The sequence below is a fragment of the Nitrosospira sp. Nsp1 genome, assembly GCF_900100985.1.
Taxonomy (GTDB): Bacteria; Pseudomonadota; Gammaproteobacteria; order Burkholderiales; family Nitrosomonadaceae; genus Nitrosospira.
Genome location: NZ_FMUF01000001.1, coordinates 1 through 230,686 on the forward strand (window position 1 = coordinate 1; position 230,686 = coordinate 230,686).

Annotated in this window: 192 protein-coding genes, 4 tRNA genes, 3 rRNA genes, 1 other RNA gene, 4 pseudogenes and 1 riboswitch (1 of these 205 cut by a window edge); of the genes and pseudogenes, 97 read left to right on the forward strand and 107 right to left on the reverse strand. The window is 53.1% G+C overall.

Features of this window, described 5'->3' with window-relative positions; genetic code table 11:
* Positions 1–449: 449 nt before the first annotated feature.
* The 3 genes and pseudogenes from BLP78_RS16155 to BLP78_RS00015 form a co-directional block, all read left to right on the forward strand.
* Positions 450–979 (forward strand): annotated as a pseudogene (locus BLP78_RS16155) (SDR family oxidoreductase); the annotation flags it as partial.
* Positions 980–1,341: 362 nt separating this feature from the next.
* Positions 1,342–4,803, forward strand: coding sequence for a transcription-repair coupling factor (mfd, locus tag BLP78_RS00010; RefSeq protein WP_090455125.1), 3,462 nt, complete (start codon positions 1,342–1,344; stop codon positions 4,801–4,803).
* A gap of 237 nt (positions 4,804–5,040) precedes the next feature.
* On the forward strand, positions 5,041–6,633 hold the full coding sequence (locus BLP78_RS00015) for a sensor domain-containing diguanylate cyclase (RefSeq protein WP_090455510.1): 1,593 nt from the start codon (positions 5,041–5,043) through the stop codon (positions 6,631–6,633).
* Between the two features lie 22 nt (positions 6,634–6,655).
* Here the strand turns inward: BLP78_RS00015 and BLP78_RS00020 are convergent, their stop codons facing one another.
* Positions 6,656–7,501, reverse strand: coding sequence for an SH3 domain-containing protein (locus BLP78_RS00020; RefSeq protein WP_256329908.1), 846 nt, complete (start codon positions 7,499–7,501; stop codon positions 6,656–6,658).
* Positions 7,502–8,324: 823 nt separating this feature from the next.
* Between BLP78_RS00020 and serB the strand changes: the two genes are divergently transcribed.
* Entirely contained in the window at positions 8,325–9,170 is an 846-nt protein-coding gene (gene serB, locus BLP78_RS00030; protein WP_090455515.1) for a phosphoserine phosphatase SerB, read from the forward strand.
* A gap of 20 nt (positions 9,171–9,190) precedes the next feature.
* Here serB and BLP78_RS00035 read toward each other — a convergent pair whose 3' ends face one another.
* Together BLP78_RS00035 and BLP78_RS00040 are read right to left on the reverse strand one after the other, a co-directional pair.
* On the reverse strand, positions 9,191–11,752 hold the full coding sequence (locus BLP78_RS00035) for a TonB-dependent receptor (RefSeq protein ID WP_256329909.1): 2,562 nt from the start codon (positions 11,750–11,752) through the stop codon (positions 9,191–9,193).
* A gap of 164 nt (positions 11,753–11,916) precedes the next feature.
* Complete coding sequence (locus tag BLP78_RS00040) at positions 11,917–13,029, reverse strand: sialidase family protein (RefSeq protein WP_256329910.1); 1,113 nt, start codon at positions 13,027–13,029, stop codon at positions 11,917–11,919.
* 77 nt (positions 13,030–13,106) lie between these two features.
* Here BLP78_RS00040 and BLP78_RS15435 point away from each other — a divergent pair, with 77 nt between their 5' ends.
* On the forward strand, positions 13,107–13,253 hold the full coding sequence (locus tag BLP78_RS15435) for a hypothetical protein (RefSeq protein ID WP_176752734.1): 147 nt from the start codon (positions 13,107–13,109) through the stop codon (positions 13,251–13,253).
* A 268-nt stretch (positions 13,254–13,521) separates the two neighbouring features.
* Here BLP78_RS15435 and BLP78_RS00045 read toward each other — a convergent pair whose 3' ends face one another.
* Entirely contained in the window at positions 13,522–14,775 is a 1,254-nt protein-coding gene (locus BLP78_RS00045) for a dicarboxylate/amino acid:cation symporter (protein WP_090455141.1), read from the reverse strand.
* A gap of 333 nt (positions 14,776–15,108) precedes the next feature.
* Between BLP78_RS00045 and BLP78_RS00050 the strand changes: the two genes are divergently transcribed.
* Positions 15,109–16,089 (forward strand): MraY family glycosyltransferase, encoded by a 981-nt coding sequence (locus BLP78_RS00050; protein WP_256329911.1) that lies wholly within the window; start codon positions 15,109–15,111, stop codon positions 16,087–16,089.
* 1 nt (position 16,090) lies between these two features.
* A complete protein-coding gene (locus tag BLP78_RS00055) occupies positions 16,091–18,049 on the forward strand; it encodes a polysaccharide biosynthesis protein (protein ID WP_090455145.1) in 1,959 nt (652 codons plus the stop codon).
* A 286-nt stretch (positions 18,050–18,335) separates the two neighbouring features.
* Here BLP78_RS00055 and BLP78_RS00060 read toward each other — a convergent pair whose 3' ends face one another.
* Both BLP78_RS00060 and BLP78_RS00070 read right to left on the reverse strand, forming a co-directional pair.
* Positions 18,336–20,165, reverse strand: coding sequence for an ABC transporter transmembrane domain-containing protein (locus BLP78_RS00060; RefSeq protein WP_090455147.1), 1,830 nt, complete (start codon positions 20,163–20,165; stop codon positions 18,336–18,338).
* 277 nt (positions 20,166–20,442) lie between these two features.
* A complete protein-coding gene (locus BLP78_RS00070) occupies positions 20,443–22,509 on the reverse strand; it encodes a TonB-dependent receptor (RefSeq protein WP_143002852.1) in 2,067 nt (688 codons plus the stop codon).
* Positions 22,510–22,619: 110 nt separating this feature from the next.
* A riboswitch (cobalamin riboswitch) is annotated at positions 22,620–22,968 on the reverse strand.
* A 188-nt stretch (positions 22,969–23,156) separates the two neighbouring features.
* On the opposite strand from BLP78_RS00070, the gene BLP78_RS00075 reads away from it, so the two are divergent.
* From BLP78_RS00075 to ssrS, 3 genes are all read left to right on the forward strand, one after another.
* Positions 23,157–23,357 (forward strand): hypothetical protein, encoded by a 201-nt coding sequence (locus BLP78_RS00075; protein WP_090455154.1) that lies wholly within the window; start codon positions 23,157–23,159, stop codon positions 23,355–23,357.
* Entirely contained in the window at positions 23,354–23,662 is a 309-nt protein-coding gene (locus BLP78_RS00080) for a cell division protein ZapA (protein ID WP_090455156.1), read from the forward strand. Before BLP78_RS00075 ends, BLP78_RS00080 begins: the two co-directional genes overlap by 4 nt.
* Before the next feature lie 89 nt (positions 23,663–23,751).
* Positions 23,752–23,932: non-coding RNA, 6S RNA (gene ssrS, locus BLP78_RS00085), on the forward strand.
* A gap of 91 nt (positions 23,933–24,023) precedes the next feature.
* Here the strand turns inward: ssrS and BLP78_RS00090 are convergent.
* Positions 24,024–27,065, reverse strand: a complete 3,042-nt coding sequence (locus tag BLP78_RS00090; protein ID WP_176752736.1) for a galactose oxidase-like domain-containing protein — start codon at positions 27,063–27,065, stop codon at positions 24,024–24,026.
* Positions 27,066–27,628: 563 nt separating this feature from the next.
* Between BLP78_RS00090 and BLP78_RS00100 the strand changes: the two genes are divergently transcribed.
* Positions 27,629–29,110 (forward strand): amidohydrolase family protein, encoded by a 1,482-nt coding sequence (locus tag BLP78_RS00100; RefSeq protein WP_090455162.1) that lies wholly within the window; start codon positions 27,629–27,631, stop codon positions 29,108–29,110.
* Between the two features lie 32 nt (positions 29,111–29,142).
* On the opposite strand, the gene BLP78_RS00105 is transcribed toward BLP78_RS00100, so the two are convergent.
* Positions 29,143–30,462, reverse strand: a complete 1,320-nt coding sequence (locus BLP78_RS00105; RefSeq protein ID WP_256329912.1) for a CapA family protein — start codon at positions 30,460–30,462, stop codon at positions 29,143–29,145.
* A gap of 690 nt (positions 30,463–31,152) precedes the next feature.
* Between BLP78_RS00105 and BLP78_RS00110 the strand changes: the two genes are divergently transcribed.
* From BLP78_RS00110 to BLP78_RS00130, 4 genes are all read left to right on the forward strand, one after another.
* Positions 31,153–32,103, forward strand: coding sequence for a Kdo hydroxylase family protein (locus BLP78_RS00110; protein WP_090455164.1), 951 nt, complete (start codon positions 31,153–31,155; stop codon positions 32,101–32,103).
* Between the two features lie 497 nt (positions 32,104–32,600).
* Positions 32,601–33,917, forward strand: coding sequence for a sugar-transfer associated ATP-grasp domain-containing protein (locus BLP78_RS00115; RefSeq protein ID WP_090455166.1), 1,317 nt, complete (start codon positions 32,601–32,603; stop codon positions 33,915–33,917).
* A 500-nt stretch (positions 33,918–34,417) separates the two neighbouring features.
* A complete protein-coding gene (locus BLP78_RS00125; RefSeq protein ID WP_090455170.1) occupies positions 34,418–34,873 on the forward strand; it encodes an EVE domain-containing protein in 456 nt (151 codons plus the stop codon).
* Between the two features lie 84 nt (positions 34,874–34,957).
* Entirely contained in the window at positions 34,958–35,755 is a 798-nt protein-coding gene (locus tag BLP78_RS00130; RefSeq protein WP_090455172.1) for a sulfite exporter TauE/SafE family protein, read from the forward strand.
* Between the two features lie 95 nt (positions 35,756–35,850).
* Here BLP78_RS00130 and BLP78_RS00135 read toward each other — a convergent pair whose 3' ends face one another.
* The 13 genes from BLP78_RS00135 to BLP78_RS00200 form a co-directional block, all read right to left on the reverse strand.
* Positions 35,851–36,747, reverse strand: a complete 897-nt coding sequence (locus BLP78_RS00135; protein ID WP_090455174.1) for a phosphoribosylaminoimidazolesuccinocarboxamide synthase — start codon at positions 36,745–36,747, stop codon at positions 35,851–35,853.
* A gap of 25 nt (positions 36,748–36,772) precedes the next feature.
* Entirely contained in the window at positions 36,773–37,960 is a 1,188-nt protein-coding gene (locus BLP78_RS00140) for a 5-(carboxyamino)imidazole ribonucleotide synthase (protein WP_090455176.1), read from the reverse strand.
* The gene (purE, locus tag BLP78_RS00145; protein ID WP_090455178.1) at positions 37,957–38,448 is read right to left on the reverse strand and encodes a 5-(carboxyamino)imidazole ribonucleotide mutase; all 492 of its coding nucleotides are present in this window, start codon (positions 38,446–38,448) and stop codon (positions 37,957–37,959) included. The genes BLP78_RS00140 and purE overlap by 4 nt, the downstream gene beginning before the upstream one ends.
* 104 nt (positions 38,449–38,552) lie before the next feature.
* The gene (locus BLP78_RS00150; RefSeq protein ID WP_090455521.1) at positions 38,553–38,996 is read right to left on the reverse strand and encodes a phosphate-starvation-inducible protein PsiE; all 444 of its coding nucleotides are present in this window, start codon (positions 38,994–38,996) and stop codon (positions 38,553–38,555) included.
* 117 nt (positions 38,997–39,113) lie between these two features.
* Positions 39,114–39,893, reverse strand: a complete 780-nt coding sequence (locus tag BLP78_RS00155) for an HAD family hydrolase (protein WP_090455180.1) — start codon at positions 39,891–39,893, stop codon at positions 39,114–39,116.
* Positions 39,894–39,953: 60 nt separating this feature from the next.
* Positions 39,954–40,958 (reverse strand): L-threonylcarbamoyladenylate synthase, encoded by a 1,005-nt coding sequence (locus BLP78_RS00160; protein WP_090455182.1) that lies wholly within the window; start codon positions 40,956–40,958, stop codon positions 39,954–39,956.
* Positions 40,955–41,707 (reverse strand): endonuclease/exonuclease/phosphatase family protein, encoded by a 753-nt coding sequence (locus BLP78_RS00165; RefSeq protein WP_090455184.1) that lies wholly within the window; start codon positions 41,705–41,707, stop codon positions 40,955–40,957. The genes BLP78_RS00160 and BLP78_RS00165 overlap by 4 nt, the downstream gene beginning before the upstream one ends.
* A 90-nt stretch (positions 41,708–41,797) precedes the next feature.
* The gene (gene nadA / locus BLP78_RS00170; RefSeq protein ID WP_090455186.1) at positions 41,798–42,898 is read right to left on the reverse strand and encodes a quinolinate synthase NadA; all 1,101 of its coding nucleotides are present in this window, start codon (positions 42,896–42,898) and stop codon (positions 41,798–41,800) included.
* A gap of 324 nt (positions 42,899–43,222) precedes the next feature.
* Positions 43,223–43,669 (reverse strand): dihydroneopterin triphosphate diphosphatase, encoded by a 447-nt coding sequence (gene nudB / locus BLP78_RS00175; RefSeq protein WP_090455523.1) that lies wholly within the window; start codon positions 43,667–43,669, stop codon positions 43,223–43,225.
* 121 nt (positions 43,670–43,790) lie between these two features.
* Positions 43,791–45,557 (reverse strand): aspartate--tRNA ligase, encoded by a 1,767-nt coding sequence (gene aspS / locus BLP78_RS00180; RefSeq protein WP_090455188.1) that lies wholly within the window; start codon positions 45,555–45,557, stop codon positions 43,791–43,793.
* Between the two features lie 29 nt (positions 45,558–45,586).
* Positions 45,587–46,255: a DUF502 domain-containing protein gene (locus BLP78_RS00185; RefSeq protein ID WP_090455190.1), complete on the reverse strand. Its 669-nt coding sequence runs from the start codon at positions 46,253–46,255 to the stop codon at positions 45,587–45,589.
* 17 nt (positions 46,256–46,272) lie between these two features.
* On the reverse strand, positions 46,273–46,569 hold the full coding sequence (locus BLP78_RS00190; RefSeq protein ID WP_090455192.1) for an FmdB family zinc ribbon protein: 297 nt from the start codon (positions 46,567–46,569) through the stop codon (positions 46,273–46,275).
* A gap of 828 nt (positions 46,570–47,397) precedes the next feature.
* Positions 47,398–49,122, reverse strand: coding sequence for a di-heme-cytochrome C peroxidase (locus BLP78_RS00200; protein ID WP_218118884.1), 1,725 nt, complete (start codon positions 49,120–49,122; stop codon positions 47,398–47,400).
* Positions 49,123–49,918: 796 nt separating this feature from the next.
* On the opposite strand from BLP78_RS00200, the gene BLP78_RS16160 reads away from it, so the two are divergent.
* The 3 genes and pseudogenes from BLP78_RS16160 (at position 49,919) to BLP78_RS16170 (ending at position 51,079) form a co-directional block, all read left to right on the forward strand.
* Entirely contained in the window at positions 49,919–50,131 is a 213-nt protein-coding gene (locus BLP78_RS16160) for a hypothetical protein (protein WP_371128839.1), read from the forward strand.
* A complete protein-coding gene (locus BLP78_RS16165; RefSeq protein ID WP_371128840.1) occupies positions 50,128–50,448 on the forward strand; it encodes a transposase in 321 nt (106 codons plus the stop codon). The genes BLP78_RS16160 and BLP78_RS16165 overlap by 4 nt, the downstream gene beginning before the upstream one ends.
* Positions 50,330–51,079 (forward strand): annotated as a pseudogene (locus BLP78_RS16170) (IS256 family transposase). Before BLP78_RS16165 ends, BLP78_RS16170 begins: the two are co-directional and overlap by 119 nt.
* 215 nt (positions 51,080–51,294) lie before the next feature.
* On the opposite strand, the gene BLP78_RS00215 reads toward BLP78_RS16170, so the two are convergent.
* The 13 genes from BLP78_RS00215 to BLP78_RS00275 form a co-directional block, all read right to left on the reverse strand.
* The gene (locus BLP78_RS00215; RefSeq protein ID WP_176752737.1) at positions 51,295–52,161 is read right to left on the reverse strand and encodes a DNA adenine methylase; all 867 of its coding nucleotides are present in this window, start codon (positions 52,159–52,161) and stop codon (positions 51,295–51,297) included.
* Positions 52,158–53,183 (reverse strand): hypothetical protein, encoded by a 1,026-nt coding sequence (locus tag BLP78_RS00220; protein WP_090455200.1) that lies wholly within the window; start codon positions 53,181–53,183, stop codon positions 52,158–52,160. The genes BLP78_RS00215 and BLP78_RS00220 overlap by 4 nt, the downstream gene beginning before the upstream one ends.
* Positions 53,184–53,195: 12 nt before the next feature.
* The gene (locus BLP78_RS00225; protein ID WP_090455202.1) at positions 53,196–54,317 is read right to left on the reverse strand and encodes a hypothetical protein; all 1,122 of its coding nucleotides are present in this window, start codon (positions 54,315–54,317) and stop codon (positions 53,196–53,198) included.
* A 417-nt stretch (positions 54,318–54,734) separates the two neighbouring features.
* Positions 54,735–54,899 (reverse strand): group II intron maturase-specific domain-containing protein, encoded by a 165-nt coding sequence (locus BLP78_RS16175; RefSeq protein WP_218118886.1) that lies wholly within the window; start codon positions 54,897–54,899, stop codon positions 54,735–54,737.
* A 6-nt stretch (positions 54,900–54,905) separates the two neighbouring features.
* Entirely contained in the window at positions 54,906–55,169 is a 264-nt protein-coding gene (locus BLP78_RS15730; RefSeq protein WP_218118887.1) for a hypothetical protein, read from the reverse strand.
* Positions 55,170–55,694: 525 nt separating this feature from the next.
* Positions 55,695–56,786 (reverse strand): redox-regulated ATPase YchF, encoded by a 1,092-nt coding sequence (ychF, locus tag BLP78_RS00240; RefSeq protein WP_090455204.1) that lies wholly within the window; start codon positions 56,784–56,786, stop codon positions 55,695–55,697.
* A gap of 102 nt (positions 56,787–56,888) precedes the next feature.
* Positions 56,889–57,467: an aminoacyl-tRNA hydrolase gene (gene pth, locus BLP78_RS00245; RefSeq protein WP_090455206.1), complete on the reverse strand. Its 579-nt coding sequence runs from the start codon at positions 57,465–57,467 to the stop codon at positions 56,889–56,891.
* 333 nt (positions 57,468–57,800) lie between these two features.
* Positions 57,801–58,496, reverse strand: coding sequence for a 50S ribosomal protein L25/general stress protein Ctc (locus tag BLP78_RS00250; RefSeq protein WP_090455208.1), 696 nt, complete (start codon positions 58,494–58,496; stop codon positions 57,801–57,803).
* A 128-nt stretch (positions 58,497–58,624) separates the two neighbouring features.
* Entirely contained in the window at positions 58,625–59,575 is a 951-nt protein-coding gene (locus BLP78_RS00255; protein WP_090455210.1) for a ribose-phosphate pyrophosphokinase, read from the reverse strand.
* 169 nt (positions 59,576–59,744) lie between these two features.
* A tRNA-Gln gene (locus BLP78_RS00260) sits at positions 59,745–59,819 on the reverse strand.
* A 4-nt stretch (positions 59,820–59,823) separates the two neighbouring features.
* Positions 59,824–60,669 (reverse strand): 4-(cytidine 5'-diphospho)-2-C-methyl-D-erythritol kinase, encoded by an 846-nt coding sequence (gene ispE / locus BLP78_RS00265; protein WP_090455212.1) that lies wholly within the window; start codon positions 60,667–60,669, stop codon positions 59,824–59,826.
* 14 nt (positions 60,670–60,683) lie between these two features.
* Positions 60,684–61,397, reverse strand: coding sequence for a lipoprotein insertase outer membrane protein LolB (gene lolB, locus BLP78_RS00270; protein ID WP_090455214.1), 714 nt, complete (start codon positions 61,395–61,397; stop codon positions 60,684–60,686).
* Positions 61,398–61,401: 4 nt separating this feature from the next.
* A complete protein-coding gene (locus BLP78_RS00275) occupies positions 61,402–63,120 on the reverse strand; it encodes a tetratricopeptide repeat protein (RefSeq protein ID WP_090455536.1) in 1,719 nt (572 codons plus the stop codon).
* Between the two features lie 374 nt (positions 63,121–63,494).
* Here BLP78_RS00275 and mutM point away from each other — a divergent pair, with 374 nt between their 5' ends.
* Together mutM and BLP78_RS00285 are read left to right on the forward strand one after the other, a co-directional pair.
* Entirely contained in the window at positions 63,495–64,328 is an 834-nt protein-coding gene (mutM, locus tag BLP78_RS00280) for a bifunctional DNA-formamidopyrimidine glycosylase/DNA-(apurinic or apyrimidinic site) lyase (protein WP_090455217.1), read from the forward strand.
* A 248-nt stretch (positions 64,329–64,576) separates the two neighbouring features.
* Entirely contained in the window at positions 64,577–64,798 is a 222-nt protein-coding gene (locus BLP78_RS00285; RefSeq protein WP_090455220.1) for a carbohydrate porin, read from the forward strand.
* Between the two features lie 27 nt (positions 64,799–64,825).
* Here the strand turns inward: BLP78_RS00285 and BLP78_RS00290 are convergent.
* Positions 64,826–65,488: pseudogene (locus BLP78_RS00290) on the reverse strand (MgtC/SapB family protein).
* Positions 65,489–65,560: 72 nt separating this feature from the next.
* Positions 65,561–65,725: a hypothetical protein gene (locus BLP78_RS15440; RefSeq protein ID WP_176752735.1), complete on the reverse strand. Its 165-nt coding sequence runs from the start codon at positions 65,723–65,725 to the stop codon at positions 65,561–65,563.
* Here BLP78_RS15440 and BLP78_RS15735 point away from each other — a divergent pair.
* The gene (locus BLP78_RS15735; protein ID WP_218118888.1) at positions 65,712–65,888 is read left to right on the forward strand and encodes a hypothetical protein; all 177 of its coding nucleotides are present in this window, start codon (positions 65,712–65,714) and stop codon (positions 65,886–65,888) included. The two genes, BLP78_RS15440 and BLP78_RS15735, sit on opposite strands and share 14 nt — an antisense overlap.
* Here the strand turns inward: BLP78_RS15735 and BLP78_RS15740 are convergent.
* On the reverse strand, positions 65,881–66,054 hold the full coding sequence (locus BLP78_RS15740; protein ID WP_218118889.1) for a hypothetical protein: 174 nt from the start codon (positions 66,052–66,054) through the stop codon (positions 65,881–65,883). The genes BLP78_RS15735 and BLP78_RS15740 overlap by 8 nt on opposite strands.
* Positions 66,055–66,893: 839 nt before the next feature.
* Here BLP78_RS15740 and BLP78_RS00300 point away from each other — a divergent pair.
* The 4 genes from BLP78_RS00300 to BLP78_RS00315 all read left to right on the forward strand — a co-directional run bounded on the left by BLP78_RS00300 (position 66,894) and on the right by BLP78_RS00315 (position 70,658).
* Positions 66,894–68,309, forward strand: coding sequence for a carbohydrate porin (locus BLP78_RS00300; protein ID WP_090455538.1), 1,416 nt, complete (start codon positions 66,894–66,896; stop codon positions 68,307–68,309).
* A gap of 213 nt (positions 68,310–68,522) precedes the next feature.
* A complete protein-coding gene (proC, locus tag BLP78_RS00305; protein ID WP_090455222.1) occupies positions 68,523–69,335 on the forward strand; it encodes a pyrroline-5-carboxylate reductase in 813 nt (270 codons plus the stop codon).
* A gap of 421 nt (positions 69,336–69,756) precedes the next feature.
* Positions 69,757–70,329 (forward strand): YggT family protein, encoded by a 573-nt coding sequence (locus BLP78_RS00310; protein WP_090455225.1) that lies wholly within the window; start codon positions 69,757–69,759, stop codon positions 70,327–70,329.
* The gene (locus tag BLP78_RS00315) at positions 70,329–70,658 is read left to right on the forward strand and encodes a DUF167 domain-containing protein (RefSeq protein ID WP_090455227.1); all 330 of its coding nucleotides are present in this window, start codon (positions 70,329–70,331) and stop codon (positions 70,656–70,658) included. Before BLP78_RS00310 ends, BLP78_RS00315 begins: the two co-directional genes overlap by 1 nt.
* 13 nt (positions 70,659–70,671) lie before the next feature.
* Here BLP78_RS00315 and BLP78_RS00320 read toward each other — a convergent pair whose 3' ends face one another.
* Complete coding sequence (locus tag BLP78_RS00320; protein WP_090455229.1) at positions 70,672–71,898, reverse strand: hypothetical protein; 1,227 nt, start codon at positions 71,896–71,898, stop codon at positions 70,672–70,674.
* A gap of 538 nt (positions 71,899–72,436) precedes the next feature.
* Here BLP78_RS00320 and BLP78_RS00325 point away from each other — a divergent pair.
* Genes BLP78_RS00325 through BLP78_RS00335 form a run of 4 tightly spaced genes read left to right on the forward strand, consistent with a single transcriptional unit; the run spans position 72,437 to position 74,122 of the window.
* Positions 72,437–72,919, forward strand: a complete 483-nt coding sequence (locus BLP78_RS00325) for a cupredoxin domain-containing protein (protein WP_090455231.1) — start codon at positions 72,437–72,439, stop codon at positions 72,917–72,919.
* Positions 72,916–73,398 carry a DUF411 domain-containing protein gene (locus tag BLP78_RS00330; RefSeq protein WP_090455233.1) on the forward strand — a complete coding sequence of 161 codons (483 nt, stop codon included), beginning with the start codon at positions 72,916–72,918 and terminating at the stop codon, positions 73,396–73,398. The genes BLP78_RS00325 and BLP78_RS00330 overlap by 4 nt, the downstream gene beginning before the upstream one ends.
* Positions 73,395–73,550, forward strand: a complete 156-nt coding sequence (locus BLP78_RS15445) for a hypothetical protein (protein ID WP_176752739.1) — start codon at positions 73,395–73,397, stop codon at positions 73,548–73,550. Before BLP78_RS00330 ends, BLP78_RS15445 begins: the two co-directional genes overlap by 4 nt.
* A gap of 2 nt (positions 73,551–73,552) precedes the next feature.
* A complete protein-coding gene (locus tag BLP78_RS00335) occupies positions 73,553–74,122 on the forward strand; it encodes a c-type cytochrome (protein ID WP_256329937.1) in 570 nt (189 codons plus the stop codon).
* A 430-nt stretch (positions 74,123–74,552) separates the two neighbouring features.
* Here the strand turns inward: BLP78_RS00335 and rplS are convergent, their stop codons facing one another.
* From rplS to polA, 6 genes are read right to left on the reverse strand one after another with little or no spacing between them, the layout of a single operon-like run.
* Positions 74,553–74,957 carry a 50S ribosomal protein L19 gene (gene rplS / locus BLP78_RS00340; RefSeq protein WP_090455238.1) on the reverse strand — a complete coding sequence of 135 codons (405 nt, stop codon included), beginning with the start codon at positions 74,955–74,957 and terminating at the stop codon, positions 74,553–74,555.
* 29 nt (positions 74,958–74,986) lie between these two features.
* Positions 74,987–75,757 carry a tRNA (guanosine(37)-N1)-methyltransferase TrmD gene (gene trmD, locus BLP78_RS00345; RefSeq protein WP_090455240.1) on the reverse strand — a complete coding sequence of 257 codons (771 nt, stop codon included), beginning with the start codon at positions 75,755–75,757 and terminating at the stop codon, positions 74,987–74,989.
* Between the two features lie 3 nt (positions 75,758–75,760).
* Positions 75,761–76,273: a ribosome maturation factor RimM gene (rimM, locus tag BLP78_RS00350; RefSeq protein ID WP_090455243.1), complete on the reverse strand. Its 513-nt coding sequence runs from the start codon at positions 76,271–76,273 to the stop codon at positions 75,761–75,763.
* A 22-nt stretch (positions 76,274–76,295) separates the two neighbouring features.
* A complete protein-coding gene (rpsP, locus tag BLP78_RS00355; RefSeq protein WP_090455247.1) occupies positions 76,296–76,559 on the reverse strand; it encodes a 30S ribosomal protein S16 in 264 nt (87 codons plus the stop codon).
* Positions 76,560–76,580: 21 nt separating this feature from the next.
* On the reverse strand, positions 76,581–76,916 hold the full coding sequence (locus BLP78_RS15450; protein ID WP_218118891.1) for a hypothetical protein: 336 nt from the start codon (positions 76,914–76,916) through the stop codon (positions 76,581–76,583).
* Positions 76,885–79,626 (reverse strand): DNA polymerase I, encoded by a 2,742-nt coding sequence (gene polA / locus BLP78_RS00365; RefSeq protein ID WP_090455253.1) that lies wholly within the window; start codon positions 79,624–79,626, stop codon positions 76,885–76,887. Before polA ends, BLP78_RS15450 begins: the two co-directional genes overlap by 32 nt.
* A gap of 22 nt (positions 79,627–79,648) precedes the next feature.
* Between polA and BLP78_RS00370 the strand changes: the two genes are divergently transcribed.
* From BLP78_RS00370 to BLP78_RS00385, 4 genes are all read left to right on the forward strand, one after another.
* Positions 79,649–80,377, forward strand: coding sequence for an LOG family protein (locus tag BLP78_RS00370; RefSeq protein ID WP_025040405.1), 729 nt, complete (start codon positions 79,649–79,651; stop codon positions 80,375–80,377).
* 56 nt (positions 80,378–80,433) lie between these two features.
* Positions 80,434–80,796, forward strand: coding sequence for a DUF2782 domain-containing protein (locus BLP78_RS00375; protein ID WP_025040406.1), 363 nt, complete (start codon positions 80,434–80,436; stop codon positions 80,794–80,796).
* A 266-nt stretch (positions 80,797–81,062) separates the two neighbouring features.
* The gene (locus BLP78_RS00380; RefSeq protein WP_090455255.1) at positions 81,063–82,013 is read left to right on the forward strand and encodes a homoserine kinase; all 951 of its coding nucleotides are present in this window, start codon (positions 81,063–81,065) and stop codon (positions 82,011–82,013) included.
* A gap of 66 nt (positions 82,014–82,079) precedes the next feature.
* The gene (locus BLP78_RS00385) at positions 82,080–82,835 is read left to right on the forward strand and encodes a BPSS1780 family membrane protein (RefSeq protein ID WP_090455257.1); all 756 of its coding nucleotides are present in this window, start codon (positions 82,080–82,082) and stop codon (positions 82,833–82,835) included.
* A 45-nt stretch (positions 82,836–82,880) separates the two neighbouring features.
* On the opposite strand, the gene BLP78_RS00390 is transcribed toward BLP78_RS00385, so the two are convergent.
* Both BLP78_RS00390 and BLP78_RS00395 read right to left on the reverse strand, forming a co-directional pair.
* Positions 82,881–85,130 carry a UvrD-helicase domain-containing protein gene (locus BLP78_RS00390; protein ID WP_090455259.1) on the reverse strand — a complete coding sequence of 750 codons (2,250 nt, stop codon included), beginning with the start codon at positions 85,128–85,130 and terminating at the stop codon, positions 82,881–82,883.
* Positions 85,131–85,670: 540 nt separating this feature from the next.
* A complete protein-coding gene (locus tag BLP78_RS00395; protein ID WP_090455262.1) occupies positions 85,671–86,543 on the reverse strand; it encodes a phosphoribulokinase in 873 nt (290 codons plus the stop codon).
* A gap of 280 nt (positions 86,544–86,823) precedes the next feature.
* On the opposite strand from BLP78_RS00395, the gene rplM reads away from it, so the two are divergent.
* The 6 genes from rplM to erpA all read left to right on the forward strand — a co-directional run bounded on the left by rplM (position 86,824) and on the right by erpA (position 90,912).
* On the forward strand, positions 86,824–87,258 hold the full coding sequence (gene rplM, locus BLP78_RS00400; protein WP_025040412.1) for a 50S ribosomal protein L13: 435 nt from the start codon (positions 86,824–86,826) through the stop codon (positions 87,256–87,258).
* A gap of 4 nt (positions 87,259–87,262) precedes the next feature.
* A complete protein-coding gene (rpsI, locus tag BLP78_RS00405; protein ID WP_090455264.1) occupies positions 87,263–87,655 on the forward strand; it encodes a 30S ribosomal protein S9 in 393 nt (130 codons plus the stop codon).
* 344 nt (positions 87,656–87,999) lie between these two features.
* On the forward strand, positions 88,000–89,028 hold the full coding sequence (argC, locus tag BLP78_RS00410) for an N-acetyl-gamma-glutamyl-phosphate reductase (RefSeq protein WP_090455266.1): 1,029 nt from the start codon (positions 88,000–88,002) through the stop codon (positions 89,026–89,028).
* Between the two features lie 300 nt (positions 89,029–89,328).
* Complete coding sequence (locus BLP78_RS00415; protein ID WP_256329913.1) at positions 89,329–90,063, forward strand: DUF6776 family protein; 735 nt, start codon at positions 89,329–89,331, stop codon at positions 90,061–90,063.
* Positions 90,064–90,073: 10 nt separating this feature from the next.
* Entirely contained in the window at positions 90,074–90,487 is a 414-nt protein-coding gene (locus BLP78_RS00420; RefSeq protein ID WP_025040416.1) for a bactofilin family protein, read from the forward strand.
* 56 nt (positions 90,488–90,543) lie between these two features.
* Positions 90,544–90,912 carry an iron-sulfur cluster insertion protein ErpA gene (gene erpA / locus BLP78_RS00425; protein WP_176752741.1) on the forward strand — a complete coding sequence of 123 codons (369 nt, stop codon included), beginning with the start codon at positions 90,544–90,546 and terminating at the stop codon, positions 90,910–90,912.
* A gap of 122 nt (positions 90,913–91,034) precedes the next feature.
* Here erpA and BLP78_RS00430 read toward each other — a convergent pair whose 3' ends face one another.
* Positions 91,035–92,135 carry an anhydro-N-acetylmuramic acid kinase gene (locus BLP78_RS00430; protein WP_090455268.1) on the reverse strand — a complete coding sequence of 367 codons (1,101 nt, stop codon included), beginning with the start codon at positions 92,133–92,135 and terminating at the stop codon, positions 91,035–91,037.
* Positions 92,136–92,185: 50 nt separating this feature from the next.
* The gene (locus BLP78_RS00435) at positions 92,186–93,460 is read right to left on the reverse strand and encodes a M23 family metallopeptidase (protein WP_256329914.1); all 1,275 of its coding nucleotides are present in this window, start codon (positions 93,458–93,460) and stop codon (positions 92,186–92,188) included.
* A 475-nt stretch (positions 93,461–93,935) separates the two neighbouring features.
* On the opposite strand from BLP78_RS00435, the gene BLP78_RS00440 reads away from it, so the two are divergent.
* From BLP78_RS00440 to BLP78_RS00475, 8 genes are all read left to right on the forward strand, one after another.
* Entirely contained in the window at positions 93,936–95,093 is a 1,158-nt protein-coding gene (locus BLP78_RS00440) for a sensor histidine kinase (protein ID WP_090455272.1), read from the forward strand.
* A gap of 144 nt (positions 95,094–95,237) precedes the next feature.
* Positions 95,238–96,722 (forward strand): apolipoprotein N-acyltransferase, encoded by a 1,485-nt coding sequence (gene lnt / locus BLP78_RS00445; protein ID WP_256329938.1) that lies wholly within the window; start codon positions 95,238–95,240, stop codon positions 96,720–96,722.
* A gap of 53 nt (positions 96,723–96,775) precedes the next feature.
* On the forward strand, positions 96,776–97,681 hold the full coding sequence (gene glyQ, locus BLP78_RS00450; protein WP_090455274.1) for a glycine--tRNA ligase subunit alpha: 906 nt from the start codon (positions 96,776–96,778) through the stop codon (positions 97,679–97,681).
* Complete coding sequence (gene glyS, locus BLP78_RS00455) at positions 97,678–99,813, forward strand: glycine--tRNA ligase subunit beta (protein ID WP_090455276.1); 2,136 nt, start codon at positions 97,678–97,680, stop codon at positions 99,811–99,813. Before glyQ ends, glyS begins: the two co-directional genes overlap by 4 nt.
* A 1-nt stretch (position 99,814) precedes the next feature.
* Entirely contained in the window at positions 99,815–100,348 is a 534-nt protein-coding gene (gene gmhB / locus BLP78_RS00460; RefSeq protein WP_090455278.1) for a D-glycero-beta-D-manno-heptose 1,7-bisphosphate 7-phosphatase, read from the forward strand.
* Positions 100,345–101,094: a lysophospholipid acyltransferase family protein gene (locus tag BLP78_RS00465; protein WP_090455280.1), complete on the forward strand. Its 750-nt coding sequence runs from the start codon at positions 100,345–100,347 to the stop codon at positions 101,092–101,094. The genes gmhB and BLP78_RS00465 overlap by 4 nt, the downstream gene beginning before the upstream one ends.
* Before the next feature lie 92 nt (positions 101,095–101,186).
* A complete protein-coding gene (locus BLP78_RS00470; protein ID WP_256329915.1) occupies positions 101,187–101,975 on the forward strand; it encodes a M48 family metallopeptidase in 789 nt (262 codons plus the stop codon).
* A 406-nt stretch (positions 101,976–102,381) separates the two neighbouring features.
* The gene (locus tag BLP78_RS00475) at positions 102,382–106,575 is read left to right on the forward strand and encodes an NACHT domain-containing protein (RefSeq protein ID WP_090455282.1); all 4,194 of its coding nucleotides are present in this window, start codon (positions 102,382–102,384) and stop codon (positions 106,573–106,575) included.
* 229 nt (positions 106,576–106,804) lie between these two features.
* Here BLP78_RS00475 and BLP78_RS00480 read toward each other — a convergent pair whose 3' ends face one another.
* Together BLP78_RS00480 and BLP78_RS00485 are read right to left on the reverse strand one after the other, a co-directional pair.
* Positions 106,805–107,479, reverse strand: a complete 675-nt coding sequence (locus BLP78_RS00480; protein WP_090455286.1) for an O-methyltransferase — start codon at positions 107,477–107,479, stop codon at positions 106,805–106,807.
* 229 nt (positions 107,480–107,708) lie between these two features.
* Positions 107,709–108,383: an epoxyqueuosine reductase QueH gene (locus BLP78_RS00485; RefSeq protein WP_090455288.1), complete on the reverse strand. Its 675-nt coding sequence runs from the start codon at positions 108,381–108,383 to the stop codon at positions 107,709–107,711.
* A 269-nt stretch (positions 108,384–108,652) separates the two neighbouring features.
* On the opposite strand from BLP78_RS00485, the gene BLP78_RS15060 reads away from it, so the two are divergent.
* Positions 108,653–108,820 (forward strand): LPS translocon maturation chaperone LptM, encoded by a 168-nt coding sequence (locus tag BLP78_RS15060; protein WP_143002853.1) that lies wholly within the window; start codon positions 108,653–108,655, stop codon positions 108,818–108,820.
* A complete protein-coding gene (gene lysA / locus BLP78_RS00490; protein WP_090455290.1) occupies positions 108,820–110,076 on the forward strand; it encodes a diaminopimelate decarboxylase in 1,257 nt (418 codons plus the stop codon). The genes BLP78_RS15060 and lysA overlap by 1 nt, the downstream gene beginning before the upstream one ends.
* Positions 110,077–110,123: 47 nt before the next feature.
* On the opposite strand, the gene mgtE is transcribed toward lysA, so the two are convergent.
* The 5 genes from mgtE to BLP78_RS00515 all read right to left on the reverse strand — a co-directional run bounded on the left by mgtE (position 110,124) and on the right by BLP78_RS00515 (position 116,217).
* Entirely contained in the window at positions 110,124–111,566 is a 1,443-nt protein-coding gene (mgtE, locus tag BLP78_RS00495) for a magnesium transporter (RefSeq protein ID WP_090455292.1), read from the reverse strand.
* Between the two features lie 126 nt (positions 111,567–111,692).
* The gene (mtgA, locus tag BLP78_RS00500) at positions 111,693–112,385 is read right to left on the reverse strand and encodes a monofunctional biosynthetic peptidoglycan transglycosylase (protein WP_090455295.1); all 693 of its coding nucleotides are present in this window, start codon (positions 112,383–112,385) and stop codon (positions 111,693–111,695) included.
* Positions 112,386–112,417: 32 nt separating this feature from the next.
* Positions 112,418–113,245, reverse strand: a complete 828-nt coding sequence (gene aroE, locus BLP78_RS00505; RefSeq protein ID WP_090455297.1) for a shikimate dehydrogenase — start codon at positions 113,243–113,245, stop codon at positions 112,418–112,420.
* A gap of 60 nt (positions 113,246–113,305) precedes the next feature.
* The gene (locus BLP78_RS00510) at positions 113,306–114,202 is read right to left on the reverse strand and encodes an energy transducer TonB (RefSeq protein ID WP_256329916.1); all 897 of its coding nucleotides are present in this window, start codon (positions 114,200–114,202) and stop codon (positions 113,306–113,308) included.
* 161 nt (positions 114,203–114,363) lie between these two features.
* Positions 114,364–116,217: a ribonuclease catalytic domain-containing protein gene (locus BLP78_RS00515; RefSeq protein ID WP_090455302.1), complete on the reverse strand. Its 1,854-nt coding sequence runs from the start codon at positions 116,215–116,217 to the stop codon at positions 114,364–114,366.
* A 749-nt stretch (positions 116,218–116,966) separates the two neighbouring features.
* On the opposite strand from BLP78_RS00515, the gene BLP78_RS00520 reads away from it, so the two are divergent.
* Complete coding sequence (locus BLP78_RS00520; RefSeq protein WP_305367053.1) at positions 116,967–119,150, forward strand: di-heme-cytochrome C peroxidase; 2,184 nt, start codon at positions 116,967–116,969, stop codon at positions 119,148–119,150.
* Between the two features lie 242 nt (positions 119,151–119,392).
* Complete coding sequence (locus BLP78_RS00525; RefSeq protein ID WP_090455304.1) at positions 119,393–120,676, forward strand: cytochrome P450; 1,284 nt, start codon at positions 119,393–119,395, stop codon at positions 120,674–120,676.
* Between the two features lie 91 nt (positions 120,677–120,767).
* Here BLP78_RS00525 and BLP78_RS00530 read toward each other — a convergent pair whose 3' ends face one another.
* Positions 120,768–121,436, reverse strand: a complete 669-nt coding sequence (locus BLP78_RS00530; protein WP_176752742.1) for an ankyrin repeat domain-containing protein — start codon at positions 121,434–121,436, stop codon at positions 120,768–120,770.
* A gap of 355 nt (positions 121,437–121,791) precedes the next feature.
* Between BLP78_RS00530 and BLP78_RS00535 the strand changes: the two genes are divergently transcribed.
* A complete protein-coding gene (locus tag BLP78_RS00535; protein WP_090455309.1) occupies positions 121,792–122,313 on the forward strand; it encodes a DUF3617 domain-containing protein in 522 nt (173 codons plus the stop codon).
* A 19-nt stretch (positions 122,314–122,332) separates the two neighbouring features.
* Here BLP78_RS00535 and mpl read toward each other — a convergent pair whose 3' ends face one another.
* On the reverse strand, positions 122,333–123,694 hold the full coding sequence (gene mpl, locus BLP78_RS00540; protein WP_090455550.1) for a UDP-N-acetylmuramate:L-alanyl-gamma-D-glutamyl-meso-diaminopimelate ligase: 1,362 nt from the start codon (positions 123,692–123,694) through the stop codon (positions 122,333–122,335).
* Positions 123,695–124,319: 625 nt separating this feature from the next.
* Between mpl and BLP78_RS00545 the strand changes: the two genes are divergently transcribed.
* The 4 genes from BLP78_RS00545 (at position 124,320) to rsmA (ending at position 130,197) form a co-directional block, all read left to right on the forward strand.
* On the forward strand, positions 124,320–126,971 hold the full coding sequence (locus BLP78_RS00545; protein WP_256329917.1) for an LPS-assembly protein LptD: 2,652 nt from the start codon (positions 124,320–124,322) through the stop codon (positions 126,969–126,971).
* A 63-nt stretch (positions 126,972–127,034) separates the two neighbouring features.
* Positions 127,035–128,372 (forward strand): peptidylprolyl isomerase, encoded by a 1,338-nt coding sequence (locus tag BLP78_RS00550; protein ID WP_090455313.1) that lies wholly within the window; start codon positions 127,035–127,037, stop codon positions 128,370–128,372.
* Entirely contained in the window at positions 128,365–129,372 is a 1,008-nt protein-coding gene (gene pdxA, locus BLP78_RS00555; RefSeq protein WP_090455552.1) for a 4-hydroxythreonine-4-phosphate dehydrogenase PdxA, read from the forward strand. The genes BLP78_RS00550 and pdxA overlap by 8 nt, the downstream gene beginning before the upstream one ends.
* A gap of 57 nt (positions 129,373–129,429) precedes the next feature.
* Positions 129,430–130,197: a 16S rRNA (adenine(1518)-N(6)/adenine(1519)-N(6))-dimethyltransferase RsmA gene (gene rsmA, locus BLP78_RS00560; RefSeq protein ID WP_090455315.1), complete on the forward strand. Its 768-nt coding sequence runs from the start codon at positions 129,430–129,432 to the stop codon at positions 130,195–130,197.
* Positions 130,198–130,220: 23 nt separating this feature from the next.
* Here rsmA and BLP78_RS00565 read toward each other — a convergent pair whose 3' ends face one another.
* From BLP78_RS00565 to ttcA, 11 genes and pseudogenes are all read right to left on the reverse strand, one after another.
* A complete protein-coding gene (locus tag BLP78_RS00565; RefSeq protein WP_090455318.1) occupies positions 130,221–132,158 on the reverse strand; it encodes an acyltransferase family protein in 1,938 nt (645 codons plus the stop codon).
* Between the two features lie 47 nt (positions 132,159–132,205).
* Positions 132,206–132,439: pseudogene (locus BLP78_RS15855) on the reverse strand (IS3 family transposase); the annotation flags it as partial.
* A 580-nt stretch (positions 132,440–133,019) separates the two neighbouring features.
* On the reverse strand, positions 133,020–133,505 hold the full coding sequence (locus tag BLP78_RS00575) for a hypothetical protein (RefSeq protein WP_090455322.1): 486 nt from the start codon (positions 133,503–133,505) through the stop codon (positions 133,020–133,022).
* Between the two features lie 5 nt (positions 133,506–133,510).
* Positions 133,511–134,035, reverse strand: a complete 525-nt coding sequence (locus tag BLP78_RS00580) for a hypothetical protein (protein WP_090455324.1) — start codon at positions 134,033–134,035, stop codon at positions 133,511–133,513.
* 101 nt (positions 134,036–134,136) lie between these two features.
* On the reverse strand, positions 134,137–135,942 hold the full coding sequence (gene lpdA, locus BLP78_RS00585; RefSeq protein ID WP_090455327.1) for a dihydrolipoyl dehydrogenase: 1,806 nt from the start codon (positions 135,940–135,942) through the stop codon (positions 134,137–134,139).
* Positions 135,943–135,999: 57 nt separating this feature from the next.
* Positions 136,000–137,265, reverse strand: coding sequence for a glutamate-5-semialdehyde dehydrogenase (locus BLP78_RS00590; protein WP_090455329.1), 1,266 nt, complete (start codon positions 137,263–137,265; stop codon positions 136,000–136,002).
* A 252-nt stretch (positions 137,266–137,517) separates the two neighbouring features.
* Positions 137,518–138,528 (reverse strand): DNA polymerase III subunit delta, encoded by a 1,011-nt coding sequence (holA, locus tag BLP78_RS00595; RefSeq protein WP_090455331.1) that lies wholly within the window; start codon positions 138,526–138,528, stop codon positions 137,518–137,520.
* Positions 138,529–138,572: 44 nt separating this feature from the next.
* On the reverse strand, positions 138,573–139,061 hold the full coding sequence (gene lptE, locus BLP78_RS00600; RefSeq protein WP_090455334.1) for an LPS-assembly lipoprotein LptE: 489 nt from the start codon (positions 139,059–139,061) through the stop codon (positions 138,573–138,575).
* Positions 139,062–139,151: 90 nt separating this feature from the next.
* Positions 139,152–141,749, reverse strand: a complete 2,598-nt coding sequence (leuS, locus tag BLP78_RS00605; RefSeq protein WP_090455336.1) for a leucine--tRNA ligase — start codon at positions 141,747–141,749, stop codon at positions 139,152–139,154.
* Positions 141,750–141,987: 238 nt separating this feature from the next.
* Complete coding sequence (locus BLP78_RS00610; RefSeq protein WP_090455339.1) at positions 141,988–143,358, reverse strand: Do family serine endopeptidase; 1,371 nt, start codon at positions 143,356–143,358, stop codon at positions 141,988–141,990.
* A gap of 224 nt (positions 143,359–143,582) precedes the next feature.
* Positions 143,583–144,473, reverse strand: a complete 891-nt coding sequence (gene ttcA / locus BLP78_RS00615) for a tRNA 2-thiocytidine(32) synthetase TtcA (RefSeq protein ID WP_218118893.1) — start codon at positions 144,471–144,473, stop codon at positions 143,583–143,585.
* 363 nt (positions 144,474–144,836) lie between these two features.
* Here ttcA and BLP78_RS15455 point away from each other — a divergent pair, with 363 nt between their 5' ends.
* The 8 genes from BLP78_RS15455 to BLP78_RS00655 all read left to right on the forward strand — a co-directional run bounded on the left by BLP78_RS15455 (position 144,837) and on the right by BLP78_RS00655 (position 152,018).
* Positions 144,837–145,034, forward strand: a complete 198-nt coding sequence (locus BLP78_RS15455) for a YezD family protein (RefSeq protein WP_090455341.1) — start codon at positions 144,837–144,839, stop codon at positions 145,032–145,034.
* Positions 145,035–145,256: 222 nt separating this feature from the next.
* Positions 145,257–146,861 carry an alginate export family protein gene (locus tag BLP78_RS00625; protein ID WP_090455556.1) on the forward strand — a complete coding sequence of 535 codons (1,605 nt, stop codon included), beginning with the start codon at positions 145,257–145,259 and terminating at the stop codon, positions 146,859–146,861.
* A gap of 52 nt (positions 146,862–146,913) precedes the next feature.
* Positions 146,914–147,915: a sulfate ABC transporter substrate-binding protein gene (locus BLP78_RS00630; protein WP_090455343.1), complete on the forward strand. Its 1,002-nt coding sequence runs from the start codon at positions 146,914–146,916 to the stop codon at positions 147,913–147,915.
* 42 nt (positions 147,916–147,957) lie between these two features.
* On the forward strand, positions 147,958–148,344 hold the full coding sequence (locus tag BLP78_RS00635; RefSeq protein WP_090455346.1) for a DUF2325 domain-containing protein: 387 nt from the start codon (positions 147,958–147,960) through the stop codon (positions 148,342–148,344).
* An 11-nt stretch (positions 148,345–148,355) separates the two neighbouring features.
* Positions 148,356–149,216 carry an EAL domain-containing protein gene (locus BLP78_RS00640; protein WP_256329920.1) on the forward strand — a complete coding sequence of 287 codons (861 nt, stop codon included), beginning with the start codon at positions 148,356–148,358 and terminating at the stop codon, positions 149,214–149,216.
* 13 nt (positions 149,217–149,229) lie between these two features.
* Complete coding sequence (cysT, locus tag BLP78_RS00645) at positions 149,230–150,063, forward strand: sulfate ABC transporter permease subunit CysT (protein WP_090455347.1); 834 nt, start codon at positions 149,230–149,232, stop codon at positions 150,061–150,063.
* A gap of 10 nt (positions 150,064–150,073) precedes the next feature.
* A complete protein-coding gene (gene cysW, locus BLP78_RS00650; RefSeq protein WP_090455349.1) occupies positions 150,074–150,958 on the forward strand; it encodes a sulfate ABC transporter permease subunit CysW in 885 nt (294 codons plus the stop codon).
* Entirely contained in the window at positions 150,939–152,018 is a 1,080-nt protein-coding gene (locus BLP78_RS00655; protein WP_090455351.1) for a sulfate/molybdate ABC transporter ATP-binding protein, read from the forward strand. The genes cysW and BLP78_RS00655 overlap by 20 nt, the downstream gene beginning before the upstream one ends.
* Positions 152,019–152,030: 12 nt before the next feature.
* Here BLP78_RS00655 and BLP78_RS00660 read toward each other — a convergent pair whose 3' ends face one another.
* Positions 152,031–152,453, reverse strand: coding sequence for a cupredoxin domain-containing protein (locus tag BLP78_RS00660; protein WP_090455353.1), 423 nt, complete (start codon positions 152,451–152,453; stop codon positions 152,031–152,033).
* A 227-nt stretch (positions 152,454–152,680) separates the two neighbouring features.
* Here BLP78_RS00660 and BLP78_RS00665 point away from each other — a divergent pair, with 227 nt between their 5' ends.
* Positions 152,681–152,935 (forward strand): TOBE-like domain-containing protein, encoded by a 255-nt coding sequence (locus BLP78_RS00665; RefSeq protein WP_256329922.1) that lies wholly within the window; start codon positions 152,681–152,683, stop codon positions 152,933–152,935.
* 218 nt (positions 152,936–153,153) lie between these two features.
* Here the strand turns inward: BLP78_RS00665 and BLP78_RS00670 are convergent, their stop codons facing one another.
* The 28 genes from BLP78_RS00670 to BLP78_RS00805 form a co-directional block, all read right to left on the reverse strand.
* A complete protein-coding gene (locus BLP78_RS00670) occupies positions 153,154–155,550 on the reverse strand; it encodes a S8 family peptidase (RefSeq protein ID WP_218118892.1) in 2,397 nt (798 codons plus the stop codon).
* 135 nt (positions 155,551–155,685) lie between these two features.
* Positions 155,686–156,696 (reverse strand): AAA family ATPase, encoded by a 1,011-nt coding sequence (locus BLP78_RS00675; protein ID WP_256329924.1) that lies wholly within the window; start codon positions 156,694–156,696, stop codon positions 155,686–155,688.
* Positions 156,697–157,009: 313 nt separating this feature from the next.
* A 5S ribosomal RNA gene (gene rrf / locus BLP78_RS00680) occupies positions 157,010–157,122 on the reverse strand.
* Between the two features lie 182 nt (positions 157,123–157,304).
* Positions 157,305–160,194, reverse strand: a 23S ribosomal RNA gene (locus BLP78_RS00685).
* A 395-nt stretch (positions 160,195–160,589) separates the two neighbouring features.
* Positions 160,590–160,665 (reverse strand) — tRNA-Ala (locus tag BLP78_RS00690).
* 6 nt (positions 160,666–160,671) lie between these two features.
* A tRNA-Ile gene (locus BLP78_RS00695) sits at positions 160,672–160,748 on the reverse strand.
* Between the two features lie 124 nt (positions 160,749–160,872).
* Positions 160,873–162,408: ribosomal RNA gene (locus BLP78_RS00700) — 16S ribosomal RNA — on the reverse strand.
* Together the 16S, 23S and 5S rRNA genes with 2 tRNA genes alongside form the textbook arrangement of a ribosomal RNA operon.
* Before the next feature lie 297 nt (positions 162,409–162,705).
* The gene (tyrS, locus tag BLP78_RS00705; protein ID WP_090455360.1) at positions 162,706–163,911 is read right to left on the reverse strand and encodes a tyrosine--tRNA ligase; all 1,206 of its coding nucleotides are present in this window, start codon (positions 163,909–163,911) and stop codon (positions 162,706–162,708) included.
* A gap of 18 nt (positions 163,912–163,929) precedes the next feature.
* Positions 163,930–164,547, reverse strand: coding sequence for a superoxide dismutase (locus BLP78_RS00710; protein WP_090455595.1), 618 nt, complete (start codon positions 164,545–164,547; stop codon positions 163,930–163,932).
* A gap of 777 nt (positions 164,548–165,324) precedes the next feature.
* Entirely contained in the window at positions 165,325–165,756 is a 432-nt protein-coding gene (locus BLP78_RS00715; RefSeq protein ID WP_090455362.1) for a group III truncated hemoglobin, read from the reverse strand.
* 231 nt (positions 165,757–165,987) lie between these two features.
* Positions 165,988–166,944 carry an RNA polymerase sigma factor RpoS gene (gene rpoS, locus BLP78_RS00720; protein ID WP_176752748.1) on the reverse strand — a complete coding sequence of 319 codons (957 nt, stop codon included), beginning with the start codon at positions 166,942–166,944 and terminating at the stop codon, positions 165,988–165,990.
* 7 nt (positions 166,945–166,951) lie between these two features.
* Positions 166,952–167,920 (reverse strand): peptidoglycan DD-metalloendopeptidase family protein, encoded by a 969-nt coding sequence (locus BLP78_RS00725; RefSeq protein WP_090455599.1) that lies wholly within the window; start codon positions 167,918–167,920, stop codon positions 166,952–166,954.
* A 107-nt stretch (positions 167,921–168,027) separates the two neighbouring features.
* A complete protein-coding gene (locus BLP78_RS00730) occupies positions 168,028–168,663 on the reverse strand; it encodes a protein-L-isoaspartate(D-aspartate) O-methyltransferase (protein WP_371128842.1) in 636 nt (211 codons plus the stop codon).
* A gap of 87 nt (positions 168,664–168,750) precedes the next feature.
* Positions 168,751–169,491 (reverse strand): 5'/3'-nucleotidase SurE, encoded by a 741-nt coding sequence (gene surE, locus BLP78_RS00735; RefSeq protein WP_090455367.1) that lies wholly within the window; start codon positions 169,489–169,491, stop codon positions 168,751–168,753.
* A 108-nt stretch (positions 169,492–169,599) separates the two neighbouring features.
* Positions 169,600–169,676, reverse strand: a tRNA-Pro gene (locus tag BLP78_RS00740).
* Between the two features lie 100 nt (positions 169,677–169,776).
* The gene (locus tag BLP78_RS00745; protein ID WP_090455369.1) at positions 169,777–170,157 is read right to left on the reverse strand and encodes a MerR family transcriptional regulator; all 381 of its coding nucleotides are present in this window, start codon (positions 170,155–170,157) and stop codon (positions 169,777–169,779) included.
* Positions 170,138–170,443 (reverse strand): integration host factor subunit alpha, encoded by a 306-nt coding sequence (locus tag BLP78_RS00750; protein ID WP_090455371.1) that lies wholly within the window; start codon positions 170,441–170,443, stop codon positions 170,138–170,140. The genes BLP78_RS00745 and BLP78_RS00750 overlap by 20 nt, the downstream gene beginning before the upstream one ends.
* Positions 170,444–170,764: 321 nt before the next feature.
* Positions 170,765–173,143 carry a phenylalanine--tRNA ligase subunit beta gene (pheT, locus tag BLP78_RS00755; RefSeq protein WP_090455373.1) on the reverse strand — a complete coding sequence of 793 codons (2,379 nt, stop codon included), beginning with the start codon at positions 173,141–173,143 and terminating at the stop codon, positions 170,765–170,767.
* Between the two features lie 270 nt (positions 173,144–173,413).
* Positions 173,414–174,439 carry a phenylalanine--tRNA ligase subunit alpha gene (pheS, locus tag BLP78_RS00760; protein ID WP_090455375.1) on the reverse strand — a complete coding sequence of 342 codons (1,026 nt, stop codon included), beginning with the start codon at positions 174,437–174,439 and terminating at the stop codon, positions 173,414–173,416.
* Between the two features lie 102 nt (positions 174,440–174,541).
* Positions 174,542–174,901, reverse strand: coding sequence for a 50S ribosomal protein L20 (gene rplT / locus BLP78_RS00765; RefSeq protein ID WP_025040481.1), 360 nt, complete (start codon positions 174,899–174,901; stop codon positions 174,542–174,544).
* 11 nt (positions 174,902–174,912) lie between these two features.
* On the reverse strand, positions 174,913–175,110 hold the full coding sequence (gene rpmI / locus BLP78_RS00770; protein ID WP_025040482.1) for a 50S ribosomal protein L35: 198 nt from the start codon (positions 175,108–175,110) through the stop codon (positions 174,913–174,915).
* A gap of 197 nt (positions 175,111–175,307) precedes the next feature.
* Positions 175,308–175,898 carry a translation initiation factor IF-3 gene (gene infC / locus BLP78_RS00775; RefSeq protein ID WP_090455378.1) on the reverse strand — a complete coding sequence of 197 codons (591 nt, stop codon included), beginning with the start codon at positions 175,896–175,898 and terminating at the stop codon, positions 175,308–175,310.
* Between the two features lie 20 nt (positions 175,899–175,918).
* Positions 175,919–177,835 carry a threonine--tRNA ligase gene (gene thrS, locus BLP78_RS00780; protein WP_090455381.1) on the reverse strand — a complete coding sequence of 639 codons (1,917 nt, stop codon included), beginning with the start codon at positions 177,833–177,835 and terminating at the stop codon, positions 175,919–175,921.
* Positions 177,836–178,394: 559 nt separating this feature from the next.
* Positions 178,395–179,399: a PstS family phosphate ABC transporter substrate-binding protein gene (locus BLP78_RS00785; RefSeq protein ID WP_090455383.1), complete on the reverse strand. Its 1,005-nt coding sequence runs from the start codon at positions 179,397–179,399 to the stop codon at positions 178,395–178,397.
* Positions 179,400–179,559: 160 nt separating this feature from the next.
* A complete protein-coding gene (glmM, locus tag BLP78_RS00790) occupies positions 179,560–180,921 on the reverse strand; it encodes a phosphoglucosamine mutase (RefSeq protein ID WP_090455385.1) in 1,362 nt (453 codons plus the stop codon).
* 54 nt (positions 180,922–180,975) lie between these two features.
* Positions 180,976–181,752 carry a dihydropteroate synthase gene (folP, locus tag BLP78_RS00795; protein WP_090455601.1) on the reverse strand — a complete coding sequence of 259 codons (777 nt, stop codon included), beginning with the start codon at positions 181,750–181,752 and terminating at the stop codon, positions 180,976–180,978.
* Positions 181,753–181,898: 146 nt separating this feature from the next.
* The gene (gene ftsH, locus BLP78_RS00800) at positions 181,899–183,794 is read right to left on the reverse strand and encodes an ATP-dependent zinc metalloprotease FtsH (RefSeq protein ID WP_090455387.1); all 1,896 of its coding nucleotides are present in this window, start codon (positions 183,792–183,794) and stop codon (positions 181,899–181,901) included.
* A 157-nt stretch (positions 183,795–183,951) separates the two neighbouring features.
* Positions 183,952–184,572, reverse strand: coding sequence for an RlmE family RNA methyltransferase (locus BLP78_RS00805; protein ID WP_090455390.1), 621 nt, complete (start codon positions 184,570–184,572; stop codon positions 183,952–183,954).
* Between the two features lie 30 nt (positions 184,573–184,602).
* Between BLP78_RS00805 and yhbY the strand changes: the two genes are divergently transcribed.
* Positions 184,603–184,965, forward strand: coding sequence for a ribosome assembly RNA-binding protein YhbY (gene yhbY / locus BLP78_RS00810; protein WP_090455392.1), 363 nt, complete (start codon positions 184,603–184,605; stop codon positions 184,963–184,965).
* 43 nt (positions 184,966–185,008) lie between these two features.
* On the opposite strand, the gene greA is transcribed toward yhbY, so the two are convergent.
* From greA to BLP78_RS00835, 5 genes are all read right to left on the reverse strand, one after another.
* Complete coding sequence (greA, locus tag BLP78_RS00815) at positions 185,009–185,485, reverse strand: transcription elongation factor GreA (RefSeq protein WP_090455394.1); 477 nt, start codon at positions 185,483–185,485, stop codon at positions 185,009–185,011.
* A 54-nt stretch (positions 185,486–185,539) separates the two neighbouring features.
* On the reverse strand, positions 185,540–188,827 hold the full coding sequence (gene carB / locus BLP78_RS00820; RefSeq protein ID WP_256329927.1) for a carbamoyl-phosphate synthase large subunit: 3,288 nt from the start codon (positions 188,825–188,827) through the stop codon (positions 185,540–185,542).
* Positions 188,828–189,038: 211 nt separating this feature from the next.
* Complete coding sequence (carA, locus tag BLP78_RS00825) at positions 189,039–190,178, reverse strand: glutamine-hydrolyzing carbamoyl-phosphate synthase small subunit (RefSeq protein WP_090455396.1); 1,140 nt, start codon at positions 190,176–190,178, stop codon at positions 189,039–189,041.
* A 155-nt stretch (positions 190,179–190,333) separates the two neighbouring features.
* Positions 190,334–191,149, reverse strand: coding sequence for a 4-hydroxy-tetrahydrodipicolinate reductase (gene dapB / locus BLP78_RS00830; protein ID WP_090455398.1), 816 nt, complete (start codon positions 191,147–191,149; stop codon positions 190,334–190,336).
* Between the two features lie 164 nt (positions 191,150–191,313).
* A complete protein-coding gene (locus BLP78_RS00835; protein ID WP_256329928.1) occupies positions 191,314–192,057 on the reverse strand; it encodes an outer membrane protein assembly factor BamE in 744 nt (247 codons plus the stop codon).
* 55 nt (positions 192,058–192,112) lie between these two features.
* Between BLP78_RS00835 and fur the strand changes: the two genes are divergently transcribed.
* The 11 genes from fur to BLP78_RS00890 all read left to right on the forward strand — a co-directional run bounded on the left by fur (position 192,113) and on the right by BLP78_RS00890 (position 205,100).
* Positions 192,113–192,568: a ferric iron uptake transcriptional regulator gene (gene fur, locus BLP78_RS00840; RefSeq protein ID WP_090455401.1), complete on the forward strand. Its 456-nt coding sequence runs from the start codon at positions 192,113–192,115 to the stop codon at positions 192,566–192,568.
* A 304-nt stretch (positions 192,569–192,872) separates the two neighbouring features.
* Positions 192,873–194,594 (forward strand): acetolactate synthase 3 catalytic subunit, encoded by a 1,722-nt coding sequence (locus BLP78_RS00845; protein ID WP_256329929.1) that lies wholly within the window; start codon positions 192,873–192,875, stop codon positions 194,592–194,594.
* Between the two features lie 3 nt (positions 194,595–194,597).
* Complete coding sequence (ilvN, locus tag BLP78_RS00850; protein WP_025040498.1) at positions 194,598–195,089, forward strand: acetolactate synthase small subunit; 492 nt, start codon at positions 194,598–194,600, stop codon at positions 195,087–195,089.
* 79 nt (positions 195,090–195,168) lie between these two features.
* A complete protein-coding gene (gene ilvC / locus BLP78_RS00855) occupies positions 195,169–196,185 on the forward strand; it encodes a ketol-acid reductoisomerase (protein WP_090455406.1) in 1,017 nt (338 codons plus the stop codon).
* A 280-nt stretch (positions 196,186–196,465) separates the two neighbouring features.
* Positions 196,466–197,239, forward strand: coding sequence for a CDP-diacylglycerol--serine O-phosphatidyltransferase (gene pssA / locus BLP78_RS00860; RefSeq protein WP_256329930.1), 774 nt, complete (start codon positions 196,466–196,468; stop codon positions 197,237–197,239).
* Entirely contained in the window at positions 197,236–198,876 is a 1,641-nt protein-coding gene (gene pgi, locus BLP78_RS00865; RefSeq protein WP_090455408.1) for a glucose-6-phosphate isomerase, read from the forward strand. Before pssA ends, pgi begins: the two co-directional genes overlap by 4 nt.
* Positions 198,877–199,108: 232 nt before the next feature.
* Positions 199,109–199,465: a hypothetical protein gene (locus tag BLP78_RS00870; RefSeq protein WP_256329931.1), complete on the forward strand. Its 357-nt coding sequence runs from the start codon at positions 199,109–199,111 to the stop codon at positions 199,463–199,465.
* Between the two features lie 118 nt (positions 199,466–199,583).
* The gene (gene pgm / locus BLP78_RS00875; protein WP_090455410.1) at positions 199,584–201,269 is read left to right on the forward strand and encodes a phosphoglucomutase (alpha-D-glucose-1,6-bisphosphate-dependent); all 1,686 of its coding nucleotides are present in this window, start codon (positions 199,584–199,586) and stop codon (positions 201,267–201,269) included.
* Between the two features lie 370 nt (positions 201,270–201,639).
* Positions 201,640–202,659, forward strand: coding sequence for a phosphogluconate dehydrogenase (NAD(+)-dependent, decarboxylating) (gnd, locus tag BLP78_RS00880; RefSeq protein WP_090455412.1), 1,020 nt, complete (start codon positions 201,640–201,642; stop codon positions 202,657–202,659).
* Positions 202,634–204,079 carry a glucose-6-phosphate dehydrogenase gene (zwf, locus tag BLP78_RS00885; protein ID WP_371128841.1) on the forward strand — a complete coding sequence of 482 codons (1,446 nt, stop codon included), beginning with the start codon at positions 202,634–202,636 and terminating at the stop codon, positions 204,077–204,079. Before gnd ends, zwf begins: the two co-directional genes overlap by 26 nt.
* A 181-nt stretch (positions 204,080–204,260) precedes the next feature.
* Positions 204,261–205,100 carry a carbonic anhydrase family protein gene (locus tag BLP78_RS00890; RefSeq protein ID WP_090455417.1) on the forward strand — a complete coding sequence of 280 codons (840 nt, stop codon included), beginning with the start codon at positions 204,261–204,263 and terminating at the stop codon, positions 205,098–205,100.
* A gap of 35 nt (positions 205,101–205,135) precedes the next feature.
* On the opposite strand, the gene BLP78_RS15460 is transcribed toward BLP78_RS00890, so the two are convergent.
* Entirely contained in the window at positions 205,136–205,306 is a 171-nt protein-coding gene (locus tag BLP78_RS15460; RefSeq protein ID WP_176752743.1) for a hypothetical protein, read from the reverse strand.
* 183 nt (positions 205,307–205,489) lie between these two features.
* Between BLP78_RS15460 and BLP78_RS00895 the strand changes: the two genes are divergently transcribed.
* Both BLP78_RS00895 and BLP78_RS00900 read left to right on the forward strand, forming a co-directional pair.
* Positions 205,490–205,945 carry a hypothetical protein gene (locus BLP78_RS00895; RefSeq protein ID WP_090455420.1) on the forward strand — a complete coding sequence of 152 codons (456 nt, stop codon included), beginning with the start codon at positions 205,490–205,492 and terminating at the stop codon, positions 205,943–205,945.
* A gap of 94 nt (positions 205,946–206,039) precedes the next feature.
* On the forward strand, positions 206,040–206,378 hold the full coding sequence (locus BLP78_RS00900) for a hypothetical protein (RefSeq protein WP_090455422.1): 339 nt from the start codon (positions 206,040–206,042) through the stop codon (positions 206,376–206,378).
* Between the two features lie 116 nt (positions 206,379–206,494).
* Here BLP78_RS00900 and BLP78_RS00905 read toward each other — a convergent pair whose 3' ends face one another.
* Positions 206,495–206,794 carry a hypothetical protein gene (locus BLP78_RS00905; protein WP_143002854.1) on the reverse strand — a complete coding sequence of 100 codons (300 nt, stop codon included), beginning with the start codon at positions 206,792–206,794 and terminating at the stop codon, positions 206,495–206,497.
* Between the two features lie 507 nt (positions 206,795–207,301).
* On the opposite strand from BLP78_RS00905, the gene BLP78_RS00910 reads away from it, so the two are divergent.
* From BLP78_RS00910 to BLP78_RS00950, 9 genes are all read left to right on the forward strand, one after another.
* A complete protein-coding gene (locus tag BLP78_RS00910; protein WP_090455427.1) occupies positions 207,302–208,897 on the forward strand; it encodes a porin in 1,596 nt (531 codons plus the stop codon).
* Between the two features lie 510 nt (positions 208,898–209,407).
* A complete protein-coding gene (locus BLP78_RS00915) occupies positions 209,408–209,632 on the forward strand; it encodes a hypothetical protein (RefSeq protein ID WP_143002855.1) in 225 nt (74 codons plus the stop codon).
* Between the two features lie 160 nt (positions 209,633–209,792).
* Positions 209,793–210,860: a cytochrome c oxidase subunit II gene (gene coxB / locus BLP78_RS00920; RefSeq protein WP_090455431.1), complete on the forward strand. Its 1,068-nt coding sequence runs from the start codon at positions 209,793–209,795 to the stop codon at positions 210,858–210,860.
* 21 nt (positions 210,861–210,881) lie between these two features.
* Entirely contained in the window at positions 210,882–212,909 is a 2,028-nt protein-coding gene (gene ctaD / locus BLP78_RS00925) for a cytochrome c oxidase subunit I (RefSeq protein ID WP_090455433.1), read from the forward strand.
* Positions 212,902–213,501 (forward strand): cytochrome c oxidase subunit 3, encoded by a 600-nt coding sequence (locus tag BLP78_RS00930; RefSeq protein ID WP_090455435.1) that lies wholly within the window; start codon positions 212,902–212,904, stop codon positions 213,499–213,501. Before ctaD ends, BLP78_RS00930 begins: the two co-directional genes overlap by 8 nt.
* A 67-nt stretch (positions 213,502–213,568) precedes the next feature.
* Positions 213,569–213,967: a hypothetical protein gene (locus tag BLP78_RS00935; RefSeq protein ID WP_256329932.1), complete on the forward strand. Its 399-nt coding sequence runs from the start codon at positions 213,569–213,571 to the stop codon at positions 213,965–213,967.
* Between the two features lie 104 nt (positions 213,968–214,071).
* Positions 214,072–215,325, forward strand: coding sequence for a c-type cytochrome (locus BLP78_RS00940; protein WP_256329934.1), 1,254 nt, complete (start codon positions 214,072–214,074; stop codon positions 215,323–215,325).
* A 1,006-nt stretch (positions 215,326–216,331) separates the two neighbouring features.
* A complete protein-coding gene (locus BLP78_RS00945) occupies positions 216,332–216,730 on the forward strand; it encodes a hypothetical protein (protein ID WP_256329935.1) in 399 nt (132 codons plus the stop codon).
* 160 nt (positions 216,731–216,890) lie between these two features.
* Positions 216,891–217,826: a pyridoxal-phosphate dependent enzyme gene (locus BLP78_RS00950; RefSeq protein WP_090455443.1), complete on the forward strand. Its 936-nt coding sequence runs from the start codon at positions 216,891–216,893 to the stop codon at positions 217,824–217,826.
* Between the two features lie 252 nt (positions 217,827–218,078).
* Here the strand turns inward: BLP78_RS00950 and BLP78_RS00955 are convergent, their stop codons facing one another.
* On the reverse strand, positions 218,079–218,879 hold the full coding sequence (locus BLP78_RS00955; RefSeq protein WP_090455445.1) for a cytochrome c oxidase assembly protein: 801 nt from the start codon (positions 218,877–218,879) through the stop codon (positions 218,079–218,081).
* 136 nt (positions 218,880–219,015) lie between these two features.
* On the reverse strand, positions 219,016–219,657 hold the full coding sequence (locus tag BLP78_RS00960; protein WP_143002856.1) for an SCO family protein: 642 nt from the start codon (positions 219,655–219,657) through the stop codon (positions 219,016–219,018).
* A gap of 269 nt (positions 219,658–219,926) precedes the next feature.
* Between BLP78_RS00960 and BLP78_RS00970 the strand changes: the two genes are divergently transcribed.
* The 3 genes from BLP78_RS00970 (at position 219,927) to BLP78_RS00980 (ending at position 223,368) form a co-directional block, all read left to right on the forward strand.
* Positions 219,927–221,459, forward strand: a complete 1,533-nt coding sequence (locus BLP78_RS00970) for a 2-isopropylmalate synthase (RefSeq protein WP_090455609.1) — start codon at positions 219,927–219,929, stop codon at positions 221,457–221,459.
* A 117-nt stretch (positions 221,460–221,576) separates the two neighbouring features.
* Positions 221,577–222,812: a YihY family inner membrane protein gene (locus BLP78_RS00975; protein WP_090455451.1), complete on the forward strand. Its 1,236-nt coding sequence runs from the start codon at positions 221,577–221,579 to the stop codon at positions 222,810–222,812.
* 31 nt (positions 222,813–222,843) lie between these two features.
* Positions 222,844–223,368 (forward strand): TlpA family protein disulfide reductase, encoded by a 525-nt coding sequence (locus BLP78_RS00980; protein ID WP_090455611.1) that lies wholly within the window; start codon positions 222,844–222,846, stop codon positions 223,366–223,368.
* A 116-nt stretch (positions 223,369–223,484) separates the two neighbouring features.
* Here the strand turns inward: BLP78_RS00980 and BLP78_RS00985 are convergent, their stop codons facing one another.
* Positions 223,485–225,194: a proline--tRNA ligase gene (locus BLP78_RS00985; protein ID WP_090455613.1), complete on the reverse strand. Its 1,710-nt coding sequence runs from the start codon at positions 225,192–225,194 to the stop codon at positions 223,485–223,487.
* Positions 225,195–225,647: 453 nt separating this feature from the next.
* Between BLP78_RS00985 and BLP78_RS00995 the strand changes: the two genes are divergently transcribed.
* The 6 genes from BLP78_RS00995 to hflC form a co-directional block, all read left to right on the forward strand.
* Positions 225,648–226,211 (forward strand): RNA pyrophosphohydrolase, encoded by a 564-nt coding sequence (locus BLP78_RS00995; RefSeq protein WP_090455455.1) that lies wholly within the window; start codon positions 225,648–225,650, stop codon positions 226,209–226,211.
* A gap of 288 nt (positions 226,212–226,499) precedes the next feature.
* Positions 226,500–227,495, forward strand: coding sequence for a cytochrome-c peroxidase (locus tag BLP78_RS01000; protein ID WP_090455457.1), 996 nt, complete (start codon positions 226,500–226,502; stop codon positions 227,493–227,495).
* A 374-nt stretch (positions 227,496–227,869) separates the two neighbouring features.
* Entirely contained in the window at positions 227,870–228,115 is a 246-nt protein-coding gene (gene hfq / locus BLP78_RS01005) for an RNA chaperone Hfq (protein ID WP_025040529.1), read from the forward strand.
* Complete coding sequence (gene hflX / locus BLP78_RS01010) at positions 228,108–229,274, forward strand: GTPase HflX (RefSeq protein WP_090455459.1); 1,167 nt, start codon at positions 228,108–228,110, stop codon at positions 229,272–229,274. Before hfq ends, hflX begins: the two co-directional genes overlap by 8 nt.
* A gap of 128 nt (positions 229,275–229,402) precedes the next feature.
* Positions 229,403–230,593: an FtsH protease activity modulator HflK gene (hflK, locus tag BLP78_RS01015; RefSeq protein WP_090455461.1), complete on the forward strand. Its 1,191-nt coding sequence runs from the start codon at positions 229,403–229,405 to the stop codon at positions 230,591–230,593.
* Positions 230,594–230,611: 18 nt separating this feature from the next.
* A protein-coding gene (gene hflC / locus BLP78_RS01020; RefSeq protein ID WP_371128843.1) for a protease modulator HflC crosses the window boundary here: on the forward strand, positions 230,612–230,686 show its start. Its footprint extends 786 nt past the window's final position; the window shows 75 of its 861 coding nt (coding positions 1–75); it begins with the start codon at positions 230,612–230,614; its stop codon lies beyond the right edge, outside the window.

A 230,686-nucleotide genomic window follows, 5' to 3' on the forward strand; every position in this document is an offset into this window, starting at 1 on the left:
TCATTGGTTAGGCTGGTGCCAGACTGGGCGCCGTGTCGGGAAATCATTCATGCGGTGTTTCCGTCCCGGCGCGGTCTTCTGCCATCTGTGCGGGCGTTAGTTGATTTTCTCGCGCAGCGTTTCGAGATGCTGCATGAGGACTGAGCTGACTTAAGAGGGCTACCAGATGAGCCAACCTAGCCGCAACCTCATACCAATGCTACGCCGTTTTCCAGCATACACGTGCAACCATTTGTTAACCCTTATTTGATAGGCCCCCATGGCGGTGAACCTGAGGGTGCAACATTAATCAGCTTCTCATTAACGAATTCACCAAAGCCCAGCTCCGACAGCTCACGGCCGAAGCTTGAATTCTTGATACACCGCCGAATGGAAGTTGAGCCGCCGTCCATACTGGCTGGCATCGTCGCGCGGCGGCGCTGGCGTTCGCCTGCGAGTGGGCCAGCGTGGTGGTCGCCGACGTATCCGGGCAGGGCAACCAGGAAACGATCCGCCTAATCGAGGAGCAAGGCGGGCAGGCGCTCACCGTCCGGTGCGACGTGACGCGGGCCGAGGACGTGAAGGTGGCCTTGGACAAGACCGTCGAGGCCTTCGGGCGGCTGGACTTCGCCTTCAACAACGTCGGCGTCGAACGGAAGAAGCTGACTCCGACCGCGGAGTTGGACGAGGAGGAGTGGGACCGAATCCTCAACATCGACCTCCGCGCCGTCTTCCTGTGCATGAAGCACGAGATACCGCTGATCCTCAAGCAGGGCGGCGGGGCGATCGTGAACACCTCCTCGGGTGCTGGGGTCATCGGCACCCCGCGTACACCGCCGCGAAGCACGGCGTGATCGGCCTAACCCGATCGGCGGCCCTCGACTACGCCGCGCAGAACATCCGCGTTAACGCCGTCTGCCCCGGGTACATTGACACCCCGATGATGGGTCGCTTCACTGGGGGCACGGCCGAAGGACGCGCGAAGGTGATCGGTGATTGCGGAGGAGCCGGTCGAACGGATGGAAAGTCCGAGGAGATCGCCGCGGCCGTCGTCTGGCTGGGAGCACATCAACCTGACCGGCGATTACATCTGGCGGCAACACAAGCTCGTCGAACGGGGCAAGTTCCGGCCGCTACGGGTGATCGCTGGGGCTTAACGTACGATTTTTTCCGTTTCGTGAGCAGATCCCTGATATGCACTTTTTTATCGCTCTCCATTTTTTCGGGGAAGGATGAAAGAAACATACTTTCGCAGCAAGCCATCCGTCTGCTGGATATACGGCATTATAACTGGCATATAATGTCTCTCTTTTTTATGTGGAGCGCGACATTTATCGGTTGCGGCCATTGAAAACAGTACAGATGCCATTCAAGTTGACTATTCCCCAGTGCGGTTCGATGACCCGCTATGGTCATTTCGACGGTTCAGGCGATGCCCTGGCTTTGGCAAAACTGGCGCAGGAAGCAAAACCTGTCGCCATCATTACGTCAAGCGCACTCGCCGCCCAAAGGCTGCTGGAGGAAATCCCCTTCTTTGCCCCCGAGTTGAAAACACGGCTGCTGCCGGACTGGGAGACCCTGCCCTACGATACCTTTTCACCTCATCAGGATCTTGTTTCCGACCGGCTTGCCACGCTTTACCAGCTCATGAGCGGCGCCTGCGACGTACTGATCGTTCCTGTCACTACCGCGTTATACCGGATGCCACCGCGAGCGTACTTGGCCGCGCATACTTTTTTTCTCAAGCGGGGAGAAACGCTTAATCTGAACACGCTACGCGGCCAGATGACTTTGGCGGGCTACAGCCGCGTAACGCAAGTGCTCTCGCCGGGGGAATACAGCGTGCGTGGCGGGCTGGTGGATCTGTTTCCCATGGGCAGCCCGCTGCCCTACCGCATCGACTTGCTGGATAACGAAATCGAAACCATCCGTACGTTTGATGTGGATACGCAGAGAAGTGTCTATCCCGTCACCGAGATCAGATTACTGCCGGCACGCGAGTTCCCTCTCGACGAGGAAGCACGCGGTCGTTTTCGAGGTGGTTTTCGCGAACAATTCGAAGGGGATCCATCGAAGAGCCGTATCTACAGAGATATAAGCAAAGGTGCCACGCCTGCGGGCATCGAATATTATTTGCCGCTTTTTTTTGAGCACACCGCGACAATCTTCGATTACTTGCCGCAAACAACGCTGCTATGCCTGCACCATGAAATCCATCCGGCAGTGGAAAACTTCTGGCGCGACACGCAATCACGCTATCAACTGCTGCGTGGCGACAATGATCATCCATTGCTGGCACCGGGAGAATTATTCGTCACGACGGAGGCTTTCTTCGGCGCACTGAAGCCCTACGCACGCATCGAGATCCCGTACGATGCTCAAACCTCGAAAGCGGAAACTCAAAGCTGGACCCGCTCGCTACCGCCTCTTCAGATTGATCGCCGCGCTGACAACCCAGCTGAGAGACTTGATAATTTTATCGCGGAATTCGCCTCCGAGTTCACCTCTCCCGGTGGGCGAACATTGCTATTGGCGGAAAGCCTCGGCAGGCGGGAACTGATTTCAGATCATCTGAAACAGTATGGGCTGGATATCGATATCTGCGATGACTACGCGCAATTTCGGTCAAGTAACAAAGCTTTCATGCTTGGCGTGGGGCCCTTGCACAACGGTTTTATATTCCGTGGCGAAAGAACGGCCTTCATTACGGAAAACGAGCTGTATGCAAGGCATTTGCACGGCCGCCGCGAACGTGATTCGCGCAAGACTTCCGCAGTGGCCGATGCGATGCTGCGCGATTTGTCCGAGATCAAATCCGGCGACCCGGTTGTGCATGAGCAGCACGGCATCGGCCGCTACCTCGGGCTGGTAAGCATGGATATGGGAGAAGGCGCAACAGAATTTCTATCACTTGAATACGCCGGTGGAGATAAGTTATATGTACCGGTTTCGCAACTGCACCTTATTGGGCGATACAGCGGGGCGACGCCCGAAGCTGCGCCGCTGCATAAACTCGGCAGCGGTCAATGGGACAAGGCCAAGCGTAAAGCGATGCAACAGGTGCGCGATACCGCTGCGGAACTGCTGAATCTTTATGCTCAGCGTACCGCTCGTGTCGGCCACGCGTTCAGGCTAAGGCAACATGATTATGAAGCATTTGTTGAAGGTTTCGGTTTTGAGGAAACGCCCGATCAGGCCGCCGCGATCGATGCGGTAATCGAGGATCTGGCCTCGTCCAAGCCCATGGACCGCCTGATCTGCGGAGATGTTGGTTTCGGCAAGACCGAAGTGGCCTTGCGAGCAGCCTTTGTCGCGGTTGCCGATGGTAAACAGGTGGCTGTACTGGTACCCACCACGCTCCTGGCTGAGCAACATTTCCAGAATTTTTCCGATCGCTTCAGCCTGATCTCGAACGAATGGCCCATAAAAATTGCGGAGCTATCGCGTTTCCGCTCGTCGAAGGAACAAACCCAGGCCTTGGCGGGGTTGGCTACCGGGCAAATCGACATCGTCATCGGCACGCATAAACTGGTCCAGAAAGGGGTGAAATTCAGCAACCTGGGCCTGGTCATCATCGACGAGGAGCATCGCTTCGGTGTACGTCACAAGGAACAACTGAAAAGTCTGCGTTCTGAAGTGGACGTATTGACGCTTACCGCCACACCCATTCCCCGTACGCTTGCCATGTCGCTGGAAGGTCTGCGTGACTTTTCCGTGATCGCTACCGCTCCGCAAAGACGGCTCGCCATCAAAACTTTTGTCAATCGTTTTTCCGAAGGCATCATCCGCGAAGCATGCTTGCGCGAATTAAAACGCGGCGGGCAGATATATTTTCTGCACAACGAAGTGAGCACCATTCAACCCATGCATGACAAGCTCGCCCGGTTGTTGCCGGAGGCGCGCATAAGCATTGCCCATGGGCAAATGCGCGAACGCGAACTGGAACATGTGATGAAGGATTTTTATCAGCAGCGCTTCAATCTGCTGCTTTGCACAACCATCATCGAAACCGGTATCGATGTTCCCACCGCCAATACCATTGTCATCAATCGCGCGGACAAATTCGGTCTGGCGCAATTACATCAGTTGCGCGGACGCGTAGGCCGCTCCCACCATCAGGCATACGCTTATCTATTGGTACCGGAGGAAGAGGCACTTGGAACACAAGCCAGGAAACGTCTGGAAGCCATTCAAGCCATGGAAGAACTGGGTGCGGGTTTTTATCTCGCCATGCACGATCTGGAAATTCGCGGCGCCGGCGAAGTACTGGGCGAATCGCAAAGCGGCGAGATGCAGGAAATCGGCTTCACTCTCTACTCCACCATGCTTGATGCTGCGGTTCGATCATTAAAGGAGGGCAAAGAACCCGATATGCAGCATCCCCTGGGCGTTGCCACCGAAATAAATTTACATGTTCCCGCCTTGTTGCCTGATGGATACTGCAATGACGTACATGAGCGCCTGGTACTGTACAAGCGCATGGCGAATTGCACAAATGATGATCAACTGGATGATATTCAAATAGAATTATCGGACCGCTTCGGTCTCTTGCCGGATCCCGTCAGAGCACTGCTGGATTGCCACCGTTTGCGTATTGCAGCTACACCCATGGGAATTACTCGCATTGAAGCGAGCGCTGACGCCATCCAGGTGCAATTCATCCCCAACCCGCCGGTCGATGCCGCAACAATCGTCGCGCTCCTTCAACGCAGCCGCGATTATGAACTTTCCGGTCCCGATCGCCTGAAAATAAAAGTACAGATCCCGGGAGTGAAAGAACGGGTAACGCGGATAAAAAGTTTGATCACCGAATTGAGTCGCTGAAAATCCAGTTGCGCAAAATGGCGTAGCGTCGATCAAGCGTTTTGGTATTCCTTCAGATAAGTACTATTGACATTATGACGCTTCCGGTTTGTACGAAAAAATACATGCTTAATCGCAGCTTTTCAGGATAATCGCCCTTCATTCGGGCATAACCTGTCCGTTAATAATCGTTTATGCCGGAAAACCATCCTGATGTCGTGGCTAAGGAGCATTAAAAGCAAAATTGTTGTGTTTGCCATGATGGCCACACTCATCCCGTCGTTAGGGCTGGGGTTGTTGTCCTTTCGGCAGAACGAGGCGCAGATAAGCGATAATGTAACCCGTGAACTCCGCGCCATGACAAGTTACGCCAGCCGCGAAATAGAACTCTGGATTGATAAACGTGTCCACGAGGTGCACGTAACGTCCACGTCCAGTGCCGTCATAGACGGTCTATCAGCGGTCAACCATCCCGAAACAAGCTTGCCGGGTGGAAATCCGCAAGCCCTGGCGCATTATCTGCGGTCGGTGCAGGTAAAACTCGACACGATACTGGAACTGACTGTCGTGGATGCTACCGGTAAAGTTGTGGCGAGCAGCGCGGAAACGCCCGTCACAGTGACCCTCCCCGATGATTGGCCCCAGAGTTCCCTCACGGAAGGCCTTGTGATTGCACCGCCACACTGGGACAAGGAATATGCTACCGCCACACTTAGCGTTGCAGTTCCGGTATTGTCCTATGACAATTTATTGATGGGTGCATTGGTGGCCGTGCTGGATCTTCATAGCTTGCAGCCCCGTCTGAAAAGTGAGATAAAATCGCCGCCAGGCGAAGTGATTCTGCTTGATTCAGACGGCAGAGCGCTTGTCAGCAGTCAGGCCGGCACAGATAAATTGCCGCAACTGGATCCGTCGGTGCTGCGGTATCTGCTCGCTCAACCGGGCAACTCCATGGCTTTTCATGGCCTGACGCATCGCAACGTAATTGGATTGGCCGAGGTATCCGCGGAACCGGGAGTCGTCATTGTGGCAGAGCTCGATCGCGCCGCGGTTTATGGTCAGTGGATAGAACTTCGGAATATGTTTCTGGGGCTGGTAGGCGCACTGGTTCTGGTAGTGGCAGCCGTGGCCTTCCAGATGGGACGCTCGATTGTTGCGCCGTTGCAACGGCTGATCCGTGCCGCGGACCGCATTGCCGGGGGCGATCTGGAGGTACGGCTTTCGGCAAAACGAAATGACGAGCTCGGTCGTCTTACAGTGGTATTCGATCAGATGGCGGATCGGTTGCGCCAGAGTCACGCCGAGATCATGGCCGCCAATGAAGCCATGCAACAGCAGAATCAGGTGCTGGAGACACTCTCCATCACCGATAGTCTTACTGGCCTGTACAATCGCAGTAAACTCGATGCGATTCTGGCCGATGAGCTTGCGCGCTTTAAACGCACGCAGCGGCAGTTTGCATTATTAATGCTGGATATCGATCACTTCAAGACATTAAACGATACCTATGGCCACGTCACCGGCGATGAAATTCTGCAAAGCGTAGCCCGGATACTGCTTCAGTCTGTCCGTAGCATCGACTATGCGGCACGCTACGGCGGTGATGAACTTATTATTATTCTGGTTGATACTTCTGCGGACCTGGCAGCGAAAACCGCGGAACGCATCCGTTCACATGTAGAAAATGCACAATATGGCGCCAACGGCTCGACGATTGCAGTAACGGTGAGTATCGGTATCGTGCAGTGTCAACTCGACGATATGACGCCAACCGCAGTGTTCACTCGCGCTGATAAAGCGCTCTATCAAGCAAAGCGGGCTGGTCGCAACCAGGCCTATAGTGCTTATTAGTCCGTCGTTTGTCCGCCGGTATTTACTGTTTGCCCAGGTGCGCTTCCACCAGCGTATTGAGTACCCATCCCGACCGTCCATCGGCTGAGATCAACAGCCATTGGCCCTGATAGGCATCCGCTATCATCAGGGATTCCTTCTTTAATACGCCGAGCACCGCAGCATTCAAGCCCGGCTTCTGGCGCAGATTGCTATTGGCAATGGCGCGAAGCGGGATAGGAACCTGCAACGAGACCGTTACTTGACGCGACTCCGCGCTCTTGCGGCCGTGGCTGTTTGTCATCATGTTGATAAACTCGCGAGCCTGCGCAGCATAATCCATTGCGGCGGCATAGTTGTCCTCTGCGTACGATGTAGCGGCCGCGTTCAGCAGGCGCGCTGCCTGAGCTTGCAATAACTGATCGGAGCCTGTGGCTGGGGATGACTTCAGGTTTTCCATGACCATTTCAACTTCCGCAATGGTAGAGGCAGCGGCAGGACGTGTAGCCAAACGCCTGAGTTTCACCTGCGCATGAGCAGCCTGGCTGCTGGTTTCCTGTAATGTCTTTGCCTGATCCTGCTGCCGGGCCTCCTGGCTGCGGATCTGCGCCTCCTTTTCCGCCACCAGCTTCTGCAAGCGCTCGATTTCCTGCTGCTGCGCCTCTTTTTCCACAAGCAGCTTTTGCAGGCGCTCGATTTCCTGCTGCTTCCCAACGCAGGATGACCAGAGGGAGTCGCCAATCTCAGCTTGGGATGGAGATGCTTTTGGAAGAATGCTGCATCCCGCCATGATCACGCCGATAAGGCCGAAAACTATCCGGCCCGGCATTTGTACTGGCTGAAGCTTTGAAAGACTGTAGCGCTTAACTGACCGCTTCAATGGTGCCATGACTCGGTTATCTCCGCATCCTGATATTGAAGCAGATATTATCGCTCAGTTCCGGTTTATGTGGTAAGCATCGCCACTTTCAATGTGTGGTCTGAGGCTGGTCAGATAAAATTTATTAGCGTGCCGCTCATCGTCCCGCTCATCGAACGGGGCAGCAGATATAGAGCAAGGCGCCGGCAAGCACATCCTCATTCGCTCGATCATCAGGACCTGAAAACGCTTTTCGAGACCTTGAACCTAAATCCGGTAGTTGACCGCTTATTTAATAGATCAGTGTCATGATTAATAAACAATATTTCATATTAGTTGATGCTCACCTTCCGGGTGAGGGCGCTACGGGGTGAATTGCACAATTTTTGTGGCACATGGCTGCGTTGCAACTCCTTGGAATGGAATGACCATTCCGCGTCGTTGCGCCTTGCCCTGCACCTCAAAAACCGTACACTTCACCCCGTCCACTACCGGATTTAGGTTGAAAGGTCGAGCCGACATAGGTGATTGTATCTTCAGGCAGGTGTGTATCCGGGTACCGGAACCACTGCGTAAATAGCGCTCCAGCAATTCGATGTGGAAGTTGGCAGCGATTACTGGCAGAATGTCGGGTTGCCAGCAAAATATCAGTCCCGCTACATTGGCCTTCTCCGCGGCATAAAAATGTGGGGGCCTGCCTCGGACCGCCCTACAGGTATACAGGAAGGCGTACAGGAGCGGCCACTCCATCTATTCTCTCTTGAAGCAATAGCACGCCTGGACTCTGCCCAGGCTATCTTCGAGCGCGCTCGAAGGGGACTGGAAATATCTTTAACAATAAATGGAACGGTATATGAATCTGATAATACAAGGGCTTGAGGTAGCAAACAGCGATTTGAGAGAGTTGGCGAAACTCGCCGGCGCTGACCATATCGAACAGATCACAGGCCAGGCGTTTCGGCTGGAAAACGCAAGCCGCCGCGAGCATGTGGCTGAATACTGCGCCGACGCCGAACTGGATTTTGCATTTATCGAACAAACAGTGCAGCTCTCCGATTTTGGCCTGGTTGCGATGGATATGGATTCAACCCTGCTTGCGATCGAATCCATTGATGAGATAGCCGATATGCACGGGGTGAAACCTCAGGTATCGGAAATTACACAGAGAACCATGCGCGGCGAAATCGTCTTCGCGGAAAGCTTGAGGCAGCGCACTGCCTTGCTGCAAGGGTTGGACCAGGATGCATTGCAACAGGTTTACGATGAGCGCGTGCGATTAAGTCCCGGTGCGGAAAAAATGCTGCAACGAATGAAATCCGCCGGCCTCAGGAGTATGGTCATCTCTGGCGGATTCACATTTTTTACGGATAGAATAAAAACAAAACTGAATCTCGATTATGCCGCAGCCAACAAACTCGAAATTACGGATGGAAAGCTCACCGGCAAGGTACTGGGGGAAATCATCGGTGCCTCGGGAAAAGCCGAAGTGCTAAAAATTGTGCGCGAAAAGCTGGGCTTGAGGCGCGAGCAGGTAATCGCCATCGGCGATGGCGCCAACGATCTCAAAATGATGGAAGAGGCTGGGGTGAGCATCGCTTATCATGCGAAGCCCATCGTACAGGAAAAGGCGACTTATGCTATCAATCACGTGGGTCTGGATGGGGTAGCCAACTTGTTCGCATGGTCCGCATCATCCTGATCATGCAATAACTCGTTACGTTAATAGCTGAACGCAGCTTCCACCAGGAAGGTGCGTTGGGGATAGGGGTGAAAAACAAAGGCCTTGTCATTGTTCAGGTTGGTAATACCGAACGAGAATCGACTTTTAAGGCCGCTCTGGAACTTGTGCCGGTAGCTGGTCTTGAAGTCCATGAAGAAAAAATCGCTCTGAGACCCGAAAACGTTGTTCACATGATCCCGGTTATCGAGATCGTTAAACGAATCACTGGTGTAACGGCCTGAAAATGCGATATCCCATGCGTCGGTGGCATGATAGGTGGTGAAGAAATTCGCGCGCCAGTGCGGTAAACGGATACGTTGTTTACCCGTAAGATCGAAATCACTTGGCCTTCCGGTCGAATCCGTGAAAATAATGGTGGGGCCTTTGTCCACTTTTGCGTTCATCCAGGTGCCATTAAACATGAAATCGAATTTCGAACCCAATATCCGCCGCTGGTCAAAAATAAACTCAACCCCGGTAGTGCTCGTCTGATCGATATTCTGGAACGAACTCCGCGTTTGAATGCCTGATGCTGCCAGGACTTGTTGAATGGCGTCCTTGATATCATCGCGAAACACGTTCACGCGGACGTAACCCTTGGGCAGCGTGTATTCAACCATGAAGTTATGGTGTACCCCGTTTTCAGGTTTGAGCGCCGCGTTTGCCGCTACAATCTGGGTTGGAGTACCAATTGATTGATAAAGCTCGGCAATGACGGGAAATCGGTGGGCTCGACCAAAGGAGTAACGGAATTTCAACGGCCCAGGCTCATAGCCCAGTGAAACTTTAGGTGACAATGCGGATTCGGCGCGATCCGGTACTGAAGTACTTCCGACAACACCGTTGGAAGCCGACCACCATTCTTGGCGCGCTCCTGCCGTTACATCCCAGTCGGGCATGAAACGATATGCGGATTGGGCAAAGACCGCGTGTGTCGATGTTTGACCATCGTTGTTCCGGTTAGCCTGCAAGGCGCCGCGAGTGAGCGTGGCATAGTCCGTCAGATCATACTGCCGAAAGCTTAAATTGTATTGATCAAAATGATATCCACTCAGAAATGATAGCTTCTGGTTGCCGAATAGCGCTGACGTACTTAGCTTGAGGTCATAGTTCAGCCAACTGAATTTTTTGAAGTCTTGGATTTGACCTTCCCCAGTATTACCCGGATCATTTTTATTACGAAAGGCAGTAGCGCGAGTATCTTTGAGAACATCGAAATGACTGATAGTTGTATCGATATTCCAGTTGGGAGTAAGGGCGCCCCGTAGCTGCAAGCCAAGGTTTAAAGTCTGACGATCGTCCTTATTGGCACCAAAACCCCTCCGTAAAACATCAAAGGATGACCCATCGAGAGCGGCATTTTGCAAATTGGCATCTGCCGGTGAAGCGTTATTCCCGCCACCCCCCCAAAATGCCTGCCCGAGTGGATCACTTAAATAATTCTTGGGGTTGTTACCGTTCCGCGTACGATCTTCGTAGGCGACAGTAAAAATTGCCTGAAGATCCCAGGTTATGTCATACCCAAACTTGCCCTTGAACAGGTGAGTATTAACTTTCTCTGGTCCGGTGTCGCCATAGATAATGCTGGGGGTACCCCGTGTATCCGGCGTACGTATGCCGCCAGTAACCGCGGTTTCAGTCGGATCCGTTAAAGCGGGGTCTTTCAAACCCGTATTGTCAATGAAGTAGGATTGAGGATGGCTCTGCGCTTCAAGTCGGTTGTAGGCCAGGAATACCGTAAACCGGTCCTGGATCCGGTTGCCATACGATACGTATTGCCGATCGCCTATGAAAGTCCCTTGATCCGGCCCGTAAAGTTTATAAGGCTGAATGAACAGGCTGCTCTCGACATAAAATTCCTGCTTGCGCGGCATGCGCGTTTTTATGTTTACCACACCGCCGATGGAGTTGCCGCTATATTCCGCCGAGAAGGGCCCATACACGATATCGACGGAATCGATTTCATTTGGGCCGATCAGCGACCAGCGCGGCGCGCCGTTAAAGGAAGCCTGCAGAAAGTTGTGCAGTGGCAAGCCATCGGCATAGACCATATTGCGTGCGGTCGAGAACATGTCCGCACCGCGAATACCCAGAACACCGTTGGGATCGCCGACATACCGCTGCCGGATTTGCAGGCTCGGTTGATATTTCAGTACCTCCTCCGTGGTTTGCGCGTTCTGCAACTCGATCTGTGACCGGGTCACGCGCGTCGAAGGCGAAGTGTAATGGGTGTCACGCTCGGTCTCGCCGGTAATGACCATTTCCTTGAATACCGTTTCCGATACGCTGTCTTGCGCCGGATTATCCTTACTTCCATCCTTGCGCTTGTTCTTGCCGGAGACCTCACCCGCCTTCGTGTCAGAACCGGGGAGTGAACTTGCGCCAGACGGCACCTTATCCGTATCTTCTGCCGATGAAACCGGGTTGCCTGACTGCGCGATTAACCCGTTGACGGCACCAGCGGAAGGGGATATCCGGGTGGCAACTCCCTCTGTGCGGGGACCCGTATTATCGTGTTTCGGCGGAGATTTTTTTAATTGGTCCGAATCTTCGGCTGCCAAAGCCGGTGATATCCAAAGCAGACCCACCAGGAAAAACGAGAAAGATCTCATATTTATTCTTATATTACGTGATCGCTCTTACTGATAACGATCAACCGGGATCTTTATCAACATATGCTTCAAATGTTGCGTCAACGCTGCAATTTATTCCAATCCATGAAAGATCAACCGGCGCGTCCGGCAGTGATCCGTTCAATCGGCACAATTCGCAGCCCCTCTTTTGCGGTATTCCATACCACCAGCACTTTCTCGCCGTTAATCAACGGTACTGGGTAATCCGTTGCGCCAGCCGAAGACATCAAGGGCGCAGGTTCGCTCCAGGACACACCGCCATTAACCGAGTACATCATCTGCACGGAATAGGATTGCCCATCAAATTCGCGCCAGGATAAGATAACGATCTTATCCTCCACGACGACCGAGGCATGGTTTGCCTGGGCCGCCGGATTGCCGATGGGCATGGGCCGGGACTCCCAATCGCCGTCAATATTCTTGTAGAACAATCCCTGGCGAGCCGTGCCATTGGTAAACCAGGCCAGGTGCAGCTTGCCCCACCTGTCAGCCGCTAGGCTCCCGCCATTATGTGGACAGGCATCAATTTGCCATTCATCACGCGTCGCACGCCTCACTCCACCCTTATCCAGGTTAGCAATGGCGAAATCGCGCGTGTTGGCACCGAAAATATTCCGCCAGAGAGCGACCGGTCCATCCTTGGTCCAAGCGAGCGTAATTCGGCAACACTCGCATGTATGTTCGTGAAACCGGTAGTTCGGGCCGAAACTTTTGCCGTTATTGTCTGATTTGGCTGTATATATCGATGTGCCCGTGAAATTCTCGCCTTTTTCCTTCGCCGCATCCCGATCACGGGCATCCAGCCATGCAATCACCACCCGCCCATTGCCATCGATCGCCATCGAATCAAACCGATGGCTGGTGATGCGGCCATCATCATTCAGCGTAATGGGTGCGGAAAAGCTCTTGCCTGAATCCGTCGAGCGCGCAAACCGGACGTTGCCGGCATATTTCTGGGGCAGGGACTGCACCCAGGTCAAAAGTACGGTGCCGTCGCGGGCAACCGCAATCTTGGGCCGGCTCTCGCCATCAGCCGATATGGTTTCCGGCTCGGGCGTGACGATAACCGGCGTGGAGAAGTTCTTTCCATCGTCGTCAGACCAGGAAACCAGCAGTTGCTGCTTCTCAACCCTTGCTATCCATAATCGTCCATTCTCATCCAGCGTTGCGCCCACCGCCAGCATAGCCTTTGGCGCATGGGACATTGAATGGTTTTGCCCTCCACTAGCTGAATCCGGCTGACTTGCGAGCGCAGTTCCCGAAACGCTTATCAGGAAAATGGATGCAATATGAAGAATCCGATACATCTCTCGCTCTCATTAACAATATTGAGGTCGAGAGTAATCTATTTACCGAAGCATGGGAATGTGGCAAATTGTCGCACTTGATCGTTGCGATCTCGGGAACCCGAGGGTGGGAAGCGTGGTAAGCGATTGAAAAGCAATACCCTATGCATCTGTATTTCCGCATTTCCGGTTATTGCCTCTGTCGCCAATCCGAGCGCTCATCCGGGCATTTTCCCGGGGTTTGCTGCCAGCAGCCTGTTGGACTTGAAGAATCGCAGCGAAAAAGTGACTGGGTGAGGGCAGATTTTGCGGATTTTGAAGGCCAATAGTTATTCTATTGGTCGAAAAATCAGCGAAATATGAACCGGCCAGACGCTTTTGCAGCCGATTTCCTTTAAGTCCGACAGGCTGCTAATGTTCGTTGATGTGCTGCTCATGCCCCACCCATTTCTGCACCACCAGGCTCCCCACCATGTCGCCTTCGACATTGACTGCAGTGCGAAATGTATCCAGGAGGCGATCGATGGGCAACAGGATGGCAATGCCTTCGGCGGGTAGCCCGACCGATTGCAACACCACTACCATCGTCACCATCCCGGCACTGGGTATGCCGGGCGCACCCATTGCAGCCAGCATGGCCGTCAGGAACACGATCATTTGTTGCATGAGGTTGAGTTCGATGCCTGCCAGATTAGCGATAAACAGGGCGGCTACCGCTTCGTACAACGCGGTACCGTCCATGTTGAGCGTAGCGCCCAGCGGCAGGACAAAACCGGCAATATCGCGTTTGACATGCAGATGCTGCTCGACGCAGCGCAAAGTGACTGGCAAAGTAGCAGAACTGGAACTGGTAGCGAAGGCCGTTATCAGCGCCTCGCGCGCGCCGCGCCAGAATTTGAGCGGGGTCATGCCTGTAACCAGATAAAGAATCAGCGGCAGGACCACCATGCCGTGCAACAACGTTGTCGTCACCACCACAGCGATAAATTCGATCAATGTCGCAAGCAAAGCCGCATCCTGCGTGGCAGCCAGCTTCAACAGCAATGCCATGATGCCGATGGGCGCCAATCGCATGATCCAGCCCACCAGCATCAGCATCAACTCCAGCAACTCCTGTAACAGAATGAGAATGTTGGCATAGCGCTCGCCGCCCACCACCAGGGCAATTCCGAGCAAAAGCGCGAAAACCACCACCGCAATCACATTACCCTGTGCCAGCGCAGTCATTGGATTCTGGAACAATGAGTGGAGGAAATGAGCGAAAAAATCGGATAATGCCATTTGCTCGGCTCGAAACCCCTGCATGGCATCCTGAAACATCGCGAGCTGCAGCCCTGCGCCGGGACGGACAAGGTTGGCGGCAGTCAACCCCAGCAGGATTGCCAGCATCATGGAGAATATGAAAAAGCCCAGCGTTGCTTTCCATACCTTGTGCATCTGCCGGTGTGCGCGTAAATTGGCAACCCCCACGGCAATGGAAGTAAACACCAGCGGAATCATCACCATTTTCAACAGGTCGATAAACAGTGTTCCGACGAGTTCGGCGATATATAACCCGGCCTGCGCGACTGTAGATTCCTTTCCAAGCAGGGATAAACCCAAGCCCAGCAGGAGACCAGCCAGCACACCAGCCAGGATTTGCGCATTGAGCGATGTCTTTCTCATCTGTACGCTGCTTTATGAGGTTGATTTTTGATACGCTGGGAAAAATTCTCGTTCGCGGTGATCATTTGAACGATGTGTGAAAGCACCATCCTAAAACACCGCAAATTTGCGAGCAACAATACCAGATTTCTTGATCGGAAGAAGCTGGGAGAGTATGGTTCAGCAAAACTCGGTGGATAGAAACAAATCCAGACTCTTTTTCGAAAATTGGCTTTCGCCATTGCTTTATCAGTTTGTCTCATCGATAGCTTCCCTATGCTTCAGGCATCGCGCCCATCGGGGAATCTGCCGCGGCATTCTCAGCAGCTATAATCCGTTATCATGGACCCCGGCATGTCTTTTTCAGCTTTTGCAGCACCGTTCGCCGCATTCATGGTGGCGTTCGCGCTGATTTCCTATTTGATCAAGGGCGGCATTCTCAAGGTGCTGGACCATCCTAATCCCCGCTCTCTTCACAGCAAGGCCATTCCGCGAACCGGAGGACTGGGTTTGATGTCGGGGGTCCTCGTCTCATGGGCGCTTCTCCCCGGCGTGCTGCCGTTGTTTATATGGGCAAGCGTTATATTACTGATAGCAATCTCATTTGCCGACGATGTTTCGGGCCTGCCGGCCTGGGCAAGGTTTCTGATGCATGGAGTGGTTGCGGTTTGGTTCTCCACAGCAATGCTATCCGATACCCATGGCTGGATGGTCACGGCGGTGGCCGCGGTCGCAATTACCTGGATGCTCAATCTTTATAACTTCATGGACGGATCGGATGGCCTGGCGGGCGGAATGACGCTGATAGGTTTCGGTTGCTACGGCGTGACTGCATGGCTAGCCGGGAATGAACCGTTTGCCATGATCAATTTCTGCATCGCAGCAGCAGCGGCAGCTTTCTTGTTGTTCAATTTTCATCCCGCACGTATTTTCATGGGAGATGCAGGATCAATTCCGCTAGGATTCCTGGCTGCAATATTGGGTATTATGGGCTGGATAAACGGTGACTGGCCGCTATGGTTGCCGTTGCTCATATTTTCACCATTTATTGTCGACGCTTCTGTTACTCTCGCGAAACGCGGCCTGCGCGGTGAAAAAGTCTGGCAAGCGCATCGTGAGCATTATTATCAACACATGGTGCAAAGCGGCTTGGGTCATCGCAATACAGCCCTGCTCGGTTATGCTCTCATGTTAGCCGCGGGTGCCAGCGCAATATGGGCGATGGGACAGCCGACTCCCATTCAGCTCGGAGTCGGCGTCGCATGGGGTGGAATTTATCTGATCATGATACGAGTATACGACCACTACTGGAAACATCATCCTGGCGGTTCATAGCATGCTTGTACCTAAACTTAATATACGAGCGGGAATTGCTTTCGTTCATGATCTTGCCGCAGTAGTCGCTGCGTGGTGGTTCGCTTATTTGTTCCGTTTCAATTTCGAAATACCTCCTTTTTACTTGGCGGCATTGAAGGAAATCCTGCCATTTACGGTGTTGATACACGCCGCGGCATTTCTATGGTTCGGCCTGTATCGCGGGCTCTGGCATTATGCAAGTCTGCCCGATTTACAGCGCATCCTCTTCGCTGTATTGGCATCGGCAGCCGCAGTGCCCCTGGCGTTATACCTGTTGCAAGTACACAGCGGCGTACCACGCACCGTGTTGCTGCTGGCCCCCATTCTGCTTCTGTTCATCATGGGAGGAAGCCGCATTGCCTACCGGTTATGGAAGGAACATCGACTTTATGGACGAAAGAAACTTGAAAAAAATCTCGTCCTGGTGCTTGGGGCGGGGGATGCCGCAGTCGGTCTGGTGAAAGAGCTTGCCCGGAGCATGCAATGGGAAGTAGTGGGATTCCTGGATGATGATCCCGCGAAACGTGGCTTGATGTTACACGGCTTCAAGGTCATGGGTCGAATCAACGAGCTCCCGGCCATCGCCAAAAAGTTTCGCGTGGGTCACGCCATTATCGCCATGACGTCATCGTCATCCGACCGCCGCAAATTATATCGCTCCCAACCCGACAGGCGCCAGCCGGACCGCCATCTCCGCAATCGCCGTCGGGCGATGCAGATGTGTTCGACCGCTGGGGTAAAGGCGTTGATCGTCCCTTCGTACGACGATTTGATCAGCGGTAAAATCACCGTGTCGCAGATCCGTACTGTCGAGCCGGAAGATTTGCTGGGCCGGGACTCGGTGGTATTGGATAACGACGGCTTGCACGGCTTGCTGACAGGAAAAACCGTTCTGGTTACGGGTGCCGGTGGCTCGATCGGATCGGAATTATGCCGCCAGATTGCGAAATTCAGACCAGGCTGCCTGGTGCTGTTCGAATTGAACGAATTCGCGCTTTACAGCGTCGAGCAGGAATTCCAGGCCGATTTTCCGAACATACCCATGGTATTCGCCATCGGCGATATCAAGGATGCCGCGCGGCTGGCTCAAGTGTTCTCGCAGTACCAGCCGAAGGTTGTATTCCATGCCGCAGCCTATAAGCATGTGCCGCTGATGGAGCATGAAAATGCCTGGCAAGCTGTTTTGAACAATGTTTTTGGAACCTATGTGCTGGCACAGGCCGCGATCAAGCATGGCGTGGAAAAATTCGTATTGATCTCGACTGATAAAGCGGTGAATCCTACGAATGTCATGGGCGCCAGCAAACGTCTGGCGGAGATGGTATGCCAGGCATTGCAACAGCCCATCTCCATTCCTGAAAATACCTCTGGAAAAAATGATTTAATTGACGGGAAGCATGAGCCAGGTTTTGTCATGGTACGTTTCGGGAACGTGCTGGGCAGCGCGGGCAGCGTCATTCCAAAATTCCGCGAACAGATCGCAAAAGGCGGCCCGATCACTGTCACCCACTCGGAAATTACCCGCTACTTCATGTCCATACCTGAAGCCACGCAACTGGTTCTGCAAGCGGGATTAATGGGGAGCGGGAAAGGTGGCGGTGAAATTTTCGTGCTGGATATGGGCGATCCCGTGAAGATAGCCGACCTCGCAAAAGACTTGATCCGTCTTTCCGGACTGAGCGAGAGTGATATTCAAATTGTATATAACGGATTACGCCCCGGGGAGAAACTCTACGAAGAGTTGTTGGCGGACGATGAGAACACTTTGCCGACGCCCCATCCCAAATTGCGCATTGCCCAGGCCCGCCAGGTTGAAAAACAGTGGCTAATGGAACTGTTGGCATGGATAAACGAGCATCCAGCATTGAGCGATGAGGAAGTCAAACAGGATTTGAGAAGATGGGTTCCGGAATACTCAAGCCAGGAACCCGTGCAATGATTTCCTTGCTTCCCGCGCCATTTATTCAGGCGACGACTCAGAGCTGCCTGGCAGCCACGTCCTTTGAACCTAAATCCGGTAGTTGGACGGGGTGAAGTGTACGGTTTTTGGGGTGCAGGGCAAGGCGCAACGACGCGGAATGGTCGTTCCATTCCAAGGAGTTGCAACGCAGCCATGTGCCCCAAAAACTGTGCAATTCACCCCGTAGCGGTCTCACCCGGAAGGTGAGCGTAAAATAATATGAAATATTGTTATTAATCATAACACTGATCTATTAAATGAGCGGTCAACTACCGGATTTAGGTTGAACACACAAAGCCTGGACGAGCTTGGCGTAAGCCCCACCTCTCGCGAGTAATTCCCGGTGGCTGCCGATCTCAACGGCTCCGCCTTTACCCAGCAGGACGACGCGATCCGCTTTCTCCATGGTGGCTAAACGATCGGCGATAACAAGCGTGGTACGCTCCTGCACGACGGCGTCCAACGCTGCCTGAATATGATGTCCGGATTCGATGTCTATCTTTTCGGTTGCCTCATCCAGGATCAGGATGGGCGAATTTTTTATCAGTGCTCGCGCGATGGCGATACGTAGCCGCTGCCCCCCCGTGAGGTTTACGCCGAATTCCCCTACGGGGGTTTGCAATCCCTGCGGCATTTTCCGTATGAACTCCGTTGCGTGCGCGGCTTGTGCTGCAGCCGTGATCGTTGCTTCTGTTGCGCGGCCCAGTGCGCCATAAGCGATATTGGCTGCTATCGTGTCATTGAAGAGTGTTGTCTTCGATGATACCAGCGCAATATTGGCGCGCAGGCTGGCCAATTTGAGGCTCCTTAGATCATGGCCATCAAGCAGGATTTTTCCCGATGCGGGATTAATGAAACGCGGCACCAGATTCGCGAGCACGGCGGTGCTTCCTGAAAAACCTACTAACGCCACCATTTCGCCCGGTTGTATGGTCAACGTGATGCCCGGCGGCGTCGAACATGCTCCGGTACCCTGGATACCCTGCTGGCCACCTGGCTCGGGGCTCGCTTTGGAAGCGGCTTCAATGCTCTTTTTCTGATCGTGGTAGAAGCGGACCTGTTCGAATCGCAATTCGCCGCGCGCACGCTCGACGATAATTGTTCCCGTGTCCGGTTCAGGCTCTTGGTCAAGCAGCGAAAATACGCTCTCGGCTGCTCCTAGTCCCCGCCGCAGGACCTCCTTCAGAGCGGCAATACGTTTTATCGGAGAAATCAGCATCAGCATGGCTGCCATGAAAGAAGCGAAGCTGCCTGCCGTCATCTCATCGGCAAACGCTTGCTGAGCAGTAACATAAGCGATAATCGCCAGCGCACCTGCAGCAGCTATCTGTATCAACGGTATACGGAGAGAGGCCATGGCCATCCGTCTTTTAGCAAAGCGATGCGCTTCCTCCGCCTGTTCCCTCATGCGCTGGTTTTCATACTGCTCACCGCCGTGAAGCTTTACCACCTGGTAGTTCTCGATGGCATCCTCCAGCACCTGGTTGAGGCTCCCCATTGTTTGTTGGGCTTCCATTGCCATTTTTTGCAGTCGCACCGTGACAAGCCGCATGATCAGCGGCATCGCGAAGGCCATCAATAACGTCAGCAAGGCAAGCGGCCAGTCGAGATAAAGCATCCATCCCAGCAGTCCGAGGATCACAAGCAAGTCCTTGACCATCACCGTCATGACATCGGTAAAAGCACGGGCGACCTGCTCGGTATCGGATGTGATCCCGGAAACGAGGCTACCGCTCTCGTGACTGGCGCAATAGGCAGCAGGCAAGGTCAATAATTTAGCGAACATCTCCACCTGCAAGTCCAGCACCAATTTGCTTCCCAGCCAGTTGACCGCATAGGCGCCGATATGGCCCGCCACTCCCCGAACCGCAAACAGGCTGATGATTCCCAGCAGAACGAGTTGCATCAATTCCAGGTTCTTGCCGGCAATAGCGCCGTCCATCATCGGCTGCACCAACGCGACCAGCATAGGTTCAGTTGCCGCCATCGCAACCATGCTGATCAATCCCAGTATGACTGCGTCCCAATAGGGCGCGATATACCTTATCAGACGCAGGCATAGTTGACGGCGGGTGGGGATTTGCGTGTTTTGCATGCGCAAGCAGAATCGGAAGAAGATGCATTACCAGGCGTTCTGGCAAAGCCGTATTATGTCATCTGCTTCCATGCGCGATAAGATGCTTCGCGGAACGTTATTACCCCGGATGTTTCATAAATTGACGCGCGCCCTCGCTGGTCTTTTGTTTCGTATGAAAATTTCGTTCAGTCGGGCGTATCAATAACTACGCCACTCTTTCACAAAATCTCCCTACAAAACAAAACCCTGCGCGATCATCACGCGAATTTATGAAACATCCGGGTTACGAATGATCTCAGTCGAACTGATATTTTACGGTGAACCAGACATTACGCTCGCGAGCCGGTAGCGCATTGAAGCTCGTGCCCGGCGCGTTGCGAATCGCATATGAAAAATATTTTTCGTCGAATAAATTGTTTACTGCCATGCTCAGCAACAGCTTTCTTAGCTGGTGAGTAAACTTGAGATCCACGGTAACGTAATCCGGCATGCGACGCGTGGCGGTATTGGCCTGATCGTTATCGAATACCTGTTCCCCGACATAATTCATCGTCGCAGCGAAGCGCGTTGTCGGTGCAAGCCGAATGGTACCGCCCGCCGAAACCTTATGGCGCGGCACCAACGGAATGATGTTTCCTGAAACATCGACGCCGCCAAAATTCCCCTGACGAAAACGTGCATCACTATAAGTGTAGCTGCCGGATACATCGATTGCGCTATTAACGGCCCAGGACCCCTCCAGTTCGAAGCCCTGCCGCCGGGTTGGGGGGAGGTTCGTATTGGCAAAGAACCGAAACGGGTCTATGTTGATGAAGTTGATTTCATTGTTGAGATTGATCCGGTAAAGCGAGGTGCGGGCTCGTACCGGTCCTTGCTGATAATCCAGTCCGATTTCTCCGGTATGAGCGGTTTGAGGCTCAAGTATCTTGATTATGGAATCGAATGCCGGCCCACCGAACTGATTGAAATTTTCGTCTACCGTGGGTATGCGGAAACTACGGCCAAACTTGCCGTAGAACGAAAATGCAGACCCTAGAGGCTGGCGTACGCCAACATCATAGGCATGAACGGTGCGGCTCTGTTGACCGCGGGCGTGAGCTGAGGGATTGAAACGATCATTGGCCTTATTGTCCACCCATTGCAGCCGCCCCCCCAGCGTAACAGTCATACCTTTGGGTAAAGTGGAGGTGTGTTGAAAGTAAACCGCACGATTCTGCTGAGTCGCCACGACATCGGTCTGTGGTGTGGTGGCGGATGCCGAGCCCTGTATGGTTTCCGATCCGGTAAGGCGTTCGGCACGATAATCCCACCATTCCAGATTTGCGCCCAGTATCAGTTCGTGATTTATTCCGAAAGCCTGAAACGGCAGTTTCGCCCTCGGATTGAACAGCCATACATCGGATTGTGAATTGACAAACGTTTTGGAGTTGAAGCCGTCGATGCGGTAATCATCAAACAATGCCGTGCGATGGATATCGCGAAAGGAAAGATCCGCGGCAAGCTCGCCAAATCCAGTAGTACGTTCTCCCCGAAGCGTCACGTACGCGCCCTCGCGCGTGCTGAAATCGCGCGGTGTCGAGGTCCCTTTTCGGTCTGTTTTCAGTTGTGCTTCGGTGCGAGTACCCGGTAATTCCAATTTTTGATCATCCACGCCGAACTTCAGCAATGCCCTCCCATCGGTGAACTTATAGCGTAGATCCCCTTGCAGGTTCAGTTGACGCAATGCATTGTTGACGCGATAGTTATCCGTTTGCAGCGCGTTACCGCTGAGCGCCAGCCCAAGGTCCTTGCCTGCGGCGTTTAGCGTTCCATTGAATTCCGTTGCACTATAACTGCCAAATGAAACGCCGCCGGTGCCTGACACACGACCAGGCGCGGCAGCGCGTGTGACGATATTGATTACGCCACCCGTGGCGCCAGCCCCATAGGTGACGGCGCCGCTGCTCCGCAGCACTTCGATGCGCTCGATTGAATCAAGCGGAACCGTGGACCAGCGGATGCCCACCAGTTCGTTTTCATTCATCCGCTGGCCATCGAGCAAAACCAGCGTGTTCTGGTTGCCCGTAATGCCGAATCCGCGCATGTCGATCTGGGGGTCCGGGCTGCCATCGACATTACGGGTATGAATGCCAGCCAGTTGTTGCAGCAACTCCGGCAAAGTCGAAGCAGCACTATTTTTGATCTGCTCCGCATGAATTACCGAAACGCCTATCGGCAGCTTCTCGACACGCTGATTAAAGCGCGTGGCGGTAACAACGACCTCTTCAAGAGGGGGTGTCACCGGATCGTTGGATTCGGCGATTGCCCATGAAGACGCAGACGTGACAAAAAACGAAAAAAGCAGCTTGTGGAATAGACCCATGGTATCAGCTTGTAATTGGAGGAATCGTATCCACCATGTATCGAGAACAAGGAAATACCGCAGAGGCTTTTGAGCGAACAGATATCGATCAGGATATCGCCCCACGCGATATTTCCATATGCGTTCAAGGCCGGTATCCGGGCTCGCAGGATTTGACGTATCACCTTCCCATGAATTGGCGCATTCACAGTGGCATCAAGAATTCTCTGAAAAAGTCTCCGGGTCGGGCAACTGGGTTGGCAACGCAATTGCCAACCCGGCGTTTTACGGAACACTTCTTGTTCAGAGCTTCTTATTCGATACGCCCACACCTGCTTACCGTTGCGGGGGCAGCCCAGGCATTCAAGAAACCGCTGAATAAGTCCTGCCGGAGGATTTATATTCAGAGGTTGCTTTACCTGGTTCCCGTTTAACTCGACCGCGTAAAGCGGCCAGAGCACCTCAAACGTGGCCGGCATTCTACCAGAACCATCAGTTTCAAGCGTAAACTGATGGTTCGGCTTCCACTGTCGAATTTATCGCTGCGAGTGCCCGACGGATCGCGACCGACTGTCGTGGATTACTTGAAACTACATTTAAAAAATCACGTTAGCAGTTGACTCAACAGGGAGTTGACTCGACAGGGATTTCCAAACTATAGTGACTTGATGGAATCGGAACTGAAGTCCCTCGAAGAGAAAATTGATCAATTCGTGCATTTATGTCATCAATTGCGGTTGGAAAATATCCAACTCCGCCAGGACCTGGCTAGCGCCATCAGTGAGAACAAGCGTTTGGCCGAAAAAATAGCCGCCGCAACCACTCGCCTCGAGGCCATCCTGATGCAGATTCCGGAAAGCGAAGAATGAAGACCGGCAGAGCCCTGGATGTAACCATCATGGGGCGGGAATTCCGCGTTACCTGCCCCGACGAAGAGCGCGAGGAACTACTGCAAGCAGTGGCCTATCTCGACAAGAAGATGCGCGAAATCAGGGATAGCGGCAAAGTGGTCGGATCGGAGCGCGTTGCTATCATGGCCGCACTCAACATTACTCATGAATTGCTTACCACAAGGAACAGAGGAGGCTTTGACATGGAAGAATTTAAGCGTAGAATCGATCACATGCAGGCAACGCTTGATGCGGTGATGCCGGAACAGGACAAGTTGTTTTAACCGGATTACAAATTCAAGCCAGCCCGAACAAATTCTTCATTTCGGCCGGCCGAGTCAGGTATTAAATGCAGGCGAAAATGGACCAAAGTTGTTCCCTGCGGTGTTTGTTTAGCCCTATATTCTTTGAACCAACTTTTTAAGAACTGGTTGCAAACCATAGTGATGCTGTTGTGCGAGTCCTTTAGGGGAAGCGCCTGATGCATCCGGCGAGTGACCGCCTTGGACCCTAAGGTTCAAGATAAATGGGTTGACGGCATCTGCGGGGACCTTATCAGGAAACAAAAAAGCGGCTATGCCGCTTTTTTGTTTCCTTCATTTAAAATTTCCGTAATCAATCCTGGCTGAATCATGCATTTTAGGGTCAGTCACTCGGCTTCTTCGTCCCCGGCGCAGGGTTATCTTTGCTGGTGACGTGCATGTCAAGGTGCTGTTTTATTTCCGCGGGTTCATGGTCAGGTTTTCCGCCTCCCGTCAATTGTACCCACCTGGCAACCGAGGGCACGCCCCGTTTGTTGACCAGGAACAACATATACCATCCCGGTGGAGCGATGTTCTGCTCGCTCAGGACATTGACATGCAAATGGCAAAAATCGTGCGCCTTGAACTGAAGGTCTACCACGCGCTGCCCGGTCTCGCATGAGTGGGTTGTCGCCATGGGCCAGATCAGTTCGACCCATTGAATCTCTTCAGCCTGCGGGGTATGGATTTCAAATTCTCCGCCGTACAGGATCTGCTGCGGTACTGTCTCGATGAAGGGCCGAGGGCCCCGGAACAGATATGGCGGATGATAGATTTCAAGCCGCAGTTCGTCGTCTCGCCTGTTCGGATTGGATCCGGCCGCAAGCACGCGACCGTCGGGCAGCAGAAGGGCAATTGAATGATACAGCCGCCCGGCTTGTGCCGTAGCGGCCGTAATCCAGGTGTTGGTAGCAGGGTCGTATATCTCGGCCTCCAGAACCGCCGTCGCCACAACTTCAGACTGGCCATTTCCACCTGAGACAAATACGGTTCGATCCGGCAGTAGGACCGCATTTACGTGAAACCGTGCGTGAGTCATGGACGCAACCGGCTCATAGGCCGGCGCGGAAGCTTTCAGATCAATGATGTGCGCGCTGTTGATCGCGGGGTCACCTCCCCCCAGGATCATGACCCGCTGGTCTTGCGCCGGCGCCAGCAACACGCTGCCGCAGTGATCTCTGCTCTGGCTGAATCCTTCCGGTAACGTGACATTGGTCATTGTGCTTGTGGCTATATCCAGCAGTCCTGGGAGCACCCCTACCGGATTCGGAAACATATTTCCGCCATCGTAGAATAACCGGCCATCGCGCATGAGAAACAAGTGCGGGAAAAGAGGCCAGCCTTCCTGACCAGGCATTTGAGTCCATCCCGTCACGCTCGAATAGATTTCCGCCCGGTTGGGCCCGCCTGAGACAGTGAAAACTCTGCCATCTCCGAGTGTAACCAGCGTGGGATACCATCGGCCTTCGGCCATCGAGGCAAGACGGATCCAAGATTCGGAGAGCGGATCAAACAGATAGCTGGTTTCGAGCCCGATGAAGGGGCGGCCATCCTTGTCATATTCCTTTGTGCCACCCGCGACAAGCAACCTGCCATCAGGCAGAAATGTCTGGCCTGCACAGAAGAAATCCACAGGAGTAAAAGGAGAAATAAACTCTCCGTTTTCATAATCCCACACCGCGCTGCGCAACCCGGTCGTGAAAAGTTCATCATTACCCGAGCCAGCAAATAACAAAACTTTACCGGTATGCAATACCGCACCATGAATAGCGAGTATCGGCGCGGGACAGGGCAGTAATTCCCACAATCCTTTCGTCGCTGCTTCAAGGATATCCCCCGAAGGCATGGCGCCCATCCCGTCCATACCGCCCATGCTACCCATTCCACCCATGCCGACAATACCCCCCGTTTCCACGGCTGCCGCCAAGTGCTCCGTAACGCCACCCGAATGGTGGTGGCCGAATATAGGCGATGCATTGTAGTCACGCAGGCAGCGCAAAATATCGACCGGCGGGCACGCATTCATTCCGTCGTCAAAGGGCAATTCCACCTCGATCGCCCTGCTCAATTCGTCAGAAATCCAGATGTACTGGCGAGCACGAACCAAGCCGGCCAAACCGGCCATCATGTGCTCTTCAACGTGGCAATGGAAAAGGAAATCTCCGCGGATTCGTACGCGACAGGCATTTTCCGGCGGATCCCTCTGGAACTGCTCGAGAGCGTGCGGAAGTCGCATGGCGGGAGGAATCTCGGTCTCAGTGATAAATGTTTCCAGAGAACTTATCCCGTGTACATCGGATGCGCCTCCAAGAGGGATCGGGAGCGCCCAGCGAACTGAATGGGGGTGAAAGTTGTGCCAGATACCGGAGACATCCAGGTTGAATATATACCAGCGTAGCCTCTCGCCAGTATCCCCCACCACTGTCGGCGTGTTCCCGACAAACGCGCGGCCATTGAGGCAGAAGTTTGGAGCGCCGCCTCCAGCAGAAAATACAATGTGTTCATGGTCGCCGTCATTTTGCCAGTTGATGCTTCCACCAGGACGCACCTGGACCAGGGACGGAACGAATTTGTTGTCCTGGATGCTGACGTTTGCGCTGGCGGGTGCGCCCGCCGTGACCTGGACTGTTCCATTCATTATGGGGCCGTGGATCGCGCAGTAATAGTGAACAATCTTCGCATCGGCAAAAGCAAAACTGAACGAATCGCCATGAGCAAGAGGTTTGCTTTGAAACGCAACGCTCGAGCTTCCGGCAAATTGATGAATAAAGACCGGAACTTCATGATCTGCACAAGGCGCGGCTGGATTTCGGACGATCAAACCACCGAATAAGCCCAGACTAATGTTTCGCGCAACGTCGTGCGCGTGATCATGAAATCCCCAGGCACCGACCATGTCAGGCGTAACGTCATAAACGTAAATCCACTTCTGACCAGGAAGAATTTCATCGCTGCGCCGTCCATCCCGCCCCGCGACACCCAGTGGCCAGGCTCCATCCGATTCGATTCCGTAACGTAGCCCGTGAATATGGAAACTATGACAGTCGCTTGTATCCGCGTTCCAGACATGGATGTACAGCCGTTCCCACGGTTTTGCATAGAGCAGGCAGCCCGGAATCCTCCGATCCCACGGCGGTTCGTTGACATCCGCCTCGATGAGCTTCGCCTTGTTCGGAATCGTATAGTGCGCGTCCAGATATTCGCGGTAGACCAGGCCATCGGCGGTACTGGCCAGAATTTCCTGCGCGGATACGCGGCCCGATTCGTGGCCTGGGTTGAACATGCAATCACGCCCAAAGTGACGCGCGCAGGCCACAGGTGCGAGCGGACTATAACTCGGCAGCAATTCAATTTTCAGAAATATGTCGCGTCGGTGGAAATTCATCGTGGCCCCCATGCCCCTTCCGGATCATATGCTGGAATGGATAAGCAAGTACTCAATCGTAATAGCAGTGCCCGCGACCACGACCACGACCACGGCAGGCACTATAAACGCGGGCAGACCCGGCCGGTGCCTTGCCGACGCGATCCGCCAAAATAGCAATCGAGCCCACCGCGAGATTTGATGCGCTCTTTCGATAACCCAGTGTAGATCACGCTTGCCAAAAGGCAAGTAAGAGCGGCCAGCAACATTTGTGAGAAAGGCAGCGCACATCTCACTTTTTGACCTGTTTGATACTATTTGCGCAAGCCTTGCCACGTCAGTGGATAATCTGAAATACGCGCTTTGCCAAATCGATTTGTATGTATTAATCTGTGGTAGCGTCTCCTTGCCTAATTTTCCAAGTGGGGCTTGCATTTCGGTTGCGAGTGGAACACCTCACTCAAGATCAGATCTGGCAGGACTGGGTGGGCGAGTTCTAGGGTGAAATTGGATAACGCACACGACTTTCTCGGCGGCGAGCTCTTCTGCGCTCCGCATTTATTTTTTTGAAAGGACCTGCCGATATGAACTCAGCCAGACCACTCGTTGATCCAGACGGCGCCCGGCTCCCTATCAAGCTCGACACGACATCCAACGGGGAGTTTGAACCGGTACCGTTATCCCCTGTGAATCAGGCTGCGAACCGCCTCGCACATGAAGCGGCGAATAAGAATTCAAAGCGTTTGGCTGTTTCTCGAAGAAATTTTCTAATCTCCGCTTGCGGCGCGGCCTCCACCTTGCTTGCCTTCAACGCGGCGAACGCCGCAGCAGGCAAGGCAGGCGGCTTTTTTGATCTGCCAATCGAAGCTGCGCTCGATCCCGAACTCGCACAGGCGCGAATCGGGGACAAGGGCGAATTCATCTTCGACGTGCAGGGCCACTTTGTGGACCCGAACGGTGCCTGGTTGCAGAAGCTCGCGCCCGGTGTAAAACCCCTGAGCCAGATGCCAAAAACAGGCTGTGCACTCGCGGCGGAGCCTGGTTCGCACAGCTACCTGCGTTGCCTGGGGCCTGATGAGTTCATCAAGGACGTGTTCCTCGATTCCGATACCGATATGATGGTGCTCTCCTTTGTACCATCGAAGCCCGACGCCGAGCCGCTTACCATCCAGGGGGCGGACGCGGTGCGCACGATCGTCGATCGGATGGAAGGTATGCACCGGCTGTTGATCCATGGACGCGTCAACCCCAACCAGGAACATGACCTTGCAGCGATGGACGAATTGAAGGAGCGCTGGGGCGTGTCTGCCTGGAAGACTTACACCCAGTTCGGGCCCGGCGGAAAGGGCTATTTTCTGTCGGATGACATCGGTACGCGTTTCATCGAAAAAGCGCGCAAACTCGGCGTCAAGGTTATCTGCGTACACAAGGGTTTGCCCTTCGGTAAACAATCCTATGAGCACAGCCAATGCAGTGATATCGGCGTCGTCGCCAAGCGCTTCCCCGACGTTTCATTCCTGGTCTATCACTCCGGCTTCGTTACCACCGTCCCCGAACGCGCCTTCGAGGGCAGGGGCGCTGACGACGGCATCGATACACTGATCCGCTCGCTCATCGAGAATGGAGTATCGCCAAATAGCAACGTTTATGCGGAGCTTGGCAGCACGTGGCGCTACCTGATGCGCGACCCGGAAGCGGCAGCGCATGCGCTGGGCAAGCTCTTGAAGTACTGCGGCGAGAATAACGTACTCTGGGGCACGGATTCCATCTGGTATGGCTCGCCGCAGGATCAGATTCAGGCATTCCGCGCATTCCAGATCGCCCCCGAATTACGCGCCAGGTATGGCTATCCTGAAATGACTCCGCAGCTACGCGCCAGGATTTTCGGACTAAACGCTGCAAAAGTTTACTCGATCAGCCCGGACGAAGTGAAGAAATATACCCAACGCGATCGTATTGCCCGCGAGCGGCTGGCTTACCTGGAACATCCCGATCCGCATTTCCTGACCTACGGGCCGAAGACACGGCGCGAATTCCTCAATCTACCGGGCGCTGGGCAACCCTGAGCCACCCTCCACCCTTGAACCACCGGTTTCGGCTAGTGCGACGACACCCATCTCAAAGCCAATATATTGCCCGCCTGAAGCTCGACCGAAGTTCCGAATTTTTTGCCTTCCCTGTTCAGGATATCCCTTAACCACAGGGCATCATTCTCAACCGCATGATTTAACCTGAAGCGCCTGACCTGCATGGGCGTCATGAATAAGCTGACCAGCTTGCCGGTCGAGGGATCCGCGCGTACGAAATACATCAGGGCCAGATCGCTCCGATAAGCTTCGTGCCCGGAAATACCCTCATAATCGTTCAGGAAGTCGCCGCAACCGTAAAGAATCAGTTTTCCTTTATAAACCTCGATCCCTTTCACATGGTGGGAGGAGTGGCCATGGACGATGTCAACATTCGCGTCATCGATAAGCTGATGAGCAAATTCCTGTTGATCGCGCGGGATCTGGTAACCCCAATTACCGCCCCAATGAATCGACGCGATCACGATATCGCCCGCCAATCTCGCTTTTTCAATATTGTCGTGAATGCCTCGAACCGTTGCAGCGGAAAAGTCGGGCAACATGTTCACTCCCGGCCTGTCCGGCGCAGCAGCCCAGCTCCAGGGTATGCCGCTGGTTTCCGACCCAAATGAGAAGACCAGCACCCTCCCCTTTTCAGGAATGGCCATCACAGCGGGAGCCTGCGCCTCCTGAATATTGCGCCCGGCTCCCGCAATTTTGATATGCGCATCTTTTAACGTTTTCAGCGTTTCCGCAAGTCCTGAATAACCCCAGTCCAGAACATGATTGTTCGCGAGAGCGCAACAATCGATATTCGCCGCCGTGATACAGGGGATATTGTCGGGATTCATCCGATAATTGACCGCCTTGTTTTCCACGTCATTACTGCGGGTGACCGCGGTTTCCAGATTGATAATGCGCACATCGGGCTTTCTTCGCTCCAGTTCAGAAAGCGCATCGCCCCAGATATAGGAAAAATCGACGGGCTTCGAAATCGGGCCGTTCGCTTCTTCGGCAAGCTCCACATATCCCCTCGCGCTTTTCATGTAGCCCTCGAAGAGGATGGGGTTCCCAGCGTGTGGCAATACCTGGTCGATACCCCTTCCCGTCATGACATCGCCACAGAGAAACAAGGTAATCGGATGAAGGGATTGTGGATGCTGGCGCCCGGTGTTTTGTTCACTATCCTTCGATGCGCTTCCGGCTTCGGGAGCGTTGCCGGTATCGATTGTGATCGCCTGCGCGCACATTGGCCGAACTGCAATGGTGATTCCCGCAGCCAGCGCATAACCGATAAACTGGCGCCGCTCCAGTTGCCGGTTTACACATCCGGAATTTTCAGGACTCTTCATCGCCGGATCGCACCAGTGCGTTTGATTGCGGTTGACCCCGTTGACTGCGATAAAAACACATCAACGAAGATCGGTGAATTCAATATAGCGCATAGGATAATAATTGCAGTTATTGATGCGGGAAGACGATACATTTATAGCGCCCAAGCTTGGTTAATCCGTATTAGTTCAGGCTCAGACCGACGCATTGTGTGTCGCCGACTTGAAACCCAGACCTACCTACAGGTCTGATATGGATCTGGTATAGGTCCGGATTGGGCCAGCGTTGAACTTGACTTCAGCCGCCTCCGGCAAACCGACCGGCGGCGCCATGTTGAAAAGCTTCAGTGGACACTTGAGACAGGAGCGCTTCAATGCACAGTGGCTATTGTCTTTAGGGAATGCCAAGCGCAGAATTGATAAAATGGCGACCTCGCTATACCGAGGCGTGCGCCACTCTGATTGCAAGGGCAGCGCTGGCGTAATTCGCCCGCTGGGCGACGGAATCGCGGCTTATCCCGTATACCTATGGAGTCGAATTTTCTACTTCTGTCCGGCCGTGGTTGCGGGCCAGTCAGATGTGCCGCCAATTTGCTGCTACCGGTACTAAAATGGATCAAGACAATTACTATCTGACAGAAAAGGGATGATGCAGCGTTATTAATTTGCTGTCAGACTATTACGCGCTTGCACATCGAGGGATGCCATGCCATGGTAAATGAAGAACATGTTTCCGTATGCGAAGCTGAAACCGTGAAGATGCTGACGATCGAGCCCGGAGCCGATCTATCGACGCCGGAGATGCAACGCACAGCCATTGAGATGTTGGAAGGGGGAGGCGTCATCTACCTGCCCAAAAGCGGTTTCGAGCTTACCGAGCAAGAGCGGGAGCTGATCTCTGACACGGCGAAGATCCTGACCCGGGAGCCCGACGTTCAGGATGGCCGGCCCACGATCATCTTCGATCCGGCACGCGGCCATATCAAGAAATATCATTATGCACGCGTGCGCGGCAAGATGATGCGCGCCAAGGTCAAAGATACGGCGCGTCCTGATCTCGAGGCGGCCATGGCGCGCTACGGCAAGTGGACCGAGAGTATGATCGGCCAATTGTTCCCCAGCTACCAGGGAACGCTGGACCGCAAACGGGTCACCTATCGGCCTTTTCAGCGCAGCAACATCCAGGCCCTGCACATCGACTCGAGCTACGGGTACCCCACCCAGGGGCGCGGCATGTTGCGCATTTTCTCCAACATCCATCCCACCACTCGACCGCGTATCTGGCAGCTCGGGGAACCGTTCGAGCCCTTCGTGCGTCGCTTCCTGCCTTCCGTGCGCCTCAAGGAGCCGGGTTTGATTTCTTCTATTCTGGCCCGCCTCGGCATCGTCGACGGAACCAAGACCAAATACGATCAGTACATTGCGGCGCTTCGCGCCCTCGGTATGGGCGACAAGGAATACCAGCAGACAGCACCGCATAAGTTCATGGAGTTCCCACCCGGCTCGAGCTGGATCGCGATCACGGACCTGGTGCTGCACGGCGCGGTGTCGGGCCAGCACAGCTTCGATCAGACGTTCTACCTGCCGGTGGAGGCGATGAACGATCCGGCGCGTTCATCGCTTCGCATTCTGGAGAGGCTGACCGGCGAGGCCCTGGTGTAACCTAAATCCGGTAGTTGGACGGGGTGAAGTGTACGGTTTTTGGGGTGCAGGGCAAGGTGCAACGACGCGGAATGGTCGTTCCATTCCAAGGAGTTGCAACGCAGACATGTGCCCAAAAACCGTGCAATTCACCCCGTAGCGCCCTCACCCGGAAGGTGGGCGTCAAATAACATGAAATATTGTTATTAATCATGACACTGATCTATTAAATGAGCGGTCAACTACCGGATTTAGGTTTAAGCGAGCGACGACTGCGGGATTCGTCAAGACGGTCCTGCCGGCCCGATCCGACGAAAGAAGATCCCGGAGTTCCCGAGCCATCACGATTACCTCGGCGGCTGCGTACTGCCTGCTCTTCCTCGGGCGACCGGGGAAACCGTGGGAATCCTCAACTTAAGCCCTGACTCTTTACTCAAGCACCAAATGCTTTCGATAGGACGTCAGACGCAGGTTATTGATTTATAATAACTATATTGTAGTTATAATTTTTGATTGCCATGACGAAGATTGTAAGCGGCTGGGGCTTTGACAGGATCACGCGGGAATTGAGCGGCGCGATGTGGACGTTTTCCCGCTTGCCTGACGATAACTCGGCAGCAACTTTTGTCCACCGATGCTTCCAGCACGAAATTTGGCACGAGATCAGGCTCCGCGAACGTATCGTAATCTGTGCGTTGCTGCCGTTTGTGCCATTGGTGATCGCGGTGCTGGCAACAGTCTTTACCGCGCTAAACGGACAGGCAATAAAGCAGAGGACCGGGAAGGGAATAATCCGCCAAGCCCGCGAGCAGATCGGACTTGCGCTCCGGTGCGCGATTTTGCCTCCCTGGTACTATATTTTCGAACTGCATGACGACGATAAGCGACAACACGCCTCCGAATATGTGAACCGTTTTGAGATGAAAAGCGGGCTATATCGCCTCCTGCGCGACTACAATGGTGGTCTTCCCGTCCCGACGGAGCGCAGCACGGCGTGCATAAAAGACAAATTACGCTTCATGTCCCGCTGCCGTGAATTTGGTATTGCCACTGCGCCTGCCCTTCTGAGCGTCGCGAAGGGAAAGATTACGGCAATTGATTGGAGCGGGCCGGGCCTCCCGGAAATCGATCTCTTCGTGAAGCCGTTGCAGGGTCAGAACGGAAAAAATGCCACGCGCTGGGATTATCTGGGTTCGGGGCAATATCGACGCAACGACGGTGAAAATGCTACCGCGGACGAGGTGCTTGAATGCTTGCGCCAGGCATCACAACGAAGAGCTTTCCTGGTGCAGCCACGGCTCGTGAATCACAGGGAGATCGCCGACCTCGGTAATGGCACCCTTGCAACGATCCGGGTGATGAGTTGCCGTAATGAGCAAGGCGAATTCGAAGTTACCAATGCGGTTTTTCGCATGGCGCAAAACAGCACCGCCGTCGTCGACAATTTTCACACAGGGGGAATCGCGGCCAATGTGGATATTCATACCGGCGAATTGGGGAGGGCCACCTGTGGGGCCTGGGGGTCTACCGTGGATGGATGGTATGAGCAGTATTACGAAAATGGCGCGCAGATTCTGCATCGCAAACTTCCATACTGGCCCGAGCTGATCGATCTGGTCCGATATGCCCATGGCAGCGCGTTCTCAGACCAGGTGCTGATCGGCTGGGACGTCGCCCTGCTTGACAACGGACCATGCATGGTCGCAATCAACAAAGCACCGGATTTCGACATGCTCCAGCGGATCGGCAGGGGGCCGGTGGGCAACGAACGACTGGGAAAACTCCTCGCGTTCAACCTGAGGCGTACTGTCGAGGCCAAGCATCATTCGGTTTAGCGGGGAGTCTGGAGAGTAATGTGCAGCTTCCCTGCAATTCATGGCCGGGCAATTCAAAGTCATGACCATATCTTCGTTCCCTTGGTCGTATCGCAGAAACCAACCGCCACCCCGGCGAGAACGGTCGCGCTTCGGATCGGCTTTGCTATTCCGCACGTCATGCTGCAAGTTTCCCATGTTGTTCCCCCGGGAATGATTTTGGGTAGGATTCCGGACAAAATTTTACCGGTCTTCTGGGACAATCAAGGTGATAGATTCGGGTATATTCTCTTGAACCCGGATAATCCATTAGGACGCGAGATGGCGAGGCGGGTTGCGAGACAGTTTTGCCGGTTGAGAGAAGTCCATAGCCTAATCTATGGACGCCGCGCAGGTAGCAAAAATGGCGGCGAAAATGGTCGCAAACTGACCGCCAGCACTCGCGTAGGCTCGTAGAGCCGCCTAATGAATATCTGGGTTGGAACACTCTTGGAACTTTATAGGAACAACAAGGAACTGACATGCGTTACTGGCTAATGAAATCCGAACCGTCCGACGTAAGTATTGACGACCTTGGCGCAATGGACCAACAAACCGTCACCTGGTATGGCGTGCGTAACTACCAGGCACGCAATTTTATGCGCGATCAGATGCGCGTCGGCGATCGGGTTTTTTTCTATCATTCGAGCTGCAAACAACCGGGGATCGCCGGTATTGCCGAGGTTAGCAAGCTCGCCTACCCGGACGCTACGCAATTCGATCCCGGTAGTAAATATTTCGATCCGAAAGCGACACCGCAGAGCCCACGCTGGTTCAACGTTGACGTTCGGCTCGTCAAAAAGACGCGCCTGGTCAGCATCAAGGAACTAAGGGGTTATCCCGAACTGGCCACCCTGCGTATTTTGCAGAAGGGTAGCCGTCTGTCCATTACACCGGTGGATCCAGCAGAATGGGATTTCATTGCGGGAATTTTATAATGGCCCGCTTATGGAGAGGACCCGTCAAACCCGGAAGTCGTTTGGAAATTCTGAAACCGAACATCAATCCCCACAAAATTTAACGTGGAATGGTGGCCGGTTTATTTGATATTAGGCGCGGTCGTTGGCTTCTTTGCCGGGCTATTGGGTATCGGCGGTGGGTTGATCATCGTACCGGTACTCACCTTCATTTTCAGTGCACAACATTTTCCTCCCGACCGTATCCTCCATCTAGCCCTCGGCACTACGATGGCTGCCATCATATTTACTTCGGTTTCCAGCCTTCGTACCCATCATCTTCACGGCGCGGTGAACTGGCAGGTCGTGAAATATATAACACCGGGAATTATCGTTGGCACGCTCGGCGGTGCCACACTGGTGAGCATGCTGCCCAGCCGGATTCTCAGTATTTTTTTTGTTGTGTTCATCTATTTTGCAGCTACCCAGATGCTGCTCAAAATTACGCCCAAACCCAGCCGTAAGCTCCCCGGACGTGCGGGGATGTTTGGGGCGGGCAGCATAATCGGCGTGATTTCGAGCTTTGTCGCGATCGGCGGCGGCTTGCTGACGGTTCCTTTTCTTTCCAGTTGCAATGTCAAGTTGCAACATGCTATCGGCACGGCGGCCGCGGTAGGCTTCCCCATTGCTGTGGCAGGAGCCATCGGCTATATTGCTAATGGCATGGCACAATCACAACCGCTGCCGGAATATAGCCTGGGATATGTTTATTTACCCGCATTGGGGTGGGTGGTGCTGGCCAGTACGCTGACCGCGCCGCTAGGCGCGAAAATGACGCATAGCATGCGAACTTCGACGCTCAGGCGGATTTTTGTGGTGCTGCTTTATTTGCTGGGAACGAAGATGTTGATTGGACTTTTCTAGCAGACCAATAAAGCGTGACGCTGCGCTCATTGCTGCCATTTTTTTTGAACGGCATCACCTTGCAGCAGTAACTTATAAGTCTGTAGCGCTCAGCGTCAAGCGCTGAATACCAGGCGCTTTAGCGCCTCTTCATATTTTTCGGCAGTTTTTGCGAGAATATCGGGCGGTAGCGCAGGAGCGGGGGCTTTCTTGTTCCAGTCCCGGGTCTCGAGCCAGTCACGCACGAACTGCTTGTCATAGCTGGGTGGATTTTTCCCTGGCGCATACTGGTCGACCGGCCAGAAGCGGGAAGAATCGGGAGTAAGCGCCTCATCTATGAGATAAAGCCCGCCCGCGTCATCCTGGCCGAATTCAAACTTGGTATCGGCGATAATAATGCCTCTTGTAATCGCATAATCCGCTGCTTCCGTGTACAGGGCGATTGCCTTTTCGCGCACCTGCGCAGCAAGCTCCTTGCCTAGCAGCTTTTCCGCTTCGGCAAAAGAAATGTTTTCGTCATGCGCTCCCTGCGCGGCTTTGGTCGAGGGCGTAAAGATCGCTCCGCTCGGCAGTCTGGCGGCTTCCTGCAATCCGGAGGGGAGCGTGATGCCGCAGATCATTCCGTTTTTTTTGTAATCCTTCCATCCGGAACCCGCGACGTAGCCTCGAACGATGGCTTCTATCCGCAACGGCTTCAGCCGCTTCACCACAAACGCACGGCCGGCTACTTGTTCGCGCTCGCCCTCCGCTACAACAGATTTCGGTGAAATGCCGGTGAGGTGGTTGGGGATTATGTGAGCGAGTTTTTCAAACCAGAAGCCGGATAACGCAGTCAGCAATCTTCCCTTGCCCGGCACCGGCGTTGGCAGGATCACATCGAATGCGGAAACCCGGTCAGTCTGTATAATCAAGAGCTTGTTTTCATCCACTGCATAGATGTCGCGTACCTTGCCCCGATGCAAAAGAGGCAGGCTTTGTATCGATGTTTCAAATAGCACAGGTTGATTACTCATGGTTATCTCTATGCAGGCACTATTTTCATATAGCGGCACGATGCTGGGATTCTAGCGATTGCTTGATTTCCAGCGCAAGCTGCAACGCGGCTTCAGCCGTCTCGGCGAGCACGGTATAGTGCCCCATTTTTCGTCCTGGCCGAGCGTCAAGCTTGCCGTACAAGTGTAATTTGACATTGGGATACCGGCGCAACTGTTCCCATTCCGGCTCTCCCCGCTGCCACAGATCACCCAGTAAATTCACCATCACCGCCGCCCCATGCATGGCGGTGCTGCCGAGCGGCAGGCCACAAAGTATCCTCACCTGTTGATCGAACTGCGAGGTGACGCAGGCATCAATAGTGTAATGGCCGCTGTTGTGGGGACGCGGAGCAATTTCGTTCACCAGCAACCTGCCATCGGCCAGCACAAAGAATTCCACGCATAATATGCCATGGTAATCGAGCTTCTCCGCGACGCGAACCGCGATTTCACGTGCTTTCTGAACGACAGTCTCCGATACCCTGGCTGGAACAATGCTGACATCGAGTATGCCGTTACGATGTTGATTCTCCGATACGGGGAAAGTGTTTACCTCGCCATCGAATCCGCGCGATACGATAACGGACACTTCGCACTCCAATGACAACAGTTTCTCCAGCACGCATGCAGCCCCGTTCATTCCGCTCAGCGCATGATCCAGTTCTATTGCGTTTTTTACCCGTACCTGTCCCTTGCCGTCGTAACCGAAACGGCTGACTTTGAGAATACCCGGAAATAATCCAGGGAACAGTTCCGGACGCTTTCGGGGTGATGCCTCATCCAGATCGAGCGATTTATGCAATTCATGTGAATTCTGTATTACCGCATACGGCACGACCCCCAACCCGTTCGCCGCAAGGAAATTTTTTTCAAGAATGCGATCTTGCGCAACCGCTACACCGTTCGCTGCCGGACTGACCACGCAATGCTCAGCCAGTATTCGAAGAGATTCAGCGGGAACATTCTCGAATTCCGTGGTAACGCCCGCGCAGGTGGATGCGAGTTCACCCAGCGCATCGGTGTCGAGATAATCCGCATGCAGATGGCGGTCAGCCACGCTGCTCGATGGGTTCCCTTCTGCCGGATCGAGTACGGTGACGCGGTAGCCCATGCTCTGCGCAGCCATGATAAACATGCGGCCGAGCTGGCCGCCGCCCAGAAGGCCAAGCATCGCTCCCGGCCTGATGTTCATAATTCAGGTAGTGTCGATGCCGCGACCGTTGCTGCCTGAGTCTCGCGAAATGCGGCAAGACGCGTTGCGAGTTTTGTATCTTCCACCGCCAGCAGCGCAACGGCAAACAATGCCGCGTTGGATGCACCTGAATCGCCTATGGCGAAGGTGGCGACGGGGATACCCTTGGGCATCTGCACAATGGAAAGAAGCGAATCCAGTCCTTTAAGATGTCTGGAAGTAACCGGCACACCCAGCACCGGCAAGATAGTTTTGGCGGCAATCATTCCAGGGAGATGGGCCGCACCGCCCGCGCCGGCAATAATACACTTGAGCCCACGCTTGACCGCGGTTTCCGCATACTCGAACATACGATCCGGGGTACGATGAGCGGAAACCACCTCGGCCTCGTAAGGTACATTAAACTCACTCAATATATCGGCCGCATGCTTCATGACTTCCCAGTCACTACTGCTACCCATTATTACGCCAACCACGGGATTGTTCATTTAGTGCCCTTCATTTCAACCTAAATCCGGCAGTTGGATATGAAATATTGTTATTAATCATTACACTAATCTATTAAATGAACGGTCAACTACCGGATTTAGGTTCACTCGCGGAGATGCGTTTTTCTGGATGTCGCATCTTCCAGATCCTCCAGGTCTTCCAGGTAGGGATAACGCACATGCCCAAAACGGATAACCAGAACCGCCAACGCGACCAGCACAATCGAGACGGAGACACCGAGCAGCCTCATGCTATCCATCTCCTTGATATCAACTGTCACATATCGCGCCATCGCCACCATGGCGATGTAAAGAGGGAATCGTACCGGCAGCTTGCCGGATTCGAAATATAACCCCACCATCGTCAGGATTTCAAGATAGAGAAACATCAGCAGCAAATCTGCGAGCGTAACTCTGGCGTTGTGTACCATCAGCATGGTTTCCTGATAACCTGCAAAAATCGTGGCCAACGCGATAACGATGAGTCCCGCAGCTTCAAAGAGTCGAAGCATCCGGTGGGAATAAATAGTGGTGCGGGGATTCAGCATTTTATTTTTCTGTGATGATTTGCCAGCAATCAAAGCCAATACTACCTCTTCCAGATGACAATTCCAATTTCGGACGTCGATTTCGGTTGAAGCGGGTAACCATTATTGCAGGCGGTTCTATGGCCTTTCGCGGTATTCACCCTTCAAACTCAGCAGTAGTGCACTATCCACCCAACCGGTGAAAGGCAGATTCCCCTCTAGTACAGTGAATGGTTGCGCTGGTTCGCCCAGATCCGACAATACCACCGCCGCTCCACTAAAATCCTGTAGTCGCGTGTAATCGCTGATGGTGATTATCGTATCGAGCCCTGCAGCGAGCGATGCTCTCAGCCCGTTTTCGGAATCTTCTATTGCCACGCATTGTTGCGCCGGCAACCCCAGTTGATCAAGTACCCAGTGATAAATATCCGGCTCAGGTTTTTTTCCGGGAACAATATCTCCCGCACCAATAACGTCGAACCAACCGGGGGAATCCTCCCCCAGCGTAGATTTCAAAAGTGCGGTTACGTTTTCCGGTGTCGTGGTAGTCGCAATAGCCATTTTTATATTCGTATCGCGCAAGTGATGAATCAGGCGAGCTACACCAGGACGTAGCGGAATTCCGCCGTCTTCGAGCAAATTCACATAATGCTTCGTTTTCACCTTATGCAAGCCGGCTATCCAGTCATCCAGTCCGCTCCTGCTCAGCTCCGCAGGTGCATGGTTTTCCATGAAATGCCGAATGCGCTCTTTTCCGCCTGTTATAGCCAGCAGTTCACCATAAAGTTCGACTTCCCATTCCCAATCGAGGCCGAACTCTTCGAACGCGGCATTGAAAGCGAGACGATGTCCGTCACGCTCGGTATCAGCCAATGTGCCGTCAACGTCAAACAGTACCGCACGAACCGCGCTATTCATCACTATCTCCTTCATCTTGTCGCTTTATTTTCGATATTCTTTGCCATGGCACGACATGTTTCAATCATCGCGCTGCGCGGCACAACTGGCGCGCTGTAACCGATCCGCGATCGCCATCCAGCCTGGTTTATCCGGAGGCGCTTCCACCAGCAGGCGGTCGAACCGTTCGTCGTCGAACCGGCGCAACGTTCCATACAACAGGCGACCGTATGCCGCTGGTTCAGCAGGCATGGAAAAATGGGCGATGTTTTTATTTTCGGTGTAATCCATTTGCCGGTCGGACCACGCTATTATCACAATGCGCAATCCTTTTGTCCCGAGTTCGAGAGCACGATGGGATAATAATTCCGAATGCCAAAGCTCCAGCGGCGTTTCCGGCGCATAGTGAGACTTGAGCGCACCTGGCACGCGTACAGCGCGCTTCTCTTGTCCGGATAGTATCACCCTGCCTTTCAATACCTCTGCCAGCGCCGGCAACGGGATACCGCCCGGCCGCAATATGACGGCCATCTCGCCGTCAAAGCCGACAATTGTGCTTTCCAGGCCAACCCGGCATGGACCGCCATCCAGAATCATATCCACCGACTCACCCAGTTCTTCCCGCACATGAGCCGCCGTTGTAGGGCTTATACGCCCAAACCGGTTGGCAGACGGTGCGGCAAGCGCTTTCTCCGGCCCCAGTGCATTCAATAAGGCAAGCGCGACGGGGTGATCCGGCACCCGCAATCCAACCGTATCCTGACCTCCCGTTACACTTTCCGGCACGTGTCGGCTGCGCCGCAATATCAAAGTCAGCGGCCCCGGCCAGAAGTATTCGGCCAGTTGCCAAGCCTGTTCGGGAACTTCTTGCGCCCAGCGTTGCAAATGGGATGAACCGGCAAAATGAACGATGAGGGGATGATCCACCGGCCGCTTTTTTATCTCGAATAGACGTTGTACCGCGGAAGGGCTGGAGATATCCGCCCCAAGGCCATAAACCGTTTCGGTGGGAAAGGCCACGACCCCGCCCGCCCTTAGCAGCGCAGCAGCAGCGGTGATCTGGCTGTGCGGTTCCAGTGACGTCATCTAAGCGTCATTCTCGCCGACAGCACAGCATGATCGGAAGTTTGCGACCAGGGATGACCCCGATGCACCTGCGTCTTTTCTACCTGGAACCCTCGCACATAAATGCGATCGAGCCGGAACAACGGCAACGCGGAGGGATAGCTGCGCGCGGCTCTCCCCTCAGTCGACTCAAAAGCTTCGATCAGGCTGAATCGCTCAACCAGAACCCGGCTCGCTATTTCGCGCCAATCGTTGAAATCTCCGGCAATGACCAGCGGCGCCTGTCGGGGCACCAGTTGCTCGATATGCTGCCCCAACACTTGCAATTGCTGCGATTGTCCTCTCTTGAACAGCCCCAGGTGCACGCATATGCAGTGGAGCCTTTCCGGCCAGCCAGGAACATCGATCTCGCAATGGAGCAGGCCCCGGCTCTCGAAACGATGCGCCGAAACATCGAGATTGGCCCATCGCATGATAGGGTAACGGCTTAGAATTGCATTGCCGTGATGCCCTTCATTGTATACCGCGTTTTTTCCATAGGCGAAATCCGACCAGACCGAATCGGCGAGAAACTCGTACTGGGGGTTGCATGGCCAGTTTTCGAAACGCGCCGCGTGCCCCTTGTGGAAGCCGACCACTTCCTGCAAAAAAATGATGTCTGCATCAAGCGCGCGCAAGCCGTCGCGCAACTGATGCAGCACTACGCGCCGATTAAAATGAGAAAAACCTTTGTGAATGTTATAGGTCGCGATATGCAGCGTATTGAGCATATGGTGAACGTCAGCTTATCCCGGAAAATTGATATGCATGCTACCCGCCAATATCCATTTCCGGTTCCTTGGAGGAATCGTATTTTTTCATTATATTGAAACCTCCAGCATCCGTTCCAGTGCCAATTTTGCAAGTACCGCTTCGGCAGCCGGCACCTTGATCTGATTCACGACCTTGTCCGCGATCAGGTTTTCCAGCGTCCACGCCAGATGTTGCGGATCGATGCGGGCCATGGTGGAGCACATGCAGATTGTCGAGGCCATGAACTGCACTATTTTCCCTTCGGATTTGAACTCCTCCGCGATACGGCTGACCAGGTTCAGCTCGGTACCCACCAGCCAGCGGGTTCCCGCCTCCGCTTCGCGGATGGTCTTGATGATGTACTCGGTAGAGCCAACAAAATCAGAATTTTTACATACCTCGAAACTGCATTCCGGATGTGAAATCACCTTTCCGTCCGGATGCTGATTGCGGAATCGCAGTATGTGCTGCGGCTGAAACATCTGATGCACCGAACAATGCCCCTTCCATAGCAGGATTTTTGCTTTCCTGATTTGCTCCGGTGTAAGCCCGCCCAGCGGCTCATCAAAATCCCACACCACCATCTCGTCCAGTGGGATCCCCAGCTTGTGGCCGCTCCAGCGTCCCAGATGCTGGTCCGGAAAAAACAGTACTTTTTCCCGGCGCGAAAAGGACCACTCCAGAATCTTTGTCGCATTGCTGGAAGTGCAGACGATGCCGCCGTGCTCGCCGCAAAAGGCTTTTAGATCAGCGGCCGAATTAATATAGGTCACGGGCGTGACCGCCTCATCAGGGTCGAGCACTTCCGACAACTCGCGCCAGGCACGCTCCACCTTGGAAAGACTTGCCATATCCGCCATCGAGCAACCGGCCGCGAGATCAGGCAGGATGGTAACCTGCTCCGGCTTGGAGAGAACATCCGCCACTTCGGCCATGAAATGGACGCCACAAAACACCAGATAATCCGCATCCGTTTCCACGGCAAGGCGCGACAGCTTCAGGGAATCGCCAGTGAGATCGGCATGCTTATAAACATCCGCACGCTGATAATGATGGGCGAGGATTACGACACGCTTTCCGAGTGTGGCTTTAGCCTCCACAATACGCTGTGCGCAGTCGTCATCTTTCAAGTTATCAAAACGTTCAAATGCAATAGCTTCCGCTGGCATGGCTACTCCTGTTTTTTCCTCAAGAAACGGTTAGACAACCTCTAATAGAACCTGTGTGGATCGCTTACCAAGCGCCAAGTTGGCAACTGCAATGCAACTGAGCCGTTAAAGCCGGAATAATTCACAAGCATATGATGAGGCCGTTGACGCGATCATCTGCACAGGGCATTTCTTTTTTTATTACATCTCATTCCGGACGCTATCTTGCCAGGATCATGCCGGCAAACTCGGATAGCTATCCAAAGGCTGCCCGGCAAATACTTTATCAGACCAATATCCTGACTATCGGTTCTACCAGGCTCCAGGTATGGATTTTCGCTGCGATTATTTTCTGTCGCTTTTATCTGAAGCCAACTTTCGTATCGCCTCCGCGTTAGTCGGGGAAAAGACCTTTTCCACTGCGTTCTCCCAGGGAAACCAGGCAAAGCGGAGATGCTCTCTTGCTGCCACCGAGACCGGAACCGGCTTCGGCACGAGCAGGCCGAAAACATGCTCGGTATTGTGCGTCACCTCCGGTGCATACCGCCAGCGCCATTCCTCATAAATCTCGTATTCGTTCTGAATGTTCCAGTCGGTCAATTCGTAGCGACCGGCATCCAGTCCGGTTTCCTCAGCCACTTCGCGCGCTGCCGTTTGCAGAAGCGTTTCGCCTTGATTCTGACTCCCCGTAACCGATTGCCAATACCCGGGATGATCCGCCCTCTCCAGCAACAGAACCTGCCTATCCGGCGTATGGATGATTACCAGGACGGAAATCGGTGTCTTATAAATTTTCACCGCGAAGATTTCGCAAGGAATAGAGATTGGAAAATTGCTCCACCTGCGGAGCGCATTGTTTTCAATCCGGATCTCCGCTGACCACGCACCAGGATTTTACTTTGGCGCCTACAGCTTACATATTGCGAAGCTTGATATGCAGTTCCCGCAACTGCTTTTCACCCACCGTACTGGGCGCATGCGTCAGCAGGCATTGTGCACGCTGCGTCTTTGGAAAAGCAATGACATCGCGGATTGATTCGGAACCCGTCATCATCGCAACGATACGATCGAGTCCAAATGCAATGCCGCCATGCGGTGGCGCACCATATTGCAATGCTTCCAGCAGAAAACCAAATTTCTCACGCGCTTCATCGGCCCCGATATTGAGAGCGCGGAATACCTTTGACTGTACTTCCTGGCGATGGATACGCACTGAACCACCGCCAATTTCCGAGCCATTCAACACCATATCGTACGCCCTGGATAATGCATTTCCGGGATCGCTCTCCAGCAGGTCTTCGTGACCGTCCGCGGGAGAGGTAAACGGATGATGCAAGGCTTTCCAGCGGTTTTCTTCCTCATCGCGTTCGAACATGGGAAAATCGACTACCCATAGCGGCTTCCAACCGGATTCGGCAAGTCCACGGTCATGCCCGACCTTGGCGCGCAACGCGCCAAGCGCCTCATTCACCACCTGGGCCTTGTCCGCACCGAAGAATATGAGATCGCCATCTTCCGCGCCCGTACGCTCCAGGATAACTTGTATCACTGCCTCTGGCAGAAACTTCAGTATCGGCGACTGCAGGCCTTCAAGACCTTTTTCCAGCGTGTTGACTTTGATATATGCGAGCCCCTTCGCCCCATATATTGCTGCGAAACTGGTGTAGTCATCTATTTCCTTGCGGGATAATGTCCCACCCGCCGGTACCCGAAGCGCAGCCACTCGGCCCCCGGTTTTAAGAGCAGCTTCGCGGAAGACCTTGAATTCCACATCCCGCATCACATCGGTGAGCTCGGTCAGAACCAGCGAGACACGCAAGTCCGGTTTGTCCGAACCGTACCGGGACATCGCTTCCCCGTATGCCAGACGCGGGAAGGGATTTGGCAGATCAATATTCATTGTATTTTTGAATATTCCGCAAATCATCTCCTCCATCAGCGCCATGATCTGGGCTTCATTCAGGAAAGACGTCTCGATATCGATCTGGGTGAATTCGGGCTGGCGATCGGCGCGCAAATCCTCATCGCGAAAGCATTTGGTGATCTGGTAGTAACGGTCGAATCCGGCGACCATCAGGAGTTGTTTGAACAACTGCGGCGATTGCGGAAGCGCAAAAAAATGCCCCGTGTTGACACGGGACGGCACCAGGTAATCCCGCGCACCCTCGGGCGTGGATTTGGTCAGCATCGGCGTTTCAACATCGATGAAGCCGTGCTGGTCGAGAAATACGCGGACCGCCATCGCCACCTTGTAGCGCAATCGCAGGTTTTCCTGCATTTTCGGACGTCGCAGATCGAGATAGCGATGTTCCAGACGCACGGCTTCACTCAGGTTTTCGTCATCCATCAGAAACGGTGGCGTAAGCGAAGCATTGAGTATCTCGATGGACTGTACCAGCACCTCAATTTCGCCACTGACGAGGTCGGGGTTGACTGTGCCGGTCGGACGGGGCCTCACCGTGCCGGTAACTCGGAGTACGAACTCGTTGCGAATTTTCTCCGCGCTTTGAAAAGCGGACGCATTGTCGGGGTCGCATACCACCTGTACCAACCCCTCGCGGTCACGCAGATCGATGAATATGACACCACCATGGTCGCGACGGCGATGCACCCAGCCATAGAGGGTGACATTCTGCTTCAGATATTTGGCATCAATGAGGCCGCAGTAGTCAGTACGCATGACAGCTCTGTAATTGGGGGAATAAGAAATCAGGATTTGTCGCTTGAAGCGGAACTGGCAGCGCCGCTGCCATGCAGCAGCGCTGCCTGTGATTGAGCGTCTTTTTTACCATTGCTGGGTGCGACGACACCCATGGAAATAATATATTTCAATGCCGCATCCACACTCATGTCGAGCTCGATCACATCACTTTTCGGCATCATCAGGAAGAATCCAGAAGTGGGGTTGGGCGTAGTCGGCACATAGACGCTCACATAGTCTCCCTTGAGATGGTTGGCCACATCGCCGCCCGGATGTCCGGTCATGAACGCAATGGTCCACGAACCCTTACGCGGATATTGCACCAGCAATGCCTTACGGAACGCCTCCCCCTGACTGGAAAATAGCGTATCGCTGACTTGCTTGACACCGTAATAGATCGATTTTACGACCGGTATGCGCCATAAAACACCTTCCCAGAATATCACCAGCCGCTGGCCGATGATATTGGTCGTCAGCAAGCCGGTGAGAAATACCACCAGCAAGGTTAACACCGTACCGACACCGGGCACATATACGCCCACAAACGCTTCAGGACGCAGGTTCTCCGGCAAAAGCAGCAGAGACTGATCCATGGTACCAATGAGAAATCTCAACGCCCAGGCGGTAATGCCAAGCGGCACCCAGATCAGAAGCCCGGTAATGAAATAGCGTTTCATATCAGGGGATTGGGAACTTACTCACTAGGGCAGGCCGGGCACGCGGTACCCGCAACTGGTGTTGCCGCAGGTCCGGTTTCACTCTTGACAGCGGCTGACGCTTCCGCATCGGATTTCGGTTTTGGCTTTGCACCATTCTTGAAATCGGTAGCGTACCAGCCGCTGCCCTTCAATTGAAAACCCGCAGCGGAAATAAGCTTGACATAAGCATCGCTGCCGCACGAAGGACACGCCGCAACCGGCGCATCGTTCACCTTTTGCAGATATTCTTTTTCAAAACCACAGGACCCGCAACGGTATTCATAGATCGGCATGACAGCCCTCCAATACAGCGGAATAGAAAAAATGAAATTATACCTCAACCACTTGCTTAACCGGAAAATATGGGCTGCAAGCGGAGATTACAAGATGGGCTGCCAGATATATACGAATGCGCCCGGATTAATGCCGGGATACGGAGTTTGTGCGATCGATCTACGGTAGAAATCGGCGATAAAACAGAATGGCACCCCCAGAAAAATGTCGGGTATGCGGGTATTGAAAATGGATGGGGTATTCTCAGACAGATCTACAGCGTTTGCATCGGGCGCAGATCAGGTCCGACATATACGTTTCAGTGCAGTTTCAGTGCACGTTTATGATGTAATCGTCACGATTGAGAGAATGATAAGGTTTTTCCTGACAAAATCGAGTGAACGCCAAATCTCCAGCTTCAGTTTCCGAGTCGGCTTCAATGTCGTAATCAGCTAGAACTCCGCTGTAGTTAGGCCGATCGTCTACCGACGGTTCGGCAGGCGCTATAAGAACCTTGTATCTCATAACTCCTCCATATTTATCTTGCACCTGATTTTGAAATTTCATTCAGTCACGATTTATCGGGCCATACAAGTAAAGTATAGGCAATAATTGACGCCCACGCCGGCACACCTCGATAAAATGGCCCTGGTAATCGCGTGGTAGCGCTTGTCCTCGGGCTCGGCCCCTCAGCAGTGCGCATCAGTGATACGGGGTGCGGTCCCCCCTTGAGGATTTTCGGAACTCCTGATACTTCTCGAAATGTCAAAAAGACGCGAACGGCAAACGGACGTTAAACTGGAAACTGCTTCTTCGATATCGAAGAAGCAGTGTTTGATATGGCTCGATTAAAGCGTTTTGAGGTACTCCAGCAATGCCTTTTTCTCGTCAGCCGAAAGTGTAGTACCAAATTCATGGCCACAGCGGCTGTTGCCGGAATTTCGATCGCTGCAATCCGTAGTCTCCAGCGTATAGTCGAACTTGGTCTGCTCAATGGCAAGGCCTACATTAACTGTGTCGTATGCCGGACCAACCTTGAAGGAACTTACCCGCTCAGCCGCTGGTTTCAGCAACTCCACCAGCGTGGGGACTGATCCATTGTGAAGATAGGGAGCAGCCGCCCAGATACCCTCGAGGACGCGCGATTCATAAGCGTAAGATGGTGCGGCAGCGGCAGCCGTTACGGGCGCAATGAACGCATCACGAAGAGATTCTGTTTCCGGTGGAAAAGGAGACTGCGCACCCTTCATCCGAGCTTGGTCTTCGGCTTTCATAAGAACGGGCACGTAGTGCTGGAGGATGGAGCCGAGAACGGCTGTTCCCAGAACATTGAAGGCAGTATCGACGGGCTTTAGCGGCTTGGCGAGAAGCGGAATTTTCGCGCCGTCAAGCACACCCGTCTTGACGGTCCGGCCGAGAACCTCGTACTCCTTGGAATCCGTGCCGACATCCATCACGGGCGTGGCCCAGGTTTTTTGGTTAAGAAACTGAGTTTTCCCCGGTTTGATGCCATGGCAATCGGCGCAACCACCCTGTCCAGTATTACGGGCGAAGATCTCCTTGCCTTTATCGGCAAGCGCCTGATCCACCTTCCATACCCATTTGGGAGGACCTATTTTTTTTACTAAATCTTCCAACGCGCCCAGCCCCTGAAATTCAGCTGAGTTTTTGTGCAGATAGTCGATTCCGAGCAGATGCCGCGCATCTTTCTTTGGACGAAAAATCCCGAACACGCCGTAAACTTCTCCAAGATTTCTGGCAAGGCCAAGAATATCGTTGCCATTGCTGGCGAAACCAGGCCACTGGGTCTTGTCCTGAATTGCGGCATTCCAGAGAAACGGATAGCGTACCGGCGCGATGGCTGGCTGAATGTTCTCAGGGATCATGCGAGTAGGCGAAGAACCAATATCGAGGCCGGCGAGCCGGTTGAAGATCATCGATACGGCGTCGAGTCGCGCCGGCCCCCAGGGCTGCTCAGGAAGTGACCCCCCCATCAACGTGTGATAGGGCAAATACCAGGCCTTCACTGCCGCTCGCAACGTCTCCTTCTCCTTTGAGGTCGCCGACGAACCCAGTACAGCATGCGCGAAATCCGCGAACGCCTGTTTATTTGTCAGGATGGCGTTCACGGCGACATCGAGGTCAGCCAGGAAACTCTGGAAATCGACGATTCCCGGCCCACCATCGATCAGATATGCGGTACCGTCAACCTCAATCTGGCGGGTATGACAGGCGGAACAATTCATGCCAATTTCCTGCTCTTCGCTTCCGCTGGCAACGGTAAATCCAATAGGTAGTCCTGCGGGCTTACTGGTTTTATTGGGTAGGTAGCCGTATCGGCCAAGGCTTTCAGCCATGAATGGCTGGCCATTTGGCTGCTTCAGTGCGGAAATCCAGCTCAACGGCATGATACGTGACCCTTGGTCACGACTATAGAAATCCTTTCGATCTGAGGCTGTCCATTTCGTGCCTTGGTCCACGAGCACGGGTTCGGCGGCAGTTAAAGCCGGAGGCGCAAGCAAGGCCAAGGTGGATAGAATGCTGCCAATACAGGATAGAACTTTGATTTTCAAGATTTATCTCCCCTCTTGATTAATGAATCGGGATATCTCATGGATCCGCCGCGCTCCTGCTGCCTCGCGTTGCATGAAAGTTTTGAATGTCAACGTGTACGCCAACACCTAATCCTTATGAGCGAGAGTCACAAGTTATCGACGAATTTCGGAAACCTCCCGGTTGAATGGATCAAGTTGACTTGGATGCCGGGTCGCCCCGGAATACAGGTCAGTTGATGCCTGGCGGTACAATTGCGCAGTGCGCTCTTATTAATTATTGATTTTCGACTCCCTCGCCACGAGGGCGTTGGAGCTTGTCACCGCCTCCTTAACGGAGGGAAACTGGAGAATACTGTCGCTGATGGATGGTCTGAGGACCCAGCCGCAGGTGCTGCCTTGGCTGACCCGAAATCAGAACTAAAAGAGACTGAAAGAAGTATGGAGCAGGTAAAACAGGGGTAATCAGAAAAGAAGAAAGGATTTCCTCTCGCTATTCAAGCATTGAGTAATAACTTCTGTGTGCTTATATTGTTACAGGTAGTCCGATCCATGCTCCGACAGTGGCAACTTCCCGGTTGGGGCCAGTCGCTCGCCCGCTCTCTTTACTCGGATATTGAAGCCCTGGCCGATGGGGTGGGTGCTCTTATTTCCGCCCGCATTTTATACTCTGAAAACCGCGCTAGCTCTAGGTCATGACGTAGGTAAGTTCAGTTTGAGTTATGCTTGAATGTTGTGTATGACATAAGATAAAAAGGCGGCGTATTCTTGATGTTCGATCAAGATCATCAACCTTTTACCAAGGAGTGAATACGCCATGAGTAACGATAACGTTTCTGAACTAAAGAATCCAGGGGTAGCGAACGAGGTTCGCGATGTATTGACGGAAGTATTACGCGAAGGGGCGCGCACGCTGTTGGCACAAGCCATCGAGGTAGAAGTGGCGGAGTTTCTCCAGCGGCACCGGGATCAGAAGGACGAATCGGCCACGCCCGCCTGGTGCGCAATGGATATCTGCCGAGGCGCATGATTCAGACGGGCATTGGTGCCGTGCCGGTCACGGCCCCACGGGTGCGGGATCGGGCAAGCAAGGTTCGGTTTACCTCCTCGATTCTGCCGCCGTACTTACGGCGTACCAAGACCATTGAGGAACTGCTGCCCTGGTTGTACCTGGAAGGCATCTCGACAGGCGATTTTTCTGAAGCCCTGGCATCCCTCTTGGGGCGCGATGCGCCGGGATTTAAGCAACAAGCAGTATGTGTATTGGTGGGTGAATGGCATCCATTTTGGTGTGCGGTTGGAAGCGGCAAACCAATGCATCCTGGTGATCATAGGCACCACGGCTGAGGGCAAGAAGGAATTGGTCGTTTTGGTGGACGGATTTCGGGAATCCGAGCAATCGTGGAAAGAAGTATTGCTGGATTTGAAACGCCGCGGCTTCACGGGCATTGGGTTCTGGAAGGCGCTGCCGCAAGTGTTTGGCGAAACCCGTGTACAGCGCTGCTGGATGCATAGAGCGCCAATGTGTTGAACAAACTGCCCAAGCACTTGCAACCCCAAAGCCAAATCGGATTTGCATCAGATCTGGATGGCGGACACCCGGGAGAACGCACACCTGGCCTTCGATTTATTCGTGCAAACTCACCAGCCGAAATACCCGAAGGTGGCTGAGTGTCTGAATAAGGATAAAGACGCATTGCTGACCTTTTATGACTTTCCGGCGGAGCACTGGATTCACCTTCGCACTACCAATCCGATTGAATCGACGTTTGCGACAGTACGGCTGCGAACCGCCAAAACCCGGGGCTACGTCTCGCGGGCAAGCATTTTATCAATGGTATTTAAACTGGCGAAGAGCGCTGAACACCGCTGGCTGCTTCGGCGAGGATCTGAATTAATCGCCAAAGTTATTGCTGGCATTCAGTTCAAAAACGGGATCATAACGAAAGCAGAAAATCATCAAAGAATCGCCGCCTGATTAAGCTGCCATACACAACATTTGACTATTTCTCGTTCAGTTTATTTTCATACCATTTCTCCTTTCACCGAAGAAAGGCGCAAACGAACCAGAAGACCACCAAGAAAGCGGCTGAAAGTCAGTTGTTGAGTTATCCTGCGGCGTTCACATCAAGTGGAAGTGCTTAGAATCACTCGGATTTTGAGGGACGAGCAGAAATGAGAATGGCTTATGGATCATAAAGCGGCAACCAGCTTAAGTTTACCTGCGCCGAGGTGCTGAAGGGGCAAGTTCGTTATAAGCAACTCGCTCTCTTTTTTAGGTAGTCGGGAGCTATATCGAAATTCCTGATACACATTGTGAAAATCCTCATAGAGGTTTTCAATTACATCGTGATTGTCATAGCTTAATAGCCAAGGAAAATTCGCTTTGCGTAAGCTGTCAGCTAAAGCAATGTGTCCTTTCAAACGATAGTTATATCTATAGAGTTTCTTTCCTTGAAGAAAATAAGGTGGATCAACATAGAATAAAACTCTGTCGTTATTACTTTCCGCTTTTATCACATCAAGTGCATCTGCAAATTGAACATCAACTTTGTCTCTAAGTGTCGTCAGTAACTCAATCCGTTCAGTTAATTCATCACGGTTGAACCGGCAATCTATATCGTAATTAGAATCCTGGGACTGCCCACCTATCGGACCAGAGTGAAGCACACCAGAAAAATTTGTGCGATTAAAAAAAAGTGCGGAAAAGGCAAGCATATCTATTTGTGACTCGTCAGGTTCGTCAAGATTAAGTAGCGGTCTGAGTGAATGCCATGTGCTTAGCGAAATTGCAGTATTATTTATCAGGTGCAAAAGTTTCGATGGGTTAGTAAAAACGCATTTCCAGAAAGAATAAAGGAGTGGATCCCTCTCGGAAATCGATGCAGAACTGCATACCCCCGATCCGATGAGCGCAATAGAGATAGCGGCACTTCCCGCATATGGCTCAAATAAATGACCCCCTTCGAGCCGTTGATCCTTAATAATTCGCGTTATAACTCCCGTCAGTGAAACCTTCCCGCCGGGATAGCGCAAGGGACTCTTAAAATTCGTAGTCACGCTGTTGCGATGGCCTGTTTCATTCGATCTAGAATACCCAAAACCCAAGCTTTAATACTGTCAAAGTCGCCTATTCGATCTATTGAAAGGTTTGTATCATTTTTTGCTAATTCATAACCTTCATTTGCCAGTCTCGGGATCACGTACCGATAGTACACATTCCCGTATTGCCGGGTAAGAATGTGTATTCGTTGTTGCAACGTTGCATCCTCAGGCACTGGAATGCAATAAGGGATAAATAACGCAGGAGTAGGGTGGGAGGAAGGATTGTCGGAAAACCAGTCGTGGTGAAAAGGAATCAGGTACTCGACAACACTTTTGTTTGGCCAATTTCCACCTGTTGCAACCTGACCAAGAATATATAACCGGCCAGCAGCAAAATCAGCTCGGTGAGCCCACGCAATGATGTCGATTCCTCCATCTTTGAGACTTAAGGACACTCCTGGAAGCGGACTATCACGGACCCTCCCTTCGCCGAATAACTCATATATTTGCCGTAGCTTATCTAAAAAATTGCTGCCATCGGGGCGAGGGAACCCAAAAGACCAAGCGGAGCCCTTGGTGACACTAGCGGCAGCCCAAGTTGAACAAGCCTGAAAAAGATCACGTACTTTGTTATCCAATTTGTACGAAAACTTATCGAGTTCAAATATCTCGGAACTATTCGCACTGGATAGAAGCAAACAAAACAAATATACAACATTGCCTACTTCAAGATCCGATTTCAGCCTAAGTCCTTCTCCAGACTTATTAAATTCAAATGGGTAAGCAGCGTCAAGACACTTGATGCGCTCACGTACTTCCGTCAGAACGGTTTCAAGGAATTGCTCATCGCCATCCCGAGCTCGTGACGTTTCTCTACGGCCGTCCGGGGCTGAGTCCTCAGTATTGCGCCGACGATCCCACATCCTTTGAAGATCGCTAAAACTAGCAGCTTCATATTGGGACTTCAGAACGTAAAACTCAAACCAGTCAGCTATAACATGCACTTCACAATCGAGGGGCATTTGTGCAAGCGGCATAGTGGACCTTATTTATTGATCAGTTCTTTTGGTTTTCTTTTTCATAATCGTGATAAGCGTATCCGCCAGCTCAACAATCTCGTCAGCAATAGCAATTAACGATGCGTCCCCAGTATATTTTGGAAGAACCTCAACCGCTTGAGTTAGCTTTAGATGGGCTTGGCCTAATGCCTCGCTAAAAACTTCGTAGGGTGAGCGTACCTCATTGTATGCGACGGCCAATGAAGACCCAGCCCGCAATCTTTGCAAAGCTACAGGATGTGATATAGCTTCCCCAACGTGCTTTAAATCAGGATTCTGGGAACGAACTAACGGGACAACCGAGTCCTCCTTGCTGCCGTAAATATAACGAATCACTTCCTTCAGCTTGTCTTCATTTCTTGGAGAAACCGGATTTACAGCTGGACTGCGGTTCCATCCTGGCTCAAGTCCTAAGAAATTTTGGTATTCGGTTCGGCCGAGTGCGGTATACAAATGAGAAAATGCGAATTTCCCCTTATTGTGGCGATCAGAAATTTCAAAAAGTCGAGATTTTTCGGCCTGTTCTAATACGAAAATGCTACTAATATATGCACGGATTGTGTCATTATCGTCCCCAAGTTGACGTGCAATTCCGTCAATCGAAAGCCCCTTTAGGGCTTCCTTCTTATACCAGTCAGCTACAAAACGCGCTTTGGCATACGCATCCCATCGGTGCGGACCATTGATATGTTTGAAACCAATAAATGCATGCGCGTCAGACTCACTCTCAACTCGCCAAACAGTGACCTCTTGCACGCTATCCAAAACCTCTTGTGAAATATCACTTGGAAGACTTATCCGGCATCGTGCCGCAAGATCAGAGTTCAATATGAGCTTAATCGATGCAAGTCGACGATTACCTTCCAGGACACGGAAGGGACCGGAAGACTCACCAATAACAATCAGCGGTTCTAAATCAATGTACTTGTTAGCGCATATTGAAGTAATGAGCTCATCCAACGACGCAATCTCGTTTAGCGCCGAGATGATGTCTTCCTGAGACGCTGTGTTGTATATATCTCCCGTAACAAGTCTCGGGTTTGTGTGATCAAAACCTAGAAGGGAAATTGGACAACCAGCGGTTGGCTCACCGATTTTTGCTTGAAATGTCATTCTCGACTCAGGAATAATGCTCAGCAAACGATTGTACCTACGACAACCCGATCAAGCAATGAATGTCCTTTTATCGCTAAAGGGTTACCCTTTCCATTGTGCTACGGCAAAAGGGCAGACGTCTGCATTTATACGACTACCACTAGTGCAGTGAGTCATTCTTTGAGGAACTTATAATTTAGATTGCGCTCCAATGATCAAGATAACATCCTTGGATTCACCCAGAATCGATCCGGCATCCTTATTCTGGATCTGCGGCAGCAGTTGATCAATCAGTTCATCCGGGAATAGCTTGTGGGACTTCGCTTTGGTCTTTCTGCTCTTGGTGGTCATCGTATCGGTCTTGGTGTCTCCCTTTCAATATCATCTCATGACCTTACACACAAAATAACTGACAGGCTCCCCGAAGTAGGCTTTTCAGCCCAGCAGATACGGTCGCAATCGCTTGATAATCTCACCTAGGCTACGCCCGCCTGAACGCCGCGTCAGTTGCCGCACCCGTTGTTTGAACGTCGCCAGCGGTTTGGCGACCACCTTGCACTTGATCTCCCCTTTGCGGGCGAAGTACCGCGTCGTGCGCACGTCGCCCTAGCCGGAAGCCGTAGCCATGCTCGCTGAAAGTTGGGTCGAGAATTGGTTGCAGCCCTTGCAGCAACGCTTGCTGATCAGCCGATCCGTAACCGTCGGGATGGGAGCCGTTTGGGTAATATCCAGCCCGTCCACACCCGCCGCACCTTTGTTGGCTCTTACCCGCTTGAACGCCCGTTCAAGTTCTCCCTCGTCAGTGCCGCCAGCAGCGGCACCGGCCCTGTGTCGCGGGCAGCTTGCTTCGTCACTAACAGGATTACGCACGGCTTCACCGTGCTACGTCCACCCGCCCCGCTTGCGCGGGTATCTGGCACTTTGCTTGCTGCATCGACATGGCCTTGAACACTTCTCCTCGTTCGGCCCTTCGCACCCAACTCGCAGCTACTACGATCCTGCTGAGTTCTCGCCCTGGTTCAACACCGTCGCCCTTTTGGGCACAAGTCGAGATATCCCCAGGTAAGAACGCATTCCTTCCTCGCACAACCGCCGGATCTACGCTACCTCGCCTTGATCACACATGAGCTTCGCGGTTTATTGTCCGATCGCCCTGCCGGCAGCGCCGTCTATCTGGTTCTTTTTCATCAGCTCGCAGTTTCGCTCAACGCCTCCTCCCCACGCCCAGTCGCCCTCATGCAGTTGCGCCTCGCTTCGTTCGCTGTGATCAACTCACGGTGGGATTTTCACCCACAAGAATGCGCTCATGCTGGGCGCACAACAACAAAGCCCAGTTTTTACTGGGCTTATTAAGCATTTCTGTACGGCGTCGGACGCCATAAAACATCGATCGAATCAAACATTAAACCGAAAATGCATCACATCCCCATCCTTGACCACATACTCCTTGCCTTCGAGTCGCATCTTGCCGGCCTCCTTGGCTCCTTGTTCGCCTTTGCACGCGATGAAGTCGTCGTAAGTGATGACTTCGGCGCGGATGAAGCCTTTCTCAAAATCGGTATGAATCACGGCGGCGGCCTGGGGAGCGGTATCCCCTTTTGATATGGTCCAGGCGCGTACTTCTTTCACGCCGGCAGTGAAATAGGTTTGCAGGCCGAGCAGCTGGTACGCAGCGCGGACCAGCCGATTCAGTCCTGGCTCTTCCAGGTTCATGTCGTCCAGGAAGATTTTCTTGTCCTCGTCGGGCATCTCCGCAATTTCCGCTTCCAGGGCTGCGCATACCACCACCACCGGTGCGCCCTCGCGCGCGGCGTATTCCTGTACACGTTCAAGCAGTGGATTGCCGGTGAATCCTTTTTCGTCAACATTTGCCACGTAAATGGCGGGCTTGGCGGTCAACAGGCAGAGCGGCTTCAGCAATTGCTGTTGTTCCTTGTCCAGCCCAAGGTTTCTGACGGGCTTGCCCTGGTCAAGGTGTGCCTGCGTCATTTCCAGCAGCGTCACCAGCTTGATGGCCTCCTTGGCGCCGGATTTTGCCAGCTTGGTTTCGCGTTGCAATGTCTTTTCGACGGTAGCGAGATCGGCCAGCGCCAGTTCGGTCTGTATCGTCTCGATGTCCGACACCGGGTCAACACTGCCGGCTACATGCACGACGTTGTCATTGACGAAGCAGCGCACCATGTTGACGATTCCATCAGTTTCACGGATGGTGGCCAGAAACTTGTTGCCCAGCCCTTCGCCCTTGGATGCACCCGCCACAAGGCCGGCGATATCGACGAACTCGACGATTGCCGGCTGGATCTTTTGCGGTTTGACGATCGCGCTGAGTTTGGCCAGACGCTGATCAGGCACCTCGACTATGCCGATATTAGGCTCGATGGTGCAGAAGGGATAGTTTTCCGCGGCGATACCGGCCTTGGTCAGCGCATTGAATAGAGTTGATTTCCCTACGTTGGGCAACCCAACGATACCGCATTTCAGGCTCATAGCTTATTTGGAGAGGTAAATGCCGAACCGACCAGAAACGGTCACGAATGGCAGAGGTGAAAAGGAGAAAATGAATGCGCAGTCTTTCTCAAGACTTACCCTTCATTCTTTACTACTTTTGGTATGCAATTTCATCATGGCAGCTTGGCAATTTCCTTCCGCGATGAGCGGCCAGACCGCCAGGCTGCGGTGAATAGCCTCATCTATCAGTGCCGCTTCTTCCTTGCGCGGCGGCTGCAAGACGTAATTTACCACGGCATTTCTATCGCCGGGGTGGCCGATGCCGATGCGCAGGCGCCAGAATTCCCTGGTGGCAAGATGCGCGGCGATATCCTTCAAACCATTATGCCCACCCAGTCCGCCATCCAGCTTCAGCCTGGAGGTGCCCGGCGGCAAATCCAGTTCGTCATGGACTATGAGAATTTCTTCGGGCTGGATTTTATAAAAACGACATAAAGCGGCGACGGCTTTTCCGCTGGCGTTCATGTAGGTCTGGGGATTGAGCAGCCACAATTCCGAATCGCCGTGACCGATGCGCGCACACAAGCCATGAAACCGCGCTTCTGCTTTTAACGTGATACGCAATTCATCCGCCAACCGGTATATCCACCAAGTCCCTGCATTGTGGCGCGTTGCCGCGTATTCCTTACCGGGGTTTCCCAAGCCGACGATGAGTTTCATTGAACCTAAATCCGGTAGTTGGACGGGGTGAAGTGTACGGTTTTTAGGGTACAGGGCAAGGCGCAACGACGCGGAATGGTCGTTCCATTCCAAGGAGTTGCAACGCAGCCATGTGCCCTAAAAACCGTGCAATTCACCCCGTAGCGCCCTCACCCGGAAGGTGAACGTCATATAATGGAAATATTATTATTAATCATAACACTGATCTATTAAATGAACGGTCAACTACCGGATTTAGGTTGAATCCGACAGAAGGAGAAATACGCTTGTTCATTAAAGAAAAGCCCGCCGGAACAGACATGGCTCCAGCGGGCCTCACGTAAGCTACAGGGTTTATTTCTTCTTTCCCCCGTCTTTCTTGCCGGAATCCTTTTTCTCTCCTTCCTTTGGAGCTTCTTTCTTCTGTACCGTTGTCGGGATATCGCCCGCGGCCACGACCGCTGCTTCTTCCGCAGCCACTCCCCGCGGAATGACGATGGTCGCTACAGGCAAATTATCGCCCTTGGCGAGCGCTGGGATCTCCACGCCTTCCGGCAGCTTGATATCGCTCAGGTGCAGCGTGTTTCCTGAGGCTAGCTCGGCCAGATCAACCGAAATGAATTCAGGCAGATCCTTGGGCAAACAGGAAATGTCCAGTTCGGTAAGCACGTGGCTGACGATCCCGCCGGAAAGCTTCACACCGGGGGAAATGTCCGCGTTAACGAAGTGCAGCGGCACTTTCATGTGTATTTTCTTGTTCGGGTCGACACGCTGAAAATCGATATGCAGCACTTGAAGCTTGAATGGATGCATCTGGATGTCGCGCAATAGAACCGGTTCTTTCTGGCCTTCCACATCCATGGACAGGATGGAGGCATGGAAAGCTTCGAGCTTGAGCTTATGATACAGATTGTTATGATCCAGCTCGATTGCCTGGGCCGGGTTTTCTCCGCCGTAGATGATTCCCGGGACGACCCCGGAACCACGCAGGCGGCGGCTCGCACCTTTGCCCTGCAGTACGCGCTTTCTGGCGCTGATTTCAATTTGCATCTGTTTTCTCCACAATGTGGATCATCCGCGACCAGATGATCCTGATTAATAAAACTTGTACCGGTCTCCGAATTCTTGTCGAGATGTTTCTTTTTTTCTCTTCCCCCGAATTCGCAGATATGTCCTTTTTATTCCATGAACAGTGAACTCACCGAATCTTCATTGCTGATCCTCAGCATCGTTTCCCCCAACAGACTTGCCACGCTCAACTGATGGATACGGGTACAGGCTTTGGCGTCCTCACGTAGTGGAATCGTGTCGGTGACCACCAATTTGTCAAGGGCGGAATTCTCGATGCGCTCCACGGCATTGCCCGACAGTACCGGATGGGTGCAATAAGCGAGCACACGCTCCGCCCCTTGCTCCTTTAAAGCCCGGGCCGCTTCACACAGGGTGTTGGCCGTATCCACCATGTCATCCATGATTACGCAGGTACGCCCATCAACCTCGCCGATTATGTTCATTACCTTGGCAACGTTAAATTTCGGGCGGCGCTTATCGATGATTGCCAGATCACATTCCAGGCGTTTTGCCATCTGTCTGGCCCGCACCACGCCGCCCACATCAGGAGAAACCACTACCAGATTCTGGTAATCGTTTTTCCAAAGATCGCCCAGCAGGATCGGCATGCTATAAATATTGTCCACGGGAATATCGAAAAATCCCTGAATCTGGTCCGAATGCAGATCCATGGTCAACAATCGATCTATCCCGACGGTGGTCAGCATGTTCGCCACCACTTTGGCGGTGATTGGCACTCGCACCGAACGCGGCCTTCTATCCTGGCGGGCGTAGCCGAAATAAGGTATCGCCGCCGTAATTCGCCCGGCAGAGGCCCGCTTCAGCGCATCCACCAGGACCAGCAACTCTACCAGCGTATCGTTGGTAGGCATGCAGGTGGATTGCAAAACGAATACATCCTTGCCCCGGACGTTCTCGAGGATTTCCACCATTACCTCGCCGTCGCTGAAGCGACCCACCGTCGCACGGCCAATACGGATATTCAGATGCCGCACCACATCCTGCGCCAGCTTGGGATTGGCGTTGCCGGTAAAAACCATCAAGCTATCGTAGGCCATGGCTGGAAGCTATAAGTTTGAAAATTCTGAACCTGGAACCGAGGGATTCAAGCGAATACAAGTGGCTCTCGCACATCTGATCTGACTGGGCCTGGAAAGCCTGACTACGCCTTCCGTGGAGCGCGCGTGGGATTATTCGGAGGTTCCTTATACTTCAAAACCTGAAAACTGGCTGGGGAGGTAGGGATCGAACCTACGAATGCCGGAATCAAAATCCGGTGCCTTACCACTTGGCGACTCCCCAATAACTATTCCGCAAAATCATGCATGGGATGATGATCCAGTCCCTGTGCCACAAAACCATTCATACCGGATGGAACTTGCGACAGCGCCGACCTTGCTGCCCGCTCTGTGGCGAACTCCGCAAATACGCAAGCGCCCGAGCCCGTCATTGCAGTTATCCGGGGGCCATCGAGCTGCTTCAGCCATTCAAGATGGCGCGCCACCTCGGGATATAGCCGGCATACCACCGGTTCCAGATCATTATGCCCGTGCTCGATGGAAAAGGGCGGTATTTTGATTGGGATTGTGTTTCGTGTCAATTCCTCGCTGCTAAAAACCTGCACGGTCGGCACGTGCACGGGTGGGGTCAGGACCAGATACCACGCAACCGGCAAGGCGATAGCCGAAAGCGCTTCGCCTATGCCTTCAGCAAAAGCATTCGTTCCGAAGATGAATACCGGCACGTCCGCGCCCAGCTTGAGCCCCAGTTCCAATAGCCGGCTCTTTTTCCAGCCCAGGCCCCACAAACGGTTGAGTCCCAGCAATGTCGTGGCCGCATCGGAACTGCCGCCGCCCAACCCACCTCCCATCGGAATACGCTTTTCCAGAAAGATATCGACACCCAGAGAAATGCCGCTTTCCTGTTGCAGCAACCTTGCGGCACGCACGCACAGGTCCTTGTCTTCGGGTACACCGGGCGTTGGCGTATGCAACTTTACCAAGCTGTCTTTCCGTAGTACCAAATGAAGCTGATCCGAGAAATCCAGCAATCGGAACACGGTTTGCAACAGGTGATAGCCATCCTCCCGACGTCCGACTACATGCAGGAACAGGTTAAGTTTGGCGGGCGCCGGGCAGGCAAGTCTGGTCATCAAATCCACGTGCTTCAGCGATCCCCTGGGTTCCAGTTATCTATGATGAGTTTTATCTGAAGACCGTTTCGCCTGAGTACCAATAACCTCGGATATGTAGTCCCGGACTGCCCGGTTTGTGTCAGCGCCACAGGGGCATGGCCCGAATAATCAATCTCCCATCCGTCCTGCCGAATAGCCACCACGGACCCATCCATGTCAAGGTCTATCGCCGATGCCGTAGCGGGCGCATTCAGGCTTTGTACCCAGTATTGCAGCCCCATGAGGGGCAACCGCCAACCCAGCGCCTGTTCCGTCAGGCTTTCCACATCAGTCGCGTAATAACGCTTGTGCTCGGAGGTAGTCAGGTATACGCCTTCAGGCGTGCGTTGAATTTGCGCCAGCGTCTGACCTAATGGGGAGAGCAGAAGAATTTCATCGCCTCCGCCGCCATGATGCCATTGTACTCCACCTGAGAAACTTTCTTTGCCACCCTTCACCGATACCCTGCCAATGAGCCCGAAATCTGCCGATGTCGCATTGGCCAACCCGACAACAGGTTCGGTAACGATAGTGCGGACGGCATTTTTGGGGGCATGAGTGCTGAGAGTGGCGCACCCCGAAAAAAGAACCGGTATGAACAGCATGCAGAATATGAAAACCTGCCGGGAGAAAACGAGGTCTTGTTTTAACGACGAACTCACCCGGATTACCGACTGCTTCGTCGCAATACCGGAATGACTAATCATTATACTACTTCATGAACCTCTTCATTGTGCTGAGCAATACCTCATTACCAGAATGAGTCTCAAGCGCTGACAGCCAGACATCTGCCGCCTCTTTCTTTTTCCCCTGCATCCATAGCACCTCTCCCAGATGCGCCGCAATTTCCGGGTCCGGCGCCATTTCGAATGCCTGTCTCAGATAGCTGAGTCCCTGGTTGAGATTGCCCATGCGGTAATGGACCCAACCCAGGCTATCCATTATGTATGGATCAGCAGGAGAAAGGGCGATAGCCTTCTCGATGAGTTCGAGTGCTTCAGGCAGGCGGTCGGTATGTTCCGCAAGGCTATAGCCGAGCGCATTGTAAGCATGAGCATGATCCGGCCTCAATTGGATCAACTTACGCAAATCCTGCTCCATGATTTCGTATTTACCGATTTTTTCCGCTGCCAACGCGCGGTCATAGAGCAGATCGGGAGAATCAGGAAGTTTTTCGAGGCCCTTACTCAGCAATTGGAACGCTTTCTGGTACGCACCGCTCTCGCGCAGCAATTGCGCCTCGGCGATCATCAACTGCGCACGCTGCTGGTCATTCGTCACCTGCAATTGCTGCAAGTGCTGTAGAGCCTCATCGGTCTTGCCTTTTCTGCTCAGCAGAATGGCATACTTTATCTGTGCCGGCAGATACTGGGTCCCAGCCGTTACCGAGCGATACCACTCCATCGCGGTGACATCATCCTGGGTTTTTTCATGAATGCCACCCAGATAAAAACGCACCAGGCCCGGATCTCTGTAATCCAGCTCCAGCGCTCTCTTGAAATTGGATTCGGCCAAGCCATATTCCCGCAATTCCATCGAGAGCAAACCTACAGCCACGGCGACATCGGCGTTATCCGGATTTTCCGCCAGCAATTGCTGGAATTGGTCGCGTGCCTTGGTGTAATCTTTTTCCGCCAGCAATAACCGGGCGTAGGTAATGCGCGTATCGTTGGCTTTGGGATAAGTCTCAAGATAGCGTTCAAAAAATTTGATAGCGCTGGCATTGGATTCACGCGCGAGAATTCGGCCCTCATAAATTGCTGCCATCTCCCACTCCGGGCGAAGTGCCAATGCCTTTCTCATCTCTGCCAGCGCAATATCGAAACGATTGGCGAGCCACGCTGCCTGAGACACGGCGAAATGCGCTTCCGGCAGCTTTGGATAAGGTTCGGCAAGTTTCCTGACCAGCTCAAATGTCGCATTTTTGTCCGAGCTGCGTACCAATAGGCTATTCAACTGCATAAAAGCCTCATCGATATTGTTTCCGGCAGAGGCCAGCAATTTCTCCAGATGGGGCCGGGCTTCGTCCAGCCTGTTGAAGTTGACCAGCAGCGCTGCCAGCGTCTGGCGGGCACCGACCGAATCCGGATCAAGCGTTGCCCAGATGTTCGCTGCTTCAAGCGCGGGCACGGGTTGGCGTGATTGAAGGGCGATTTCTGTCGCTCTCTGAGCGACACGCGAGTCGCGCGTGGTCCTCGCCAGTTTGAGATAAGTATGGGTAGCGATCGCCGGATCACCGCGCTGAAAAGCCGTCTCCCCCAATAGGAAATCGAACAGCATGGGAGGAGTCAAGTCCTGGCTGGGCAATTTCGACTGTCCAGCGCCTGTCTTTTGCGACTGATTGCTCGCCGTGACATCGGTCTTGGCAGGAAACTGCGCACAGGCAGCGAGGAAAAGCAGCGGTAATGCGCCAAAAATCTTAAAGCTCATGGGGAAGTCCGCAACGTTCGAAAAAAGGCTGTCAAGGACGAGGCTGTCCTTCAGTACAATCCACATATTAGGTATATTTTACGCTTATCACAAGTGCACATCAGAACGACGATGTCGTAAATGTGTTTATCGTCGGCTCTGTTAATTCAAAAATGCCTTCTCAAATCGTATGAAGAAGCACAGCGATCAGCTGATAAGGGAGGGATGCCCGAATCCGAATCATCATGATATTCTCATGGCCGAACAGCTCGCCTCAGCCGCCATGTCGGCCAAGCATGCTGAATCGATCCGGCGGAGATGCGCTTAAGTCGACGTATTGTGTTTTTTTTTGAGTGATTCTTTCATAAGCCGAACCATATTTTTGGTAATCTCAATTGCCTGAACTGCCTGAAGTCGAAGTCATCCGCTGCGGAATCGCGCCCCATCTTGAAGGCCATCGCGTTGCTCGCGTCACGATACGGAATCCAAATCTGCGCTGGCAGGTGCCATCCGATCTGGAAAAAACGCTTGTCGGCGTGACAATCAACAAAGTAGTGCGGCGCGGAAAATACCTCTTGTTCGACTGTGGCAAAGGCGCGCTGATCCTGCATCTTGGTATGTCGGGCAGCTTGAGGTTGCTGCCCGCCGCAGCGATAACCGCGCCGGAAAAACATGACCATGCCGATCTGACTTTAGACAACGGCACGATTCTCCGCTTCAAGGACCCACGCCGCTTCGGCGCAATACTGTGGACTTCAGCTGATGCCATGCGCCATCCGTTATTGGCTCAGCTTGGTCCCGAGCCGCTCACCGAAGCGTTCAATGGATCCCTGTTATATGAACGGACGCGGAACCGTAGTGCCAGCATCAAAGAAGTGCTGATGAATAGCCGCATCGTCGCCGGTGTCGGCAATATTTATGCGAATGAAGCGCTCTTTAGGGCAGGCATCAATCCCATGACACCGGCGGGTGAGCTTGAGCTAAGCAAATGCAAAAACCTGGCACAGGCCATAAAAGACACACTCAATCTGGCGATTGAAGCGGGCGGCAGCAGCTTGCGCGATTTTGTCGACAGCAGCGGCAATCCCGGCTATTTCCAGCAGCAGTACTGGGTATACCACCGAACCGGCCAGCCATGCCGTAAATGCAGCACAAATATCATGCAAACCCGGCAGGGGCAGCGTTCAAGCTTTTATTGTCCGCGCTGTCAAACAGGCCAGAATAATTGAACTCGATGAATTTTTTTGCCCGAACGAAAAGCGATCGCGCCTCTATTAAGGAGTAAGACTGGCGGCTGCTGTTGAATTTTGAATGCCGTGGTATCTTGATGTCATGCTCTGCCGTTAACATCCTGGTTGCCCCAAATACATTTAATGACTGCTGAATCTTCGGTTTAGATTTAATACCTGCATAGGTGTCAATATTGAGCAGCAGGTGGCGGATAATATTGGCTTGTTCCTCCGGGAAATGTACAGCAATGGCAAAACTGAAATATTTTCCTACACTTCTACATGGATTTGTCGGCGATGGCCGGATCAAGGCGGGTGCGGAACACGTGGTGGATATTTTTTACAGCGCCAATCTATTGAATTTGCCGCTGTGGGTGACGGCGGATTACCAGCATATTACCAACCCGGGCTTTAATGTGGATCGGGGTCCGGTAAATATCTATGGAATGAGAATTCATGCCAAGTTTTAGTTGCATCAACTCGATCTTGTAAAGAATTTATGACATTCGAGTGGCGGGTGGAAATAGCAACTTACTCCGAGCTGCTAGGACTCCAAAAAGCTTGACTGACATAGGCCTCCCGTGCCAGTCGCTCGCCGCACCATCAATCGAAGTAACCTGTAACACGGCCTCGATTTCAACCTCGCTCGATCCGAAGGCATGTACTACAAGATCGCTCGTCGGGTAGTCGGCCTCTTCAAGGATCTGCTCCAGCAGTGCGAGCGCTTCCTTTCGACACTCGCGTTTGGCGATCACATAGACCGTGTTGGTCATCTCCACGCTTGGCGTATCGTTGGGCTGGCGGTTGATGCGGTTCACTACTGGTCGCAGAAGCGTGTTAGCCGTGAGGACGAAGATCGTGCCGAGCAGTGCCTCCAGGATCAAACCGGCCCCAGCTGCGGCCCCCACTGCCGCCGAACCCCACAGCGTGGCAGCGGTGTTGATTCCCCGGATGTTACCTTCTTCACGCATGATAACTCCGACACCAAGGAAGCCAATGCCGGAGACCACCTAGGCGATAACATGCACAGCCCCCTCGTGACCTTGTAGCCGGTTAGCCATATCCACAAAAAGCGCCGCACCGACAGCTACCAGCACGTTGGTTCTGAGGCCTGCTGTGCGTTGTCGGAATTGACGTTCCAGGCCGATGAGGCCCCCCATGATGAACGCGGTGGCGAGACTCAACGTAGTGTCAGCCAAAGTTGATATTTTCGATTGCTTCCATAGCGCGCCTCATTGCCAGCCGTAACGGCGGATATAGAAACCCTTCATCGCTTGAGTCAGAATCATATAACCCAGCAGGATCGCCGCCAGGATCGGGAAGTAGGCAAGCGGCAGAGCTTGCAGTTTGAAATACTTGGCGAACGGCCCCATGGGAATGAAAATGCCCACCGCCATGCATGCGTTCCACGTCGGAGCCCAGCAAAATGCTATTGACATCAAGCTTGACCTGATGGCAAATTTTTGTTGTTACCAATTCATTGTCGCCGGTCAGGACCTTGACCGATACGCCGTGCTCGGCGAGCGCCTTGAGCGCTGGTGCGGCGCTCTCTTTATTTAGGTGGATCGAGGAAGGTGACATAACCAATCAGGGTAAGTTCAGCTTCGTCGGCAACACCGTAAATTTCCAACACCCGGATGCCGCTTCCCGCCTTCGGCGAAACAGCGGCAGGGGATATGCTTAGCCTTGTCTCGTCGAAAAACCGCCGTCCCTGAAGGATCGGCAACTACTGTCACTCGAACAAGTGCCCAGGGCGAGTGCGCTAGCGGCTCATGGCGATGCCGATGGGTGTGAGCGCCGGTTATCGCTTCTCTATGCGCATGCTCGTGTTCCAATATTCGTACTTATGGAAATGATGATGCCTCTCGGTAAAATGCAGCCATACACCACATGGTGTGAATACCGCCGCAACCATAAACTGAATGGGATAGCGATTCACCGAGCAACTATATGGCTATGTAGTCATAATAATTTAACTTTACTCGCGTATGTGATTTTAGGTATAGTCTGCCCCGTTCTATTTTATGGAGTCCACTCGTGGGCACTAGTTCTGGTAGTTGTAGTTGCCAAAATAACGTTCTGGCTCCGTCGCGGTAAGATCACGCAAGATTCCCTTGCCATCATCTTGCCGTAGGCGGATGGTGGTATCTCAATGTTAGTGGCACCTGTCGTTAACAATCTGGTCGCCCCAAAATACACCCATTGATTGTTGAATCTTCGGCTTAATACCCAAGGTTTCTGCATGATTATGGTCTGATGCCACGCGGGTACCTGCCTGCGTCGATGCGGTATTCACCGCCGTTGCTGCGTCGGGCTATCCAAGCACGTACCTACGAATGGGTTTAGTAAACCTCGATCAGTCTCCGCAATTGGCTTATTTGATAGCCACATTGAGCAGCATGATTAAAAACCCACTTCTCCGTCTGGAGTGATAAGCCAATGATATTCTTTAAAAAAGTTATCTACGCCAATTGTCGATCAAATTCCAGCCTGCCTGTGACAATACGCCAGGGTTCAGAAAATATCAGAGAAATAGTTCTTGTAAGGATACTTCTTCTCTGTTCCATGCTGTTTACCGTCGTGCCGGTTCAGGCGCAGACCGAGCCGGACCCACGCGCTACAGACGCATTCGATTTCATGAATGTATTGGCAAAAAAGGGCTGGCATGATCTGAAGGATGAACGCTGGAACGCCTATGGCCAGTTCACCTATATTTCCAGTTGGAAGGGCGCATCCCCAGCCTTGTATACCAATCTGAATGGAAGCCCCAATTCGCTGTTGCCGGGAAGCGAAAGAAGCTTTAGCGGAACCGCTACGCTGTATCTGGGACTCAAGACATGGGATGGCGGTGAAATTTATTATGCGCCGGATATGATTTCCACGCGGCCTTTATCCGATTTGAAGGGTTTGGGTGGAGCAATACACAACTTCGAGTTGCAAAAAGGCGGCTCTGAAGTTCCTGTCTATTTTACATCCAGATTATTTTTCAAACAGACTTGGGGATTTGGCGGAGACCGCATACAGCTCGATTCTGATCCGATGCAACTCGGCACAACGGTGGATAGTAGACGTCTCGTTGTCAGGGTTGGAAAATTCAGTGTTATCGATTTCTTCGACAAGAATTCGTATTCAGGCGATCTACGCCGGCAATTTTTTAACATGGGCTTCATGACGTATGCCGCCTACGATTTTGCCGCGGATGCGAAAGGATACACCTGGGGCCTGGTGGGTGAATACTTTCATGATAATTGGGCGATACGCTTCGGTCATACAGCCGTTCCCATCGATCCCAACCAACTCCCTATCGACAGCAGGATATTTACTTACTACGGACAGCAGGTAGAGCTCGAGCATAAGCATCTGTTAAATGGTCAGCCTGGTTCTGTAAGGGTGCTGGCTTACAGGAATCACGAAAATATGGGCAAATTCAATGATGCCATTGCCGCTTTCCAATCCGACCCTAATAGAAATGCCACAACCTGTACCGGTTTCAATTATGGATCAGGAAACGCGGGAGCCCCGGATTTATGCTGGGGACGCAAACCCAATAACAAAATGGGCATAGGGATTAATCTCGAGCAGCAGGTGCTGGGCGATATCGGGTTGTTCTTCCGAGGAATGTACAGCGACGGCAAAACCGAAGTGTATACCTATACGTCAACTGACAGATCAATCTCATTGGGTGCTCTGGCCCGTGGCTCCCGGTGGGGACGTAAAAGGGATTCAATGGGAATTGGGTTTGCCGCAGGCTGGATTTCGAGAGAGCATGCCAGGTATCTGGGTATGGGCGGCATTGATGGATTCATCGGCGATGGCCGGATTAAAAGGGGTCCTGAACACGTTGTGGATATTTTTTATAGCCTCAGTCTATTGAGCTCGCTATGGGTGACCGCCGACTATCAGCATATTACCAACCCGGGCTTTAACGCGGATCGGGGTCCGGTAAATATCTATGGAATGAGAGTTCATGCCGAGTTTTAGCTGAAAGCGGATCGCCGCGAACGACTGCCTCGAAGCGCGTGGGTGACAGAAACGTTAAAGAACCGCGAAACTCCAGGGCGCCGGATGAAGATCACTCTCTCACTGATACCAAATGCACCCATGAGTCAGATGTATCTCATGATCCAATTCATTAAAAATTCCCGGTTGGTATATCATCCAGTTTTCTGATACTTTCGTACACATAAGGTCACTATGAACATTACTTTCATCGGCGGCGGCAACATGGCCTCCGCCTTGATCGGCGGCCTGTTGCAGCAAGGTTATCTGCCTGCGCAGATATGCGTGGTGGAAGCCAGCGCCGAAGGACGCGAAAGGATAAAGCAAGAGTTTAATGTAGAGGCGGTAGCGGAACTCTTCCAAGGCGTAGCGAACAGCCACGTGGTTGTGCTGGCGGTAAAACCGCAGCAGCTACCCGCTGTGGCACGAGAACTTGCGGCGCTGCTCAACAATCACCTGGTTATTTCTATCGCCGCCGGTATTCGCGCAAAAGATATTTCCCGCTGGCTGGGTGGCTATACACGTATTGTGCGAGCCATGCCCAACACGCCGGCCTTGGTTGGCGCGGCTGTTACCGGCTTATATGCCATGGCTGGCGTACATGAAGCGGAAAGAGGTGATGCAGAGGCCATACTCGCCGCGGTAGGCTCCGTGCTGTGGGTTGCGCATGAGGAATTGCTGGACGCAGTCACAGCCGTCTCCGGCAGCGGCCCAGCTTATGTATTTTATTTCATCGAAACGATGCAAAAGGCAGCGCATGAACTAGGCCTGGATCCGGCCCAGGCACGGCAGTTGAGTATCGATACTTTCGTCGGCGCTGCAAGGCTTGCAAGCCAGAGCAGCGAAGACGCCGCCACGCTGCGCGCTCGCGTGACATCGCCAGGGGGCACCACCGAACGCGCAATACGAGTTCTTGAAGACGAAGGGGTCAAGAGCGCCATCCTGCGGGCGATACATGTCGCGAACGAGCGCTCGTGCGAACTGGGCGATGAGTTTGGCAAAATATAAACTTCGCTGACTATTATCCTAAATTCGGTAGTTGACCGCTCATTTAATAGATCAGTGTTATGATTAATAACAATATTTCATATTATTTAACGCCCACCTTCCGAGTGAGGGCGCTACGGGGAGAATTGCACGGTTTTTGCGGCACATGGCTGCGTTGCAACTCCTTGGAATGGAACGGCGCCCCGAAGCGTCGTCCGAGGGGCCCCACGAAGTGGGGATCGGGCAGCGCAGGGGATGCCGCGATCGCGCTCCACACGCAAGGGGGCGCTCACATCCCGCTTCGGGGTCGCACCTTCCTGCGGAAGGCACTGCTCCACCCTGCGCGGTCGCATTCCGCGTCGTTGCGCCTTGTCCTGCACCTCAAAAACCGTACACCTCTCCCCGTCCAACTACCGGATTTAGGATTATTTCAGGAAATTGAATGCTCAACCAGATGTTGATATTCCTCCTCGACACCCTTCTCGGGCTGTTTTCCCTGGTGCTGCTGCTGCGTTTTTATATGCAGTTACTGCGGGCGCCCCACCGTAATCCACTATCGCAATTTCTCATCGCGATTACGGATTTTCTGGTACGACCGGCACGACGCATGATCCCCGGCTTCGGCGGTATCGATTTCCCCACGTTGCTGCTGGCATGGCTTACGCAGCTCATATTATTGGCAGGCGTGTACATACTTCAGGGGTACAACTTCACCTCGACTGTCGGCCTCGCAGCCGGCGCCCTGGCGCTTCTGGCGCTCGTGGAAATCGTCAAGATGACGCTGTACATCATCATGGCGGCGGTAATCATTCAGGCGGTGCTTTCCTGGTTCAATCCCTATAGCGCACTGGCGCCGGTACTCGACAGTTTTACCCGGCCATTCCTCGGGGTTATCCGGGCACGTATCCCCCCAATCGGCAACATCGATCTGTCGCCACTGTTTGTGCTGATAATTATCCAGTTGCTGCTGTTCGTAGTGGCAAGGACGGAAGGCGAAATCTCCCGCCTGTTCTGATGCCGGGTATAACATCTTCCACCTGGTACCGCTGTGATAGTGGCGGACAACGGCTTACCCTTACCCTGCATGTACAGCCGGGTGCGAAGCAAACGGAAGCGGTTGGATTGCATGGCGATGCCATGAAAATCAGGCTGGCTGCGCCACCTGTAGAAGGTGCCGCCAACGCCGCGCTAGTTGAATTTCTCGCCGGAATATTCGGGGTGCGCCAATGCCAGGTGACGCTCAAGCACGGGATTAAATCCCGGCGTAAAGTGGTTGAGATCAGCCATCCGCTCCGTGACGCCAGCGTGCTATGGAAATGTGCCAGGGATGCGGATACGGACTAGCAGTTTCGGCAAGTCATTTGGCGATAGTGATACTGGGCACGCCAACACGGGGTAAATCAGTAACGGTCATCTGAAACAGAAGGTACAACATCTGAAAGGCGTCCCGGTTCCAGTTGGCGAGCGGCCCCGCTGTGCTCACCGCGTAATATCGGCCATGCGAGTAGATCGAGAGGTCAGCTTCCTTCGGGTCTGAGTCCGACACAACGAGTCCCATTGTGGCAGTGGGATTTTCATCGTTGGCGATAGGGGGGGTTCTTGGATCCTTCTCAACATCATACTCCAGCTCTTCGCCGATTGAACGGCCCAGGAAACTGAGAATGGCGTGGAAGCTTCTCAGCCGAAAAACGCCTCTGACAGGCCACTCCCCCCCTAAAAGGCCGGGGCGGATGTCAAACGCAACATCATTGCTCATCCAGTTCCCTGCATCCATGCTCAACTGTGTGCGTTCTTCAGAGGACAAGACATTTGGATCATAGTTGGTGATGAGGACAGGTCCAGGCACTTGTTTACGAAGCGTGAAAGTATTGTCCAGCTCGTTATAGAGCATGGAAAACTCTTTCTCCAGTGCTTGAAAGCCTTCTGCGGTAACCGAGCCCGCCGGAATGGTCCAGGTGTGCTCCAGGGTCAACGGTTCGACATAAAGCTGATCCTGATCCTGAATGGCCGAGAGGTGAAGCACCACGCGGCGAAACATTTCATAGCCCGCCTTATCGGAGGGCCTGTTGCGATAGGCGACATGCTGCATGGAACGCTGAATTCGTACTTCCTGAGCCATCAACCTCAGCAAGAGATCAATATCGAAGCGCTGCCGGAGCAGTAGGGTGAACTTGTTTTGCTGAAATGGGGTAAGAATCCGTTTGGTAAATTCTTCCCCTTCGATGGGAACAATGCTGATGGTCGGATTTTCCGCGACACTACCACCGAATATTGGCATCAGCACCGGTCCCGCCAACCCGCCCAGGGCGGGCGTGGCCCCGGCATTGAATCGAAAGTCAAACGTAGCCGCAACGTTTGAGACTCCCGTAAAATGTATGGGTTGATGGTGATGCGCACGCGCGATGTTCAGCAATAGCTGCTTGGATGCCGCACTGGTTATCGCATCATCATAAGCGCCGACCGCTCTGTTGAGCGTGATGGGAGATAGGCAGCCCGACAGCACCAACGTGGCTATCAGGCCAAATAACATGCATAGCGAACGTTGAGGGCGAGAGCAAAAACTGCCCATATACTGTAGTTTCATCTGGATAAACGGATCAGGCGAGCAGAATGGGAGCGGAATAACGGATTCTTGTTGTATTTAAAGTAAATGCTCAGGACGATACGGGTTCGGCTCAAGCCATAGCACTTCGCAGGTCTACCTGTATAATCCGCGGAGTCGAGAAATTGGCTCAACGCTGCCTATATGCCCAAAAACCCAAAACGGGTATCGGCTCCGCCAGCCTGAAAGAAAGGAACTCCGCTGCCGCTTCCCAGTCTATTTCCGGCAAGACATTACCTCTTTCCAATCCCCGCGGTCAAGATGTTAATTCATGTCGGCGGCGTACGGCTTGAGGCTTGAGGCATTGAATGGAAGCCAGCCATCGGATAATGTCTGGATAATAATGTAAAATGAATGCCCTCCATACCTGCGTACGGAAAATCGGATCGCAACTGGCAGAGTTTGGGGCAAAACGGGCCGGTGAGCTTTTTTTTTGCTATATTTGTATTGAGATATCCCCAATAACAATTGGGTTGATATTGAAAATGGGACTTCGAATCTCTGCCGGGAGGAAAATCACATGAAAAAGATTTTGATCCTATCTGCATTAACTTTGGGTTTGGCCTCATCTGCCGCCTTTGCGCAGCATGATCATCATGGTGGGGAAAAAGACCCCTCCCTGGGCAGCCCCGGTGATCCCGGCAAGGTTTCGCGAACCGTCGAAATAACAATGGTCGATAACCGCTTCAAGCCTTCGGAAATCAAAGTAAAACAAGGTGAAACAGTTAGATTCCTGCTTAATAATATTGGCAAGAAAAAGCATGAGATGATGATCGGTACGCCGGAAGATATCGATAAACATAATAAAATGCTGAAAAAATTTCCAGATATGGAGCACCCTGACGAGCCCGACATGGTCAGCGTCGCGCCAGGCAAGACCGCGGAACTGGTGTGGCATTTCACCGAAGCCGGAACGGTTGACTTCGCCTGCCCGTTGCCAGGGCATTTCAAGGGCATGAATTTTCCGGGTATGAAAGGAACAATCGAAGTGGAGACCAAATGAAAATATCAAAGCAGGCATTATTGGCAGGATCCATCCTCATCGGCGCCTTGGCGGGAAGCGGCGCTCATGCCACCGCAACGACGGTCGAGGTTTACAAGAGTTCGACCTGCAAATGCTGTGCGAAATGGGTTGATCACATGCGAGCAAACGGGTTTACGGTCAATACCCATGATGTAGGCAACAAGGAGGCCCGCGAGCGAGCCGGGATTTCCACGACCCTCGGATCGTGCCATACCGCCCTGGTCGACGGTTATGCGATTGAAGGCCACGTGCCCGCCCAGGATATCAAACGTCTTCTCAAGGAGCGTCCCCGTGCTATCGGCCTGACCGCTCCGGGCATGCCTCATGGTTCTCCGGGTATGGAAGGGGCGCGCAGCGATCCGTATGATGTGCTTTTAATAAACAAACAAGGCGATACTACTGTTTACAGCCAGCATCGTCCATCCGACGCAAAAGATTCAGTGATGAGGCTGAAATGAAACGTATCAAATCCTGTAACCTTAACCCCCAGCGCATGAAAGAGAGATCCGGCAGGGTTTCCCTGATATCGCCAATAGGTTTCTTTGCAGCCCTGACCATTACGTCACATGCCGGGCAAGAAACGGCTGGCGCGGGAGGCAAACAGCCTTGAACGTGCATCGTTTCATTCTCGTCAGTGCGGTAATCGGTATCATTGCAAGCTGCGGTGAATCCAAACCACCTGCTTCACCCGCCGCTGCGCCAGCGTCACCCACCGCCGAATCCTCTCCACCTGTTGCTGAATCGGGGCTGCCCGTTGCTGAACCGGAACCGCCGGCTGCGGCATCTGTCCCGGCACCGGCGGAACAACCAAAAAATCTGGCCGCGCGTAAGCTGGACCCGGAAAGAATCAAGCGTGGCGAGGCCACTTATACCAAAAATTGTGCAAGCTGCCACGGACCCAATGGTGAGGCCACTCCAGGTTGGCGAGTACCGGCGGCTGACGGCAGATATCCGCCGCCGCCTCTGGACGGTAGTGCTCATGCCTGGCATCACTCAACCGAAACATTGGAAACAATGATCCGGGACGGTAGCCCGGGTGCCGGTATGCCGGCGTGGAATGGAAAATTGACGAATCAGGAAATCGATGACGTGATCGTCTGGATCAAATCGCTATGGCCGGATGAAGTCTACGATATCTGGTATAAGGAAATTGAGGTCAAGCCGGAGCCGAAACGAAGCTGAGCGCCGACTATTTGCTGCGTTGTTTTGGGATAACCGGCTTTTGGGATAACTGGCGTAACGCCAGTTATCAGGTTCAGACCTGGGTCCAAGCCTGAAAAAGGCGACCAGGTTTCGCCCCAAGCCACCCAAGGGTGATGATTCCCCTCAAAGGGACAGGAACATGCGAAAGCCGAAATACGCAGTAGTGTAACAGCGTAAGGCCACCAAGCCGATCAAGCGGCCGACTGTTTCCTATCTTATCCAGCAAGTCCGTCGGACTTGAAGAATTGAAGCGAGAAAGCGACTGGTGAGGACGGATTTTGGGGGATTTTGAAGGCCAATAGTTATTCTATTGGCCGAAAAAGCGGCGAAATCCTTCGAGCCCGACAGGCTGTCAGGTAGCAACCGGCAATTCAACGCCGCTCTCACTCCACGTCAAGAGCGGCTACGCTTAACTCTCTGGTTGGCTCGCTTTCGGTGCCGCCTTCTTTACCGCAGCGCGGGCGGGAAGCTTTTCCCGGATGCGCGCCGACTTGCCGGAACGATCCCGCAGATAATAAAGCTTGGCGCGACGGACATCCCCGCGACGTTTGATCTCTATGCTGGCAATCAGCGGTGAATAGCTCTGGAAAGTCCGCTCCACGCCCTCTCCGCTGGATACTTTACGCACGGTAAAGGCGGAATTGAGACCACGGTTGCGCCTGGCGATGACAACACCTTCATACGCCTGTATTCGTTTACGGTCGCCTTCCACTACGTTGACGTTAACGATTACGGTATCTCCAGGCGCAAAATCCGGAATTGTCTTGCCGAGACGGCTGATTTCTTCATTTTCAAGTTGTTCGATCAGGTTCATTTGTACTCCTTACTTTATATTCCCTGGTTTCAATTGGTGATGTGGATATGCTGGAACTCTTCCAGCAACTCCTTTTCTTCTCTCGTCAGGCCATGTTCTACTTTCAATGCCAGCAAATCCGGTCGCCTGAGCCATGTCCTGCCCAGGGACTGCTGTAAACGCCACCGCTTGATCCTGGCATGATTGCCAGACATCAGCACTTCAGGCACCGCATTTCCCCGGTATATCTCCGGCCGCGTGTATTGGGGGAAATCCAGCAATCCCGCCACAAATGAGTCCTGGCTCGCCGATTCGGGATCACCCAGCACCCCTGGCATCTGCCGCACCAGGCAGTCTATCAGCACCATCGCGGCCAGTTCGCCGCCAGAAAGTACGTAATCGCCGATAGAAATTTCATAATCGACCTGACGCCCTATCAAACGCTCATCCACGCCCTCATAGCGTCCAGCCAGCAATATCAGCGCCGGTAACTCGCCCAACTCCACAACCAGGCCATGATCCAGCGGACGTCCCTGGGGAGAAAGATAAATCACTTTCGTTTCCGCGATGCCGAGGGCTGCCTGCCTGTTCCTCGCGGCAGTAAGCGCTTTTTCAAGCGGCTCAGCCAGCATTACCATCCCTGGGCCGCCACCATAAGGCCGATCATCTATCGTATGGTAATTATCCACGGTAAACTCACGCGGATTCCAAGTATGCAGACGATAAATATCGTTTCCGTTCGCCCTCCCGGTCACGCCATGCTTGGTAAGCGCTTCGAACATCTCGGGGAACAGGGTAACGACATCAAACTCACGCGCCATGTCTTAGTAGTCCACGCCCCAATCCACTGTTATCCGGCACGCCTTCAAATCTACTTTTACAATTACCTGGCTGATGAAAGGAATCAATCTTTCCCTTTCGGGATCTTTCAAATCTTGCACCTGAAGCACGTCGTTGGCGCCGGTTTCAAGTAATCCGGTCACTTTCCCCAGTGCTTCGCCCTGCTGGTTAATGATTTCAAGACCGATCAGGTCCGACCAGTAATAGCCGTCTTTACCGCTATTCGACAAGGCCGGCAACTGACTGCGAGGAATTGCAATTTTCAGACCTTTCAGTTCCGTCGCTGCATTACGATCGGCGCATTGCTCAAGTAACGCGGTCAATCTGTTCCCGTGAACACCGCTTGCGTTAACTATAAAATTGCGCCATTCGCCATTGCCGCTGCCCAACCACCATATCGGGTAGTCAGCCAGCCCATCTATATATTCGGTATAGGGAAAAACCTTGATCCAACCTGACAAACCGTAAGGGCCAACGATATGCCCCATCACCACCATCGGCTCGACCGCTGTGCCCGGTCTAACTTCCTGCGGCTTCTTGTTTCGCGCCAAACTGCTTGACCAGCCTCGTTACGGTATCCGACAGCTGCGCACCCTGTGATTGCCAATAAGTGACTCGATCCAGTTTGACCCGCAGCCCTTCTTCACCTTCAGCCGCTCTCGGGTTATAAAAACCGACGCGCTCGATGAATTTGCCATCACGGGCGTTGCGTGAGTCCGCTACTACCATATTGAAAAACGGGCGATTCTTGGCGCCGCCGCGTGCCAATCGAATAATGACCATGTATATATTGCCTATTGAGGTCTAAAACTGAAAAGGGTGTGATTTTACGGTAATTTTTGCCGGATTAGCAAGCATTACTTCCGCTTGCCAATAGGGATGGAAGGCGTAGAGCCCATAGATTACCACATGCTGATCAGGCAAGCCAGCCATGCCCACATCCACATCCACATCCACATCCACATCCACATCCACATCCACATCCACATCCACATCCAAGTTTAAGGCAGTTCTTCCATTAAAGCCCGGAATCTCCATCAAGTCTTCCCTGATCGCCTGCCAGCGTGGATGAGTGGCCGAGCTGGCAAAACAATTATGGTCCTTTACCTTAATGTGCCTGCTCCCAATTTGAGCCGACACCCACCTCCACTAACAGCGGCACATCGAGTTCGGCCACGTTACCCATGAATTTCGGTAATTCACGTTTCATCATTTCGATTTCGTCTGCCGGGACTTCCAAGACCAGTTCGTCGTGGACCTGCATGATAAGTTTGCTGCGAAGATTTTCCCGTTCCAGCCAACCATGCACCGCAATCATGGCGAGCTTGATGATGTCCGCCGCAGTGCCTTGCATCGGTGCATTGATTGCGGCACGTTCCGCAGCCTGCCTGCGATTGCCATTGGCACTGTTGATCTCCGGGAGCCGTAGTCGTCGGCCGAATACGGTCTCGACCCAGCCCGTTTCCTTGGCCGTTTCCCTGGTCCGCTGCATATAGCCCGCCACACCCGGATAGCGGGCGAAATAACGATCCATGTAAGCCCGGGCGGCCGCGCGCTCAATGCCGAGTTGAGAAGCAAGTCCGAATTCGGACATCCCGTATATCAGGCCAAAGTTAATGATTTTTGCGTAACGCCGCTGTTCGCTGCTCACCGCTTCCAGCGTGACGCCGAACACTTCCGATGCTGTCGCACGATGTATGTCCTCACCCGCGGCGAAGGCTTTGAGCATCCCCGCATCATGCGAAATATGCGCCATGATGCGTAGCTCGATCTGCGAATAGTCGGCAGAGACAATGCTCTGCCCCGGCGATGCGATAAATGCTTCGCGAATGCGGCGGCCTTCGACCGTACGCACGGGAATATTTTGCAGATTGGGTTCGTTGCTGGCGAGTCGCCCGGTCACCGCTACCGCCTGCGCATAGTTGGTATGCACCCGCCCGGTAGCGGCATCCACCATACGCGGGAGCTTGTCGGTATAGGTGGATTTGAGCTTGGCGACACCACGGTAATCGAGCAGGACTTTTGCAAGGGGATAGTCCAGCGCAAGCCGTTGCAGCACATCTTCGTCCGTGGAAGGCACACCGCCGGGCGTCTTTTTAATGACGGGCAATTTGAGCTTGTTGAACAGAATTTCCTGAATCTGCTTCGTTGAATTCAGATTGAACGGCTGTCCGGCGATTAAACACGCCTGGCTCTCCAGTAACAGCATTTTTTCGCCGAGTTCGCGGCTTTGATTTTCCAGCAACTTCAAGTCCAGTAGTACGCCGGTGCGCTCCATGTCGAACAGTATCTCCATCGCCGGCATTTCAAGAACGCGATAAATATGTTCAAGCTTTGCATCCGCCGCAATTTCAGGGTATAGGTGTTGATGCAGTTGCAGCGTGATGTCGGCATCTTCAGCCGCATATTGCGAGGCGCGTTCGATGTCCACCTGATCAAAATTTATCCGGCTGGCTCCCTTGCCCGTGATCTCATCATAACTGACGGTCTTGATGCCGAGATGCCGCAATGCAAGGTTATCCATATCGTGCGGCCGGTGGGATTCGAGCACGTAGGACTGAAGCAGCGTGTCATGAACGATACCGTTTAAGGCGATGCCATAGCTGGCAAAAATATGCTTATCGTACTTCAGGTTCTGCCCGAGTTTCAGCTTGGCCGGATTAGTCAGCCAGGGCCTGAGCTTATCGAGAACAAGATCGAGCGGCAGTTGCTGCGGCGCGCCGGCATACTGGTGCGCCAACGGCAAGTAAGCGGCCTGGTGAGGCTCAACGGAAAATGCGATTCCGACGAGCCGCGCCTGCATCGGGTCCAGCCCCGTGGTTTCCGTATCCAGTGAAACCACCGGCGCGGCGTCGATACGCGTGATCCATTCATCGAGCTGGGCCGGTGTAACAATGGTTTGGTAGTCCACCGGCACCCGGTCGGCGCGTACCTCGCCCGCACTCGCTTGCGGATAGGTCCGGGCCAGCGAAAGGGAAAACTCACTGCCCTTTTCTCCCGAGCCAGGGTCCCGCAACTCTCGCAGCCATGTTTTAAAGTCCAGCCGCTCATACAGTTCCGCCAGCTTGGCGATATTTTGCGGCTGCAGCCCAAGACCATGCAGGCTTACCGGTAAGGCGACATCGCACTTGATCGTGAGGAGCTCGCGAGACCTGCTCAACCAATCGAGCGCGCCGCGTAAATTTTCGCCGACCACGCCGCCGATTTCATCGGCATGGGTGACGATATTGTCCAGCGTACCGTATTGCGTGAGCCATTTTACCGCGGTTTTAGGACCGACCTTCGGCACGCCCGGAATGTTGTCGGATGTGTCGCCGACCAGCGCCAGATAATCGATCATGCGCGCCGGCGTAACGCCGAACCGGGCCACCACGCCGGCTTCATCAAGCGTTTCGTTTGTCATGGTATTCACCAGCGTTACCTGCTGATTCACAAGCTGCGCGATATCCTTATCGCCGGTAGAAATTATGCAACGCATATTCTCCCGTTCAGCCTGTTTAGCCAGCGTAGCGATCACATCATCCGCTTCCACCCCTTCCACGATCAGCATCGGCCATCCCATGGCATTGATGCATTCATAAAGCGGCGCTATCTGGGCAACGAGATCGTCCGGCATGGAGGGCCGATGCGATTTATACTGCGCGTAAAGGTCATCGCGAAAAGTCTTGCCTTTTGCATCAAATACGCACGCGCTATAATGGGCTTCGTAATCCTTGTGAAGGCGGCGCAACATATTGATCACGCCATAAATCGCCCCCGTCGGCTCGTTGTTGCGGTTGCGGAAGTCTGGTAACGCATGAAAAGCGCGATATAGGTAGGATGAACCGTCAACCAACAGTAATGTTTTCATCTAACTCCAAAGGTTTTTGCCAATGAGCCCGAAAGACAAGCTAGCCCGTACCATGACAAACGAATTTCGGGAACAGACCTGGTCGGCGAGCGAATCGTGGCGCGTGTTCAGAATTATGGCAGAATTTGTCGAAGCGACGGAACGCTTGAGTTCGATCAGGCCCGCTGTAAGCATTTTTGGTAGTGCACGTACGCTCCCTGAGCATCCATACTATAAACTGACCGAGCAGATCACCCGCCAATTATCCGATGCGGGTTTTGCTGTAATCTCCGGCGGCGGCCCCGGTATCATGGAAGCGGCCAACAAGGGTGCTTATTTTGGGAAATCACCCAGTATCGGCCTGAACATCCAGCTCCCTCATGAACAGCACCGCAATGTCTACCAGGATGTCAGCCAGACCTTTCGTCATTTTTTTGCGCGTAAATACATGTTCGTCAAGTTCGCCAGCGCGTACGTCGTCTTACCGGGCGGCTTTGGTACCCTTGATGAACTAATGGAAGCGCTTACGCTGGTTCAGACCGGCAAGACCCGGAAAATGCCCATTATCCTCGTTTGTTCGGATTTTTGGCGCGGCATGATTGATTGGCTCCAGCAAGTGCTTGTCTCAGAAGGCATGATCGGTCCGGAAGACATGAACCTGATACAGATGATCGATGAACCGGGCGAGGTGGTCGATGCCATATTCAAATATTATGAAACCCGGGGTTTCGAGCCTTCCGCAGCCGAGCGCGAAGTCCAACTCAATCTGTAATGGCGGGTCATTTCGGATAGAATGACATATTGACCCTGACCCTGCCGGGAGGCGCCATGCGTCGTATAGTTCTTGCATTATTATTGATCTCTGCACTACCCGCAGCAGCGCAATCCAATGAGCCCAAGGATCTCCGGCCCTTGCCCGAGGTTCCGGAACCACCGGAATTGCCCTTGCCTTCACCGGGTGCGGAAGAGGACGCCTCGCTGGAGCCACAGGTTACGATCACAAAGCGCGGGGAGGATCAGATCGAGGAATACCGGATCAATGGCCAGCTTTACATGATCAAGGTGACGCCTCGTATTGGCCTGCCGTATTATCTGATGGATAACCGCGGAGACGGATCATTTGCTGCCCATGACACCGGCGGCCTCGACCAGCGCATTCGTCCTCCGATGTGGGTAATACGCGAGTTTTGACTTTTGATTAAACCCAGATAATCCATTAGGACGCGAGATGATGGCGAGGCAGGTTGCGAGACAGTTTTGCCGGTTGAGAGAAGTCCATAGCCTGGTCTATGGACGCCGAGCAAGCGGCGAAAATGACCGCAAACTGACCGCCAGCACTCGCGTAGGCTCGCAGAGCCGCCTAATGAATTATCTGGGATGAAGGCAGCAGGATTCTTCTTCCTGTTGCTGCTTGGCTTTTTCGTCCTGTTGTTGCTTACCCTTCTTTGCTCCCGTTCATGTCCGTCTATACCACTGTCACACAGCACCAGCTTTCTGTCTGGCTGAAAAACTACTCTCTCGGGTCATTGATCGATCTGCAGGGCATCTCCTCGGGCATCGAAAACACCAATTATTTCGTCACGACCAATCACGGCAAGTACGTTCTTACCCTGTTTGAAAAGCTGAGCGCTTCCGACTTGCCCTACTACCTGAACCTGATGGCCTACCTGTCACGCCATGGTATTCCGTGTCCCAGCCCAATCGCGGATCTCGACAATAAATTTCTTGGCGAACTCAACGGCAAACCGGCGAGCATCGTTAGCTGCCTGCACGGAAAATCCCAGGAACATCCGACTATCCTGCACTGCGCTGAAGTCGGCGAGCTCCTGGCAAGCATGCATTTATCCGGCCTTTCCTATCCCGAGAAAATGGAGAACTCACGCGGACCGAAGTGGTGGAAGGCCACGGCACCTGACGTCATGCCATTTCTTGCCGCGGAGGATGCGAAAGTTCTTCGGGAAGAACTACGTTTTCAGTCATTGTATCGTTTTGAAAACCTCCCTCGCGGCGTAATTCATGCAGATCTGTTTCGCGACAATGTTTTGTTCAACGACAACGCGATGGGTGGCGTGATCGATTTCTATTTCGCTTGCAACGATGTCTTGCTGTACGATCTCGCCATTGCCGCCAACGACTGGTGCCTGAACGAAAATGGCGAACTGGATACGGCACGTACATCGTCTTTACTCCAGGCCTATCACCGCACCCGCCCGCTTACTGCCAACGAACGCAGTGCTTGGCCGGTAATGCTGCGCGCGGCGGCTTTGCGCTTCTGGTTATCGCGGCTCCAGGATTATCATTTGCCGCGCATGGGTGAACTCACTCATATCAAAGACCCCGCCCACTTCATGCGTATACTGAAGAACCATGCATCAACCCACGCCAGACTGACGCCGGTTTGGGTCTGAGTATAAGTCTGAGTATAAAACTGGGGCAACGCTTTGCGGCAGGCACAGCCCTATCGGAGATAAAAAATGCAAGTCAGGCAAGTGGATGCAAAACAGGGATGGCAGTGGATAATGTCTGGCTTCCTTTTGTTCCGCAGGGCGCCTCTGGTATGGATTATCCTGTGCGCCACCTTGCTGCTGATCGCTGCCACACTGGCGCTTATTCCGATGGCGGGACAGTTTATTTTCACTTTACTCTCCCCGGTATTCCTGGCGGGCGTGATGGCAGGATGCAAAACGCTGAACGAGGGTGGCCGACTGGAGATTGCCCACTTGCTGGCGGGCTTTCGCGGTACTGCATCTCCGTTGATAACGATAGGAGGAATCTATCTGGTGGGGCAGGTGCTGATTGTTGGAATGTTCATGCTGGTCGGAGGCGACGTACTGATGAGCTTGTTGCTGGAGGGGAAAAGAGTCGATGAGAATGAGTTGCGGAATGTATCAGGCGATATGCTCTCCGCATCCCTGGTGGCGCTCGTGTTGACCATCCCACTTTTGATGGCTGTCTGGTTCGCGCCACTGCTGGTAAAATTCGGCAACATGCAGGCGTTGGACGCAATGCGGTCCAGCTTTGTTGCCTGTCTGAAAAATATCGTTCCACTCCAGGTTTACGTCATTACGCTCGTAGTCGTCATGACAATACTGATGATGCTGGTAAGCGTCCTGCTAGGCCCTTCGCTAATAGTACAGCTAGCAGTGATCACGGCCATGTCGCCGATCTTGTTCGCTTCCATTTATGCGAGTTACCGCGACATTTTCCAGGATTCGGCGGAGGTCGCGTAACAATTCTTCAAAACAATTCTTCAAAAGCGCCCGATTCATCCAGCTTCACGCACCGACCAGTTTTGCATACTCCAGCGACAACCACTTTGTGCCGGCACGGCTGAACTTGACCTCGACACGAGCGTCCGCGCCGCTTCCTTCGCAATTGACGATTACACCCGCGCCAAACTTGGCATGCGCGACATTCTGTCCTACTCGCCAGGGCGATGCCGGCGAGTCGTGCCTCACGGGCTGCTGGATTGCCTTGCCATGCCCATGGCCGTAATCCCTGGAGCCCGATTCGTGATTTCGAATGCCTGCCTTCTGCAGCGGTTGCAACCACTTCAGCAAGTTATCCGGAATTTCCTGCAAAAACCGCGAAGGAACGTTATAGCGGGTCTGGCCATGAAGCATGCGGCTTTGGGCGAAACTCAAATACAACCTGCGCCTGGCCCGGGTTAACGCAACATACATCAACCGCCGTTCCTCTTCCAGGCCGGCTGCTTCGTTACGACTGTTATCATGTGGAAACAGGCCTTCTTCCAGCCCGCTCATAAACACGCTGTGAAACTCAAGACCCTTGGCCGAATGCACTGTCATCAACTGCAGCGCATCCTCTCCACCGCCAGCCTGATGCTCGCCCGCTTCCAGCGACGCATGGACAAGAAATACCGTGAGGCTATCGTCTTCCGCCTCATGTACGAAGCTTGCGGCTGCCGTGACCAATTCATTCAAGTTTTCCAGTCGATCGGCTCCTTCGCGTTCGGCACGATAATGCGCCATTAACCCACTATGCTCCAGGACGTGTTCCACCACCTCCGGTAGCGGCAACTTCTCGCATACCTGGCGCATGGATTCGATCATCGCGACAAAACCACCAATTCCTTTCTTTGACTTCTCCGGTCCCTTACTCCACTCAGGTCCCACAGGGGTTTTATCTTCCGCTTCCGGTAAAGGAAGCGCTCCACCTCCGCATTTCTCGATCATTGCTTCCCAAAGGCTTCCTCCTTGCCGTCTGGCTTCGTCCTGTAACTGTTCCAGGCTTCGCATACCGATACCGCGCGCAGGAAAGTTCACAATCCTCAGCAGCGCATTGTCGTCGCCGAGGTTGACCAATAGCCGGAGATACGCCAGGGCATGCTTGATTTCCTGCCGCTCGAAAAACCGCATTCCACCATAGACCCGATACGGCAACGAGGCGTTGAACAAAGCGTGCTCCAGCACCCGGGATTGCGCATTGGAACGGTAGAGCAATGCCATCTGGGACAACGCCACGCCTTCCGCACGCAGCGATTTTGCTTCGCCCACGATGAATGCAGCCTCATCGAAATCATTCGGCGCGTTATATACGCGTATCGGTTCGCCATGGCCCTCGGAGGTCCACAGATTCTTGCCGAGCCGGCCGCTATTGTTGCGTATCAGCGTGTTGGCGGCATCCAGTATATTGCCGTGCGAGCGATAGTTCTGCTCCAGCTTGATGATTTTCGAAATACGAAAGTCGCTTTCAAACTCCTTCATATTGCCGGTGTTGGCGCCACGAAATGCATAGATACTCTGGTCGTCATCTCCAACGGCAAATACAGCAGCCTGTTCGCCGGCGAGCAGCCTTAGCCATCTGTATTGCAGACGGCTCGTGTCCTGAAATTCATCCACCAAAATATGGCGAAAGCGGCTGCGATAATGTTCGCGAATGATTTCATTCCGGCTCAGCAGCTCGTAACTGCGCAGCAGCAGCTCAGCAAAGTCAACCACGCCTTCCTTATTGCATTGCTGCTCGTAGGAAAGGTAAAACTCAACCGCCTTACGCGCAAAATCATCATAGGTTTCAACCTGCGATGCTCTCAACCCTTCATCTTTTGCGTTGTTGATGAACCATTGGACCTGCCGCGGCGGAAATTTTTCGTCATCTGCGCCCAGATTCTTCAGGATGCGCTTGATTACCGCCAGTTGATCGGCGGAATCCAGAATCTGAAAAGCCTGCGGCAATCCGGCATCCTGATGATGGGCGCGAAGCATGCGATTGCACAGGCCGTGGAACGTGCCTATCCACATACCGCGCGTATTGATCGGCAGCATTGAAGAAATGCGGGTAAGCATTTCCTTCGCCGCCTTGTTGGTAAAAGTGACGGCCAGTATGCCGTGAGGACTCACCTGGCTGGACTGGATCAAATAGACAATGCGCGTAGTGAGTACCCGTGTCTTGCCGCTACCTGCACCCGCCAACACCAATGCCGACTGGTGCGGCAAAGTGACCGCTTCGCGTTGCTCAGGATTCAGTGCAGAAAGATTCAGTGCGGAAAGAGAAGGAGAAGGCATTATGGAAAGGGTTTCCGGTAAGGTATCCCGGAATAATCTTGAATTCCGAAATTGGGTAAAGGCTCGGCGTGCAGGCGGGCACGACGAGTCCTGTATAGCTTGACGAAAACTGCTGGGCTCGGAGTTAGCGGCGTGTATGCAATTTGTGGAGCAGTCGGGCAAAAAGAAGATATGGCACCGCTATAAATTCCAGCTCCGCGGCGTTATGTAGCGCTGTGAGTGTGAAAACAACAGGCCATCCATTAAACCTAAATCCAGTAGTTGACCGCTCATTTGATAGATCAGTGTTATGATTAATAACAATATCTCATATTATTTAGCACCACCTTCCGGGTGAGGGCGCTACGGGGAGAATTGCACAGTTTTTGCGGCACATGGCTGCGTTGCAACTCCTTGGAATGGAATGACCATTCCGCGTCGTTGCGCCTTGCCCTGCACCCCAAAAACCGTACACTTCACCCCGTCCAACTACCGGATTTAGGTTAAATAAGCCGTTGAAGCGGGTTTTTATAGGGCACCCTTATCGATAATATTACATGACTATTTGCTTCGGCTTTTCCTCACCAGATCCAGAATAAGCGGTGTCAGAACCAGTTCTATTGCCAGACCCATTTTACCGCCCGGCACTACAATCGTGTTCGGGCGAGACATGAACGAGTCGTGAATCATCGAAAGCAGGTACGGAAAATCGACGTTCTTGGGGTCGCGGAATCGAATCACGACAAAACTTTCGTCCAGGGTAGGTATATCCCGTGCGATAAAAGGATTGGATGTATCCACCGTCGGCACACGCTGAAAGTTGATATGCGAACGTGAAAATTGCGGCGTAATATAATGCACATAATCATGCATGCGACGAAGAATGGTGTGGGTTACCGCCTCTGCGGAATACCCCCGCGCATTCATGTCGCGATGGATTTTCTGTATCCATTCCAGATTGACAATGGGCGTCACACCTACCAGCAGATCGACATATTGCGTAACGTCGACGGTATCGCTTTCCACCCCACCATGCAAACCTTCATAAAATAGTAGATCGGAACCGGGTTTTATCGGCGACCATGGGGTGAAGGTACCCGCTTTCTGCTGATATGGCGCAGCTTCTTCATCATTGTGCAGGTACAGGCGAGTCTGGCCGCTTCCAGTCTCGCCATATTCCTTGAATAGCGCTTCGAGCTTCTCGAACTCGTTCGCTTCGGGACCAAAATGGCTGATGGCATGACCGCCATCTTTCTCCGAATCACTTACGGCGTTTTTCATTCCCTCGCGATCGTAGCGATGGAAGCTATCGCCTTCTACCACCGCAGCAGTCAGTGTCTCGCGCCGAAAAATATGCTCGAAACTGTTCTTGACCGTCGACGTACCGGCGCCGGAAGACCCGGTAACGGCGATGACGGGGTGCTTTTGTGACATACAGGCTTTCTCCTCAGGATAATAAGATGTTATGGGGCTTTGCGTCAGTGGTTTCGCTTATTTCAGCAAATCTCGAGCAGCGTAATGATAACTGTTTTTTTAATAATTTTGGTGGCAACGGTTGAGGATAAAGGTCATTTCTCGCTTTCACGCCCGTAGCAGGCGGCTTGCGGACAATCGGTTTTTCCCTATAGCCTATAGGGAAAATACTCAAGTTTGACATTCGCAGGTCTCTGGCATAGAATGCGCCGCTTTACCGAAATAAGCAGGGGTAGGTTTTGTGAAAACCTTTTCAGCCAAACCACATGAAGTAATCCGCGACTGGTTTGTGATCGATGCGGCCGACAAGGTGTTGGGACGTCTCGCGGCAGAGATCGCCCATCGTTTGCGCGGCAAACACAAGCCCATTTTCACTCCTCATGTGGATACCGGCGACTTTATTGTTGTCATCAACGTCGATAAGCTACGCGTCACCGGCAATAAAGCGGAAAACAAGACTTATTATCGTCACAGCGGTTATCCTGGCGGCATTTACGAAACAAGTTTCGCAAAAATGCATGCACGTTTCCCGGGTCGTCCCCTGGAAAAGGCAGTCAAGGGTATGCTGCCGAAAGGTCCGCTCGGGTACGCAATGCTAAAGAAACTTAAAATCTATGCGGGTGCTTCTCACCCGCACGCGGCGCAACAACCGCGACAACTCGAAGTCAGGGCTTGATACCATGAGCACAACCTATAGTTACGGTACCGGCCGCCGGAAAAGTGCAGTGGCGCGGGTATTCATCAAACCGGGTAAAGGGCTGATCACTGTCAACGACAAACCGGTCGACGAATTTTTTTCCCGTGAAACCGGGCGTATGGTGGTCCGTCAACCACTTGAGCTGACAGGAAATCTGACGAGTTTCGACATCATGGTCAATATTCACGGGGGCGGTGAATCGGGCCAGGCAGGCGCGGTGCGACATGGTATTACCCGCGCATTGATTGATTTCGATCCGACGCTTAAACCTGTATTGAGTGGTGCTGGACTCGTTACACGTGATGCACGTGAAGTGGAACGAAAGAAGGTGGGTTTCCGCAAGGCACGCCGGCGCAAACAATTCTCGAAGAGATAAGCATCGTACGATGCTATACGAAAAGCCGCCCGCTTCTGGCGGCTTTTTTATTTGTTGCTTATAATCAATCGATGAAATTTGCGTCCCTGCAAGACAAATAGCCGGATAACGCTTCAAAATCCAACGCTCAAGCTTATGGAAAAACTCGTCCGGTATGAGGCGCCGATTGAGATCCGTGCGAATATCCAGCTTGAAAATGAGGTTGTATCGGAGAATTTTTCGGCGACAGCGGAATTGTTGCGTTGAAGCAGGAGAGCCAACTGGCGTAGTGGATGCCCACGGGTGGGTTTCCCTTCCGAAGCGTCGTCTGAAAACTGACTGTCCTTTGAAAACCTGGAGACACCATGCTTAAAATTGGTATCGTAGGCGGAACCGGTTACACTGGTGTGGAATTGCTGCGCATTTTGTCGCAACATCCTGAAGCAAGCATCCAGGCAATTACGTCACGTAAAGAAGCAGGTATTGGCGTAGCTGAACTATTTCCCAATTTGCGCGGGCGGGTATCGCTCAAGTTTTGCGATCCCGCGGAAGCGGGATTGGAGAAATGCGATGTGGTCTTCTTTGCCACCCCTAACGGTATCGCCATGCAGCAAACCCGATCTTTGCTCGCCGCGGGGGTGCGCGTAATAGATCTTGCTGCGGATTTTCGCATCAAGGATGTGGCGGTATGGGAAAAATGGTACGGCATGCCTCACGCCTGCCCCGACCTTGTGACGGAGGCCGTCTATGGCCTGCCGGAAATCAATCGCGACAAAATCAGGAGTGCCCGGCTCATAGCGAATCCCGGCTGTTATCCGACTGCGGTGCAACTGGGCTTCCTGCCCTTGATCGAGGCCGGTATCGTCGATCTGGACCACCTCATCGCGGATGTGAAATCCGGCGTCTCCGGTGCGGGGCGCAATGCGGAAATCCATACGCTGTTTGCGGAAGCGGCCGATAACTTCAAGGCCTATGGCGTTGCCGGACATCGTCATTTACCCGAGATCAGGCAGGGCCTGTCGAACGTCGCAACACGTCCGGTCGGACTGACCTTTGTGCCGCACCTTACACCGATGATTCGTGGCATCCACGCCACGCTTTATGCAAGACTGGCCGCGGATACCGATTTGCAGGCTTTATATGAGAAACGGTACGCTGATGAACCGTTTGTTGACGTGCTGCCGGCAGGTACTCATCCCGAAACCCGCTCAGTGCGCGGCTCAAATCTCTGCCGTATCGCAGTCCATCGCCCGCAAGGCGGCGACACAGCAGTTATACTGTCGGTAACAGACAATCTTGTAAAGGGCGCGGCGGGACAAGCAGTGCAAAACATGAATCTCATGTTCGGCTTGCCGGAAACCCTGGCGATCAATCATGCTCCATTACTGCCTTAAGTATTCATTGAACCTGAATCCGGTAGCTGACCACTCATTTAATAGATCAGTGTTATGATTAATAACAATATTTCATATCATTTGACGCTCACCTTCCGGGTGAGGCCGCTACGGGGTGAATAAACCTCATGGGGGACGCAACGCCAATAACCGTATTAACCCGGCAAATAACGGTATCAACCCAATCTTTATTTCGACCGGGCGAGAATGCTTCATCCATTTTGTTTGAGTGCTTTGCGGCAATGTTTTTAGTCGCGCCGTGTCTCGGTAATTCGCTGTCGCACGGCATAAGCTTGGGTTATGATCAAATCGTTTAAAAGAAAATCCGGCATATCCGCGTCGCGAGTGGCGGTTCGCCCGCAAACTCCGGCGTATGTCCGATGGCTGGCCATTGCCGCGCTTATCCTGCTGGCACTCGGTCTGTCCTGGGGAATGTATGATGCCGGGCGCAAGTTCGCAGGCTTCGACAAGAATGAAGTCACGTATGAGCTGGATCGCCTATCCCAGTTAAACGCCGACCTTCAGCGAGATAACGAGGAATTGCGTGTAAGGTTAGCCGGACTTGATCGTCAGTTGCAGATGGACCTCGTGGCACGAGAAGATATCGCCAAGCAGGTCAAGACGCTGGAACACGAGAATACCCGTCTGAAAGAGGATCTCGCGTTTTTCCAGAATCTTGGAGCAACTCCCGGAAAAAGCGAACAACGAATTTCCATCGGCCGGTTGAAACTTGAACGAGGCAATTTTCCTGGAGAATATCATTACAGCTTGCTGCTGGTCCAAGGCAAGCAGCGCCCCGGCGATTTCCATGGTAGTCTGGAGTTCACCATCAATTTCCAGCAAAATGGTAAAAAAATGGCGATGCCACTTGCAAACGGCATATCAAATGCAGAGGTTAGCTTCAAGTTTTACCAGAGAGTGGAGGATATCTTCCGTGTGCCGCCCGATGCCATCGTGGAAAGTATGCAGGTGAAAGTGTTTGAAAAAGGTGTGGCCCAGGCTAAGCTGGTACAAACCGTCAATTTGTCCTTGTGAAGGAGAGAAAATGTTTGGGAAAAAGACAGGAAAACCCCAGAACCAGATCGATTCGCTCATCGGTGCAAGCACCCGAATCGACGGCAATATAAGCTTCAGTGGCGGTTTGCGCGTAGATGGCCATATCAAAGGTAATATTACCGCGCTGGGCGACAAGCCCAGCACTTTAGTGCTGAGCGACGAAGCAATCGTTGAAGGGGTCATCCAGGTGTCTCACGCGGTTATCAACGGCACCGTAGTCGGCGCCGTACAAGTGAGCGAGTATGTGGAACTACAAGCCAAGGCCAGAGTCTCTGGAGATATACACTACAAAACCATGGAGATTCAGCTTGGCGCATCCGTTCGAGGAATGCTGCATCATCAGGATACAATGCAGCTCGACAACAAGGTGGTGACGTTAATACCGGCTTCCCACAGTGATTGACCTTTGTTTAGTAGCGGGGGATAATTTTTCTTGATTAATTTTATTTGCGAATCAATATGAACGCATCAGCAGACGCGAATTTGGCCGCGGAAATGCAAGTTTCCTTGATCTTTACCGACAATGCGGCAAGCAAGGTCCGACAATTGATTGAAGAAGAAGGGAACAATGAGCTCAAACTGAGAGTATTTGTGGCGGGTGGAGGATGCTCCGGTTTCAAGTATGGCTTCACGTTTGATGAACTGACGAGCGAAGACGACACCGTAATGGAAAAGAACGGCGTGAAACTTCTGGTGGATCCAATGAGCTTCCAGTACCTCGCAGGAGCGGAAATCGATTATCAGGAAAATGCCGAAGGTGCGCAGTTTGTCATCCGAAACCCAGGCGCTGCCAGCACTTGCGGTTGCGGGTCTTCATTTTCTGTTTAGTTCTGCTCAGTTCTGCTTGTTCTATTTAAACAAGATCATTTACAAATAAAAACGGAAGCCTGCGCTTCCGTTTTTATTTGTAAATGATGGTTGCATCACAGGTAAACCGAGGCCAGGCAAACCTAAACCGGGTAAATTGCACCGAGCAACCTGGCGCCCCTGGCGCCGGTTACCGCAGGTAGATTACCGGGAATCCCCTGGATGACCTGCTTAGCCAACCAGGCAAAAGCAAACGCTTCCAGCCAATCCGCATCAATGCCAAGGTTGCCTGTCAATTCCACTTTCCTACCAGGCAGTGCTGTTCGCAGCGCGGCAACCAACATACTGTTACGCGCCCCACCTCCGCACAGATAAATTTCTGCTGCATCTGGGAAATAATCGAGTACCGGCTTGGCAATTCCCAGAACGGTTAACTGTAGCAGGGTGGCCTGTACGTCCGCCGGTGCCTCTTTTCCAGTTAAGCAACCCTCCAGCCAGGCGAGATTGAATGTTTCTCTTCCCGCGCTTTTGGGAGGTGGAAGAGAAAAAAATGGAAGCCCCAGAAGTTTTTCGAGCAGGCCCTGTATTATTCTTCCGGACCCGGCCCATGAGCCATTTTCGTCATATATCTTGCCGGTATGTTGCAGGCACCATGCGTCCATCATCATATTGCCCGGTCCGCAGTCGAACCCGATGACCTCTCCCCGGGGCGGCAGGCTGGTGAGATTACTGATCCCGCCGATGTTGACAACGAGACGATGAATTTGAGGATGGGTGAACAAGATATGATGAAACGCCGGGACCAGCGGCGCGCCCTGGCCTCCCGCGGCTATATCACGGCTTCGAAAGTCTGCCACGACAGTGATGCCGCTGAGCTCAACCAGCAATGCGGCGTTGCACAACTGGATGGTATAAGCTCTTCCCGATTCCGGGCAATGACGCACCGTCTGGCCGTGGCAACCGATTGCGGCAACCTCCTCCGGGCCTACACCGCTTTCGCCAAGTAAACCGGCTACGGCCTCCGCATAGCGTCGCGCAAGCTCATTGCCAAGCATGGCGGCATGATGCAGTTCATCATGGCCCGGATAATGCAGGGTCAGCAATTGACTGCGAAGGGCTGCGTCGTATGGCAGATAAAAGGTGTGCAACAGTAACGGGGGAGACGGACTCAAGTCGGCCAGCACCGCGTCTATCCCGTCCAGGCTGGTGCCTGACATGAGTCCAATATAGTAAGCGGCTTTCAAATTTTTCTACCTGGACGTCTGAGGGTATCCAGCCAAGGACTAACTCAAGACTAGTCCAGGAATGCGAGGCTGGTGCCGCGCAGTGCATCCAGCCTGGCCATTGACGACTTTGTATATTCGTAGAATGCAGCCATTTGTCGGGATGAGACAGGATTGGCGGTCGGCATCGCCACCTTCAAAGGGTCACGCTGGACGCCCTTGAACCGGAATTCATAGTGTAGATGTGGCCCTGTAGCCATTCCGGTTGAGCCGACATGGCCGATAATATCGCCCTGGCGGACAGATTGCCCTTTTTTCAAACCCTTCGCAAAAGCCGATAAGTGACCGTAAACGGTGGAATAGGATCCCTGATGCTCCAGAATGATGACATTACCGTACCCATCCTGCCAGCCGGCAACTGCCACGATCCCATCGGCGGCGGCCTTGACGCCGGTGCCCGTCGGCGCAGCATAGTCTATCCCTTTATGAGCGCGCCATGTTTTCAGGATCGGATGGAAACGACCGTTGGAAAAACCGGAACTGATGCGGGAAAACTCCAGCGGCGAACGCAGGAATGCTTTTCGCAGACTCTTGCCGTCAGGCGTGTAATAACCGCTTTCCTCGTTGTCCGCTTGGAAATATAAGGCCCTGTAAGGCGTTCCCTGGTTAACGAACTCCACCGCCAGCACTCGACCCGCTCTAGCGGGTTCGCCATTGCCATAGAGCGAATCGTATACCACCGTAAAACGGTCGCCCTTGCGCAAATCCCGATGAAAGTCAATTTCAGACGCTAAAATATCGACAATCTGGGTAGCAATGCTGTCGGGCACACCCGCGCTGTCGACGGCGGCAAACAACGAGCTGTTTATTACACCGGACTTCATCTGAATGTGCGTTTCCAGCATTGCCGGTTGTTCGCTCAGCTTGAAGGCGCCAGCGGCCTTTTCCATCACCAGCTGCTCACTGCCGCCGGGAAAATAGCGAAGCAGAAGCAGTTCGCCCGCTGCCGTGGTTTGTGCATGCATCGTTTTGCCGGCTACCAACTGATGCACCGCCTTGATATCTCTTGTATCCCGGAGAAAACTGGCTGCGTCCTGGGTATTCACGTTGAGGCGCGACAGTAGCGTCGCAATGGTATCCCCACGCTGGATGCGTTCCTGACGCCAGAATGTCATATCGGCGTCGGAGGTCACGTGAGTTTCAGGAAGCTCGAGGCTGAGAACCACCTGCTCGATGGGTAATTCTTCTACGGAGGTATCCGGCGCGATACCAAAAGCGGCCATCATGCCGAACAAGGGAAAACTGGATAACAGAATGAGCCAGCGCAACCTTTTTTTTGTCAGCATCAGCGGCTTTTGCGCTAAAACACTCCTTTTGTCGCTCCGCATGCTTTCCCCCACAACCGTTGAGGGCATGGAGTCTAACATAAAATTTGGCTACTACGGGGAACGCAGCGCCAATAATATCGACCGGAGCTGAAGTTTCCGTCGATATCGGTTGAGCCACCAATCAATCTTGTCAGCGTCTTGCAGCACCGGTAACAAGCACCTCTCCGGAAACCGCCTGGGTGCAGCGGCTCGATGTTTACTTTTCGGCATAGTTTCGGCATAGCGACAGCTATTGTATAATTCCGTTGCTTCAAGAAGCACTGGATAAATCGCTACGTCAAGCTCGCAAACTTCAGCAGGCAATCCGCCTTTTTCTCGAATTCAAGAGACATCTTTAGCGTAGTTGTTCTTCGAATTGCGCCGATCTGAACCGCCACCTCTAATCCGTTGCATGGGCATTTAACCTCCCTGCGCATTTTCAGACGAGCACCGCATGTCTACAGAAGACCTTACGCTTGATTTACTGACGTACCATGCATTTCCCCGTCTTGCTTCCGCCCTGCGATCCCGCTCCGATGTCATCATACGGAAGTGGGAAACCGCCGTGCGTTCCATGCTGCCTGCCGCCGATGAACTCACTCTCCAGCAGCTTCAAAATTCGCTGCCTACGATTCTGCAAGAAATCGTCGATGTATTCGAGTCGAATAAGCCTCGTGAAACCCGCGAACTCATCGAAGGCAGCAGAAACCACGGCTCTACGCGCTTTCACGAAAGCTACAGCATAAAAGAGCTGATTATCGAATACCAGCTGCTTCGTAGAATAATCATGGAACAAATTTCAGAGCACCTGAACGAGGCGCTCGATACCAGAAGCACCGTGGCCTTGAACATGGCGATAGACACGGCGCTTCAAAGCGGCGTGGTTACGTTTACCGAGGACTTGCAACAGCAGATCAAAGCCGCTGCCGAGATCCAGTCCAGATATCTCTCTTTCTTGTCGCATGATGTTCGGAATCATCTCAACCGTGCAACGCTTCATCTGCAGCTTCTCGCCGCAAAGCTTGCCCAGGCTCCGGAATATTCCGAGAGCGTGGAGGATATTCACTCGGTCAATCGAGCGATATTGCACACAATATCGGGGATGGACCGAATACTACAGGCCGAACAGCTCCGGCAAGGGTCGGTGGAACCCCATATCCAGCCTGTGGATTTGAATTTCGTGCTGAGGGACGCCGCGAAGCAGTTATACCCTGAAGCAAAATCCAAGGGACTGGAGCTGGATGTGGACGTACCGGAGGAAGCTCAAACAGAGAGCGACGAAGGTCTGCTGACTCTTATATTGCATAACCTGCTTTCTAATGCAATAAAATACAGCTCAATGGGAAAAATAAAAATAATAGCCCGCAGCAGACCAGAAGGCGAAGAAGGAGAGTGGGTAGTCAGCATCAGCGATCAGGGGCCCGGCATCGCTCCGGAGAACTTCAAGTATCTGTTCGACGCCTTCAGGCGCGGTGATACATATGGCACCCCTGGAGTAGGACTGGGACTTTCCATTGCATCCCATGCCACCAAGCTTCTCGGCGGCATGTTGGAGGTCGAGTCGAAAGTCGATGATGGATCGACCTTCCGATTGGTATTGCCCCAGCGGTGACCAACCGCTTCTCTTACATTTTCTCAGTTTTACGGGTTCGCTCGTTATTGCTATTATTTTTTTTGTACCCAACGTACCCGGCCAGCGAATCGGCCCGCCCTGGATATCAACTGGCAGGATGAGTTATTGAAGCATTTGAATAGAATCCGCACGGAATTCAGTATTTCCTTTCTGGTCGGCGCACTTACCGTTCTCGGTTTTGCGCCGTTTTATCTTTTTCCGATCCCCCTTTTCACGCTCGCATTGCTGTGCCGTTTTTGGCGCAGAAGTGCGACGCCCTTCAATGCGGCAATGCTGGGCTTTTCCTTCGGCATGGGCATGTTCAGCGCGGGAGTGACCTGGATTTACGTCAGCCTGCATGATTTTGGCGGTATGCCGATGGCGGCCGCGGTGTTCGCGCTATTTATCCTGTGCGCTTATCTCGCGCTGTTCCCCGCGCTGACAGGCTGGATACTGAAAAAACTTCCGATCGCTTCAGCTTATGTCTGGTTTTTGGCTGCCGGCGCGCTGTGGGGGCTCTCCGACTGGTTGCGCAGCGTATTGTTCACCGGTTTCCCATGGCTGACGTTGGGCTATTCGCAAGCGCCGCAGAGCCCATTGGGCGGTTTTGCCCCAGTAATAGGCGTCTATGGGGTGTCAATGATACTGGTATGCAGTTCGGCGCTCATGTGCCTGCTTTTTGAAAGAGAATTTCGCAAAAAAAGTTACGTGCTCACACTGTTCGCTATCTGGATTGCCGGCTTCGGCCTGCAGCATATCCGGTGGACTGAACCACAAGGCGAGCCGGTGACCGTGAGCCTCCTGCAAGGGAATATCTCCCAGGACCTGAAGTGGCGCGCGGATCAACTCGTGAATTCCCTGGAAAGGTATGCCGCCCTTACCCTGGAGAGCAACAGCCGCCTGATTGTCACGCCGGAAATTTCCATACCGATGGATCGTAAGGAGGTGCCGGCAAGTTACCTGGCGCAACTCGCCGCGCATGCGCGGCAGAATGACGGAGACATCCTGGTCGGCATGATTGAAGTGCCGGAGGATGGCCATGGATTCTATAATTCCATGTTCAGTTTTGGCACTTCGCCCGATCAGAGCTACCGAAAACACCATCTGGTCCCGTTCGGTGAATTTATTCCACTGAAATTCCTGTTCGGCTGGGTCGTCAATGTATTTCCATTGTCCGATTTCTCGCGCGGCGGCCTCGACCAGAAACCCTTGAATATTGCGGGGCAAAGGGTCGCAGTGAACATCTGCTATGAAGATGTATTCGGGGAGGAAATAATCCAGCAACTGCCGGAAGCAACGTTGCTCGCCAACGTCAGCAATGATGCCTGGTTCGGCCGGTCCATCGGTCCGCGGCAGCACTTGCAGATTTCACAAATGCGCGCGCTTGAAACCGGCCGTTATATGCTGCGTGCCACCAACACAGGCGTTACCGCCATTATCAACGAGCGCGGTATCGTGCTGCAGGAAGCGGAAATTTTTACCACTACCGCGCTGCATGGCTTGGCGCAGGGCTATACCGGTGCAACACCTTATGTCCGGTTCGGCAATAGTCTGCTATGGGGGCTTGCCGGAATAATACTTTTGATCGCCTTGTTGCCGGTTTTTCGCGGTACGCGTAAAAACCTGTAAAATCCCACTGTTGTGGTTGTTAAAACCACTATCACAATTTCTCAGGCGTTTTCATGCGCACATTCCAGGAAATTATTCTCACCCTGCAGCATTATTGGGACAGGCAGGGTTGCGCGCTGCTCCAACCCTATGACATGGAAGTGGGCGCGGGCACCTCGCACACCGCGACCTTTCTTCGTGCCCTTGGCCCCGAACCCTGGAAAGCGGCCTACGTGCAGCCTACCCGGCGGCCCAAGGATGGACGTTATGGGGAAAACCCCAACCGCCTGCAGCATTATTATCAGTTTCAGGCCGTGCTGAAGCCAGCTCCCAGCAATATCCTGGAACTGTATCTCGGCTCGCTCGAAGAGCTCGGCTTCGATCTGAAACAGAACGATATTCGATTCGTCGAGGATGATTGGGAAAATCCAACCCTTGGCGCCTGGGGCCTGGGGTGGGAAGTGTGGCTGAATGGCATGGAAGTGACGCAGTTTACGTATTTTCAGCAAGTCGGCGGCATCAATTGCAAACCGATTACGGGCGAGATCACTTATGGCCTGGAACGCCTTGCGATGTATTTGCAAGGCGTGGAGAATGTGTTCGATCTCATCTGGACAAAAGGACTCTCCTACCGCGATGTATACCATCAGAACGAGGTCGAACAATCCACCTACAATTTCGAGCACAGCGACGTCGATTTCCTGTTGACTGCTTTCTCGGGTCACGAAAAACAAGCCAGGTATCTGATGGAAAATGGATTGGCATTGCCGGCTTACGAACAGGTGCTGAAAACGGCGCACGCGTTCAACCTGCTGGATGCACGCGGCGCCATTTCCGTTACGGAGCGAGCTGCATACATGGCGCGAATTCGCGACCTCGCCCGCAACGTGGCGAAAGCCTATTATGAGAGCCGGGAACGCCTGGGTTTCCCCATGGCGCCACGCGAGTGGGTCGAGCAGTCGATGGAGAATGTCGCTTGAGTAACACAGCCAGAAGCTTGCTTATAGAATTGCTGGTCGAAGAACTGCCACCGAAGTCACTGAAACGGTTGGGTCAGTCATTTGGAACATTATTGTTTCAGGGATTGCAAAAACTGCATAATCTTGGAGACGGCTCGCAACTGACTACATTTGCGTCTCCCAGGCGTCTTGCCGCGCATATCACCCACGTTCTGGACATCGCCTTGCAACCTTCGCGGAAAGTAAAGCTCATGCCGGTATCGGTTGGGGTGGGTGCGGATGGCGAATACACTCCGGCATTTCATAAAAAGCTGCGGCAAAGCTGCGGATACCCTGATGATGTAAATCGCTGCGTTTTCGAGGAGCGAATTTCACGCGAATTTGAGGGAAAGACTGAATTTCTGTTCCACACGGATGTGGCTGTCGGGATACCTGTAGCCGTCAACTTGCAGCAAGTTCTGAGTACTTTGATCACCAAGCTTCCGATCGCCAAACTGATGACTTATCAATTGTCCGATGGCTGGACGACGATGAGTTTTGTGCGTCCCGCACATGGCCTGGTCGCACTGCATGGCGTTGAGATCATACCGGTCGGCGTGCTGGGCTTGACTGCCGGACGCGAGACGCAAGGGCACCGCTTTGAAGCCAGGTCCAAGACAGTCGTGCTGCGAGATGCGGACTGTTATACGCAACAGCTTGAAAGCGAAGGCGCGGTCATCCCCGGTTTTGCTGCGCGTCGCGATGAGATAGTGCGACAGCTTCACGTGGCTGCCGTAGCGGAGGGTCTGAAACCGGTTGAGGATGAGGCCTTGCTGGATGAAGTAACAGCGCTGGTTGAACGTCCCAACGTGCTGATGGGCAAATTTGAATCCGAATTCCTGAGTGTACCGCAGGAATGCCTGATCCTGACCATGAAAACCCATCAGAAGTATTTCCCGCTGCTGGACGCAAACGGCAAGCTATCTCATAAATTCCTGCTGGTTTCAAACATCCGGCCGGCCGATCCCAGCCAGGTCATCGATGGGAATGAGCGCGTGCTGCGTTCACGTCTGGCGGATGCGAAATTCTTTTTCGACCGGGACCGCAAAAAAAAGCTTTATTCGCGTGTGGCCGGGCTGGATAAGGTCGTTTATCACAATAAGCTCGGCACCCAGGCGGAGCGGGTGGAACGGATATGGGCAATTGCGCAGGCGATGGGTTTGCACCTTGGGGGTAATGCGCTGGCGGCACAGGCAGGAGAAGCGGCGATGCTATGCAAGGCGGATTTGCTCACCGATATGGTGGGTGAATTTCCCGAACTGCAAGGCATCATGGGACGTTATTATGCCAAGCACGACGGGTTGCCGGATGATGTTGCGTTTGCCATCGAGGATCACTACAAACCACGGTTCGCGGGCGACGAATTACCGCGTAATATGACCGGCACCTGCGTGGCATTGGCGGATAAGCTGGAAATACTGATAGGCATGTTCGGTATTGGACAGATTCCGACTGGTGACAAGGACCCGTTCGCGTTGCGCCGTCACGCATTGGGCGTGACTCGCATTCTGATCGAAAAAAAGCTCCAGATCTCTCTGGAAGAAATGATCAAAATTTCGAGCGGAGTCTTCAATAGCACGATTAAATTTGGCGACGCCGAATCTTGCCGGTTACTTGATTTCATCTACGAACGCATGTCCAGCCAATTGCGCGAACAAGGTTACTCAATACAGCAGATCGAGGCAGTCATTGCGAAAAGGCCGCAATTATTGATGGAGATTCCGCAACGTCTTGCCGCGGTACGCGCTTTTTCCGCCTTGCCCGAAGCTGAAAGCCTTGCGATTGCCAATAAACGGGTGAGCAATATTCTGAAAAAGGTTGAGGGTTCAGTCAACGGCACGGTGAACGCCGAGCTGCTGCAGGAGCCCGCCGAGCGGGCGCTGCATATCGCGCTCAACAGTGTGATGCCTAAAGCAGATGTTGCCTTCGGTCGAGGAGAATTCGGTTTGGCGTTACAGGAACTTGCGGTGCTGAAAGCACCTGTCGATGCATTTTTTGACAATGTGCTGGTGAATGCCGAGGACCCGGCGCTGCGTGCCAATCGCCTCGCATTATTAGCCCAGTTACAACATGCCATGAATCGCGTCGCCGATATCTCCAGGTTGGTGGCTTGAAATGAAATTGATCATCCTCGATCGCGACGGCGTCATCAATTATGACAGTGACGCTTTCATCAAGACGCCTGATGAATGGAAGCCCATTCCCGGCAGTCTCGAAGCGATCGCCCATCTCACGCAGGCAGGTTATCGCGTCGTCATTGCAACCAACCAATCGGGCATCAGCCGGGGATTGCTGGATATGGTGACGCTCAACGCCATTAATGACAAGATGTGCAAGGCAGTCAATCAAGTGGGCGGGCGCATCGATGCGATGTTTTTCTGTCCTCACGCCAATACGGACAATTGTAATTGCCGCAAGCCGGCAACCGGAATGTTCAAGGAGATCGCCGATCGCTTTGGCCAGGAGCTGAACGGCGTGCCGGCGATCGGCGATTCGCTGCGTGATTTACAGGCCGCAGCCGAAGTCGGCGCCATACCGATTCTGGTACTTTCAGGCAAAGGTAAAAAGACCAAAGCGAAGGGAGGATTGCCGGAAAACACCCAGATTTTTCCGAATCTCTCAGCGGCCGTCGATGCGCTGACACAATGAATTCGATTTCGGTAGTGCTTCGCTCGGCGCTATATAGTCTATTGCAAATCATCATTACACCGCTTTATTTTGTAATCATACTTGCTTCGTTTCCGCTCTCGCCGCTCAACCGCTACCGCATCACTTCCGGCTGGGCACACCTGATGCTGTTTTTGCTCCGTGTTATCTGTGGCATCCGGTATCGCGTGATCGGTGCGGAACATATTCCCCAAACGCCTGGCATTGTGCTCTCCAAGCATCAATCGGCATGGGAGACACTCGCGTTTCAGGAGATATTCCCGCCCCAGGTGTGGGTTCTGAAAAAAGAGTTGCTGCTGGTTCCATTTTTTGGCTGGGGATTAGCGATGACCAGTCCCATCGCCATTGATCGCAGTTCGAAAAAAGCAGCATTGAGACAGATCGTCAAGCAAGGGAAAGACCGGCTCAAGCAGGGGTTCTGGATCGTGGTTTTCCCGGAAGGCACGCGTATAGCGCCCGGCGAAAAAGGTAGATACGGCATTGGCGGCGCATGGCTTGCGACGCATACCGGCGCGCCGGTCGTACCGGTGGCGCACAACGCGGGACGGTTCTGGGGCAAGAATGCGCTTATCAAACTGCCCGGCACGATTACCGTAAGTATCGGCGCGCCGATCGATCCCACGGGGATGGAACCTGGCGACCTCAACGCCAGCGTGGAATCATGGATCGAAGCAGAGGTGGAGCGCATCGATAGCCCCACTTCAGGCAATCGCGAATCCGGCCGTTAATTCCATCGTGTTTCAGTTCCGCACTATGACTGTTAGAGCTTTTTTCTACTTGACCTTCACTTGGTAAGATTCCTATTGCCGGATTCAGGATAATGCATGACGAAAAGAAACCACTGCCCCAAAGTTTAAACCCGCACTCAAACCAACGTCCAAAGACAAGCAAACTTGCAGCAAGCGAGCAACGCCGCATCAACCTGAACGGCAATGATGTCGCGTATGTCCTCATGCGCTGCAGGCGAAAAACCATCGGCATGAAAATCGACAGGGAAGGGTTAACGGTTCGTATTCCGCCGCGAGAACCATTGTGCTGGGTCGAATCGGTATTGCAAAAACGAGCCGATTGGATCGTAAAAAAACTCGACGAATGGAAGAATAAAAAATCCAGCAAGCCCGAATGGATCGAAGGCGCGATTTTTCCATTGCTGGGCGAGTTTTGGCAGGTGAAGGTTACCCCTGCCGGGGTTGTCCAAATGGTGCCGGTCACAGCGAACGCAGCGGTGGAGGAGACGCAGCTGAAATTACCGTTGCCATCCATGTTGACCGCCCACCAAATCGAAAAAGCGGTAATGGACTGGTATCGTCATCACGCCATGGCCTGTTTCAGCGAACGCATCGTGCTATACGCACATAAGCTTGGCGTGGCGTTGCCACAACTACGATTATCGCGAGCAAGAACCCTATGGGGCAGTTGCAACTCGCGCGGCATTGTTCATCTCAACTGGCGGCTGATCCAGAAACCGCTCGACCTGGTGGATTATGTCGTAGCGCACGAGTTGTCGCATCTCATTGAAATGAACCACTCCAAGGCGTTCTGGGAAACAGTGGGAAGCGTATATCCGGGTTATGCGGTGGCCAGGAAGAAATTGAGGGGGGTTGGATGATGGCAAAGCTTCGATATGTTGCACATTTGATCTGGCAGTTGTGTCAATCCTGAAATGTACCAAAAACTGCCATTTATCTATCAGTACGATTAGTATTAAATACTATCGAAAGACCCCCCTAATCGCAAACAAAAAATACAATAGCATTTTACTCGTCAGTACTATAATAAAAATCGATCGCGTGTATTTGTCCACTAATAGAACAAAGAAACCTACTGGTGAAAGACCTGGAACCCATAATAGGCTATAGGCTGCTTCAACCACATCTATGAAATCCTTAATCAAAAATTCCACTGAACGCTGAAAATGACCTGGATTGAGCAAGGGATGACGATACCGGTGACATGTTTAATCGGACAGAAAGAAGAACTGCCAGCTCCGCTGGTAGCTTGATAATCCGAAATAAGTGACAAAACCAAGCCACAACTGGACGCGATTCTGGTTTCCTTTGGGCAAATCCCTGCCACTCGACGGCCTTGGATTCTTGCACGATCCCGAAAACGAATACGCTCATTTCTATTACAACGACTACCAACCTCGACCCCTCAATCAACTGACAGAAATTCCGGTTGTTATCCTCCTAGGTGAGCCAGGAATTGGAAAATCCACTGCGCTGAAACAAGAGTCCTTTCGCTTGCAAGCTAGAGGGGAAGCTTACCTTTACAAGGAACTGAATCAGTACCACGATGATACCCGGCTCATCGGTGACGTTTTTGATTCAGAAAAATTACAGGCGTGGCGACGGGGCCATCATCGCTTAACGCTGTTGCTCGACAGTCTGGATGAATGCAGCCTGACAATTCGCAACGTCGTAAGAATTCTGGCCAGCCAGTTAAAAGTTCTGCCAAGAGATCGCCTTTCCTTGCGGCTGACCTGCCGAACGGCTGATTGGCCAGCACATTTTACTGATGAACTACGCGAGCTTTGGCTGAGCAGAAGCGATGCCGCTGATCCTATAGGTATATTCGAGTTAGCTCCGTTGCGCCAAAAAGACATCATGTGTGCCGCCACAGACCGTGGCTTAGATGGCAAAGCTTTCTCTAACGAAGTCCAACTCAAGGAAATTCAGCCACTCGCCAGCCATCCCAACACGCTTAACATGCTGTTCGGTCTATTTGGCCGATCGGCCGGCCTACCTAAACAACGATCAGAACTCTATCAGCTTGGTTGCCAAATGCTCGCTGACGAACGCAACGTTTTCCGTAAGATAGAATCACGTCACACTGGAAAATTAAACGCTCGTCAACGCATGGCTGTTGCCGGACGCATCGCTGCCCAAATGGTATTCGGCCACAGGTCGACCATTTGGTATGGTGACGCTTGGGAAGCTGAAACTGCTGATCTCATTGAACGCGATATCTTAGGCAATATAGAGCATGCTGATGGGCAGGATTTCCTCCTCGACTCTCATGCGTTCCGAGAAACCATCGAATGTGCTCTCTTTTCAGGACGGGACAACAACAGGATAGGTTTCGCCCACCAGTCGTACATTGAATTTTTGGCCGCTTGGTATCTGCACTCCCACGGACTTGACACCGGCCGGATACTGCCACTTTTACTCCACCCTGATGACAGCAGAATCCCACCACAATATGCCGAAACCGCAATCTGGTTGGCAGCGCTTGATGGAAATGTATTCACAGCTCTGGTAGAGACGGAATCACTACTTTTGCTGCGCACCGATTTATCGGATACGACCGATAAACAGAAAGCTTACCTCACGGCAACATTACTCAGAACATTTGCTACAAAAGCCGAATTCGACCGGGATTTAGGATTGCGTCAGCATTATCGCAAACTGGCTCACCCCGCCTTAGTCGACCAGCTTCGGCCTTACCTTTTGGATAAGGAGGCATATCATGCTGCGCGCAATGCTGCCATGGAAATTGCTGCAGCTTGTGAGATCAAAGAGTTGACATATGAACTTATCTCTTTAGCACTAAACCAGAGTGAGGCACATTATCTTCGATTAAGCGCAGCCCATGCAGCCACCAACCTCGCCCATGACAGCCAACTTGCCCGTCTGCGCCCGATCGCCTTTGGGGAGGCGGGGGATGACCCGGAAGACAGGCTTAAGGCGGCTGTCATTCCAGCGCTCTGGCCAACATATATCTCCACAAAAGAGATCTTTGAGGTAATTTTGCAGACACAGAATGTGGGCTGTCTTGGTGATTTCCGCTACACGCCGAAAGATTTCGTGAAGCATTTTTCCGTGGGTGATCTGATCATTGCCCTTCAATGGATTATCGATAATGGCAAAAACTATCCAGACTTTGAGATCGATCATCTTAAAGATACCATTATGATGGAAGCATGGCACAAGCTTGATGACCCCCATGTATTGAGCGCATTTGCCGAAATGATTTGGAGTTGCCTGGAAAGATATGAAAGTATATTTAACCGGCGCGGCAAACGTGAAATAGGCTGGCTGGAACAGGATGATGGAAAAAGAAGAGTGACAATTATGTCATTGCTGGTTACCCATTCCAAAGTCGATAGCAAGCGCGATTTGATGAGCTTAGTTGCAGGAGAAAACCGGATTATTCTACCTAGGGATGCCACTTGGCTCGTGGAATGCTATCGGACAAATATATCGTTGAGTTTGCGGACCAAACTGGCAAAATGTATTGATTTCTTTCTGCGATTTGATGCTGATGCGACATGGTTGGATGCCGTTGTTTCCGTCGCTTATAACGATACTTTTCATTCTGAATCACCGCTGGCCGAAATCGTTGATCGATTTATGGCGCCGATTTTGCTGGATTCAGAAACTGCACTGATACTAAAAGAACAACATGCTCAGCAGCTGGAGCGAGAACGGAAAAAAGTTGTTCCTCTTGATCCTCCACCACCTGGTCGCGTCACAGAAGCTTTGCACGAATTTGAAGCTGGAAAAAATGATGCCTGGATGCGGTTGTGGTGGGAGATGTCCTTACCCGATGACGCGATTCATTATTCATGGAATTTTGAAAACATCACGAAGTTTCCGGGATGGCAACGCGCCACGTCAACTGAGCGATCAAGTATTTTACGTTGTGCCGAAGCATGGCTTAGAAATGAATGTCTCACTCAAGAAGAAATATTTCCTCCTGACAATTCTATTAGCTATTCATATGCCGCCACCTACTTGGCAATACGGCTTCTGTTCGACGAATCTCCACAATCTCTTACAGTCGTGACTCCAGAAACATGGTCCCGCTGGGCTGTATGGCTGGTCGCTTACCGATTTGATAATGCAAATGAACAACGTCAAGGCATAATAAAACTTGCGTACGAGAAAGCATCCAAAGCCGTATTAGACACTTTTCACTACCTAATTAGCCGGGACATCGGTATTTCGCGGCGAACAGATGGAGTTAGCGAACTGGCTGCTATCTGGGACACGCATGTTGCCGCCCTCCTACATGAGTTTCTAATCAAACCCAGTCTGACTCACGAACAAATAAAAACTTTGCTGGACGTACTGTTGGAGCACAACGACGAAACCGCCTTTGAGTTTGCGTGTCGCCTTGTCAAAGCGACTGATAACCCGACGGCTGCCCTAGTTGCAGCCAAAGCACTGGTTGCCCATCAACCTCGAAGGAGTTGGCAGTTTATTTGGGAAATGATATGCGATAACGTTTCTTTCGGTGAGAACTTACTACTTGATCTTGCCTATTATTCAAACAGGGATAGCAGCATTCTGATCAGTCTCACAGAGCCAGAGATAGCCAAGTTATATATCTGGCTTGAAGAACACTTCCCTGTCACAAAGGATAATTGCTATCACGGCAAAGACGGCAAAGTTCATTCGGTAACGGCTCGTGATCGCATTGGATATATCCGCGACCACTGTCCTAGCTATTTATCTGGCTTGGGTACACAAGGCGCCATAGATGCATTACATAGGATCTGCGATCAATTCCCAGATCGAGACTGGCTAAAATATATGCTTAATGAAGCACGGAAATCGTTTCGAAAGACCAGTTTGCAAGCGCTTTCTCCGGCTAAATTGATTACCTACACACATCGCCCAGATGCGCGGCTAGCCCGGAGTAGCGCCGAACTCAAGGTTGCAGTACTAGGGTCATTGGAACGTTTGCAAGAAAAGTTACATGGTCAAACACCATTGGCCCCATTTTTATGGGACCTATCCGATAATGGCAAGTCTGGGCGGCCTAAAAGCGAAGATCGTGTAACAGATTTCGTTAAGTTTTTCCTGGAAAGAGATTTACCAACATTCGTCATCGACAGAGAAGTACAGATCAGAAACCTTAAGGAACACGGCATAGGTGAGCGTACCGATCTTAAAGTCGAGGCCAAAAATAAAGATGGACGCTCCATCTCTGTCATCATCGAAAACAAGGGCTGTTGGAACAAAGAACTTCTGACTGCCATGCAAAATCAGCTTTCAGATCGTTATTTGAAGTTGGCTAGTGAAGCTTGTGGAATTTACCTAGTTGGATGGTTCCATTGTGATCGCTGGAAACGCAATAGCAATAGCAATTGCATTTTCAAAGGCTCAAAGGAAGAACTCCTGGCCAAACTAAATATACAAATCAATTCGCGTTCTGAAGATAAAGGAAAACTGTCTGTTTTTGTGCTTGATGCAACGTACTGATCGAGCATCGACTGCATTAACTATCAAGAAGTGGGGACCGATTCCACGGATGGGCAAAGGGCCGAAAATTATCCCTGCTGCCCAATCTCTGCGGACTACCGGGGAACCAATGGAAAAAAGCTGCTTGGGGATACCACAAGGCCGCGCTACGCTCGCGTGAGACCTGTTCAGAAGTTAATTTCTGACCTCTCGCCGAAACATTATCGGTCCATGCCGAATCACACTCCGATCAACTGGGACCTGTAAAAATCGAGACCGACAAACCATCCCATCCCTTTATGCCCACGGTCTGAATTGCAGTCGAATTCAATCGCGGTTCGGCGGCCAGAAGTTCAAAGAAGTGCCGCGTTCCCTGCACGTCCGGGTCGCTGCTATCCGCATCCATCACCCGGCCCTTGCGAACGACATTGTCGCAAATGATCAGCGTCCCCTGCCGCGACAGCTTCAGCGCGCCCTTCAGGTACGCCGGATTGTTTTCCTTGTCCGCATCGATGAATACGAGATCGAACGGCTCTACATGATCGGCTGCGAGCTTTTCCAGGGTATCGGCAGCCCTGCCGACAATGACCGAGACAATATCCGATAAACCGGCCGCCTCGATGTTTTTCCGGGCGACCTCCGCATGGGCTGGGCTCACCTCCAGCGAAATGAGCGAGCCGCCGGACGGGAGCGCCCGCGCCAGCCAGATGGTGCTGTATCCGCCTAGCGTGCCAATTTCGAGAATGCGGCGGGCGCCCCGGATTTGCGCCAGCATATGCAGCAGCTTCCCCTGGTTCGGCGCGACATTTATCGACGGCAACCCTGCGTCGGTACAATGCTTCAGGGCTGCCTCCAGCACCGGGTCGGTGGGTATCAGCATCTCCGAAAAATACGCATCCACGGCGGACCATTGTTCCAGACTCATGCTGAATGTCTCCTTCTTGTTTTTTTATCGCAAATGCGCATGGCCATGCGGCCCGCTTTCCGGCACGCCCGAACTTACCTCATGGCGCGCCCCAGTTAACCAATAGCTGTCTTCTTCATGGCGAAACATCGCCCCCATGGCGCTTTGCGGCCTTGGCTAATCGGGATCATTCAGCAACTTGAACAAAGCACTCGAAACCGGTCTTTGCTTTTCGATCACGGACAGGCTGCTAGCTCGACGGCTCATCCTTCTCCGCCGGGAAACCATAAAACTGGGAGCCGAGCTCGATCAGGGGGCGGCCCTGGCTTCGCCGGTGCCGGTTGGTATCGCGCAACGAGTAGACGCAACCGCAATACTCCTGCTGATAAAACTCCTCGCGCTTGCTGATTTCGATCATACGCGCGGAACCGCCACCCTTTCGCCAGTTGTAATCCCAGTAGACCAGCCCATCATAACGCCCTGCCGCGCGGCGGCCGCAATCGTTGATCTGCTCCATGTTCTTCCAGCGCGAAATGCCGAGAGAGCTGGTTATCACCGGAAAGCCGTTCTCGAATGCATACAGCGCAGTGCGTTCGAAGCGCATGTCGAAGCACATGGTGCACCGGATGCCGCGTTCGGGCTCCCGCTCCATGCCTTTGGCGCGCGCAAACCAGTTTTCCGTGTCGTAATCGGCATCTATGAATTCAATGCCGTGCTTGTCTGCAAACCGGATATTTTCATTCTTGCGCAGAAGGTATTCGCGCTCGGGATGAATATTGGGGTTGTAGAAAAAAATGGTGTAGTTGACTCCGGAGGCCAGCATGGCCTCCATGACTTCCCCTGAGCAGGGCGCGCAACAGGAATGCAGCAATACCTTCTTCTCGCCACCGGGTGGGATGAGACTCGGTCTTTTCGTTTCGTCCATGGCATTAGGCTAACAGACTTGCCTGTATTTTTCCACCGACAGCCGCCTTTTCCGGGTGCCGGGAAGGCTTTTCTTTGGTTCGAGCTCCGCATCTGCCGCGCTGGCGGAAAATGATTCACGCAGCGTAGCCAGCGAAGCACGGCACCCTGGCTGCCTCGATAAATCGGAATTGTAAGACCCTGAGGACATTGCCGGAAAACCTCGGGACGTAGTCAGTGGTTGCTGATCTTTGTGTTAGTATTTCCACCTCATCATTCCTGGGTTAACCCATGCGTACGCTCTCTTCCGTCGTCGTGATAGTCTTGCTGCTCAGTGCCTGCGGCCTTAAAGCGCCTCTCTATCTTCCGCAGAAAGCGCCTCCGCCACAGAACTCGTCCACCCCGCAGAAGTCACCTGCCCCCCAGCCTCAACAGCCTTCAGATGAAGAGAAGATGTAGTGAGCGGCTTCCCTTCATTCAATTATCGCAATGGCAGGCTATGCGGTGAATCGGTTGAGCTGGATCGCATTGCCCGGGAATTCGGCACGCCTTGCTATATTTATTCGCGCGCCGCGCTCACTGCCGCCTACCGGGAATTCGACGCCGCTTTTGGCGCGCGCGACCATCTGGTGTGCTACGCAGTCAAGGCCAATTCCAATCTGGCTATTCTCAATCTGTTCGCCCGCCTCGGCAGCGGCTTCGATATTGTCTCGGGCGGTGAACTGCAGAGGGTGCTGAAAGCCGGGGGCGATCCGAAAAAAGTCGTTTTTTCGGGGGTCGGCAAGCGGCCTGAAGAGATGCGGGCCGCGCTTGACGCAGGAATACTCTGCTTCAATGTGGAATCGGGAGCGGAGTTGAGGGTATTGAATCAAGTCGCCGGGGAGATGAATAAAATCGCACCCGTGAGCCTGCGGGTCAATCCCGACGTCGATGCCAGAACCCACCCGTATATTTCCACCGGCCTCAAGGAGAATAAATTCGGTATTCCCTTCGATGAGGCGGAATCGCTTTATGCCTCCTCTCATGAGTTTTCCAACGTGCGCGTTGCCGGACTCGATTGCCACATAGGCTCGCAGTTGACCGAACTCGACCCTTTCATCGAAAGCTGCGAAAAAATGCTGGGGCTGCTGGACCGTCTCGAAGCGCAGGGCTTGCAAATCGATCACCTGGATTTAGGCGGCGGGTTGGGAATTCGTTATTCCGGGGAAAATCCGCCTCTCGTCCGGGAATATGTCGATGTGTTGTGCGCCGGCATCGGTCAGCGTAGGCAGCGCATCCTGATTGAGCCCGGCCGCGCCTTGGTGGGAAACGCCGGTATATTGCTCACGCGGGTTGAGTATCTCAAGCATACGCCCCATCGCGACTTCGCCATTGTGGATGCGGCGATGAATGACCTGATGCGCCCGGCGTTATACGATGCTTATCATGAAATTCTCCCCGTTAATGCCAAGGATGACATTAGCGCTAAAACCTATCAGGTGGTCGGCCCCGTTTGCGAAACGGGCGACTTTCTGGGACATGACCGGAACCTGGCATTGCGCCAGGGAGATTTGCTCGCCATCATGTCCGCTGGGGCATACGGCATGAGCATGAGCTCGAATTATAATACTCGCCCCCGCGCCGCCGAAGTGATGGTCGATGGCGACCATGTTCATCTTGTTCGCGAACGCGAATCCATCGAGCAATTGACCGCCGGCGAGAAAATCCTGCCCTAGCTTGGCACTGCACAGTTTCAACTGATGCGATGCCGCTGCTGAATTTGTTACACCAGAAAAATGGTAGCCAGCCCCAGAAAAATAAAAAAACCTCCACTATCGGTAACGGCGGTAATCATCACGCTGGAGCCTGCCGCCGGGTCGCGGCCGAATTTATGCAGGGTCAGCGGTATCAGCACACCCACTATTGCCGCCAGCAGTAAATTCAGCATCATTGCCAACATCATTACCAGGCTCAAGGGAATGCTGCGGTAAATAAGGAAAGCGAATATCCCTACCACGCTGCCCCACATCAGGCCATTCACGGCGCTCAAACTGATTTCCTTGCCAAGCAGCATCCGGGCATTCCTCGGATCAAGTTGCCCCAAGGCAAGCGCTCGCACGATCATGGTAATTGTCTGATTACCGGAATTGCCACCGACCCCGGCAATAATCGGCATTAGCGCTGCCAGCGCTACCAGTTTTTCAATCGAATCTTCAAATACGCCTATCACGCGCGAGGCAATAAAAGCGGTCACCAGATTAATGGCCAGCCATGTCCAGCGGTTCTTCAAGCTTTTCCATACCGGTGCAAACAGATCCTCTTCCTGCCGCAGGCCAGCCAGGCTCAGCGCTTCGCTTTCCGATTCCTCGCGGATAAAGTCCATTACCGCATTAACGGTCACGCGCCCGACAAGCTTGTCTTCCGCATTTACCACAGCGGCCGAAACAAGGTCGTAGCGCTCGAACGCCTGCGCCGCCCGATGCGCCTTCTCCTCGGGATGAAACACTGTCATTTCGGTAGTCATCACCGAAGCGACCTGCGCGCCCGGATCGCTGACCAACAGGCGGTTGAGCGGCAGCACGCCCTTGAGATACTCTTCCCGATCCACGACGAATAACTGGTCGGTATGATCCGGCAATTCATCCAGCCGCCGCAAATAACGCAGCACCACTTCCAGCGTGACATCCTCACGAATGGTCACAACGTCAAAATCCATCAGTGCGCCGACCGAGTCCTCCGAATAAGACATGGCGGCGCGCAATTTCTCGCGCTCCTCCATCGGAAGCGACTGGAATACATCATCGAGAATATAACGTGGAAAATCCGAGGCAATGTCGGCAATCTCGTCGGCGTCAAGCTGCTCCGCCGCGGCCCGCATCTCGCGCCTGTCCATCGTAGCGATCAGCGTTTCACGTACCGCGTCCGAAACTTCCAGAAGAATTTCGCCGTCACGCTCCGCGTTGACCAGATCCCAGATCAAAAGGCGGTCTTCGAGCGGCATCGCCTCCAGAATGTGCGCAATATCCGCAGGGTGAAGCTTGTCCAGGAACTTTTGCAGCTCAGCCAGATTCTGTTTATCCAGCCGTTCTTCCTCGAACTCCCGGTCTGGCGCTGCCTGGGCATGCGCAAGGCTCTCGGCCAGCCTGTGCTCGTGCAACAAGTAGACTACCCGTTGCAGATGCTCTTGCAGATTTTCTGTTTCCCTGAGGTTATTTACTTTTGTCATGACGGGTCGCCCTGGAACCGGATGGCGTGATTGTAGGGAAAAATTGGGTCGGATATTATGACAGCGGGGGTGCGGAATGCAAAATAAGCATTATTCCGTCCGCCGCATTCCAACCCTTTTATATTGTCATGGAATTTGCGCCGATGCCATTCGGCTGAGGATGATCCCGGTTTTCTTCGATAGCCAGGGGGTATTACGGTGCTTGTCGTAAAAGCGGGGGTTGGTAACCATGGCCGCAAGGCGGGCAGCTTGTTCCGCAGTAATTGAAGAAGCGGAAACGCCGTAATAGTAGGGGATGGCAGCCCCTGCCCCGAACACGCCGTTTCCCCATTCAATCACATTCAGATAGATTTCCAGGATACGGCGTTTGGACATTACGTTTTCCAGCATCAATGTGATGATGGCTTCCTGAATCTTGCGCCCCGGGGTTTTTTCACTGGAAAGAAATAAATTCTTTGCCAGTTGCTGACTGATGGTGGAACCGCCCGCAACAAGCTTGCGCTTTTTCACGTTTTTCTGATACGCGTTCTGAATAGCATCGAAATCGAACCCCTCGTGCGCCAGGAATTTGCTGTCCTCCGCGGCGATGATCGCCCGCTTGAGATTGGGAGAAATCCGTTCGTAAGGAACCCATTGCATGCGCAATGCCGCCGCTGTATTTCCTTGCCGTAATACTGCCAGCCGATCTTCCATGAAGGCGCTGGAGGAAGGGTTGTAAGAATTCCAATAGACGACATGGCCGAAAATCCAGGATTGATAGGCGAAGACGATGCCGACAAGCAGCAAAAAGAGGCGCCAGAACCAGCGCTTGAAGAACATTCTCATGCGTTTGCTGCCGCAACCTTATATTTTCAACGTATCGCGCCATGCGATCCGAGCATTTCAATCACCGACTCCGTTCGTGGTCTCAGTCCACGCCACAGGAAGAACGATTCCGCTGCCTGCTCCACCAGCATGCCGATACCATCAGCCAGACGACCTGCGCCCTGTTGCTTTGCAAATTGCAGGAAAGGGGTATGCCCATTGCCGTACATCATGTCGTAAGCCAGCGATGCACTGGAAAAAATGCCGGACGGCAGCGCCGGAAGTTTACCATCCAGGCTGGCAGAGGTGGCGTTAATGACGAGATCGAATTTCGTTCCGCCCAGATCATCGTAACCGGCGGACACGATGTTTCCATAGCGCGAAAACCGCTGCTGCAACGCATCGGCTTTTTGTCTGGTACGATTCGCGACAGTCAACAGGCAAGGGTTGTGTTCCAATAAGGGCAACACGACACCGCGGGCCGCTCCTCCGGCGCCCATGAGCAAAACCTGCTTGCCTGTAAGTGAAAATTTCAGATTGGCTACGATGTCACGCAATAATCCGGCACCATCGGTGTTATCACCGAAGATGCCTCTGGCATCAAACGCCAGCGTGTTCGCCGCCTCTGCCGCCTCTGCCCGCTCGGTGAGGCGGGTGGAAATCCTGCAGGCTTCAAGCTTGAATGGAACAGTGACGTTCACACCTTTGCCGCCACGCGCCCTGAAACCCGCTATCGTTGCGGCGAACGCATCCATCGGCGCCAGAATGGCTTCATAATGTATATCCTGACCTGTTTGCCGCGCAAACTCGGCATGAATCAGCGGTGACTTGCTGTGGGCAACAGGGTTGCCGATGACGGCATAGAAATCGGTCATTAGCCAACTGCTTGAATGGTAAAAGATATACGAAAGGCGGCAGGCTTGGGGCCTGCGTTTTCATTCGCTTGCCAGTTCGTCCGAACGGGTAAATACCCAGGTGCGCGTAATGTGGAGGATGTCGGTATCTCGACTGATGTCGGGGGGAAAAGGAGCGAATCCATTTTGCCCGGCCAGGTTGACGATGCGTATCGCTGCTTCATCCAGAACCTTTCTCCCCGATGAGCGGTTTATTTCAATGGATTCAAGACTGCCATCGGACTTGATCCCAACGGTGAGTTGCAGTTTTCCATAAAGCCCCTCCCGTCTGGCCGCTTCAGGGTAGTTAAGGTTGCCGATCCGTTCCACCTTGAGGCGCCAATCTTCGGCATAACGAGCGAAGCGGAATTCCCGGGTACGGACGCCGATGAATTTGCGCTTCAGGCTGTGTTGATGAGCCTCATAATTCACCGGGGTCTGCGCTTCGAGCCGTGCGAGTTCCAGGCTGCGCTGAACCAGACCGGCGGTGTCAATCGCATTCCGGCTACGTTCGGACTGCGCTAACGGAGGCTCAGCCTGGTACATGAGTTCGTCGCTATTGGCCTCAGTCGTCAGTTGTTGCGCTTCCTGTTCAAGCTGCTTTGCTTCCTGGCTTGCTGTGTCGGTCTCCACCGCTTGATTATTCTTTAGCGCAAGCGGAATTGGAGTTTCCGCCCGGCGATCGCTGCGATTGGCCTGCGCCAACGCATCTGCCTTACCCGGTTTGGACGCGGACTTGCTGTTCACCAATACCACTTCCAGAGGGTTACCGGTTTTGCTGTCTTTCAGAATGGGAGACTTGAAGTTGATGCCGAACAAAACTGCGGCATGGCAGACCACGGATATCAATATCGCCAGCTTCAGGCGTGAAGACCCATCCAGCAACCAGCCGCGAGTTGCCATCGTGTCGAAACCGGATATATTCGGAGCGGCGCTCAATCTCGGAACCGTGCGGACACTAGATTGAGGAAAGGTTTTTATGGAGCATGCGGATGAATTCCCGAGCTGGAAGCAGAGGCACGACGGCCGACTTGTTCGGTGTTTCCGGCGTCATTTTAAACAATAAAACCCCATTCGTCACATGGAATGCAAGAATAATTTCATGCTTCCTGTTTATGCAGGAATTTTGTATTGAAAGTAAGCTCCAGCAAATCGATATTGGAAATCTCAACCTCGACATTCGTTTCAGGCGGCACTTCCGGTAGCGAGGCAACCCGTGCTACCAGTGGAAGGCGGTCCAGCTTCACCAGATTTTCTTTCAATACCTGCGCCCCGGTTGTGCTGATATTTTCCTGCAACAGCCAACGCAGGCACCAGTAGCGCTCCATGCTGCGCTGAAAATCTCCGTAAACCTCATAAGTCGCTTCAAAATCCCGCATGAATGTCTGCAGACTCTCGCCCTCTCTCGTGTAAGGCGGTGTCTCTCCGCGCAACAGCGCGATCAGTTGACGCTGATTGATGAAATCGACATACCGGCGCATAGGCGAACTGATCCATGCATACTGCGAAACGCCCAGTGCCTGATGCGGTGCGGGAGAGGTACTTATTTTAACCTTGCCGCCACCCTGGCTACGATAGATGCCGGCAACGCTGTTATCTGCAAGCAGCTTACCCCATTCGGAATTAACGTAAATCATCAATTCCGATACCACCTTGTCAATCGGGGAGCCCCGCCGGCGCTGACTGATATCGATACGATCATCCTTGACGCTGAAGCAATAATCGATTCGCTCGTTATTGCTGTCGTTGGCCTTGCCCCGGAGCGCTTCCGCCTTGCAGGCGAAGTTCCAGAGCGATAGCAACTCTTTTCCGAAAGGATGATCCAGCTTACCTCCCGCCAGGGTATGTTCGTTAAAATGCGCTTCCAGCGTGTCATGTCTGAGGTTGGCGGCGACCCTCACTTGTTCGATACGGCTGCTTGTGGCGAAAACAGTGAAGTCATCCGCGACGTCGAGATACATCGAGACCACCGGGCACAGCCGTTTTTCGCACAACGTATAGTGCTGTATCACGGCGTCCGGAAACATCGTGATCTTCTGGCCCGGGATGTATACGGTTGACAGGCGCTCTGCCGCCAGGGTATCCATCGGTGAACCCGGTGCGATGCCCAACGTCGGGACAGCGATATGGATACCGATGCGAACGCTCCCCAGCGTGAGCGGAGTCACCGAAAAGGCATCGTCAATTTCCGTAGTGGTGACATCATCTATACTGAAGGCAGCCACATCCGCAATGGGCAAATCCACCGGGGCATGCAACTCCCCGCACTCGAATACCCCGAACTCCGTACCTTCAGGAAAATGCTCCAGCAGAAAACGGTTGAGATGATAGTCATGCGTGGAGGGGATAGCACCGCATTTCTCCAGCAATCGGGAAACGCTCAGTTTGCTTGCAGTACAAGCGGCATCAAGTGCTTTCCACTCGACTGTATTCTTGTCGGGACGATAGAGCAGGCCGGATAGCAACGGCTTGAATTCTTCCGGTAGCGTGAACTCGCTCAATAATTGTATATAGCGCGCCTGTTGTTCCGCCTGGCGACGTCTTTTTTCCTGGCTCGCAAGCGCCGCCTCGAGCGCTTTCGGTGGCGCAGCCTTATAGCGCCCGCGACCTTTCTTGTAAAAATACATTGGCGCACTGTGCAGCCGTATCAATACCGCCGCCGCTTCCTCCGGCGTGGCGGCGTGACCGAAATAATCCGCAGCCAGCGCATCGCTGGCGAACTCCGCCTCGATCTCGCAACATTCCCAAAGAAAATCGGGATCCAGATCTTCTGCCTTCTTTTGCGCAAGATCCATGAATTCGGACAGCGAGGGCGCGTCAAACCGAAGCAGCACCGAAGCCGCTTTTATTTTTGCACGCTTGCCGTGAGGCGCCTCCACTTGAAGCGAGGTCGTGTTGTCGGCAAGTATTGAACCCACCTTGAAGGTGCCTTCCTCTTCGTAAAAAACATTCATGAAATGGTTTGCGGAGAACGCCGTTAAAGATTATAGGAAGCGCAAATGCACCGGTTCAGTCGCATACCGCCGCTCAAATTATAGCCCGAAACGTAGCCTTTCCAGGATTCGGAGGACTCGCTCTGGCTGGGGTAGAATACTTGACGATGAAGTGGATACCGATGCGCGGCACCGGCTTTTCGGCGCCTGCCAACTCGGGATGCCGGGAAAACCACACAATACGTGCCTTTGATTGTCATTCAGGGCAAAAGTTTTCTTCCGCGCGTCCGTTTACATAACAAAGACTGTCAGGGACCCGCGTATAGCTCCAAAGAGTGCATCGCCGGCAACACCGGGACACCGCAAACACCCGCTAAGCGGGTAGCAATAGGCAATGATTCCACATTGAGCTGCCGAGGATACTAACACAGCGAGCAATCCCGTATGGGCAGTGCTGGAGCGGCCGTCTGTCAGGCTGTCTCACGGGAAAACGAGGGGAACCCAGCCGTTGCCATGTTCTGCCAGCCTCCAGAACGCTCAGGCCCATCGAGCTGATGCCAGCCGACGCGCTCATGCGGAGTCTCTCAAGATGCTCCGTACACCTGTCGAGCCGGTTTTCGGAGTCAATCGCTTTTGGAGACTGCGCAATCAGGGCTGTGCCGAACAGCACAGCCCATTGCCGCCGCCAGATATTTTGCGGAAATAAACTATAATCATATTAGGGCGTTGCTCTTATTCTCATCCTCTCATTCTCGGTAAAGGGAACCATCGTGAAGCAATCTTCTGCTGTGTTAGCAAAACGGCGCGTATTTTTCATTCCCCTGCTGGTTTTTTTGACCGCGCTCCTGCCTGCCTGTGCAGCATTCGATAAAGACCCGGACCGGGGTGCAACCACGGTACAGCAGGATGTTTTTGGCGATCAGTTCAATACGGTGGAGTACCTTCCCAGCCAGAACTGGCAACCTGCCGACAGCCTGTGGTTTTATAGCGTGACGCAGGGGTCGGATATGATGCCCTATGATTTCTTCATGGTGCTCGAGAAAAAGGGCACCACCGAGCCGTTACGATCCAATGAGAACATGAATCGCTACCGCTATCTGCCGCAGAAGGCGACTTCCAGCAACCCCGATGCGCTGCCGGTTGGCTTCGTCAAGGATACATACAAAGGTAACGACTACGTGGGCCTGACTTGCGCTGCCTGCCATACCGGGCAAATAAACTACAAGGGCAAGGGTATCCGTATCGACGGCGGCCCGGCAGGGGCTGATATGGAAACATTCATGGCGGATATCGTCCGCGCCATGAAGGCAACTCGCGAAAATGAAGAGGTCCAAAACCGGTTTGTGAAAAATGTATTGGCGCGGGGAACATACAAAACAGAGGCTGACGTAAAGGCCGACCTCCAGAAATATACCGAGCGTCTCGCTAGTTACATCACGATCAACTACAGCACGACCCATTACGGTTATGCACGGCTGGATGCCTTTGGACGCATTTACAATCGCGTTCTGGAACATATCGTGACCGTCAAGGAACTCAAGGATTTGCTGAGTGATCCGTGGATAATGAAAAACGCGGCGATAAGTGAAGAAGAGCTGGAGTCGATAGCAGGAAATACGGACAGGGTTCTCAGTGGCGAGCAGCGTGACCAGATCGTCCACAACCTCCTCGCAATCTTGACCAGAAACAGAAGCCTGGAGGGATTGGAACCGCTCGGAAAACTGAGGAAAAAGCTGTTTAATCCGCCTAACGCGCCGGTCAGCTACCCGTTTTTATGGGATACGCCTCAGCATGATTACGTTCAATGGAACGGTCTTACCGAAAATTCGGGATTGAAGGCAATCGCCCGCAACGCGGGGGAAGCGATTGGCGTATTCGGCACCCTGGATTGGACGGAAAGAGACGGATTTTCCTTACCTGCATTTATTACCGGCCAAGGTCTGTTCGGCAGGCATATCAGCTACGACTCTTCCGTCAATGTCCTTAACCTGCGCCGTATCGAAGCACGCCTGTTGAGCCTGCAGTCTCCGCAATGGCCCGAGAATATCCTTCCGCCGATCGACAGATCTCGTCTTGAGAAAGGAAAATCCTTGTTCAACAGGCACTGCGTCAGTTGCCATTCAAATATAAAGCGGGATGATCCCGATCGCCGTATCGTGGCACATATGTCACGCGCCAGCGATGTCGGCACCGATCCCCAGATGGCTGAGAACAGCGTAAATTACCAGGGCTTCTCGGGTATTCAGCGCAACCTGTATGTTTCCGCCGGTGGTGTAGGCGATATCCTGCTCGATCAGCGTGCGCCGGTCTCGGCCTTGCTGACCAAAGCGACCATAGGGGTGGTCGCCAACCCGGAACCGGACAAATGGTTTTTACAGCGTTGGTCCGAGTGGCTCTACAATTTGGCGACAGGCTATCGCGACAACAAGATCAAGCCTTCGATCAAGCGCGGCGAATACGATCCCGATACCACGGCCAATCCGGTTGCCTCGCTGAAAGCTTATAAGGCAAGGCCGCTGAATGGTATCTGGGCGACTGCGCCTTATTTACATAATGGTTCGGTACCAACACTCTACGATTTATTGCTGCCGAAAAAACGCCCGGGAGACCCGGACGATGGCGAATATCGCCCTGACGAGTTTGAAGTCGGATCGCGCGAGTTCGATCCAGCCAAAGTGGGTTTTAAAAGCAGCGGTTACAACGGTTTCCTCTTCGATACGAAAGGCGTCAAGGACGATCGCGGGGGCTATACCAAAGGAAACAGCAACGCGGGGCACGAATACGGGGTAAGACGCATGGCCGACGAGTCTAACGGGCCGGTAGACCAGAAGATCAAGGACCAATGCACGGATGAAAACATTAAAGACGAGGACCCCTCCATTAAAGACAGATGCCTGTACCCCATGTCCAGGGAGGACCGCCTCCACTTGCTTGAATACCTGAAGACTCTTTAACCCAGATAATCCATTAGGACACGAGATGATGGCGAGGCAGGTTGCGAGACAGTTTTGCCAGTTGCGAGAAGTCCATGGCCTGATCTATGGACGCCGCGCAGGTAGCAGAAATGGCGGCGAAAATGGCCGCAAACTGACCGCCAGCACTCGGGTAGGCTCGCAGAGCCGTTTAATGGATTATCTATCTGGGTTTAATCCTGATCATTGACATTTCATAGCTAAAAACTCATAGGGAGCCACAGATGAATGCGAGCACTAGCCGTTACCTCGAGCAATATGATGCCGCCGCCGATTCAGATAAATTTGCATTGGTACGCCGTTGGATCGATACGGAACCCCTGCCGTTTTTTAAGGAATTGCGCGAAAAGCGACCGATTCTGGTGACGTCGAAATGCACCTTGATTACACGCTTCGATGACGTCAGGGAAGTGCTGAACATGCCCAAGGTATTCACGGTTGCGCCTTACGCCCCCAAAATGGGCAACTACCTGATGATGCATGATGACGATGCCCTGCACACACGTGAAAAATCGCTGATGCAGTGCATGCTGAATCGCGATGACCTGCCGGCGGTGCGCGAAATGGTGGGCAATATTTCCAGGGAGATACTCGACAATGCCCATGGCAACATCGAGTTGGTCGGCAATTATTGCCGCATGGTGCCTGCCACGCTGGTGCGGGAATATTTCGGACTTACCGGAGCAAAGCGGGCCGATTTGATCGAATGGTCTTACTGGAACCAATGCGATACCTTTCATAACCATCCTTTTGACGCGCTGCCGCCGGAAAAATCCCAATACATCATCGACCGTCACAATGAAACTTCCAAAGAACTGGGCAAGTTCATCGTCGAACTTATTGCGCGCCGCTTGCTGCAGGTAAAGGCTGAACAACTCACCTTCTCAACCCTCATTCGGTTGGACGATGATATCGTGACCAGAATGTTGCGCACGGATTATCCAAAGCAAGTGGATTTCGACATCAAACGCCTGGGGATTAACGCGGGCGGTCTTTTGATCGGCGCCATCGAGACGACCTCGCAGGCGGTTGCGCAGGTGATGCAGTATCTGCTGGATCGTCCGGAATGGCTCGCCAAGGCAACAACCGCTGCCCAGCAGAACAACACTGCGGAATTCGATGGTTTCGTCTGGGAGGCGCTGCGTTTCGTGCCGATCACGCCTTATTTGTTCCGCACGTGCGAAAGCGACTATACCGCGGCCAAGGGCACGGAACATGCAACGTTGCTTCGCGCCGGAACTTATGTGCTGCCGGTAACCTTGTCGGCAATGTTCGATGAGAGAGCGTTCGAGTCACCAGACGAGTTCATCCCGAAGCGTAACTGGTATAACTATTTTCATTTCGGCTTCGGTAGCCATGAGTGCCTGGGACGCTACGTCGGCATGGTCATGATCCCGGAGATGGTACGCCAGGTCCTGATCCGGCAGAATATTGCGGCTAAAGCCCCGATCGACTATAAAGCCGGTCCTTTCCCGGAACAGTACCACCTTTCCTGGACCGCACAATGAAGACTGCATCGTTCGGACGCAGCGAGTCGATCTGCGGATAAGACTTGCCGCCGCGGTTGGGGCAGGTCTGCGCCAACCGCGGTGTCCGTACCTATCTGGCTCCCGCATCCTTGAGGAGTGTTACCAAATCCTGGTGACGATACTTGGATGCCAGCATGAGTGCGGTTGCGCCGTTACCTGCCGTCGCGTTCACATCGGCCTTGGCGGCAAGCAGTGTTTGCACCACTCCCGTATGGCCGATCTGCGACGCCAGCATGAGTGCGGTAGCGCCATTGCTTAGTCTGGCATTTACATCGGCCCCGGCGGCAAGCAGCATTTGAACGATCTGCCGTTGTCCCTCCTGCGATGCCTGCATCAATACGGTAACGCCATCGCCTCTCCTGGCATTCACGTCTGCCTTGGCGGCAATCAGTTCCTGTACCACCTGCCGGTGACCTTTCTGCGAAGCCTGCATCAACGCGGTCGTGCCGTTGCTCATCTTTGCGTTTACATCCGCCTTGGCCTGGATCAGCGCTTGCGCTACCTCTTCGTAGCCGCCCTGGGACGCCGCTATCAAGGCGGTAACGCCGTCGGGTGCGCGCGCATTCACATTGACTTTTGTGGCGAGTAGTATCTTGACCCGCGAGAGATCGCCGTTGCCGGATGCAGCAATAAGGCTTTCCTCATCTTTATCAGCCCACGTACTCGCTGATGTGCACAATAAAAATAGCGCGCCGAAAATAGAGAGACTTCTGCCGATTATTCCAATTTCGTTTTTCATACCAATCCTCATATCCTAATTTGAGTTGCGGCAGGACTGATAGTTGCGCTGCCGTCATTCCGGCTCACACTGTGTTCGCCGTTCCCGCTGATTCGATTGATTCCTGCCGCACCGCCGAAGTAAGTCGATCCGGAAATACAGTCATCCCTACAGTTTTGACGGCGGTACTCTACATTTGTCCAGCTCGATAAATATCGAAGTGATGTATTATCCTGAATCCGGCAATTGACCGCTCATTGTCAACTAGGCGCTATCACCGAAAAGGATTTTCTGTACCCCTTTTTACCTCTTAAGCTTCACTTTTTTGGTGAGCTCGCAGCGGTTTGGATTCGGGATTATCGTTTTTGAGGAATCAATGCGAAAAATTTTTTTATTACTATCATTGCTGTCGATAGTTTCAACCGTAAATGCTGCCGAAAATCACATCCGTCCCGGATTATGGGAAGTCACAACCACGTCGATGCTGCTGGCGCTGGTGCCCCGGATTCCGCCGGAGCAAATGCAAAAACTGACCAGCCTGGCCAAGCAATATGGATTGGATATGCCTCAGATCCAGAATGGGGCGGCGACATCCAGAGTCTGCATTACCCAGCAAATGGCGGATGAAGAAATTCCATCTTATTTTCATGTACAAGAATCGGGTTGTAGCATCAAAAATGCGATTCGGGCAGAAAACAGCTACAAAATGGATCTCGTCTGTACCCATTCTCAACTAAAAGGCAATGGAAGAGCCGAGGGGACGTTTACAACGCCCGAGCGCTTCTCGGGATGGACCGTATTCAATGGTACTGTACAGGATAATCCTGTCAATGAGCACGCCGACACCAGTGGCCGGTGGATCAGTGCAAGTTGTGGAGCGGTGAAATCAGCGCACTGATCTCGCGCTTATCTTTGGGTCAGCTCGTCACTCCGTAACGGTCGCGCATGGCTACCAGCAGTTTTTCATGGATTCCGCCGAAACCGCCGTTACTCATGATGAGTATATGATCGCCGGGCAATGCGGCAGCTGTGATCGCTCCGATCAATGCGCCCAGGTCATCGTGGTGTATGGCTTTCGCACCCAGGGAAACCAATGCCTCTTTCACATCCCAGCCCAGATTGGCCGTATAGCTGAACACCAGGTCCGCCGCCGCAAGGCTATCCGCCAGGCTGTCTTTCCATAAACCCATCTTCATCGTGTTGGAACGAGGTTCCAGTACCGCGATGACGCGCGCATTTCCTGTCTTATCGCGCAAACCCTGGAGAGTCGTCCGGATGGCCGTGGGGTGATGGGCAAAATCGTCGTAAACGGTGACGCCTTCTACTACACCTCGAACTTCCATTCGGCGTTTGACGTTCTTGAATTCCATCAGCGCACTGATGGAAATATTCACGGGGATACCGGCGTGGCGGGCCGCAGCCAAAGCAGCCAACGCGTTCATCCGGTTGTGTTCGCCCAGCAACTTCCAATGCAGCGTTCCCTGGAATTCCCCCATTAAAGAAATAGCGACCCGACTGTCGGCCAGAACATCGGTCTGCCAACCGTTCGCTACCCCTACCCTTTCCACGGGTGTCCAGCATCCCCTGTTCAGCACACGCTCCAGGCTCTCTTCCCGGCCATTGGCGATGATAAGGCCGTTGCCGGGAATGATGCGTACGAAATGGTGAAACTGCTGCTCGATCGCGGCAAGGTCGGCAAAGATATCCGCATGATCAAACTCCAGATTATTGAGTACTGCCGTTCTTGGGTGAAAGTGGACAAACTTGGAGCGCTTATCGAAAAAAGCGGTGTCATATTCGTCCGCCTCGATGACAAAAAAGCTCGAGCTGCCAAGTCTGGCCGACAACCCGAAGTTTTCCGGAATGCCCCCGATGAGGAACCCCGGTTCCAATCCCGCGTATTCAAGAATCCATGCCAGCATCGCGCTCGTTGTCGTCTTGCCGTGCGTGCCGGCAACAGCCAGGACCCATTTGTCGCGCAAGACATTTTCCGAAAGCCACTGTGGGCCGGAAATGTAGGGAAGGTTACGATTGAGGATTTCCTCCATGAGCGGATTGCCGCGCGTCACTATGTTACCGATGACGAACAGGTCGGGATTCAGCCGGATCTGTTCCGGCGAAAATCCTTCGATCAACTCGATCCCCTGCGAAATGAGTTGACTGCTCATGGGTGGATACACGCTCGCGTCGCAGCCGGTTACCTTATGGCCGGCTGCTCGCGCGATCGTCGCGATACCGCCCATGAATGTGCCGCAAATGCCGAGAATATGAATATGCAAGCTTAGCCCCTGAATTTCGTGAATATGAAAACAAGCACGCGCCAACCAGTACCTTACAGCGTAAAATTGCAGCGCAATCGACCGCTCCTCATGAAAAAAACAAAGGGGATAGATCGCCGGCGCAGTAACCTGGCAAGCCGATCGATGCTGCAAGTATCCTCATGCAGACCTATGCACTAACAAGAACTTGGGGCATATACCCGAAGTACGATAGCGCTGCGTTTCGCGGTCCCGTTACCAACCGATGACTCGGGGCCTGGGCATTGCTACGCTTAGTCGGCATAGCTTATCTTCTGTTTTTTGTTACACTTACAGCTTTGTTCCCCGTTAACTCATCATCAAGGCCAGCTAGCAGCAGGCTCAACGCAAGGCATCCCTCGATTTTCACAAGCCTGGTTCAAATACGCTACGTGCTCTCACGCTTCGATGTCTGTGATACGAGACTTATAAATCTGAAAACGGAAATTCATCCGTATCAAGAAGATTTCCTCTTCAGGCTGGCTATCCTCAAATGAAATCGCGTTTTTCCCGTCCCATTTGCTGGTCAGTTCTTTTATTTTGCCTCGCACATGATGCACGCGCAGATACGCCTTCGCCCGCTAGGGCAACCAATGACAACAGGCCTGTGCTTATCGACGCGGAACGCATACAGGGCCGCCATGAATATGAGGCTGAAGCCAGGGGCGAAGCTGAGCTGCGGCGTGATCGTCTGCGCTCAGCCGAACAAATGAAAGGTCGTCAAAAAACCGATGATAAGGCACTCGGAAATAACGCATCCATTGAACAACCCGGCAGCACGCCGGAAAACGCTCAATCCAGGCCGAAGCAGAACTATACACGATCACCGGCAGAAGAAAATGAGTCTGCTTTGGGCGGCTCGTCCATTGAAACGGAAAGGGGTGGAAACGCGGCTGCCCGCGCCGGGGTTGAGCGTGCGCAAGGCCATATGGTGGAAGAAGATGAAGCCACGCTGCGCAGCAGCACCGGGCCTCGTCCCGTCAGCGTAGCCGCGATACCTGGTGCCCAGCCGGATAAAAACGCTTCGGCTTTTACCGAGGCCCAGCACATTCACGGACACCTGGCACAAGAGGGTGAAGCAAAGCTGCGGCTCGGCGGAGCGGCTGAACCCGAGATTGAAACCGGGCTTGCAGCATCCGACGCGGAAACGGACCCAAAGAAAAACAAGAAGGTATTCGTTGCAGCCGATCGTTTACAAGGACATTCAGGCAAGGAAATCGAAGCCATCGGCAGGGCCGAGCTGTCTAATGGCGATCAGTTCATCTCCGCCGAGCGAATGAAATATCATCAGGACACCGATGATGCGGAAGCCGAAGGCAGCGTGCGTGTCGAGCAACATGGCGACATACTGGAGGGTTCCAAGCTCAAGTTCAACTTGGCGAGCAAAACCGGGCAACTGAGCCAACCCAATTATCGTTTGAAGGATGCCAGCAGCCGAGGCTACGCTGAGACGCTGCTATTTGAGGGCGAGAACCACTATCGGCTTCAAAAAGCAACTTATACCACTTGTCCGGCCGGGGATAATGATTGGTTCCTTCAGGTGACCGACCTGAAGCTCGACAATGAAACGAAGAAAGGCACTGCCAAAATGGTTAAACTCACGTTCCTGGACGTACCCATATTGTATACGCCCTGGATGAATTTCTCATATAGCGGACAGCGCAAATCCGGATTGCTTGCTCCCCTGTACGGCTACAACGCCAGAACGGGCGTTGATGTTACCGTGCCTTTCTACTGGAACATCGCACCCAATTATGATGCGACACTTTCGGCGCGTCTCATGTCGCGGCGCGGTGTTTCGTTCAACAACGAATTCCGCTACATGGATGAAAGATCAAGCGGCACCTTGCTGGGCGATATATTGCCGAATGACCTGGTTACCGGACACACTCGCTGGCGTACATCGTTCTTCGATAACCGCTATCTGGGCAATGGCGTGTCAACCCGCCTCGACTATAACAGGGTTTCCGACGACTTCTACTTTCGCGATCTCGGCAATAATCTGAATCTCACTTCCAGGACAAACCTGCTGCAGCAGGGCCTGGTGTCCTACAACCGCGCACTGGGAGATGACGGCACGCTCAATGTCAGTACGCTCGTACAGAGTTTTCAGACCATCCAGGATCCGCGCGCGCCCATTACTCCGCCTTACAAGCGGTTGCCGCAGTTCACGCTCGCCGCAAATAAACCGGATATTCTCGGAGCGGACGTGAATTTGATCGGAAGCTGGACGAACTTTTCGCATCCTACCATGATAAACGGCACTCGCCTCATGCTCTTTCCCAGCGTTAGTTACCCGCTCCGCAACTCGTATGGTTACATCACCCCGAAGGTCGGGGTACACCATACCAGATATTATCTGGACGCGAGCGCGCCGGACGAGAATCCGACCCGTACCCTGCCCGTCCTCAGCCTGGACAGCGGTATTGCGTTTGACCGCGAGATCGAGTTGCGTGGCGAGCGTTTCACTCAGACCATTGAGCCACGCCTCTTCTATGTGTATGTGCCGTTCCGTGACCAGAGTCACCTGCCCAATTTTGACTCTGCCAGGACGGACTTTGGTTTTGCCCAGATGTTTACCGAAAACCGCTTCAGCGGCAGCGATCGTATCAACGACGCCAACCAGGTGACAATGGCGCTTACTACGCGTCTGATAGAACCTGGCTCGGGAAGGGAGCGCTTGCGTGTCGCCGTTGGGCAGCAGATAAGCTTCATCGATCGCAGGATAAATATCGATGCACCAGGCACGATAAGCCGTCGGCCGGATTTCGTCGCTGCGGTAACCGGGTTTATCACGCCGACAATCAGCACCGATTCGAGCTTGCAATATGATCAGACCAGGTACATGGTCGATGTGATACGCTCAGGATTGAGCTACCGCCCGGAGCCGGGCAGGGTATTGAATGTGGGCTACCGGTTTACCCGCGACGTATTGCATCAGGTCGATGCCTCAGGCCAATGGCGATGGTCGCAAAACTGGCAATCCGTGGCGCGCCTGAATTACTCACTGCAAGACAAGAGAATTCTGGAAGGATTGGCGGGACTTGAGTATAATGCGTGTTGCTGGTCGTTGCGATTCGTGCTCCAGCATCTCGTCACCGCCACTTCGAAATCAACCACAGCGGCTTTTTTGCAACTTGAGTTGAATGGGTTGATGCAAATCGGTTCAAACCCGCTAACTGTCCTGCAGCGTAGCATTCCCGGGTATACCAGGATAGGCAGCCAAGGAAGCAGTCCTTCTGATCAGCGAGATCACTAAACTGGCGTCATTCGCTCAAACCGCCGTCACTTCATCCTATATTCCCCGATAACGCTTATTCACATGGGTACGAAATTTTTTTTGCGTTCCCCTGTCCTGGTGACGTTACTGACTGCCGGAGTGATTGCTGCCGCGCAACCTGCCCATTCGGGCAATATTGAAACCATCGATCATATTGTCGCGGTGGTGAATGAGAATGTAATTACACGTCACGAACTGGACGAGGTGCTCAGCGCCACAGTCAAACAACTGCAGAAACAGGGCGTGCAGCCTCCTCCGCCCGCCATTCTCGAAAAGCAGATACTGGACCGCATTATCGTCAATCGGGTCCAGTTACAACTTGCAAAAGAAACCGGCTTGACGGTAGGCGATACCGAACTCGATCAAACGCTGCGCCGTATCGCCCAGGAAAACAAGATGTCGTTAACGGAGTTCACCAGCGCGCTTGAGCAGGATGGGGTGGCTTTCAGTAAATTTCGGGATGAAATTCGCGATGAGATCATTCTGGTGCGACTGAAAGAGCGCGAGGTAAGCAACCGGGTAAGCGTATCCGAAGGAGAGGTCGATAATTTTCTGGAAACTCAGGAAATCTCGTCTGGAAATAATGACGAATATCACATTGCGCATATTCTGGTAACGATACCGCAAGGCGCAACCCCTTCACAAAGCGAAGCCCGGCGGTTGAGGGCAGAAGCCGCCCTGGCGCTCCTGACAAGCGGCACTGAATTTGCTCAGGTCGCTGCCGAATACTCCGATTCTCCCGACGCGATGACAGGTGGCTTACTTGAGTGGCGGCCCGCCGCTCAGTTAACGAAAAAATTTGCCGAGTTGCTGACCCCGATGAAACCCGGCGAAATAACGCCGATCGTTTCGAGCCCGGGTGGGTTCCACATCCTCAAACTGGTTGACCGCCGCACCCCGCAAGGCGCCGTAACAGTGATAGATCAGACCCATGTTCGTCACATTCTTGTAAAAGTCAGCGAGCTTACATCTGAAGCCGATGCCAGACGACGTATAGCCGACCTGAAAGAGCGCCTGGACCATGGCGGCAGTTTTGAGGAACTGGCAAAACTTCATTCTGAAGATTCCGCATCCTCCTCCGGTGGTGATCTGGGCTGGGTCTCGCCGGGCGATACCGTGCCCGAATTCGAACACGCCATGAACGCGCTCGCACCCAAGCAGGTCAGCGAACCGGTACAGTCCCCGTTTGGCTGGCATTTGATCCAGGTTCTCGCGCGCCGTTCGCAGGATGTCAGCCAGGAGCGCCAGCGTCAAACTGCACGCAAGTCCATTCGGACACGCAAAGCGGACGAAGCTTTTCAGGAGTGGCTGCAGCAGTTGCGTGATCGCGCCTACGTCGAATATCGGCTGGAAGGTCAGGATCAGCACGCCGCTGAATAAGAGATCCCGCCCTGAAGGGGTCAAAAGACCCAGGCTCGCGCTCACCGCGGGAGAGCCCGCGGGGATTGGTCCTGACTTGTGCGTACAAATCGCTCAACTGAATCTGCCATACAATCTGATTGTCATTGCCGACCGTCATTTGTTGCAGGAGCGCGCGCGGTTACTTCGGCTTCCGCTGGAGATAGCGGACTACTCGCCCGACATTGAGGTTGAGCATAAAACTGGCGGGTTGCAGGTACTGCACGTACCGCTGGCTGAACGTCCAGCGCCAGGAAAGCTGGAGTCGGCGAATGCGCGCTATGTTTTAAAAACGCTGGAACGCGCCGTCGACGGATGCACCGATAGCGAATTCAGTGCAATGGTAACCGCCCCGGTACATAAAGGCATCATCAATGACGCCGGCATCGCATTCACCGGCCACACGGAATACCTCGCACAACTTACCAACAGCCGGGTGGTAATGATGCTCGTCGGCGGCGGCATGCGAGTAACGCTCGCAACCACTCATTTGCCGCTCAAGGATGTGGCAGCGGCGATCACGCCGGAAACACTCGAACAGAAGCTGCGCATCATCCGGCACGACCTGGCAACACGCTTTGCCATTCCCACGCCCCGCATCGCCGTAGCCGGATTGAACCCTCATGCGGGTGAATCAGGTCATCTTGGCAAAGAAGAGATGGAAACCATCATTCCGGTGCTCGATAAGCTGCGCGCCGAAGGTATGGATTTGATCGGTCCGCTGCCAGCCGATACCCTGTTCAATCCATTAAAACTGAAGGAATACGATTGCATATTCGCGATGTACCACGACCAGGGCCTGCCGGTATTGAAGTATGCGAGCTTTGGCAGCGCTGTCAATGTAACGTTGGGATTGCCTCTCATCCGCACCTCGGTGGACCATGGCACTGCCCTTGACCTGGCAGGAACCGGCCGCGCCGATCCAGGCAGTTTGATCGCGGCAATTGAAATGGCGGCGATGCTGGCTGGAAATCAGAAATAGAACCCCCGAATGGCAGCGCCGAACCTTACGCGCGGCACGCACGTTGCCGGATAAACCATGCACATTCCCCGCAAGCGCTTCGGCCAGAATTTTCTGGTTGATCCCCGGATCGTAACAGACATAATCCGCGCTATCCATCCTTCCAGGGACGATCTGCTGGTAGAGATCGGGCCGGGGCTGGGCGCATTGACGCGACCCTTGTTGCAATCGCTCAATCATTTACATGTCGTGGAAATTGACCGCGATATCGTCGAGCGTTTGCGCCGGGAGTTTTCCGAGAAAAAACTGGCGGTTTACTCAGCCGATGCATTGCAATTCGATTTCGCCGCTCTGGGAGAAAATCTGCGGGTTATTGGAAATCTTCCCTACAATATTTCCACGCCTATCCTTTTTCATTTAAGTAAGTTCGCCGGCAATATACGGGATATGCATTTCATGCTGCAAAAGGAAGTGGTAGCCCGCATGGTGGCTGCGTCCTCCACTTCGGATTACGGACGGCTTTCGGTGATGCTGCAATACCGCTTCGAGATGGAACAACTCTTCATCGTCCCACTGGAATGTTTCCGCCCCGCTCCAAAGGTGGAGTCGGCGGTTGTTCGCATGATTCCACGCGGGCAACCACTGATTGAAGCCGGCAAGGAAGGGTTATTTGCGCGTATTGTGTCTGCCGCATTTTCCCAGCGGCGCAAAACCTTGCGCAATACGCTGCACGCCCATCTCAAGCCGGAAGATTATCTGGCGCTGGATATCAATCCAATTTCACGCGCGGAGAATTTGTCGGTGGAGCAGTTTGTAGCGATTGCAGACTATCTGGGAGAACGGTAACGCCCGTAATGCGAAACCCGGTTCTATGGATTCATTGTAGCTTCGCTCCCAATGGGTCTATCAGTAACACGCTCAACGATCTCCTCGGCAACGAGAAGAGCGCCGGCAACCGACATATGGTGGATATCAAAATAGAGCGCCTTACCATCCCTTACTGCATAACAATTTTTTTCATCACAAAACAGATCTGATGGATTTATTATCGTAACCTCATCCGAGATTTCATTTTTTCTCCCTGTGATATATTTTTGTCGTTCTTCCCACTCTTTTCTTTTTTTACCCGGAATATTTAATGGTGGCGAATCTAATCTAAAAACAAGACGTTCCATGCCTTCATCAAGAGATGGAGCCTGTAGAACAAGAACGACATCCTTGCCTGCAGCTTTAAATGCATGCAGGATCCCTTTATAAGAATGCCAGGGAGCCGCATTTTCATTGGAATCAGAAGCTGCCCAACCCTCCGTGTGATAGGAAACTACTACGGTATCAATACTCTTATCAGCAATGATGTGCGCCGCCACTTCCTCGGTCCAATGAGAACAATTAATGCTATCTGAATGAGTTTTATCAATTCTGCCGTATGCTGGAGCGCAACCGCTAAAGGAAAAATGTTTTACACCTTTATTATCCTTTTCCAGAACTTTGGCGAGCGCGTAAGCAAGTTCGACCGCATGACTATCACCTAAAACAGCCCAACTTCCATTGGGTACGTAATACTGACAAGCATTCTCCGGTTTTCTATAGTCCGCCCCACTTGTGTGGCACTCCTTTCTTTTAGGGCTTCGAACAACTGTTGCAAGAACCTGTTTTTGCATATAATTTGTTCTTATATCGACAAATCCCCGCGTCAAGACCCCCGCTAAACCGAATAGAACAAAGAACGCCGTAAAGAATAGGGTCGATATAACGAGACTCTTTCTGCTCACCTCATGCTTATTTCGGAATGGTCTCTCAACAAACCGCCAACTCAAGTAAGCAGCAGCAATGGCTAGAAGTATCAGCAGTATAAAAACATCTCTACCGGGATCCGCCAGGGCTACGTGGCGAGCAAAAGCAAATAACGGTTGATGCCATAGATATACGCTGTAGCTTATTAGTCCAAGACCAACTAAAACCTTGCTTGAAAGTATTTTGCCGACCATTGTTTGCCGTGTGGCAAACAAGACAATGAATGTGGTACCTACAGTTGGTATGAGTGCATAAAAACTTGGAAAAAGCGTTTTCCTGTCAAAAACAAATATGGAATATACGATTAAAAATAAACCAAAAATACCCAGAAATTGAATGAGATGAGAGGAGTCGCCGGATTTTATTTTCGTACCCTCTCTACCAAATAAATAAAATGCTGCAAATACGCCGATTAACAGTTCCCATATGCGAGTCGGCAACAGAAAAAAAGTCGCTTGTGGATGATTTGATGCACCCCAGTGGGCTAGTGCCAAACTGGTTAGTGCCACTACGATTAATATGCCAATAACCCAATGCCTTCGAAGTCGCCATGTCAGCACCAGGAAAGCAGGAAACAATAAGTAGTATTGCTCCTCAACAGCCAAGCTCCATGTATGCAGTAATGACTTAAGTTCGGAAGCCGTATCAAAATAGCCACTTCTTTGCCAGAACAAAAAGTTTGATACAGCAACCGGAACAGCAATAAGGCTCTCGGAGAAGTCCTTCATATCGCGTGGCGGCAGCCAGAACCATGCGAAAGGAATATACGCAAGCATGACGAAAAATAGTGCGGGCAATATTCTTCTCATTCTTCGTTCATAAAAATCCACTAACGAGAATGTGCCTGCTTCTTTTTCCGCAAGAATGATGGACGTAATGAGATAGCCGCTGATCACGAAGAATACGTCAACGCCAACAAAACCACCGCTGAATGTATCGAAACCTGCGTGAAAAAGTATGACTGGAACGACTGCCAAGGCGCGTAGCCCGTCAATTTCGCGCCGATATTCCATATTTTATAAAATGAGGTTTTGCAAAATCTTGAATTGCGCTGTTTGCACTAAACGCTATCGAGTTGGTTGAGTTGGCTGATATAGCGCTTTTCGCACTCTACTGGGGACAGACTATGGTTGTAACCATATTGCCGGATTGGGTTATAAAGCATTTCGATGTAATCGAACACATCACGCCGAGCTTGCTCGCAGTTGACATAGACCCTTCGACATAGCCGCTGCTGCTTGAGAAACTGGAAGAAACTCTCGGCCACAGCATTATCATGACAGTTGCCACGCCGACCCTGGCCGCTACGAGGTTGCGGGAATCCATGGCAAATCCAGGTCAAATCCATAGGACCTATGGGGTCACAATCGTAGCGGATTCCGGGTGCCGTTCTATCGTTACGTCGAGCACACATTGGGCTGGTATTGGGTGAGGCGTACGGATACAAATCGAGGAGGGTTTCCGCGATAGCGAGAATCGCTATGGCTGGAGTTGTGGCCCAAGCCAATCGTATTGACCAGTAGCGCCCCACAAACTTGCTGCTGATCGCCGTATTGGCCGCCTTCCTGCTCTGGTGTATCAGCGTTATCGGGAAAAACCAACCGATCGCTAAACAGGTGTGCGTGAATTCCTCCAGCAAACGTGATCCTTATTCGCCGATCTTTTTCGCGCGCCGGCACCTGCGGCAACCCACATTTCGATTATTACCCAGCCACATAGGCAATCGCTCACAACGATCAATCCTTATATCAAAAGCTTATTGTATACCTGAATTTTGCCGGGTTAGCTCAGTCTGACCCCATATTGCCTTGATCAATGTATGAGGTCTTCGAATCCGGCGGTGTAGTAGGTAAGTAAATGAACTAACCCTGCCCCTACTTCTGCATCTTCTTTCGTTCAAATTCTTGCAACATTTGAGCGGACCTCTGGCGTTGTCGTTCGATCTCATCCATCACCTCATTCATCTTCGCTTTAATGTTATCGTGCGTTTGCTGGTTCTTAGCCTTTCTAATCTCATTGCAGTCAAGAAATCGAACAGAGTAGAGTCTTACGTCGATGTCGGAATACCGTTTGTCGAAGACAGCAACGCGCGGCTGTTCGTGTTTATCTACAACAATCATTGCGGGCGCATAGCCAAAAATGTAGTTTGAGTAAAAGCAATAGCCACCTAGGCGATATAGCTTTTCAGTTTGAAGGGAATAACTTGAGTCTTGAAGGTCCGCCGCTTCGGAAAGTAAGCCAACATAGACGATGACGTTGTTGACCAACTCCTCGTGGTCGCCTCGTGAGGAAAATCCTCCTGCTGCTGTGCTAGTGGCAATTAACGACAAAGCTATGGCGCAAATGCGATTAATTGTCATGAAGTCTATAACAGATTGAGCCAGTCAGGCTCTTCTGACTTCTGATCTAGCTTGATGAATAGATAATCTGCTATGGCATCAGTCGGAACATCTGCGACAGTGCTTATGACGAGTTGCAGCTTTTCTCGCTCAGTATCTGTAAATGGCTCAGCATTCGGAGAAGTCAGTTTTGGGAGTACTTTTTTGAGTATCGCGATAGCTTCATCGTGTGGAATCTGGAAAACTTGCTGGGTCCAGTCTCTCGCATCAATCCACTCTTCGACTTCCTTCCTGGTGAAGTTGAGCGACCGAGCAAGCACACTTTCCATTGAAAGTAAGCTGTGTTTGGTTGTTCCGTTTTTGTGTTCGGAGATCTCACGAATGAATCTCTTAACAGTTGCGAAATATGCTCTGCGTACAAACTCCTCAGCGTTGGGAAGATTCTTGAATGAAACCCAGTCAAACTCAGCAGCTTCATTTTCTAGGGTTCTGTTTGCAGAGGAACCGCCCCTGTCTCTGACACGAAAGCGTACACATATCCTATTTTGCATTAAATAGTCCTTTTTATATCCTTGCAACAAATGTTATTGTATTTTCGCGATATTACATCTCAAAGATTCAACGGAGTCCGTTTCGATTAGTATTATGGGCGCTATTTCTTCGGCATATAAAGATCAGTTATCGTCCCTTCTGCAATTTCAGCTGCAAAAAACACCGTTTCAGATAATGTCGGATGCGGATGAATGGTGAGCCCGATATCTTCCATATCTGCACCCATTTCCAACCCCAGTACGGTTTCAGAGATCAGTTCGCCCGCGTTGACGCCTACGATGCCGGCACCGAGAATGCGGCGGGTTTTCTTGTCCAGCAATAGTTTGGTCAAGCCTTCATCACGCGCCATGGCAAGTGCCCGGCCGCTTGCGGCCCAGGGGAACGCCGCCTTTTCGTATTCCACGCCTTGTTTTTTGGCTTCGGTTTCGGTTAATCCCATCCAGGCAATTTCCGGATCGGTGTAAGCCACCGACGGAATGGCGCGTGCGTCGAATGCCGCATTTTTCATTTTTTCTCCGCCGGCAATGATTTCCGCGGCAAGCTTGCCTTCGTACGTAGCTTTATGCGCCAGCATGGGTTCACCGACGATGTCGCCGATTGCGAAAATATGCGGCACATTGGTGCGCAACTGCTTATCCACTGAGATGAAGCCGCGCCCGTCCACGTTGACACCGGCGCTATCGGCACCGATATCGCGCCCATTGGGGCGGCGGCCTACCGCCATGAGAATGCGGTCGTATGTTTGCGGCTCTGGCGTAGCGCTTGAGTTCTGTTCTCCCTCAAACGTCACTTTCAGTCCATTTTCGCGAGACTCGATTCCGGTAACCCTGGTTTTCAGATAGATCGCTTCATAGCGCTTTTGTATGCGTTTGTGCAGCGGCTTGATAAGGTCGGAATCCGCGCCGGGAATCAATTGATCCATCAATTCGACCACGCTCACTTTCGAACCCAGCGCGTCATAAACCGTTGCCATTTCCAGGCCGATTATGCCGCCACCGATAATAAGCATGCGCTTTGGAATTTCCTCCAGCTTCAACGCGCCGGTTGAATCGACGATGCGGGGATCATCATATGGGAAACCGGGAACGCGTGCCGCGCTTGAGCCCGCGGCGATGATGCAATGTTCAAACGACACATTTTTCTGACCGTCTGCTGTTTCCACCTGCATCATATTGGGCGAGATGAACTTGCCGATGCCTCGCACAACCTCGACCTTGCGCTTCTGCGCCAACCCCGACAAACCTTTGGTGAGCTTGCTGGTGATGGAATCCTTCCATTTTCGCAGTTTGTCTATTTCTATGCCGGGTTTGCCGAAAACAATGCCCTGCTGGGCCGTTTCCTCGGCATCGGTAATGACTTTTGCCACGTGCAGCAGTGCCTTGGATGGAATACAGCCGACATTGAGGCATACACCGCCCAGTGTTGGGTAACGCTCGATCAATACCACCTTCTTGCCAAGATCGGCGGCACGGAACGCAGCGGTGTAGCCGCCCGGGCCCGCGCCCAATACCACGATATCGGCATGGATGTCGCCGCGCGGCACAGCGGTGGTGGAATTGTCTGTTGTAGGTTTCAGATCGACGATGAGGGGTTGCCCTTGCTCCCCTTCGTCTTTTTTTTGATCTGAATCAGGCGTGGCGTCGGGAGAAATTTTTCCGCTCTGCTCAGCCGCCTCCAGCATCAGTATGAGTGATCCTTCTGAAACCTTATCGCCGAGCTTGACGTTGATTTCCTTCACAATGCCCGCTTGAGGCGAAGGAATCTCCATCGCCGCCTTTTCGGTTTCAAGCGTGATAAGCGACGTTTCCTTTTCCACCGTCTCGCCCGGTTTCACCAGGATTTCGATAACGGGAACATCCTTGAAGTCACCGATATCGGGGATTTTGATTTCGATAAGTTGAGCCATAACAACCTTGATTTGAGGGAAAAAACCGAACTCCCTGTTGGAAGTTTATTACCGGGTCTATTGCCTGACGTGCCCGTCACCCAGCACAATGAATTTCTGGCTGGTCAGCCCTTCCAGCCCCACCGGGCCACGGGCGTGTATCTTGTCGGTCGAGATGCCTATTTCCGCACCGAGGCCGTACTCGAATCCATCGGCGAAACGGGTGGAGGCATTCACCATCACTGAACTGGAATCCACCTCGCGCAGGAAACGGCGGGCGCGACCATAGTCTTCTGTAATGATCGAATCGGTATGCTGCGAACCATAAACGGCAATGTGCTCGATAGCCTGATCCAACCCGCTTACTACACGTATGCTCAGAATCGGCGCGAGATACTCGGTGTGCCAGTCTTCTTCCGTCGCTTCGCTCATCTGCGCAATAATGGCGCAGGAAGCGGCATCGCCGCGCAGTTCCACACCCTTGTCCAGATAGATCTGGCATAGGGAAGGGAGTACTTTCCCCGCGATGGCCTCATGCACCAGCAGTGTTTCCATGGTATTGCAAGTGCCGTAGCGCTGGGTTTTTGCGTTATCTGCAACACGAATGGCCTTGGCGAGATCGGCGCCGTCATCGATATAAACGTGACAGACACCGTGCAAATGCTTGATGACGGGAATACGCGCTTCGTTGGAGATACGTTCGATCAGCCCCTTGCCTCCGCGCGGCACGATTACGTCAACAAACTCTTTCATGGTGATGAGTTCGCCCACGGCTGCCCTATCCGTGGTTTCAACTATCTGTATAGCCGTTTCCGGCAGCCCGGCAGCTTTCAACCCTTCCTTCACGCAAGCTGCGATCGCCTGATTACTACGGATCGCTTCCGATCCGCCGCGCAGTATCGCCGCGTTGCCTGCCTTGAGGCATAGTCCCGCCGCGTCCGCCGTGACATTAGGCCGCGCCTCATAAATGATGCCGATCACGCCAAGCGGCACGCGCATTTTTCCGACCTGAATGCCCGCGGGACGGTACTTCAGGTCACTGATCTCGCCCACCGGATCGGGCAGCGCCGCGATTTGCAACAGACCTTCCGCCATGCCCGCAATGCTTTTGGAGGTGAGCGTCAGGCGATCAATCAAAGCCGGTTCCAGCCCCCGGGTTTTCGCATTGTCCACGTCTCCGGCATTTGCGGCCAGCAGTTGCTGCTCGTCACGCTTGATGGCCAGGGCCATGAGCGTGAGTGCCCGGTTTTTGTCCGCGGGCTCGGCCTTGGCCATCAGGCGCGATGCAGCGCGAGCTTCACGTCCTATTGATTGCATGTAAGTCTTGATGTCGATGATGTCCATGCCACAGTCCCATTTAGACAATGAATTAAATAAGTGCGAAATCCCAGCGATATTAGCCGAAGCTACACGCTGGCGATATCGCTGACATAAGAATGGCGAGCAACTATAAAGGCGTCATACGGCGGGAGGCCAATATCCAGCGACCGGTAAAACGTCGCTCCGGGCTTGGACCGTATTCCGGCTCAAACCCGGAATGACGAACCCGACCCTATCACCCCGCGGACAAATAGCATGAGGACGCCGGCAATGTTGCTAGCGCTTGGTAACCGCGAAGCGCAACCCCAGTTGCAGTAATTCATCCCACGCATCGCCCTTGGCGACACCCTTGCTGATCCTGTCTATTTTCGCGGCATGCATCAAGGCCGACACCAATGGCTTGAGATCAAGGCGCCTGGCGGCGTTTTCCATTGCTTTCTGTTGATCTCCCCAGGCTCTTATCTGGCTCATCAGTTGCGTGAGAGACCTGCCGGAATCCAATCCTTTACGAATCGTTATCAACGAGCGTATCTGCCCCGCAAGGGTGTTCACAATCAGCGGCAACGCCGCGCCCTCACCCTGCAAGCCTTCCAGCATACGGACATAACGCGCGGTTTCGCCCGCCATCAGTGCCCCGGATAACTTGAAAACGTCGTAGCGCGCCACATCCAGTACCGCATCTTTTACCTGATCGAAGGACAGCATCCCGGGCGGATAAAGCAATGCGAGTTTCTTGAGTTCCTGATAAGCCGCAATCAGGTTACCCTCAACCTTGTCGGCAAGAAACCGCACGGTATCCGGATCGGCTTTCTGAGCTTGCATGTCCAGGCGTTGGCCGATCCACATGGGCAAACGGGTGCGTTCCACGGGATAGACCGGAACCATCACACCCGCGCCTTCAAGCGCCTTGAACCACTTTGTCGCTGCGGCCTGCTTGTCGATTTTGGGCAAAGTGACGAGCGTGACGGTATCGGGCGGCAGCGAGCGGCAATATCCCTCCATTACCGCACTGCCCGGATTCCCCGGTTTACCGGACGGTATACGGATATCCATTATACGTCTTTCACCGAATAGCGACAGGCTACTGCTGCGCTGCTGCAGATCCATCCAGTTGAAATGATGGTCTACGGCAAAAATCTCACGCTCGATATAGCCTGCCTGATGCGCCTTGGCACGAATCAGATCCGCTGCCTCGATAGTCAGCAGCAGCTCGTCGCCGAATACCGTATAGAGCGGCGCAAGCTGCTTCCGAAGATGCTGGGAAAGGCTATCGGAAGTAATACGCATGACATTCCTTTACGGCACGAGATCCGGCCATTCTTGCGGCGCCATTATCCTTTCGAGACCTTAACCGCTTCCAATCGCCGCATGATCTGCCCTGCGGAATCGCTTTGCATTTCTCTGACGAGCATCGCTTCCTCTCCCTCTTTCCCCACTACTTGCGCGTCGGTATAAGGGAGAATGCGACGCTGTACAATCTCGTTGGTAGGGATGAGTTCTGCTCCTTTGGCATCGACCAGGCGAAATGAAATCCGATAGAATATCTCAAATTCCCGCACCCGTCCGCCTCCCGATACCGACATGATTTGTTTGTTATTCGTTACACTGACAATTTCCAGTATGGCCTGGGCATCTTTCGACTTCTCAACAATACGGGTATTCGTGCCGCCCTTGATGAGGCGCCTGAGGTCGGTACCGATAGTATGCCCCGCAGGGAATGCTATATAGAGTGTTTCAAATGGCAGGTTAGCCTGGCCACGCAATTGAAAGCCACAGGCAGTCAGGAAAAAACAGAATACAATCAGCAGAATTTTTCTCATGCGGGAATCCTCACATTCAGTTTTCCGGAAGCTCTGAACAGGTTTCGCAAAGCGCCGTTACGCCTGTACCGAACTTGTTCGGTAATTTATTCAAACAACGATGTTCACCAACCTGCCCGGCACGATCACGATTTTCTTCACTTCGCCAGTGATGAATTTACGCACCGGCTCGCTTTCCAGCGCGAGACGCTCAATAATCGCGGGCTCTGTATCCCTGACTACGCGTATCTTGCCGCGCAATTTGCCATTGACCTGAACTATCAGTTCAACCTCATCCTGGACAAGCGCCGTGCTATCGATTTGCGGCCAGGACTGATCTAGGAGTTCGGTTCCCGGCTTAAGTTCACGCCACAGGGCGTGACAGATGTGGGGAATGATGGGCGATAACAGCAATACAATGCTTTCCATCGCTTCCTGCATCAAGCTGCGCGCAGCCGGGCTGGGATCCTGCAGCTTTCCAAGCGCGTTCATTAACTCCATCACGGCTGCGATGGCGGTATTGAAGGTGTGCCGCCTGCCCAGATCGTCGCCAACCTTGGCGATAGTCTGATGCAATTGGTAACGCAAGGACCGCAGTTCCGGGCCGAGGTCTCCATTTTGCGCCGGGCGGTCAATCGCTCCCCCTTGCTGCATATGTTCATATACCTGTTTCCATAACCGCTTCAAAAAGCGGAATGCGCCATCTATCCCGGCATCTGCCCACTCGAGGGTCTGCTCGGGCGGGCTCGCGAACATCATGAACAGCCGTGCGGTATCGGCCCCATATTGTTCCACCAGTTTTTGCGGGTCGACGCCGTTATTCCTGGATTTCGACATGGTACCGATTCCGCCCAACTCCACCGGTTGACCATCCGCACGCAGCAATGCGCCAATACGCCGGCCTTGCTCATCGGTTTGAATATCCACGTCCGCCGGATTGAAATATACGATACGCCCGGTTTCCATTTTTCGAAACATGATCTCGTTCAGAACCATGCCTTGAGTCAGCAGGTTGGCGAATGGCTCGTTGAACGCAACCAGCCCGAGATCGTGCATGACCTTGCTCCAGAAGCGAGAATAGAGAAGATGCAGGATGGCGTGTTCGATGCCGCCGATGTACTGGTCCACCGGCAGCCAGTAATTCACACGCGCATCGACCATGCTCTTGTTCTGGTCGGCACAGGCGTAGCGGATGTAATACCACGACGAATCGACAAAAGTATCCATGGTGTCTGTTTCCCGCCGCGCCGGCTTGCCGCAGCGGGGACACTGGCATGCGTAAAATGATGGGGTCTTCGCTAACGGATTGCCGGACCCGTCCGGCACAAGGTTGTCCGGCAGCACGACGGGAAGCTGGTCATCGGGCACCGGTACCACACCACATGCATCACAATAAATAAGAGGAATAGGGCAGCCCCAGTAGCGCTGGCGTGAAATACCCCAGTCGCGGAGACGGTAGTGCACACGTTTTTCACCCAACCCCTTATGTTTCAACGCCGCCGCGATTGCGTCCACCGCCGCTTGAAATACAAGACCGGAAAATTCGCCTGAATCAAACGTAAGACCGTACTCCGCGTACGCCTGCGTAAGCGGCATGCCCAGATCGGAATCAACCGGTTTGATCACCGGCTTGATCGGTAGCGAGTATTTAGTCGCGAACTCGAAATCACGTTCGTCGTGCGCTGGCACCGCCATTACCGCGCCTTCGCCGTAACCCATGAGTACGTAATTGGCTATCCATACCGGAAGTCTTGCTCCCGTCAGCGGATGGATGACAAACAGCCCTGTGTCCATCCCTTTCTTTTCCTGGGTCGCGAGTTCCGCCTCCATGGTGCCGCCATGCTTGCACACCTCGATGAACTCAGCGAGGTCGGGTCTGTTTTCCGCCGCGTATAACGCAACCGGATGCTCCGCTGCCACGGCAACGTACGTAACGCCCAGCAGCGTATCCGCGCGCGTGGTGAAAACCTTCAACGCCTGGGGCGTGCCGGATGCGGCATCGGCAGGAAACGTCACGTCGACCCCGAAGCTCTTGCCGATCCAGTTGGCCTGCATGGTCTTTACCCGTTCAGGCCAACCGGGAAGCGTATCCAATGTGTCCAGCAGCTCATCGGCATACGCGGTAATCTTCATGTAATACATCGGGATTTCGCGCTTTTCCACCAATGCGCCGGTGCGCCAGCCCCGTCCGTCTATGACCTGCTCATTGGCCAGCACCGTCTGATCGACCGGGTCCCAGTTGACCGTGCCGGTCGTTCTGTAAGCCAATCCTTTTTCCAGCATTCGCAGAAACAGCCATTGATTCCACCGGTAGTACTCCGGACTGCAGGTTGCGAGCTCGCGGCTCCAGTCGATGGCGAGCCCCAGACTCTGCAGCTGCTTGCGCATGTAAGCGATGTTATCGTGCGTCCACTTCGCCGGCGGCACATTGTTCTGCATCGCCGCATTTTCCGCAGGTAAACCGAAAGCATCCCAGCCCATGGGTTGCAGAACGTTGTAACCGAGCATACGACGATAGCGTGACAGTACGTCGCCAATCGTATAATTGCGTACGTGCCCCATGTGCAGCTTGCCCGATGGATAGGGAAACATGGAGAGGCAGTAATATTTCTGCTTTTCGGGGATCTCTACGGCTCTGAACGCAGCGGTATCGTTCCAGTGCCGCTGGGCTTCCGCTTCGATTTCCTGTGGGTGATATTTTTCCTGCATAAAATTTCGACTTTCCTGCCACAAAACATGGAATTATACCGCGATCCAAAATTCCCCACGTTACGCATGTTACATCAAGATAAAAATTGCAGATCACGCGTTGCAATGCGCCATGTGCTCTCGCACGCTTCATCAAATATTGTCTGACGAATTCATCCGGGTAAAAGATTAGACGCAAAGGCTGCTCGTCAGCCAGCGCCGGCTCCAACCGCCTCGGCGCTCTTGTCAGGTCACCCTTTTACTGAATTATGAGGGTCAGCCTGAAATCGCCACGCAGCAGATTGAGAACGATGACATCTTTGCTCGTTTGCAACACCGCCAGAAATTCCTGTACCGTGCGGACCTTTCTACGGTTGACCCCGACGATGATATCGCCAGGCCTCAGGCCATGCAGCCAGGCGGGGCTATTTGCGTCTGCCTTGGTCACCAGCACACCTTCCACCTTCCCGCGTGACGACCCGCTTTTGAGATTCGCCACCGTTGCACCCGCGAGTTGAGGCACTGTTTCCGCCCCGGTGCCGGATTCATCGAGCGGCTTCGCGATCTTGACCTTTGCGTTAATAACCTTACCTTCCCTCAAGAGCCTTAGATTTATCGTTTCGCCGATAGGCGTCATCCCTATCTTGTTGCGCAAATCAACGGAATTTCTCACGGGCCGCCCATTGACCGCCGTTACCACGTCACGAAGCCTCAGGCCTGCCTTTTCCGCAGTCGAGTTGGGTTCGACCGTGCTGATGATCGCCCCTTCGGTGGAACCCAGCCCGAGGGATGCAGCCAGGTCGTAGCTGATGTCTTCGCCGCTCGCGCCCAGCCTGCCTCGGCGCACTTCGCCAAAACGCACGATCTGATCGAGCACGGCCTTGACCATGACGCTGGGTATGGCGAGGCCGATGCCCACGCTGGCGCCGGATGGGCCTACGATCGCCGTGTTGATACCGATCAGCTCCCCCTTGAGATCGACCAGCGCGCCACCGGAATTACCCGGATTAATGGAGGCATCGGTCTGTATGAAATCCTCATAACCCTCGATATCGAGCCCGCTTCTTCCCAGCGCGCTCACGATACCCGAGGTCACGGTCTGCCCCAGTCCAAATGGATTGCCGATCGCAACCACGAAGTCTCCGACGTCGAGCCGCTCGGAATCGCCAAGGCGTAAAGCCTGCAGATCCTTTGCCTCGATCTGCAGCACGGCGATGTCCGTGCCCGGATCCGTTCCCACCAGCTTCGCCTGAAACTGACGTCGATCCTTGAGCGTGACGATCACCTGCCGGGCATTCTTTATCACATGGTAATTTGTCACGACATAACCGTTTGCTGCGTCCACGATAACGCCGGATCCGGCGCTACGCTCGGGGCGCGCCGCCTGGTCGGGGAGATCAAAAAAACGGCGGAAAAATGGGTCGCGAAACAATGGATTGTCTTCGATGGCCGAAGGCGTCAGCACGGAAATATTGACGACCGCCGGGGTCACGTCATGAAGTAGCGGCGCCAACGTAGGCAGGCCATTCTTGCTGTTGGTGAATGGCACAGCGGAGTAGCCAGGCAACGCCACCGCCAGCAAAACAATGAAACTGGTGTAGCGTAAAATAATCCTGAAGGACTTTTGCATTGATGGGCCGGGTATTTTTGGTGGGGTCAAACGAAATACCTATTCAACCCAGATAATTCATTAGGCGGCTCTGCGAGCCTACACGAGTGCTGGCGGTCAGTTTGCGGCCATTTTCGCCGCCATTTTTGCTACCTGCGCGGCGTCCATAGACCAAGCTATGGACTTCTCTCAACCAGCAAAACTGTCTCGCAACCTGCCTCGCCATCATCTCGCGTCCTAATGAATTATCTGGGTTCATTCAACTCAGCGCTCAGACTCAACATTTCTTCCACGCCAGTCTCGAATATTTCCGGGTCGAAAGCCTTGTCGCCGTCCACAACAGGGCCGTTTCCAGTCTTGAGCCCATGAAAATCATAGAGCACCGGATCCGCCAGATGTGAAGGCTGGATATTCTGCAATGCAGTGAACATGGTTTCCAGCCTGCCGGGAAATTTTTTATCCCATTGCTGCAGCATTTCCTTCACCGCCTGGCGCTGAAGATTTTTTTGCGCTCCGCACAGGTTGCAAGGAATGATGGGAAAATCTTCTATCTCGGCATAAGCCGCCAGATCTTTCTCCTTACAATAGGCCAATGGACGGATCACGATATGCCGGCCATCATCGCTCACCAGCTTGGGCGGCATGGTCTTCAGCTTGCCACCATAGAACAGGTTGAGGAACAGCGTCTCGAGAATGTCGTCCCTGTGGTGCCCCAGCGCAATCTTGGTCGCGCCCAGTTCGCCGGCAACACGATAGAGTACACCGCGGCGCAAGCGTGAGCAGAGACTGCAGGTGGTTTTACCTTCCGCGATGACGCGTTTCACCACGCTGTAGGTATCCTGCTCGACAATCTGAAAGGGCATTTCGATACTGGTGAGGTAGCCCGGCAATACGTGCTCCGGGAATCCCGGCTGTTTCTGGTCCAGGTTCACCGCGATCAATTCGAATGCTATTGGCGCATGCGCCTGCAAATTACGCAGGATATCGAGCAAGGCATAGCTATCCTTCCCGCCCGAAAGACACACCATCACGCGGTCCCCATTCTCGATCATGTTGAAATCCGCAATGGCCGTGCCGACAAGGCGCCTCAACCGCTTATGCAGTTTATTGACATTGTGTTGTTCTTTTCTGGACATCATTCCCATCACCAACCTCATCCCTGCACTGATCCGAAAAACCCGCCATAGCGCCCGAAGACCAAGCATTATTAACTAATCTTCAGGCATTTTCCCAGATTAAGCTCAATTTGGACAGCGCGGTCCCGGAGCAGACGACCGCAACGCTCATGGATCAAGAAAGTTTGCCAGACCGAGCCCTTCACTGACGGGAGCCTGAAAAATGGATTGCTGCTCCTGGAATATCTCGATTTCGGAAAGATCTTCATGAGGATTTTTCAATATGAAAAAAAAAGATAACCAAGTGAAATGTTATTGGTTTCAATTATAAGTCGCGACTGGTAACTTTCGTTCGTGTCCGCATGCCTCACTCGGGGAAAACGAATGGTAGCGATAGGGGAAATTACGGGTTTGAAAGAAAAACAGGCGGGATCTGAAAAGGCCGGCAAACAGATACCCATGGATATCAAACAGCGAATTCTGTTGGCGATCGCTGATATCGAATATGGCTCGGTAGAGATAATCATTCATGGCGGCAAAGTGGTGCAGATCGAGTGTCGCGAAAAAACTCGCATAAGCTAAGCGCGTTAGGGCGCGTCAAGGGTGCGCCAAGATACGTTAATGCGCGGAAAGGCCGGTTTGGCCGCGGTAGTGCAATTCCCATAACCTGAGTCACTGTATCTACCGATAAAAACCAGGGTGCTGCAAGCAAAAAAACTGCCGACCAAGCGATTGGAGGCGATAAACGACAAAACCAAACTGGTCCCTGACCGGGATACCGGAAGGCCGATTCAGGAGAGAAGAATGAAACTTTATTGGCGAATCATGCTTGTATCTGCAATTTCAATATTGCCGATTGGCGTGATTCATGCGGATGTGAATACCGGGAAATTCGAGGCACCGGGAATGAGTAAAGAAGACGACCGAATTAGCCGGAAAGATGAAGGCAAAACTTTAGAGTCGCAACTTACTGAAACTATTAATAAAGCGGATGCGAAAAAATCATCCGCACCGAAAGTGGAAAAGAAATCGACAAGCTACTTCAAGCCTTCCAGCAGCTATTCCACCCAACCGGAATCCGATCCGCCTCGATACGTGCAGACTCTCAGCAAAACCGGTATTGAAGCATTCAAGGATATCTACTGGCTGGATATCGGCCTGGATCACCGGACGCGTTACGAATTTCGCAGTAACGATATTCGGCGCACCGACATGAGACTCGACCAGCCTTTTCTGCTGCGCTCGCGCGCATATGTCGGGATAAGGGAAATTCTGGATCCATTTCGGGGCGCTGTCGAGTTTCAGGATTCGCGCCGCTACAACGGCAATTTTCCGCATGACGACCGTGATTTCAACGACTATGAACTGATTCAGGCATATGGCGAGCTCTACTTCAAAAGCGCATTGGGTGAAGACGACCGGAAACAACAGCGCCCCATCAGGTTTCGCGTTGGCCGCATGGCATATGAGGCATTGGATCGGCGTCTGATCGGCCGGAACGAATGGCGTAATACCACGAACACGTTCGAGGGTTTTCGACTCAATCTGGGCCAGGAAGCAAACGACTGGGAAGTTGATTTATGGGCTTACCAACCTGTCAAGCGCCTGCTGACCGAGTTTGACGAGCGCATCGAGAATCAGTGGTTCTATGGTGCAATCGGCCATTGGCGGAAGTGGTCTGACATTATCACACTCCAGCCGTATTACATGGGCCTCATGCAGGATGGCAGCAAGACAGGGCAGATCGACCGGCATATTCACGCGCCTGCCGTGAGAGGTTACGGCAAAATAGGGAATACCGGTCTGGACTTCGATTTCAACCTGATCTATCAGTTCGGGCGGAATGGCACGGAAGAACATGAGGCGCATGCTTATATCACTGAGGTGGGATATAACCTCGAGTACAGTTGGAAACCCCGTATCAGCGCGTTTTATGGCTATGCAAGCGGCGATCGGCATCCCAATGATGGTGTAAACAATCGCTTTGAGCGGTTCTTTGGTTTTGCGCGGCCCTGGTCGGCGGACGATTACATCGTTTTCGAAAACATCAAGGCGCCCAAAGTCAAGCTTGAGTTTCAGCCGACAGCGGACTTGCGTATAGACGGCGGTTACAGTTGGTTCTGGCTTGCCAGCAGTACGGATCGCTTTAACAATCTCCTTGATGGCAATACGAGCGCGCGTCCCAACCCCGGTTTTAATCGGGATATTACCGGAAAAAGCGGTGATTTCATTGGCCACTCCTTTGATGTCCGTGCACGTTACAAGATTGCGAAACATATCAGCACAACTGTGGGTTACTCACACTTTACAAGCGGCGAGTTCACGCGTAACAGGCAGATAGCGGCCCTTGGCAAAGGTCCCGGTAGTTCCGACTTTTTTTATGTTGAAGTGGTAGTCAGCGCTTTTTAAGCTTTTCAACCCGATTCTTGACTTATTCCCCACTAACTCATTAGAGGAATTTATGAAACTCAAACCATGGCTGACAACGGGTCTGCTGATTGGAGGCCTCCTGGCTGGCGGGAGCGCGTCGGCGGACAGAACGCTGTTGAATGTTTCCTATGATCCAACGCGTGAGCTTTATCAGGAATTCAACGCGGCATTCGTGAAGCACTGGGAGACAAAAACCGGGGAAAAGGTCGCCATCAAACAGTCTCACGGCGGCTCCGGCAAGCAGGCACGGTCCGTCATCGATGGTCTTGATGCCGATGTGGTGACACTGGCGCTGGCCAATGATATCAACGAAATTGCAGAGAAGGCGAAGCTGATTCCAGGAGACTGGCAGAAGCGTTTGCCACATAACAGCACACCCTACACATCGACCATCGTGCTGCTGGTGCGCAAAGGCAATCCCAAGAATATCAAGGACTGGAACGACCTGGCCAGGCCCGGTATTTCTGTAATTACCCCCAACCCCAAAACTTCGGGGGGCGCGCGCTGGAATTATCTGGCGGCCTGGGAGTATGGAAAGCGGAGTTATGGTAACGACGCCAAGGCAAAGGAGTTTGTGGCCAGGATTTACAGGAATGTTCCTGTGCTGGATTCCGGTGCACGCGGTTCTACCACGACTTTCGTGGAGCGCGGCATCGGCGATGTCTTCATCTCGTGGGAAAACGAAGCCTTTCTGGCCATCAAGGAGCTTGGTGTCGGTAAATTCGAGATTATCGCGCCCTCGATCAGCATCCTGGCGGAGCCGCCGGTCACGGTGATAGACAAGGTCGTCGACAGGAAAGGCACGCGCGATATCGCGGAAGCTTATCTCAAATATCTCTATTCCGAACAAGGCCAGGAAATCGCCGCAAAAAACTTTTACCGGCCCACCGATTCGAAGGTTGCGGCGAAATATGCAGATCGATTCCCTGCCATCAAGCTGTTCAAGATCGATGACGCGTTTGGTGGCTGGAAAAACGCGCATAAGCTGCATTTTGCCGATGGGGGCACGTTCGATCAGATTTATCAACAATGAAAACTTCGGCTTGCGGAAGTAAATCATATATCGGGTGCTGACATGACAGCATTGATCATCGGCGGAGACTACATCGAAACGTTAAGGCGGGAACTCCTCGCGCACGGCTTGAGGCGTGTCGAACACTGGGATGGCCGGCAGCCGAGAGTTACCCGACGCGCGATTCCCGTTAGTGCCAGGCTGGTGGTGATACTGCACGATTATGTCAGCCATGGCGTGTCGAACGCTTTGAAGCAGCAAGCGTATAGAAGAGACATACCGCTGGTGTTCTGCCGCAGCTCGACGCATGACCTGCGCCAAAAGCTGGAGAGGCTCGAATTAGCGGAGGGTCCCTGTCGCGGCGGCTATCCAATCGGGTCGGGATTCCTGAACGGGTTGATACGCTGGCATCCAGGTAACTTTACCGGGTTGGACCGGATTCATGCCTGAAGGAGAGGCACATGAATATGGAAACGAGAAACAAACAATATGAATTCGGGCAAATCCAGGCAGTTACTGATCATCTTTTACAGCGTGCGGAAGATGGCTGGATAGTTGGCTATTTTTTAAACAATCAACTATCCAGCGTCTTTCAGCCGGTATTCGATGCAAGTGAGCGCCGTGTGGCGGGGCATTCCGCTTACATCCGGTCCAAGCCGGATCGCGATGCTGTGTTGTCGCCCTGGAGAGTCTTCGCCCTGGCTTCCGAGGATGCTTTACTGGTCAGCGTGGATCGCCTCTGCCGTACGCTGCATGCGATCAATTATTTCAAGGTTGCCTCCGGACAAGGCAGTCTTTTCGTCAGCGTGCAGCCCCGCCTTCTGGAGAGCGTCAAGGACGATCACGGACTGGCGTTTGAGAACATACTGAATCTCATCGGAATCACAACCTCGCGAGTGGTGATCGGGATTCCGAGCGAAGTGAATCGCGACTTGAGGTTGCTCAGGCACGTAATCGGAAACTATCGATCGCGTGGTTATCGCATTGCAGTGAATCACAGCGGCCCAAATGACGGCGACATGGCGGAACTGGGGAACCTGTACCCGGACGTCGTAAGGCTGGATGCTTCCTCCCTGCTGCAACATGATGGAATAGATACGCTGCTGGACACGGCCCATCGCCTGGGGGCCGTCATCCTGGCAAGAGGTATCGAAACCAGGCAGCAGGTGATTGCCGCGGTTCGCTCAGGTGCAGATCTATTGCAAGGTCGTTTCCTTGGGGAACCGGCCCGCACGGTCGAAGTGGATGGGCCGGGCGGCGCCGGGAATGTGCATCAACCCGCAGGCGGCCGATCGATAAATCCAGATATAAATTTCAGCTGACCGGAGTGCAAGGTTGAGTACATTCAAACGACATAGCGTTCTGCCGGGGTTCAACCTGGCGCTTGGATTTACCCTGGTTTATCTGAGCCTGATCGTGCTTATCCCCCTGTCGGCTGCATTCATCCGTACGTCTGCGCTCACATGGCCGGAATTCTGGGCCATGGTGACGACTCCGCGGGTAATGGCATCGTACCGATTGACGTTCGGTGCGTCATTTGCAGCGGCGCTGGTCAATGCGGTATTCGGTCTTCTGGTGGCGTGGATACTGGTACGCTATCGCTTTCCGGGCAAGAAACTGGTGGATGCGTTGGTAGACCTTCCGTTTGCGTTGCCGACGGCGGTGGCGGGCATTGTGCTGACTGCACTCTATTCGGGAAATGGCTGGATCGGCCAATATTTCGAACCGCTCGGGATCAAGATCGCTTTTACGCCAATTGGTATTTTCATCGCACTGACTTTTATCGGCTTGCCTTTCGTCGTAAGAACGGTACAGCCGGTACTCGAAGACATCGAATGGGAATTGGAGGAAGCGGCCGCTACGCTGGGTGCATCCCGGCTGCAAACTTTCGTGAAAGTCATTTTTCCCACGATTTTTCCTGCCCTGACAACCGGCTTTGCGCTCGCCTTCGCCCGCGCCATCGGTGAATACGGTTCGGTAATTTTTATTGCCGGCAATATGCCGATGATATCCGAGATCACGCCTCTCCTGATCGTTACCAAGCTTGAGCAATACGATTACGCGGGCGCCACGGCATTGGCGGTAGTCATGCTCGTCATTTCGTTTGTGATGCTGTTGATCATCAATCTGCTGCAATGGTGGAGCCGACGCCGGAGCGCCGCCATATGAGGATGCGCCGATGAGTGCAACTGCTCTTCCAATACCTGCCGGCAAGCGTCGGGTGGTCACCGACGAGCCTGGCTGGGTGCGCTGGATTTTGATTGGGCTGGCGCTCGCATTCCTGGCGCTGTTCCTCTTCATACCCTTGATCCTGGTCTTCTACGAGGCCCTGAAAAAAGGCGTAGATGTCTACGTGGCCGCCATCACGGAACCTGACGCAGTAGCGGCGATCAAACTGACCCTGACTGCGGCCGCGATCGCGGTGCCGCTCAACCTGATATTCGGCATAGCAGCCGCCTGGGCTATTGCCAAGTTCGAGTTCCGCGGCAAGAGCCTGCTGATAACGCTTATCGATTTGCCCTTCTCGGTTTCGCCAGTGGTGGCGGGACTGATCTATGTGCTTATCTTCGGCCTGCAGGGATGGCTGGGACCATGGCTGGCGGAAAACGACATCAGGATTATTTTTGCGATACCCGGCATCGTCCTCGCCACTATCTTCGTGACTGTCCCCTTTATCGCCCGTGAGCTGATCCCATTGATGCAGGCACAGGGTACCGAAGAGGAGGAGGCGGCGGTTGTATTGGGCGCCAACGGCTGGCAGATATTCTTCCGCGTCACGCTCCCGAACATCAAGTGGGGCCTGCTGTATGGCACCATCCTCTGCAATGCCCGCGCAATGGGCGAATTCGGCGCGGTATCCGTGGTATCGGGCCACATTCGCGGCAGTACCAATACCCTGCCGCTTCACGTCGAGATCCTCTACAACGAATACAACTTCGCGGCAGCCTTTGCGGTAGCGTCACTGCTGGCGTTGCTTGCATTGGTGACGCTCGCGCTGAAGACGTTCGTCGAATCCAGAAACAAACAGCAGATGGAGAATGCCAATGAGCATCGAAGTACGTAACCTTTCCAAGCAATTTGGAGATTTTGCCGCATTGCGAGACGTCAGCCTCGAGGTTCGCACGGGTGAATTGCTTGCATTGCTCGGACCGTCGGGCTCCGGAAAGACAACACTACTGCGTGTCATTGCCGGGCTGGAGGCTGCAGATGCCGGCCATGTGCTGTTCCAGGGCGAAGACGCAACCGGACAGCATGTGCGCGACCGCCAGGTAGGTTTCGTATTTCAGCACTATGCGCTGTTCCGGAATATGACCATCTTCGAGAATGTCGCATTCGGCTTGCGCGTACGTGCTAAAAACGCCCGCCCGACCAATACGGAGATCAGCGACCGGGTGCATGATTTGCTGAAGCTGGTACAACTCGACTGGCTGGCCGACCGCCACCCGCACCAGCTTTCGGGGGGCCAGCGCCAGCGCGTCGCTCTTGCGCGGGCGCTGGCGGTAGAACCCAAGGTATTATTATTGGATGAGCCTTTTGGAGCGCTCGACGCCAAGGTACGGAAAGAACTCCGCGCCTGGTTGCGAAGGCTGCACGACGAAATGCATATCACCAGCGTGTTCGTTACCCATGATCAGGAGGAAGCGCTGGAAGTGGCTGACCGGGTAGTGGTCATGAATGAGGGCCATATCGAGCAGATCGGCACGCCGGACGAGGTGTATGAGCAGCCGGCAAGTCCATTCGTGTATGAATTCCTGGGCAAGGTGAATCTGTTCCACGGTCGGTTACACAAGGGGCGGGCGTGGATAGACGGTATCGAGGTCGACGCGCCCGAACACATCGAGGCGGAGGAACTCGCAGCGGTAGCTTACGTGCGTCCTCACGATATCCATGTGGATCGGGTGGTTAACGGTAGCGGCGCACTCGCGGCACACGTATCTCACATTCTTTCGGTGGGCCCCATCGTGCGCCTTGAGCTGATCCGCGACGGCGATGGCGACAATAGCAAGGAACTGATCCAGGTCGAAATCAGCAAGGAGCGTTTTCGCGAATTACAATTGACGCGGGGCGATCGGGTTTTCATCAAACCTTCACGCTTCGATCTGTTCCCGGCGAAGATACATTGAGACCGATACCAGCTACTCAACGACTTCCAGAATACCTTCCATCCCATGTTCCCTGTGGCTCTTGAAAAGGAGCAGCTTCTTTGGGCAATAGAAAGCATACCTGCCGGACCCGCTTGCGGTGAAGGTGAATGTTTGAGACTCCCGACTCAGGTCTTTATCGATCGAGATATTAGCTTCGGGCGCCTTGAGCACCAAGCCGTGAGGAACGATCCCTCGCTCCACGCGAACCACAAACCTTACGGGCACGTTGACTTTGACGATGATATGGCTGGGCCTGAAAAAATAATTGCCCGCCAGGATGTTCACCTCTTGCACGCCATCGCTGCCCATTACTGCCCTATACGGTTTATTGCCCGGCTGCGCGCCCAGCTGCTCCGCGGTGCAGCAGACGGTCAACGTCAGCACTAAGACGGATAAAAATCGCAGCGATTTCATGACGGTTTTCTCACCATTTGTTCCCAAAATCCGGACTAGAACCCGAGGATCGTCGGGTTATCTCGATTGGGGTTAGGGGGAATAGGCACATCGTACAGTATCATATGGGAGCTATTCTTACTTCAGCACAGCATACCGGTTGACTTGCGATGCGTCGCAGACGGGGCCTAGATAGACGAATCGAAGCCGAAGCGCCAGAGCATACCGAAGCCGAGGAGCTTTTAGCCGTGGCCTATGTGCGCCCTCATGACATTCATGTTCACCGCATAGTGCGTGGCGAGGGCGCTATTGCTGCGCATCTCGCACATTATCTCGGTTGGCCGGTAGTCCGCCTTGAGCTGATGCGCGATGACAGCGATGACAAGGAATTGATCGAGGTCAAAATCTGCAGGGAGCGCTTTCGCGAACTGCAACTGACCCAAGGCGATCAGGTTTTCATCAAACCTTCCCGTTTCAATCTCTTTCCGGTGCAGATACATTGATTGTCTGGCACTTTTGCGCTGGTGGTACGTGTGGTCCCTAAAAGGCAAATCGTATGCCCGACACCGCCATCAAGGATGAGCGGATCTAGGGCATTGAAGCCCTGGGTAAAAAGATAAACGAATTCATCAATGCCCCGAAGGAGGCCGCTGGGTTTGATCGGCACTATACAGGCACGATGCATGCAGCCTTCGGAAAAGAACTGGCGGGATTGCACCGATCACACCTCAACCTCCACGTGGGTTTCGATGAGGTTCTCTACGACAGAGTAGATATCGACGGTTTCGTCCGGCACATCGATACTCACGATAAGGCTGTATCGGACACTGTTTTGCCAACGATCCTGAGCAGTGCGGTACTTCCACCAACCGCCGACCGGAAACACAGCGATGGTGTGCATATCCGCAAGTGCCGCTGCCGAACCCGTCCAAACGTCCGCATGCAGAGAGCCGCGCGTACGCAGCTGTGGGCCCAGGTGCCAGCCGTCAGCATCGCCCTCAGGACCTTCGTAACCTCCCACATTCGCCAGTCCATTGATAAAGGCTCGAAAGTTCTCCAGCGATTGCCCGGGCCGTATGACCTCGAACCGCAGTCCGTGCGACTGATAACTGAAACGTTGTCGATACCCACGGCGTCCCGGGTTTGGCTCGATGAAGTACGACAAGGTGACGCGAAGCCTTACCTCCGTTTCCGGGGGAAGCTGCCGCAACGCCTCGTTTGGCCACGGCAACTGATAGAGCTGCATTTCGTTCAGTTTGGGGTCGGTGGATTCACTTGCATCAGCATCCTTGGCGAATGGTTGCAGATGGTCTTGAGCGATGAGCGTCAGGGCGTGATTCGCGCTATAGAGAGCCCGCTCCAGATTGGGAACGCCGTAACCGACGCTTCTAAGCATCGTTTGCTTGGCAACCCTGCTGCTGTGTTGGCTCAGAAGGAGACCAAATCGCTGCCACATAAGCTCTGTCCACTCAGCAGAGTGCACCAGTAATCCACGAACTGTTTCCGGCCAGTATTCCGGATACTCAGACATGAGCATTGCCGCGTGGCCGGATACTAGGGCGCAAGCAGCACTGGTGTCCGCCGAGACTTCGAACAGTTGCCCCGTTGTTCTACCCGACGTAGTCAGCAAAGACACAACATCCTCGCTAGAAACCTCGGTTCGATCAGGCGACAGCAGTCGATTCCCGCCTTCTGCGACAAGGTCAGGTTTGTAAGGGGCGTGCTTGCGCCAACGCCAGTTCACTGAAGACCGCGACGCAGGTGCAACATCACCCGTACGCGCGAACGGCGACCATCCATCAAAAGTTGGGTCGTCGTTTGTAGTTTTTTCGGTATACGCCCCTATAGTCAGGGCATTCCAGGACTGGGCCGGATCTTCGATCTCGGCAAGGTGCAGTTGTTCCCAGTGATCGACATGTGGCGACAGGTCACGGTTGTTGCCTGCAGAAATAACGAAAAGCCTTTGTTTTCCATCTTCCATTCCTGAGGCAAACTGATCAATCTCTGCCGACCAAGATGAAGGCTGTCCGCCCATGCGCTCGGGGTCGGCTGTTACGGCGAGAGAGTACACACGGCGCCACTCTGGCCGCTCGACCTCGAGCTTGGCTGCTGTGCCAACCGTAATGGCGCCATACAGCTCTGGGTCATTTTCGCCTGTCGGCGGCAGAATGCGCCCCGACTCGATGCGATGTTTCAGGACGACGGGTTCGCCGCTAATCAGAGCTGCGTGCAGATCGCCAAAAGCGGCAAGCCCAGCCTGTCTGGAACCGTGATCACTGTATGGCGCACTCGGATTCGCGGGATTGAAATCATCGAAGTGAGGCCAGCCAGGACTCCAACGCTCCGCATGGTCTGCGTCGCAGACGCTCGCAAGCAAGGGGTGGCGATAATTGACGCCGGTATCAAGGATTGCCACTGCAGTTGATGCTGCATCATCAACCTGCATTCGATGCAGCAAATCATCTGCCCACTGCTGCTGTTCTTTCGGCGAGGATCCGATTAGGACGTTCGGCGTTTCCTTGGCTCGGCGCAATTCTTCGAGAGACGCAATCAATTCCGGCGCCCGTTCGAGTTGACGCGCAGCTGCCCGAACAAGAACGACGATGCTATCGAAGAAGCTTAGTGACGTATTCCCCAAGCGCCCACCTATGCGCTCCGCAAGCTGCTGAGCTATTTCGAGAGGATTCTCTTTTGAGCCCCGCTTCTTCAGCCACAGCTCCCACCATACGACCTGGTCGGGATCACCGGGGAATTCTACCGGATCATCAGTCCAAAATGACCGCAAGTCAGCCAGCTTGATCTCGGCGACGCTGTCGACAAGGTTGTGGTTTCGTGGTCCACCCTTCCCATCTTTTTCCGGGTCGAGGTACTGCTCCAACTTTCTCTGAAAAATATCTCGTCTGGATTCTGGTATGAAAATCAACGCGACTTCATAATCGTCTTCTTTGCGGCATGAGCGGAGCTTGAAATCGCGACTCGTATCCAGGCTATCCAATGGAAGTTCGCAACCCGGTGCACTTACGATCTCGATATAGATCCCAACGTCCTCTGTTATCGGGTTTTCAATTTGCGTCCGCTGCGCTTCGAATTTACCTACCAGATCAGTATAGCGGGACAATAAGTACTGTCCGTGCGCAAAGCGATCCTGTGGAGGAATGATGGGGTTTCGACCTGTCCTTCTGGATCGAAAGTCTTCGTTTGTAACAAACCCAGCAACCAAGATGTGTCGCTTCCACTCCGGCATTGAGTCCCCTTATTTTTTGCCAGCATGACGCCGCTCAATCGCCCTGATAATGAGCGACGTAGTGACCCTGCTCTCTTGGTGAAGAACGGCATCCTTGGCTGCGTCCTCGGAAGCGCGAGTCAATTCTGCCGCGCTCAGTCCTTCTGTGGCAGCTGTAATCTCGTCCCACGCCAGAGAACCAATATCGAACAGTGCCAAACGGTTTTCGACCAACTTTCTGACCTGTTCCTTGCCAGGTTTCTCGAAACGAACAATGTCGTCAAAACGGCGATAAAGCGCTTTGTCGAGAAGTTCCGGGTGATTGGTGGCAGCAACAATAATGCTCTCGGAGTCATCCTGCTCGACGAACAACAGGAAGGAATTCAGTACTCTTCGAATCTCACCAACGTCGTTCTGAGCACCACGCTGAGTACCGATGGCATCGAACTCGTCGAACAGATAGACGGCACGAGTCTGCTTGATGTGATCGAATACCAAACGAAGCTTCGCGGCTGTCTCGCCCATGAATCGGGTAATCAGGTTATCTAGGACAATGGTGTAAAGCGGTAGCTTGAGCTCTGCGGCCAGTACCGAGGCAGACATGGTCTTCCCGGTGCCCGGAGAACCAGTAAAGAGCAGCTTTCGCCGGGGAAAAAGGCCGAACTGCGCAAGCTTGTCCTTTTGCCGCTGCTCCAAAAGAACTTGGTCAAGACGCTCTTGCACTTCACCAGTCAGAACGAGTTCATTGCTTCGAACTGGCGAGTGAGTCAGCTCCAGCAACCCCCTCAAATCGCCTTTGGGCTGCTGCAATAGCGGAGTTGGCTTAGGCGTGGCGAGACTCAAGCTCGCAGTTTTTTGGAATTTCTCGACCATTGTCTTGATATCCGCGGCTAGCTTATGATGCCCTTGCCGTGCCTCCTGAGCAGCCATCTGCAAAGCAGCAGAGTAGAAACGCTGATCGTCGCGATCAGCGTGGCTCCTCAGTAATGCTTTGATTTGTTCAGCCGTGGCCATTTTACTCACCATAATCCCGATGTCCATGATATACGATCCCGGCTTGAAACCTTAAACAAAGTAGCAGAATAGCAGCTGCATTTACGCCACTTCGCCTTAACCTGGATGTTTCATAACTTGACGCGCGACCTCACTCATCTTTTGTTTCGTATGAAAATTTCGTTCAGTCCGACGTATGAGTAACTATGCCATCCTTCTACAGATTCTCCTTAAAAAACAATGTTCTGCGCTATCATCACGCGAATTTATGAAATATCCGGGTTAATTGTAAACGCAAGTGTGCGCCCATCCTGGGCACAAAAAAAAAGCCCCGTTCATGGAACGGGGCTTTTTATAAGGTGCCTGGCAGTGACCTACTTTCGCATGTGAAAACACACTATCATCGGCGCGACTTCGTTTCACGACCCTGTTCGAGATGGGAAGGGGTGGGTCCAAAGCGCTATGACCGCCAAGCGTAACTTTAATGGCAAACGACGGAAGCCAATGACTAGAAGTCCTGGGCGTCTATCGCAAGCCAATGATCTGGAAGAAGTAAATCTGGATTATTTTGTATCTCTGCAAACAACTTACCGGACATGAATATATGTATGAATTAAACCTCTATTCTTCACATTCCATGCCTTGCTTAAGGTTATAGGATCAAGCCTCACGGTCAATTAGTATCGGTTAGCTTAACACATTACTGCGCTTCCACACCCGACCTATCAACGTCGTGGTCTTCGACGAACCTTTAGGGGGGTTTTACCCCCGGGAAGTCTTATCTTGAGGCGAGTTTCCCGCTTAGATGCTTTCAGCGGTTATCTCTTCCGCACTTAGCTACCCGGCGATACGACTGGCGTCATAACCGGTACACCAGAGGTGCGTCCACTCCGGTCCTCTCGTACTAGGAGCAGGTCCCCTCAAACTTCCAACGCCCACGGCAGATAGGGACCAAACTGTCTCACGACGTTTTAAACCCAGCTCACGTACCACTTTAAATGGCGAACAGCCATACCCTTGGGACCGGCTACAGCCCCAGGATGTGATGAGCCGACATCGAGGTGCCAAACTCCCCCGTCGATATGAACTCTTGGGAGGAATCAGCCTGTTATCCCCGGCGTACCTTTTATCCGTTGAGCGATGGCCCTTCCATACAGAACCACCGGATCACTATGACCTGCTTTCGCATCTGCTCGACTTGTCAGTCTCGCAGTCAAGCACGCTTTTGCCATTGCACTATCAGCACGATTTCCGACCGTACCTAGCGTACCTTCGTACTCCTCCGTTACACTTTGGGAGGAGACCGCCCCAGTCAAACTGCCTACCATACACGGTCCCCGATCCAGATAATGGACCTAGGTTAGAACCTCAACAATACCAGGGTGGTATTTCAACGTCGGCTCCATGAACTCTAGCGAGCCCACTTCAACGCCTCCCACCTATCCTACACAGATATTGTCAAAGTCCAATGTAAAGCTACAGTAAAGGTGCACGGGGTCTTTCCGTCTAGCCGCGGGGAGATTGCATCTTCACAAACATTTCAACTTCGCTGAGTCTCAGGAGGAGACAGTGTGGCCATCGTTACGCCATTCGTGCAGGTCGGAACTTACCCGACAAGGAATTTCGCTACCTTAGGACCGTTATAGTTACGGCCGCCGTTTACCGGGGCTTCGATCAAGGGCTTGCACCCCATCAATTAACCTTCCGGCACCGGGCAGGCGTCACACTCTATACGTCCACTTTCGTGTTTGCAGAGTGCTGTGTTTTTATTAAACAGTCGCAGCCACCATTTCTTTGCAACCCCCTTCCGCTTCACGCGCGAGGCGCTACACGTACCGGGGGCACACCTTATCCCGAAGTTACGGTGTCAATTTGCCGAGTTCCTTCTCCTGAGTTCTCTCAAGCGCCTTGGAATTTTCATCCCGCCCACCTGTGTCGGTTTTCGGTACGGTCTTCATTCAACTGAAGCTTAGTGGCTTTTCCTGGAAGCAGGGTATCACTCACTTGGCGCCCCGAAGGGCGTTTCGTTATCACGCCTCAACTAAGCCGCCCGGATTTGCCTGGGCGGCACGTCTACACGCTTCAACCGGGACGTCCAACACCCGGCCGAGCTAACCTTCTCCGTCCCCACATCGCATTGAATAAAGGTACTGGAATATTAAACAGTTTCCCATCAGCTACGCATTTCTGCCTCACCTTAGGGGCCGACTCACCCTGCGCCGATGAACGTTGCGCAGGAAACCTTGGGCTTACGGCGAGGGAGCTTTTCACTCCCTTTATCGCTACTCATGTCAGCATTCGCACTTCCGATACCTCCAGCAGCCTTCTCAAGCCACCTTCGCAGGCCTACGGAACGCTCTCCTACCATCTACACTTACGTGTAAATCCCTAGCTTCGGTGCACAGTTTGAGCCCCGTTACATCTTCCGCGCAGGACGACTCGATCAGTGAGCTATTACGCTTTCTTTAAAGGATGGCTGCTTCTAAGCCAACCTCCTGACTGTTTTAGCCTTCCCACTTCGTTTACCACTTAACTGTGTCTTTGGGACCTTAGCTGAGGGTCTGGGTTGTTTCCCTTTCGACACCGGACGTTAGCACCCGATGTCTGACTCCCACGCTCGCACTCTTCGGTATTCGGAGTTTGCCATGGTTTGGTAGGCCTAAACGGCCCCCTAGCCATAACAGTGCTCTACCCCCGAAGGTGATACGTGAGGCACTACCTAAATAGTTTTCGGAGAGAACCAGCTATTTCCAGATTTGTTTAGCCTTTCACCCCTACCCACAGCTCATCCCCTAATTTTTCAACATTAGTGGGTTCGGACCTCCACGAGGTGTTACCCCCGCTTCATCCTGGCCATGAGTAGATCATCTGGTTTCGGGTCTACACCCAGCAACTAATCGCCCTATTAAGACTCGCTTTCGCTATGCCTCCCCTATTCGGTTAAGCTCGCTACTGAATGTAAGTCGCTGACCCATTATACAAAAGGTACGCAGTCACGGAACAAGTCCGCTCCCACTGTTTGTATGCATGCGGTTTCAGGATCTATTTCACTCCCCTCCCGGGGTTCTTTTCGCCTTTCCCTCACGGTACTGGTTCACTATCGGTCGATTACGAGTATTTAGCCTTGGAGGATGGTCCCCCCATATTCAGACAGGATTTCTCGTGTCCCGCCCTACTTGTCCCAATCCTAGTTCCACATTTAAACTTTCGCCTACGGGGCTATCACCCACTATGGCCCGACTTTCCAGACGGTTCGGCTAGTTCAAATGCTAAAGATTGGAGGCTTCTCCCATTTCGCTCGCCACTACTCTGGGAATCTCGGTTGATTTCTGTTCCTCTGGCTACTTAGATGTTTCAGTTCGCCAGGTTCGCCACGATTGGCCTATATATTCAGCCAACGTTGACCCTTGCGGGCCGGGTTTCCCCATTCGGACATCTCCGGATCAATGCTTGTTTGCCAGCTCCCCGGAGCTTTTCGCAGGCTACCACGCCCTTCATCGCCTGTAATCGCCAAGGCATCCACCACATGCACTTATTCGCTTGATCCTATAACCTTAAGGGCTTCGGAAGCAATCGGAAGCCGGCCTGAAACCCGGAATCTTCGTTTTATCTTCCAAACCTTCTGGTTATAGTTGTTTGCTCACATCGCGTCCGACTAAAAACGCGATGAGTCGATACAATCTAACCCATTATTTCACATCCCCTGAGCACATGATCCAATTAAGGACGCACGTATTCATTGAATATGAAATACTTTACTTCTTCCAAATTTTTAAAGAACGTCGAGAAACAGTTTTATAAAGAATCAGGGAGTGATAATATAAATACCCGGATACTTTCTATTCTATTCCCGAAGTACAGCCGCTGGTAAAAACCAGAAGTAAACGTTATCGTTTACTTCTACTTTCTAACTGAATTCATGCGAATTCCGATTTCCGAATTGGTGGAGGTGAACGGGATCGAACCGATGACCCCCTGCTTGCAAAGCAGGTGCTCTCCCAACTGAGCTACACCCCCGTTAGTTGGTGGGTCTGGGTGGATTTGAACCACCGACCCCACGCTTATCAAGCGTGTGCTCTAACCAACTGAGCTACAGACCCCGAACAGAGCCTGGAAACAAAGAGATGGGCTTTTGTCGTATTTAGCCTATGGCTCCTTAGCCCCCTAGCTTTGCTTTTTAGACAACCGATAGGTTGTGAGCGCTTGAAACAGGAATTTCTCTAGAAAGGAGGTGATCCAGCCGCAGGTTCCCCTACGGCTACCTTGTTACGACTTCACCCCAGTCATGAATCTCACCGTGGCAGGCGCCCTCCTTGCGGTTAGACTACCTGCTTCTGGTGGAACCCACTCCCATGGTGTGACGGGCGGTGTGTACAAGACCCGGGAACGTATTCACCGCGACATGCTGATCCGCGATTACTAGCGATTCCGACTTCACGGAGTCGAGTTGCAGACTCCGATCCGGACTACGACGCGCTTTCTGAGATTAGCTCCCCCTCGCGGGTTGGCAACCCTCTGTACGCGCCATTGTATTACGTGTGAAGCCCTACCCATAAGGGCCATGAGGACTTGACGTCATCCCCACCTTCCTCCGGTTTGTCACCGGCAGTCTCATTAAAGTGCCCAACTGAATGATGGCAATTAATGACAAGGGTTGCGCTCGTTGCGGGACTTAACCCAACATCTCACGACACGAGCTGACGACAGCCATGCAGCACCTGTGTTACCGTTCCCTTTCGGGCACATCCACCTCTCAGCGGACTTCGGTACATGTCAAGGGTAGGTAAGGTTTTTCGCGTTGCATCGAATTAATCCACATAATCCACCGCTTGTGCGGGTCCCCGTCAATTCCTTTGAGTTTTAATCTTGCGACCGTACTCCCCAGGCGGTCAACTTCACGCGTTAGCTGCGTTACCAAGCCCGTTAAGACCCGACAACTAGTTGACATCGTTTAGGGCGTGGACTACCAGGGTATCTAATCCTGTTTGCTCCCCACGCTTTCGTGCCTGAGCGTCAGTGTTAACCCAGGGGGCTGCCTTCGCCATCGGTGTTCCTCCACATCTCTACGCATTTCACTGCTACACGTGGAATTCCACCCCCCTCTGCTACACTCTAGCCTTGTAGTTTCAAACGCAGTTCCCAGGTTGAGCCCGGGGATTTCACATCTGACTTACAAAACCGCCTGCGCACGCTTTACGCCCAGTAATTCCGATTAACGCTCGCACCCTACGTATTACCGCGGCTGCTGGCACGTAGTTAGCCGGTGCTTCTTCTTCCGGTACCGTCAGTGATCACGGGTATTAACCGTGACCGTTTCGTTCCGGCTGAAAGAGCTTTACAACCCGAAGGCCTTCTTCACTCACGCGGCATGGCTGGATCAGGGTTTCCCCCATTGTCCAAAATTCCCCACTGCTGCCTCCCGTAGGAGTCTGGGCCGTGTCTCAGTCCCAGTGTGGCTGGTCGTCCTCTCAGACCAGCTACTGATCGAAGCCTTGGTAAGCCTTTACCTCACCAACTAGCTAATCAGACATCGGCCGCTCCAAAAGCGCAAGGTCTTGCGATCCCCTGCTTTTCTCCGTAGAGATTATGCGGTATTAGCACACCTTTCGGTGCGTTATCCCCCACTTGAAGATACGTTCCGATGCATTACTCACCCGTTCGCCACTCGCCACCAGGGTTGCCCCCGTGCTGCCGTTCGACTTGCATGTGTAAAGCATGCCGCCAGCGTTCAATCTGAGCCAGGATCAAACTCTTCAGTTTAATACTGGTAAAACTCTCGCTTGACGTATTTCATGATTCCAGTTTTTATTCCGGATTAACCAGAATATCGGCTGAAATCTTATTACATTGTGCGAGCACTTTGAATCTTGATTTTCCAGTCATATTCGCCTCGAAAGACGAATATGACCAGATGTCCCGATTCAAGCGCCCACACCTATCGGCTGTAAATTTTTAAAGAGCGGTCTGTTTAGCGAACTTAAAGCTTCACAGGGAAAGGCGGCATTATACGGATACTAAAAGCAGAGTCAAGGGTTTATTTCAAACTTCTTTATTCTGCTAAGAGGAGATCGTTACCCTGGCGAATTTTCGCTTGCCTACTTGCACTATTGCGCTTTCACCACGACTCAACTTGATGGTCTTGTCGCTGACTTTTTCGCCATTCAATCTTACGCCACCTTGTTCGATCAGGCGTAGCGCTTCTGTGGTACTGGCGGTTAGTCCGGCTTGCTTGAGCAACTGTGTTATCGGCAACCCTTCAGCGTCAGTATACAACAACTTCTGAGGCATGTCATCCGGCAGCGCGCCGCGCGTGAACCGCGCCTCGAAGTCGGCCAATGCCGATTCCGCGTCTTGTTTGCTGTGAAAGCGCGCAACGAGCTCTTGCGCAAACATCACTTTGATATTACGCGGGTTGCGGCCGCTTCTCACTTCCTGCTGCCACTGGCGAATAGCACTGACCGGCTCAAATGATAATAGCTCGATATATCGCCACATCAGCTCGTCAGAAATCGACATGAGCTTGCCGAACATATCGGTGGGGTTCTCGGTAATGCCGATATAGTTGCCGGCTGATTTGGACATTTTGTTGATGCCGTCCAACCCCTCGAGAAGCGGCATGGTGATAATACACTGCGGTAATTGTCCGAAGTGCTTCTGCAATTCCCGGCCCATCAGCAAATTGAATTTCTGATCAGTGCCGCCCAGTTCGATGTCTGCCTCAAGCGCAACTGAATCGTAGCCCTGAATCAATGGATACAAAAATTCGTGAATAGCGATGGCCTTATTACTTCGATAGCGTTTGCCGAAATCGTCACGCTCCAGCATGCGTGCAACAGTATGTGTCGCCGCCAGTTTGATCAGATCGGCGGCATTGAGCGTATCCATCCAACTGGAATTGAACACCACCTCGGTCTGCTCGGGCCTGAGTATGCGGAAGACCTGATTCTGGTAGGATTTGGCATTCTCGGCCACCTGCTCGCGAGAAAGAACGGGGCGCGTCATATTCTTGCCGCTGGGATCACCGATCATGCCGGTAAAATCACCAATCAGGAATAGGGCGCGGTGCCCTAAGTCCTGTAAATGGCGAATTTTGTTGAGCAGAACGGTATGACCCAGGTGCAGGTCCGGCGCTGTGGGATCAAACCCAGCCTTGACCCTGAGCGGGCGATTTAAAGCAAGCTTTTGCTCTAGTTCGTCTTCCGGCAGAATCTCGCTGCTACCACGCTTGATGATTTCCAGCTGTTCTGAAATTTGTGTTGTCACAGGAACGCCGGGAGTATATTACCCACAATTATCCGCTGCAAAACCCCAATTGATCAGCTTATCCAGCACGGCATTAACATAATCCACACGACGATTCTGATAATCCAGATAGTAAGCGTGTTCCCACACGTCAATCGTCAATATGGGCTTTATCCCCTTGGTCAATGGCAGATCCGCATTGCCGGTCTTGCTGACCAGGAGTTTATCGCCATCCTGTACCAGCCATGCCCAGCCGCTGCCAAACTGGGTTGTCGCCGCAGTCGCCAGTTCTTTCTTGCAAGCTTCGACGCTACCAAAAGATACGTCGATTTTTTGCTTCAACGCTGCCGGAGGCACACCACCGCCTTTAGGCGTCAGGGAATTCCAGTAAAAAGTATGATTCCAGATCTGTGCTGCGTTATTGAAAATTCCGGCTTTGTCGGCCTTGCCTGCCACCGAAGCAATGATCTCCTCCAGGGATAAATCCTCGAGCTCGGTCCCGGCTATCAGCTTGTTGAGGTTATCGACATAAGTCTTGTGATGCTTGCCATAGTGAAAACTCAGCGTATTTGCGGAAATGACGGGGTCCAGCGCATTATCCGGATAGGGTAAAGGTGGCAGAACATGCGGCGCACTTTCAGTCTTTTGGTTGCTCATGATTTTTGCTCCTTGTGTGGTGACATAAAATCCGATCCGTTCCCCTTTGCGAAATACCGAACGGTAAATTATTTCCGGGGAATAAATAAAACCGATTGATACGCTATTACCAAGATGACCTGAGAACAACGCGTTCTGATTCAGTTCGCGGGACCATTATGAACAATGGCCGATCGAAAAGGGAAATCGTGGTTGGCTTCGGTATAGCTGGATCAGGCGGTAACACTATAGGAAGTATATCCGAAATAAGCGGAAAATAGCGCGCTGCTGTTCGGCAGAATATGGAGTTGAAGCGCCAACAGATCAGTCCGCCGCCTCATTTTTCCGGTCTGCCGACCCGATCACTGGTGTCGTGCTGAGAGCAGGTAGAGATCTAATGCTTCAGGCAATATTGTCCAAAATCCGTTAATGCACCAGACGCCAAGATCAGACAGCGGTGAAGCCAGCCGAAATCACGTCATGAGCGCAACTGAGGATATGTGATGGAAGACTTGGGAAGGTGAATCATTCAGAGGACGATCGAGCCAAATAAAGCACCCCGCCGCAAGCAGCGAGGTATTAGCTGCGCTCTTATAATTCGCTGGCTTTCAGCCAACCTTTGTCCCCAAGACGCGGGGCATTAAACCCGGAGAGATTGAAAAACCTGAGCTTGGATGATGAGAAACTTCAATCAATGCGTGGTGGTGAAAACCATCCGGAAATCACACCGCAATGAGCAGGTGGTTGCGACTACCTCACCTATGCTGGAGTGCGCCAAAACCCGTTGCCTATCAAGCGCTATGCACCTTGGAGTTCAACCAGTTGCCGGTCGGGGTAGCGCTCTATCTGATATCTCAGCCACAGCCTGCCACCGATATGCAATGCCAGCATATCGGCGTTGAACTGCAGATCCCGGTTTTCCATCTCACTGGTGGTTTCGCGAAATAGTTGAAGCCACCGCTCAAATAATTCGGCAGTCAGGCCGGGCAGAGCCACGTGCTTGGGCATGGGAGCGCCGCGAAAATGGCTCGTTCCGCGCAGCTTCATCGACCAGAAATTGATCATCTGCACAAAATGCGCATCCCAGTTGGTAACATGCGCTTCGAAAATCGGGCCCAGTAACGGGTCTTTTCTGGCTCTTCCGTAAAAGGTATGAACCAGCCGAGAAATTTCCTCTTCGGTACACAAGTCAGGATAGGGTGCTATAAACTCTGGTTGTGGCGTAGTCATAGTAGTCAGAAAATAATAAATATCATTACCGCAGCTATATGGCGGGGTCGCTGGCTTAGGGTTCCTGGGTAAAAATGGGCGCGAGGATTGAAAATTGCAATCTCGTACTTTAGGCAACATTCTATGTGACAAGTTTGCCTGAGTAAAGAGCCAATGCAGGTTTACCACATCTTCAAAATGATTCCGGTCCGTTTAATATTAAAAGAATACCGGAACTGGAAGAATTGAAATCTAGAACACGCCATCCCTGGATACTCCATCGCACCTTAGCATTACCCGCAATGTTTGCAGTGCTTCCAACTGAATCTGGCGCACGCGCTCCCGTGTGAGATCGAGATTCGTCGCCAATTGCTCCAGTGTCTGGATTTCGTATCCGTTAAGGCCGTAGCGCTTTTCAATGATGAGCCGTTGCTTATCATTCAACCGGTTAAGCCATTCCTGAATGCGACATTTGATCTCAGACTGTTCCACCATATGATCGGGGCCGGGATTGTTATCGTCGGCGATCGCATCGCCAATGGATAATAATGGATCGACATCGAGCGGCGCATCCAATGACATCATACTCATGTTCAAGGACAACATTCTTTGCACTTCCTTGACGGGACGTCCGAGTAAATGCGCCACATCCTCCGGTTTGGGCTCCTTTCCCGTATGCGCTTCCAGATGACGGGCGGCGTGTAAAATGATATTCAAGTCTTTGATGACGTGCACCGGCAAACGGATGGTTCGCGACTGATTCATGATGCACCGTTCGATGTTCTGCCGTATCCACCAAGTGGCGTACGTCGAAAAACGAAATCCACGCTCCGGGTCGAACTTGTCCAGTGCATGCATCATGCCCATATTTCCTTCTTCGATCAGATCCAGTAATGCGACACCGTGCTTGGTATAGTGTTTTGCGATATTGACCACCAAACGCAGGTTGCATTCAATCATTTTCTGACGCGCATCAAAATTATTCTGCCGGACCAGGCGTGTCAATTTCGCCTCCTCCTTCGCACTCAACAGCGCATTGTGGCCGATATCATTGAAGTAGATCTGGGTGACATCAGTCAGGAGGAAGTCGCTTGGAGGCTCGGCGTTTGCGCTGGCGGGCGCTTCGGAAATTTCAAGAATATCATCAGGATCCACAGGATCCATCTTGTCAAAGGATTCCTCGTCATCGGTATACCGTAGCTGATTCATCATGGGCTCATCCTGATATTCCGGGTAAATGCTTCAAGGGGTCAACCGGTTTTCCATTCTTGCGAATTTCAAAATGAAGCTTTACCAGACTCGCGTCGGTATTTCCCATCTCGGCGATCTTCTGGCCTCTTACTACTGTTTGTCCTTCTTTCACCAGAATTTTGCTGTTGTGGGCATAGGCGCTGAGGTAAGTATTGTTATGCTTGATAATGATAAGCTTGCCGTAACCGCGCAGTCCGGCACCGCTATAGACCACCTTGCCATTGGCGGATGCGGCTACTGCCTGGCCGGCATTACCTGAAATATCGATCCCTTTCGAACCTTCCGAGAAAACGCCCAATATTTTGCCCCTGGTTGGCCAGATCCAGTCGACGCGATCGCCGTCATAGGGGTCTTCTGCTGCTGGGGGTATTGGATTAATTTCGGTACCGGTATTCTTCTCGGTCATCGGGTCGACTTTTACCGGCACCACCAAGGGAGGTGCGCCCGGTAAGCCTTTCAATTGTGCGATGGCCTGATCCGAATAGGGTAGTTTGAACCCCCTGGGTTCTGTTTTCAGCTTATCCGTGCTGGCCTGAGGTTTTGCTACGTTTGGGGAGACGATGACAGGTGTGGTTACGACCGGGGATGGCAGCGTCGTTTCCCGGATGGGAAATAATGCTGGCTGTGCCAGCAGGGAAGGCGAGGATAAGTAAAGTTGCTGTCCGACATGAATGGCACCCGGATCCGAAATATTATTCCATTCCGCCAAACTCTTCTGATCGATGCCATGGCTCAGCGCGATGCTGTACAGCGTGTCACCTTTTTTTATGATGTATGCATCAGGTCGCCGGGTGGATACCTCGGAACCGGCATTTTCCGACTCTACCGTTGCGCGATCGACTACCGGCGCGCGATTAGGCGTAGATTCACAACCCGTAACCAAAAGGCATAACACGAGAAGCGGGCAATAGGCTGAAGAAAAAAAACTGCTCATATGAAATGAACGACGCCCCCTGAAAAATTCGCGGCACAATGCATCACTGCTCAAATACTTCTGCCTGATCCTCGCACGCCTCATTCCCGTCTCTTATTTTGCATCGTTTAACGTTTCCAGATTCCGGGCACTATCGGAACAAACCTGACCTCGTCCAGCATTGTCTCAGTATAACCCTGCAAATTACGTTCGATAACGCACAGATACTGATCCTGGCTTCCCTTGGGAAAAACTATCCTGCCGCGAATCGCCAGCTGTTCAAGTAATGTTGCTGGAATATGTGTAGCCGCGGCGGTAAAGATAATGCCATCGAACGGTGCGGACTCGGGCAACCCGAGCAAGCCGTCAGCATGCTTCAGGCGGACATTGTTGAGGCGCAGTTGTCGCAAACGAGTGCGGGTGCGGGTAAGCAAGGGTCCGACTCTCTCGATCGAATAAACCTCCCGCACAAACTGCGCCAGTACAGCGGTCTGGTAGCCGCAGCCCGAGCCGATCTCAAGCACCTTGTCGAGGCCCGAACCCGCGCGCAGCAGCTCACTCATACGCGCTACGGTAAATGGACTCGAAATGGTCTGGCCGAAATTGATAGGCAATGCCACATCGTCATAAGCACGGTTTGCCAGGATTTCCTCGACGAAGATGTGGCGAGGAACGGCGCTCATTGCCGCCAGCACCACTTCATCAACGATGCCCCGCGCGCGCAGACGCTCGATCATGCGCGCGCGGGTACGCGCCGACGTCATGCCGATACCGGAGTAGTGGGTGTTCAAATTAGCGATACCTTGAACAGGTGGTGTTCAACCATGCACAATAACCGAAATGCTGTGCTGCTATTTCAACCACTCTTTTACGGCATCCAACTGCCCATATCGTGTCAAGTCAATTTGCAGCGGGGTCACCGATACACGGTTACGCTGAATGGCGAGAAAATCCGTGCCCTCTCCCGCATCCTGAGCAGGCCCGGCTGCACCTACCCAGTAAACGGTATTCCCGCGCGGGCTCCGCGATTTGACCACGGGCTCCGCCTTATGCCGACGGCCAAGCCGGGTAACCTCCATGCCTTGCAATTCGTCGTACGGTATGTCGGGTACATTGATGTTCAGCAATACCGTCCCGTGAAGCTTGTCGTTTTGGAAACGTTGCACCATTTCAGTCGCTATACGCGCGGCGGTGGAGAAATTACCGGTGGAAAAGCTGGCAAGAGAGACGGCAATAGAAGGGATGCCCAGCAGGAAACCCTCCGTCGCGGCAGCTACGGTACCGGAATAAATCGTGTCGTCACCCATGTTGGCGCCATCATTTATCCCGGACACCACCATATCCGGCAATGTGTCGAGCATACCGGTGACAGCCAGGTGCACGCAATCCGTGGGCGTGCCATTGACATAAAAGAATCCATTATGGGATTTGCGGAGACTCAGGGGCCGATCGAGCGTAAGAGAGTTGCTGGCGCCACTCCGGTCGCGTTCCGGTGCAACCACGATGATATCTGCAATAACGGAAAGCGCTTCGGCGAGACAGGCGAGACCTGGCGCAAAATACCCATCGTCGTTACTGAGCAATATGCGCATTCGAACAGTTACCCAAGTAATTTTTTTGCTTGGCGGGAGAAAAACATTCGCAAGCGGTGCTGATAAGCCCGCAATATGCGACAGAATCAATCAACCCGTAAGCTTGATTGGTCGGGGCGAGAGGATTTGAACCTCCGACCACTTGCACCCCATGCAAGTACGCTACCAGGCTGCGCTACGCCCCGAACATGGAATTATAACAATAAGCCAAGAGGTTAGGAACCTTAGAAATTGCTATTACTGCTTTATGACCCGTAGAGCGAGAGCGGGACTACAGAAAATGGATCAAGATTGAAGTAATGACACGACACTTTTGATTTCATCTCTCAATAGCGCCAGATCGACTGATGAGGGATGTGGCGCAATCGAACCGGAAACAGGAAGAATCGCCTCGACCATACCCTGCCCCAAACGGCTGCGAGCGCCATGAATGGTGAAACCGTGTTCGTAGAGCAACTCCCGGATGCGACGAATCAGCAGTACTTCATGACGCTGATAATAGCGGCGGTTGCCGCGCCGCTTGACGGGCTTCAACTGTGTGAATTCCTGTTCCCAATACCGCAACACATGTGGCTTAACGCCACATAACTCGCTAACTTCGCCGATGGTGAAGTAACGCTTCGCCGGAATGAGCGGCAAAGCGTTGCTAGGCGTTACGTTTTCCATCGTGATTTTCTTCCACCATTGCCTTCAATTTCTGACTGGCGTGAAAAGTGACCACTCTTCTGGCAGTAATGGGAATCTCTTCTCCTGTCTTGGGGTTGCGGCCAGGACGTTGCGGCTTGTCGCGCAACTGGAAATTGCCGAAGCCGGAAAGCTTGACGCCATCGCCATTTTGCAGGGCGACGCGAACCTCCTCGTAAAAGGATTCCACCATGTCTTTGGCTTCGCGCTTGTTGAGCCCGACTTTTTCAAAAAGCAAATCCGCCAGCTCGGCCTTTGTTAAGGTCATAGTCTCCCTCACCTGTTTAGTTACTTTCAAACCTGGTAGCCTCTGAATAATTTCCGGGGAGCATTCAGTGGCCGCTGAGTTGACAAAACGGAATATCACAAGACGCCGTGGTTACCTGGGTCAATGGCCTGCAAGCATAATATCGAGTATTCGATTCACTGACGCAGGCAGGACGGTTCGGCACCCTATGGGGTGGCGAAGCCGAATCATTCGCGCTCCGCCTCCGGCCATCGTCTCTCCATCTTGGGATCTCTACGAATCCGGTGCCACTGCGAATCACTATCGGTTCGCACAGTAGCCCTGGTCATTACTCTACTTTGATCAGCTGCGGAGTTTTGCCCTGAACTGATTCTGCAAAACATTTATCAACTGTGCGACAACCCGATCTGCTTCCGCGTCGGTTAACGTTTTTTGAGTATCTTGTAATAACATACGGAATGCAAGACTTTTTTTGCCGTTTTCCATACCTTTGCCATGATACACATCAAACAGGGAAATTTCCGAAATAACGGGCAGTTTCTCGGCGTGCATGCAGTCCAGCATTGCCTGAACATGAACATCTTCCGGCACCACCACGGCGATATCCCGCCGTATGGGTGGATATTTTGAAATCTCCGCCGCTTTCGGCAGGGCTCGTGCCATGACGCTTGCCACCTCCAGTTCGAACAGCACAACCGGTTTGGGCAAGCCGAACTTTTGTTGCCAGCGGGGGTGAAGCTCTCCCAGATAGCCGGCGATTTTGCCATCCAGGCGGATCAGAGCCGATTTCCCGGGATGCAACGCCGGGTGAGGCGCCGCTTCGACTTCAACTGCTGCTGGACAAAACAGCGCTTCGATATCTGCTTTCACATCATAAAAATCCACCGTGCGCGCCCGCTCGCCCCACTGCTCGGCCATTGCATCCCCGTAGCAAAGGCCGGCTAATTTTTCATGTTGCGCGTAGGTGTCCCCACTTTTTTCGAAACAACCTCCAATTTCAAACAGACGTACTCTGGGCTGCTTACGGTTGAGGTTGAATTGCAGGTTCGATACCAGGCCGCCGATCAGGCTGCTGCGCATTACGGCCAACTGATTGGACAGGGGATTTTTCAGTGCTACCGGTGCGTTGTTGCCCGCCAGCTCCAATTCCCAGGAGGCATCCACGAAAGCATAGTTGATGACTTCCTGGTAATCCCGTCCTGTCATTATTTCCCTCAACTGTGCGAGGGGCTTTAATGTTTCAGGCGCAGGCAGCATGCCCAGTTTCATCTGGGGCAAGGTAGCGGGTATATGATTGTAACCGTGTATGCGCGCCAGTTCCTCGATCAGGTCTTCCTCGATGGCAAGATCGAAGCGGTATGTCGGCGGCGTAACCAGGAAGACATCCCCCACCACGGAAAAGCCGAATTGCAGGCGGCGGAATAATTCGGCAATCCTGGCTTCGCCAAGATCGATGCCCAGAACCCTCCGGGTCCGTTCCACGCGAAGGCGGATGGGATCGCGTTGCGGCAACTTGCCTTTGATCTCGGTAATCGGCCCGGTCCCACCGCCACAAATATCCAGGATCAAACCCGTTGCGCGCTCCATCGCGTCACGTGTCGCGCCAAAATCCACACCCCGCTCAAAGCGATACGCTGAATCCGAACTAAACCCGAGTGAAAATGATTTGCCGGAGATCACCTCAGGACTGAAAAAAGCGCTTTCCAGAAATATATCGGTTGCCCCTTGAACCACCCCACTCTCATTCCCACCCATGATACCGGCGAGCGCCAACGGCTTGACCTCATCCGCTATGACCAGCATGCCGGATTGCAGCATAAGGTCTTCGCCGTTCAATAATTGGAGCCTTTCGCCGGGCTTGGCATAACGCACATGAATGGAACCCCTGAGGGCACCTGCAATCTTTGCGAGATCGAAAGCATGGAGGGGTTGACCGGTCTCCAGCATTACGTAATTCGTTATGTCAACCACAGCGTTGATCGAACGCAAACCGCTACGTTCCAGGCGACGGATTATCCACTGAGGGGTGGTAACATCGAGGGAAACGCCACGTAACACCCTGCCACAGTAAAGCGGGCAAGCGTCCGGCGCATCGACTTGTATCGCCAGGGTGTCATCCAACTGGCTTCCAATCGGCTTGATCGTTAACGGCTTGAGATCTTCGAATGTAATCGCGGCCACCTCCCGCGCTATGCCGAACAACCCAAGACAATCCCCGCGATTTGGCGTCAGCTTGAGCGTAAGGAGGTTATCCTCAAGTTCATAATAATGTCGAAAATCCCCACCGGTTGGCGCACTCTCCGGAAGCAGCAATAAACCGGCCGCGGCTTCTTCCAAACCCAGTTCCCTGGCTGAACATAACATCCCGGCGGATTCGATTCCACGTATCCTCGTCCGTTTAATGGTGAAACCCGGCAGTTCCGCTCCTTCCAGTGCACATGGCACCTTCACTCCGGCACGAACATTTGCCGCACCACAGACAATCTGGAGCGGCTCACCAGCCTCCCCCATACCCGCATCGACCTTGCAAACATAAAGGTGGTCCGCGTCCGGATGCTTGTGCACGGACAGTACTTCGGCCACCACTACCTTGCTGAAGGCTGGCGCGACCGGCTCGATGGCCTCGACTTCCAGGCCGGCCATGGTTAGCGCCTGAGCAAGGTTGCCCGTCGATAACGGCGGATCAACAAGAGTGCGCAGCCAATTTTCTGAAAATTTCATTTGAATTTATTTCTCTTTGCAGGAGAGACGGACCGAGTGTACTTGAGGGGGCCTTTAAAGGATCACGAGATGTGTTTGGCGATTACCGCCACTGCTCGCCGAGTCACACCTGCGCCCCAGGGTTCGCGTAACCTTGCCGCTCTTCAGTATATTCGCAAGGAGTATCCGCGCTACCCAGGCATGCCTGCGTCCTTGCCTCTCCAGATATTTTTGGATTTACCAATTGAGTGGCGAATGCAACATGCTGTTTCCGGCAATCCCGTTAGTCTTTTAATTGAACGGTTTCAGAAATCGTAAATCATTTTCAAAAAACAACCGCAAATCGCTTACGCCATACCGCAGCATCGCCAACCGCTCGACCCCCAGCCCAAACGCAAAACCAATATATTTTTCGCTGTCTATGCCAACATGCTTGAGAACGTTAGGATGCACCATTCCGCACCCCAGCACTTCCAGCCATCCGGTATAACTGCATATGCGGCAACCGTTTTCGCACTTCACGCAACGGATATCCATCTCAGCGGAAGGCTCGGTAAACGGAAAAAAAGAAGTACGGAAGCGCACCGGCAAATCGTCCCGCTCGAAAAATTGTTGCATGAAATCGGCCAGGACGCCTTTTAACGCCGAAAAATTGGCATTTTCATCCACCCAAAGACCTTCTACCTGATGAAACATGGGTGTATGGGTTAAATCAGAGTCGCAACGGTACACTCTTCCTGGCGCGATCACTTTCAGGGGCGGCTGGTTTTTCTCCATATAGCGGATTTGAACCGGCGAAGTATGTGTACGCAGCAGATGCCTGCCGGCCTCATCATCGACGTAAAAGGTATCGTGCATGGCACGTGCCGGATGATTCTCCGGAATATTGAGCGCGGTGAAATTGTAGAAATCGGTTTCGATCTCGGGACCGGTGGCTACAGTAAACCCGATTGAATGAAATAGTGACTGGATGCGTTCCAGGGTCCGCGTTATTGGATGCAGTCCCCCCATTCCCAAACCGCGTCCCGGCAGCGTCACATCCAGCGCCTCTTCCAGTAACTGCGCCTCCAGTTTTTTTTCCTGGATCGCATCCCTGCGGAAATCAAGCGCCGCTTCCAAGGTTTCCTTCGCCTGGTTTATGCGATGTCCGACGGCGGGGCGCTCTTCCGGCGGGAGCTTGCCCAATCCCTTCAGTAACTCCGTCAGGCGGCCGTGCCGGCCTAAATAGCGCGCCTTGACTTGCTCCAGCTCGGCAATTTCATCCGTACCATTGAACAGGTCAATGGCCTCACTGATAAGGTGATCCAGATTAGTCATACGCAAACGAAAATAGGATGGATTACCGGATCTCTACAAGAAAAAAGGAGGCAAGGCGTCTCTGCCTTTAGCCTCCTCGCAGCGTTTTTTTTGCTACTACTGCTATACAGCCAAGCTGGCTTTGGCCTGCTCGACTATTTTCGCAAAAGCCGGCTTATCAAATACAGCAATATCAGCCAGAACCTTGCGGTCCACCTCGATCGCCGCTTTCCTCAAACCGTTCATGAAAACGCTGTAGGGCAACCCGCATTCCCGCGCAGCAGCGTTGATACGAGCAATCCACAAAGCCCGAAACTGACGTTTCTTCTGACGGCGGTCGCGGTATGCATATTGCCCCGCTTTCATCACCGCTTCCTTGGCAATACGATAAACGTTCTTGCGGCGGCCGCGATAGCCTTTCGCCAGATCCAGTACTTTTTTGTGACGGGCGTGAGCCGTTACACCACGTTTTACTCTTGGCATCTCGGTCTCTCCTAGGCGTAAGGCAGCATGGCGCGCACAGACGGCACATCACTGCAATGAATGCCCACGGTTCCCCGTAACTGACGCTTGTTTTTCGTGCTTTTCTTGGTAAGAATATGGCGTTTGAACGCCTGTGCGCGCTTGACGCTGCCGCCTGCCCGCACCGTGAAGCGCTTTGCAGCTCCACTCTTTGTTTTCATCTTTGGCATTGTATTACTCCTGCTTTAACATGACGCCGGGTGTTTCCTGACCGGAACACTTTAAACCCGGAGATCACTTGTTTTTTGAATCGCAATATCACACCGGTGCCCGCTTTCGCGTTATCCGATTCACGCTTGAATAAGCGGTCCCGCTACCCCCTTTCCAACTTCCAGTTTCTGCGCGATGGTCAGGTGAGTTTACGTCCTTAATCACGGGCTACATCAGTTTCCGTAACCCCCTTCGACTTCGCTTCCTTTGGTTTGACTGCTACTTCTTTCTTTCGCGGAGATAGCACCATCACCATTTGCCGTCCTTCCATCCGGGGAAACTGCTCAACCACCGCATGCGGCTCCAGATCATCTCTGACGCGTTCAAGCAGACGCACACCAAATTCCTGATGTGCCATTTCACGTCCGCGAAACCGCAACGTGATCTTGGCTTTATCACCTTCTTCAAGAAAACTGATCAGGTTACGCAGCTTGATGTTGTAATCGCCATCGTCCGTATTAGGCCGGAACTTGACTTCCTTGATTTGGATCTGCTTCTGCTTGAGCTTGGCTTCGTGTTTTTTCTTGCTCTCCTGATAACGAAACTTGCCATAATCCATCAGCCGGCACACGGGGGGTCGAGCCGTGGGTGCGATTTCAACCAAATCGACCTCGGCTTCCTCCGCCAAAGTGTTGGCGGCCGCTAGCGCGACTATGCCTATTTGCTCTCCATCTACACCAATCAAGCGCACCTCGGGCGCATTAATCTCCTGATTGATACGGGCTGCTTTTTCTTGGACTATAGTAATTCCCCAAATATGTTAATAAATCAAACCTCGCCCGCTCTCAGGCATATCTCTGCTTTAAGCCGTTCTATCAGCATCGGCAAAGACATCTGACCGAGATCGGAGCCTACCCGGGTTCGTACTGAAACCGTTTGCGCAGCGACTTCCTTCTCCCCCACGATGATCTGGTAGGGCAGCTTTTGTAAACTATGTTCCCGTATTTTATAAGTTATTTTCTCATTTCTCAAGTCCGCGCACGCCCGTATGCCGTTATGCTTGAGCTCTTCGGCTACTTTCCGGGCGTATTCCGCCTGTCCCTGAGAAATATTCAATACTACCGCCTGGTCCGGAGCAAGCCAAAGCGGCAAGGCGCCCGCATAGTTTTCCAGGATAATGCCAATGAAGCGCTCCAATGACCCGAGAATCGCCCGATGCAGCATGACTGGCACCCGACGGGAATTATCCTCGGCCACAAATTCGGCATCTAATCGCTCCGGCATGGAAAAGTCAAGCTGGAGAGTACCACACTGCCACAAACGGCCAATGCTGTCCTTGAGCGAAAACTCGATTTTTGGTCCATAGAAAGCGCCTTCGCCGGGCTGCAGCTCCCATATGAGCTTCTTGTGATCCAATGCGGCTTGTAATGCGGCTTCTGCCTTATCCCACTGCGCCTCCGAGCCCACGCGTTTTTGAGGGCGGGTCGAAAGCTTCACCAGTATCTCATCAAAGCCGAAATCGGTATAAACCTTCTGCAACAGGTCAATAAATTGTATCACCTCACCCTGTACCTGGGCCTCGGTGCAAAAAATGTGCGCATCGTCCTGAGTAAATGCCCGCACTCGCATAATGCCATGCAAAGCGCCGGATGGCTCATTACGATGACACGAACCGAATTCGGCCAAGCGCAACGGCAAATCCCGATAGCTTTTCAGTCCCTGCCTGAACACCTGGACATGACCAGGACAGTTCATGGGCTTGACCGAAAATTCACGCTCTTCCGATTGAGTGATAAACATGTTTTCGCGGAAATTTTCCCAGTGCCCTGACCGCTCCCATAGACCTTTATCCAGTACCGAGGGGGTGCGAATTTCGAGATAACCGTTATTGCGGAATATTTCCCGCATGTACTGCTCTATCTCCTGCCATATGATCCAGCCCTTGGGATGCCAGAATACCATACCCGGTGCTTCTTCCTGAATATGAAACAAATCCAGTTGCTTGCCGAGCTTACGGTGATCACGCTTTTCCGCTTCCTCAAGGCGGCGCAGATAGGTGTCCTGATCTTCCTTTTTGGCCCAGGCGGTGCCGTAAATTCGCTGCAACATCTCATTGCGCGAGTCGCCGCGCCAATATGCTCCCGCAAGCTTCATCAGCTTGAAAACCTTGAGCCTGGATGTGGCAGGCACATGCGGCCCCCGGCATAAATCGGTAAAATTTCCCTGAGAATAGAGCGAAACTTCCTCATTGCCGGGAATGCTCTCGATGATCTGCGCCTTGTAGTGCTCGCCCTGGTTCTTGAAAAAATTGATTGCCTGGGAACGTTCCCAAACCTTGCGCTCGACTTTCAGGTTGCGCGCGCTGATCTCACCCATGCGTTTTTCAATTGCGGCCAGATCATCCGGTGTGAATGGACGATGAAAGGAAAAATCATAATAAAAGCCATCCTCTATCACGGGCCCAATGGTTACCTGTGCTTCCGGAAACAGCTCTTTCACTGCATGTGCCAGCAGATGGGCGCTGGAATGACGGATAATTTCCAGCCCTTCCGCGTCCTTTTCAGTAACGATCGTCAAGTCGCTATCAGTTTCGATGGGGCTGGATATATCCACCAGCTTGCCATTCACTTTGCCGGCCAGTGCGGCTCGAGCCAGTCCTGCGCCGATCGACGCCGCGACGTCGCCTACCGTCACCGGGTGTTCATACCTGCGCTCAGACCCGTCCGGTAAACGAATGACAGTCACGACTTATTCCTTTTTTAAAGATATGAAAGTAAAGAAACGACAGAAATTTTACAGTGATCATGGTTCATTCACTACTCACAACTGTAATAGCCTATTTTCCCATAGATTTGCGTCTGTGCCCAATCCTGCCTCATCCGATAAAACAGAGTCATAACGAGTGGAATAAGCGGCTCTGGTCCTGAATGCGGAGCGGTTTCCGTAGAAGGGAACTGCTCCGGCCCTGAAAACCCGGGAAAAACTGAAAAAAGGAAGAAAAGAAACCGCTGGCAGCTTGTCCAACTTGGGGAATCGCGGCGAAAAGGTGACGGGTGAGGGCAGATTTTGTGGATTTTAAAGGCCAATAGTTATTCTGTTGGCGAAAAAAGCGGCGAAATATGAACCGGCCAGACGGTTTTGCGGCCGATTTCCTTTAAGTCCGACAGGCTGTCAGGGACGTGTGCGTTGGATAACCGTGGATGTTCAGCAGATCCGTTGCAGTGTAGCTGCCCTGCCGGGATGGCCTGCTGCGCCTTCCTTCAGCGCGACCATCCCCGATCCGATGCGCCACCGCAGGTGGGAATTACAGGCTGGCCTCGCGCTTGAGTACTTCCTCAATCCTGAGATCCACTTCCGGCTTGCCGCCAAAAACGGTTCCTACCTTCTTTTTGTCAAGGTGCTCCAGATTGGAGGCATAGGCCTGAGCCGGTAATGGGAAGAATTTAACTTCTTGCACCAGCGCAGACGCATTTTTCATGTAGAACTCGATAAGCTGCCTGACTTCGGGTCGCTCTGCCGACTTGATGTTTACGTAAATGAAAATAGGGCGGGACAAAGGCTGGTAGCTCCCTTCCTCCACAGTTTTGGCGGAGGGAATGATAGCTCCCTTACCCGCATCGATGGCAACAGCCTTCAGTTTTTTCTTATTTTCGGCATAGTAGGCAAAACCAAAAAAACCGAGGCCGTTCTTGTCGCTGGCCACGCCCTGCACTAATACGTTGTCATCCTCGGACGCGGTAAAATCCCCACGGCTCGATTTGGCCTTACCGACGATGGCTTCCGTAAAGTAATCGAAAGTACCCGAATCCGCACCCGCGCCGTAGAGCTTGATCGTTTCATCGGGCCATGCCGGGTTCACCTGACTCCATTTGGTGATTTTACCCTGCGCCGCAGGCTCCCATATCTTCTTCAACTCCGCGACGGTAATCGTGTTGCTCCAGTTGTTCCTGGGATTCACTACCACGGTCAGCGCATCAAATGCGATCGGCATTTCGACATATTGAATGCCGATTTTTTTGCAATCGTCCATTTCCTTTTTAAGAATAGGGCGCGAAGCGTTGACGATATCTGTCTCACCACGACAGAATTTCTTGAAACCCCCGCCAGTCCCTGAAATGCCGACTGTGACTTTAACTGCACCTTTCGTGTCCTTCTGAAAATCTTCGGCCACTGCTTCGGTAATTGGATAAACGGTGCTGGATCCGTCGATTTTCACAATGGCATCAGCCCCCGCAATGCCGTTGATACTGATCAGTCCGGCAAATACGACAGACATTCTCATTTTATTGCTATTCGGTAATTTCAACATTTCCCCCGTTTACTTGTCAGATGATCAGATATTGCGTTTTTAGAGCATCAGTCATGCTAGGTCATTAGTATTACGGTCTTGTGACATTCCTTGTGAACCCGGCCGCTTCTTGCGGCACGACCGGATACCTCGCACCCTTGGCGCCTGCTTTATCGACGTTTCATTCCACTGCAGCATTTCGCACGACATCCGCTATCTTTTCCGCCCAATGTTTAACCTTCTGCTTGGATTCACCCTCGACCATCACTCGTATCAGAGGTTCTGTGCCTGATGGGCGCAATAGCACGCGGCCGCTATCGTCAAGATCGCGCTCGGCTTCTGCCTGGGCCGCTTTGATCGCCACATTGGCACGCGAATCGAACCCCTTGGGGACCTTGACGTTAATCAACTGTTGAGGATATAGCGTGACGCCATGTGCAAGCTCCGGCAGCGTTTTGGCGGAATCCCTCATGGCATATAACACTTGCAGCGCGGAAATAATGCCATCGCCAGTGGTATGTTTATCGATGCAAAGGATATGGCCAGAGCCTTCGCCGCCCAGTTGCCAGCCTTCTTTCTGCAATAGCTCCAATACATAGCGGTCGCCGACGTTAGCGCGAGCAAACGGGATATCCAGTTTCCTTAAACCGTTTTCCACCGCGAGATTAGTCATTAATGTTCCCGCTACTCCGCCCTTGAGCAACCCCTTCTGCTGGCGATGCTTGGCAATAATATAGATCAGCCGATCACCATCGTAAAACACGCCGTTTTCGTCAGCCATGATTACGCGATCACCGTCACCATCAAGCGCAATGCCAATATCGGCGTGATGCAGCCGGACCGCTTCCTGCAGGGCGGCACCATGCGTGGCGCCGCATTCGAGATTGATATTGAGGCCGTCGGGCTGCACGCCGATGGCAACGACATCCGCACCCAGTTCATGCAGCACCGGGCCAGCGATTTGATATGTCGCACCATGAGCGCAGTCAACCACAATCCGCAAACCGCGCAGATCGAGATGATTCGGAAAGGTACTTTTGCAGAATTCGATGTAACGCCCTCTGGCGTCATTGACCCTGCGCGCTTTACCGAGCTGCGCTGACGGCATCGATTTGATGGGCGCCTTCAGTCCCGCCTCTATCGCATGCTCGGTCACATCGGGCAACTTCGTGCCCGCCGCGGAAAAAAACTTGATGCCGTTGTCTTCGAACGGGTTATGTGAAGCGGAAATGACAATGCCCGCCTGCAGCCGCAGGGCGCGAGTGAGGTAAGCTACCGCCGGCGTCGGCATAGGCCCCGAAAGCAACACATCCACTCCTGCGGCGGAAAGTCCCGCTTGTAGCGCTGATTCAAGCATGTACCCTGATATGCGAGTGTCCTTACCGATCAGTACCGCCGGACGTTCGCCCTTGGATAGATGCCATTCTGACGATGCCAGGACCTGGCCGGCAGAATAACCAAGATGCATCACAAATTCAGGCGTGATAGGCATCTCTCCTACACGCCCGCGAATGCCGTCAGTTCCAAAATATTTTTTTGTCAATTGAAGGCTCCGTCGATAGTTACAACCCAGCGGCGGCGTAAGCGCGCCCGCAGTTTATTGTCGTTGCTCAATAATATTATAAACCGCCAGCGCATCCCTGGTTGCTTTTACATCGTGCACTCGCACAATTGCCGCACCCCTCGCCACTGCCGCCAAAGCGGCGGCAATACTGGCGTGAACCCGGTTGCCTACTTCGTTACCGGTAATTTTCCCCAACATTGCCTTGCGCGACAACCCCACCATTACCGGCACGCCAAGATCGGTGAAGCGGTCGAGGTGGCGCAACAACTGGATATTATGGTCGTGCGTTTTACCAAAGCCAAAACCGGGATCTATTACCAACCGCTCACGCGAGATACCTGCGGCTTGCGCCGCATCGAGGCGCTGCTGCAGAAAGGTTTTCACTTCCGTCACCACATCATCGTATCGAGGATCGATTTGCATGCTGTGCGGGGCACCGCGCATGTGCATGAGGCATGCTGCCGCGCCGCCGGCCGCAACCGCCTCTAGCGCACCCGCTGCCTGTAGTGCATTGACATCGTTAATCATGGCTGCGCCAGCCGTTATCGACGCACGCATCACCTCCGGCTTGGAGGTATCGACCGAAACAGATACGTTCATGCCAGCCAAAGCTTCCACTACCGGGATGACGCGGCGCAACTCTTCCTCCACACTGATGGAGGTGCTGCCGGGACGGGTGGATTCGCCGCCGACATCCAGCCAGTCCGCTCCCTCTTCAACCAAGCGTACCGCATGGTGGAGCGCACGTTCGGTCGATCCGCACAAACCGCCGTCAGAAAAGGAGTCTGGCGTTACATTGACGATCCCCATCACGAGGGCGCGGCCAGGATGATGCGCGTTAAGTTGCGGAAATAGCGGCACGGAAATCCGAGGTATAGTCGTCAATTAGAAAATGAAAAAAGGCGGGACAAGCCCGCCTTTTTTCTTTTAGATGCCCAGCTTGGGAATACCTTACGTTAAACTTCCTGAGCTGGGGTTGCTGTTGGCGCCGGTGCCGTCGGAGGCGTATTGTCCCTGGGCGGCGTCGACGTGGACTTGCTGGGCTTCGGAGCCCGCGGTGGGCGACCTTCCATTATATCGCCGATCTGATCGGAGTCTATGGTTTCCCATTCCAGCAGCGCTTTGGTCATCACCTCGATTTTATCGCGATTTTCCTCGATCAGCTTGCGGGCCAACGTGTACTGCATATCGATGATACGGCGAATTTCCACGTCCACCTTCTGCATGGTGGCTTCGCTGACGTTCTTGTGGGTGGTAACGGAGCGACCGAGAAAAACTTCTCCCTCATTCTCGCCATATACCATTGGACCAAGGGAATCCGACATGCCCCATTGCGTAACCATACGCCTTGCCATTTCCGTAGCGCGCTCGAAGTCATTGGACGCGCCCGTCGTCATCTGCCCCATGAACACTTCCTCGGCGATACGCCCGCCGAACAGCACCGCAATGTTCTGCAGAATTTCTTCGCGATCCATGCTGAAGCGATCTTCCGTCGGCAACTGCATTGTCACACCCAGCGCGCGTCCTCGCGGAATGATGGAAACCTTGTGTACCGGGTCGGTCCTGGGCAGCAACTGCGCCACTACCGCATGCCCGGATTCATGATAGGCAGTGTTGCGCCGTTCGCGTTCCGGCATCACCACGGAGCGACGTTCCGCCCCCATGAAGATCTTGTCCTTTGCGCGCTCGAAATCATCCATATCCACGAGCCGCTTATTGCTGCGTGCCGCAAACAACGCTGCCTCGTTCACCAGATTGGCCAGGTCGGCACCGGACATCCCCGGCGTGCCTCGCGCAATGATTTCCGCATGCACATCGGGCGCGATCGGTACCTTGCGCATATGTACGTGCAGTATTTGCTCACGCCCACGAATGTCGGGTAGCGGCACTGTCACCTGCCGGTCGAAACGGCCAGGACGCAATAGCGCCGGGTCAAGCACATCAGGCCGGTTGGTCGCTGCAATTACAATCACGCCGGCAGTTCCCTCGAAACCATCCATCTCGACCAGCAGTTGGTTCAATGTCTGTTCCCGCTCGTCGTTCCCGCCGCCGAGGCCCGCGCCGCGTTGACGGCCGACCGCGTCGATTTCATCGATAAAAATAATGCAGGGTGCGTGCTTCTTGGCTTGCTCGAACATGTCACGCACTCTCGCCGCACCGACACCGACGAACATTTCCACAAAATCAGAACCGGAAATACTGAAAAACGGAACTTTGGCCTCGCCCGCAATTGCGCGAGCCAGAAGAGTTTTACCCGTGCCCGGGCTTCCCACCATCAATACACCGCGGGGAATCCGTCCCCCCAACTTCTGGAACTTACTGGGATCGCGCAAGAATTCGACCAGCTCCGAAACCTCTTCTTTGGCCTCCTCGCAACCCGCCACGTCAGCAAACGTTACCTGATTGGTGGATTCGTCAAGCATGCGCGCCTTGCTCTTTCCGAACGAGAACGCACCACCACCCCGGCCGCCTCCCTGCATTTGGCGCATAAAGAAAATCCATACGCCTATCAGTAGAAGCATCGGGAACCATGAGACGAAAATGTTCATCAGCAGCGATGGCTCTTCTTCCGGTTTGGCGTCAATGATGACGCCCGCCTTCAGCAGGTCGCTCACCATCCAGGGATCCGAGGGCGTGTAGGTGGTAAACCGCCGGCCATCGGATTTGGTACCTTTCAGCGTCCGCCCTTCAATGGTCACCTTGGCAATCCTGCCCTGCTTTACTTCGTCGATGAACTGCGAGTATTCCATCGGCGCCTGTGCTGCCTGTCGCGTGCTGAACTGATTGAACACCGTCATCAGCACCAAAGCAATCACAAGCCAGATGGCCATGTTTTTAATGAGATTGTTCAAGATAGCTCCTTGGCTTGCGCCGTCAAAATCCTTGAATGCTTCATTCTAAACCCATTTCGAGATTTATAATAGCCGGCCTGCCATGGCTCTTATAGCATTTCGCAAACCCGGTGTTTCGTAAACTCGCCTGCCTATCATTTGCTTTCGGTTCAAATGCTCATCTCCGCTTCCCCATCCCCAGCAAATAGAGTTCACTGCTGCGACCGCGGGATGCCTCAGGCTTACGTGTTATCACCCGACTGAATGTAGCACGCATTGCGCGTAAAAACCCCTCAAAACCGGAACCTTGAAATACTTTGACGAGAAAATTACCGTCAGAGTTCAATCGCTCCGCGGAAAACTCCAATGCAAGCTCCGCCAGATACATGCCGCGCGCTTGATCGGTTACGCCTATGCCCGTTATATTAGGTGACATATCCGAAATTACAAGGTCAAGAGGATATTTCCCAAGATGTATTTTCAGTTCCGCTAAAACGGACGCTTCGGTGAAATCGCCTTGAATGAAGGTAACCCCGGGCAAAGCCGTCATTTCCAGCCGATCCAGCGCAACCACCCTGCCTTTTCCAGCCAGTTTTTCTGCCGCCACTTGCGACCAGCCACCCGGAGCCGCGCCGAGGTCCACCACTGTCATGCCTGGCCGAAGCAGATGATCACGCTCGGCAATCTCGATCAGCTTGTAAGCGGCACGTGAACGGTAACCTTCTTTTTTTGCCTGTTTTACAAAAAAATCATTCACATGCTCTTTCATCCAGGCTTTGCTGGTTTTGGAGGATTTCATCGCGTAAAATGGACGATTTTCGGAAAACTAATGTTAGAACTCGCACTCGCCAGACGGCGAGCACTCAAGGCGCTTGCCCATGCCATCAAGCCAGTTGTCTGGATAGGCGGAGCCGGTCTGTCGGAAGGCGTTATCCATGAACTGGATCAGGGCCTCAAAAGTCACGAGCTGATCAAAATCAAGGTATCGGGGGATGAGCGTGAAGCAAGAAATATTCTGCTGGGTGAAATCTGCGAGCGGCTCGGAGCCGCTCCTATACAGCATATCGGCAAGATACTGGTGATCTATCGTCCCAAGCCGGAAAAAATAATCTCACCTGACACCCCTCCGCTTCGCAATGAGAAGAAGCCACGCCGAACCAGACAGGGTTTACCGGGCGGCATCCCGAACTGATACGTTACTGCGCATTGCCCATCGAAAATGGATATGGCAATGCTCAAACATATCTGACGTCAAGAATCTCATACTCCCGTAATCCGCCCGGCGCCATGACTTCGGCCACGTCCCCGGGGTACTTGCCGATCAGCGCGCGAGAAATGGGGGAACTGATGGAGATTTTTCCCTCCTTGATGTCGGCTTCGTCGTCCCCGACAATCTGGTAAGTTACCGTCGTCGCGTTGGCCATGTCCTCCAGATCGATCGTTGCGCCAAATACGCAGGCGCCATCCGCGTCGAGCAAAGCGGGATCGATGACCTGAGCATTGGAAAGCTTGCTCTCCAATTCAGCGATGCGTCCCTCGATAAAACCCTGTCGTTCCTTGGCGGCTTCGTATTCCGCATTTTCGGAAAGATCACCGTGAGCGCGAGCTTCCGCGATCGCCGCGATAACAGCCGGACGCTGCACGGATTTCATTTCTTGCAATTCAGCGCGCAGTTTTCCAGCGCCGATTACCGTTAAGGGGATTGTGCTCATAAGACTTTTATCACCACCTGTTTTGTATTCGATTTCGTTGATCGATCTATTTCGCTAAATTTGCGGTAAGTCCGTTCCCTGCGCCTTGAACGGCACATTCCCATCTCCATCTGCATGAAAGGATGCCGCTGGCGTCACGCCTCGCAATCCGTGAAGTGTTTGTAAACTGTAGGCTTGCAACTCCTGCATGCTTGCCATGCCGATGCAGGCAGCGCGCGCGCCTGCCAGCGTGGTGTAATAGGTTACCCGTGCCTGCAACACGGCATGACGGATCGAGTAAGAGTCGTGAATCGCGCTCCGCTTGTCTTCCACAGTATTGATAATCAAAGCCATCTCACCGTTTTTGATCATGTCCACTATGTGTGGGCGCCCTTCCGCCATCTTGTTTACCGGCGTTACGGCCAGCCCCGCCGAGCTCAGGACTGTTGCAGTACCACGGGTAGCATAAAGCGTGAATCCCAGTTGCGCAAGATTGCGCGCAATTTCCACCACGCGAGGCTTATCCGTTTGGCGGACGCTGATGAAGACTTTACCCGAGAGCGGGAGTTTTACGCCGGCGGCCAGTTGCGACTTCACAAACGCTTCGGCAAACGTTTGCCCCACTCCCATCACTTCACCGGTAGACTTCATTTCGGGTCCGAGTATGGTATCTACACCCGGAAATTTTATAAAAGGAAAGACAGCTTCCTTTACGGAATAATAGTAAGGAATGAATTCCTTGATCACACCCTGGCGTGCAAGCGTTATCCCCGTCATGCAGCGCGCGGCAATTTTTGCCAATTGCAATCCGGTGGCTTTGGATACGAAAGGCACGGTACGAGAGGCTCTCGGATTTACCTCGAGTACGTAAACGGTATCACCCTGAATGGCAAATTGCACATTCATCAATCCTACGACCTTGAGCGCGCGCGCCATTGCCGAGGTCTGGCGACGCAGCTCATCCTGGATCGAAGCCGACAGGTTGAAAGGCGGCAGCGAACATGCCGAATCGCCTGAATGCACACCGGCCTGCTCGATGTGTTCCATGATTCCTCCAATCAGCACGGCTTCGCCATCGCAAATCGCATCCACATCCACTTCCACTGCGTCGTTCAGAAAATGGTCCAGCAGCACCGGCGAATCGTACGAAACCTTCACGGCCTGGTGCATGTACCGTTCAAGATGTGCTTGCTCATGGATGATTTCCATGGCTCGTCCTCCCAGTACGTAACTGGGGCGAACCACCAGCGGATAACCGATTTCGCCGGCAGCGGCAATCGCTGCTTCCGCATTTCGCGCGATACGGTTTGGTGGTTGTTTCAGCCCAAGCTGATGCAGCATTTTCTGAAAGCGCTCCCGATCCTCGGCACAGTCGATCATGTCCGGGCTGGTACCGATAATCGGGACCCCGTTAGCCTCGAGATCGCGCGCAAGCTTCAGCGGTGTCTGCCCGCCATATTGCACGATGACACCCAACGGCTTCTCCACCGCGACGATCTCGAGTACGTCTTCCAGCGTCAGGGGCTCGAAATAAAGCCGATCTGAGGTATCGTAATCGGTCGAGACCGTCTCGGGATTGCAGTTGACCATGATAGTCTCGAAACCATCCTCGCTTAAAGCCAACGCTGCATGAACACAGCAGTAATCGAACTCGATACCCTGACCGATACGGTTGGGGCCGCCCCCCAGTACCATGATCTTCTTCCTGTCACTCGGCAGCGCTTCACATTCCTCTTCGTAGGTGGAGTACATATAAGCGGTACGGGTGGCAAACTCGGCGGCGCAGGTATCGACCCGCTTGTATACCGGACGCAGACCGAACTGGTGTCGCCGGGCGCGAACTGCCTCCTGAGTCACATTCATCAACTTCGCCAGGCGCTGATCGGAGAACCCGCTACGTTTCAGTTTACGCAATGCCTGCAGATCAAATGTATCCAGAGGTTTTCCGGCAACGGACTGCTCCTGCCTTACCAGATCTTCGATCTGGGCCAGGAACCAGGGATCGATGCGCGTATGCTCGTGAATTTCGTCAAAAGCCATGCCGCAACGAAACGCGTCGGCAACAAACCAGATCCGGTCCGGACCCGGATCAGCCAGTTCGGCTGCGATCGTTTCAATATCCGCCGTTTTCTCATCCAATCCGTCTACGCCGATCTCCAGTCCACGCAGGGCTTTTTGAAAAGATTCCTGAAAAGTTCGCCCAATCGCCATGACCTCGCCCACCGACTTCATCTGTGTGGTGAGGCGATCATTGGCCTGGGGAAATTTCTCAAAAGCGAAACGCGGTATTTTGGTGACGACATAATCGATGGATGGCTCGAATGATGCCGGCATCGCCCCGCCGGAAATGTCGTTCCTGAGTTCATCCAGTGTGTAACCCACCGCGAGCTTGGCCGCCACCTTTGCGATGGGAAATCCCGTCGCCTTCGAAGCCAGCGCAGAGGAGCGCGATACCCGCGGATTCATCTCGATTACAAGCATGCGTCCATCCTGCGGGCTGATAGCAAACTGCACATTGGAACCGCCTGTTTCCACCCCTATTTCGCGCAACACCGCTATCGATGCATTACGCATGATCTGGTATTCCCTGTCGGTCAGGGTTTGTGCCGGGGCTACGGTGATGGAGTCTCCGGTGTGCACACCCATGGGATCGAGGTTTTCAATGGCGCAGATGACGATGCAATTGTCTTTCGTATCGCGTATTACCTCCATTTCAAATTCTTTCCAACCGATGACCGATTCCTCGATCAACAATTCCCGCGTAGGCGAAGCTTCCAGCCCACGTTCGCAGATGTCCAGAAATTCCTCGCGGTTGTACGCGATACCGCCGCCGCTACCCCCCATGGTAAATGACGGACGAATAATAGCTGGATAACCCACCATTGCCTGTACCTGCAGCGCTTCCTCCAGGCTATGGGCAATGGCGGAACGTGCCGAACTCAACCCGATACGGGTCATTGCCTGCTTGAATTTCTCACGATCCTCGGCCTTGTCGATAGCGTCGCGCGAAGCACCGATCAGCTCGACACCGTATTTTTGAAGCACGCCATTCTTGGCCAGGTCGAGAGCACAATTCAACGCCGTCTGTCCGCCCATCGTCGGCAATAGCGCATCCGGGCGCTCGATGGCGATAATCTTTTCCACCATAGGCCAGATAATGGGCTCAATATAGGTGGCATCCGCCATTTCCGGATCGGTCATGATGGTTGCAGGATTGGAATTCACCAGGATGATGCGATAACCTTCCTCCCGCAACGCCTTGCACGCCTGGGTACCCGAATAGTCGAACTCGCATGCCTGCCCGATAATGATAGGCCCCGCACCGATAATGAGGATGGATTTTATGTCGTTACGTTTAGGCATGGCTGCAGTGAAATTTTTGGGGTGACGTCGATACGCTGCTTCAGGAAACGCTGGCTAAATTCCATCAGAAGCGCGTTTCAGCAAAATCGGAATAATCGCAAGGCGCATTGCGGGCAGCAGCCGGATCCTTCTCCCTCTGGTAGCGCTAAGGAATACCATGCAGTGAGCGCCCGTGCCGGATCTATTCAGGAGTCTCTTTCATATTTGTATTTCACCCGTTTCTCTCCATCAATCCGATAAATTTATCGAATAAATAATCCAGATCGTGAGGCCCGGGACTTGCCTCGGGATGTCCCTGAAAGCAGAATGCGCGCTGGCCAATCAACTCGAATCCCTGCAAGCTGCCGTCAAATAACGACAGATGCGTAACGCGCGCATTCTTTGGCAGGGTATCGATATCTACCGCGAAGCCGTGGTTCTGACTGGTAATCGCTACTGTTCCACTGTCCAGATCCTTCACGGGGTGATTGGCGCCGTGGTGGCCGAATTTCATCTTTATGGTCCTGGCCCCACTCGCCAACCCCAGCAGTTGGTGCCCCATGCAAACACCAAAGATGGGTACTTCTTCTTCAAGCAATCTTCTGATTGTGGAAATTGCGTAATCGCAGGGCTCCGGATCGCCAGGTCCATTGGAAAGAAATACACCGTCGGGTCGCAGTGCCAGAATCTCGTCAGCGGTGGTTTGAGCAGGAAATACCGTAACCTTGCAGTGGCGTTGCGCCAATTTGCGCAGCATGTTGCGCTTAACGCCAAAATCCAACGCGGCGACATGAAAGCGGGGGTTCTTATCGACCTGGTAATCGCACCCCAACCTCCATTCACCTTCGTTCCATTCGTAAGGCTGAGTGCAACTCACGACCTTAGCCAGATCCATTCCCATCAGCCCGGGAAATTCCCGGGCGTGTTTCAGCGCTTCAGCCTCATCGGGAAAACCCGCCATGATACAACCTGACTGCGCACCTTTTTCGCGCAAGATACGCGTAAGCTTGCGCGTGTCAATATCCGCAATCGCCACCACGCCATGTTGCCTGAGGTACTCCGGCAAGGTCTGGGTCTGTCTCCAATTACTTGAGACGAGGGAAAGATCCCGGATCACCAGGCCCGCGGCATATACGCGATCGATGTTGCCGGATTCCACATCATCCGGATTGGCGCCCGTATTGCCAATGTGCGGATAAGTCAACGTAATGATCTGCCGGCAATACGAAGGATCAGTCAGTATTTCCTGGTAGCCGGTCATGGAAGTGTTGAATACGACTTCACCCGTACTGACGCCTTCGAGGCCGATGGATATGCCGCGGAAAACGGTGCCGTCGGCGAGTGCGAGCACGGCATGCGGACGTTGTGACACGGGAGACTCCTGCGAATGGGACAAGACATGAAAATGGGACAAGCTGTCATTGCCCCATTTTATAAGTGCGAGATTATACTTCGAAAAGCGGCTTCAATGAAACTGCCGCCGTATCATGTGACCGCGAAGGCGTGAGCAGCATACCTGGCACAGGATTAATCGCGTAATCCCAGCACATCCTGCATATCAAACAATCCGCTCTGTCTGTCGGCAAGAAATCGCGCAGCACGCAGCGCGCCCTCGGCGAAAGTTGCGCGACTGCCGGCCTTGTGTGAAATCTCGATGCGCTCGCCTGTCCCTGCAAACATCACGATATGATCGCCAACGATATCTCCGCCGCGCACGGTGGCGAAACCAATGGTGCCAGGCGCCCGCTCGCCGGTATTGCCTTCGCGTGCGTAAACCGCAATTTCGGAGAGCTCTCTGCCGAGCGCCCTTGCGATCACCTCGCCCATCTGCAACGCAGTGCCGGACGGCGCATCAACCTTGTGCCGATGGTGCGCCTCAATAATTTCTATGTCGTAACCCGTATTCGGGTTCAATGCCTTGGCCGCCGTCTCCAGCAGTTTGAAGGTAACGTTCACACCCACGCTCATATTGGGAGCAAATACAATTGATATGTCTTTTGATGCGGCTTTGAGTTCTTCTTTTTGTTCAGCCGAAAAACCGGTCGTGCCGATTACCATTTTAACCCCCGCCGCACGGCACGCCGCCAAGTGCGCAAGCGTCCCTTCAGGCCGGGTAAAATCAATCAGCACATCAGTTGCCCGCAACCCGGGAGCAATATCATCGGCAATGGCAACGCCGCACGGCGCACCGGCCAATTCACCCGCATCCCTTCCGAGAAATGGGCTACCGGTACGCTCCAGCGCGGCGCTCAATTGCATGTCCGGGGCTTGGGCGATAGCCTCCAGCAAAGCTCGCCCCATCCGGCCCGAACTTCCAGCGATGGCAATTTTCAATGTCGTCATTATTCTAAATCCGGCGGTTGAACGGGAGGAGCGGGCTCACCAAAAAGGTGGAGCTCACAGAATACGAAAAATTCTTTTTGGTTATAGCGCTTAGTTGACATGAGCGATCAACTGCCGAATTCAGGTTTATCTCAGGAATCTTTTTTCGGATCGCCCGGGTGATCCTATTCTTTCGGCAGGTCTGCTTCCATATTACCCATATCCGCTGCTGGCGACGGCACCAGCCTGGGACCGCGTTTTTCCGGCTCCGGAAAACTTGAAGCTTCATTCACGTAGGGAATTCCGCTCGACGCAGCCATACTGGTGGCAGCCGCCGTTTCACCCTGGGCGGCGATATCGCTTGAACCTGGAATACCGGTTTCCCCTCTATTGGAAGGGGGAGTATCGGTCACTGCGTAAGTCGTGGCTCGGGAACCTTCCTCTTTACTCGACGCAGGGATATCGCCGGGTACTTGATCAGCGCCCTCCTTTCTGGTCATTTGAGTGCCGCTTTCTTCCTTGACCACGGGCCTGGTTGACTCACCCGGCATGGAAGGCTCGGTTGACGGCGGCTGAACAAAAGCAAGCGAAGGCGTGAAAGTGCCATTTGTGCTCACCAGTTTATCGCCTTCAAAAAAAACTGCCAGATGTCTTTGCTCGACCAGCTTCCCCCTCTGCTCGAGGCGATATACATAATCCCAGCGGTTTTCATGGAAAGCGTCACTAATCATGGGAGAGCCCAGCGCAAAGCGTACCTGCGACCGAGTCATGCCGGGTCTTAGTTTGTTCACCATTTCCTGGGTAATGACATTCCCCTGCTGGATTTCGATTTTGTAGATCAAAGATGGAACAGACGAACATCCGGCGAGCAATAGCAAACCGACCAACGTGAGTATTCTTGCGCGCATCGCGACGACGTAGGTTTCCAAAGCGAACTCAACGTTATATGATACAGCAAATAATCTAATGGATGGATATAGAGCTATGAGTAAGTCAAACAATCTCAAGACCATGGGCTTGAAGGCCACGCTGCCGCGCCTTAGAATACTCAGTTTGTTCGAAAGCAGCACGGTGCGCCATCTCTCGGCCGAGGATGTTTACAGAACCCTCATCGGGGAAGGGGAAGATATCGGTCTCGCCACTGTGTACCGGGTGCTGACCCAATTCGAGCAGGCGGGGTTGCTCGAACGTCACCATTTCGAGGGTGGCAAGGCAGTGTTCGAACTTGCCAGCGACGCTCACCACGACCACCTGGTTTGCCTGCAGTGCGGCAGGGTGGAAGAATTTTACGACGCTGAAATCGAGAGGCGTCAAATCAAAATCGCCAAAGATCGAGGCTTTGCCATACATGAGCACTCGCTTTCACTTTACGCGGATTGTATTAAACCTGCCTGCCCGCATCGAAAAACCGAAGAAAAGGGCGGAAACGTGAAAAGTTGAGTTTAATTTTTTTCTGAAACGCGCTGATTCAGGCTATAGTTATGTACTTGAACGCTCCGGATATCGATTCTTCAGCCTGGAAAACGCTGAGATTCGGCTTGCTCCATTCACGGTCTGCTGAATTTACCGTATTCCTCGTCCTCAACTGACTGGGGCAGTCTGTTCGATAAATCAACTTTCAAGGCATACGCAGGTTATCAACCTGCCATGCCCCCGCTGACCCCTTGGAAAAGCAGTTGACCAACGACCGCCCGGACATTACTGTTCAGCTTTTATTCAAATATTTTTTTGCTGTCACTCAACATTGGAAATTCAGGAAAGCATGAGCACGGAATTGACGGGCGCTGAGATTGCAGTGCGTTGCTTGCAAGAAGAAGGGGTAGACCATATTTTTGGTTACCCCGGCGGCGCCGTACTGTTCATTTATGACGAATTATTCAAACAGGACAAGGTCAAGCACGTACTGGTGCGGCATGAGCAAGCGGCGGTGCATGCAGCGGATGGCTACGCTCGCTCCAGTAATAAGGTAGGGGTGGCGCTGGTGACATCCGGACCCGGCGTGACGAACGCCGTGACCGGTATCGCCACCGCTTATATGGACTCGATTCCCCTGGTCATCATCAGCGGGCAAGTGCCAACCTATGCCATCGGATTGGATGCATTTCAGGAAGTGGATACCGTCGGCATCACACGTCCCTGCGTTAAACATAATTTTCTGGTTAAAGATATCACCGAGCTGGCCGCGACCATCAAGAAGGCGTTCTATATTGCCTCCACAGGCCGCCCCGGGCCGGTGCTGGTGGATATTCCAAAGGATGTGAGCCAGCAGAAAACAGAATTTGATTATCCCGCGAACGTCACCATGCGCTCCTACAACCCGATCACAAGGGGACACGCCGGACAAATCAAGAAAGCGGTACAACTGATACTGGAAGCCAAACGTCCGATGATCTACGCGGGCGGCGGCGTCATCCTGAGCGACGCGGCGCCGCAACTGACCGATATGGTGCGAATGCTGGGTTTCCCCTGCACCAATACACTGATGGGATTGGGCGGTTATCCCGCAACCGACAAACAGTTTGTCGGCATGCTGGGCATGCACGGCACCTATGAAGCCAACATGGCGATGCAGCATTGCGACGTGTTGGTGGCCGTGGGGGCCCGCTTCGATGATCGAGTCATAGGCAACCCCAAGCATTTTTCCAATGAAGACCGAAAAATAATACACATAGATATCGATCCTTCATCTATTTCAAAACGTGTGAAGGTGGATATTCCCATTGTCGGCAACGTCCCCGATGTCCTGGACGAGCTGATAAAACTAATCAAGGCGCGCAAGGAAAAGCCCGATCGGGTTGCTCTCGATGCGTGGTGGACGCAGATCGATTTATGGCGCGCACGCGATTGCCTCAAATATGACCGCGCAAGCTCGATTATCAAGCCGCAGATGGTGATTGAAAAACTATATGAGGTAACCGGGGGCAATGCGTTCATCACCTCGGATGTGGGCCAGCACCAGATGTGGGCAGCCCAGTTCTATAAATTCGACCTGCCGAGGCGGTGGATTAATTCCGGCGGTTTGGGAACCATGGGCTTTGGTCTTCCGTCAGCAATGGGCGTGCAGTTTGCCCATCCCGGGGAAATGGTGGCTTGTGTCACCGGCGAGGCCAGCATCCAGATGTGTATTCAGGAATTATCCACCTGCAAGCAGTATAACCTGCCGCTGAAGATCATTAATTTGAACAATCGTTACATGGGAATGGTGCGGCAATGGCAACAATTTTTCCATGGGAATCGTTATGCTGAATCCTATATGGATGCGCTGCCCAATTTCGTCAAACTGGCGGAGAGCTATGGCCATGTCGGCATGCAGGTCGAACGGCCCGGCGACGTGGAAAGCGCGTTGCAAGAGGCCTTCAAACTCAAGGACCGGCTGGTATTCATGGATTTCATAACGGACCAGACCGAAAATGTTTTTCCCATGGTGCCTGGCGGAAAAGGTCTCTCCGAAATGATTCTGGTATAAACAATGCGACATATCATTTCTCTCTTGATGGAAAACGAAGCGGGCGCGCTGTCTCGCGTAGCCGGCCTGTTCTCGTCGCGTGGCTACAATATTGAATCGCTGACCGTCGCCGCCACCGAAGACCCGACCCTGTCTCGCATGACGCTCGTTACCGTGGGATCGGATGACGTGGTCGAGCAGATAACCAAGCAACTGAACAAACTCATAGAAGTGGTCAAAGTGGTGGATCTGAGCGAAGGCGATCATATCGAACGCGAACTTATGCTGATGAAAGTACGCGCGGTAGGAAAGGACCGCGATGAGATAAAGCGCATGGCCGATATTTTTCGTGGCCGCATCATTGATGTGACTGATAAATCATACACGATCGAACTGACCGGCACCGGTTCCAAGCTTGACGCATTTCTTGAGGCAATGGAGCAGGGCGCGATCCTGGAGACGGTGCGGACGGGCGCCTCCGGCATTGGCCGTGGTGAACGGATATTGAAGGTGTAGCAGCGCTCTGCGGAATAGCGGAATATTTCCGCTATCGCCGTGCCCTGACGTATTTCTATTTTTGAGCAGAAAGGAAACCATGAACGTTTATTACGATAAAGATGCCGACTTGTCGCTCATCAAGGACAAGAAGGTTACTATTGTGGGCTACGGCTCGCAGGGCCACGCCCATGCCAATAACCTGAGCGATTCCGGCGTGACGGTGACGGTCGGCTTGCGCAAGGGGGGAGCCTCCTGGAGCAAAGCGGAGAAGGCCGGCCTTACTGTAAAAGAAGTGGCGGAAGCCGTGAAGGAGGCCGATGTCGTCATGGTGCTGTTGCCCGATGAGCAGATCGGCGCCGTTTATGCAGCGGAAATCGAGCCCAATCTCAAGGAAGGCGCCACGCTTGCGTTTGCTCATGGCTTCAATATTCATTATGGCCAGGTCTCGCCAAGAGAAGATCTCGACGTCATCATGATCGCTCCCAAAGGTCCGGGCCATCTGGTGCGATCGACCTACACCCAGGGTGGCGGCGTACCGTCACTCATTGCCGTGCATCAGGACAAGTCAGGCAGGGCGCGAGACCTGGCGCTATCCTATGCCGCAGCCAACGGGGGCACGCGCGGGGGGGTGATAGAAACCAATTTCCGCGAGGAGACCGAAACCGATCTCTTCGGCGAGCAGGTCGTGCTGTGCGGAGGTCTTACCGCTTTGATTCAGGCTGGCTTCGAAACGCTGGTTGAAGCAGGATACGCGCCGGAGATGGCCTATTTTGAATGTCTTCACGAGGTAAAGCTGATCGTCGATTTAATCTACGAAGGCGGCATTGCCAATATGCGCTACTCCATCTCCAACAACGCCGAGTACGGAGACATTTCGCGCGGCCCACGCATCGTTACCGATGCTACCCGGGATGAAATGCGCAAGGTATTGCATGAAATTCAGACGGGTGAATATGCCCGTGAATTTATTCTGGAAAATCGTGCCGGCGCGCCCATGCTGAAAGCCAGCCGTCGCCTTGCATCAGCTCATCAGATCGAAACGGTTGGGGCGAAATTGCGCAGCATGATGCCTTGGATCAACAAGAACAAGCTGGTTGATCAGGCAAAAAACTAGGAAACAAAGGAACAGCGGCTGAATCAATACGGTGTTTCACATCTTCCGCTTTGCTTGAGGCCTTGCAAAGCGGAAGCCGCCAGTTAAAGTGGCTGTCGCATCGCTGTCGAATTCGGGGGAAGCTTATGAAAAGTTGCCGGATTGCTTGTTAATGCGGATAGTCGGGCGCTTAATGTCGGGAATCTCCCAATTTTCGGGTCCCGCACAGCTATTCGCAGCTACTGTTTACGACAAATTCATGAGCGCCTAACATGCATCAGTCTCCTATGGGATTGCACACATGATGCATGATCCTCATCCACGCCTCATACTCAAATCCAAACTGCGCCGTCGCGGCATTTATTTACTGCCCAACCTGTTTACCACCGCAGCCTTGTTTGCCGGATTTTATGCCATCGTGCAGGCGATGAACGGCCGTTTTGAACATTCCGCGGTCTCCATTTTCATTGCAATGGTACTCGACGGTCTGGACGGTCGGGTAGCCCGGTTGACTCATACGCAAAGTGAATTTGGGGCGGAGTACGACAGCCTGTCCGACATGGTGTCATTCGGCGCTGCACCCGCATTGGTCATATACGAATGGGCCTTGAAAGGCATGGGCAAGCTGGGATGGATTGCGGCGTTTATATATTGCGTCTGTGCCGCGCTTCGCCTGGCGCGTTTCAATACCAACATAGAAGTCATCGATAAGCGGTTTTTTCAGGGACTCCCCAGCCCCGCCGCCGCCGCGCTGATTGCAGGACTGGTCTGGGTAGTGCTAGACTTTGGCATAGCGGGTACGGATATCCGATGGCTCGCCTGGTGTATCACCTTATTCGCGGGCCTCACAATGGTCAGTAATATCCCCTATTACAGCGGCAAGGAAATCAATTTACGCAAGACAGTGCCATTCGTCACCGTCTTGCTGCTGGCGCTGTTTTTTTTCGTTTTGATTCCAAGTCATCCACCGGTTGTGCTGTTCTGCCTCTTTTTGCTTTATGCCTTGTCGGGCTATGTCATGTGGATGTGGCGGTTCACCAAGAGAAAAAAAATACCTGATGGACCGCAACCATGACCTCATTCGCGGCGCAGACTCTGACCGGTCGTCCCGCGTGGAAAGCGCTGGAAGCGCATTATGCGTCGGTTAAAGCCCTGCATCTGCGTCAGCTTTTTGCGGATGACCCCACACGCGGCGAGCGGTTTACGGCCGAAGCCGCCGGAATTTACCTGGACTATTCGAAAAACCGGATAACCGATGAAACGCTCCGGCTGCTTGTCCGGCTTGCCGACGAATGCAACTTGCGTGATCGCATCAACGCAATGTTCAGGGGCGATCCAATCAATTTGTCCGAGCAGCGTCCCGCATTGCATATTGCCCTACGCGCACCGAAGGGCGAACAGATCCGTGTCAATGGCATTGACGTAGTACCCGAGGTGCAGGCGGTACTGGATCGGATGGGCGATTTCGCCGACAAGTTGCGCACCGGGCAGTGGCGTGGATATACCGGCAAGCGAATTTGCAACGTTGTCAACATCGGCATAGGCGGTTCCGATCTCGGTCCGGTGATGGCCTATGAAGCGCTGCGTTATTACAGTTTGCGCGACCTGAATTTCCGTTTCATATCCAACGTGGACGGCACTGATTTCAAGGAAGCCACAAGGGATATCGATCCGGAAGAAACGCTATTCATCGTCTGCTCGAAGACCTTTACCACGAAAGAAACGCTCGCGAACGCCCATTCGGCGCGTGAATGGGTTCTGGATAAGGTAAAAGACGACCGCGCGGTGGCCAGGCACTTTGTCGCTGTTTCGACAAATGCGGACGAAGTGGCCAAGTTCGGTATCGATACGGGCAACATGTTCGGTTTTTGGGATTGGGTAGGTGGGCGCTATTCAATGGATTCGGCGGTCGGCCTCTCGACGATGATCGCCATCGGACCCGAGAATTTCCGTGCCATGCTGGCAGGCTTTCACGCCATGGATCAGCACTTCCTCACCGCTCCGATCGAGAAAAACCTCCCCGCCCTCATGGGGTTGCTTGCCATCTGGTACAACAATTTTTTCCAGGCACAGACAATTGCCGTGCTGCCGTACGAGCAATACCTCAAGCGGTTTCCGGCTTATCTGCAGCAACTCACGATGGAGAGCAACGGCAAGAGCGTTACACTCGATGGCACCCGTGTCGATTACCAGACGTCGCCCATTGTCTGGGGCGAACCCGGCACTAACGGCCAGCACTCTTTCTATCAGCTCATACACCAGGGTACCCGCCTGATCCCGTGTGACTTCATCGGTTTTTGCCAGACTTTGCAGCCGCTGGGTAATCATCATGACTTGCTCATGGCCAACCTGTTCGCGCAGACTGAAGCATTGGCATTCGGAAAGACCCCGGATGAAGTGAAAGCGGAGGGAATTCCAGACTGGTTATGTCCCCACCGAAGCTTCGAGGGAAACCGCCCAACCAGCACTATTCTCATCGAGCGTCTCACCCCTTATGCGCTGGGCTCTTTGATAGCCCTTTATGAACATAGCGTTTTTACACAGGGATCGATCTGGAACATCGATTCGTTCGACCAATGGGGCGTCGAATTAGGCAAGGCGTTGGCCAAGCGCATCATGCCGGAACTGGAGGGTATCAGCGAGTTGCCGCTGAAACATGACAGCTCGACCAATGCACTGATACAACGCTACAACCAGCAAAAAATTAAATAGCTGCACGTCGCCCATCACGCGATCCTCACCTTGCCCGATAGCTGATATATGGAATAATAAGTTTTTTAATAACTCTGCAATTCAGCGGACCACAACACTTTCATATAGATAGCGATAGGCCAATTCTGCAAACGGCGAACACAAGGGTAGACACAAGAGCGGGAGATTAAAAGTTTAAAGGGGCAAATCTTTTTCAGGCAAGCGTAGTAGCTTGCTCCACTGGAACCATGCCATGACCCAACAAACGCAATCAGACCAGCTTTGTATCGATACGCTTTGCACCTTGCCGATCGATGCGGTGCAGCAGTCAAACTCCGGTTACCCCGGAACACCGATGGGCGCGGCACCCACCGCATATTGCCTCTGGCAGTGCTTCCTTCGCTACGATCCATGCGACCCCGAATGGCTGAATCGCGGCCGCTTTGTGCTTCCGGCCGACCATGCTTCGGCCTTGCTCTACAGCCCTCTCTATCTGATCGGTGTAAAAGCGACGAGTCCTCCTCGTTATGATCAGGCTGCAGGCTGGCCGTCACGCTTGATGAGCTCAAGCGCTTCCAGCAGACGGGAAGCCGCTGCATCGGCCACCTGAATACGGCTGGACCTCCGGTGTCAAAACCACTACCGGCCCGCTCGGGCAGGGCGTGAAGGGACGCTAAAATTCCGGTTGACGCGCTTGCGTCCATACCGGCACAGTGAAGAGAGGCAACATGGCCGCTGAAAAAATTGCTGAAAAGATCAGTCCGCTGGCAGGAAAACCTGCCCAACCGGCAATGCTGGTGGACGTACCCAAGCTTGTTACTGCTTATTACGCGCTGATTCCCGATTGGACGGTGCCGGTACAAAGGGTCGCATTCGGCACCTCGGGACATCGCGGGTCTTCACTGGAAGCAAGCTTCAATGAGTGGCACATCCTGTCTATCACCCAGGCGATTTGTCTGTATCGTCAACGGCAGCGCATCGATGGTCCACTATTCCTTGGTATCGACACGCATGCGCTTTCCGAGCCGGCATATGCCAGCGCACTTGAGGTATTGGCTGCGAATGGCGTTGAAGTCATGCTGGCAAAAAACGGCGAATATACGCCTACACCCGCTGTGTCCCACGCCATACTGACCTATAACCGGGGGCGAACGGACGGATTTGCGGATGGCATTGTCATTACACCTTCTCACAACCCGCCCGAGAGTGGCGGCTTTAAGTACAATCCGCCGCACGGTGGCCCGGCGGGTGTTGAAATCACTGGCTGGATCGAATCCCGGTCCAATGAGTTCCTGGAAAAGAATCTGGCAGAAGTAAAAAGAATGCGTTTTGAAAGCGCGTTGCGCGCCTCTACGACGCACCAGCATGATTTTCTCAACACTTACGTGAACGATCTTCATAACGTAATCGATGTAGACGTCATACGCGGCACGGATATCAGCATGGGAGTCGATCCGCTTGGCGGCGCCGGAATTCACTATTGGGGTGCAATTGCGGACCACTACCGGCTCAATCTCGCGGTGGTGAACAACGTAATCGACCCAACCTTCCGTTTCATGACAATCGATTGGGACGGCAAAATTCGCATGGACCCGTCGTCGCGCTACGCCATGCAAGGCCTGATCAATTTGAAGGATCGCTACGACATCGCCTTCGCTTGTGATACGGACCATGATCGGCATGGCATCGTAACCCGAAGCGCGGGCCTGCTGCCGGCGGACCATTATCTTTCGGTGGCTGTTTATTATTTACTCCAGTATCGTCCGGAATGGGGTAACGGCATTGCGATAGGCAAAACAGTGGTGAGTAGCCAGATAATCGATAGGGTGACCGCGAAACTGGGCCGGAAACTCTACGAAGTCCCGGTCGGTTTCAAATGGTTTGCAAATGGGTTGTGCGACGGCTCGCTCGGTTTTTGCGGTGAGGAAAGCGCGGGCGCATCTTTCCTCCGCCTGGACGGCACGGTGTGGACAACGGACAAGGATGGAATCATTCCGGCGCTGCTATCGGCCGAGATCACCTCGCGCATGGGACGTGACCCCGGTGAGGTATACCGCCAGCTTGAAGAGGAATTTGGCCATTCCGTCATTAAACGCATCGATGCACCCGCCACTCGGGAGCAAAAAGGGCTGCTGGCCAAACTTTCTCCAAAGCAGGTCCACTCCTCGGACCTGGCCGGTGAAAAGATAAAGGATATCCTCACCCAGGCGCCGGGGAATCATGCGCCTATCGGCGGCATCAAGGTTATCGCTGAAAATGGATGGTTCGCGGCGCGCCCGTCCGGTACCGAAGATATCTTTAAAATTTATGCGGAAAGCTTCCGGGGAACGGATCACCTGCATCATATCGTGGAGGAGGCGCAGGCAATTGTCGGTGATGCGCTTGCCGCAGCGTCCCATGGCGAACCCGCCTGAGACATTAATGAAGTAATTCGATTCCAGCCACTTTATCACCTTGGTTCAGCCGGGGGGAGGAACTTAAATGGAAGTTGCTTGCTTGGTTCAGGCGTGTTCCCCCGGAGATGCGAACGTAGAGAGGGATCGAAAATGTTTTGCTGAAACCCTGCTTTTGGTGGGGAAAGTAACTATTCCCGCTGCTCCTCAGCACCTCAATCCCAAATCGCAATCGGCGATCCGCCGATGTCACCCGAAGATCAAGAGAATATTCATCGAGGTAGCGCCGACGACACAATGAAAATCGAAAGGCGCAGGCGGAAGATATGCCGTACGTTCGAACCAACTTAGCGTGCACGGAATTCGATTCTTAACTGCAAGGAGGATCAAGATGCAAATCGGGATGATCGGACTAGGACGTATGGGTATCAACATGACGGCTCGCCTGATACAAGCCGGAAGTGAATGCGTGGTTTACGACCCTCGCACCGAAGCTGTCCAGGAACTGGAGCAGAAAGGCGCCATCGGAACGGACTCGCTGGAGGATTTGGTCGCTCGTCTGGCCAAGCCGCGCGTGGTGTGGTTGATGGTGCCTGCAGCCGCGGTTGATGCGATTCTTTCAAAACTGGTGCCGCTTGTAGAAGCGAACGACATTATCATCGACGGCGGCAATTCCTATTACCACGACGATATCAGGCGTGGCGCCGAACTACGGTCCAAGGGGATTCATTACGTCGACGTGGGAACAAGCGGGGGCGTTGCCGGCCGTGAGCGCGGATACTGCCTGATGATCGGCGGGGAAAACCGGATTGTCGAGCATCTCGATCCGATCTTTGCCGCACTGGCGCCCGGGATCGGGGCAGCGCCGCGTACCTTCGGCCGCAACAGAACCGGCAGCACCGCCGAGCAAGGCTATCTTCACTGTGGACCGTACGGTGCCGGTCATTTCGTCAAGATGGTCCATAACGGAATTGAATATGGCCTGATGGCGGCCTACGCCGAAGGCCTGAATATCCTGCACAGCGCCAACGCCGGCAAGGCGACACACGATACAGATGCTGAAACGGCGCCGATGCGCAATCCCGAATTCTACCAGTATGAGCTGGATCTTCCGGAAATCGCGGAAGTCTGGCGTCGTGGCAGCGTTGTGGCGTCGTGGCTGCTCGATCTGACAGCGGAGGCTTTGATCGAGGATGCAGATCTCACCAAATTTTCGGGACGCGTGTCGGATTCCGGCGAGGGACGCTGGACCACGCTGGCAGCCGTTGACGAGGGTGTGCCGGTACCGGTAATCGCCGCGGCGCTTTTCAGCCGTTTTGAATCCCGCGGCAATGCCGATTATGCCGATCGGCTGCTCTCGGCGATGCGAAAGCGGTTTGGCGGACATGACGAGAAAAAAGGAACGAGCTGAGATGGATGGGGGAAATAAGCCAGACGACGAAGAAGCGGCGTCCGATGCGCTGGTGCTGTTCGGCGTGACGGGCGACCTCGCGTACAAGAAGATCTTTCCGGCGCTTTATGCGATGGCAAAGCAAGGCTCTCTGGATGTACCCGTCATCGGCGTAGCCTCGTCGCCATGGGATATCGCCCAGCTTCGCGGCAGGGTAGCGGAAGCTGTAAAGCAGTCCGGCAAGATCGATGACCAGCCCGCGCTTGACCATCTTCTTTCGTTGTTCCGATACGTTTCCGGCAATTACAATAATCCGGAAACTTTCAAAGTACTCAAGCAGGCGCTGGGAAGTGCCAAGCGGCCGGCCCATTACCTCGCCATACCCCCTTCTCTTTTCGCTACCGTTATAAAAAGCCTGGGTGCCACCGGTCTGGCCGATGGTGCCAGAGTCATCGTCGAAAAGCCGTTTGGACGCGACCTCGCCTCTGCACGCGAGCTCAACCGCACCGCGCGCGGTGCATTTTCGGAAAACTCCATTTTCCGCATCGACCATTTCCTGGGGAAGGAGGCGATAATGAATATCCTCTACTTCCGCTTCGCCAACTCGTTCCTGGAACCGATCTGGAACCGGAACTATATAGCCGGTATCCAGATAACGCTGGCCGAGGATTTTGGCGTAGAGGGACGCGGGGGATTTTACGAATCCGCGGGTTGCCTGCGCGACGTGGTTCAAAACCATATTTTCCAGATCATTGCGCTGCTTGCCATGGAGCCGCCAACATATAGGGGCTTCGGTGCGGTTCAAGGCGAAAAGGCGAACGTGTTCCGCGCAATGCGGCCGTTGAGCCCGGATGACCTGGTGCGGGGTCAATATGCCGGTTATCGCGAGGAAGCGGACGTAGCAAAAGACTCGGACGTCGAAACATTTTGCGCCTTGCGTCTATTTATCGACTCCTGGCGCTGGGGTGGGGTTCCCTGGTATTTGCGCTCAGGCAAATTTCTCGCCAAAACAGTCACGGAAGTTCTGGTCCAGCTAAAACCCCCGCCGCAGGCGCTTTTTGCCGACTCGATACCTGACCTTCGAACCTGCGGCGCCAACTACCTGCGCTTCCAGCTTTCCCCTGTTTCCACCATCGCTATCGCTGCACGCGTCAAACGTGCGGGAAAAGAGTTTATTGGCGATGAGCGGGAACTCTGCCTGGTCGAAGAACATTTTGGACAGGAATTGCCTTACGAACGGCTGTTGCATGACGCCATGAGAGGCGACGGAGCGTTGTTCACGCGGGAGGATACAGTAGAGGCCGCCTGGGCAACGCTCGATGATGTCCTGAAGACACATCGTCCGGTCATTCCCTACGCACGTGGAAGCTGGGGACCCCAAGCCGCGGATACATTGATGGCGCCCGATAATTGCTGGCACAACCCGAAGTCGGGAATCTGATATGAAACAAGCAACCAAGCCCTTCGGTAATGACAAGCGGCTTAATACCTAAGCAAGTAGGGTTAACGCATTCTTAACATTTAGGCGACTGTTTTTTCACACCGGGCATGTTATTTTTAAATTGCATAACGTCATACCCATGCCCTTCATTTCAAGCATCGCACTTTTGAGGACACTTACCATGAACGCACCATTGACTCGGTTATTACCGCTGGCATCGATTGTTTCCGCCCTTTTCCTGTACGGCCTGCCTGCAGCGCATGCGGCTCCCCAGCAAAGTCCCATTGATATCACTGCGGCGAATACAAAATTCGAGACGCTATCGCCGATGCAGTTTAACTTGAGCTCTGACACTAAGTTAGACGTCATCAACAATGGTTCGCCTGATGAGTTCGCAACCGCCGCCAGAGCCATTGTTCCCGATGGTGCTGGATCAATGACAGTGGATGGAGATACCTATCAACTGGCCCAGTTTCACTTCCATACACCCGCGGAGCATCTGGAGAATGGCAAGGTATTCCCCATGGAAATGCATCTGGTATTTGAAGACGCAAGCAAGAACATTCTCGTCGTCGGCCGGTGGATCGAGGTAGGTGCGTCCAATACCGCGCTTGAACCCATTTTCTCCGATTTACCCCAGAACGATAAGCAGACACATGTTTTCAACCACTTTGATTTGAACGCCCTGCTGCCGACCAACCTGGAATCCTTCCGCTATGATGGCTCACTCACGACGCCTCATTTCGACGAGGGTGTAAAATGGATCGATCTCGCTCAGCCGCTGCAAATGTCCGCGGCTGAAATCAATGCGTATAGTTCGCTTTTCCCGGATGGTGACGCACGGGAGATTCAGGATCTTAACGGGCGCATCGTGCTCACGGATGTACCGGGCTTCGCCGCCGCGGTTCCCGAGCCGGAAACCTATGCCATGCTGCTGGTTGGGCTGGGGCTGATAGGCTTTGTCGCAAACCGCAAAAACGCAGGCTTGGGCAAGCCGGGGCTTGTCGGGTCTATTGCATAGTGCCCGAAGCCGGTTAAATATATGTGCGTCCACCATCACGAGATGGTGGACGGCCAATCCTCTTCCATTTCAACTTCCTGCTGATAATCTGATTTTCGCACTAACCGGAACGTACGACTCTGTTCGTCACCCAACTCTTTCCGTCTTCTTTCCTGTTTATCTTTGAATCTATCGCCCATGCCTGAAAGCAGAAATGCATCAAGCATTCAGTGTTGGAATCCGCATGCTCCTCTCCCGGTCCAACCCTGCATTCGCCCGTTGTTCATTGCGGCGTCATGGCGCAAAATTCATGAGCGTGAGGCTGCCGGTTGGGTCTACTTGCGTTAAGATTCGAGAAACAGGTGTAGTATTTCATTTTTGTCTTCTCTCGACCCGAATAAAAGGAACCTATGAAACATACTTTCATTCTGAAAAACTCCGCAACCCGGTTTTTAATAATTGCCGGGACCCTGATTCTCGGCACAGTCGCGATATCCCATGCACAGACTGCACCGACTGATATGGCCGCACAAGGTGGAGCCTATTTGCTCGCGCAGGCTGGCTCAAGCGCCGAGCAGCCGGCTTCCGGCTGGCAAGACCCTGTAACAGGCCAGGCTACCGCTACCGGAAATAATACCCCTGCGCCTGCTCAGGCCGCACCTGCTCAGGCCGCGTCGAGCCAAACGGATTCTCCATCGGGCTGGTCATCAACCGGGCAGCAGACATCCGACTCGTGCCAGCACGCCACGCCTGAGCAGGAAAGTTTTCTCTGCAAGGTCGTGCGTATCCTGTATCGGGCTGAGTCACCGCGCGGGCCGAACCGCGACATGGACGAAAACATCTCGGTCGGCGGTGCTGGCGGTTGATTTTGCGGTCAGGGATATCGGACACGTTGACGAATAAAGGAGAACTGACATAAAACATATTTTTTGCGCAAGAAAAAATGCAGCGGCTCGCTATATGTTGGTTGCTGCCACCACGATTCTTCTTCCAATAAGTCCGCTTCAGGCGCAGACGGGCGGAGAACCTTCCGCGCCCCGAGAAGAGAACGGCAAGGTCACCTGTCAGGACGTTTCGCCGCCGGGAAGCGGAAATTCGACACCTGCGGAGAATGCGCCTGATCAGGTAAGCGCAACAAGCAAGACCTGTAAAGAGCAGGCAGCCACAAGCTGGGCTACGCCGCCGAAGGAAAGCCTGCTTAAAAAAATTCTAAGAGTTCTCTACGGACCTAATACGCCTCCTGGCCCGAACACCGACGTGGATACGAATATTTCAGCGGGAGGAGCGGCGGGAGGGTAACTCCTGGGTAAGTTTGCAACTTGTAAAAACGGGATGAGATACCCTACTTCGAGGCGGGACGTTGCAACGGGCATCGCGAGGCGGAAGGCGGCGAAGACTCCGGTTGGAAATTGCTACTAAATTTCCCACAACCCGAATGTCGCTACATCGGCAGCGCCATGAACTAGCGCCCTCCCAGCTTTTGCTCCCGTGCTGTAGCCTTGAACAAACCTGAAAATTTCGTATTTCCTTCCACTTCGCGTTTCTGACACGGCGGGCGCGCCAAATTCGCCAAGAAGCACGCTTCTGGGCGTTCCTACCCTGAACAAATCCACATTCTTCTTGTCTGGCTGGTCAATCGCCATGAACACGGAGCATCCGGAACTAAAAGGCAACAGCGCCGCAAAAAGAAATCCTGCCAGATGTTTGTACATCATGTCTCAATTCGATGACCGATCCCGCGTTCTGCACTCGCCAATTCCAGACTGCGTGCCTGCGATCCGGTAATAATGCAGCTTGCGGCAAAGTATAAGGCTGGGTTTGAATGGGAGTTTTTCATGGTAAGCCGAAGTTTATGTGGTCGCTTGTAAAGCGTGCCAAGCACGACACAGACCTATTAATGCAAACCGATGATAGCGATCATATCACCGTAAATTCACCCGCTACACACTAAACCTTCCAGGACACGATAACCACTAATGAATAGTGGTTTTGCATAATATCTTGACTAACTCTTCAGTTCTATTTACCATTCCTCACGCATTTTTCACATTCCCGTAACGTTTTTTTCATGGGCGCGGTGTTATTTTCGACTCAGCAAAAATTCCAAAAAAAACTCACAATCAACTGAGCGATTACCATGGCGGACATAGTTTCCAAATAAGATATGAACATTTATTGAATCTTCAAGTCTTCGCTGTTCAACTTTGATATCGGGAGTATCTATGAAGTTTCGTTTCCCCCTAAGTCTCTTGTCCTGCTGCCTGTTTCCGGCTTCTCTATATGCCCAGGCCATTGACCTTTATGTGGATACCAAGACCAAGCAGATCTATGCCGAACCGGGAGCCGACCGCGTCCGCATGGGCTCTTTCGAAAGAGTTTCGGATAAGCCGGCCACCCCAGCTCCCAGCGCAGCAACAGGTCCCTTACCTCCCGGTGTACAGGTCGGTCCCAACGTGGGCCAAGGCGTTCCAATGGGGCCGGGCGCCACGATAGCAGGTGTGAAAAAGCCGGAGGGTGGCTTCGGCTTCGCAAACTGGAAGGATAAAGATCCTTTCAAATGGAATCTGAACGGCGATGGAAGCCAGTACATCAAATTCGGTTTTCTTAACCAGGTTCAATTACGGTACGAACAAAATAATCCGGGATCCCTGGTACAGGGCCAACCTGTAGACGACACGACGGATATCGGCCTACGCCGGACCCGTCTCGTCGTACAAGGGCAACTTACCGACAGGGTGTATTTTTACACCCAGTATGGGATGAATAACCAGAACTTCCTGACTCAACAGAACGATAATCGGCACATCGCCGCCTATTTTCATGATGCCTTCGCTGAGCTGCGGTTGACCGAGGGAAATCAGATGACCGTAGGGGGCGGGCTTGGCATGTTCAACGGCCTGTCCCGCTTCAGCGCGCCCAGCGTCAGCACCATCATGACGATGGATGTCCCGCTTCTTGCTCAATACACGACCGAACGGACGTCTTCGTTCAACAGGCAATATGGCGTCTATCTTCGCGGCCAGATCAGCAAATTTCGCTATATGGTAGCCGCAAACGACTCGATGCCGATAACGACCGCCGGATTATCGGGTTCTGCCGGTGGTGCGATTGACCCGTCGGTGGCTAATTTTGCCCAGGTTGGTCATCATAAAAATTATACCGGGATGTTCTACTGGAATTTCTGGGACGTTGAACCCAACACCAACCCCTACATGCAGGGAACCTATCTCGGCAAAAAGAGCATACTGAATCTTGAAGCCGGCTTTGCCACCCAGAAAGCTGCCATGTGGACGGGCACCGAGGCTAATCCGCAGTTTCATGACATGACTCACTGGTCGGTTGCCGGTTATCTGGATGCGCCATTGGACAAGGAGAAGGAAACTGCCATCTCCGCTTATGTGGGGTACTTCCACATGAACTATGGGCCCAATTATCTTCGCATGAACGGCAATGGCCAGAATACGGCTAACGGAGCAGGCCCAGGCGTCAGTAGAAATGGTCCCGGCAATACTTACCCAATGTTTGGCACGGGCGACATGTGGTACGCGCAGGCGGGATATCTGTTGCCTAAAAGCTTGCTTGGGTCAAATAACGGCCAACTGCAGGTCTATACATCGATAACAAGCGCAGGCTGGGACGCACTCCACGATCAGATGAACGTGTTTAACGGCGGCGTCAACTGGTTGCTACACGGTCATAACAGCAAGATCACCTTTGATTACCAGAACAGGCCCGTATTCCGCGCCAACTCTGCCGGCGATATCGTTAAAACTTCCAGCAGAGGACAGTTCGTATTGCAATATCAGGTTGCCTTCTAGTCGATTTTTCCCTCCTTCACTCAGCCCCAGGTGCAGCCACGATGGTTCAGGCTCGCTTGGGGTCATTCCTTCCGTATTTCTTTCTGATGCAACACCTGATGTCCAAAAATCAGATTCCGCCGATCGCTGCCTGCTCATACCCGTAATTTTACGCAGCCTGGAATAAAACCAAAGAATCCTCCCCGCCTCTGATTCGAAATTCGCCTATTCGGTTGCCTTGCCACTTCCGCTTCTCTTTTTATTCTGACTCGCCCGCTTGTAATAAGTTCAATCCGGTCTAATTCCGCGAATACCTGAAGCTAGCGCAGAGAAGCCGCGCCGCCGTCGGTGTCCTGCATGTCCGGATAGAAAACTCGCTCGCCTGTGTTTTTATCCTGAATCCCGCAGCGGGCCGCTCATTTTTCAGCTGAGCACTATAACCGAAAAGGATTTTTCATATCCTGTGAGCTTCCTTTCCGTCCAGTTGCCGGATTCTGGATTATGCATCACGGGATTGTGAAGAAATCGTAAGTGCGCTGGCGAACAGAAGCATTGTGCCGGAAGCGTAGCATTCAATCATCCTCCTCGGCTTGGCCGAAAGCCGGGTTGCCGCAAGACGAAATCCGCGATGGCGCCCGCGGGGTGCTCGCATCGATCGCCGTAGAGTTCGACAGAGTCCGGGATGCACGGCGCGCCAACCGCCCGACGGTGCTGGAAACCTGCACCACCACCGCTGTCGCCCCGCGTTACTTTTAAACAGGCCAAAAGGTACGCGACTGGACTCGCGCAGCATCATCAAGTCTTCCGATCTTGTAAAAAAATGGGCCGATGCAGGATAAACCGAGTATCGAACCGCGTTCCGATAAGCCTTATCGTCATCATGGAGAACATCATTTTTTAGTTGCCTAGCCGGAAAATGAAAATTATCGAGTCGGGATTTTATTTTCATGCAGCCTCAAAACAGGCATCAGACCTGGCGGCACGGGTGGTCGTTATATCCGCCACAGTGGCAATACTGGCACCCGCGGCGAATGCAGCGGACGCACCGCTAAATTATTTCCTGCACAGTTATGGGCCCGCGTCCAGACCGACAATGCATCTCGGATGGGTGCTCGCCGGGCTATCGGTACTAGTGTTCTCCATTATCACCCTATTGCTGCTGGCAGCTTTGCTCCGCAGACGTCCTGCCATGAACCCGCGCACAATCGGCAGTGAAGGCGAAGGGCTGCGGTGGATATATATCGGAACGGGAATTTCCACCTGCATATTGTTTGGCCTGGTTATTTACTCCCTGATGGTGCTGAACGCGGTCGCCAAGCCGGCGCAAAGCCCAACCATTACGCTGACCGTTACGGGATATGACTGGTGGTGGAAAATCGAGTATGACCATGATGATCCATCGCAACGCTTCATCACTGCCAATGAGCTGCATGTTCCGGTCGGGCAGCCTGTCCTGATCAAGCTGAAAAGCGCCGACGTCATCCACGCATTCTGGGTACCAAAGCTCGCCGGCAAAACACAGATGATCCCGGGACTCACGAATCAGCAATGGATCCAAGCCGATGTACCGGGCATATATACCGGGCAATGTGTCCAGTTTTGCGGCGCCGGTCATGCTCACATGGGTTTCGAGATCGTTGCGGAAAGCGCCCACGATTTTGAAAAATGGCAAAACGCCCAGCGGCAAACCGTTTCACTTGCTCCGACGAGAGATGAAAATCCGGGGCACAAACTGTTCATGGATCGTTGCGCCGGTTGCCACACGATTCGGGGAACCAATGCCAGCGGCCGGCATGCGCCCGATCTGACTCACTTGAACTCACGACGCCGGCTTGCGGCTGGACTATTAACGAACTCGCCTGAACATCTGATGAACTGGGTCGTCAACGCCCAACAACTCAAGCCGGGGTCACGCATGCCCAGCATTGTGTTATCAGAATCCGAAAAGTCCGCGCTGGCGTTATTTTTATCGGAATTGGACTAAGAATGTATGGCTACCTCTGACATGACGCATAACCCAGCGGACGACCGTAGCCACGGCGCCCATTCAGGCGATGACCGCCTGAGCCGCGTGCCGGATTTTGGCCGCGCACCGATTGGTTCGGCTGCCGAAGCGCACCTCGCTCATACCTGGGAATCGGCCCCTGGTTGGCGCGGCTCGCTCTCCACGGTCGATCACAAGACGATCGGCCTGCGGTATATCGTCACGGCGTTTGTTTTCCTTCTGATCGGCGGCGTCGAAGCCCTGATCATGCGCGTGCAGCTCTCCGGACCGGACCTTACGCTGTTGACGCCGGAACAATACAGCCAATTGTTCACGATGCACGGCGTGACGATGATCTTCCTGTACGCCTTGCCGATATTGTCGGGGTTTTCCAATTATCTCTGGCCGTTGCTGCTAGGCTCGCGCGACATGGCATTTCCCCGCCTGAATGCGCTCTCTTACTGGGTCTTCCTGTTTGCAGGCATATTCATGTATGCGAGCTTCCCTATCGGCCAGGCGCCGAACGCCGGCTGGTTCAACTACGTTCCCTTTGCGGGCCCCATCTATAACACCGGCCCCAATATCGATGTCTTCGCACTCGGCATGGTGCTGCTGGGAATATCGACGACTGTCGGATCGGTCAATTTTGTGGTTACGCTATTCCGGATGCGGGCGCCGGGCATGACAATCAATCGCGTACCCATACTGGTCTGGGGCACGCTCACCGCATCCGTAGCCAATCTGCTGGTCATCCCCGCAGTCAGCCTCGCGTTTTTTCTTCTATGGCTGGACCGCCAGATCGGCACCTACTTCTTCGACGTGGTCAATGGGGGTAAGCCGCTGCTGTGGCAGCACCTCTTCTGGATTTTCGGCCATCCGTGGGTTTACGCGATCGTGCTTCCGGCGATGGGCATCGTTTCGGACGCATTGCCCACGTTTTGCCGCCGCCCCCTGGTGGGTTATGCAATGATGGCCCTTGCTACCATGGCGACCATGCTGCTTGGATTCGAGGTATGGATCCATCATATGTTCGCCACCGGTTTGCCGACGGTGGCCCTATCGATTTTCGGTGCCGCCAGCATGGTCATTTCAATTCCGAGCTCAGTCGCGGTGTTTTCGTGGATTGCAACCATCTGGCTCGGAAGGCCGGTGTTCAAGACGCCGTTTCTGTTCTTTGCCGGATTTGTCCTTCTGTTTGTCATCGGCGGCTTATCGGGTGTGATGACGGCAGCCGTATCGCTCGATTGGCAGCTTAACGAAACCTACTTCATCGTCGCACATTTGCATTATGTGCTGCTGGGCATCAACGTGTTCCCGGTCATCGGCGGCATCTACTACTGGTTTCCCAAATTCACCGGCCGCATGATGGATGAAAAGATGGGCAGATGGAGTTTTTGGGTCATGTTCATCGGTTTCAACGTAGGGTTTTTTCCGATGCACATATCGGGTCTACTGGGCATGCCGCGCCGTATCTATACCTATTCATCGCGGATGGGCTGGGATACGGTCAATATGATCACATCCATCGGGTCTTTCGTATTTGCCCTTGGTGTCCTGATTTTTCTTGTCAATGTTGCGATCAGCCTCAAGCGTGGGGTTCGGGCAGGCCCAAACCCATGGGATGCCGCCTCGCTGGAATGGTCCATCCCTTCGCCACCCCCCGCCTATAACTTTGCCGTCATTCCCGTTGTCGCAAGCCGGCATCCGCTATGGGAGGGCCGGCTTAATGAAAACGGGAAAAATGGGGAAAGCGGGAATCGTTCGAGCCTTGAAGAAGGCTATCTGCTGATGGAAGGCCGCGAAACGATGGGCACCTCTCCGATCGATGCGGTACCGGAGATCATCCTGAAGATGCCCGATGACTCCTATGCGCCCTTCTTCGTCGGGTTGTTCGTTTCGCTGGTGTTCGTTGGCATGCTGCTTCACTGGTGGAATTTCACCGTGCTCATGATTATATTGACCATTGCCGCGCTTATCGTCTGGATGTGGCCCAGAAAAACGCTTGCTCAACGCTTGCCTGACGCACCACGGCGGGAAGCCCATGGTTAACGCCGATCAATTGCTGGTACAGCCACTGCCCGTAGGGAGCAAGGGAAAACTATCGGGTGGGTGGTGGGGCGTTCTGGCGCTGATCGTGACGGAGGGATCCCTATTTGGATATCTGCTGTTTACTTACTTCTATCTCGCGTCCCAAGCGGAACAGCATTGGCCGCCGGCAGGTTTGCCCGACTTGCTCCTGCCCGGCATAAATACCGCGATTTTGCTTCTGAGCAGTGTCTGCGTTTGGGCAAGCGAACGCTGCATCCAGAAAAAACAGATCCAGTGGGCCATGGCGGCGATGGCGCTCGCAATCGTGCTGGGTGCCTGTTTCGTCGGAATTCAGCTCAATGAATGGGATAAAAAAACGTATGGCATGACTTCGGATCTGTATGGATCGCTGTATTTCACGATCACGGGATTTCATCTGCTTCACGTCGTCATCGGGCTGGCCATCCTGTTGCTCCTGCTGGTGTGGATATCGTTCAGCTACTTTAACGAGAAACGCCATGTCGCCGTCACTATCGGCGGGGTGTACTGGCACTTTGTCGATGTTGTCTGGCTGTTCGTTTTCACTACCCTTTACCTGTTTCCTTACCTCTGAAATTCAAATGATCTTTACCGGCAAACAGGACATAGCGAAAGAACATCGTGCTCCTACTCATGATTCGGTGAGTACATATAGAACATTGCTGGCACTTTTTGGTGCGCCAACGTTCTGGGTAGGCCAGATGTCTTTAAGCGAACCGCTTGCCGCCTATACTTGCTATCCGCATCAAGTTCCGCTCTCCGCCCCGTTGCTGGCCGACTTGTCGGTAATCCTGGCAATGATCAGCCTGATTTGCCTGGCGGGTGGCTTGATTTCGGGATATGTCGCGTGGAATCTATGGCGACGGGCAAGTCATCGGCCAAGCATGTCAGGAGCAGGAGAACATGCCTTCGAAGCAGATGGAGGACAGACACGATTTCTGGCAAGGCTGGGGACAATGTCGAGTTTCGTGTTTATCGTCGCAATTTTATTTACCGCGTGCGCTGTTTTATTGGTGCCGCCTTGTAGCTCCTGGATTTAACAGGGATGAAGATATCGGGAACGGCACTCAGGGATTGGACAAACCGGGCTTTAGCTACAGGCCGTTCATGGGTTGCATGGGTTGCCTCAATTGCCTTAGGGGGGATGATTGTCGCAAACGCCCAGGCTGCCGATCCCGAAACCATCGCCCTTGGCGAATATCTTGCCAAGGTGGCTGATTGCGCCAGTTGCCATACAGCCGGGCCGCATCACCCCCCTTTTGCCGGCGGCCTGCCGATCAATTCGCCTTTCGGGGTTATTTATTCAACGAATATCACGCCAGATCCAGCCACAGGCATTGGCCGATACAGTTACGCCGATTTTAGCCGTGCCGTTCGCGAAGGCATCGCCAGGGACGGCAGACGCCTCTATCCGGCTATGCCTTATGCCTCGTTCGCAGCGGCGACGGAAAGCGATATGCAGGCGTTATATGCTTATTTCATGCAGGGAGTGAAGCCGGTTCATCATACGCCTCCCCAGACCAGGCTCGTTTTTCCCTTCAGCCAGCGCTGGGGCCTGATGTTCTGGAGCGCGGCATTCGCCAATCAGAAGACATACCAATCACGCACCGACCGCGATACGCAGTGGAATCGCGGCGCTTACCTCGTGCAAACTTTTGGCCATTGCGGCGCCTGCCATACGCCCCGTGGCCTGGCTTTCCAGGAAAAAGGATATTCGGAATCATCGCCGGACTACTTGAGCGGCGCAGAGATAGATAACTGGTTTGCCGGAAACCTGACTGGAACAGATTCATCGGGTCTGGGCAGATGGTCCGAAGCGGACATTTCCACGTTCCTGGAAACAGGCCATAACAGACATAGCGTCGCCTTTGGCAGCATGATCACCGTTATCGAAAACAGTACTCAGCATTTACATAAAGCTGATCTGAATGCCATTGCACATTATCTTAAATCCCTGCCGGCGAAGAAGGGAAAGACGTCCTACAAACCGCCCGCCATGCAAGGCCAACTCGTCCTGACCGGGGCCGTTTCGAACCAATTTGAACGCCCGGGTGCGGGCCTCTACTCGGGGTTTTGCGCCAAATGCCATCGAGATAATGGCACAGGCAAGTCACCGCAAATCCCGCGGCTTGGCGGTAACGCGATGGTTCTCTCCGAAAATGCGTCCTCCCTCGTTCGCCTCGTGCTGGAAGGAGGAAAAGCGCCACTGACGAAAAACGGGCCGAAACCAAAAAAAATGCCGGCTTATGAAAAAAAGTTTTCTGACCGCGAGATAGCGGACGTCCTTACCTTCGTACGCAATAGCTGGGGGAATGCAGCACCTGCGGTGACAACGCGCGATGTATCCTTATTGCGAAAAGCGCTGCGCGAAGATCGGCTCCCGCAATCGGCACCGTGACGGGTTCCATCGCTTTTCGATGGATGCAACGCGAAGACATGGTGCCTATGGTAAAGAATCTGGACGAGGACAGATGGAGCAGTTATCGAGAGAAGCTCGAACAGCGGTTTAGCCAGGATAAGAGGTGATACGAGCGCAGGAAATTCGATTGCTGTAATTGCTTATCCAGTGATCATTTGGTCCTCTTACGGATTAAACCTAAATCCGGTAGTTGACCGCTTATTTAATAGATCAGCATCATGATTAATAACAATATTTCATATTATTTGACGCTCACCTTCCGGGTGGGGACGCTACGGGGAGAATTGCACAGTTTTTGCGGCGCATGGTTGCGTTGCAACTCCTTGGAATGGAACGGCGCCCCGAAGCGTCGCCCGAGGGGCCCCGCGCAGCGGGGATCGGGCAGCGCAGGGGATGCCGCGATCGCGCTCCACACGCAAGGGGGCGCCCGCATCCCGCTTCGGGGTCGCACCTTCCTGCGGAAGGCACTGCTCCGCCCTGCGCGGTCGCATTCCGCGTCGTTGCGCCTTGCCCTGCACCCCAAAAACCGTACACTTCACCCCGTCCAACTACCGGATTTAGGTTAAAGATGCTGTGATAGACGATCAATCAAAAATCAGCGGTATCTATTGAGAGGATTGTGGGGGGTTTAAACCAGCTCTCACCAGGGCTAGCTCTAGTGAGAGATCGGCCTTGCTCGCTCACCCCTGCCTTCGTTAAAGCTCGAGCAGCAAGAGTGAGGGGGGACACTATTTTTTGGCGTATTACGGGGGAACTGCAGTTAGGACTTAAGATCCTAAATATATAACCAAAATATTATGATAACAATCAAAACACGTGACTTTTATTTATAGTAATACTGAGTACAATTATGAAGCTTCTTCATGCATTGTGCATCAGGGTTCCACCTAGTATAAAACCAGAGTTTCCCTAATGTTCCAGTGTCATGGACCGCATTAGGATGGAGCGGCTTTCACTTCATCCATTTCATTGGAGCCTGCCTATCATGCAAAAAGAAATAAGGAAGTTTGTAGCGGCTATATCCACGCTGGGCCTACTAGCGAGCTGCTCGGAGACTGGTTTAATCGAAGCAAAAAAGGAAGACACGAGTGTGTCCGCACAAAATATCAGGCCTTTTGTCGACCACGACGGCCTCGCCAGGCGGTATGAAAGCCGGGCGGGGAAACTGCTGGAAATAGCAGCGGAACACGAGAAACGGCTCCAGTATTACGAGGACAAAAGCTACCTCTACGGGAGACACGAGCAGGATTCACACGCGCATGCCATCGCCCTGGTGCAAAAATACAAGCTGGCGGCAGAAAAAGCCACCGAATCTGCTTTTCACCACAGGATGGTGTCGCAACTTGCGAAACGCGATTATATTGCTTCGAGCGCGCCACATTGATTTGGATTGTCCCAGGAACTCAACGGCGAGCCCGGCTGGAACTGGATGCACGGCCCCCGTTTCAGCAAAATTTGAATAGCGCCTGGAATGAATCAATGAGCGGCGATTCCATGTTTTTAGCGCAGTTCCCTGCCGTATTCGTCAATTATATTTCTTTTGAATGCCGCTACATATTGAAACACCGCTAATTGAATCCCATTTGATCAGCCATAAAGTGGGTCAATCCATTTGGCTGAAAATGGAGTCCGCCCAACCATCCGGTTCTTTCAAAACCCGAGGAATCGGCTATGCATGCGAGGAATATTTAAAACGAGGAGCAAAACGCTTCATTGCGTCATCGGGCGGGAATGCGGGGCTGGCAGTTGCTTTTGCTGGACGGCGCCTTTCGGTACCTGTAATCATCGTGGTACCTGAGACAGCTTCAAAGCGGGCGGTGAATTTGATGTGTTTGGAAAATGCGGAAGTTATAGTCCAGGGGAAGTCTTTGGACGAAGCGCACCGATTTGCACTGTCACTCATGCAACCCGCCGATGCATATATACATCCTTTCGATGACCCGCTGATTTGGAGAGGTCATGCCAGTCTAATTGATGAAATATCCCGTGCTGGTCTGAAGCCTGACGCAATTGTTCTGTCAGTTGGGGGCGGCGGCCTCCTGTGCGGTGTCATAGAAGGATTGAAGCGGAATGGAGGTGCCGATGTGCCCGTCATCGCTGTTGAAACTGAAGGTGCGGACTCCTATGGGAAATCCTTAAACGCAGGATTCCTTGTCGAGCTTGCAAACATATCGAGTATTGCGACGACATTAGGGGCGCGCATGGTTTGTGCACAAGCATTGGCATACTCAAAAAATCACCGAATCGAAAGCGTTGTGTTGCCGGACCAGATGGCTGTTTCTGCTTCTTTGCAGTTTTTGCAAGATCATGGAATTGTCGTTGAGCCTGCTTGCGGCGTTGCGCTCGCTGCGGTGTACGAAAAAGTTGCAGCGTTATCAGAGTATAAAACGATATTGGTTATCGTATGCGGCGGCGTTGGTTCTACCGCTGACGACTTAGTTGAGTTGGCACGTGTGAAATGTGACGTAGCAAAATATTAAGTACTCAGTGTGCCTCATTCCCAAGGAGGACAAGGTAGAAAACGTTTGGTAAGAACAATTAATTTATTTTCCTGTTTTACCCTTCATGAGTAGAACCAACCCACGAATTCCGTCAAGGATTCACGGATTCACGCGCTCCCCAATCAACGTGGGGCGAGGGGCTTCAGCCTCCCTTGCAGCGGCTACATCTTTTGCGCTGTCGTGGGTGGTGTTTCACGGGCTGTTGTCGGCGTGCCGAAACAGCCCGTACCGTCAGTGTTTTTGCCGCATCAACTCCCCGCGCACTACAATCAAGATACCAATCGCGCTCATCATCGCGCCATGAATCCATAGAATTATTCCACCGATTTGCTGATCCGCTATCGCGCTCAACCCTCCGATCGCGCGGCCGCAAATCGTGTATATCGGGTAGAGTTCGCTGGAAGCGAAGAATATCATTGCGCCTATCACGATTTGTGGTGGAATGACTGCGAGCATCATGGAAATCCGCGAACCCGGCGATAGCCGGACCGAAAATACGGGCCCACGATGAAGAACGATCCCCCAGAAGAATAAACCGTTTATAAACATGCTCCAGTTCATCAGGCGATACAAACGCCAGTCGATCATTGCGGTAAAGTGGATGGAAGGCAATAGCCAGAAACCGATGAGTCCGCAGAACAGGGTGACGGCCACGACGGGATTACATAAGGCAGACAAGAGATATTGAGCCGGCTTCCACTCTGCGATGAGACGGCACGCTCGCTGGCCAACCTCGGGCATGCCCGCCCGGAGCATAGCCACAGGACTGCTCAGCACGATGAGGAACGGTCCAAGGTGATGTAATACCAGATGCTGAAGCCGATGGATGAAGAATTGATGCTCGGCGTAATAATCGAACTGCGTGTGAGAAACCAGATAGGTAAAGCCTAGTCCCATCCAGAAATATAGTTTCTGCTGAAATCGTGGGTTGCTTCTGGCGCAACCTCTCAAAAATAGCACGGCCACAACGACCGTGGTAATAAAAACGGGCGCTGACTCTTCCCAAGGGGTGAACCAATACAAAAAATCCATTACCGGACAGGTTCCAAAGGTGTCGTTCGGCGCACTCTCGCAATAAAACCGGCCTTATTCCCGCGTCAATCTTATTTCAAGCACATGCAGTGAGTTGGCGTTATCTGGGTTGGGTTTTACCTATTTGGGTTTTTACCTAATGAGCTGTTTCAAGCAAGCGTCGCAGGTCTTGCGCCAAGTGCGCGTCGGAGTCTGCGGACGTAGCCAGCAGGCGCGCTCGACCTCGTGAATCAAAGATATACACCGCATCGCCATGATCGATATCGCCGGCTTCGCCAATCTTTGAACGAGGACGATAAGCGGCTCGATATTGTTTCGTAAGCCGTTCGATATCGCTTGTGGTCCCGGTGAGTCCAATTGCACGGTCGGGATCGAATTGTGTGACATAACGGTGGAGGACTTGCGGCGTATCGCGTCCTGGATCAAGTGTGACAAACAGGATGCGTATCCGGTTCGCATCGTTTCCCAACGACTGCATTACGCGCGCGAGGCGAGCCATTGAAACGGGACACTCGGAATCGCAATTCGTAAACCCGAAATACATCAATAATAAATGCCCTTCATAGGCCGTGGGCGTTACAAGCCTGCCGTTATCGGACGTCAGGGAAAAATTCAGGTCCGGGAGATGGCCGGTGACCTCTTCCACATGCCAGGATTTCTGGGAAATGCACGCGCCCAGGGCAAATGCGGCAAACGCTGTCATCAGCGCCAAAATAAACCGGCCTGATACGGAACGTCCCTTTCTGATTACACCCTTGCTCATCGATAATTTTTTCAAGAATTATTCATGGCGGAGTTCGCGTGTCTGTTTCAATATAGCATTCAATATCGCTATTGCACGAATCGAGGAAACCCTTTATATTTCTCGAATGAAGCAAACAAACTACATTTCCCCGCTTCGCCTTTTACACCGCCCGCAGCTTCTCGCACGACCGCTGCTGCGCCTCGCGCGCTAATATTATTCCCCCTCTCTAGTTTTTATCCTGCAGAATCGATTCCTGGATTCTGTATCGCAGTTCAAGTATGCTTTCAAAAACGGAGAAGTCATTGAAAGATCACTTAATTATTTTTGACACCACGCTGCGCGATGGTGAGCAGAGTCCCGGTGCATCCATGACCAGAGAAGAAAAAGTGCGTATCGCGCGGCAACTGGAGCGCATGCGTGTGGATGTAATTGAAGCAGGTTTCCCGGCCGCGTCCAACGGTGACTTCGAGGCGGTAAAGGCGGTAGCGGATTCGATCAAGGACAGCATTGTCTGTGGCCTCGCCCGCGCAACCGAAGCCGATATCGACCGCGCTAGCGAAGCTTTGCGGGGTGCGAGTTCGGCACGTATTCATACTTTTATTGCCACCTCACCCATCCATATGGAGAAGAAACTGCGCATGTCTCCAGACCAGGTGGTGGCGCAGGCGGTAAAAGCAGTGAAACGGGCGCGTCAATATACGGATGATGTGGAATTCTCACCCGAAGATGCAGGCCGCTCGGATATCGCATTCCTCTGCCGTATTCTGGAGGCGGTTATTGATGCGGGTGCCACCACCGTGAATATACCCGACACCGTGGGCTACACGATGCCGGAGCAATTCGGAAAACTCATTCATACGCTGCGCGAGCGTATACCCAATTCCGATAGGGTGGTGTTTTCGGTGCATTGCCATAACGACCTCGGGTTGGCGGTCGCAAATTCCTTGTCGGCAGTCATGAACGGGGCGCGACAGGTTGAATGCACTGTAAATGGCCTGGGTGAGCGTGCCGGCAACGCTTCGCTGGAGGAAATCGTGATGGCGGTACGGACTCGCCAGGATTTTTTCCCCTGCGATACACGGATAGATACGGTTCATATCGTACCCGCAAGCAAACTGGTATCAGGCATTACCGGTTTTCCGGTTCAACCGAACAAGGCCATCGTCGGCGCCAACGCGTTTGCTCATGAATCCGGCATACATCAGGACGGCGTGCTCAAGCACCGCGAAACGTACGAAATCATGCGGGCTGAGGATGTGGGCTGGGGCGCCAACAAATTGCTGCTAGGCAAACATTCCGGACGCAACGCCTTTCGCAGCCGTTTGGCGGAGCTCGGGATCGAACTGGAATCAGAAGAGGTGCTCAACGCCACATTCATGCGTTTCAAGGAATTAGCGGACAAGAAGCACGACATCTTTGATGAAGATCTGCATGCGCTGGTTTCGGATGACGCCATGACCTTGCATGAACACTATAAGCTTCTGTCGCTCACGGCCCATAGTGAAACAGGAGAAACGCCCCATGCGAGTATCGTGATTGCAGAAGAAGGCAGGGAATCACGTGCCGAGTCGGGCGGAAGCGGTCCGGTCGACGCCACTTTCCGGGCAATCGAAAAAATCCTGGCCAGTGGCGCCGAGCTGCAGTTATTCTCCGTTAATGCCATAACGAGCGGTACCGATTCGCAAGGGGAGGTCACGGTACGATTGCAGAAATCCGGCCGCATCGTCAATGGCAACGGTGCAGATACGGATATTGTCGTGGCCTCTGCCAAAGCCTATCTCAGCGCACTCAACAAACTTCACAGCAAGCTCGAGCGGGCTCACCCGCAAGTGTAATCGAGGCCTAAAAGGCAGCATCATGGATCAGATGCAAGATCGGTGGTCTTGCTTCAAAAGCATAGGATACGCATTGAGTTTTTCTCTCAATCCTGTCGACCAGTTTCACAACGACCCATGAAATCCTCGCGGCCACTGGATTTTATACGCTATGTTCTTGTGCGCTTTTTTCAGCATAACTGCACGCAGATCGCCGCTAGCCTCACCTTTACGACACTGCTCTCATTAGTGCCATTGATCGCTATTGCGCTGTCTGTCGTGGCGGCATTTCCCGCCTTTGGAGAAATGTCGGCCCAGATAAAGACATTTATCCTCACTACCATGATGCCGGAAGCGGCAAACAAGGTTATTGCGGTATATATGCAACAGTTCGCCGATAATGCGGTAAAACTCACTGCCATCGGCACCGCTTTTCTGGGCGTGACGGCACTTGCCCTCATGTTGACGATTGATAAAGCGTTGAATTCCATCTGGCGCGTGACGCGGTTGCGTCCGCTCTTGCATCGACTGCTCATCTATTGGGCTGTGCTGACCATCGGCCCGTTATTGATAGGCGCAAGCTTGTCGCTTACTTCCTGGCTGATCGGGATATCCATGGGCCTGACCCGGGATATTCCAGGCATTGATGTCGCGCTTCTGCAATTAGGGCCGCTAATGCTGACAAGCATTGCATTTTCGGTTCCCTATCTTATCGTGCCTAATCGTCAAATTTCGTGGCGCCATGCCGCAGCCGGCGGCTTGGCCGCGGCGGTGGGATTTGAGATAATGAAACAAGGATTCGCTTTTTACATTACCCAGTTTCCCACTTATCAGGCAGTATATGGAGCATTCGCCACTATACCCATATTTCTGATGTGGATTTATCTCTCATGGCTGATGGTGTTGCTCGGCGCTGTGATTGCCGCTTCGCTGTCGAGCTGGCGTTTTGGCGATTGGCAGCATGACCCGACAGCACAGGGTAAGCAGTTCCTGGATGCATTACGCCTGTTGCAGGTATTGGGCGAAGCGCTCAGGAAAGGCACAGTTGAAACCTATTCCAGTTTGCAACAACATCTAAAACTGAATCTGGAAGAAATGGAGCCACTACTGGCGCTGCTGAGTCAAGCGAATCTGGTTCAGCAGGTAAAAACAGGAGGGTGGGTTCAAATAATCGACCCCGAGCAGGTTACGGTGGCCGATATTTATCGCCTCTTTACATTTCGCCCCGAGGCGCTGCGGTCGGCAGCGGCAGGTAATTTAGAGCTGGAGCGTCTGCTGGAGGATATCACGATGGGTATGAACGAAAAAATGAATGTATCGCTAGCGCAACTTTTTGCGCCAAAACCCGATAATGAAGAGCATGTTTTCGCGTGACTATTCTTTACAAAAACGGGTTCAGCAAGAAATGATTCGCCACCTTTCTCTCGCGCTGTGCCTGTTGATTTCGCTGCCGGTTAGCGCGCAAGCAGTTAACGCCCAGACAACGGGCTTTACGTTCACGGACCATACAGGAAAAAAGCTCACGCTCTCCGACTATAAGGGCAAGTGGGTATTGATAAACTTCTGGGCGACATGGTGTCCGCCGTGCCTGAAAGAAATTCCGGATCTCGTGTCGCTCTACGAGAGCCGAAAGAAGGATGTCATGATAATCGGCGTAGCAATGGATTATCGCGATCCGAAAACCGTATTGAAATTCGTAAAATCGTTGTCCATTTCCTATCCAATCGTACTTGGCGACAGAAAAATTGCCGCGCAAATCGGCCCGGTGTCCATGCTGCCCACCACGTACTTATTTAACCCGGAAGGCAAGCCGGCAGCCTATAAGGTAGGGTTGATTTCCCGCGAAGACCTGGAAGAATTCATGCGGGAAGATTCCCGTGATGCAAAGGGTGCACGCTCTGACAAGGCACTAAACCAAAAAGGCAGGTAATTCCTGCGCTGAATCCTTATGCCTGAAAGCTATCCGGTCGCCACGCAATCGTTGAACCTGAACCAGGCAACAAGGTAACGGCAAACGTAGGTGAAAGCGAGCGGAGGATGCTCACATCACGTTCCACCTATTTGTAATTTTAAAAAATCACTCACGTCCGTCAGCGGGACAACCTGCGGTTTTTCATCCCGCCGTCCTTGATACTCGATATTTCCGGCCTTCAAGCTCCGGTCGCCGATGACAACGCGATGCGGAATACCAATCAACTCCATGTCCGCGAACATCACGCCAGGCCGTTCATCACGATCATCAAGCAGAACTTCGATGCCGGCATCGAGCATGTCGGCATATAACTTCTCTGTTTCGATCCTGACCTGTGCATTCTTCTTTAAGCCGATAGGAATGATAACGACCTGGAATGGTGCGATCGCTGCCGGAAAAATAATACCGCGCTCATCATGGCTCTGCTCGATGGCCGCCGCCACAATACGCGATACGCCTATTCCGTAGCATCCCATTTCCATCGGCCGGGCTTGCCCGGATTCATCAAGATAGGTGGCTTTCATCGCTTCGGAATACTTGGTGTGTAATTTGAAAATATGTCCCACCTCTATGCCGCGGCAGATATCGAGCGTTCCCAGGCCATCCGGCGAGGGATCGCCGGCAACCACGTCGCGGATGTCGAAAATGTGGTCAGGCTCTTGCACATCCCGGCCGAAATTAACATTAACCAGATGGTAGTCCTCTTCATTCGCGCCGCAGACGAAATCGCTCATTGCAACTACCGCACAGTCCGCGATAAGCGGAAGGCGCAGGCCGACCGGCCCTATGTAGCCCGGAAGACACCCGGTGTGTGCGCGAATTTCTTCTTCGTTAGCCAACCTGAAATCGGAAAGGAAAGGAATTTTGCGAGCTTTAGTCTCATTGAGATGATGGTCGCCGCGCAGCAGCAATAGATACATTTTTCCATCCGCTACGACCGCCAGCGTTTTTACGGTCTGTTCGACAGGAACATCCAGCGCTGCCGCGACCTCTTCGCAGGTTTTTTTTGACGTTGTTTCGACTTTCCGCATCAAACCGTTGGCAATCCCGCGGGACTTTACCGGCTGCAGCGACTCGGCCATTTCAATGTTGGCGGCGTAATCCGAATTCGGGCAGAAAGCGATAGCGTCTTCACCCGAATCCGCCAAAACGTGAAACTCATGCGAACCACTCCCTCCTATCGGCCCTGGATCCGCGGTTACTGCGCGAAACCTCAATCCCAGACGGTTGAATATTCGGCAATAGGCATCATGCATTATGCAATAGGTTTGCTCCAGGCTATCAACACCGGCGTGAAACGAATAAGCGTCTTTCATGACAAATTCGCGCGCCCGCATGACGCCGAAGCGGGGCCGGATCTCGTCGCGAAATTTAGTCTGAATCTGGTAGAAAACGATCGGCAACTGACGATAACTTTTGATTTCCCGCCGCGCTATGTCGGTAACGACTTCTTCGTGCGTAGGGCCAAAGCAGAAGTCGCGCTGGTGCCTGTCCTTGATTTTCAACATCTGCGGGCCGAATACATCCCAGCGCCCGGTTTCTCGCCATAACTCGGCAGGCTGAACCGCGGGCATCAGAAGTTCCAGTGCACCATTCTTTTCCATTTCCTCCCGTACAATATTTTCAACCTTGCGCAAGATTTTAAGACCCAGTGGCATCCAGGTGTAGAGTCCGCTCCCGAGGCGTTTGATGAGGCCGGCGCGCAGCATCAGCTTGTGGCTGACCAGCTCTGCTTCGGCAGGCGCTTCTTTCAGCGTTGAAATGAAAAAACTTGATAAACGCATACAGGGTCCGTCGTGACGATCGATACGCAATTCTACCCTGAAAAACGGTGGCGTATTTATCCGATCAGCATGTATCCGGATTTTATCGAGGAAATCAGAGCAATGATAAAAAGGCTGGCGCGATCTCTTCCCGAAAGAGGCCATTGGGCCCCTTGCTACGCCAACTGATATCCCGCTGGACTGCCTTTATTACACAGTGTGATGGCACTGAACCAGCATACCGTCACCCGTGCGTTGACAGGCGCTTCTAAAATCCAGCCGGGATGGAATATGGCCGTTGAATGGCTTATCTCCCCATTCTCCGCATGGAGATAACGCGACAAATTGCCCGTTACGGGTCCCGAATAGTTTATTTGTACCTTACTTGTTTTATTAAACTCTGCACGGCTTTCAATCTGGGACAAAGTATGGAAAAATCGAAGCCTATTGTAATGGATCAAACGGGTGAATCGCATGATCGACCGCAACGGATATCGCTCGAATGTCGGTATCATTTTACTGAACTCGAAAAACGAAGTATTTTGGGGTAAACGCATCAAGCAGGATTCCTGGCAATTTCCCCAGGGTGGCATCAAACCGGGCGAGAGCCCGGAACAGGCAATGTATCGGGAATTGACCGAAGAAGTAGGTTTGCACCCCTGGCATGTGGAAATCATCGGTCGCACGCGCCATTGGTTGCGCTACGAGGTGCCCGATCAATGGATAAGGCGCGATTGGCGGGGAAACTATAAAGGGCAAAAACAAATCTGGTATCTATTGCGTCTCGTCGGGCGTGATTGCGACGTATCGCTGCGCACAAGTGTTCGCCCTGAGTTTGATGCATGGCGATGGAATCAGTATTGGGTGGAGCTGGAATCCGTGGTCGAATTCAAACGGCAAGTCTATCGCCAGGCTTTGACCGAACTGGCACGCTTGCTTAACCGCCCTCTCCCGCCATTTGGTAGCGATAATAACGGCCGGTCGGGTTATGATGCCAGAGAACAGGTTGTGTCTGCGCCTGCCAAACAGGGTGACTAAACCAGGAATTGGCGTTTTTATCGCGGTGCAGCCTGAAAAATCTGCGCTGCCAGGGCTTTTTCCGGCAACTTTGCACTCCACCGGTTTGCGGATTGGCCGTGCGGTCATTATTGCTCATGGTATTGCTCGAAGCGCCCTGCTTTCCAGATACATCCCTTTTTAAAAGGGTATATGTGATGTCAAATGTTTTTATTCTCGTCCTCGGTCGGCGGATAAGCTTGCCCATGCTGCGATTTTACAGGCGTAATCGGCTGCGCCATTACAGCCGCGTTTTTTAGGAGATTACCGATGATAATGCGGGCATTGATCATATCGCTGCTAGCTGTTGGAACCATTGCCGCACCCCCCGGTATGGCCGCTGATGAACCCATCCAGCCGATTCAGGCCGCTGCACCGAAGGATCAAAACATGGTGGAGCTGGGCAAGATGCTTTTTTTTGACCCACGTTTATCGAAGTCTGGATTCATCTCCTGTAACTCCTGCCACAACCTGAGCATGGGCGGCACGGACAATCTGCCGACATCCATTGGCCATAATTGGCACGAGGGACCGATCAATTCACCGACGGTATTAAATTCGAGCATGAGCCTGGCGCAGTTTTGGGATGGCCGAGCCAAAACCTTGAAAGAGCAGGCTGGCGGCCCCATTGCGAATCCAGGGGAAATGGGGTTCACCCACGAATTGGCGGTGGATGTATTGCGCTCCATTCCTCAATATCGGACTCGCTTCAAAGCGGTGTTCAATTCCGATAAAATCGACATTGGAATGGTGACTGGCGCCATCGCCGCGTTTGAAGAAACCCTGGTGACGCCTGATTCTCGCTTCGATAAATGGCTCAAGGGCGACAAGACAGCGATCAATCAAAACGAACTGGAAGGATACAAGCTGTTCAAGGAGAGCGGATGTACGGGCTGCCATAACGGTCCTGCCGTAGGTGGGGCTTCCTATCAAAAGATGGGGGTGGTCGAACCTTATAAAACGAAGAGCAAGGCGGAAGGCCGATTTGGCGTAACCGGCGCGGATGCCGACCGCATGATGTTCAAGGTGCCGACCTTGCGAAACGTGGAGCTGACTTATCCCTATTTTCATGATGGCGCTGCTGCGACGCTGGAAGAAGCCGTGGATACCATGGGGAGACTGCAATTGGGCCGCAAATTCAGCAAGGACGAAAACGCAAAGATTGTAGCGTTCCTGAAGACGTTGACCGGGAAGCAGCCGGAATTCAAGCTACCCATCCTGCCCCCCTCAACCAATGAGACGCCAAAACCTAAACCGTTCAGTTAATTACATAGGGTGGTTTGACCAACGCGCTGACGTTTCATTGGATGTTCTGAATGCTTGCCCGAGCTGAACGATAGCCCGGGCAAGCATTCGACCGCAGGGGACTTGTCATTTCGGTGCAGATTCAAGCCCACCGGGGATTCAAGCCCACCGGGCGTCGCTGCGGCTGTGTCCGAAACATAGCAAATAATCTCTTATTGCTCTTTTCATTTCTGCCGATTCATTTTCTGAAGGATCGGGATTGATCAGATTATCGGTCATCGATCTGATCGAATGGTCAGGTTTGGTGTCCTGCGGCCTTAGCCTTCAGAAATATGGATTTACTCTTGAAAATCAAGTAGAGTTACTTCTTGAATAATTACAATACGGAGTCCCCGATGAGCGCTAAAGGGCAATTGTTACAAGACCCGTTTCTAAATACGTTACGGAAGGAACATATTCCGGTATCGATCTATCTGGTAAACGGAATCAAGCTACAAGGGCATATCGACTCATTTGATCAGTATGTGGTGCTACTGAAGAATACCGTAACGCAGATGGTATACAAGCACGCAATCTCTACCGTGGTTCCCGCGAGGGCCGTCAACATTCCATTTGAGGCACCCGCTATACCTGATGCTTGACCAACCTGCCGGGAATACGCTTAAAACCGACTCTGCTGCTGATTCCGCTGTATTGGTCAGCCTCGATCTTGGCGGCGGCGACTCGGCTGAAAATCTGGAAGAATTACATCGACTGGCCGCGAGCGATCAACTTGCGGTTTCCGCAGTGATCAAGGGTAAACGCGCCAGACCCGATCCAGCCACCTTTGCCGGTAGCGGAAAGGTGGAGGAAATTTTGCTCGCCCTGGAGCAAACCGGCGCATCGCTGGTTGTCTTCAACCATGACCTGTCTCCCGCCCAGCAGCGCAATCTGGAGCGGAACCTCGGGTGTCGCGTCGTAGATCGTACCAGCCTGATCCTTGATATCTTCGCGCAGCGTGCCAAAAGCCACGAGGGTAAGTTGCAGGTGGAACTGGCGCAACTTGAGCATCTTGCCACTCGCCTTGTACGTGGCTGGACACATCTGGAACGCCAAAAGGGAGGTATCGGTCTGCGAGGTCCCGGCGAGACCCAGTTGGAGACCGATCGGCGCCTGATCGGGAAGCGCGTCAAGCTTCTTAAAGAAAAACTCGTTAAATTCGAGCGCCAACGCACGTTACAGCGCCGCTCCAGGCAGCGGGCCCGGGTGACGGCCGTTTCCATCGTTGGCTATACCAACGCGGGAAAATCCACGCTGTTCAATAGCCTGACGCATGCCCAGGCCTACGTCGCCGATCAGTTATTCGCCACGCTGGATGCCACCACCCGCAAAATGTTCATCCCTGACCGCGGGCCGCTCGTGCTTTCGGATACGGTAGGCTTTATCCGGGACTTGCCTCACACGCTCGTCGCTGCGTTCCAGGCCACACTTGAGGAAACCGTACAGGCCGATTTATTGCTCCATGTGGTGGATGCGGGGAGCCCCAATCGTGCCGAGCAAATCGATGAGGTAAATAAGGTACTGAAGGAAATCGGCGCTGACCGGATTCCACAGATACTGGTGCTGAACAAGGTGGATCTGATCAATTTATCCGTGGGACGCGCGGGTTATCGGCGTAATGAGTATGGTAGAATTGAACAAATTCGGCTGAGCGCGAAAACGACCGAGGGGCTGGAGTTTATCAAGTTGGCACTATCGGAAGCAATCGAGGCGCGCACTTTCCAAGGAGTCGATGAGCACTTGGGAAGTGGCGGTGCTTGATTGGCGAATAATGATTTGACGATTGGGCAAATAATACGATTTGTATTTCTACGATAGGCTGAAGTTTAGCGTTTTTCACCATATCGTTTGATGGTTTTATCTACATTAAACAGAAAATAGGAATCATCATGGGATTAAACGATCCTCAGTGGGGAAGAAAAAAAGGCAATTCCGGTCCACCTGATCTGGATCAAATGTGGCGCAACTTCAACAAGAAGCTCAATAATCTTTTAAAGCGCAAAGGTGGGGGCGGTGGCGGATCGAGTGGTGAAGGAGGCGGCGACAATCCCAAGCGATATAGCGGCGGTATAGGACTGCTTGCCGGATTGCTTTTGCTACTGTGGGTAGCCAGCGGATTCTACATTGTGAACGAGGGTCAGCGGGGCATCGTATTACGATTTGGGAAATATGTGGAAAGTACCCAGGCGGGCCTGCGGTGGCACTTGCCATATCCGTTGGAAGTAGTGGAAGCCGTTAACGTCAGCGGCGTGCGTACGGTAGAAATCGGCTACCGGAACAATGTAAGAAGCAAGGTATTGAAGGAATCGCTGATGCTGACCGATGATGAGAATATCATCGATATTCAGTTTGCCGTGCAATACATCCTCAAGAATCCCGAAGAATTCCTGTTTAACAATCGCGAACCCGAAAATGCGGTGCTACAGGCAGCAGAAACGGCGATACGCGAAATTATCGGTAAAAGCAAAATGGATTTCGTTCTCTATGAGGGACGCGAACAGGTAGCGGCGAAAGCAACCGAGCTGATGCAGGGTATTCTCGATCGTTACAAGATAGGAATTGCCATCAGCAAAGTGACTATGCAGAATGCGCAACCGCCGGAGCAGGTGCAGGCGGCTTTCGACGATGCCGTTAAAGCCGGCCAGGATAGGGAGCGGCAGAAAAATGAAGGCCAGGCCTACGCTAACGATGTCATTCCCAAGGCCAAGGGTAACGCCGCGCGTCTGCTGGAGGAGTCCGAGGGATACAAGCAACGGGTGATCGCAAGTTCGGAGGGTGAAGCCAGCCGGTTCAAGCAGGTTCTCGTTGAATATAACAAAGCACCGGCGGTAACGCGTGACCGGCTTTATCTGGACATGATGGAACAGGTGTTGTCGAACACCAGCAAGATCCTTGTGGATCAGAAAGCCGGCAACAATCTGCTTTATCTGCCGCTGGATAAACTGATTCAGGCAAGCGGTCCCTCGTCCTCATCCTCGGTAGCGCCCGAGGCGGCAGCCGCCTCGGCGCAAGAAGTTATGCCTGACGGTGCCGCGCGCACCCGCGAGGCGTTTCGCGGCCGTGAACGGGAGACAAGATAAGTGAAAAAATATACTTCAATGCTGTTGGGCACTCTTGTCGCCCTGGTTGTTCTAGCTGCATCTTCACTGTATATCGTGGATCAGCGCCAACTG

Excerpts from the sequence above, each read along its gene's own strand:
- mfd (WP_090455125.1), top strand. The coding sequence starts at position 1,342 with ATGCCATTCAAGTTGACTATTCCCCAGTGCGGTTCGATGACCCGCTAT.
- BLP78_RS00015 (WP_090455510.1), top strand. The coding sequence starts at position 5,041 with ATGATGGCCACACTCATCCCGTCGTTAGGGCTGGGGTTGTTGTCCTTT.
- BLP78_RS00020 (WP_256329908.1), bottom strand. The coding sequence starts at position 7,501 with ATGGCACCATTGAAGCGGTCAGTTAAGCGCTACAGTCTTTCAAAGCTT.
- serB (WP_090455515.1), top strand. The coding sequence starts at position 8,325 with ATGAATCTGATAATACAAGGGCTTGAGGTAGCAAACAGCGATTTGAGA.
- BLP78_RS00040 (WP_256329910.1), bottom strand. The coding sequence starts at position 13,029 with ATGTCCCATGCGCCAAAGGCTATGCTGGCGGTGGGCGCAACGCTGGAT.
- BLP78_RS15435 (WP_176752734.1), top strand. The coding sequence starts at position 13,107 with ATGCAATATGAAGAATCCGATACATCTCTCGCTCTCATTAACAATATT.
- BLP78_RS00045 (WP_090455141.1), bottom strand. The coding sequence starts at position 14,775 with ATGAGAAAGACATCGCTCAATGCGCAAATCCTGGCTGGTGTGCTGGCT.
- BLP78_RS00050 (WP_256329911.1), top strand. The coding sequence starts at position 15,109 with ATGTCTTTTTCAGCTTTTGCAGCACCGTTCGCCGCATTCATGGTGGCG.
- BLP78_RS00055 (WP_090455145.1), top strand. The coding sequence starts at position 16,091 with ATGCTTGTACCTAAACTTAATATACGAGCGGGAATTGCTTTCGTTCAT.
- BLP78_RS00060 (WP_090455147.1), bottom strand. The coding sequence starts at position 20,165 with ATGCAAAACACGCAAATCCCCACCCGCCGTCAACTATGCCTGCGTCTG.
- BLP78_RS00070 (WP_143002852.1), bottom strand. The coding sequence starts at position 22,509 with ATGGGTCTATTCCACAAGCTGCTTTTTTCGTTTTTTGTCACGTCTGCG.
- BLP78_RS00075 (WP_090455154.1), top strand. The coding sequence starts at position 23,157 with ATGGAATCGGAACTGAAGTCCCTCGAAGAGAAAATTGATCAATTCGTG.
- BLP78_RS00080 (WP_090455156.1), top strand. The coding sequence starts at position 23,354 with ATGAAGACCGGCAGAGCCCTGGATGTAACCATCATGGGGCGGGAATTC.
- BLP78_RS00090 (WP_176752736.1), bottom strand. The coding sequence starts at position 27,065 with ATGAATTTCCACCGACGCGACATATTTCTGAAAATTGAATTGCTGCCG.
- BLP78_RS00100 (WP_090455162.1), top strand. The coding sequence starts at position 27,629 with ATGAACTCAGCCAGACCACTCGTTGATCCAGACGGCGCCCGGCTCCCT.
- BLP78_RS00105 (WP_256329912.1), bottom strand. The coding sequence starts at position 30,462 with ATGAAGAGTCCTGAAAATTCCGGATGTGTAAACCGGCAACTGGAGCGG.
- BLP78_RS00110 (WP_090455164.1), top strand. The coding sequence starts at position 31,153 with ATGGTAAATGAAGAACATGTTTCCGTATGCGAAGCTGAAACCGTGAAG.
- BLP78_RS00115 (WP_090455166.1), top strand. The coding sequence starts at position 32,601 with ATGACGAAGATTGTAAGCGGCTGGGGCTTTGACAGGATCACGCGGGAA.
- BLP78_RS00125 (WP_090455170.1), top strand. The coding sequence starts at position 34,418 with ATGCGTTACTGGCTAATGAAATCCGAACCGTCCGACGTAAGTATTGAC.
- BLP78_RS00135 (WP_090455174.1), bottom strand. The coding sequence starts at position 36,747 with ATGAGTAATCAACCTGTGCTATTTGAAACATCGATACAAAGCCTGCCT.
- BLP78_RS00140 (WP_090455176.1), bottom strand. The coding sequence starts at position 37,960 with ATGAACATCAGGCCGGGAGCGATGCTTGGCCTTCTGGGCGGCGGCCAG.
- purE (WP_090455178.1), bottom strand. The coding sequence starts at position 38,448 with ATGAACAATCCCGTGGTTGGCGTAATAATGGGTAGCAGTAGTGACTGG.
- BLP78_RS00150 (WP_090455521.1), bottom strand. The coding sequence starts at position 38,996 with ATGCTGAATCCCCGCACCACTATTTATTCCCACCGGATGCTTCGACTC.
- BLP78_RS00155 (WP_090455180.1), bottom strand. The coding sequence starts at position 39,893 with ATGAATAGCGCGGTTCGTGCGGTACTGTTTGACGTTGACGGCACATTG.
- BLP78_RS00160 (WP_090455182.1), bottom strand. The coding sequence starts at position 40,958 with ATGACGTCACTGGAACCGCACAGCCAGATCACCGCTGCTGCTGCGCTG.
- BLP78_RS00165 (WP_090455184.1), bottom strand. The coding sequence starts at position 41,707 with ATGCTCAATACGCTGCATATCGCGACCTATAACATTCACAAAGGTTTT.
- nadA (WP_090455186.1), bottom strand. The coding sequence starts at position 42,898 with ATGCCAGCGGAAGCTATTGCATTTGAACGTTTTGATAACTTGAAAGAT.
- aspS (WP_090455188.1), bottom strand. The coding sequence starts at position 45,557 with ATGCGTACTGACTACTGCGGCCTCATTGATGCCAAATATCTGAAGCAG.
- BLP78_RS00185 (WP_090455190.1), bottom strand. The coding sequence starts at position 46,255 with ATGAAACGCTATTTCATTACCGGGCTTCTGATCTGGGTGCCGCTTGGC.
- BLP78_RS00190 (WP_090455192.1), bottom strand. The coding sequence starts at position 46,569 with ATGCCGATCTATGAATACCGTTGCGGGTCCTGTGGTTTTGAAAAAGAA.
- BLP78_RS16160 (WP_371128839.1), top strand. The coding sequence starts at position 49,919 with ATGAGTAACGATAACGTTTCTGAACTAAAGAATCCAGGGGTAGCGAAC.
- BLP78_RS16165 (WP_371128840.1), top strand. The coding sequence starts at position 50,128 with ATGATTCAGACGGGCATTGGTGCCGTGCCGGTCACGGCCCCACGGGTG.
- BLP78_RS00220 (WP_090455200.1), bottom strand. The coding sequence starts at position 53,183 with ATGCCGCTTGCACAAATGCCCCTCGATTGTGAAGTGCATGTTATAGCT.
- BLP78_RS00225 (WP_090455202.1), bottom strand. The coding sequence starts at position 54,317 with ATGACATTTCAAGCAAAAATCGGTGAGCCAACCGCTGGTTGTCCAATT.
- ychF (WP_090455204.1), bottom strand. The coding sequence starts at position 56,786 with ATGAGCCTGAAATGCGGTATCGTTGGGTTGCCCAACGTAGGGAAATCA.
- pth (WP_090455206.1), bottom strand. The coding sequence starts at position 57,467 with ATGAAACTCATCGTCGGCTTGGGAAACCCCGGTAAGGAATACGCGGCA.
- BLP78_RS00250 (WP_090455208.1), bottom strand. The coding sequence starts at position 58,496 with ATGCAAATTGAAATCAGCGCCAGAAAGCGCGTACTGCAGGGCAAAGGT.
- BLP78_RS00255 (WP_090455210.1), bottom strand. The coding sequence starts at position 59,575 with ATGGCCTACGATAGCTTGATGGTTTTTACCGGCAACGCCAATCCCAAG.
- ispE (WP_090455212.1), bottom strand. The coding sequence starts at position 60,669 with ATGACCAGACTTGCCTGCCCGGCGCCCGCCAAACTTAACCTGTTCCTG.
- lolB (WP_090455214.1), bottom strand. The coding sequence starts at position 61,397 with ATGATTAGTCATTCCGGTATTGCGACGAAGCAGTCGGTAATCCGGGTG.
- BLP78_RS00275 (WP_090455536.1), bottom strand. The coding sequence starts at position 63,120 with ATGAGCTTTAAGATTTTTGGCGCATTACCGCTGCTTTTCCTCGCTGCC.
- BLP78_RS00285 (WP_090455220.1), top strand. The coding sequence starts at position 64,577 with ATGGCAAAACTGAAATATTTTCCTACACTTCTACATGGATTTGTCGGC.
- BLP78_RS15735 (WP_218118888.1), top strand. The coding sequence starts at position 65,712 with ATGCCCACCGCCATGCATGCGTTCCACGTCGGAGCCCAGCAAAATGCT.
- BLP78_RS15440 (WP_176752735.1), bottom strand. The coding sequence starts at position 65,725 with ATGGCGGTGGGCATTTTCATTCCCATGGGGCCGTTCGCCAAGTATTTC.
- BLP78_RS00300 (WP_090455538.1), top strand. The coding sequence starts at position 66,894 with ATGCTGTTTACCGTCGTGCCGGTTCAGGCGCAGACCGAGCCGGACCCA.
- proC (WP_090455222.1), top strand. The coding sequence starts at position 68,523 with ATGAACATTACTTTCATCGGCGGCGGCAACATGGCCTCCGCCTTGATC.
- BLP78_RS00310 (WP_090455225.1), top strand. The coding sequence starts at position 69,757 with ATGCTCAACCAGATGTTGATATTCCTCCTCGACACCCTTCTCGGGCTG.
- BLP78_RS00315 (WP_090455227.1), top strand. The coding sequence starts at position 70,329 with ATGCCGGGTATAACATCTTCCACCTGGTACCGCTGTGATAGTGGCGGA.
- BLP78_RS00320 (WP_090455229.1), bottom strand. The coding sequence starts at position 71,898 with ATGAAACTACAGTATATGGGCAGTTTTTGCTCTCGCCCTCAACGTTCG.
- BLP78_RS00325 (WP_090455231.1), top strand. The coding sequence starts at position 72,437 with ATGAAAAAGATTTTGATCCTATCTGCATTAACTTTGGGTTTGGCCTCA.
- BLP78_RS00330 (WP_090455233.1), top strand. The coding sequence starts at position 72,916 with ATGAAAATATCAAAGCAGGCATTATTGGCAGGATCCATCCTCATCGGC.
- BLP78_RS15445 (WP_176752739.1), top strand. The coding sequence starts at position 73,395 with ATGAAACGTATCAAATCCTGTAACCTTAACCCCCAGCGCATGAAAGAG.
- rplS (WP_090455238.1), bottom strand. The coding sequence starts at position 74,957 with ATGAACCTGATCGAACAACTTGAAAATGAAGAAATCAGCCGTCTCGGC.
- trmD (WP_090455240.1), bottom strand. The coding sequence starts at position 75,757 with ATGGCGCGTGAGTTTGATGTCGTTACCCTGTTCCCCGAGATGTTCGAA.
- rimM (WP_090455243.1), bottom strand. The coding sequence starts at position 76,273 with ATGGTGGTGATGGGGCATATCGTTGGCCCTTACGGTTTGTCAGGTTGG.
- rpsP (WP_090455247.1), bottom strand. The coding sequence starts at position 76,559 with ATGGTCATTATTCGATTGGCACGCGGCGGCGCCAAGAATCGCCCGTTT.
- polA (WP_090455253.1), bottom strand. The coding sequence starts at position 79,626 with ATGAAAACATTACTGTTGGTTGACGGTTCATCCTACCTATATCGCGCT.
- BLP78_RS00370 (WP_025040405.1), top strand. The coding sequence starts at position 79,649 with ATGAGCCCGAAAGACAAGCTAGCCCGTACCATGACAAACGAATTTCGG.
- BLP78_RS00375 (WP_025040406.1), top strand. The coding sequence starts at position 80,434 with ATGCGTCGTATAGTTCTTGCATTATTATTGATCTCTGCACTACCCGCA.
- BLP78_RS00380 (WP_090455255.1), top strand. The coding sequence starts at position 81,063 with ATGTCCGTCTATACCACTGTCACACAGCACCAGCTTTCTGTCTGGCTG.
- BLP78_RS00385 (WP_090455257.1), top strand. The coding sequence starts at position 82,080 with ATGCAAGTCAGGCAAGTGGATGCAAAACAGGGATGGCAGTGGATAATG.
- BLP78_RS00390 (WP_090455259.1), bottom strand. The coding sequence starts at position 85,130 with ATGCCTTCTCCTTCTCTTTCCGCACTGAATCTTTCTGCACTGAATCCT.
- BLP78_RS00395 (WP_090455262.1), bottom strand. The coding sequence starts at position 86,543 with ATGTCACAAAAGCACCCCGTCATCGCCGTTACCGGGTCTTCCGGCGCC.
- rpsI (WP_090455264.1), top strand. The coding sequence starts at position 87,263 with ATGAGCACAACCTATAGTTACGGTACCGGCCGCCGGAAAAGTGCAGTG.
- argC (WP_090455266.1), top strand. The coding sequence starts at position 88,000 with ATGCTTAAAATTGGTATCGTAGGCGGAACCGGTTACACTGGTGTGGAA.
- BLP78_RS00415 (WP_256329913.1), top strand. The coding sequence starts at position 89,329 with ATGATCAAATCGTTTAAAAGAAAATCCGGCATATCCGCGTCGCGAGTG.
- BLP78_RS00420 (WP_025040416.1), top strand. The coding sequence starts at position 90,074 with ATGTTTGGGAAAAAGACAGGAAAACCCCAGAACCAGATCGATTCGCTC.
- erpA (WP_176752741.1), top strand. The coding sequence starts at position 90,544 with ATGAACGCATCAGCAGACGCGAATTTGGCCGCGGAAATGCAAGTTTCC.
- BLP78_RS00435 (WP_256329914.1), bottom strand. The coding sequence starts at position 93,460 with ATGCTGACAAAAAAAAGGTTGCGCTGGCTCATTCTGTTATCCAGTTTT.
- BLP78_RS00440 (WP_090455272.1), top strand. The coding sequence starts at position 93,936 with ATGTCTACAGAAGACCTTACGCTTGATTTACTGACGTACCATGCATTT.
- glyQ (WP_090455274.1), top strand. The coding sequence starts at position 96,776 with ATGCGCACATTCCAGGAAATTATTCTCACCCTGCAGCATTATTGGGAC.
- gmhB (WP_090455278.1), top strand. The coding sequence starts at position 99,815 with ATGAAATTGATCATCCTCGATCGCGACGGCGTCATCAATTATGACAGT.
- BLP78_RS00465 (WP_090455280.1), top strand. The coding sequence starts at position 100,345 with ATGAATTCGATTTCGGTAGTGCTTCGCTCGGCGCTATATAGTCTATTG.
- BLP78_RS00470 (WP_256329915.1), top strand. The coding sequence starts at position 101,187 with ATGCATGACGAAAAGAAACCACTGCCCCAAAGTTTAAACCCGCACTCA.
- BLP78_RS00480 (WP_090455286.1), bottom strand. The coding sequence starts at position 107,479 with ATGAGTCTGGAACAATGGTCCGCCGTGGATGCGTATTTTTCGGAGATG.
- BLP78_RS00485 (WP_090455288.1), bottom strand. The coding sequence starts at position 108,383 with ATGGACGAAACGAAAAGACCGAGTCTCATCCCACCCGGTGGCGAGAAG.
- BLP78_RS15060 (WP_143002853.1), top strand. The coding sequence starts at position 108,653 with ATGCGTACGCTCTCTTCCGTCGTCGTGATAGTCTTGCTGCTCAGTGCC.
- mgtE (WP_090455292.1), bottom strand. The coding sequence starts at position 111,566 with ATGACAAAAGTAAATAACCTCAGGGAAACAGAAAATCTGCAAGAGCAT.
- mtgA (WP_090455295.1), bottom strand. The coding sequence starts at position 112,385 with ATGTTCTTCAAGCGCTGGTTCTGGCGCCTCTTTTTGCTGCTTGTCGGC.
- aroE (WP_090455297.1), bottom strand. The coding sequence starts at position 113,245 with ATGACCGATTTCTATGCCGTCATCGGCAACCCTGTTGCCCACAGCAAG.
- BLP78_RS00515 (WP_090455302.1), bottom strand. The coding sequence starts at position 116,217 with ATGAATGTTTTTTACGAAGAGGAAGGCACCTTCAAGGTGGGTTCAATA.
- BLP78_RS00525 (WP_090455304.1), top strand. The coding sequence starts at position 119,393 with ATGAATGCGAGCACTAGCCGTTACCTCGAGCAATATGATGCCGCCGCC.
- BLP78_RS00530 (WP_176752742.1), bottom strand. The coding sequence starts at position 121,436 with ATGAAAAACGAAATTGGAATAATCGGCAGAAGTCTCTCTATTTTCGGC.
- BLP78_RS00535 (WP_090455309.1), top strand. The coding sequence starts at position 121,792 with ATGCGAAAAATTTTTTTATTACTATCATTGCTGTCGATAGTTTCAACC.
- BLP78_RS00550 (WP_090455313.1), top strand. The coding sequence starts at position 127,035 with ATGGGTACGAAATTTTTTTTGCGTTCCCCTGTCCTGGTGACGTTACTG.
- rsmA (WP_090455315.1), top strand. The coding sequence starts at position 129,430 with ATGCACATTCCCCGCAAGCGCTTCGGCCAGAATTTTCTGGTTGATCCC.
- BLP78_RS00565 (WP_090455318.1), bottom strand. The coding sequence starts at position 132,158 with ATGGAATATCGGCGCGAAATTGACGGGCTACGCGCCTTGGCAGTCGTT.
- BLP78_RS00575 (WP_090455322.1), bottom strand. The coding sequence starts at position 133,505 with ATGACAATTAATCGCATTTGCGCCATAGCTTTGTCGTTAATTGCCACT.
- BLP78_RS00580 (WP_090455324.1), bottom strand. The coding sequence starts at position 134,035 with ATGCAAAATAGGATATGTGTACGCTTTCGTGTCAGAGACAGGGGCGGT.
- lpdA (WP_090455327.1), bottom strand. The coding sequence starts at position 135,942 with ATGGCTCAACTTATCGAAATCAAAATCCCCGATATCGGTGACTTCAAG.
- BLP78_RS00590 (WP_090455329.1), bottom strand. The coding sequence starts at position 137,265 with ATGGACATCATCGACATCAAGACTTACATGCAATCAATAGGACGTGAA.
- holA (WP_090455331.1), bottom strand. The coding sequence starts at position 138,528 with ATGCGTATTACTTCCGATAGCCTTTCCCAGCATCTTCGGAAGCAGCTT.
- lptE (WP_090455334.1), bottom strand. The coding sequence starts at position 139,061 with ATGAGAAAAATTCTGCTGATTGTATTCTGTTTTTTCCTGACTGCCTGT.
- leuS (WP_090455336.1), bottom strand. The coding sequence starts at position 141,749 with ATGCAGGAAAAATATCACCCACAGGAAATCGAAGCGGAAGCCCAGCGG.
- BLP78_RS00610 (WP_090455339.1), bottom strand. The coding sequence starts at position 143,358 with ATGCAAAAGTCCTTCAGGATTATTTTACGCTACACCAGTTTCATTGTT.
- ttcA (WP_218118893.1), bottom strand. The coding sequence starts at position 144,473 with ATGTCCAGAAAAGAACAACACAATGTCAATAAACTGCATAAGCGGTTG.
- BLP78_RS15455 (WP_090455341.1), top strand. The coding sequence starts at position 144,837 with ATGGTAGCGATAGGGGAAATTACGGGTTTGAAAGAAAAACAGGCGGGA.
- BLP78_RS00625 (WP_090455556.1), top strand. The coding sequence starts at position 145,257 with ATGAAACTTTATTGGCGAATCATGCTTGTATCTGCAATTTCAATATTG.
- BLP78_RS00630 (WP_090455343.1), top strand. The coding sequence starts at position 146,914 with ATGAAACTCAAACCATGGCTGACAACGGGTCTGCTGATTGGAGGCCTC.
- BLP78_RS00635 (WP_090455346.1), top strand. The coding sequence starts at position 147,958 with ATGACAGCATTGATCATCGGCGGAGACTACATCGAAACGTTAAGGCGG.
- BLP78_RS00640 (WP_256329920.1), top strand. The coding sequence starts at position 148,356 with ATGAATATGGAAACGAGAAACAAACAATATGAATTCGGGCAAATCCAG.
- cysW (WP_090455349.1), top strand. The coding sequence starts at position 150,074 with ATGAGTGCAACTGCTCTTCCAATACCTGCCGGCAAGCGTCGGGTGGTC.
- BLP78_RS00655 (WP_090455351.1), top strand. The coding sequence starts at position 150,939 with ATGAGCATCGAAGTACGTAACCTTTCCAAGCAATTTGGAGATTTTGCC.
- BLP78_RS00660 (WP_090455353.1), bottom strand. The coding sequence starts at position 152,453 with ATGAAATCGCTGCGATTTTTATCCGTCTTAGTGCTGACGTTGACCGTC.
- BLP78_RS00675 (WP_256329924.1), bottom strand. The coding sequence starts at position 156,696 with ATGGACATCGGGATTATGGTGAGTAAAATGGCCACGGCTGAACAAATC.
- BLP78_RS00710 (WP_090455595.1), bottom strand. The coding sequence starts at position 164,547 with ATGAGCAACCAAAAGACTGAAAGTGCGCCGCATGTTCTGCCACCTTTA.
- BLP78_RS00715 (WP_090455362.1), bottom strand. The coding sequence starts at position 165,756 with ATGACTACGCCACAACCAGAGTTTATAGCACCCTATCCTGACTTGTGT.
- rpoS (WP_176752748.1), bottom strand. The coding sequence starts at position 166,944 with ATGAATCAGCTACGGTATACCGATGACGAGGAATCCTTTGACAAGATG.
- BLP78_RS00725 (WP_090455599.1), bottom strand. The coding sequence starts at position 167,920 with ATGAGCAGTTTTTTTTCTTCAGCCTATTGCCCGCTTCTCGTGTTATGC.
- BLP78_RS00730 (WP_371128842.1), bottom strand. The coding sequence starts at position 168,663 with ATGACGTCGGCGCGTACCCGCGCGCGCATGATCGAGCGTCTGCGCGCG.
- surE (WP_090455367.1), bottom strand. The coding sequence starts at position 169,491 with ATGCGCATATTGCTCAGTAACGACGATGGGTATTTTGCGCCAGGTCTC.
- BLP78_RS00745 (WP_090455369.1), bottom strand. The coding sequence starts at position 170,157 with ATGGAAAACGTAACGCCTAGCAACGCTTTGCCGCTCATTCCGGCGAAG.
- BLP78_RS00750 (WP_090455371.1), bottom strand. The coding sequence starts at position 170,443 with ATGACCTTAACAAAGGCCGAGCTGGCGGATTTGCTTTTTGAAAAAGTC.
- pheT (WP_090455373.1), bottom strand. The coding sequence starts at position 173,143 with ATGAAATTTTCAGAAAATTGGCTGCGCACTCTTGTTGATCCGCCGTTA.
- pheS (WP_090455375.1), bottom strand. The coding sequence starts at position 174,439 with ATGACTAATCTGGATCACCTTATCAGTGAGGCCATTGACCTGTTCAAT.
- rplT (WP_025040481.1), bottom strand. The coding sequence starts at position 174,901 with ATGCCAAGAGTAAAACGTGGTGTAACGGCTCACGCCCGTCACAAAAAA.
- rpmI (WP_025040482.1), bottom strand. The coding sequence starts at position 175,110 with ATGCCAAAGATGAAAACAAAGAGTGGAGCTGCAAAGCGCTTCACGGTG.
- BLP78_RS00785 (WP_090455383.1), bottom strand. The coding sequence starts at position 179,399 with ATGTTGAAATTACCGAATAGCAATAAAATGAGAATGTCTGTCGTATTT.
- folP (WP_090455601.1), bottom strand. The coding sequence starts at position 181,752 with ATGGGGATCGTCAATGTAACGCCAGACTCCTTTTCTGACGGCGGTTTG.
- BLP78_RS00805 (WP_090455390.1), bottom strand. The coding sequence starts at position 184,572 with ATGAAATCCTCCAAAACCAGCAAAGCCTGGATGAAAGAGCATGTGAAT.
- yhbY (WP_090455392.1), top strand. The coding sequence starts at position 184,603 with ATGTTAGAACTCGCACTCGCCAGACGGCGAGCACTCAAGGCGCTTGCC.
- greA (WP_090455394.1), bottom strand. The coding sequence starts at position 185,485 with ATGAGCACAATCCCCTTAACGGTAATCGGCGCTGGAAAACTGCGCGCT.
- carB (WP_256329927.1), bottom strand. The coding sequence starts at position 188,827 with ATGCCTAAACGTAACGACATAAAATCCATCCTCATTATCGGTGCGGGG.
- dapB (WP_090455398.1), bottom strand. The coding sequence starts at position 191,149 with ATGACGACATTGAAAATTGCCATCGCTGGAAGTTCGGGCCGGATGGGG.
- fur (WP_090455401.1), top strand. The coding sequence starts at position 192,113 with ATGAGTAAGTCAAACAATCTCAAGACCATGGGCTTGAAGGCCACGCTG.
- ilvN (WP_025040498.1), top strand. The coding sequence starts at position 194,598 with ATGCGACATATCATTTCTCTCTTGATGGAAAACGAAGCGGGCGCGCTG.
- ilvC (WP_090455406.1), top strand. The coding sequence starts at position 195,169 with ATGAACGTTTATTACGATAAAGATGCCGACTTGTCGCTCATCAAGGAC.
- pssA (WP_256329930.1), top strand. The coding sequence starts at position 196,466 with ATGATGCATGATCCTCATCCACGCCTCATACTCAAATCCAAACTGCGC.
- pgi (WP_090455408.1), top strand. The coding sequence starts at position 197,236 with ATGACCTCATTCGCGGCGCAGACTCTGACCGGTCGTCCCGCGTGGAAA.
- BLP78_RS00870 (WP_256329931.1), top strand. The coding sequence starts at position 199,109 with ATGACCCAACAAACGCAATCAGACCAGCTTTGTATCGATACGCTTTGC.
- pgm (WP_090455410.1), top strand. The coding sequence starts at position 199,584 with ATGGCCGCTGAAAAAATTGCTGAAAAGATCAGTCCGCTGGCAGGAAAA.
- gnd (WP_090455412.1), top strand. The coding sequence starts at position 201,640 with ATGCAAATCGGGATGATCGGACTAGGACGTATGGGTATCAACATGACG.
- zwf (WP_371128841.1), top strand. The coding sequence starts at position 202,634 with ATGACGAGAAAAAAGGAACGAGCTGAGATGGATGGGGGAAATAAGCCA.
- BLP78_RS00890 (WP_090455417.1), top strand. The coding sequence starts at position 204,261 with ATGAACGCACCATTGACTCGGTTATTACCGCTGGCATCGATTGTTTCC.
- BLP78_RS15460 (WP_176752743.1), bottom strand. The coding sequence starts at position 205,306 with ATGCTTGATGCATTTCTGCTTTCAGGCATGGGCGATAGATTCAAAGAT.
- BLP78_RS00895 (WP_090455420.1), top strand. The coding sequence starts at position 205,490 with ATGAAACATACTTTCATTCTGAAAAACTCCGCAACCCGGTTTTTAATA.
- BLP78_RS00900 (WP_090455422.1), top strand. The coding sequence starts at position 206,040 with ATGTTGGTTGCTGCCACCACGATTCTTCTTCCAATAAGTCCGCTTCAG.
- BLP78_RS00905 (WP_143002854.1), bottom strand. The coding sequence starts at position 206,794 with ATGATGTACAAACATCTGGCAGGATTTCTTTTTGCGGCGCTGTTGCCT.
- BLP78_RS00910 (WP_090455427.1), top strand. The coding sequence starts at position 207,302 with ATGAAGTTTCGTTTCCCCCTAAGTCTCTTGTCCTGCTGCCTGTTTCCG.
- coxB (WP_090455431.1), top strand. The coding sequence starts at position 209,793 with ATGAAAATTATCGAGTCGGGATTTTATTTTCATGCAGCCTCAAAACAG.
- ctaD (WP_090455433.1), top strand. The coding sequence starts at position 210,882 with ATGACGCATAACCCAGCGGACGACCGTAGCCACGGCGCCCATTCAGGC.
- BLP78_RS00930 (WP_090455435.1), top strand. The coding sequence starts at position 212,902 with ATGGTTAACGCCGATCAATTGCTGGTACAGCCACTGCCCGTAGGGAGC.
- BLP78_RS00940 (WP_256329934.1), top strand. The coding sequence starts at position 214,072 with ATGATTGTCGCAAACGCCCAGGCTGCCGATCCCGAAACCATCGCCCTT.
- BLP78_RS00945 (WP_256329935.1), top strand. The coding sequence starts at position 216,332 with ATGCAAAAAGAAATAAGGAAGTTTGTAGCGGCTATATCCACGCTGGGC.
- BLP78_RS00950 (WP_090455443.1), top strand. The coding sequence starts at position 216,891 with ATGCCGCTACATATTGAAACACCGCTAATTGAATCCCATTTGATCAGC.
- BLP78_RS00955 (WP_090455445.1), bottom strand. The coding sequence starts at position 218,879 with ATGGATTTTTTGTATTGGTTCACCCCTTGGGAAGAGTCAGCGCCCGTT.
- BLP78_RS00975 (WP_090455451.1), top strand. The coding sequence starts at position 221,577 with ATGAAATCCTCGCGGCCACTGGATTTTATACGCTATGTTCTTGTGCGC.
- BLP78_RS00980 (WP_090455611.1), top strand. The coding sequence starts at position 222,844 with ATGATTCGCCACCTTTCTCTCGCGCTGTGCCTGTTGATTTCGCTGCCG.
- BLP78_RS00985 (WP_090455613.1), bottom strand. The coding sequence starts at position 225,194 with ATGCGTTTATCAAGTTTTTTCATTTCAACGCTGAAAGAAGCGCCTGCC.
- BLP78_RS00995 (WP_090455455.1), top strand. The coding sequence starts at position 225,648 with ATGATCGACCGCAACGGATATCGCTCGAATGTCGGTATCATTTTACTG.
- BLP78_RS01000 (WP_090455457.1), top strand. The coding sequence starts at position 226,500 with ATGATAATGCGGGCATTGATCATATCGCTGCTAGCTGTTGGAACCATT.
- hfq (WP_025040529.1), top strand. The coding sequence starts at position 227,870 with ATGAGCGCTAAAGGGCAATTGTTACAAGACCCGTTTCTAAATACGTTA.
- hflX (WP_090455459.1), top strand. The coding sequence starts at position 228,108 with ATGCTTGACCAACCTGCCGGGAATACGCTTAAAACCGACTCTGCTGCT.
- hflK (WP_090455461.1), top strand. The coding sequence starts at position 229,403 with ATGGGATTAAACGATCCTCAGTGGGGAAGAAAAAAAGGCAATTCCGGT.